The sequence below is a fragment of the Avibacterium volantium genome, assembly GCF_900635775.1.
In the GTDB taxonomy this organism is placed as follows: domain Bacteria; phylum Pseudomonadota; class Gammaproteobacteria; order Enterobacterales; family Pasteurellaceae; genus Avibacterium; species Avibacterium volantium.
The window spans coordinates 1,498,929-1,729,614 of record NZ_LR134167.1; the positions used below are offsets into that span (position 1 = coordinate 1,498,929).

Annotated in this window: 197 protein-coding genes, 4 tRNA genes, 1 other RNA gene, 3 pseudogenes and 1 riboswitch (2 of these 206 only partly in view); of the genes and pseudogenes, 87 read left to right on the forward strand and 118 right to left on the reverse strand. The window is 41.5% G+C overall.

The annotated features are described in order from the left end of the window. The 3 genes from ELZ61_RS07240 to yccS form a co-directional block, all read left to right on the forward strand. Positions 1-386, forward strand: the 3' portion of a protein-coding gene (locus ELZ61_RS07240) for a curli polymerization inhibitor CsgI-related protein (protein ID WP_126372529.1). It extends 274 nt beyond the left edge of the window; the window shows 386 of its 660 coding nt (coding positions 275-660); the start codon falls outside the window, past its left edge; its stop codon occupies positions 384-386. A 62-nt stretch (positions 387-448) separates the two neighbouring features. Next, positions 449-907, forward strand: a complete 459-nt coding sequence (gene mgsA / locus ELZ61_RS07245; RefSeq protein WP_115249610.1) for a methylglyoxal synthase — start codon at positions 449-451, stop codon at positions 905-907. 34 nt (positions 908-941) lie between these two features. Continuing rightward, positions 942-3,095 (forward strand): YccS family putative transporter, encoded by a 2,154-nt coding sequence (gene yccS / locus ELZ61_RS07250; RefSeq protein WP_126372531.1) that lies wholly within the window; start codon positions 942-944, stop codon positions 3,093-3,095. Positions 3,096-3,176: 81 nt separating this feature from the next. Here the strand turns inward: yccS and cspD are convergent, their stop codons facing one another. Both cspD and ELZ61_RS07260 read right to left on the reverse strand, forming a co-directional pair. Then, a complete protein-coding gene (gene cspD / locus ELZ61_RS07255; protein WP_126373629.1) occupies positions 3,177-3,386 on the reverse strand; it encodes a cold shock domain-containing protein CspD in 210 nt (69 codons plus the stop codon). A 239-nt stretch (positions 3,387-3,625) separates the two neighbouring features. After that, entirely contained in the window at positions 3,626-3,793 is a 168-nt protein-coding gene (locus ELZ61_RS07260; RefSeq protein WP_126372533.1) for a YoaH family protein, read from the reverse strand. 78 nt (positions 3,794-3,871) lie between these two features. On the opposite strand from ELZ61_RS07260, the gene ELZ61_RS07265 reads away from it, so the two are divergent. Then, entirely contained in the window at positions 3,872-4,876 is a 1,005-nt protein-coding gene (locus tag ELZ61_RS07265) for an ornithine carbamoyltransferase (protein ID WP_103852881.1), read from the forward strand. A 53-nt stretch (positions 4,877-4,929) separates the two neighbouring features. On the opposite strand, the gene folC is transcribed toward ELZ61_RS07265, so the two are convergent. The 3 genes from folC to truA all read right to left on the reverse strand — a co-directional run bounded on the left by folC (position 4,930) and on the right by truA (position 8,046). Next, positions 4,930-6,288, reverse strand: a complete 1,359-nt coding sequence (folC, locus tag ELZ61_RS07270; RefSeq protein ID WP_126372535.1) for a bifunctional tetrahydrofolate synthase/dihydrofolate synthase — start codon at positions 6,286-6,288, stop codon at positions 4,930-4,932. Further along, positions 6,281-7,180: an acetyl-CoA carboxylase, carboxyltransferase subunit beta gene (gene accD, locus ELZ61_RS07275; RefSeq protein ID WP_126372537.1), complete on the reverse strand. Its 900-nt coding sequence runs from the start codon at positions 7,178-7,180 to the stop codon at positions 6,281-6,283. The genes folC and accD overlap by 8 nt, the downstream gene beginning before the upstream one ends. A gap of 74 nt (positions 7,181-7,254) precedes the next feature. Further along, a complete protein-coding gene (gene truA / locus ELZ61_RS07280; RefSeq protein ID WP_126372539.1) occupies positions 7,255-8,046 on the reverse strand; it encodes a tRNA pseudouridine(38-40) synthase TruA in 792 nt (263 codons plus the stop codon). Between the two features lie 110 nt (positions 8,047-8,156). Here truA and ELZ61_RS07285 point away from each other — a divergent pair, with 110 nt between their 5' ends. Then, the gene (locus tag ELZ61_RS07285; RefSeq protein WP_126373630.1) at positions 8,157-8,999 is read left to right on the forward strand and encodes a patatin-like phospholipase family protein; all 843 of its coding nucleotides are present in this window, start codon (positions 8,157-8,159) and stop codon (positions 8,997-8,999) included. 26 nt (positions 9,000-9,025) lie between these two features. Here the strand turns inward: ELZ61_RS07285 and smrB are convergent, their stop codons facing one another. The 5 genes from smrB to yfbV all read right to left on the reverse strand — a co-directional run bounded on the left by smrB (position 9,026) and on the right by yfbV (position 12,834). Beyond that, a complete protein-coding gene (gene smrB / locus ELZ61_RS07290) occupies positions 9,026-9,529 on the reverse strand; it encodes an endonuclease SmrB (RefSeq protein ID WP_126372541.1) in 504 nt (167 codons plus the stop codon). A 101-nt stretch (positions 9,530-9,630) separates the two neighbouring features. Continuing rightward, the gene (locus tag ELZ61_RS07295) at positions 9,631-10,203 is read right to left on the reverse strand and encodes a UbiX family flavin prenyltransferase (protein WP_126372543.1); all 573 of its coding nucleotides are present in this window, start codon (positions 10,201-10,203) and stop codon (positions 9,631-9,633) included. Then, complete coding sequence (gene purF / locus ELZ61_RS07300; protein WP_126372545.1) at positions 10,203-11,714, reverse strand: amidophosphoribosyltransferase; 1,512 nt, start codon at positions 11,712-11,714, stop codon at positions 10,203-10,205. The genes ELZ61_RS07295 and purF overlap by 1 nt, the downstream gene beginning before the upstream one ends. A gap of 12 nt (positions 11,715-11,726) precedes the next feature. After that, positions 11,727-12,227 (reverse strand): CvpA family protein, encoded by a 501-nt coding sequence (locus ELZ61_RS07305; RefSeq protein WP_103852888.1) that lies wholly within the window; start codon positions 12,225-12,227, stop codon positions 11,727-11,729. A gap of 166 nt (positions 12,228-12,393) precedes the next feature. Beyond that, positions 12,394-12,834, reverse strand: coding sequence for a terminus macrodomain insulation protein YfbV (gene yfbV, locus ELZ61_RS07310; RefSeq protein WP_126372547.1), 441 nt, complete (start codon positions 12,832-12,834; stop codon positions 12,394-12,396). 255 nt (positions 12,835-13,089) lie between these two features. On the opposite strand from yfbV, the gene ELZ61_RS07315 reads away from it, so the two are divergent. The 7 genes from ELZ61_RS07315 (at position 13,090) to ELZ61_RS07345 (ending at position 19,979) form a co-directional block, all read left to right on the forward strand. Beyond that, positions 13,090-14,292: an acetate kinase gene (locus ELZ61_RS07315; protein ID WP_126372549.1), complete on the forward strand. Its 1,203-nt coding sequence runs from the start codon at positions 13,090-13,092 to the stop codon at positions 14,290-14,292. 65 nt (positions 14,293-14,357) lie between these two features. Further along, positions 14,358-16,496, forward strand: a complete 2,139-nt coding sequence (gene pta / locus ELZ61_RS07320; RefSeq protein ID WP_126372551.1) for a phosphate acetyltransferase — start codon at positions 14,358-14,360, stop codon at positions 16,494-16,496. Between the two features lie 369 nt (positions 16,497-16,865). Continuing rightward, complete coding sequence (locus ELZ61_RS07325; RefSeq protein ID WP_126372553.1) at positions 16,866-17,534, forward strand: hypothetical protein; 669 nt, start codon at positions 16,866-16,868, stop codon at positions 17,532-17,534. A 104-nt stretch (positions 17,535-17,638) separates the two neighbouring features. After that, positions 17,639-18,005: a transfer-messenger RNA gene (gene ssrA, locus ELZ61_RS07330) on the forward strand. A gap of 112 nt (positions 18,006-18,117) precedes the next feature. Next, positions 18,118-19,089 carry a hypothetical protein gene (locus tag ELZ61_RS07335; RefSeq protein WP_126372555.1) on the forward strand — a complete coding sequence of 324 codons (972 nt, stop codon included), beginning with the start codon at positions 18,118-18,120 and terminating at the stop codon, positions 19,087-19,089. Between the two features lie 16 nt (positions 19,090-19,105). Next, on the forward strand, positions 19,106-19,624 hold the full coding sequence (locus tag ELZ61_RS07340) for a GNAT family N-acetyltransferase (protein ID WP_126372557.1): 519 nt from the start codon (positions 19,106-19,108) through the stop codon (positions 19,622-19,624). After that, positions 19,602-19,979, forward strand: a complete 378-nt coding sequence (locus ELZ61_RS07345; protein WP_126372559.1) for an ASCH domain-containing protein — start codon at positions 19,602-19,604, stop codon at positions 19,977-19,979. The genes ELZ61_RS07340 and ELZ61_RS07345 overlap by 23 nt, the downstream gene beginning before the upstream one ends. 575 nt (positions 19,980-20,554) lie before the next feature. Here ELZ61_RS07345 and glnS read toward each other — a convergent pair. Next, a complete protein-coding gene (gene glnS, locus ELZ61_RS07350; protein ID WP_126372561.1) occupies positions 20,555-22,213 on the reverse strand; it encodes a glutamine--tRNA ligase in 1,659 nt (552 codons plus the stop codon). Between the two features lie 231 nt (positions 22,214-22,444). On the opposite strand from glnS, the gene ELZ61_RS07355 reads away from it, so the two are divergent. The 3 genes from ELZ61_RS07355 to tdeA all read left to right on the forward strand — a co-directional run bounded on the left by ELZ61_RS07355 (position 22,445) and on the right by tdeA (position 27,029). Further along, positions 22,445-23,611: an efflux RND transporter periplasmic adaptor subunit gene (locus tag ELZ61_RS07355; protein WP_126372563.1), complete on the forward strand. Its 1,167-nt coding sequence runs from the start codon at positions 22,445-22,447 to the stop codon at positions 23,609-23,611. 17 nt (positions 23,612-23,628) lie between these two features. Next, a complete protein-coding gene (locus tag ELZ61_RS07360) occupies positions 23,629-25,563 on the forward strand; it encodes a MacB family efflux pump subunit (RefSeq protein ID WP_126372565.1) in 1,935 nt (644 codons plus the stop codon). A gap of 95 nt (positions 25,564-25,658) precedes the next feature. Then, complete coding sequence (gene tdeA / locus ELZ61_RS07365; protein ID WP_126373632.1) at positions 25,659-27,029, forward strand: toxin/drug exporter TdeA; 1,371 nt, start codon at positions 25,659-25,661, stop codon at positions 27,027-27,029. A gap of 91 nt (positions 27,030-27,120) precedes the next feature. Here the strand turns inward: tdeA and ELZ61_RS07370 are convergent, their stop codons facing one another. The 9 genes from ELZ61_RS07370 to rsgA form a co-directional block, all read right to left on the reverse strand. Further along, on the reverse strand, positions 27,121-28,569 hold the full coding sequence (locus ELZ61_RS07370) for a sulfatase family protein (protein ID WP_126372567.1): 1,449 nt from the start codon (positions 28,567-28,569) through the stop codon (positions 27,121-27,123). Between the two features lie 3 nt (positions 28,570-28,572). Further along, the gene (locus tag ELZ61_RS07375) at positions 28,573-30,258 is read right to left on the reverse strand and encodes a solute:sodium symporter family transporter (protein ID WP_126372569.1); all 1,686 of its coding nucleotides are present in this window, start codon (positions 30,256-30,258) and stop codon (positions 28,573-28,575) included. Positions 30,259-30,449: 191 nt separating this feature from the next. After that, complete coding sequence (gene lpdA, locus ELZ61_RS07380) at positions 30,450-31,874, reverse strand: dihydrolipoyl dehydrogenase (RefSeq protein ID WP_126372571.1); 1,425 nt, start codon at positions 31,872-31,874, stop codon at positions 30,450-30,452. An 86-nt stretch (positions 31,875-31,960) separates the two neighbouring features. Then, complete coding sequence (aceF, locus tag ELZ61_RS07385; RefSeq protein ID WP_126372573.1) at positions 31,961-33,844, reverse strand: pyruvate dehydrogenase complex dihydrolipoyllysine-residue acetyltransferase; 1,884 nt, start codon at positions 33,842-33,844, stop codon at positions 31,961-31,963. A gap of 51 nt (positions 33,845-33,895) precedes the next feature. Further along, positions 33,896-36,559 carry a pyruvate dehydrogenase (acetyl-transferring), homodimeric type gene (gene aceE / locus ELZ61_RS07390; protein WP_103852901.1) on the reverse strand — a complete coding sequence of 888 codons (2,664 nt, stop codon included), beginning with the start codon at positions 36,557-36,559 and terminating at the stop codon, positions 33,896-33,898. Between the two features lie 273 nt (positions 36,560-36,832). Further along, entirely contained in the window at positions 36,833-37,333 is a 501-nt protein-coding gene (gene crr / locus ELZ61_RS07395; RefSeq protein ID WP_115249718.1) for a PTS glucose transporter subunit IIA, read from the reverse strand. Positions 37,334-37,395: 62 nt separating this feature from the next. Then, a complete protein-coding gene (gene ptsI / locus ELZ61_RS07400) occupies positions 37,396-39,123 on the reverse strand; it encodes a phosphoenolpyruvate-protein phosphotransferase PtsI (protein ID WP_126372575.1) in 1,728 nt (575 codons plus the stop codon). A 98-nt stretch (positions 39,124-39,221) separates the two neighbouring features. Further along, complete coding sequence (ptsH, locus tag ELZ61_RS07405) at positions 39,222-39,479, reverse strand: phosphocarrier protein Hpr (RefSeq protein WP_100295592.1); 258 nt, start codon at positions 39,477-39,479, stop codon at positions 39,222-39,224. 220 nt (positions 39,480-39,699) lie between these two features. Next, positions 39,700-40,755: a small ribosomal subunit biogenesis GTPase RsgA gene (rsgA, locus tag ELZ61_RS07410; RefSeq protein ID WP_126372577.1), complete on the reverse strand. Its 1,056-nt coding sequence runs from the start codon at positions 40,753-40,755 to the stop codon at positions 39,700-39,702. A gap of 80 nt (positions 40,756-40,835) precedes the next feature. Here rsgA and orn point away from each other — a divergent pair, with 80 nt between their 5' ends. The 3 genes from orn (at position 40,836) to ELZ61_RS07425 (ending at position 41,683) form a co-directional block, all read left to right on the forward strand. Then, positions 40,836-41,384, forward strand: a complete 549-nt coding sequence (orn, locus tag ELZ61_RS07415) for an oligoribonuclease (RefSeq protein ID WP_103855353.1) — start codon at positions 40,836-40,838, stop codon at positions 41,382-41,384. Positions 41,385-41,516: 132 nt separating this feature from the next. Next, a tRNA-Gly gene (locus ELZ61_RS07420) sits at positions 41,517-41,592 on the forward strand. A 15-nt stretch (positions 41,593-41,607) separates the two neighbouring features. After that, positions 41,608-41,683: transfer RNA gene (locus ELZ61_RS07425), tRNA-Gly, on the forward strand. Between the two features lie 265 nt (positions 41,684-41,948). Here ELZ61_RS07425 and topA read toward each other — a convergent pair. Beyond that, entirely contained in the window at positions 41,949-44,555 is a 2,607-nt protein-coding gene (gene topA / locus ELZ61_RS07430; RefSeq protein ID WP_126372579.1) for a type I DNA topoisomerase, read from the reverse strand. A gap of 101 nt (positions 44,556-44,656) precedes the next feature. Here topA and ELZ61_RS07435 point away from each other — a divergent pair, with 101 nt between their 5' ends. After that, positions 44,657-45,562: a LysR family transcriptional regulator gene (locus ELZ61_RS07435; protein WP_103854906.1), complete on the forward strand. Its 906-nt coding sequence runs from the start codon at positions 44,657-44,659 to the stop codon at positions 45,560-45,562. 90 nt (positions 45,563-45,652) lie between these two features. Here the strand turns inward: ELZ61_RS07435 and sppA are convergent, their stop codons facing one another. Beyond that, entirely contained in the window at positions 45,653-47,509 is a 1,857-nt protein-coding gene (gene sppA / locus ELZ61_RS07440) for a signal peptide peptidase SppA (protein ID WP_422386269.1), read from the reverse strand. Between the two features lie 204 nt (positions 47,510-47,713). Between sppA and ELZ61_RS07445 the strand changes: the two genes are divergently transcribed. Both ELZ61_RS07445 and ELZ61_RS07450 read left to right on the forward strand, forming a co-directional pair. Beyond that, positions 47,714-47,947, forward strand: coding sequence for a hypothetical protein (locus tag ELZ61_RS07445; protein WP_126372584.1), 234 nt, complete (start codon positions 47,714-47,716; stop codon positions 47,945-47,947). Between the two features lie 221 nt (positions 47,948-48,168). Beyond that, positions 48,169-48,723 (forward strand): NAD(P)H nitroreductase, encoded by a 555-nt coding sequence (locus ELZ61_RS07450; RefSeq protein WP_126372586.1) that lies wholly within the window; start codon positions 48,169-48,171, stop codon positions 48,721-48,723. Positions 48,724-48,787: 64 nt separating this feature from the next. Here ELZ61_RS07450 and thiI read toward each other — a convergent pair whose 3' ends face one another. Next, the gene (thiI, locus tag ELZ61_RS07455; RefSeq protein ID WP_126372588.1) at positions 48,788-50,236 is read right to left on the reverse strand and encodes a tRNA uracil 4-sulfurtransferase ThiI; all 1,449 of its coding nucleotides are present in this window, start codon (positions 50,234-50,236) and stop codon (positions 48,788-48,790) included. Positions 50,237-50,469: 233 nt separating this feature from the next. Between thiI and xseB the strand changes: the two genes are divergently transcribed. From xseB to dxs, 3 genes are all read left to right on the forward strand, one after another. Continuing rightward, the gene (xseB, locus tag ELZ61_RS07460; RefSeq protein WP_103852912.1) at positions 50,470-50,718 is read left to right on the forward strand and encodes an exodeoxyribonuclease VII small subunit; all 249 of its coding nucleotides are present in this window, start codon (positions 50,470-50,472) and stop codon (positions 50,716-50,718) included. Between the two features lie 25 nt (positions 50,719-50,743). Further along, positions 50,744-51,634, forward strand: a complete 891-nt coding sequence (gene ispA, locus ELZ61_RS07465; RefSeq protein WP_126372590.1) for a (2E,6E)-farnesyl diphosphate synthase — start codon at positions 50,744-50,746, stop codon at positions 51,632-51,634. A gap of 75 nt (positions 51,635-51,709) precedes the next feature. Further along, entirely contained in the window at positions 51,710-53,569 is a 1,860-nt protein-coding gene (gene dxs / locus ELZ61_RS07470) for a 1-deoxy-D-xylulose-5-phosphate synthase (RefSeq protein ID WP_126372592.1), read from the forward strand. 185 nt (positions 53,570-53,754) lie between these two features. Here the strand turns inward: dxs and ELZ61_RS07475 are convergent, their stop codons facing one another. From ELZ61_RS07475 to ELZ61_RS07490, 4 genes are all read right to left on the reverse strand, one after another. Beyond that, positions 53,755-55,698, reverse strand: a complete 1,944-nt coding sequence (locus ELZ61_RS07475) for an ABC transporter ATP-binding protein (RefSeq protein ID WP_126372594.1) — start codon at positions 55,696-55,698, stop codon at positions 53,755-53,757. A gap of 103 nt (positions 55,699-55,801) precedes the next feature. Further along, positions 55,802-56,116 (reverse strand): helix-turn-helix domain-containing protein, encoded by a 315-nt coding sequence (locus ELZ61_RS07480; protein ID WP_126372596.1) that lies wholly within the window; start codon positions 56,114-56,116, stop codon positions 55,802-55,804. Positions 56,117-56,118: 2 nt separating this feature from the next. Further along, a complete protein-coding gene (locus ELZ61_RS07485; RefSeq protein ID WP_126372598.1) occupies positions 56,119-56,451 on the reverse strand; it encodes a type II toxin-antitoxin system RelE/ParE family toxin in 333 nt (110 codons plus the stop codon). A 75-nt stretch (positions 56,452-56,526) separates the two neighbouring features. Further along, complete coding sequence (locus ELZ61_RS07490) at positions 56,527-57,051, reverse strand: gluconokinase (protein WP_126372600.1); 525 nt, start codon at positions 57,049-57,051, stop codon at positions 56,527-56,529. Between the two features lie 278 nt (positions 57,052-57,329). Between ELZ61_RS07490 and ELZ61_RS07495 the strand changes: the two genes are divergently transcribed. After that, positions 57,330-58,679, forward strand: a complete 1,350-nt coding sequence (locus tag ELZ61_RS07495) for a GntP family permease (protein WP_126372602.1) — start codon at positions 57,330-57,332, stop codon at positions 58,677-58,679. A 261-nt stretch (positions 58,680-58,940) separates the two neighbouring features. On the opposite strand, the gene ELZ61_RS07500 is transcribed toward ELZ61_RS07495, so the two are convergent. The 4 genes from ELZ61_RS07500 to lptF all read right to left on the reverse strand — a co-directional run bounded on the left by ELZ61_RS07500 (position 58,941) and on the right by lptF (position 62,436). Further along, a tRNA-Leu gene (locus tag ELZ61_RS07500) sits at positions 58,941-59,027 on the reverse strand. Positions 59,028-59,265: 238 nt separating this feature from the next. Beyond that, entirely contained in the window at positions 59,266-60,183 is a 918-nt protein-coding gene (locus ELZ61_RS07505) for a mechanosensitive ion channel family protein (protein WP_164550727.1), read from the reverse strand. 75 nt (positions 60,184-60,258) lie between these two features. Further along, positions 60,259-61,326 carry an LPS export ABC transporter permease LptG gene (gene lptG, locus ELZ61_RS07510; protein ID WP_126372606.1) on the reverse strand — a complete coding sequence of 356 codons (1,068 nt, stop codon included), beginning with the start codon at positions 61,324-61,326 and terminating at the stop codon, positions 60,259-60,261. Between the two features lie 12 nt (positions 61,327-61,338). After that, positions 61,339-62,436, reverse strand: a complete 1,098-nt coding sequence (lptF, locus tag ELZ61_RS07515; protein WP_206750008.1) for an LPS export ABC transporter permease LptF — start codon at positions 62,434-62,436, stop codon at positions 61,339-61,341. A 108-nt stretch (positions 62,437-62,544) separates the two neighbouring features. Between lptF and ELZ61_RS07520 the strand changes: the two genes are divergently transcribed. Next, positions 62,545-64,029: a leucyl aminopeptidase gene (locus tag ELZ61_RS07520; protein ID WP_126372610.1), complete on the forward strand. Its 1,485-nt coding sequence runs from the start codon at positions 62,545-62,547 to the stop codon at positions 64,027-64,029. 45 nt (positions 64,030-64,074) lie between these two features. Here ELZ61_RS07520 and selD read toward each other — a convergent pair. Further along, a pseudogene (gene selD, locus ELZ61_RS07525) lies at positions 64,075-65,111 on the reverse strand (selenide, water dikinase SelD). Positions 65,112-65,585: 474 nt separating this feature from the next. On the opposite strand from selD, the gene gntR reads away from it, so the two are divergent. Then, positions 65,586-66,590: a gluconate operon transcriptional repressor GntR gene (gntR, locus tag ELZ61_RS07530; protein ID WP_126372612.1), complete on the forward strand. Its 1,005-nt coding sequence runs from the start codon at positions 65,586-65,588 to the stop codon at positions 66,588-66,590. A 79-nt stretch (positions 66,591-66,669) separates the two neighbouring features. Here the strand turns inward: gntR and mdh are convergent, their stop codons facing one another. Further along, positions 66,670-67,605, reverse strand: a complete 936-nt coding sequence (mdh, locus tag ELZ61_RS07535) for a malate dehydrogenase (protein WP_126372614.1) — start codon at positions 67,603-67,605, stop codon at positions 66,670-66,672. Between the two features lie 235 nt (positions 67,606-67,840). Between mdh and argR the strand changes: the two genes are divergently transcribed. Together argR and ELZ61_RS07545 are read left to right on the forward strand one after the other, a co-directional pair. Then, the gene (argR, locus tag ELZ61_RS07540; RefSeq protein WP_126372616.1) at positions 67,841-68,308 is read left to right on the forward strand and encodes a transcriptional regulator ArgR; all 468 of its coding nucleotides are present in this window, start codon (positions 67,841-67,843) and stop codon (positions 68,306-68,308) included. Then, positions 68,308-69,213 carry a TIGR01777 family oxidoreductase gene (locus ELZ61_RS07545; protein WP_126372617.1) on the forward strand — a complete coding sequence of 302 codons (906 nt, stop codon included), beginning with the start codon at positions 68,308-68,310 and terminating at the stop codon, positions 69,211-69,213. Before argR ends, ELZ61_RS07545 begins: the two co-directional genes overlap by 1 nt. Here ELZ61_RS07545 and ELZ61_RS07550 read toward each other — a convergent pair. Beyond that, positions 69,202-69,495: a type II toxin-antitoxin system RelE/ParE family toxin gene (locus ELZ61_RS07550; RefSeq protein WP_126372619.1), complete on the reverse strand. Its 294-nt coding sequence runs from the start codon at positions 69,493-69,495 to the stop codon at positions 69,202-69,204. The genes ELZ61_RS07545 and ELZ61_RS07550 overlap by 12 nt on opposite strands. After that, the gene (locus ELZ61_RS07555) at positions 69,485-69,670 is read right to left on the reverse strand and encodes a hypothetical protein (RefSeq protein WP_103852530.1); all 186 of its coding nucleotides are present in this window, start codon (positions 69,668-69,670) and stop codon (positions 69,485-69,487) included. Before ELZ61_RS07555 ends, ELZ61_RS07550 begins: the two co-directional genes overlap by 11 nt. 198 nt (positions 69,671-69,868) lie before the next feature. Between ELZ61_RS07555 and rsxA the strand changes: the two genes are divergently transcribed. Genes rsxA through ELZ61_RS07595 form a run of 8 tightly spaced genes read left to right on the forward strand, consistent with a single transcriptional unit; the run spans position 69,869 to position 78,316 of the window. Continuing rightward, the gene (gene rsxA, locus ELZ61_RS07560) at positions 69,869-70,450 is read left to right on the forward strand and encodes an electron transport complex subunit RsxA (protein WP_126372621.1); all 582 of its coding nucleotides are present in this window, start codon (positions 69,869-69,871) and stop codon (positions 70,448-70,450) included. A gap of 1 nt (position 70,451) precedes the next feature. Further along, complete coding sequence (rsxB, locus tag ELZ61_RS07565) at positions 70,452-71,048, forward strand: electron transport complex subunit RsxB (RefSeq protein ID WP_126372623.1); 597 nt, start codon at positions 70,452-70,454, stop codon at positions 71,046-71,048. Then, a complete protein-coding gene (rsxC, locus tag ELZ61_RS07570) occupies positions 71,048-73,837 on the forward strand; it encodes an electron transport complex subunit RsxC (RefSeq protein WP_126372625.1) in 2,790 nt (929 codons plus the stop codon). Before rsxB ends, rsxC begins: the two co-directional genes overlap by 1 nt. A gap of 9 nt (positions 73,838-73,846) precedes the next feature. Then, positions 73,847-74,920, forward strand: a complete 1,074-nt coding sequence (rsxD, locus tag ELZ61_RS07575) for an electron transport complex subunit RsxD (protein ID WP_126372627.1) — start codon at positions 73,847-73,849, stop codon at positions 74,918-74,920. Positions 74,921-74,923: 3 nt separating this feature from the next. Further along, positions 74,924-75,550 carry an electron transport complex subunit RsxG gene (gene rsxG / locus ELZ61_RS07580; protein WP_126372629.1) on the forward strand — a complete coding sequence of 209 codons (627 nt, stop codon included), beginning with the start codon at positions 74,924-74,926 and terminating at the stop codon, positions 75,548-75,550. A 56-nt stretch (positions 75,551-75,606) separates the two neighbouring features. Next, a complete protein-coding gene (locus tag ELZ61_RS07585; protein ID WP_126373634.1) occupies positions 75,607-76,299 on the forward strand; it encodes an electron transport complex subunit E in 693 nt (230 codons plus the stop codon). 5 nt (positions 76,300-76,304) lie between these two features. Next, a complete protein-coding gene (nth, locus tag ELZ61_RS07590; RefSeq protein WP_126372632.1) occupies positions 76,305-76,940 on the forward strand; it encodes an endonuclease III in 636 nt (211 codons plus the stop codon). Positions 76,941-76,948: 8 nt separating this feature from the next. Continuing rightward, positions 76,949-78,316 (forward strand): sodium-dependent transporter, encoded by a 1,368-nt coding sequence (locus tag ELZ61_RS07595; protein WP_126372634.1) that lies wholly within the window; start codon positions 76,949-76,951, stop codon positions 78,314-78,316. A gap of 66 nt (positions 78,317-78,382) precedes the next feature. Here ELZ61_RS07595 and metX read toward each other — a convergent pair whose 3' ends face one another. Further along, positions 78,383-79,462 (reverse strand): homoserine O-acetyltransferase MetX, encoded by a 1,080-nt coding sequence (gene metX, locus ELZ61_RS07600; RefSeq protein WP_126372636.1) that lies wholly within the window; start codon positions 79,460-79,462, stop codon positions 78,383-78,385. A gap of 176 nt (positions 79,463-79,638) precedes the next feature. On the opposite strand from metX, the gene ELZ61_RS07605 reads away from it, so the two are divergent. Then, a complete protein-coding gene (locus tag ELZ61_RS07605) occupies positions 79,639-80,346 on the forward strand; it encodes a SanA/YdcF family protein (protein WP_422386234.1) in 708 nt (235 codons plus the stop codon). Here ELZ61_RS07605 and cra read toward each other — a convergent pair. The 10 genes from cra to rsmI form a co-directional block, all read right to left on the reverse strand. Then, positions 80,343-81,329 carry a catabolite repressor/activator gene (gene cra, locus ELZ61_RS07610; RefSeq protein WP_126372638.1) on the reverse strand — a complete coding sequence of 329 codons (987 nt, stop codon included), beginning with the start codon at positions 81,327-81,329 and terminating at the stop codon, positions 80,343-80,345. The two genes, ELZ61_RS07605 and cra, sit on opposite strands and share 4 nt — an antisense overlap. A gap of 181 nt (positions 81,330-81,510) precedes the next feature. Beyond that, positions 81,511-82,596 (reverse strand): 3-deoxy-7-phosphoheptulonate synthase AroG, encoded by a 1,086-nt coding sequence (aroG, locus tag ELZ61_RS07615; RefSeq protein WP_126372640.1) that lies wholly within the window; start codon positions 82,594-82,596, stop codon positions 81,511-81,513. A 133-nt stretch (positions 82,597-82,729) separates the two neighbouring features. Beyond that, positions 82,730-83,983: a lipoprotein-releasing ABC transporter permease subunit LolE gene (lolE, locus tag ELZ61_RS07620; protein WP_126372643.1), complete on the reverse strand. Its 1,254-nt coding sequence runs from the start codon at positions 83,981-83,983 to the stop codon at positions 82,730-82,732. Next, positions 83,984-84,673, reverse strand: coding sequence for a lipoprotein-releasing ABC transporter ATP-binding protein LolD (gene lolD / locus ELZ61_RS07625; RefSeq protein WP_126372645.1), 690 nt, complete (start codon positions 84,671-84,673; stop codon positions 83,984-83,986). A gap of 73 nt (positions 84,674-84,746) precedes the next feature. Next, complete coding sequence (locus tag ELZ61_RS07630; protein ID WP_126373637.1) at positions 84,747-85,937, reverse strand: lipoprotein-releasing ABC transporter permease subunit; 1,191 nt, start codon at positions 85,935-85,937, stop codon at positions 84,747-84,749. A gap of 70 nt (positions 85,938-86,007) precedes the next feature. Beyond that, positions 86,008-86,949 (reverse strand): 2-hydroxyacid dehydrogenase, encoded by a 942-nt coding sequence (locus ELZ61_RS07635; protein ID WP_126372647.1) that lies wholly within the window; start codon positions 86,947-86,949, stop codon positions 86,008-86,010. Between the two features lie 112 nt (positions 86,950-87,061). Continuing rightward, positions 87,062-88,033 (reverse strand): HTH-type transcriptional regulator CysB, encoded by a 972-nt coding sequence (gene cysB / locus ELZ61_RS07640; protein WP_103852545.1) that lies wholly within the window; start codon positions 88,031-88,033, stop codon positions 87,062-87,064. Positions 88,034-88,095: 62 nt separating this feature from the next. Further along, positions 88,096-89,118, reverse strand: a complete 1,023-nt coding sequence (gene rluB, locus ELZ61_RS07645; RefSeq protein ID WP_126372649.1) for a 23S rRNA pseudouridine(2605) synthase RluB — start codon at positions 89,116-89,118, stop codon at positions 88,096-88,098. A gap of 44 nt (positions 89,119-89,162) precedes the next feature. Next, on the reverse strand, positions 89,163-89,786 hold the full coding sequence (locus ELZ61_RS07650) for an L-threonylcarbamoyladenylate synthase (RefSeq protein ID WP_115249807.1): 624 nt from the start codon (positions 89,784-89,786) through the stop codon (positions 89,163-89,165). Between the two features lie 92 nt (positions 89,787-89,878). Further along, positions 89,879-90,721: a 16S rRNA (cytidine(1402)-2'-O)-methyltransferase gene (rsmI, locus tag ELZ61_RS07655; protein WP_126372651.1), complete on the reverse strand. Its 843-nt coding sequence runs from the start codon at positions 90,719-90,721 to the stop codon at positions 89,879-89,881. 75 nt (positions 90,722-90,796) lie between these two features. On the opposite strand from rsmI, the gene ELZ61_RS07660 reads away from it, so the two are divergent. Genes ELZ61_RS07660 through dolP form a run of 4 tightly spaced genes read left to right on the forward strand, consistent with a single transcriptional unit; the run spans position 90,797 to position 94,118 of the window. After that, positions 90,797-92,521: a penicillin-binding protein activator gene (locus ELZ61_RS07660; RefSeq protein WP_126372653.1), complete on the forward strand. Its 1,725-nt coding sequence runs from the start codon at positions 90,797-90,799 to the stop codon at positions 92,519-92,521. 1 nt (position 92,522) lies between these two features. Further along, the gene (locus ELZ61_RS07665) at positions 92,523-92,885 is read left to right on the forward strand and encodes a YraN family protein (protein WP_103852552.1); all 363 of its coding nucleotides are present in this window, start codon (positions 92,523-92,525) and stop codon (positions 92,883-92,885) included. Between the two features lie 15 nt (positions 92,886-92,900). Further along, positions 92,901-93,485: a D-sedoheptulose-7-phosphate isomerase gene (locus ELZ61_RS07670; RefSeq protein WP_115249812.1), complete on the forward strand. Its 585-nt coding sequence runs from the start codon at positions 92,901-92,903 to the stop codon at positions 93,483-93,485. A gap of 39 nt (positions 93,486-93,524) precedes the next feature. Next, complete coding sequence (dolP, locus tag ELZ61_RS07675; protein ID WP_126372655.1) at positions 93,525-94,118, forward strand: division/outer membrane stress-associated lipid-binding lipoprotein; 594 nt, start codon at positions 93,525-93,527, stop codon at positions 94,116-94,118. Positions 94,119-94,207: 89 nt separating this feature from the next. Here dolP and oppF read toward each other — a convergent pair whose 3' ends face one another. The 8 genes from oppF to ELZ61_RS07715 form a co-directional block, all read right to left on the reverse strand. Beyond that, positions 94,208-95,185, reverse strand: coding sequence for a murein tripeptide/oligopeptide ABC transporter ATP binding protein OppF (gene oppF, locus ELZ61_RS07680; protein WP_126372657.1), 978 nt, complete (start codon positions 95,183-95,185; stop codon positions 94,208-94,210). 1 nt (position 95,186) lies between these two features. After that, positions 95,187-96,176, reverse strand: coding sequence for an ABC transporter ATP-binding protein (oppD, locus tag ELZ61_RS07685; RefSeq protein ID WP_126372659.1), 990 nt, complete (start codon positions 96,174-96,176; stop codon positions 95,187-95,189). Between the two features lie 9 nt (positions 96,177-96,185). Then, the gene (gene oppC, locus ELZ61_RS07690) at positions 96,186-97,097 is read right to left on the reverse strand and encodes an oligopeptide ABC transporter permease OppC (protein ID WP_126372662.1); all 912 of its coding nucleotides are present in this window, start codon (positions 97,095-97,097) and stop codon (positions 96,186-96,188) included. Positions 97,098-97,110: 13 nt separating this feature from the next. Further along, positions 97,111-98,031: an oligopeptide ABC transporter permease OppB gene (oppB, locus tag ELZ61_RS07695; protein WP_126372664.1), complete on the reverse strand. Its 921-nt coding sequence runs from the start codon at positions 98,029-98,031 to the stop codon at positions 97,111-97,113. 77 nt (positions 98,032-98,108) lie between these two features. Then, positions 98,109-99,749, reverse strand: coding sequence for an ABC transporter substrate-binding protein (locus ELZ61_RS07700; protein ID WP_126372666.1), 1,641 nt, complete (start codon positions 99,747-99,749; stop codon positions 98,109-98,111). A 244-nt stretch (positions 99,750-99,993) separates the two neighbouring features. Beyond that, complete coding sequence (gene uvrD, locus ELZ61_RS07705) at positions 99,994-102,180, reverse strand: DNA helicase II (protein WP_126372668.1); 2,187 nt, start codon at positions 102,178-102,180, stop codon at positions 99,994-99,996. Between the two features lie 101 nt (positions 102,181-102,281). Further along, positions 102,282-103,373 carry a 23S rRNA (cytidine(2498)-2'-O)-methyltransferase RlmM gene (gene rlmM, locus ELZ61_RS07710; RefSeq protein ID WP_126372670.1) on the reverse strand — a complete coding sequence of 364 codons (1,092 nt, stop codon included), beginning with the start codon at positions 103,371-103,373 and terminating at the stop codon, positions 102,282-102,284. Then, positions 103,366-104,256 (reverse strand): transcriptional regulator GcvA, encoded by an 891-nt coding sequence (locus ELZ61_RS07715; protein ID WP_126372672.1) that lies wholly within the window; start codon positions 104,254-104,256, stop codon positions 103,366-103,368. Before ELZ61_RS07715 ends, rlmM begins: the two co-directional genes overlap by 8 nt. Positions 104,257-104,760: 504 nt before the next feature. Here ELZ61_RS07715 and ELZ61_RS07720 point away from each other — a divergent pair. After that, the gene (locus ELZ61_RS07720) at positions 104,761-105,783 is read left to right on the forward strand and encodes a branched-chain amino acid aminotransferase (RefSeq protein WP_126372674.1); all 1,023 of its coding nucleotides are present in this window, start codon (positions 104,761-104,763) and stop codon (positions 105,781-105,783) included. Positions 105,784-105,837: 54 nt separating this feature from the next. Here the strand turns inward: ELZ61_RS07720 and truB are convergent, their stop codons facing one another. The 8 genes from truB to ELZ61_RS07760 form a co-directional block, all read right to left on the reverse strand. Next, the gene (truB, locus tag ELZ61_RS07725) at positions 105,838-106,764 is read right to left on the reverse strand and encodes a tRNA pseudouridine(55) synthase TruB (RefSeq protein ID WP_126372676.1); all 927 of its coding nucleotides are present in this window, start codon (positions 106,762-106,764) and stop codon (positions 105,838-105,840) included. Next, positions 106,757-107,185, reverse strand: coding sequence for a 30S ribosome-binding factor RbfA (rbfA, locus tag ELZ61_RS07730; protein ID WP_126372678.1), 429 nt, complete (start codon positions 107,183-107,185; stop codon positions 106,757-106,759). The genes truB and rbfA overlap by 8 nt, the downstream gene beginning before the upstream one ends. A 145-nt stretch (positions 107,186-107,330) precedes the next feature. Further along, positions 107,331-109,850: a translation initiation factor IF-2 gene (infB, locus tag ELZ61_RS07735; protein WP_126372680.1), complete on the reverse strand. Its 2,520-nt coding sequence runs from the start codon at positions 109,848-109,850 to the stop codon at positions 107,331-107,333. A 16-nt stretch (positions 109,851-109,866) separates the two neighbouring features. Next, entirely contained in the window at positions 109,867-111,354 is a 1,488-nt protein-coding gene (gene nusA, locus ELZ61_RS07740) for a transcription termination factor NusA (protein WP_126372682.1), read from the reverse strand. A gap of 21 nt (positions 111,355-111,375) precedes the next feature. Then, the gene (rimP, locus tag ELZ61_RS07745) at positions 111,376-111,831 is read right to left on the reverse strand and encodes a ribosome maturation factor RimP (protein WP_115249882.1); all 456 of its coding nucleotides are present in this window, start codon (positions 111,829-111,831) and stop codon (positions 111,376-111,378) included. Between the two features lie 122 nt (positions 111,832-111,953). Further along, a tRNA-Met gene (locus ELZ61_RS07750) sits at positions 111,954-112,030 on the reverse strand. 82 nt (positions 112,031-112,112) lie between these two features. After that, entirely contained in the window at positions 112,113-112,841 is a 729-nt protein-coding gene (locus ELZ61_RS07755) for a BUD32 family EKC/KEOPS complex subunit (protein WP_422386235.1), read from the reverse strand. 23 nt (positions 112,842-112,864) lie between these two features. Next, entirely contained in the window at positions 112,865-114,307 is a 1,443-nt protein-coding gene (locus tag ELZ61_RS07760; protein WP_126372686.1) for an alanine/glycine:cation symporter family protein, read from the reverse strand. Between the two features lie 429 nt (positions 114,308-114,736). On the opposite strand from ELZ61_RS07760, the gene ELZ61_RS07765 reads away from it, so the two are divergent. The 3 genes from ELZ61_RS07765 (at position 114,737) to ELZ61_RS10700 (ending at position 117,280) form a co-directional block, all read left to right on the forward strand. Then, a complete protein-coding gene (locus ELZ61_RS07765) occupies positions 114,737-115,540 on the forward strand; it encodes a gluconate 5-dehydrogenase (RefSeq protein WP_126372688.1) in 804 nt (267 codons plus the stop codon). A gap of 70 nt (positions 115,541-115,610) precedes the next feature. After that, a complete protein-coding gene (locus ELZ61_RS07770; protein ID WP_126372690.1) occupies positions 115,611-116,948 on the forward strand; it encodes an MFS transporter in 1,338 nt (445 codons plus the stop codon). A gap of 161 nt (positions 116,949-117,109) precedes the next feature. After that, complete coding sequence (locus tag ELZ61_RS10700; RefSeq protein ID WP_164550728.1) at positions 117,110-117,280, forward strand: hypothetical protein; 171 nt, start codon at positions 117,110-117,112, stop codon at positions 117,278-117,280. Between the two features lie 22 nt (positions 117,281-117,302). On the opposite strand, the gene nagK is transcribed toward ELZ61_RS10700, so the two are convergent. Continuing rightward, on the reverse strand, positions 117,303-118,217 hold the full coding sequence (nagK, locus tag ELZ61_RS07775) for an N-acetylglucosamine kinase (RefSeq protein WP_126372692.1): 915 nt from the start codon (positions 118,215-118,217) through the stop codon (positions 117,303-117,305). 44 nt (positions 118,218-118,261) lie between these two features. Then, entirely contained in the window at positions 118,262-118,999 is a 738-nt protein-coding gene (locus ELZ61_RS07780) for a phosphatase PAP2 family protein (protein ID WP_126372694.1), read from the reverse strand. A 70-nt stretch (positions 119,000-119,069) separates the two neighbouring features. Between ELZ61_RS07780 and ribA the strand changes: the two genes are divergently transcribed. The 6 genes from ribA (at position 119,070) to tilS (ending at position 123,822) form a co-directional block, all read left to right on the forward strand. After that, entirely contained in the window at positions 119,070-119,732 is a 663-nt protein-coding gene (gene ribA, locus ELZ61_RS07785) for a GTP cyclohydrolase II (protein WP_126372696.1), read from the forward strand. Positions 119,733-119,866: 134 nt separating this feature from the next. Further along, complete coding sequence (locus ELZ61_RS07790) at positions 119,867-120,358, forward strand: helicase (protein ID WP_126372698.1); 492 nt, start codon at positions 119,867-119,869, stop codon at positions 120,356-120,358. Further along, the gene (locus ELZ61_RS07795; RefSeq protein ID WP_126372700.1) at positions 120,358-120,486 is read left to right on the forward strand and encodes a transcriptional regulator; all 129 of its coding nucleotides are present in this window, start codon (positions 120,358-120,360) and stop codon (positions 120,484-120,486) included. The genes ELZ61_RS07790 and ELZ61_RS07795 overlap by 1 nt, the downstream gene beginning before the upstream one ends. 157 nt (positions 120,487-120,643) lie before the next feature. Further along, positions 120,644-121,597, forward strand: a complete 954-nt coding sequence (gene accA, locus ELZ61_RS07800) for an acetyl-CoA carboxylase carboxyl transferase subunit alpha (RefSeq protein WP_126372702.1) — start codon at positions 120,644-120,646, stop codon at positions 121,595-121,597. 70 nt (positions 121,598-121,667) lie between these two features. After that, complete coding sequence (gene pdxY / locus ELZ61_RS07805) at positions 121,668-122,528, forward strand: pyridoxal kinase PdxY (RefSeq protein ID WP_126372705.1); 861 nt, start codon at positions 121,668-121,670, stop codon at positions 122,526-122,528. Positions 122,529-122,541: 13 nt separating this feature from the next. Beyond that, positions 122,542-123,822, forward strand: a complete 1,281-nt coding sequence (gene tilS / locus ELZ61_RS07810) for a tRNA lysidine(34) synthetase TilS (RefSeq protein WP_126372707.1) — start codon at positions 122,542-122,544, stop codon at positions 123,820-123,822. Positions 123,823-124,036: 214 nt separating this feature from the next. On the opposite strand, the gene ELZ61_RS07815 is transcribed toward tilS, so the two are convergent. From ELZ61_RS07815 to ELZ61_RS07825, 3 genes are read right to left on the reverse strand one after another with little or no spacing between them, the layout of a single operon-like run. Further along, entirely contained in the window at positions 124,037-125,341 is a 1,305-nt protein-coding gene (locus tag ELZ61_RS07815) for an L-cysteine desulfidase family protein (protein WP_422386236.1), read from the reverse strand. Between the two features lie 6 nt (positions 125,342-125,347). Further along, a complete protein-coding gene (locus tag ELZ61_RS07820; protein WP_046097364.1) occupies positions 125,348-126,619 on the reverse strand; it encodes an SLC5/6 family protein in 1,272 nt (423 codons plus the stop codon). A 23-nt stretch (positions 126,620-126,642) separates the two neighbouring features. Then, a complete protein-coding gene (locus ELZ61_RS07825) occupies positions 126,643-127,308 on the reverse strand; it encodes a helix-turn-helix transcriptional regulator (protein WP_126372709.1) in 666 nt (221 codons plus the stop codon). Between the two features lie 310 nt (positions 127,309-127,618). Between ELZ61_RS07825 and metH the strand changes: the two genes are divergently transcribed. Both metH and ELZ61_RS07835 read left to right on the forward strand, forming a co-directional pair. Further along, entirely contained in the window at positions 127,619-131,308 is a 3,690-nt protein-coding gene (metH, locus tag ELZ61_RS07830; RefSeq protein WP_126372711.1) for a methionine synthase, read from the forward strand. Between the two features lie 52 nt (positions 131,309-131,360). After that, positions 131,361-132,095 (forward strand): hypothetical protein, encoded by a 735-nt coding sequence (locus ELZ61_RS07835; protein ID WP_126372713.1) that lies wholly within the window; start codon positions 131,361-131,363, stop codon positions 132,093-132,095. A 3-nt stretch (positions 132,096-132,098) separates the two neighbouring features. Here the strand turns inward: ELZ61_RS07835 and ELZ61_RS07840 are convergent, their stop codons facing one another. From ELZ61_RS07840 to sucA, 8 genes are all read right to left on the reverse strand, one after another. Beyond that, the gene (locus ELZ61_RS07840; protein WP_126372716.1) at positions 132,099-132,902 is read right to left on the reverse strand and encodes an ABC transporter ATP-binding protein; all 804 of its coding nucleotides are present in this window, start codon (positions 132,900-132,902) and stop codon (positions 132,099-132,101) included. Then, complete coding sequence (locus ELZ61_RS07845) at positions 132,895-133,866, reverse strand: FecCD family ABC transporter permease (RefSeq protein ID WP_126372717.1); 972 nt, start codon at positions 133,864-133,866, stop codon at positions 132,895-132,897. The genes ELZ61_RS07840 and ELZ61_RS07845 overlap by 8 nt, the downstream gene beginning before the upstream one ends. Then, positions 133,863-134,666 (reverse strand): TroA family protein, encoded by an 804-nt coding sequence (locus ELZ61_RS07850; RefSeq protein WP_126372719.1) that lies wholly within the window; start codon positions 134,664-134,666, stop codon positions 133,863-133,865. Before ELZ61_RS07850 ends, ELZ61_RS07845 begins: the two co-directional genes overlap by 4 nt. Before the next feature lie 87 nt (positions 134,667-134,753). Continuing rightward, on the reverse strand, positions 134,754-136,691 hold the full coding sequence (locus ELZ61_RS07855) for a TonB-dependent receptor plug domain-containing protein (protein WP_126372721.1): 1,938 nt from the start codon (positions 136,689-136,691) through the stop codon (positions 134,754-134,756). 154 nt (positions 136,692-136,845) lie between these two features. Beyond that, on the reverse strand, positions 136,846-137,718 hold the full coding sequence (sucD, locus tag ELZ61_RS07860; RefSeq protein ID WP_126372723.1) for a succinate--CoA ligase subunit alpha: 873 nt from the start codon (positions 137,716-137,718) through the stop codon (positions 136,846-136,848). A 1-nt stretch (position 137,719) separates the two neighbouring features. Further along, positions 137,720-138,886 carry an ADP-forming succinate--CoA ligase subunit beta gene (gene sucC / locus ELZ61_RS07865; RefSeq protein WP_126372725.1) on the reverse strand — a complete coding sequence of 389 codons (1,167 nt, stop codon included), beginning with the start codon at positions 138,884-138,886 and terminating at the stop codon, positions 137,720-137,722. A 100-nt stretch (positions 138,887-138,986) separates the two neighbouring features. Beyond that, positions 138,987-140,222 (reverse strand): 2-oxoglutarate dehydrogenase complex dihydrolipoyllysine-residue succinyltransferase, encoded by a 1,236-nt coding sequence (odhB, locus tag ELZ61_RS07870; protein ID WP_126372727.1) that lies wholly within the window; start codon positions 140,220-140,222, stop codon positions 138,987-138,989. A gap of 87 nt (positions 140,223-140,309) precedes the next feature. Next, positions 140,310-143,105 (reverse strand): 2-oxoglutarate dehydrogenase E1 component, encoded by a 2,796-nt coding sequence (sucA, locus tag ELZ61_RS07875; RefSeq protein ID WP_126372729.1) that lies wholly within the window; start codon positions 143,103-143,105, stop codon positions 140,310-140,312. 375 nt (positions 143,106-143,480) lie between these two features. On the opposite strand from sucA, the gene ELZ61_RS07880 reads away from it, so the two are divergent. After that, on the forward strand, positions 143,481-144,770 hold the full coding sequence (locus ELZ61_RS07880) for a citrate synthase (protein ID WP_126372731.1): 1,290 nt from the start codon (positions 143,481-143,483) through the stop codon (positions 144,768-144,770). 50 nt (positions 144,771-144,820) lie between these two features. On the opposite strand, the gene ELZ61_RS10805 is transcribed toward ELZ61_RS07880, so the two are convergent. Beyond that, positions 144,821-145,756: a ComEA family DNA-binding protein gene (locus ELZ61_RS10805; protein WP_241969675.1), complete on the reverse strand. Its 936-nt coding sequence runs from the start codon at positions 145,754-145,756 to the stop codon at positions 144,821-144,823. 316 nt (positions 145,757-146,072) lie between these two features. On the opposite strand from ELZ61_RS10805, the gene ELZ61_RS07890 reads away from it, so the two are divergent. From ELZ61_RS07890 to ELZ61_RS07905, 4 genes are all read left to right on the forward strand, one after another. Further along, on the forward strand, positions 146,073-147,035 hold the full coding sequence (locus ELZ61_RS07890; protein WP_103852985.1) for a TAXI family TRAP transporter solute-binding subunit: 963 nt from the start codon (positions 146,073-146,075) through the stop codon (positions 147,033-147,035). A 76-nt stretch (positions 147,036-147,111) separates the two neighbouring features. Continuing rightward, complete coding sequence (locus ELZ61_RS07895; protein ID WP_126372733.1) at positions 147,112-149,748, forward strand: TRAP transporter permease; 2,637 nt, start codon at positions 147,112-147,114, stop codon at positions 149,746-149,748. A 364-nt stretch (positions 149,749-150,112) separates the two neighbouring features. After that, the gene (locus ELZ61_RS07900; RefSeq protein WP_126372735.1) at positions 150,113-150,538 is read left to right on the forward strand and encodes a universal stress protein; all 426 of its coding nucleotides are present in this window, start codon (positions 150,113-150,115) and stop codon (positions 150,536-150,538) included. 111 nt (positions 150,539-150,649) lie between these two features. Continuing rightward, positions 150,650-151,300: an IS1595 family transposase gene (locus ELZ61_RS07905; RefSeq protein WP_126371477.1), complete on the forward strand. Its 651-nt coding sequence runs from the start codon at positions 150,650-150,652 to the stop codon at positions 151,298-151,300. A 29-nt stretch (positions 151,301-151,329) separates the two neighbouring features. On the opposite strand, the gene ELZ61_RS07910 is transcribed toward ELZ61_RS07905, so the two are convergent. The 5 genes from ELZ61_RS07910 to proQ all read right to left on the reverse strand — a co-directional run bounded on the left by ELZ61_RS07910 (position 151,330) and on the right by proQ (position 157,028). Beyond that, complete coding sequence (locus ELZ61_RS07910; RefSeq protein WP_126372737.1) at positions 151,330-151,968, reverse strand: MBL fold metallo-hydrolase; 639 nt, start codon at positions 151,966-151,968, stop codon at positions 151,330-151,332. An 87-nt stretch (positions 151,969-152,055) separates the two neighbouring features. Continuing rightward, on the reverse strand, positions 152,056-152,616 hold the full coding sequence (gene mepK, locus ELZ61_RS07915; protein ID WP_126372739.1) for a peptidoglycan L,D-endopeptidase MepK: 561 nt from the start codon (positions 152,614-152,616) through the stop codon (positions 152,056-152,058). A gap of 118 nt (positions 152,617-152,734) precedes the next feature. Then, positions 152,735-154,234 (reverse strand): L,D-transpeptidase family protein, encoded by a 1,500-nt coding sequence (locus ELZ61_RS07920; RefSeq protein ID WP_126372741.1) that lies wholly within the window; start codon positions 154,232-154,234, stop codon positions 152,735-152,737. Between the two features lie 70 nt (positions 154,235-154,304). Then, complete coding sequence (gene prc / locus ELZ61_RS07925; RefSeq protein WP_126372743.1) at positions 154,305-156,359, reverse strand: carboxy terminal-processing peptidase; 2,055 nt, start codon at positions 156,357-156,359, stop codon at positions 154,305-154,307. A gap of 63 nt (positions 156,360-156,422) precedes the next feature. After that, positions 156,423-157,028 carry an RNA chaperone ProQ gene (gene proQ / locus ELZ61_RS07930; RefSeq protein ID WP_126372745.1) on the reverse strand — a complete coding sequence of 202 codons (606 nt, stop codon included), beginning with the start codon at positions 157,026-157,028 and terminating at the stop codon, positions 156,423-156,425. 240 nt (positions 157,029-157,268) lie between these two features. On the opposite strand from proQ, the gene ELZ61_RS07935 reads away from it, so the two are divergent. The 8 genes from ELZ61_RS07935 (at position 157,269) to ELZ61_RS07970 (ending at position 170,433) form a co-directional block, all read left to right on the forward strand. After that, on the forward strand, positions 157,269-158,543 hold the full coding sequence (locus tag ELZ61_RS07935; RefSeq protein ID WP_126372747.1) for a paraquat-inducible protein A: 1,275 nt from the start codon (positions 157,269-157,271) through the stop codon (positions 158,541-158,543). Continuing rightward, positions 158,506-161,151: a PqiB family protein gene (locus tag ELZ61_RS07940; RefSeq protein ID WP_126372749.1), complete on the forward strand. Its 2,646-nt coding sequence runs from the start codon at positions 158,506-158,508 to the stop codon at positions 161,149-161,151. Before ELZ61_RS07935 ends, ELZ61_RS07940 begins: the two co-directional genes overlap by 38 nt. Positions 161,152-161,259: 108 nt before the next feature. Next, positions 161,260-163,161 carry a DNA topoisomerase IV subunit B gene (parE, locus tag ELZ61_RS07945; RefSeq protein ID WP_126372751.1) on the forward strand — a complete coding sequence of 634 codons (1,902 nt, stop codon included), beginning with the start codon at positions 161,260-161,262 and terminating at the stop codon, positions 163,159-163,161. A gap of 30 nt (positions 163,162-163,191) precedes the next feature. Further along, positions 163,192-164,355, forward strand: coding sequence for a copper-containing nitrite reductase (gene nirK, locus ELZ61_RS07950; RefSeq protein WP_126372753.1), 1,164 nt, complete (start codon positions 163,192-163,194; stop codon positions 164,353-164,355). A 59-nt stretch (positions 164,356-164,414) separates the two neighbouring features. After that, a complete protein-coding gene (gene parC, locus ELZ61_RS07955; protein WP_126372755.1) occupies positions 164,415-166,664 on the forward strand; it encodes a DNA topoisomerase IV subunit A in 2,250 nt (749 codons plus the stop codon). 152 nt (positions 166,665-166,816) lie between these two features. Further along, positions 166,817-168,361 carry a YjjI family glycine radical enzyme gene (locus ELZ61_RS07960; protein ID WP_126372758.1) on the forward strand — a complete coding sequence of 515 codons (1,545 nt, stop codon included), beginning with the start codon at positions 166,817-166,819 and terminating at the stop codon, positions 168,359-168,361. Continuing rightward, a complete protein-coding gene (locus ELZ61_RS07965) occupies positions 168,361-169,158 on the forward strand; it encodes a 4Fe-4S cluster-binding domain-containing protein (RefSeq protein ID WP_126372760.1) in 798 nt (265 codons plus the stop codon). The genes ELZ61_RS07960 and ELZ61_RS07965 overlap by 1 nt, the downstream gene beginning before the upstream one ends. 24 nt (positions 169,159-169,182) lie before the next feature. Beyond that, positions 169,183-170,433, forward strand: a complete 1,251-nt coding sequence (locus ELZ61_RS07970) for a NupC/NupG family nucleoside CNT transporter (RefSeq protein ID WP_126372762.1) — start codon at positions 169,183-169,185, stop codon at positions 170,431-170,433. Between the two features lie 39 nt (positions 170,434-170,472). Here ELZ61_RS07970 and ELZ61_RS07975 read toward each other — a convergent pair whose 3' ends face one another. Then, complete coding sequence (locus tag ELZ61_RS07975; protein WP_164550729.1) at positions 170,473-170,853, reverse strand: DUF4760 domain-containing protein; 381 nt, start codon at positions 170,851-170,853, stop codon at positions 170,473-170,475. Between the two features lie 86 nt (positions 170,854-170,939). On the opposite strand from ELZ61_RS07975, the gene ELZ61_RS07980 reads away from it, so the two are divergent. Continuing rightward, entirely contained in the window at positions 170,940-171,590 is a 651-nt protein-coding gene (locus tag ELZ61_RS07980; protein ID WP_126372766.1) for an IS1595-like element ISHpa1 family transposase, read from the forward strand. Here ELZ61_RS07980 and ELZ61_RS07985 read toward each other — a convergent pair. Beyond that, positions 171,587-171,769 carry a hypothetical protein gene (locus tag ELZ61_RS07985; RefSeq protein ID WP_126372768.1) on the reverse strand — a complete coding sequence of 61 codons (183 nt, stop codon included), beginning with the start codon at positions 171,767-171,769 and terminating at the stop codon, positions 171,587-171,589. The two genes, ELZ61_RS07980 and ELZ61_RS07985, sit on opposite strands and share 4 nt — an antisense overlap. A 111-nt stretch (positions 171,770-171,880) precedes the next feature. Continuing rightward, a complete protein-coding gene (locus ELZ61_RS07990) occupies positions 171,881-172,597 on the reverse strand; it encodes a YwiC-like family protein (RefSeq protein ID WP_126372770.1) in 717 nt (238 codons plus the stop codon). 105 nt (positions 172,598-172,702) lie between these two features. On the opposite strand from ELZ61_RS07990, the gene ELZ61_RS07995 reads away from it, so the two are divergent. After that, a complete protein-coding gene (locus ELZ61_RS07995) occupies positions 172,703-173,053 on the forward strand; it encodes a RidA family protein (RefSeq protein ID WP_126372772.1) in 351 nt (116 codons plus the stop codon). Here ELZ61_RS07995 and ELZ61_RS08000 read toward each other — a convergent pair. Next, positions 173,037-173,927, reverse strand: a complete 891-nt coding sequence (locus ELZ61_RS08000) for an endonuclease/exonuclease/phosphatase family protein (protein ID WP_126372774.1) — start codon at positions 173,925-173,927, stop codon at positions 173,037-173,039. The genes ELZ61_RS07995 and ELZ61_RS08000 overlap by 17 nt on opposite strands. Before the next feature lie 162 nt (positions 173,928-174,089). Here ELZ61_RS08000 and ELZ61_RS08005 point away from each other — a divergent pair, with 162 nt between their 5' ends. Beyond that, positions 174,090-175,418, forward strand: a complete 1,329-nt coding sequence (locus ELZ61_RS08005) for a cation:proton antiporter (protein ID WP_126372776.1) — start codon at positions 174,090-174,092, stop codon at positions 175,416-175,418. 83 nt (positions 175,419-175,501) lie between these two features. Here the strand turns inward: ELZ61_RS08005 and ELZ61_RS08010 are convergent, their stop codons facing one another. The 4 genes from ELZ61_RS08010 to folP form a co-directional block, all read right to left on the reverse strand. Beyond that, positions 175,502-176,842 carry an L-cystine transporter gene (locus tag ELZ61_RS08010; RefSeq protein WP_126373643.1) on the reverse strand — a complete coding sequence of 447 codons (1,341 nt, stop codon included), beginning with the start codon at positions 176,840-176,842 and terminating at the stop codon, positions 175,502-175,504. A gap of 171 nt (positions 176,843-177,013) precedes the next feature. Beyond that, positions 177,014-177,481 (reverse strand): phosphohistidine phosphatase SixA, encoded by a 468-nt coding sequence (gene sixA / locus ELZ61_RS08015; RefSeq protein ID WP_126372778.1) that lies wholly within the window; start codon positions 177,479-177,481, stop codon positions 177,014-177,016. 92 nt (positions 177,482-177,573) lie between these two features. Continuing rightward, on the reverse strand, positions 177,574-178,908 hold the full coding sequence (glmM, locus tag ELZ61_RS08020) for a phosphoglucosamine mutase (RefSeq protein WP_103854991.1): 1,335 nt from the start codon (positions 178,906-178,908) through the stop codon (positions 177,574-177,576). 53 nt (positions 178,909-178,961) lie between these two features. Further along, a complete protein-coding gene (gene folP / locus ELZ61_RS08025) occupies positions 178,962-179,786 on the reverse strand; it encodes a dihydropteroate synthase (protein ID WP_126372780.1) in 825 nt (274 codons plus the stop codon). A 131-nt stretch (positions 179,787-179,917) separates the two neighbouring features. Here folP and ELZ61_RS08030 point away from each other — a divergent pair, with 131 nt between their 5' ends. Further along, positions 179,918-180,808 (forward strand): DUF3298 and DUF4163 domain-containing protein, encoded by an 891-nt coding sequence (locus ELZ61_RS08030; RefSeq protein ID WP_126372782.1) that lies wholly within the window; start codon positions 179,918-179,920, stop codon positions 180,806-180,808. A gap of 195 nt (positions 180,809-181,003) precedes the next feature. On the opposite strand, the gene ELZ61_RS08035 is transcribed toward ELZ61_RS08030, so the two are convergent. The 6 genes from ELZ61_RS08035 to ompA all read right to left on the reverse strand — a co-directional run bounded on the left by ELZ61_RS08035 (position 181,004) and on the right by ompA (position 185,109). Next, positions 181,004-181,654, reverse strand: coding sequence for an IS1595 family transposase (locus tag ELZ61_RS08035; protein WP_126371477.1), 651 nt, complete (start codon positions 181,652-181,654; stop codon positions 181,004-181,006). Positions 181,655-181,744: 90 nt separating this feature from the next. Next, positions 181,745-182,077: a Grx4 family monothiol glutaredoxin gene (gene grxD, locus ELZ61_RS08040; protein WP_103853017.1), complete on the reverse strand. Its 333-nt coding sequence runs from the start codon at positions 182,075-182,077 to the stop codon at positions 181,745-181,747. Between the two features lie 83 nt (positions 182,078-182,160). Continuing rightward, complete coding sequence (locus ELZ61_RS08045; protein ID WP_126372784.1) at positions 182,161-182,949, reverse strand: TPM domain-containing protein; 789 nt, start codon at positions 182,947-182,949, stop codon at positions 182,161-182,163. Next, positions 182,942-183,385: a TPM domain-containing protein gene (locus tag ELZ61_RS08050; protein WP_103853019.1), complete on the reverse strand. Its 444-nt coding sequence runs from the start codon at positions 183,383-183,385 to the stop codon at positions 182,942-182,944. The genes ELZ61_RS08045 and ELZ61_RS08050 overlap by 8 nt, the downstream gene beginning before the upstream one ends. A 12-nt stretch (positions 183,386-183,397) precedes the next feature. Further along, complete coding sequence (locus ELZ61_RS08055) at positions 183,398-183,979, reverse strand: LemA family protein (RefSeq protein WP_126372786.1); 582 nt, start codon at positions 183,977-183,979, stop codon at positions 183,398-183,400. Between the two features lie 95 nt (positions 183,980-184,074). Next, complete coding sequence (gene ompA / locus ELZ61_RS08060) at positions 184,075-185,109, reverse strand: porin OmpA (protein ID WP_126372789.1); 1,035 nt, start codon at positions 185,107-185,109, stop codon at positions 184,075-184,077. A gap of 499 nt (positions 185,110-185,608) precedes the next feature. Between ompA and ydiJ the strand changes: the two genes are divergently transcribed. Genes ydiJ through hemH form a run of 3 tightly spaced genes read left to right on the forward strand, consistent with a single transcriptional unit; the run spans position 185,609 to position 190,098 of the window. Continuing rightward, positions 185,609-188,704, forward strand: a complete 3,096-nt coding sequence (ydiJ, locus tag ELZ61_RS08065; protein WP_126373645.1) for a D-2-hydroxyglutarate dehydrogenase YdiJ — start codon at positions 185,609-185,611, stop codon at positions 188,702-188,704. A gap of 9 nt (positions 188,705-188,713) precedes the next feature. Then, positions 188,714-189,133 carry a hotdog fold thioesterase gene (locus tag ELZ61_RS08070; RefSeq protein ID WP_126372791.1) on the forward strand — a complete coding sequence of 140 codons (420 nt, stop codon included), beginning with the start codon at positions 188,714-188,716 and terminating at the stop codon, positions 189,131-189,133. Beyond that, a complete protein-coding gene (gene hemH / locus ELZ61_RS08075) occupies positions 189,130-190,098 on the forward strand; it encodes a ferrochelatase (RefSeq protein WP_126372794.1) in 969 nt (322 codons plus the stop codon). Before ELZ61_RS08070 ends, hemH begins: the two co-directional genes overlap by 4 nt. 85 nt (positions 190,099-190,183) lie before the next feature. Here the strand turns inward: hemH and dld are convergent, their stop codons facing one another. Then, complete coding sequence (gene dld, locus ELZ61_RS08080) at positions 190,184-191,875, reverse strand: D-lactate dehydrogenase (RefSeq protein ID WP_126372796.1); 1,692 nt, start codon at positions 191,873-191,875, stop codon at positions 190,184-190,186. Positions 191,876-191,993: 118 nt separating this feature from the next. Continuing rightward, the gene (locus ELZ61_RS08085; protein ID WP_126372797.1) at positions 191,994-192,641 is read right to left on the reverse strand and encodes an OmpW/AlkL family protein; all 648 of its coding nucleotides are present in this window, start codon (positions 192,639-192,641) and stop codon (positions 191,994-191,996) included. A 355-nt stretch (positions 192,642-192,996) separates the two neighbouring features. Between ELZ61_RS08085 and ELZ61_RS08090 the strand changes: the two genes are divergently transcribed. From ELZ61_RS08090 to ELZ61_RS08125, 8 genes are all read left to right on the forward strand, one after another. Continuing rightward, positions 192,997-193,725 (forward strand): hypothetical protein, encoded by a 729-nt coding sequence (locus ELZ61_RS08090; protein WP_126372799.1) that lies wholly within the window; start codon positions 192,997-192,999, stop codon positions 193,723-193,725. Further along, positions 193,725-194,270, forward strand: a complete 546-nt coding sequence (locus ELZ61_RS08095; protein ID WP_126372801.1) for a septation protein A — start codon at positions 193,725-193,727, stop codon at positions 194,268-194,270. The genes ELZ61_RS08090 and ELZ61_RS08095 overlap by 1 nt, the downstream gene beginning before the upstream one ends. Before the next feature lie 9 nt (positions 194,271-194,279). After that, a complete protein-coding gene (yciA, locus tag ELZ61_RS08100) occupies positions 194,280-194,738 on the forward strand; it encodes an acyl-CoA thioester hydrolase YciA (protein ID WP_126372803.1) in 459 nt (152 codons plus the stop codon). A 13-nt stretch (positions 194,739-194,751) separates the two neighbouring features. Next, entirely contained in the window at positions 194,752-195,048 is a 297-nt protein-coding gene (locus tag ELZ61_RS08105) for a YciI family protein (RefSeq protein ID WP_103853029.1), read from the forward strand. Positions 195,049-195,162: 114 nt separating this feature from the next. Continuing rightward, the gene (gene acnB / locus ELZ61_RS08110; protein ID WP_126372805.1) at positions 195,163-197,769 is read left to right on the forward strand and encodes a bifunctional aconitate hydratase 2/2-methylisocitrate dehydratase; all 2,607 of its coding nucleotides are present in this window, start codon (positions 195,163-195,165) and stop codon (positions 197,767-197,769) included. Positions 197,770-197,990: 221 nt separating this feature from the next. Next, positions 197,991-198,093: riboswitch (TPP riboswitch) on the forward strand. A gap of 96 nt (positions 198,094-198,189) precedes the next feature. Further along, positions 198,190-199,248, forward strand: a complete 1,059-nt coding sequence (locus ELZ61_RS08115) for an ABC transporter substrate-binding protein (RefSeq protein ID WP_126372807.1) — start codon at positions 198,190-198,192, stop codon at positions 199,246-199,248. 80 nt (positions 199,249-199,328) lie between these two features. Beyond that, positions 199,329-200,444 carry a metallophosphoesterase gene (locus ELZ61_RS08120; RefSeq protein WP_126372809.1) on the forward strand — a complete coding sequence of 372 codons (1,116 nt, stop codon included), beginning with the start codon at positions 199,329-199,331 and terminating at the stop codon, positions 200,442-200,444. A gap of 2 nt (positions 200,445-200,446) precedes the next feature. Further along, positions 200,447-201,496, forward strand: coding sequence for an ABC transporter substrate-binding protein (locus ELZ61_RS08125; protein ID WP_126373648.1), 1,050 nt, complete (start codon positions 200,447-200,449; stop codon positions 201,494-201,496). A gap of 60 nt (positions 201,497-201,556) precedes the next feature. Here ELZ61_RS08125 and metC read toward each other — a convergent pair whose 3' ends face one another. After that, the gene (gene metC / locus ELZ61_RS08130) at positions 201,557-202,750 is read right to left on the reverse strand and encodes a cystathionine beta-lyase (RefSeq protein WP_126372811.1); all 1,194 of its coding nucleotides are present in this window, start codon (positions 202,748-202,750) and stop codon (positions 201,557-201,559) included. Between the two features lie 158 nt (positions 202,751-202,908). Here metC and ELZ61_RS08135 point away from each other — a divergent pair, with 158 nt between their 5' ends. After that, a complete protein-coding gene (locus ELZ61_RS08135; protein ID WP_103855102.1) occupies positions 202,909-203,511 on the forward strand; it encodes a peroxiredoxin C in 603 nt (200 codons plus the stop codon). Between the two features lie 343 nt (positions 203,512-203,854). Continuing rightward, positions 203,855-204,859 carry an HTH-type transcriptional repressor PurR gene (gene purR, locus ELZ61_RS08140; RefSeq protein ID WP_126372813.1) on the forward strand — a complete coding sequence of 335 codons (1,005 nt, stop codon included), beginning with the start codon at positions 203,855-203,857 and terminating at the stop codon, positions 204,857-204,859. Between the two features lie 70 nt (positions 204,860-204,929). Here purR and ELZ61_RS08145 read toward each other — a convergent pair. From ELZ61_RS08145 to ELZ61_RS08155, 3 genes and pseudogenes are all read right to left on the reverse strand, one after another. Continuing rightward, a pseudogene (locus ELZ61_RS08145) lies at positions 204,930-206,087 on the reverse strand (IS3 family transposase); the annotation flags it as partial. Between the two features lie 20 nt (positions 206,088-206,107). Next, entirely contained in the window at positions 206,108-206,761 is a 654-nt protein-coding gene (locus tag ELZ61_RS08150) for an IS1595 family transposase (protein ID WP_126372815.1), read from the reverse strand. Between the two features lie 41 nt (positions 206,762-206,802). Beyond that, a pseudogene (locus ELZ61_RS08155) lies at positions 206,803-206,979 on the reverse strand (helix-turn-helix domain-containing protein); the annotation flags it as partial. Positions 206,980-207,167: 188 nt separating this feature from the next. Between ELZ61_RS08155 and ELZ61_RS08160 the strand changes: the two are divergent. Then, positions 207,168-208,556 (forward strand): glucose/sorbosone family PQQ-dependent dehydrogenase, encoded by a 1,389-nt coding sequence (locus ELZ61_RS08160; protein ID WP_126372819.1) that lies wholly within the window; start codon positions 207,168-207,170, stop codon positions 208,554-208,556. A 65-nt stretch (positions 208,557-208,621) separates the two neighbouring features. Here the strand turns inward: ELZ61_RS08160 and ELZ61_RS08165 are convergent, their stop codons facing one another. Both ELZ61_RS08165 and ppc read right to left on the reverse strand, forming a co-directional pair. Continuing rightward, a complete protein-coding gene (locus tag ELZ61_RS08165; protein ID WP_103853038.1) occupies positions 208,622-208,945 on the reverse strand; it encodes an HI1450 family dsDNA-mimic protein in 324 nt (107 codons plus the stop codon). Between the two features lie 107 nt (positions 208,946-209,052). Further along, a complete protein-coding gene (gene ppc, locus ELZ61_RS08170; RefSeq protein WP_126372821.1) occupies positions 209,053-211,692 on the reverse strand; it encodes a phosphoenolpyruvate carboxylase in 2,640 nt (879 codons plus the stop codon). A 258-nt stretch (positions 211,693-211,950) separates the two neighbouring features. Between ppc and ELZ61_RS08175 the strand changes: the two genes are divergently transcribed. After that, positions 211,951-213,278 (forward strand): IS3 family transposase gene (locus ELZ61_RS08175; protein WP_126372823.1). Its coding sequence is split into 2 segments (ribosomal slippage): positions 211,951-212,401 and positions 212,401-213,278, totalling 1,329 coding nucleotides; the frame shifts between segments, so codons are not numbered across the junction. 76 nt (positions 213,279-213,354) lie between these two features. Here the strand turns inward: ELZ61_RS08175 and pgi are convergent. The 8 genes from pgi to ELZ61_RS08215 all read right to left on the reverse strand — a co-directional run bounded on the left by pgi (position 213,355) and on the right by ELZ61_RS08215 (position 221,687). Then, the gene (pgi, locus tag ELZ61_RS08180; protein WP_126372825.1) at positions 213,355-215,001 is read right to left on the reverse strand and encodes a glucose-6-phosphate isomerase; all 1,647 of its coding nucleotides are present in this window, start codon (positions 214,999-215,001) and stop codon (positions 213,355-213,357) included. Positions 215,002-215,032: 31 nt separating this feature from the next. Continuing rightward, positions 215,033-216,115, reverse strand: coding sequence for an alanine racemase (gene alr / locus ELZ61_RS08185; RefSeq protein ID WP_126373650.1), 1,083 nt, complete (start codon positions 216,113-216,115; stop codon positions 215,033-215,035). Positions 216,116-216,123: 8 nt separating this feature from the next. Then, positions 216,124-217,527: a replicative DNA helicase gene (locus tag ELZ61_RS08190; RefSeq protein ID WP_126372827.1), complete on the reverse strand. Its 1,404-nt coding sequence runs from the start codon at positions 217,525-217,527 to the stop codon at positions 216,124-216,126. Between the two features lie 189 nt (positions 217,528-217,716). Further along, on the reverse strand, positions 217,717-218,709 hold the full coding sequence (locus ELZ61_RS08195; protein WP_126372829.1) for a DUF2891 domain-containing protein: 993 nt from the start codon (positions 218,707-218,709) through the stop codon (positions 217,717-217,719). Positions 218,710-218,718: 9 nt separating this feature from the next. Further along, positions 218,719-219,699, reverse strand: a complete 981-nt coding sequence (locus ELZ61_RS08200; RefSeq protein WP_115249858.1) for a DUF979 domain-containing protein — start codon at positions 219,697-219,699, stop codon at positions 218,719-218,721. Further along, complete coding sequence (locus ELZ61_RS08205) at positions 219,696-220,424, reverse strand: DUF969 domain-containing protein (protein WP_126372831.1); 729 nt, start codon at positions 220,422-220,424, stop codon at positions 219,696-219,698. Before ELZ61_RS08205 ends, ELZ61_RS08200 begins: the two co-directional genes overlap by 4 nt. A gap of 183 nt (positions 220,425-220,607) precedes the next feature. Next, positions 220,608-221,069 (reverse strand): outer membrane lipoprotein, encoded by a 462-nt coding sequence (locus ELZ61_RS08210; protein WP_103853046.1) that lies wholly within the window; start codon positions 221,067-221,069, stop codon positions 220,608-220,610. A 42-nt stretch (positions 221,070-221,111) separates the two neighbouring features. After that, positions 221,112-221,687, reverse strand: a complete 576-nt coding sequence (locus ELZ61_RS08215; RefSeq protein ID WP_126372833.1) for a VOC family protein — start codon at positions 221,685-221,687, stop codon at positions 221,112-221,114. A gap of 88 nt (positions 221,688-221,775) precedes the next feature. On the opposite strand from ELZ61_RS08215, the gene argS reads away from it, so the two are divergent. Next, positions 221,776-223,509, forward strand: coding sequence for an arginine--tRNA ligase (gene argS / locus ELZ61_RS08220; RefSeq protein WP_103855279.1), 1,734 nt, complete (start codon positions 221,776-221,778; stop codon positions 223,507-223,509). A 124-nt stretch (positions 223,510-223,633) separates the two neighbouring features. Here the strand turns inward: argS and uvrC are convergent, their stop codons facing one another. From uvrC to ELZ61_RS08255, 7 genes are all read right to left on the reverse strand, one after another. Beyond that, positions 223,634-225,466: an excinuclease ABC subunit UvrC gene (gene uvrC, locus ELZ61_RS08225; protein ID WP_126372835.1), complete on the reverse strand. Its 1,833-nt coding sequence runs from the start codon at positions 225,464-225,466 to the stop codon at positions 223,634-223,636. Positions 225,467-225,513: 47 nt separating this feature from the next. Then, positions 225,514-226,122 carry a YidB family protein gene (locus ELZ61_RS08230; protein ID WP_126372837.1) on the reverse strand — a complete coding sequence of 203 codons (609 nt, stop codon included), beginning with the start codon at positions 226,120-226,122 and terminating at the stop codon, positions 225,514-225,516. A 38-nt stretch (positions 226,123-226,160) separates the two neighbouring features. Then, on the reverse strand, positions 226,161-226,934 hold the full coding sequence (gene kdsB / locus ELZ61_RS08235; protein WP_126372838.1) for a 3-deoxy-manno-octulosonate cytidylyltransferase: 774 nt from the start codon (positions 226,932-226,934) through the stop codon (positions 226,161-226,163). Then, on the reverse strand, positions 226,934-227,143 hold the full coding sequence (locus ELZ61_RS08240; RefSeq protein WP_126372840.1) for a Trm112 family protein: 210 nt from the start codon (positions 227,141-227,143) through the stop codon (positions 226,934-226,936). Before ELZ61_RS08240 ends, kdsB begins: the two co-directional genes overlap by 1 nt. A 71-nt stretch (positions 227,144-227,214) precedes the next feature. Continuing rightward, positions 227,215-228,225: a tetraacyldisaccharide 4'-kinase gene (gene lpxK, locus ELZ61_RS08245; protein WP_126372842.1), complete on the reverse strand. Its 1,011-nt coding sequence runs from the start codon at positions 228,223-228,225 to the stop codon at positions 227,215-227,217. 60 nt (positions 228,226-228,285) lie between these two features. Then, complete coding sequence (gene msbA / locus ELZ61_RS08250) at positions 228,286-230,034, reverse strand: lipid A ABC transporter ATP-binding protein/permease MsbA (protein ID WP_126372844.1); 1,749 nt, start codon at positions 230,032-230,034, stop codon at positions 228,286-228,288. Between the two features lie 60 nt (positions 230,035-230,094). Beyond that, positions 230,095-230,686 carry the 3' end of a DNA internalization-related competence protein ComEC/Rec2 gene (locus ELZ61_RS08255; RefSeq protein ID WP_126372846.1) on the reverse strand. It continues 1,841 nt past the right edge of the window, so the window shows 592 of its 2,433 coding nt (coding positions 1,842-2,433); its start codon lies beyond the right edge, outside the window — the gene reads right to left on this strand; the stop codon is at positions 230,095-230,097.

The following is a 230,686-nucleotide window of genomic DNA, read 5'->3' on the forward strand; positions in this document are numbered from 1 at the left end:
CAGAAGATGTAGTTATTTCTGCACCACACCTTGAAGATGAGCGTGAAACCGCAGCTTATAATAAAAACCCTGTTGTTAACGTAAAAACTGTTTCAGGAAAAAATGTGCCGTTTAAGCAAGATCTTTTAAAACAAGAAGGTTTCTTACCTGGCTTAAATCTCATTGACAATCTTTCTGAGTATAACGCGTCAGGGGCGGTTGCTTCGGTATCTTCTTTTGCTACTACAGCAATGCCTGCAGCCATTCCTGCGGCAGCAAAAGCGCAAAAAGGCAAAATTACCGTACAAGGTGAAAATGTGGTGGAACAACAATTACAATATTGGTTCCAACAAGCCGACAAAGAAACACAAGCACGTTTCTTGAACTGGGCGAAAAAACAAAAATAATCACGAATGATTGATGAAGAAAAAGTGGGCTTTAGGCTCACTTTTTGCTATCTGGAGGAAAAATGCAAAATACCACTCGCCAGCTTGCAGAAAGCAAACATATTGCCTTGGTTGCTCACGATCACTGTAAACAAGATTTAATAAATTGGTGTAAAAAGCACCGCACTTTACTTTCTGCCCATACGCTTTATGGCACTGGCACAACAGGCAATTTAATCCAAGCGGAAACCGATTTACCCATCACCCCATTGTTAAGTGGCCCAATGGGCGGCGATCAACAACTTGGTGCATTAATTGCGGAACAAAAAATTGATGTGCTGATTTTCTTTTGGGATCCAATGAATGCCGTGCCGCACGATCCTGATGTCAAAGCCTTAATGCGTATTGCTACGGTGTGGAATATTCCTGTGGCGATGAATATGGCCAGCGCAGATTTTTTGGTGCAAAGTCAATTATTTAATCAAAAGGTGGAAATTCGCGTGCCAGATTATGCCAATTATTTAAAAGAGCGGTTAAAATAATGAAAATTTTTGCCTTTTAAGGATTGCACAAAGAATGAATAACTGGCTGAACGCAAAGGTTATCGCCACCATTCCTGTTTTTATTGCTGTCAATATTGCGGCTTTTTCCGTGTGGTTATTGGATATTTCGCAGCAAAGTATGCCGTTGGTACTCGGCATTATCGCAGGTGGTCTGGCAGATTTAGATAACCGCTTAACTGGGCGGTTAAAAAATATTTTTTATACCCTACTGGCCTTTTCGGTGTCCACCCTTAGCGTTCAGCTCACGCTCGGCAATGGCATTGCGTTCACCCTGTTAATGACGGTCATCACCTTTATTTTTACGATGATTGGCGCAGTGGGACAACGTTACAACACCATTTCTTTTGGCACGCTGGTGGTTGCCCTTTACACCACCCTCACCTATCAGCCTGAAACCCTGTGGTATCTCAATTCCCTATTAATTTTATTAGGCACATTGCTATATAGCATTACCGCCATTGTGGTTTATCTGTTTTTCCCAAACCGCCCTGTGCAAGATGCGGTGGCGAAATCTTTTGTGGCACTAGCGGAATATTTAGAAGCAAAATCCTTGTTTTTTGATCCTGATGATATAGATCAACTAGAAAGCAAGCAAATTACCCTTGCAATGAAAAATAGTCAGCTGATTAATGCCTTTAACGCGTGTCGCACTGCCCTGTTTTATCGTATCCGTGGGCAATATCGCCACACTCGCACCACGCAAATGATTAACTATTATTTTGCCGCGCAAGATATTCACGAACGCGCCAATTCCAGTTATTTTGATTATCAAGTTTTAACTCAGCAACTTAAGAATACGGATTTAATTTTCCGTATCCAACGCCTTTTAGAATTACAGGCGCAGGCTTGTCGCGATTTTGCGCAAAGTCTGCAACAAAACACCCATTACAGTTACAACGCACGTTTAGAACGTGCCATCACTGGGGTAAATCAATCCTTTGAACATTATGCGCAAACTCATCAAGATGATACGCAAAACACGGCGATCAAAACCTTAATTAATAATTTACAAGGGGTGGATTGGCAATTACGCCATTTAGGACAAACACCTGAATCTTCTGAAACGCATCACCGTTGGGTCAAAATTCACGATGATAGCTATGTGAAAGGTTTTAAAAATATTTGGCTCACTATTCGCAGCCATTTAAGTTTTGATTCGCAGCTTTTCCGCCACGCCGTAAGACTTTCTATTGTGGTTTTTGTCTGCTGTACCATCGTAGAATTTTTACAGCTTTCGCGTGGTTATTGGATTTTGCTCACCGCGGTTTTTGTTTGCCAGCCGAACTATGCCGCCACTAAATTACGTTTAAAACAGCGTATTATCGGCACGATTTTAGGGGTGATTATTGGTTCATTATTGCCTTATGCACAGCCTACTTTGGAGTTACAAATGGGCTTGGTGGTTGCCACTAGCACCTTGTTCTTCTTTTTCCGCAGTAATAATTACAGCTTTTCCACTTTTTTCATCACCTTACAGGTGCTAATTAGCTTTAATATTATCGGGATTGATATTCACTCGGCCCTTTATTCACGCTTAATTGATACCTTAGCTGGCTCATTTATTGCGTGGGTTGCCGTGTCTTATTTATGGCCAGATTGGAAATATTTACAGCTCAACAAAGTCATTCATCAAGCCATTCAAAGTGACGGCAAATATTTGTTGTATATCATCAGCCAGCTACAATTTGGCAAATGCGACAGCTTGCAATATCGCATCGCACGGCGAAAAGCGCACGAGTATGCCACCGCACTTAGCGCCACGATGTCAAATATGAACAGTGATCCAGAAAAATATAAAGATCACTTGCAAGAAGGCTTCGAAATGCTAAAACTGAATTATTCCTTGCTAAGCTACATTTCCGCCCTCGGCGCGTATCGCAAACACATTAAGCAAATTCAGCAAAATATTGATTTTATGGCAGAATATTATCCCATTGCGAAGAAATTGATTTACGCCTTGGAGCATATTGAATCCTTATCTCAGCCTGTATTTGACAAGCTACAAGAAAATATTCATCAATCCTTACAACAGCTCAACGAGCAACAAGGGGAAAGGCTAAGCCAATCTGAGGTAGGAATTCCTATTCAACAATTGAATATGATCAGTCAAATTCTCCCGCATATTTATGTGATTTTTCATAATAGAAAAATTGCACAAGAGAACTAAATTAGAAAGAAGAAAAGGAAAAAGAGAAAAGGCAAAGCATTTCGTTTTGCCTTATTCTTAAAGGATATGAAATAATTTTGTCTATTCTACTAGTGGGACAATTTTGGTTGCGTGAGAGCCTTTATCACCGTGTACAGCTTCAAAATTGACTTTTTGTCCCGCTTTTAACGAACGATAGCCTTCCATTTCAATCACAGAATAATGCGCAAAAATATCTGCGTCATTGCCTTCCGCTGAAATAAATCCAAACCCTTTTGCGTTATTGAACCATTTAACAACACCAACTTCCATAATAAACATTTAACCTCTAAATGGATTTTCTATCTCAGATAGAACTTGAAAACCAATAAAGCACTCGCCTTATTCCCTAATTTTTCGAGTAAATATTCAAATAAATTTCACTTTTTCGCAATAACAAATCTTCTAAAATCAAACAGAGATCACAAAATTTCTTTATATATGCGTTGCTTACACAGTTCAGCAAATAAAAAATTACTCCAAATTTTTTAATTTAGGTATGAAATTATTACTTAAGGTGAATGATTTTCTGCATTTTGTTGATGTTGTTCGCGCAATGCTTTTGCTACCATAGCAATGGCTTCACCGCTGCTTACGCCTTGCTCCATTAATGCCTGAATTTTTTCCACTGCTTCTTGCTGTTGTTCGTGGGTTAAACTTAATAATGCTTGATCTAACATATTTTTACCTTTATTCACTGAAAAGAAATCAGTAATATACCAACAAAATTTGCAAACACAACATAAGAGGAAACTATTATGCCTTTCAATTTAAAAAATCGCCATTTACTTAGTCTTGTGCACCACACGCCAGAAGAAATTAAGTTTTTGCTGCAACTTGCCAAAGACTTGAAACGCGCCAAATATGCAGGAACAGAACAACCTAAATTAAAGGGCAAAAACATCGCTTTAATTTTTGAAAAAACCTCCACCCGCACGCGTTGCGCCTTTGAAGTGGCGGCTTATGATCAAGGGGCGAACGTTACCTACATTGATCCAAATTCTTCCCAAATTGGGCATAAAGAAAGTATGAAAGACACCGCACGCGTACTCGGAAGAATGTATGATGCCATTGAATATCGCGGCTTTAAACAAGCGGTGGTCAATGAACTCGCCGAATATGCTGGTGTACCAGTCTTTAACGGTTTAACCGATGAATTCCACCCAACTCAAATGCTGGCAGATGTGCTTACAATGATGGAACATTGCGACAAACCGTTGTCTGAAATTAGCTATGTGTATATTGGTGATGCGCGCAATAATATGGGTAATTCATTATTATTAATCGGGGCGAAATTAGGAATGGACGTTCGCATTTGTGCGCCCAAAGCCTTGCAGCCAGAAGCGGAATTAGTGGCAATGTGTCAAGAATTTGCGCAACAAACAGGGGCAAAAATCACCATTACAGAAGATGTGGATCTTGCTGTAAAAGGCGTTGATTTCGTGCATACAGACGTTTGGGTATCAATGGGCGAACCGCTTGAAAGCTGGGGCGAACGCATTGATTTGCTATTGCCTTACCAAGTAACCCCTGCCCTAATGCAACGTAGCGGCAATCCTAAAGTGAAGTTTATGCACTGCCTGCCTGCTTTCCATAATTGCGAAACTGAAGTCGGCAAAAAAATCGCCGAAAAATACCCGCACTTAGCAAACGGTATTGAAGTCACGGAAGACGTATTTGAATCACCAATGAACATCGCCTTTGACCAAGCAGAAAACCGAATGCACACCATTAAAGCGGTAATGGTAGCGTCTTTAGCATAATGATTTCATTGATATTATAACTGCCACAAAAAATGCCCTTAGTCGGGCATTTTTTATGCTAATAATTCCAATAACTGCCCTACGGTATAAAATGAACCAAAAACTAGCAGGACATCATTTTCTTGCGAATTTTGCACCGCACTTTGTAGCGCTTGCTCCATTGAAGAAGATGAGCTTGCTTTCAGCGTTTTATTTTGTGATAACGCCAGCGCTTGCAGTTCGGCTAACAATTCTTCACCACGTTGTCCACGATAGCCAGACAAGCTAATACAATGCCATTCATCAATCACATCAAGCAGTGGTGAAAGCACACCTTGGGTATCTTTATCTTTCAAAATACCACAAACTGCCAGAATACGTTGTGTCGGTTGTTTAAGTGCGGTGAGTTTTTCTGCTAAATATTTTGCGGCGTGTGGATTATGCCCTACATCAATAATCACTTGTGGTAAGGCTTTTTCGTTACAATGTAACAGTTCGCTTAAACGCTGTCGCTGTGCGCTATTCAGCAGTTGGAAACGTCCTGTAAGTTGGACATTTTGCAGCGCGTCACGAATATGTTGTTCTGCAATGTTAAACGGCAAATAAGGCAACACTGCTAAAGCTGTGGCAGCATTTGCTAGCGGAATATGTGGAAAAGGCAGATTTTCTAACCGCACTTTTTGGCTTTCACTTTCACCATTCTGACTGTGTTCGCTTTGCCATTGCCAGCTTTGAGCGGTTTGACTGAATGTCCAATCTACTCCACGGTGACTGAGCTGACAATGCAGCTTTTGCGCTTGTTCCAGCATTGTATTCGGCACATCAGGCTCACCAATAATGGCTGGTTTATTCGCTCGGAAAATCCCTGCTTTCTCAAAGGCAATTTGCTCGCGGGTATCACCAAGAAAATCCGTGTGATCAATATCAATGCTGGTAATCACCGCAATATCGCTATCCACAATATTGGTGGCATCTAAGCGTCCGCCTAGCCCCACTTCTAAAATCACCACATCAAGCTTAGCCTGTTTAAACAAATACAACGCCGATAAAGTGCTGTATTCAAAATAGGTCAAAGATTGGGTTTTATTCTGCTCAATAAAGGCAAAAGAGGCACTATGTTGCGCATCGGGCAATTCTTGATTTTGAATGCGAACACGTTCGTTATAGCGAATTAAATGGGGGGAACAATACACGCCCACGCGATAACCGGCATTGAGCAAGATCTGCTCCAACAAGCGACAGGTTGTGCCTTTGCCATTTGTCCCACCAACGGTGATCACAAAAGGCGCGGGCTTGAGCAAGTCAAGCTGTTCTGCCACTGATTTAATGCGCTCAAGACCTAAATCGATGGCTTTAAAATGGCTTTGTTCCAAATAAGAAAGCCACTGCGACAAAGGCGAAGTGGCTGTTAAAGAAGATTTAAAATTACTCATTCTCAGGGAGATTTTCTACTAATTCAGCTTGCACAAAAGGAGAAGGCTTATTAGAAAGTTTGCTTAACAAGCTCGCAAGAGTTTCACGCATATCACCACGTTTTACGATCATATCAATCGCCCCTTTTTCTAATAAGAACTCACTACGTTGGAAACCTTCTGGCAGTTTTTCGCGCACGGTTTGCTCAATCACGCGCGGGCCAGCAAAGCCAATTAAGGCTTTAGGCTCAGCAATATTAATATCGCCAAGCATAGCAAAACTTGCCGAAACCCCACCAAGGGTTGGATCGGTTAGCACGGAAATAAAGGGTATGCCTTTTTCACGCATTCTTGCCAAAACTGCACTGGTTTTTGCCATCTGCATTAAAGAAATCAATGCCTCTTGCATACGCGCGCCGCCACTGGCTGAAAAACAGACAAAAGGACAATTGTCTTCAATGGCTTTTTCCGCGGCTTTAACAAATTTAGCCCCAACCACAGCGCCCATTGAACCGCCCATAAAGCTAAAGTTAGACGCCGCAGTAACCACAGGCATACCATATAACGTACCTGCCATTGCGATTAACGCATCTTTTTCGCCTGTTTCTTTTTGCGCTGCGGTTAAACGATCTTTATATTTTTTTAAGTCTTTGAATTTTAAGATGTCTTTTGGCTCAAGATCTGCGGAAATTTCCACCGCACTTTCTTTATCTAATAAAGTCAATAAACGTGTACGCGCATCAATACGCATATGGTGTCCACATTTTGGACAAACTTCTAAATTACGCGTTAATTCATCACGATATAATACTTGTCCGCAAGAAGTACATTTTGTCCAAACGCCTTCTGGCACGTTGGCCTTGCGTGTGTTTGATGCCGTATTCTTACTAAAAATTCGATCAATCCAGCTCATTTTAACCCTTTCTTATTCATAAAAAATTCTGCTTATTACACCATAATTTGCACCAAGATTCTAGCTTTTAAACGCTATAACTGATCGGACAAATAAAGTGGCCCAAGTGCATTTTGCGGAATGGCAAATTGTTCAGGATAATGCACTTGCACTAAATAAAGCCCTTCTGGTTTGGCGGTGGGCGCAGCCAACTTACGATCTTTTTGCGCGAGCAGCCAGCTTATCCACTCCACAGGTTGACGCCCTGCCCCCACTTCCATTAAGCTGCCTACAATATTTCGCACCATATGATGAACAAAGGCATTGGCTTGAATATCCACAATAATATATTTTCCTTGTCTAATCACATTCAAATGATGCACATTTCGCCACGGTGTATTGGATTGACATTGTGCCGCACGGAAAGAAGAAAAATCATTTTCGCCCAACAATGCCTGCCCTGCTTGATGCATTAATGCGTGATCTAACGGCTGATGATAATGGGTGCCCCCTTCTGGTAAAATCGCCGAACGTAATTTATTGTTATAAATTACATAGCGGTAACGGCGCGCAGTAGCGCTAAAACGCGCGTGAAAATCCTCATCAACCTGCTTTGCCCAAGATACTGCAATATCATCGGGCAAATTGGCATTTACCCCAAAACTCCACGCACTTTCTGCACGAATGGCACTGGTTTCAAAATGCACCACCTGCCCTGTTGCGTGTACGCCAGAATCCGTCCGCCCCGCACAGAAAATTTGACAGTCTTCATTGGCCACAAAAGAAATGGCTTTTTCCAACCGCTCTTGCACGCTGGCAACACTCTCCTGCCGTTGCCAGCCAAAATAATGCTTGCCGTTATATTCAATACCTAGGGCAATTTTCATTTTTCTATCCTAATTTCATCTAATGGGCTGGCATTATAAAGTAAATTTATTGCTTGATGAACTCTAACCAAGTGTTATCATCTAGCCTTTGTATTTCAAAGGGTGTGATGATGAAAGTTGGATTAGTGTTAGAAGGCGGTGCGATGCGCGGAATGTTCACCGCTGGCGTGCTTGATGTATTTCTTAAAGAAAATGTGCATATTGACGGCATTGTGAGCGTATCGGCTGGTGCGCTATTTGGTGTAAATTATCCTTCTAAACAAGCAGGGCGTGTCATTCGTTATAACCTAAAATACTTGAATGATAAACGCTATCTCGGCTTTACTAGCCTATTTACCACGGGCAATATTGTGAATAAGGATTTCGCTTTTTATCAAGTGCCGTTCACCCTTGATCCCTTTGATAACGAAACGTTCAAACAAGCCAATACAGATTTCTACACCACGCTCACCAATATTGAAACGGGGGAAGCAGAATATGTAAAAATCACCGATCCTTTTGCCCAGATGGAAACCTTACGCGCCACTTCCGCAATGCCTTTTGTTTCGCAATATGTTGAAATTAATGGTAAAAAATATTTAGATGGCGGAATTGCCGACAGTATTCCATTGGATTTTTGTCAAAACTTAGGTTATGAAAAAATTATCGTTATTTTGACCCGCACTTTAGATTATCGCAAAAAACCGTCAGCAAAATGGCTGATTAATTGGTTCTACCGCAAATATCCACGCCTTGCCGAAAAGCTTATTCAACGTGCGGAAGACTATAATCAACAAATCGAGAAAATTATTAAGCTAGAACAGGAAGGAAAAATTTTCGTCATTCGCCCACCGCAAGATCTGCACATCAAACGTATTGAGAAAGATCCGCGAAAAATTCAGGCGATGTATGAATTAGGGCTGAATGAAGCAGAAAAACAAATGGATAATCTTAGACATTATCTTGAAAAATAAAAAACAGCGTCCTTACAACAAGAACGCTACACCTCAAGCAAAATTAAAATTGCAGCTTCCCCGCCCCATTCTTTTGGTGCTTGATGTAAGGCTCGAACACGGGGATGCTGCACAAGCCAACGAGGGATTTGGCGTTTCAACGTATAAGTTCCATAGCCTGTCATAATGCTTGCACAATAGATATGCTCTTTTTCACAAGCTTGAATTAGCGCCGCTAACTCCAATTTCGCTTTCTCTCGGGTTAAACCGTGCAAATCCAAAAACAGCTCTGGAGAAAAATCACCACGGCGTAATTGCTTAAGCAGATAGGAATCCTCCCCCTCGCGCAAATATTTCACCGCCCCCTCTTCATTCAACAAAGGCTCATATTCGTCAGAAAAAAAGAACAAGGTATCTTCCCTTTCACGTTGCTCACGCTGCTCTTGTTTTTGCTTATTTTTTCTATAAGCTGGCACAAATTCATTTTGCTTTAAAGGCGTAGCCCCTCGCACCGCATCACGAAACAATGCCATATCTTCATCGTTTAGCATATTTATTACTATAAACTTAGTTCCACAATACCTACAATTCTATCATAGAACTAGTTTCATTATTTCATTACGATAGAATCGCTTTACATTTGATTGAATTTCTACTCCCCCCAGCGTTGGAATAAATCCTGCTCTAGCTCAATGCCAAATTGATCGCATAGGCGGTTAATGCTTTGGTTAATAATATCATCAATGCTTTCAGGGCGATGGTAAAAGGCGGGCATTAGAGGCATTATGGTTGCGCCAATTTCAGCCGCCTGCGTCATTAAACGTAAATGGCCTAAATGTAGCGGGGTTTCGCGTACGCAAAGAAAAAGCGGTTTGCGCTCTTTTAAACACACGTCTGCGGCGCGAGTGATGAGATCATCGGTGTAACTGTGCGCAATGCCTGATAAGGTTTTGATTGAACAAGGCAGAATCACCATTCCCAAAGTGCGGTAAGATCCCGAAGAAATTGCTGCGCCAATATCGCGCACATCATAGGTTTGATCCGCCAAGGCACGCACTTGTTGAACGCTGTAATCCGTTTCTGCGCCCAAGGTTTGCTTGGCGGCGTTGCTGATAATTAAGTGGGTTTCAAGATCAGGGACGTTTTTCAATACTTCCAATAAACGTATCGCATAAATCGCCCCTGAAGCGCCTGTGATGGCAATAATTAAACGTTGTTTGCTCATTAGCTCTCGTTGTGCATTTCAAGATTGGTCGCGTCTTTCTCACGCTTTTTCTTGGCACTATCATTGCGTAAATCAGCAATATGATCAAGATATTCTGGCGTAATGTCCCCTGTAACATATTTTCCAGTGAACACTGAGCAATCAAAATCTTTAATCGCAGGATTTTCTTGCTGAACAGATTGAGTAAGCGCATCAAGATCTTGGAAAATCAATTTATCCACGCCAATGAGTTTGGCAATTTCGTCCACTTCTCTTCCATAAGCAATGAGTTCGTGTTTTGTTGGCATATCAATGCCGTACACATTTGGATAACGAATTTCTGGTGCTGCTGAGGCAAAATAGATTTTTTTCGCCCCTGCAGCGCGCGCCATATCTACAATTTGCTCTGAGGTGGTACCGCGTACAATGGAATCGTCCACTAATAGCACATTTTTGCCTTTAAACTCAGAAGAAATGGTATTCAGTTTGCGGCGTACTGCACTTACGCGCTGCGTTTGCCCCGGCATAATAAAGGTACGCCCTACATAGCGATTTTTCACAAAACCTTGACGATAGGGCTTGTTTAAAATATGGGCGATTTGTAAAGCAATATCATTGGACGTTTCAGGCACAGGGATCACCACATCAATGTCTAAATCTGGCCATTCACGGGCAATTTTTTCGCCTAAATATTTTCCCATATGCACGCGCGCGGCATAGACAGAAACGCCATCAATATAGGAATCTGGACGAGCAAAATAAACGTACTCAAAAATGCACGGCGTTAATTTTGGATTATCCGCGCATTGTTGTGCATAAAATTGGCCATCAAAGGTGATATAAACCGCTTCGCCCGGTTGAATATCGCGTACAAATTCAAAGCCAACCACATCAAGTGCGGTGCTTTCTGACGCAAAAATATATTCTGTTTTGCCATTTTCTTCCCGCTTTCCTAACACCAAAGGGCGGATACCATTAGGATCGCGAAACGCCACCATTCCGTGTCCGATAATCATTGCGATGCAAGCATAAGCCCCACGAATGTCATTGTTCGTAGCTTTAATGGCGTGGAAAATGTCTTCAGGCGAAAGATGCTGGGTATAAATATGATCAAGATGATAAGCAAGAATATTGAGCAAAATCTCTGAATCAGAATTGGTATTAACGTGGCGGCGGGCGCGTTCGTATAAAGTTTTTTTCAGCTGTTCAGAATTGGTTAAATTGCCGTTATGCACAAGGGTTAAGCCATAAGGCGAGTTCACATAAAAAGGCTGAGCTTCAGAAACGCTGGAGCTACCTGCTGTCGGGTAACGAACGTGTCCGATACCAGCATTACCTTGCAAACGTAGCATATGTACTTGCTGGAAAACATCGCTCACCAGCCCATTTGCCTTGCGTAAGCGGAAGCGATTTTCATCGTCAATGGTAACGATTCCCGCTGCATCTTGCCCGCGATGTTGCAACACGGTTAAGCCATCATAAATAGCTTGGTTTACTGGACTTTGACCGATAATACCGACAATACCACACATTCGTGTTATCCCCTATTGAGTTAATGTTGAGTTTAATAAACTGGAATTTTCCTGAATTTTTTGGAAGAACCATTCCACGATAAAACCAAAGTGCGGGATTAATTTTGATTCTTTCCACACTTCACTTTGGCTAAAGTTGGTAAAGGTATCTACGAAAAATAATAAGGCAGCAACAATTAGCACGCCACGCAATAAACCGAAACAGCCACCTAAAACGCGATCAGTGCCTGATAAACCAGTTTTATCTACCAATTGGCTGACTAAATAATTCACAATCGCGCCAATAATTAAGGTGGCAATAAATAAGATGGCAATGGCGGCGCCGTTACGAATATATCCTGATTCAATTTGAGTTAAAAAGTTGGCGACATAGGGATAAAAATGATTTGCCACCAGAAAGGCAACGACCCAGCTTGCAAGGGACATCACCTCACGCACGAAACCACGCAAAAGGCTGACAATAATAGAAAAGGCAATAATTCCGATAATGATAAAATCTAAATAATTGTTCACGAAAATAATCTCTACAAAATATAGGATATTTATGACCGCCGCGTATTCTAGCAAAAAACGAAAACGTTTGCGTAGCATTATTTGCAGTTTTTTATCCTAAGGGTTAAAAAGTAGCGTACTATATCACTCGCTCTTGGTAGGATCAACAAAGCACGCGTTAAGAAAATTATAAGGATTGCCAAAAGTCTGCGGGCAATTTTTGCTCGGCTTTTTTTAATACTGATGCCAGATCTTGATAAGTGGGATTGTCTGGCACATTAACACCACTACCCGCTTTTTCCAATTGCTGACAAATTTGCGAAAATTGCACCGCACTTTGTGGCGGTAATGGCGTTTGTGCGCGTTTGCCAAGCCAATAAAGCCCTTGCAAAGGTAAACACAAGGAAAAAAGTGCGGTTAAAATGGTCGCAGCTAATGCCACCATATCCTCTTTGGCATAAATTTGTTGCCACACTAACGCAAACACCGCCAGAAATGGCATCAGTTTTTGCGAAAATTGGGTGGCTTTGATAACGCGGTTTTCGGGAAAAATCATTCCTAACTTGGGAATTAATGGCCAAGTATCAAGATAAATCTGCCCCTGCTTAAGTGCGGTGAAAAATTTCATTATTTTCCTTGTTATGATGAACGGTTATCCATTCGTTCATTATAGCCCATTCTTTTTCTTCATCTTGTGATTATTTTTATAAAAAAATTTTAATTTTTAATCATTTTTTTGATAAATGTCGCATTTTTTCCACCTTGAGAATTTATTTTATTGAGTGAACAGTGTATCCTATACAGGATCTAACGACTTTTATATGTCGCTCCGTTTAGGCTATTTAGACGGAATCCTTTTAACTTAATTAAAAATAGGTTACTTATGTCTCAAAAATTAGTTCTCGTACTTAACTGCGGTAGTTCATCACTTAAATTTTCTATTTTAGACCCTGTAACAGGTGAAGAAAAATTATCTGGTCTTGCAGAAGCTTTCCACCTGCCAGATGCGCGTATCAAATGGAAATTGCACGGTGAAAAAGGCAATGCGGAATTAGGTGCTGGTGCGGCACATAGCGAAGCGCTTGCATTTATTGTGAACAATATTTTCCCATTAGATCCATCATTAAAAGATGAGATTGTGGCAATTGGTCACCGTATTGTTCACGGTGGTGAGAAATTCACTTCTTCTGTAATCATCAATGATGAAGTTATTCAAGGGATTAAAGACGCGATCCAATTTGCGCCATTACACAACCCTGCGCACTTAATCGGTATTGAAGAAGCGTTCAAAATGTTCCCGCACTTAAAAGATAAAAACGTGGCGGTGTTTGATACAGCATTCCATACCACAATGCCTGAAGAAGCGTTCTTATACGCTATTCCTTATTCTTTATATAAAGATCACGGTGTTCGCCGCTACGGTGCGCACGGTACAAGCCATTTCTATGTAAGCCAACAAGCAGCTGAGCGTTTAAACGTACCTGCGGATCAAGTAAATGTGATCACTTGTCACTTAGGTAACGGTGCATCAGTAGCTGCCGTTCGTCACGGTAAATGTATTGATACATCAATGGGCTTAACCCCATTAGAAGGCTTAGTAATGGGTACACGTTCTGGTGATTTAGACCCTGCAATCATTTTCTACCTACACGATAACCTAGGTATGAGCGTTGAAGAAATCAACACCCTATTAACCAAAAAATCAGGTTTATTAGGTTTAACAGAAGTAACCAGCGACTGTCGTTATGCAGAAGATAACTATGATGCAGAAGCCGCAGCAAAACGTGCATTAGATGTATTCTGCTATCGTTTAGCAAAATATATCGGTTCATATATGGCAGTTATCGGTGAGCGTTTAGATGCTATCGTGTTCACTGGTGGTATTGGTGAAAACTCAGGACTTGTTCGTGAAAAAACCTTAGAGCATTTAAAACTCTTCGGCTATAAACTAGATAACGACAAAAACCTTGCAGCGCGCTTTGGTAACGAAGGCGTGATCACCACAGATAACACCCCTGTTGCAATGGTTATCCCAACAAACGAAGAATTAGTAATCGCACAAGATACTGCAAAACTTTGTAGCTAATTTTATAAACAGACTGCCGAATTATTCGGCAGTTTCTTTTTCATCATTTAACCTGAAGGTTTATTATGTCTCGCACAATTATTCTTATTCCTGTGAGTGCTGGCGTTGGTTTAACCAGTGTTAGCCTTGGTTTAATTCGTTCGCTTGAAGAAAAAGGCGCGAAAATTGGTTTTATGAAACCCATTTCACAACCAAATACTGGCGAAGATAAACTTGATCGCAGCACTTCTATCGTTCGTACTAGCACTTCTATTGAAACCGCTGAGCCATTTATGCTAAGCGTGGCGGAAAGCTTAATCGGACAAAATCAATCTGATGTTTTATTAGAGAAAATTGTTGAAAATCACCAACAATTAGCTAAAAACAATGAAATTATCATTGTTGAAGGTTTAATCCCAACGCGCAAACATAGCTATGCCAACAGCATTAACTATGAAATTGCCCAAGCGCTAGATGCAGAAATCATTTTGGTTGCTGCCCCTTCAACAGAAACACCAGAGCAGCTGAAAGAGCGTGTAGAAGCCGCTGCTTCACAATTTGGTGGTAAAAATAATAAAAACTTACTGGGTGTGGTTATCAACAAATTCAATGCACCAATTGATGAATCTGGCCGTACTCGCCCTGATTTAAGTGAGATTTTTGACGCTTATCAACATAGCCATAGCAACGTGGCTGAAGTGTATAAATTATTTGAAAAAAGTCCAATCAAAGTGCTTGCTTGTATTCCTTGGAATGCAGAACTTATCGCAACTCGTGTGATTGATTTGGTTAAACACTTAGGCGCAGCCATTATCAATGAGGGCGAAATTCAAACTCGCCGTATTCGCAGCATTACGTTCTGTGCAAGAAGCTTGCCAAATATGGTGGAACACTTCCGCAATGGTAGCTTGTTAGTGACTTCCGCAGATCGTCCTGATGTATTAGTTGCTGCTGCCCTTGCTGCAAGTAATGGCATTGAATTAGGTGGTTTGCTTTTAACTGGCGGATATAAATTAGATAGCCAAATCAAAAAACTGTGCCAACCTGTTTTTGAAAGCACAGGATTGCCAATTTTCCGTATTGAGGGTAACACTTGGCAAACCGCTCTTGCATTACAAAGCTTCAACCTTGAAGTGCCAGTCGATGATAAAGAGCGTATTGAAAGCATTAAACAATACACTAGCCAACAATTTGATGCAGACTTTGTTAATTCAATTGTGGCAGAATCTTCTCGCCAACGCCGCTTATCACCGCCTGCGTTCCGTTTCCAATTAACCGAATTAGCACGCCAAGCGAAAAAACGCATTGTGTTGCCTGAAGGAGACGAGCCGCGTACCATCAAAGCTGCTGCCCTTTGTGCAGAACGTGGTATTGCAGAATGTGTACTTTTAGCTAACCCTGCTGACGTTCAACGTGTGGCAGAAGCGCAAGGCGTACAATTAGGCAAAGGCATCACCATTATTGATCCAGCAAGCGTGCGTGAAAACTATGTGGCCCGTTTAGTCGAACTGCGTAAAAACAAAGGTATGACCGAAGCGCTTGCCCGTGAGCAACTAGAAGACACCGTGGTACTTGGCACGATGATGTTAGAAGCCAACGAAGTTGATGGCTTGGTTTCAGGTGCGGTTCACACCACAGCGAACACCATTCGTCCGCCAATGCAAATTATCAAAACAGCACCAGGTAACTCCATTGTTTCTTCAATCTTCTTTATGTTACTGCCAGATCAAGTGCTTGTTTATGGTGACTGCGCAGTAAACCCAGCTCCAACAGCAGAACAGCTTGCAGAAATCGCAATTCAATCAGCAGATTCTGCGAAAGCCTTTGGTATCGATCCAAAAGTGGCAATGATTTCCTACTCTACGGGTACATCAGGTAGCGGTGCGGACGTTGAAAAAGTGAAAGAAGCAACACGCCTTGCGCAAGAAAAACGCCCAGATCTTATCATTGACGGCCCATTACAATATGATGCGGCAATTATGGAAGATGTGGCTCGTTCTAAAGCACCAAACTCACCAGTTGCAGGTAAAGCCACCGTATTCGTGTTCCCAGATCTGAATACAGGTAACACCACTTATAAAGCGGTACAACGCTCTGCGGATCTCGTTTCTATTGGCCCTATGCTACAAGGTATGCGTAAGCCAGTGAACGACCTTTCTCGCGGTGCATTAGTCGATGATATTGTGTACACCATTGCATTAACAGCAATCCAAGCAACACAATAACAAAAACTCAGAAAAAACCGACCGCACTTTAAATCTGCGCTTTTCCCTTAAAAATAGCGGTTAAGCGCAGATTTTTTTACATCAAAATTTTCTATGAAAAAATGCATAATGATGACAAAATCACCGCATTAAGCTATAAAATTCACCACTTACAAAAGTTTCAGTCTTTACATAAAATAACAATTCATTACTCAAAAAATATCTTTTCATTTAATTTCAATGAGTTAAATCTATCCGATTAAATTTTTTCAAAATTAATACGTAAAAAAATGTAAATAGTAGTTTATTTTTCTACATTTTTGTTACAGACTATGCACCGCAAACGTGGGGTTTGTATCTCATTATTGAATTATTTATTTAGGAGTAAAAATGAAAAAATCATTATTAGCCGCATTAGTATTAGGCGCAACCTTAACTGTAACTGGCTGTTTCGATAAAGAAAGCAAAGTTTCAGCACAAGTTGAAAATGCAAAATCAAGCGTTTCTGAAGCGAAAGACGCTGTCGCTCAAGCAGCATCAGATGTTAAAGATGCAGCAGTTGAAGCAGCAAAAGATGTGAAAGACACTGCAGTATCAAAAATTACTGAAGCTAAAGATGTAATCACTGAAAAAGCAAGCTCAATGGCTGACGCAGCTACTCAAAAAGTGACTGAAATGAAAGATGCAGCGGCTGAGAAAGTAACTTCTATGGCTGATGCTGCTACTGAAAAAGCAGCTGAAATGAAAGACGCAGCAGTAGAAAAAGTAACTGGCGCTAAAGACGCAGTAGCAGAAAAAGCAGCAGATGTAAAAGACGCTGCAATGGATAAAGTTGCTGATGTTAAAGATGCTGCCGTAGAAGCAAAAGATGCCGCAGTTGAAAAAGCGAGTTCAGCGGTTGATTCAGCAGCACAAAAAGCGGCTGAAGTAAAAGATGCCGCAATGGACAAAGCCGCAGCTGTTAAAGATGCAGCTGTAGAAGCAAAAGATGCTGCAGTTGAAAAAGTAACTGAAGCGAAAGACGCAGCAGTTGAAAAAGTTGAAAGTTTAACTAAATAATTTAGTCATCGAGTTATGATTAAAAAAGGCTAGAAATATTCTAGCCTTTTTACTTTATTTCTCTTTAAATTCAATCAATTCCTTGATAGAATTACCGAGTTTTTGGGGCTGATTCTGGATTCGACGGGATTAGCGAAGCCCAAGGTGCACGTCGAGGTGCGGTTGGCCTCGTAAATAAACCGCAAAAAAATAGTCGCAAACGACGAACAATACGCTTTAGCAGCTTAATAACCTGCTCATAGCCTTCTCTCCCCAGCTTCCGCTCGTAAGACGGGGATAAAGAGGAGTCAAACCCAAACGAGATCGCGTGGACGCCTCCGCTTGAGGATCGAAACGTTAAATTGAATCAAGCTAGCTTAACTATCGCGTGTCTGTCCGCAGTGGTTAAGTGAAATTAAAGACTAGACTAAACGTGTAGTGCTGAAGGTAGAGTAATTTCGGACGGGGGTTCAACTCCCCCCAGCTCCACCAGTTCTTTTTCTAACAAACCTATAACCAACTTTTTTGCTTTTTAAAATAAAGATTTATTAATTATATAATTCAATATATACTGATAAAAATTTCTTTTAATTGGAATAGTAAAATGAGAAGTTTTATTTTAGGGTATTTAGGCAGTTCTGATAGTTCTAGTAGTGATAAGAGAAGTAAGAATGTGGGGCTTGATATACATATCAATCTATGGAACAGCCAATATGACAGAAATAAATATTATATTGATATAGGATTAATGATAGAAGATATATCATTAGTGGAAAGTATCCTTATATATGTACCATTTAAAATATTAAAACCAGAAGATTTAGCCAAAACACTTGTCCAAGATCGCCGTCTGCTAAGCGCTATATTTAATAAAAAAGTAAACACTAATAGCTATGAGGGAGTTCGTGAACATCTACAAATAGATGACGATGACGTCATCTTATATAAATTAAGAGATGAGCAATTTCGATATACTCCTTACTCAGAATATACTAAAATAGAAATTCAATGCACTAATATACTATCAAAGCGCGAAACTGAAAATGATCCTAAGTTAAAAAAATATAAAAAATATTACTTCCGCTTCAGAATAAAACCTGAGAATATTAGTACTATTATAAAGAAAGAAAACCAAGATAATAAGGTATGGCAGGATCCCTCCTTACGCACTACTGAAACCATTGACTTTAGAATAAATGAATTACGCTCATGCCCCGACGAACTTAGAGAGAGTTATTTAGAACAAAGAAACTTTGATATTAAAACTATTCATTACTTAATTATTAGAAATTCAAGTGATACATTCATTAATGTAGATAGTAAAGCTTTGACAAGTAGATTATTAGAACATGAGATATGGGAAAATTATCTCCCTAAAGAAATAGATAAAGAAAAAGATATGATGGCTTATCATTTTAAAGAAAAAAATAATGATGGAATCAAAGTCTATACGAATCTATCACAATTTAGTTATCTATTTAATGTAAAAAAACGGTTATGTATATATTTCCTTATTAGTATGTTCATTGCTATTATTGCATCATATATATCGTCATTTATTTATGACCATCTATAACACATAGGAATTAGGAATGAAAAAAAATTGGAAAATCCAATATTTTTCTGAAATTAAGCCAGAAGAATTAAAAAAAGATTTTTTAGACTTAACTGCTAGTTTTCTTATAGATAATTCAATTCTCCCCTCTGAAGAGATGTATCCCGGAATCTCAGATTGGTTTGACAAGAAAGTTAAATCTGAAGTGAGTAATAATCCTAAGGAACGAGAAATCTTACTTGTTACTACTAAAGAACATAATCGTTTGAAAATAATTGCGATACTTATTCTAAAAAACAAAAATGGAGAGAAAAAAATATGTACTATCCGGGTTGATGAGAAATATCGAAAACAGGGAATAGGGAACGCATTATTTGATAAGGCTTTTAAATATTTAGATACAGATAGTCCCTTAATAACAGTATCAGAAGAATGTGACCCTTCATTAAAAAAACTTCTTAAGAAATACAACTTTAAGCAAACATCTAAAAAGAAAAACTTATATAGAGAAGGAAAATTAGAGTACTTTTACAATGAACATATTACTATCGATTAAACCAAAATATGTAGAAAAAATCTTTAGTGGGGAGAAAATATATGAATATAGAAAAATCATTCCTAATCGTAAAAATATCAAAAAAGTAATTATATATTCTAGTAGTCCAATTTCAGCTATAGTAGGAGAATTTGAAATAGATAGAATTTTGAAAGATACTCCATCTAAACTGTGGGAAAAAACTAAAAATTATTCAGGTATATCTCATGAGTTTTATCAAAAATATTTCAATAAGTCCACGCATGCATACGCATTCAAACTAAAAAATGTTGTAAAATACTCTCGACCTAGAAAAATATCAGAATTTGGAGACTTTCACTCTCCTCCACAATCTTTTTTTTATATCTCAGATTAGTAAACAAAATTGTTACTTTTTAAATATCAGCAATAATTTTTATTCAAAAAAATCCTCTATACACATAATATTATGACTTTTACTAATCCTTTGTGATTATTTAATTGACGTTTAAGATGTTTAAATAAGCCATTAAGTCTATTGTTGCCCTTTCAATATTTATTTCTTTACGCTTCTCAAAAGAAAATGAATAATTTATTCAACACTAGAGTGTAATAAATCTCTTCTTTCATCTCGCACAAGATAATAGCAATGTTTTGAAACTATCATCACTAAAATGCCGAAATAACGACCGAAAAAAATCGTATCTATAACAATTGTTCATATATGATTCACTTTACCATGTTGCTTTATTCTTACACTTTGGCAAATAAGTAATTTTTTGTTCATATTTACTTAACGCCTTATACTATAAGACTTTAAGTTGTTTTTTATTCCTAAGCATAGATAAGAATAACGTTTCCTCAAAAACACAACATCATAACTACTTCTAACCAAGGAAAATTCTCAATAAAAAACGGTAGAAATTCTTATCAAATTCCTACCGCACTTATGTTTTCAATGAAGATGAAAAATTAGAACCCTTCTTTCAAACTTACGGTTAAGTTGAAAATCAGGTGTTCTGGGTGGCTGTCTTTGCTATCGGCACAGAAATAGCCTTCACGTTCAAATTGGTAGGCTTTTTCTTCTTGTGCGTTAGCTAAACTTTTTTCCACAAAACCGTGTTTTACCACCAAAGAATTTGGATTTAACACTTCGTAAAGCTCTTCAGCTGCGCTTGGGTTTGGTACAGTGAATAATTTGTCGTATAAACGGAATTCCGCTGGTACATTGTCTGTGGCAGAAACCCAATGAATCACGCCTTTGACTTTACGCCCGTCCGCAGGATTTTTGCCTAAGGTTTCAGGATCATAAGTACAATAAACGGTGGTGATGTTGCCCTCTACGTCTTTTTCCACACGCTCCGCTTTGATCACATAAGCATTGCGCAGACGCACTTCTTTGCCCAATACTAAACGTTTATATTGTTTGTTCGCTTCTTCACGGAAATCCGCTTGGTCAATATAAATTTCTTTGGTAAATGGTAATTGGCGATGACCTAATTCTTCGCGATTCGGGTGATTTGGCGCAGAAAGCATTTCTTGTCCGTCAAAGTTTTCAATCACGATTTTTAATGGATTAATCACGGCCATTGCACGCGGTGCATTTTGGTTAAGATCATCACGAATACAAGATTCTAACGCACTAAATTCCACCACGTTATCTTGCTTAGTTACCCCAATACGGCGGCAAAATTCACGGATTGACGCTGGCGTATAACCACGGCGGCGTAAACCTGAAATGGTCGGCATACGCGGATCGTTCCAACCATCAACCACTTCATCTTCTACTAATTTCAACAATTTACGCTTAGACGTGAGGGTATATTCCAAGTTCAAACGTGAAAATTCATACTGATGTGGCAATGGGCGTGGAATGGAAATATGCTCAAGCACCCAATCGTATAAACGGCGGTTATCTTGGAATTCCAAGGTACATAATGAATGCGTAATGCCCTCAATAGCATCGGAAATACAATGGGTGAAATCGTACATTGGGTAAATGCACCATTTATCCCCTGTATTGTGATGTTCCGCAAATTTAATGCGGTATAACACCGGATCACGCATTACCATAAACGGCGATGCCATATCAATTTTGGCGCGCAAACTGGCTTTCCCTTCGGCAAACTCGCCATTTTTCATTTTTTCGAATAAGGCTAAGTTTTCTTCCACGCTACGATCACGGTAAGGGCTGTTTTTTCCCGGTTCGGTCAATGTACCACGATATTCACGCATTTGTTCAGGTGAAAGCTCATCAACGTAAGCCAAACCTTTCTCAATTAATTCAATGGCATAGCCATAAAGCGCATCGAAATAATCGGACGCATAACGTGCCTTCCCTTCCCAATGGAAACCAAGCCATTCCACATCTTGTTTAATGGAATCGACATATTCCACATCTTCTTTAACAGGGTTGGTGTCGTCAAAACGCAAGTTACACAAGCCTTTGTAATCTTCTGCAATACCAAAGTTTAAGCAGATCGATTTTGCGTGACCAATATGTAAATAGCCATTTGGCTCAGGTGGAAAACGGGTGTAAACGTGGTTTACTTTCCCTGTTTCCAAATCTTCATCAATAATATGACGAATAAAATTGGTAGGTTGATGTTCGTTCTCTGTAATATGGCTCATTTTGACCTCAAAATATTCTCGATTTTTGTAAAAAAATTGTTGTTCATTCTACTATGTTTAACGGCAGAATTCAAAAGTGCGGTTGATTTTCCTTAGATAAATGATACAATTCACGCCCTAAAATGAACGAACGTTCATTCAGTGTAAATTTATTTTTCTTAAGGTCTTCTTAAGAAAGGTTTTCTACTATAATCATCGAATAAAACGATTGTTATTTTTCTCGGAGTTTTTATGCGTAAAAAAACGATTTTTTCCCTACTTGCCGTTGGGTTAGTGGCATTTGGTGCTTATAGTTATTTCACCCATTCTAATCAACAAGAAACCACCTATTTAACAGAAAATGTGCGCCGTGGCGAAATCAAAAAATCCGTCATCACCGCAGGCACTGTTCGTGCATATAACCGTGTGGAAGTGGGTGCGCAAGCCTCGGGTAAAATTGAAAAAATTCACGTTGTATTGGGGCAACATATCAAACAAGGGGATTTAATCGCTGAAATTGACTCTAAAAATCAAGTGAATGCGTTAAATTCAGCACAAGCGGAATTAAAAGCCTACCAAGCTCAGCTAAATGCAAAACAAGTAGCTTATAATGTGGCGAAATCTGCCTATGATCGCCTTGCGAAATTATATGCGAGTAAATCCACTTCTTTAGATGAACTGAATGCGGCAAAAAATAATTTATCCGCAGCCAAAGCGGCGATTTCTGAAGTGGAAGCTGCCATTCAGCGTGCGGAAATTCAAGTAGATACGGCAAAAACTAATTTACAATATACCCAAATTCTTTCGCCTTTAGACGGTACAGTGCTGTCCATTCCCGTATCCGAAGGGCAAACGGTGAACGCCAACCAAACTACCCCAACCATTGTGCAAGTGGCGGATTTAAGCAAAATGCTGATTAAACCAGAAATTTCTGAAGGCGACATCACCAAAGTGAAAGCAGGAATGGCCGTAGAATTTACCACTCTTTCTGAGCCAGACAAAGTCTATCATTCCACCATTCATTCCGTTGATCCCGCCATTACCACGCTCACAGATAACGAATATAAAGAAAGCGTTTCAGATACTAGTGCGGTTTATTACTATGCTAATGTCTTAATAGATAATCCTGATAACCAACTGCGCATTGGAATGACGACGCAAAATACCATTATCATTGCTGATGCAGAAGATACGCTACTTGTTCCTACTATCACGTTACACAAAGATGGAAAAGAAACCTTTGTTAATATTTTGAAAGATAATGATAAAGTAGAAAAACGCACCGTTGTTACAGGGTTAAGTGATGATATGAATACGCAAATTTTAAATGGCTTGGAAGAAGGGGAAAAAGTGATTTCCTCACAAGTAACCAGCGATGAAAAAGTGGGAAATAATTTCCGCGGCCCTCGAATTTTATAAAGTGCGGTGGTTTTTTTATGAATATTATTGAATTAAGCCACATCAACAAATTTTTCGGTGAAGGCGAAAACCGCACTCAGGTGTTAAAAGACATCAATTTAGATATTAAAAAAGGCGATTTTATTGCCATTATTGGCCAATCAGGCTCAGGCAAATCTACTTTAATGAACATTATTGGCTGCTTGGACACAGCGACATCTGGCTCTTATAAAGTCGATGGTTTAGAAGTCAGCCAACTCAATCGTGATCAGCTTTCTGATTTACGGCAGAAAAAATTTGGCTTTATTTTTCAACGCTATAACCTGCTCTCAACACTAAGTGCGGTGGAAAATGTGGCACTTCCTGCCATTTATGCTGGCATCGATCAGCCTACTCGCCTACAACGAGCCAAACAATTATTAGAAAAATTAGGCTTAGGCGATCGCTTAGAAAACAAGCCAAATCAGCTTTCAGGTGGGCAACAACAGCGTGTGAGTATTGCGCGTGCCTTGATGAATGGGGGCGAAATTATTCTAGCCGATGAACCTACTGGCGCATTAGATAGCAAAAGTGGCGAAACGGTGATGGATATTCTCACCCAGCTACACAGCGAGGGTCATACCATTATTTTGGTCACGCACGATAAAAACGTGGCAAATTTTGCTAATCGCATTATTGAGATCAAAGATGGCAAAATTATTGAAGATCGCCGCAAATCGGAACAAATTACCCAAAAACAAGACATTGCACCGCAAAGCAATAAAAGCCGATTACAATTTTATAAAGATCAATTTATTGAATCTTTCAAAATGTCCATTAAAGCCATTGTGGCGCATAAACTGCGTTCCTTACTGACAATGTTAGGCATTATTATTGGTATTACTTCAGTGGTTTGCGTGGTTGCCTTGGGTAACGGCTCGCAACAAAAAATCCTTAGCAATATCAATGCGATGGGAACAAACACAATGGATATTTATAACGGTACGGGTTTTGGCGATCGGCGCGCGGCGAAAAATCAAAATCTTACCGTGGCGGATGCCGATATGCTTGCCAAACAAAGCTATATTGCCAGTGTTACGCCAAATAGCTCGGTGAACGGCACACTCACTTACGGCAACCAAAGTTTCACCGCCCAAGTGCGTGGTGTGGGTGAGCAATATTTTAATGTGCGCGGTTTAAGCAAAGCTGAAGGCTCATTTTTCAGCGCAGACGCCGTAAAACATAGCGAACAAGTGGCCGTGATTGATGAAAACACGTTACGCGAAGTGTTCAACAATCAAAATCCCCTTGGCAAAGTTTTAATGATTAATAAAAAACCATTGCGTGTTATTGGCGTGGCAACGAGCAATAATATGGGAATGAATAGCTCAAGTTTAAATATTTATATCCCTTACACAACGGCGATGAACAAAATTTCGGGCAATCAAAAAATTAGCTCAATCACGGTAAAAATTCGTGATGAAATTAGTTCTAAAGTAGCAGAAAAAGATCTCACTCGCTTGCTCACCGTACGCCACGGCAAAAAAGATTTTTTCGTATTCAACACCGATACCATTAAGCAAACCATTGAAAGCACCACAAATACAATGAAGTTGCTGATTTCTTCCATTGCCATTATTTCCCTTGTGGTAGGCGGCATTGGGGTGATGAATATTATGCTGGTTTCAGTAACCGAGCGAACCAAAGAAATTGGCGTGCGAATGGCCATTGGCGCAAGACAATTTAACATCTTGCAACAATTTTTAATTGAAGCGGTGCTGATTTGCTTAATTGGTGGCATCACTGGCGTGGTGCTATCGATGGTGCTAGGCGCAGTGTTTAATTGGCTGGTGAGAGATTTTACCATGATCTTTTCCACCTTCTCGATTATCGCCGCGCTGCTCTGCTCAAGCTTAATTGGGGTGATTTTTGGCTATATGCCAGCAAAAAATGCTTCGCAATTAAATCCAATTACCGCTTTAGCTCAGGAATAGTTTTTTGATAAAATTTCAACCATCAGGCAATAAAAAATCGGCAAAATTACACCGCACTTTATTTGCTTACGATTTTATTTAATAAGGAAAAAATGATGTTAAAACAATCCAAACTCTCACTTGCTATTGGCTTGTCTGTGTTGTTAGCTGGCTGTGCGAATCTTGACGATTCTTACAAAGCATCACAACAAGATTTCCAACAATATGAAGAATTAACCAAACAATACAACATTCAAGAAAATTGGTGGACGCTGTATAAAGATCCACAGCTTAATCAATTAGTTGAGCAAGCTTTGGAAAATAACAAAGATTTAGCCAAAGCTGCCATTGCTGTAAATACGGCACTTTATAACGCGAATTTAATCGGCGCAAATTTAGTACCAAATTTCAGTGGTTCGGTTTCTTCTTCAGCTAACAAAAATATTCACGATGGCGGCTCTTCAGTGATTAGCCACGGTGGTGCATTAAACGTGAGTTACACCCTAGATTTATGGCGTCGTTTAGCTGATTCTGCTTCTGCCGCAGAATGGCGACACGCTGCCAGCGAACAAGATCTTGAAGCAGCGCGCATTTCATTAATCAACTCCGTGATCTTAACCTACTATCAACTTGGTTACTTAAATGATGCGATTAGTACCGTGAATAAAACCATCAATTACTATTCCGAAATTAACCGCATTATGCAAAATAAATTCCGCCAAGGCGTGGCAGATCGCGCAAGTTCCGATCAAGCACAACAAGCGGTTTTAACGGCACGCAACAGCTTAATCAATTACCAAACGCAAAAGAAAACGGCTGAAGCCACATTGCGTAACTTACTGAATTTAAAACCAACTGAGCCATTAAAAGTGAACTACCCGCATATTCTTAAAGTGAAAAATGTGGGGGTAAATCTTAATGTGCCTCTTTCTGCCATTGCCAACCGTCCAGACGTGAAAGGCTATCAATATCGCTTAAACAGCGCTTTCAAAGATGCCAAAGCAATGCAAAAAAGCTGGTTCCCAACCATTACCTTGGGTGGAAGTTTAGGTTCTAGCGGCAATAAAATTGACAACGCATTCAACACCCCTATCGCAGGCGGAACGGTCGGAATTAGCTTGCCATTCTTGAGCTGGAACACGGTGAAATGGAACGTGAAAATTTCAGAATCGGCTTATGATCTTGCACTTGTCAACTTTGAACAAAGCATTACCAAAGCCTTAAATGATATTGACACCAACTATTTTGCTTACAACCAAGCGCGTCAAAACTTCGCCAACTTGCAGCAAACCTACAACTACAACAAACGCATCACGCAATATTACAAAAACCGCTATGATGCAGGCATTGCAGAACTAAGAGAATGGTTAAACGCCGCAAGCACGGAACGCAACTCCGAGCTTTCCATTTTGAATGCAAAATACAACCTCATTCAAAGCGAAAACGCCGTATATAGCGCAATGGGTGGCTATTACTCCGTAAAATAATTGCTATTGAGTAACGATTAAAACAAAAGTGCGGTGAAAAAATCAAAAATTTTTTCACCGCACTTTTTCTTTTGGTTCTTATTTAGAAGAGTTAGATCTCATTAATAATACGATATACCCAGTTTTCTAATGGATCCTTTAATCGCTGCATTTCCGCTCGCATTTCTTCTAGCATTTCTTTTTTAATTAAACGATAGTCAGGATCGTAAAACAGGTTCTGTAATTCTTCAGGATCGTTAAGAACATCATACAACTCTCCTACATCACTTGCATTGAAGACCAATTTATAATCTTTCCTACGCCACATTCTCTGTTCAAAATAAACAAAATGCCCTGCAAGTTGAGCTAATACTCCCTTACGATCATTGGATTTATTTTCTCGCAAAATAGGCAATAGGCTTTCGCCTTGGAAAGTTTCTGGAACAGCTTGCCCAGCAACATCAAACACCGTTGAAGTCAAATCGTGCAGATAAACTAAATTATCGTCCACTTCATTGATACGTGAAGATTCAGGATCTTTAATAATCAGTGGAATATTGTAGGTAGTATCAAACATAAACTCACCTTTTTCAATCATTCTATGTGCGCCCATTGCATCGCCGTGATCTGCGGTGGCAACAATAAAACAATCCTGATAAAGATTATGTTTTTCAAGGAAGTCAAATAATTCACCGATAGCATCATCAATTAAGGTGATATACCCCCAGAATTTGGTGATCACTTCCTTCCAACGTTCTTCACTTGCTTCCCACATTCCCCACATTTTAGAAATGGTACGATAATGGCCGGGTTTACCTTCTAAAGGTTTAAAGAAACTTTCATCAAGGACGACATCTTTTGGATCATACATTGAATAATAAGGCTCAGGAACAATGCAAGGCGTATGCGGCCCCCAGAAATTAATCCAAGTAAAGAAAGGCTTATGCTCAGCAAGAGATTCTAAAATAAAGCTTTTCGCTTCATCAATAATAAAATAGGGAATCGTCTGTTCTTTTGTTCCTGAAAGTAAACCACACAATTCTTGTACTCTTAAATGTGGGTTATCACCAAAATAAGCTAGGCTGACTTCTGGCGTAGGGAAGCCTTTTTCTGCAAGCCATTCAGGGTAACGATTCGGCTGGGTAGGCGCTTGATCAAACACTAAATTTTTATAAACGTGGCTGCCTGGGTAGCCATATCCGTCAAAATTATGCCCTTTAATGCCGTAATCTCTCGGAACAGATCTCGTACCAACGTGCCATTTTCCTGCAACATAGCAATTATAGCCATCTAGTTTTCCGATATGCGGCTGTTCTACGGGAATTTCGCCTGTTCCGCCCTTCTCACCATTTCGAATAATGCCATGGGTAGAAGGCATTTGCCCTGTAAAGAGCGATGTTCTGGCTGGGCCACAAACGGAAGCTGGCGTGAAGGCATTATCAAAACGAACACCTTCTCTCGCTAAACGATCTAAATTCGGGGTTTTTACAATCTTATGTCCATAAGTACCAAGCATATCTTTTCTAACTTGATCTAAAAGAATATAAATGACATTTTTCATTGGTTACACCTTTTTCTTATTTCGACCAATTACCACAAATAAAATCACTTGAAGAATTGCGTAGGCAGCAAGTACCCAAAGTGGTTTACCATTTTCTGAAGCAAGCCCAATTGGAGAAAGCAACGCATAAAGAGAAACTAAACCTAATGCAAGAGATGCCACAGTGATATTAACATATTCCCAGTTGCTTAAATCTACATTACTTTGGTTTGACACATTATCAACATAAGGTGTTTTTCTGCGTAAGAACGAACCTAATACTAGCATTAATACGACATCAAAAACGAATAGTGCAGCCATTACATACACAAAATTCACTTTTACATTAAATACCCAAACAATAAGGAAATATAAAATAACATGTACCAATAAGGCAATACGCGCTGCTAGTCCCGATACAGTTTTATTGAATAATCCCACTGCAAATAGTGCAACAATAGGAATATTCACAAAACCTGCAAAACGTTTAGTCAGTAAGAAAATGCCATCTGTACCAAACATAAGCAATGGTCCAATAATGATGGTGATAACTGCCATGACTGCCGAGACTTTTTTCGCATAAACAATTAATTCAGTTTCACTAAAGGTTCTTTTGGTTAGTGAAGGCAATAAGTCTTTACAATAAATTGTTGCTGCTGAATTTAAGAATGAATTGAATGTACTTAAAATTGCCCCAAATAAAGCCGCAATAAAGAAGCCTTGTAGGACTGTTGGCAAAACGCGATTAACTAATTCAGGATAAGATAAATCAATTGGATTTAGTCCTTCACCTAAAATATGGAAACTCAGCAAACCTGGTAAATTAAGAATAATCGGCAATAAGAGCAAGAAAAGCGCAGCAATTAAAATCCCTTTTTGCCCTGCTTTTAAATCTTTCGCACCTAATGCACGTTGCACAATCGCTTGATTAGTTGTCCAATAGAAAAAGTTTACGATCAAAATCCCCGTAAACATTGCTGGCCAAGGTACAGCATCTGTCGCACTACCAATAGCATTAAATTTTTCAACGTGCGTTGTACCAATAATATGCAAGCCTTCCATAAAACTGCCATTGCCTAAATAAATTAAGGCAAAAATTGGTACTAGAATAGCCCCAATTATAAGGATAATTGCATTCGCCGTATCTGATACTGCCACCGCTTTTAAGCCACCAAAAATAGCGTAAATCGCACCAATAAAACCTATCGCCATTACGGTATAAACAATAGATTCACCATAGCTAATTCCAAATACGGTTTCTAAATTGAAGATTTTATTGAAGGCAATTGCCCCTGTATAAAGTGCGGTGGGAATAACGATAAATAAATAGAATACTAAAAATAACCCTGACATTATTAAGCGTGTTTGACGATCAAAACGGCTTTCAAAGAATTCTGGAATTGTCGTGTAGCCATTGCGAATATATTTCGGTAATAAATACAAAGCCAAAAAACAAAGCGGAATGACTGATTGAACCGTCCAAGCAATAATAGAAAAATTGCCTTTATAGGAATTGGCATTGACACCAATTAATTGTTCAGTAGAAAGTGAAGTTAATACCATTGAACAACCAATGACAACTGCACTCAACCCTCGTCCAGCAAGAAAATATCCTTTAGCTGTTGATAAATCATCATTTCTGGTTTTCCGCCAAGAAATCCAAGCAACAAAGCCAGTGACAATAATAAAACTGAAAACTGTCAGAAACATCACTTCCTCCCTATTAGCAGATTAAACTCATAATGAGATTAGTCTATTTACAATAAAGTGCCTATGACAGTAGTCATACTTTGGCTGTGATATTGATCACAAATCTTTCAGTTTAATTAGAATTAAATAAACATTCTTTTTCGCATAAAAAAGCCTTTCATCAGAAAGGCTTTTGAGAAGAACTTAGAAAATTATTTTTTCTTTTTCGCTTTCGGATTCGGTAAATCCGTGATTGAACCTTCAAACACTTCTGCCGCTAAGCCCACAGATTCGTGTAAGGTTGGGTGAGCGTGGATAGTTAATGCAAGATCTTCTGCATCACAACCCATTTCAATGGCAAGGCCGATTTCACCTAGCAATTCACCACCGTTTGTTCCAACAATTGCACCACCGATAATGCGGTGAGTGTCTTTATCGAAGATCAATTTGGTTAAACCATCTGCACAGTCAGAGGCGATTGCACGACCTGACGCTGCCCAAGGGAATTTCGCCACTTCGTAGTTAATGCCTTCGGCTTTACATTCTTTCTCGGTTTTACCTACCCAAGCCACTTCTGGCTCAGTGTATGCGATAGATGGAATCACTTTCGGATTGAAATAGTGTTTTTGTCCTGCAATAACTTCTGCTGCAACGTGGCCTTCGTGTACGCCTTTGTGAGCAAGCATTGGTTGTCCCACAATATCACCAATCGCGAAGATGTGTGGTACGTTGGTACGCATTTGTTTATCTGTATGGATAAAGCCGCGATCGTCCACTTCTACACCAGCGACATTGGCATCGATCAATTTACCATTTGGTGTACGACCGATTGCCACTAATACAGCATCATAACGGCGTGTTTCGTTCGCTGCTTTGCCTTCCATTGAGACATAAATACCGTCTTCTTTCGCTTCAACTGCGGTTACTTTGGTTTCAAGTAATAAGTTGAATTTCTTCTCGATACGTTTAGTGTAGATTTGAACAATATCTTTATCCGCTGCTGGGATCACTTGATCAAACATTTCTACTACGTCAATGTTAGAACCGAGTGCGTGATATACCGTACCCATTTCAAGACCGATAATACCACCGCCCATAATTAATAGGTTTTTCGGCACTTCTTTTAATTTAAGTGCGTCTGTTGAATCCCAAATGCGTGGATCTTCGTGTGGGATAAATGGTAATTGAATTGGACGTGAACCTGCTGCGATAATAGCATTATCAAAATGAATAGTGGTTTCCCCTTCATCGCCTGCAACGATAATGGTGTTAGGGCCTGAGAATTTACCGTAACCATTTACCACTTGCACTTTACGCATTTTAGCCATTCCAGCTAAGCCGCCGGTTAATTGGTTGATTACTTTTTCTTTCCAACCACGGATTTTGTCAATGTCAGTTTGTGGTTCGCCAAACACGATACCGTGTTCTGCTAAAGATTTTGCTTCTTCAATGACTTTGGCAACGTGTAATAAGGCTTTAGATGGGATACAACCCACATTCAAGCACACCCCACCAAGGGTTGAATAACGTTCAACGATAACGGTATCCAAGCCTAAGTCCGCACAACGGAATGCCGCAGAATAACCTGCTGGGCCTGCACCAAGTACAACAACTTGTGTTTTAATCTCTTTATTCATTTTTTACCTCGTTAAATTGTTGCGATTTTTACACCGCACTTTAACTAAACAGCGTTTCCCATTATCAATGAGAAACGCTAAGGAAATTACATTACTAAACGGCGAAGGTCGCTTAATACGCCATTGATGAAGGTGATAAATCTTGCACCGTCTGCCCCATCGATCACACGGTGATCGTAAGAGAGCGATAATGGTAACATTAAGCGTGGGGTGAATTCTTTACCGTTCCACACTGGTGTCATTTCAGATTTAGACACACCTAAAATAGCCACTTCTGGCGCATTCACGATTGGGGTAAATTGTGTACCGCCAATACCGCCTAGGCTTGAAATGGTGAAACAACCACCTTGCATATCAGATGCGGTTAATTTACCTGCACGTGCTTTTTTCGAGATTTCGGCTAATTCACGTGAAAGCTCGATGATGCCTTTTTTGTTTACATCTTTAAATACAGGCACAACTAAGCCGTTTGGTGTATCTACCGCTACACCAATGTTGATGTATTTTTTCAAGATCAAGCTTTGTGCATCTTCAGATAATGAGCTATTAAAGCGTGGGTAAGCTTCTAAGGCTTTCGCTACCGCTTTCATAATAAACACAAGTGGGGTGATTTTTACATCAAGTTTTTGTTTTTCCGCAAGCACATTTTGCTCTTTACGGAATTGCTCTAAATCTGTGATGTCTGCTTTATCCCATTGTGTTACGTGTGGAATCATTACCCAGTTACGGTGTAAGTTTGCACCAGAGATTTTTTGGATACGGCCTAATTCAACTTGTTCTACTTCACCGAATTTGCTGAAGTCCACTTTCGGCCAAGGGAGTAAGCCTAAACCTGCACCATTCGCTGCACCTGTTGATGCTGCAGATACAGAACCGCTTTCTACCGCTTTCACCGCGGCTTTCACATAGGCTTGAACGTCTTCTTTCAGGATACGACCTTTACGGCCTGTTCCTTTCACTTTATCTAGGTTTACCCCAAACTCACGAGCTAAACGGCGAACCACAGGGGTTGCGTGAGCAAAACTTGCACTTGCTGTAACTTCTGCTTGGTTAGCAGGCTGCGCTGATTGTACTGGCGCAGCAGGTGCTGCCGCTTGAGTTTGTGCAGGTGCTGTCGCTGCTGGTTGAGCCGCTGGGGCTGCTGCAGGTGCTGAACCCGCTACTTCAAAACGCATAATTAATGAACCAGTTGAAACTTTATCCCCTGATTTCACTAAGATTTCTTTCACTACACCGGCAAATGGTGCAGGAACTTCCATTGAAGCTTTGTCGCCCTCAACAGTGATTAATGATTGCTCTTCAGAAACGCTATCCCCCACAGCAACCATAATTTCAGTTACGTTTACTTCATCACCGCCAATATCTGGAACGTGAACATCTTGTACGCCACCAGATACTGCTGCAGGTGCTGCTGGTGCTTCAGCAGCTGGCGCTGCGGCAGTGGTTTCAAATTTCATCACTAATGAACCCGTTGAAACTTTATCACCTACTTTGATAAGAATTTCTTTTACCACACCAGCCACAGGTGCAGGCACTTCCATAGAAGCTTTATCGCCTTCTACGTTTAAGATAGATTGCTCTTCTGCAACGCTATCGCCTACGTTTACTAAAATTTCAGTTACGTTTACTTCATCGCCACCGATATCTGGAACGTGAATTTCAATCACAGAACCACCCGCACTTTGCGGTGCTGCTGGTGCTGCAGCTTTTTCTTCAGCGGCAGGTGCTGGTGCAGCTGCTGCCCCTTCTAAAATAAACATTGGTGTACCAGTTGAAACTTTATCGCCAACTTTTACTAATACTTCTTTAATTACACCAGCTTCTGGTGAAGGTACTTCCATTGATGCTTTATCGCCTTCAACATTAATTACTGATTGATCAACTTCAACCGTGTCACCTGCTTTTACCATTACTTCGGTAACGGTTACTTCATCGCCACCAATATCTGGAATTTGAATTTCTTTAGCCATTTTCTTTTTTCCTCAAAACTCCCCCTACCAAAGCAAGGGGAGCGATGTTAATTATGCGTAAAGTGGGTTAATTTTATCTGCATCAATGCCATATTTTGCAATTGCATCTGCAACCACTTTCTTGTCAAAGATACCTTGTTTAACAAGCTCAGTTAATGCTGCGATTACCACATAATGTGCATTCACTTCAAAATGCTCGCGTAAGTTTTCACGGCTATCTGAACGACCAAAACCGTCAGTACCTAAAACGCGATAGCTTTGCGCTGGAACAAATGCACGCACTTGTTCAGCATAAAGTTTGATGTAATCTGTTGCAGCCACCGCTGGCGCATCATTCATCACTTGAGCAATGTATGCTGTTCTTGGCTCAGCTTCAGGGTGTAATAAGTTCCAACGTTCTACATCAGCACCATCACGCGCTACTTCAGTAAATGAAGTTACGCTATATACATCAGAAGTTACGCCGAAATCATCTGCAAGTAATTTCGCTGCTTCACGAACGTGGCGTAAAATCGCACCAGAACCTAATAATTGAACTTTACCTTTACCTTGGCCAGTTACCGTTTCGAATTTATAGATACCTTTACGGATACCTTCTTCTGCACCTTTTGGCATTGCTGGTTGGTCATAAGTTTCGTTTAAGGTTGTGATGTAGTAGTACACATCTTCTTGTTCTGGCCCGTACATACGGCGAACACCGTCTTGGATAATCACTGGTACTTCAAAGGCGAAAGCTGGATCATAAGAGATACAGTTTGGAATTACCGCTGATTGAATATGGCTTTGGCCATCTTCGTGTTGTAAACCTTCACCGTTCAATGTTGTACGGCCTGATGTACCACCGATCATAAAGCCACGCGCACGTTGGTCGCCTGCTAACCACATTAAATCGCCTACACGTTGGAAACCAAACATTGAGTAATACACAAAGAATGGAATCATTGGAACGTTGTTTGTGCTGTAAGAAGTTGCTGCGGCAATCCAAGACGCTGTTGCACCTTGTTCGTTAATGCCTTCTTGTAACACTTGACCATCAATGGCTTCACGATAGTAAGAAACTTGTTCGCGATCTTGCGGGGTGTAGTTTTGTCCGTGTGGGTTATAAATACCGATTTGACGGAATAAACCTTCCATACCGAAAGTACGCGCTTCGTCTGCGATAATTGGCACAATGTGTTTGCCCACAGATTTATTTTTCAACAATACGTTTAATGAACGAACAAACGCCATTGTGGTTGAAATTGGGCGAGATTGTGCTTCAAATAATTGCGCAAACTCTTCTAACGCTGGCACTTCAAGTTCGTGAGTAAAGCGCGGCGCACGGGTTGGTAAATAACCATTTAATGCTTGACGGCGCTCGTGAAGATATTTGTACTCTTCTGAACCTTCTTCAAACTTGATGTATGGTAATTTCTCAATATCTTCATCAGATACCGCAATATTGAAACGATCACGAACGTGTTTAACACCCGACATATCCATTTTCTTAACTTGGTGAGCGATGTTTTTACCTTCAGCGGCATCACCCATACCATAACCTTTGATGGTTTTCACAAGCAATACAACTGGTTTGTCTTTAACTTGTTTTGCTTTATTGAATGCAGCGAAAACTTTTAATGGATCGTGACCACCACGGTTTAATGCCCAAATTTCATCATCTGTCATTTCTGCCACTAAGGCTTCAGTTTCAGGGTAACGACCAAAGAAGTGTTTGCGTACATAAGCACCATCTTTTGCTTTGAAGGTTTGATAGTCGCCATCAACCACTTCCATCATTAATTGTAATAATTTGCCTGACGTATCACGTTGTAATAAACGATCCCAACGGCGACCCCAAACAACTTTGATCACTTCCCAGCCACAACCGTTAAATTGTGCTTCTAATTCTTGGATAATTTTACCGTTACCTGTTACTGGACCGTCTAAACGTTGTAAGTTACAGTTGATCACGAAAACAAGGTTATCTAATTTTTCACGCGCTGCGAAAGCAAGACCACCACGAGATTCTACTTCGTCCATTTCGCCATCACCTAAGAATGCGTAAACGGTTTGATCTGCAGTGTCTTTCAAGCCACGGTTATGTAAGTATTTTAAGAAACGTGCTTGATAAATAGCATTCAATGGCCCAAGACCCATTGATACTGTAGGGAATTGCCAGAATTCAGGCATTAATTTAGGGTGTGGGTAAGAAGAAAGGCCTTTTCCGTGAACTTCTTGACGGAAATTATCTAATTGCTCTTCAGTTAAACGACCTTCAACGAAAGCACGCGCATAAATTCCCGGAGAAATATGACCTTGGAAGAAAACTAAGTCGCCGCCATTTTTTTCGGTACGCGCTTTAAAGAAATGGTTGAAACAAACTTCATAGATTGTCGCAGAAGATTGGAAAGATGACATATGGCCGCCAAGCTCTAAATCTTTCTTAGAAGCTCTTAATACCATCATAATTGCATTCCAACGAATCGCACTACGAATACGGCGCTCAAGATCTAAATTACCTGGATAGTTCGGCTCTTCTTCAACAGGGATAGTATTAATATAATCTGTGGTAACACCTGTTGGTAAAGATACTGAATTTGCACGAGCGTGCTGCATTAATTGCTCAATAATAAACTGTGCTCTTTCAACACCTTCTTCACGAATTACTGAATCGATCGCCAATAACCAATCATTGGTTTCGACTGGATCTACGTCATTTCTTAACATTTCTGACATAGTCTTTTCCTTATTTGTTAAGTTGAAGTTAAGTTCAATTTCTAGACGAAACTGAACAACGAATGGATAACTAATACCTATATCTAGGCTATTTTACAACTATTAAAACCCGTTTACAAATATTTAACAAAATTTATAAAAAGTATAAGATTCTTTGAAAAATACACTAAATAATCACCGCACTTTTCAAAAATCATCTACCAAAATAAAGTTATTTATAACAAAAAACCCATTCTACTGAACCAATAGAATGGGTTTTTTTAATAAGATGATTTATTTTTTCACCACAAGAACAACTGATTCGCCAGCAACAACTTCGCCTGTCTTTTTCTCAATATGGCTAATTTCATCCATATTAGAAATCACTACAGGGGTAAGCACTGATTTTGCTTTGGCTTCAAGTAATTCTAAATCTAATTCAATAATGGTATCACCACGTTTAACGGTTTGACCTTCTTCAGCAACGCGTCTGAAACCTTCACCTTTTAATTCAACGGTATCAATACCAAAGTGAACGAATAATTCCACACCATCGGTAGATTCCATTGAGAAAGCGTGATTGGTTTCAAAGATTTTACCTACAACACCATCAACAGGGGCTACAAGTTTGTTACCTGTTGGGCGAATTGCAATACCATCACCAACAATTTTTTCTGAGAAAACAACATCTGGTACATCTTCAATGTTCACAATATCACCTGAAAGCGGTGCATAAATCTCTACTTCAACGGTTTTATTGCTTTTTGAACCAAATAATTTATCAAAAAAACCCATTTTTAGTCTCCTACTAAGTGAATGTTTGGGCTATTCTAGCCCAAAACTTGAATAATTGGTATCTAGTTTAACGCATTTTCTGCTAAAAAGTCTGCAACCAATTTTTCAATATCTGCTGCTGTTGGCTGTTCGAGCGCTTTATCAGCAAGCAATTTCGCATCTTGATAGTTTACATTGCGGATTAATTTTTTAATTCTTGGCACTGAAATTGCACTCATACTAAACTCGTCTAAGCCCATACCAAGTAGCAATAAGGTTGCTCTTTCATCACCCGCTAGCTCACCACACATACCTGTCCATTTACCTTCGGCGTGGGAAGCATCAATCACCTGTTTGATTAAGCTCAATACAGATGGGGTCATTGGGTTATATAAATGAGAAATTAATTCGTTACCACGATCCACCGCAAGAGTATATTGGGTTAAATCGTTTGTACCAATACTGAAGAAATCCACTTCTTTCGCTAAGAATTTCGCATTCACAGCCGCTGACGGGGTTTCCACCATCACACCAATTTGAATGTTCTCGTCAAAAGCCTTGCCTTCATTGCGTAGCTGCGCTTTTAATACTTCAATTTCTGCTTTTAGTGTACGAATTTCTTCCACAGAAATAATCATTGGGAACATAACAGCCAATTTACCGAAAGCTGATGCTCTTAATACTGCTCTTAATTGCGCGTGTAAAATTTCTTTACGATCTAGGGCAATACGAATAGCACGCCAGCCTAAGAATGGATTCATTTCTTTTGGTAGATTTAAGTAAGGTAACTCTTTATCACCACCAATATCCATTGTTCTTAATACCACTAAACGGCCATTCATCGCTTCAACAACTTCTTTATAAGCGATAAATTGTTCTTCTTCCGTTGGAAGCTGATCGCGATCCATAAATAAGAATTCTGTACGATATAAGCCTACGCCTTCCGCACCGTTACGATCTGCCCCTTCCACATCGCGAATTGTACCAATGTTTGCTACCACATCAACGCGATGACCGTCTAAAGTGAGCGCTGGCAGATCTTTCAATTTCGCTAATTCAGCTTTTTCTTCGGCTAATTGTGCTTCTAACGCTTTTAAGCGATCGATTTCTTCTTGGCTTGGATTCACATAAACACGATTATTCACCGCATCAAGAATTAAGAAATCGCCTGTATTCACTTGCTGAGTAACAGTGTTTGTCCCCACAATCGCTGGCAATTCTAATGAACGTGCCATAATTGAAGTATGAGAAGTTCTGCCACCAATATCAGTAATAAAACCAAGCACTTTATCAAGGTTAAGCTGCGCGGTTTCTGATGGCGTTAAGTCATAAGCAACAAGAATAGCCTCTTCGTTGATCTCACCAAGATCAACAATGTGCATACCTAAAATATTCTTGATTAAGCGATTACCAATATCACGAATATCCCCTGCACGCTCTTTTAAATATTCGTCATCAATTTCTGACAACATTGCCACTTGCTGATCAATAATCGTGCTTGCAGCAACGCCAGCATTTACTTTATTAGAACGTAAATAATCAATGATTTCTTCTTCTAATTCCTCATCTTCCAAAATCATTAAATGGCCTTCAAAGATTGCCGCTTTATCTTCACCTAATGAAGCATAAGCACGATCTTTAATTGCGGTTAATTGCTCAACGGCTGCATTACGTCCTTGATAAAAACGTGCAACCTCAGCTTCAACTTGATCGTCTTGAATTTTTTGCGTATCAAGTACGATTTTTTCTTCTTTTAAAACAAGTGCTTTACCGAAAACAATGCCGGGGGATGCTGGAATACCTGAAATCATAGTGACCTTCCGAACTAATAATTAAATCTGGCTATAAATAGAACAATAGCCACAAACAGACTTTCCTTTGAAAGTGAAATTTGTGGCTAATGGTATGATTACTCTAATGTAGGAATTAAAGCGACTAAATGATCTACTGCTTTTTGCTCATCTTCGCCTTCAGCAGAAATGGTGATCACCGTTCCTTGTGTTAAACCTAAAGTTTGTAATTTAAAAAGGCTTTTTGCACTTGCACTTTTGCCACCAGAAGTTACAGTGATGTCAGAAGCAAAGGCTTTCGCTTCTTTTACAAACTGAGCCGCAGGGCGAGTATGTAAACCATTTGGAGCAATAATTTCAACATCTTTTGAGTACATAGTAAAATCCTCTTAATAATTGTTTGAGTATAAATCTTGATCTGAAACCAAACGGTAAAGATTACCGTTCAATTATGTATTTATTTCATCTCTAAAAATAAATCTTGAAATAGTATTCAACTTAACACAACAATAATCAACCCCAATCGCCACAAAATTTGAACTAAGTCACAAAAAAACACTTAAAGCGGCGTTTTTTTATTCGGTTATTAACCTTTATTTAACCATTGTCCTGTGTGAAGAAGTGTCTATGCCCCTTTGTTTCAGATAAACTTTCAATTAAATTATGATAGTTTTTAAATCTTACGGGATCGATTTTTCCTTGCTCAACCGCTTCACGCAACGCACACCCCGGATCATTCAAATGTTTACAATCCCTAAATTTACAAGTGCCTAGCACATATTGAAATTCACGGTATCCTTTCGTAATTTGATCTGCGTCCAAATGCCATAAACCAAACTCACGAATCCCCGGTGAATCAATCAGATCGCCGCCTTGCGGTAAATGATAAAGACGAGAAGAGGTGGTGGTGTGGCGGCCTAATCCTGTTCCCTCGCTCACCGCACCAACCTGTGCATTCACATCAGGTAAAATGCTGTTGATTAAACTGGATTTGCCTACCCCTGATTGCCCCACAAAAATGGACGTGCCTTGCGATAAAAGTGCGGTGAGATTTTGCATATTTTCGCCTGTTTTAGCAGAAATCATTAGTGTTTGATAGCCAATTTTTTCATAAACCTTAAGTTGTTTTTCCACTGCTGCACGCTGGGTTTCCGATAATAAATCAGCTTTATTAATCACGATCACCGCAGGGATTTTCGCATTTTCACACACTACCAAATAGCGATCGACAATATTCCAAGACAACTCAGGCACCACTGCGGACACAATAATAATGCGATCAATATTTGCCGCGATCACTTTTAAGCCATCGTAATAATCAGGGCGTGTAATTTCATTTTTACGTGGGTGAATGGCTTCAATTACACCGCTCACCCCTTGTAACTGCTCGCTGCCTTTACGCCACAGCACTCTGTCGCCAACCACTAAATTTGCCAAAGTGCGGCGTAAATTACAGCGGAAAATTTCACCTTGCTCATTTTCCACATCGGCGTGCAAAGAATAACGGGTTACCACTGTACCTTCTTGCGTTGGGCCAAGCATTTCATCTTGCCACTGAATATCATCATTTCTGGATTTGTGACGTTGTAATGTTTTTGCATTATTAGAACGAATTCTACGCTGCTGATTGTAAGTTAATTTTTGTTTGCTCAAAGATAAATCCTTAAAGTGCGGTTGGTTTTCGGTTAAAATATTCTGAACTCATCAAAATAAAACTCACATAGGATACCCTAATGCAATTAGATAAACAAAACCTTATTTGGATTGACTTAGAAATGACGGGCTTAGATCCCGAAAAAGAACGCATCATTGAAATTGCCACCATTGTAACCGATAAAGATCTCAATATTCTTGCAGAAGGCCCTGTGCTTGCTATTCATCAACCCGATAGCTTACTGGCAAAAATGAACGCTTGGTGTCAGAAAACCCATAGTGAAAATGGTTTAATTGAACGCGTAAAGCAAAGCAAACTCACCGAACGTGCCGCGGAATTACAAACTTTAGATTTCCTAAAAAAATGGGTGCCTAAAGGTGCATCGCCAATTTGTGGCAACAGCGTTGCACAAGATAAACGCTTTTTATTCAAATATATGCCTGAACTCGCAGACTATTTTCATTATCGCCACCTTGATGTCAGCACCTTGAAAGAACTTGGATCGCGTTGGAATCCTGAAATGTTAAAAGGCTTTAGTAAAAAAAATACCCATCTTGCTTTAGATGATATTCGTGAATCTATTGCTGAGCTGGCTTATTATCGTGAGCATTTTATCAAAATGCCTTAGCTTATTTATTGCTAGGAAATAGGAAAAATCTCGCTTTCTGATCAATAACTAAACAAGCAATCAAATTTTTTATAATTTTACTTGCGGGCGTAAAAATTTTTCGTATAATACGCCCCGTTCCTTACGGAATATGCGGGAATAGCTCAGTTGGTAGAGCACGACCTTGCCAAGGTCGGGGTCGCGAGTTCGAGCCTCGTTTCCCGCTCCAATCTCCTTATCTCTTGCGGGAATAGCTCAGTTGGTAGAGCACAACCTTGCCAAGGTTGGGGTCGCGAGTTCGAGCCTCGTTTCCCGCTCCAAATTTTTCTAATATTTTATTAATTAGCAAACTTTTTCTATTTATCTTTTTTATTCTTTCTTATTATCTGCTTTTTACTAATGAAAAAGCGATAGCCAAAACTGAACATTTCAAATTAATATAGAAAAATATTTTTCTAGAAAAAACAAACAAAAAGAGAATAAAAGCAGAAAAAGAAAAGTGCGGTAGAAAAACGCCAAATTTTCCACCGCACTTTCTAGCTGATTAATATCGCCTTTTCACAAAATAACTTCTATATCAAAGGGTTATTTACCATTCTCAACCCATTTTCCGTCAATATAATCAGCACGCCATTTTGTGGCTTTGCCATTTTTTTCAGAGGTAATATATTGACGTTTTTCCTTACGGCTAAAGCGAACGATGGCCTCGTTGCCTTCAGGATCTTTCTGTGGCGCATCGGCTAAATATTGCAATTTTTCAGGCAGGCGATCACGATATAACGCCAATTCTGCCACTTTAGCTGCACGAGTTTCACGAGATTTCGGGAAATTATGCGCAGACATAAACACGCCACTTGCGCCATCACGCAATACAAAATACGCATCAGAATTTTCACATTTTAGCTCTGGGAAATGTACTGGCTCTTCTTTTGGTGGCGCAACTTCGCCATTTTTTAAGATTTTGCGCGTGTTATCACATTGGATACAAGCCATATATTTGCCAAAACGCCCCAGTTTTAAGTGCATATCTGCGCCACACTTATCACATTCCACCACTGGGCCGTCATAACCTTTAATCTTAAACTCGCCTTGCTCCACCACATAGCCATCACAATTTGGATTATTTCCGCACACATAAAGTTTTCTTTGCGGATCAATAATATAGCTATCCATTGCCGTGCCACATTTCGGGCAACGTTTGCGATCCATTAGGGCTTTGGTTTCAGAAGCCTCGTCCAGCACATTTAATAATTCGGCTTCTGGAATTAAATTTATTGTCGTTTTGCACCGCTCTTTTGGTGGTAAAGCATAGCCTGAACAGCCTAAGAATACGCCAGTGCTTGCAGTACGAATCGCCATTGGGCGACCACAAGTTGGGCATTTAATATCGGTTAGCACAAGGCTATTTGGCTTCATTCCGCCTTCTAGCTCATCTAATTCGGCTTGGCTCAGCTGTGCAGAAAAATCTTTAAAGAATTGATTTAATTCCGCTTTCCAATTTTTTTCACCGTTGGCAATTTGGTCTAGCACATCTTCCATATTGGCGGTGAAATCATAATTCATTAAATCGGTAAACGATTGGTTAAGGCGATCGGTAACAATCTCCCCCATTTTTTCCGCATAAAAACGGCGATTTTCCACCCGCACATAACCACGATCTTGAATGGTTGAAATGATCGCGGCATAAGTAGAAGGGCGACCAATTCCGCGTTTTTCCAGCTCTTTTACCAGTGCAGCTTCGGTAAAGCGCGCAGGCGGCTTGGTGAAATGTTGCTGTGGAATCACTTCTTTTAAATTTAGCTGATCGTTCACCGCAACTGCTGGCAGCACTTGATCTTCAGCACTTTTGCTCATTGGTGGTAACACTTTCGTCCAACCGTCAAAACGTAAAATACGTCCTTTGGCTTTCAGACCGTAATCGCCCGCCGTTACCGTGAGCGTAGAGCTATCATATTGTGCGGCAGGCATTTGGCAAGCCACAAATTGACGCCAAATGAGATCGTATAAACGCACCGCATCTTTATCCATTCCTTGCACATCAGCAGCCAACACACGCACATCAGAAGGACGAATAGCTTCGTGCGCCTCTTGCGCATTATCTTTGCTCGAATAAAAATTCGGCTTAGCCGGCAAATAGGCATCACCATAATTTGAACCGATATAATCACGCACCATATTTAACGCATCTTTACTCAAATTAGTGCTATCGGTACGCATATAGGTAATATAACCTGCTTCATACAAACGCTGCGCCAGCATCATTGTTTTTTTCACGCCAAAATTAAGGCGAGTACTTGCGGTTTGTTGCAAGGTTGAAGTAATAAATGGTGCTTTCGGTTTAGAGCTAGTTGGCTTGGTTTCTAAATCAGAAACGATATAGTCAGATTTTTGTAAAAAATCCACCGCACTTTGCGCTTGTTGTGCATTCTTCGGCTCAAATTTTTTCCCTTTAAAACTGGTTACATCAAGACGCAAACCAATTTTCTGTGCGGTTTCCGTTTGCACCGCCACTTCCCAATATTCTTCAGGTTGGAAAGCTTTGATCTCACGCTCGCGTTCTACTAATAATTTCACCGCGACCGATTGCACACGCCCTGCTGATAAGCCGCGCGCCACTTTCTTCCATAATAATGGCGACACCATAAAGCCCACCACGCGATCAAGAAAACGGCGTGTTTGTTGGGCATTAACGCGATCCATATTGAGATGTTCAGGGTGTTCAAAGGCTTGAGTGATGGCATTTTTGGTGATCTCGTTGAATACCACACGGCTAAAGCGATCATCATCACCGCCAATCACTTCACGCAAATGCCAAGCAATGGCTTCCCCTTCTCTATCCAAATCGGTGGCAAGGTAAATATGATCCGCTTTTTTCGCCAACGATTTCAGCTCCGCCACCACTTTTTCTTTACCCGGTAAAATTTGGTAATTGGCTTTCCAATCGTGATAAGGATCGATCCCCATACGCTTCACCAAGGCATTACGTTCTTTTTCTTGCTTAATGGCTTGCTTTTCTTCGGGGCTTAATCCTTTAGTAGAAATTGCCTTGGCTTTTTCACCAGTACTCATTCCAGCGGTAGGTAAATCGCAAATATGCCCTACGCTGGATTTCACTATATAATCCTTTCCTAAATACTTATTAATGGTTTTCGCCTTGGCTGGCGACTCCACAATCACTAAAGATTTACTCATCTTTTTCTTTACCTAATTTCTGCTAACTTGTGTAAAATTGCCCGATATATTGCGGACTATCTGTGGATTGGTCAATCATTTTTTTAAAAAAGGAAGAATAAATGGATAAACTCAATGCAATTTCTGTCTTTTGTAAAGTGGTGGAAACGCAAAGTTTTACCCAAACGGCAATACAACAAAATATTTCAGTAGCAATGGCGAGTAAGCTAGTTTCACAACTGGAAGAACAGCTAAAAACACGCCTTTTACAACGCACCACCAGAAAGATTGTGCCTACTGAAGCGGGGCTGCTTTATTACCAACGTTGCCAACCTATTCTGGCAGAATTGCAAGATGCCGAAGCCAGTATCAGCAATCTTGCTAGTGCATTACAAGGCAAGCTACATATTTCCGTGCCGCGGGATTTTGGCTTGCGTTTTATTGCGCCTAATTTGGGCTTATTCTTACACGCCAATCCTGATCTTGAAGTGGACATTGAATTTAACGATCGTTTAGTGGATTTAATCACCGAAGGCTTTGATCTCGCTTTACGCATTGGCAATTTGCAAGACAGTTCGCTGGTGGCGAAAAAAATTGCGAGTTCAACAATGCACATTGTGGGATCGCCCGATTATTTCGCTAAAAAGGGTATTCCACAAACGCCAGAAGAACTCTATCAACACAAAATAATGCTGTATAAATCCAATAACAATCAAGTATTTTGGGAATTTATCAACGGCACAAGAATTGAACGCTTGCGCGTACAGGCTGATGTAATGTGCAACAGTGGCTTAGCCTTAGCAGAACTGGCAAAATCAGGACTCGGCATTGTGAATTTACCACGTTTTCTGATTGAAAATGAATTAGCCTCAGGGGAATTGGTGGAAGTGCTGGCTGACTATCCGCAACATCAGATTGATATGAATATTGTCTATCCCCACCGCCGTCATTTGGCGGCGAAAGTGAAAGCTTTTGTGGACTTTTTAAGTCAACTTGGATTATGCCAAGAAACCGCTAGCAATAAATAGAAGAAATAATAGAAATAAAAAGAAATAAAAAGTGCGGTGCAATTTTTAAAAATTTTCCCCTTCTATTTGCATAAAAGGGGAAAATAATTTTTAGCGTAACGTCCCGCAATTAATACAGTATAAATACTGTCCTTTAGGATCGTTAAATTGGCTCAGTTGGTTGAGCTGTTGTTTTACTTCATTGAACGGTTTTGCCAAGCCAAGCGCACTGAATAATTGCTGTTGCGCGCCTTTGCCAAAGCTTTTCACCAAGGCATCAAGCATAGAATCATTGCGTTCAATTAACCATTCCACGCTAAATTCTTCCGAACTTTGCTCACTTTGTTTTGCTTTAGCTAATTCCTTTGCTTTTTCCACCGCACGATCAAAATCGCCGAGTTCGTCCACCAATTTATTTTGTAAGGCTTCCGATCCCAACCACACTTGACCTTGTGCGATTTTATCTACGTCTGTTTTAGCTAGCTGACGGCCTTTGCTGACAAGAGAAAGGAATTTATCGTAACCCTGTTCAATTTCCAGTTGATAAAGATCACTTTTTACTTTGGAGATGCCACTAAAAGCAGATTGTTTGCTTAATGGCGAAGTGGCAACACCATCAGCATTCACGCCAATTTCTGCCACAGCTTTCTCAAAGGTTGGAAACATCGCAAAAATACCGATTGACCCCGTAATGGTATCTGCATCAGCTAAAATATAATCCGCCGTGCTAGAAATCCAGTAACCACCTGAAGCGGCCATTGCTCCCATTGATACCACCACTGGCTTGCCTGCTTGCTGTAAATGCACAATTTCCTGACGGATAATTTCTGACGCAAAGGCACTGCCACCAGGGCTATTTACACGCAAAATCACGGCTTTGATTTTTTCATCTTCATAAGCCTGACGCAGCAATGTGGCAATCGTATCACCGCCAACACCATTGTCATCGGTTTCACCGTCAATAATTGCGCCCTCGACATTGACCACCGCAATGCGTGTTTTACCTTCCCCTTCAATGCGATCAGGTAAATCTGCCAAATAGCGATCAAACGGCAACAATTTTGCTTTACCCTCTGCATTTTTGCCAAAAAGTGCGGTGAGTTTTTGTTCTAAAGTAAAACGATCGGCAAGTTGCGTCACAAATTTTTGCTGTTGGGCATAAGCCGTCAAATCCCCATTTAAGGCTTTCAAATTCGCAAAATATTGCTCCGCTTCAGGTAAGACATTATCAGCAGGGATTTCACGATTGTTTGCGATCAGCGTTTTATAATCCGTCCACATTGTGCTTAACCAGCGTTGCATATTGGCTCTGGCTTCTGCCGACATATCATTACGCAAAAACGGCTCAACGGCAGATTTATACGTCCCTACACGGAAAATATGTGGCGTGATTTTTAGCTTGTCGAGCAAATCTTTGTAATACAGGTTTTCCAGCGCCAAGCCTTGAATTTCCACTGCACCAATCGGGTTGAGATAAATTTCATCGGCATAGCTCGCGAGTACATATTGTTTTTGCGTATAGCTATCCGCATAAGCAATCACCGGCTTACCACTTTGCTTAAACTGATTAATCGCCTTGCCCACATATTTAATTGCAGGCAAATCAGCCCCTTCAAAACGATTCAGATCTAACACCAAGCCTTTAATGCGTGGATCATTCACCGCAGAGCGAATGCTATACACCAAATCAAAGGTAGAAATTTGACGCGGCACATATTGAGAATCCACTTCTTTCAACAAATCTTGCAAAGAGTGAATTTCTTCACGATTATCCGCTAAATATCCATCTAAATTCAGCAATAACGCGCCTTCATCTGCACTCAGTGGCGCTTGGGCTTCTTTATTTGCATTCGTGAGCAAACTCACTACCGCAAAAAGAAACAGCACAAAAACAAGAAAGACTAAATTCATCACAACATTGCGCACAAAATTTAATCCTCGCCACAGCATAGAGCCTAGTTTCATCAGCGATTTCATAGATTTCCTTATTTTTTGATTTTATTTGAGAGGCGTATCATAAACAGATTAACACCCAAATGCGAATAATTCTTTCCAGAATGCCTGTTTTTATCCGCTTTGAGCTGTTTTCTCGATCTGGATCGCAAAACTCACTAAAAAATCACCGCACTTCAAAAGGTTTTGCTATGGTTTCCCCTGCACAAGGAGAACCCAATGTTAAATTTATTCAAACGCCCGATCGAAGTGGAAACCTTAGAAGCTTGGGCAAAAATGGTAGAAGATATTGCCAAAGTTGCGATACTTGCAGTCCCCGTGATAATATTTGGTCAGAATGGAATACTATTTAAGATTGCAAGTAGTTTCACATTAATGTTTGTTGCTTATGCTACCCTTTTGGTGGGAAAGCAGCTCCGAAAACTCAAACCTAAATTATCAAAGGGGGATTAAATGGAGCTTACTATTGGATTATTAGTTTTATTGGCTGTAGTTTTAGCTTTTGGTGCAGGCATTAATCACGCAGCAAAAGAAGCCGATAAAGAGAGTAAAAAGAACTAATTACATAAGCCCCCGATATATAAAGGGGCTTTTCTATATCACCTATAAGAGCAAAAACTATGCTATAATCCACCGCACTTTTCATAACAAAAATGCTCACAAAAGGACTGATTATGGACGCTTTAACCCTACTCACTTCACGTCGTTCTAACAAGAAACTCTTTGCGCCTGCGCCAAACCAAGCACAACTTGAACAGATTTTCCAAGCCGCACTGCACGTCCCTGATCACGGTAGATTGCAACCTTATCGCTTTGTAGTGATTGAAAAAGACGGTTTAAACAAACTTGGCGGCTTATTAAAAAGTGCGGTACAAGAACTTAATCTCGGTGAAGAGCGGTTGAAAAAAGCGGAAAATTTACCGAATCGTGCGCCAATGATCATTGCCGTAATCGCAAAAATCCAAAAAGATATTGCTAAAGTCCCCGCTTGGGAACAAATGCTTACCGCAGGTTGCGCCACTTACGCAATGCAACTTGCCGCCAATGCACAAGGCTTTGACAATGTATGGGTTACTGGCCCTTGGGTTGATGGCTCTGAGTTACGCCAAGCGCTACAATGTGATCAAAACGATAAAGTGGTCGCTTTTATTATGCTAGGTACAGGGGAAGAAAAAGCCAACCGTGAGCCTAAGCAAATCGATCTAGCAAATTTTGTGAGTTATTTATAATGTATTAGAAAAAATGACAAAAAAATCACCGCACTTATAAATTGATAAAATGCGGTGATTCCATTTACTTCCTAAATACCCTCACATTCCCAAACCCATTTTCTTTTAAATAAAGGGCTTGGAGTTTGCTCATTACGCCGCGTTCGCAGTAAAGGACGTAATTTTTGCTTTGGTCTAAGTCTGGAAATAAACTAGAAAGTTTATAAAATGGGATTAAACGTACTGCCTGCCCTGCCAGTTCTAACGGGTTTTCGTCTGTTTCTTCGGGGCTACGGATGTCAATAACAATGTCGTTTTCGCCTAATACGGAAATGGTGTCCACTTCCACCACTTCTTTTTCCGTTTGTTCTGCAATTTGGCGAATGTCTAAATATTGCGCATTTTGCACCGCACTTTCTAATACGCTGAAATCAAAATGATTTTCTTCGCTAAGAATTTTTTCTCGTACCGCTTTAACCGTTGGATTTTTTGAAATCACGCCACAAAATTCCGGCATTGATTTCGCAATATCGTCCGTACCAATTTCTTTTGCCATTGCAATAATTTGTTCTTTATCGTGGGTGATAAGCGGACGTAACACAAGGGCATCGGCGGCCTCATCAATTAGACGTAAATTGGTGAGCGTTTGGCTGGAAACTTGACCGAGTGCTTCGCCCGTAACAATGGCTTGAATGCCAAAACGTTCTGCCACTTTGCTTGCAGCACGCACCATCATTCGTTTTAACACCACGCCCATTTGGCCGTTGTCAATTTTTTCTAAAATCTCTGCCACCACAGGCTCAAAATTAATCGCCACAAAACGTACTTTGTGCGAGCCACTGAAGCGATTCCAAATGTGATACGCCATTTGTTTTACGCCAATTTCGTGTGCTGCACCGCCCAGATTAAAGAAGCAATAATGCACGCGTGAGCCACGGCGAATCAGCATATAACTGGATACGCCTGAATCAAAGCCGCCCGAGATAAGCGAAAGCACATCTTCTTGCGTGCCAATAGGATAACCGCCCAGTCCTGTATGACGTGCTTTCACCAACATCATTTTGTCGTCTTCAATATCAATGCGAACAGTAACATCAGGTTTGCTAAGCTTCACTTTTGCGCTGGCAATATGTTGATTTAAGCCACCGCCGACATAGCGTTCCACATCAAGGGAAGAGAAATCGTGCTTGCCTTTGCGTTTTACACGCACACAAAAGGTTTTGTTTTCAAGGAGATGTGCCACATCTTGCAAAGTTTGTTGGAAAATATCTTGCACGCTGTTGAACGGTTTTTCTTCCACTTCAAGAAAATGATGAATGCCGGGGATTCGTCCTAATAGTTCTATTAATAAGGCGCGATTTTCCGCATTTTTTGACCGCACTTCGATATAATCCCAGTGCTTCACCACGGCCACTGTGTCATCATATTTATTCAAAATATTGCGAATATTCCCTGTCAAAATTTTAATAAAGCGTTTACGCACGCTTTCGCTTTTAATCATAATTTCAGGGAAAAGTTTAATAATAAATTTCATTGGAATACTTCTGTTTTAAGCAAAAAAAATTGGGCGGTATTGTACAACATCTTTTACGAATCCCCAATTTTTCTCGTCCACTGCTCTCGCCTGTTTTGGGGCTAAACAAGGGAAACAAAAGTGCGGTGCTTTTTTCTGAGATTTTTTGCGCAACAATCTTGCTATAGGCTTTAACAAGTGCATAAAAATACAGTACAATGTGGCATTTATTTAGCTTGAACTTAGGAAAAACAATGGCACGCAAACCTACAACAGACGAAAACAGCTTAGATTTTGAAACCACCTTAACCCAATTAGAAAGCATTGTTGCTCGTTTAGAAAGTGGCGAATTGCCTTTAGAACAAGCGTTAAAGGATTTTGAAAGCGGAATTAAGCTGGCGCAATTAGGTCAAGCGCGTTTACAACAAGCGGAACAGCGCATTCAAATTTTGCTTTCTAAAAGCGATAAAGCAGAATTAAGCGACTATCAAAACAACGAATAAGCAACCCAATAACTAAGCCACTGCTATGTACCAATTTGCACAGGATTTACAACAACTTCAACAGCGGATTAATCAATTTCTCGAACAACAATTTGAGCAAATTGACACGCAACCCTCTCCCCTAGCGGAAGCAATGAAATATGCGCTTTTATTGGGTGGAAAGCGTGTTCGTCCGTTTTTGGTTTATGCCACAGGCAGAATGTTAGGGGCAGAACTCGTGCATTTGGATTATGCCGCCGCAGGCATTGAAGCGATTCACGCTTATTCTTTAGTTCACGATGATTTGCCTGCAATGGATAACGATGCGCTGCGCCGTGGCCACCCCACTTGCCATATTGCCTTTGATGAAGCCACCGCCATTCTGGCAGGTGATGCGCTGCAAGCCTTTGCGTTTGAATTACTGAGCCAAACGCCAAATTTATCTGCCGAGCAACGCCTTGCTTTGGTGGCAGAATTGGCAAAAGCCTCTGGCGTGCAAGGAATGTGTTTGGGGCAAAGCCTTGATTTGCAAGCCGAACATCAACAAGTTAGCCTTACGGAATTGGAAAGAATTCATCGCAACAAAACAGGCGCATTGCTACGCTGTGCATTAAAAATGGGCTTTCTTTGTTCACCGCATTTTGCCGACAAACAACTTTGCCAACAGCTCGAACGCTATGCCGATGCCATTGGGCTGGCGTTCCAAGTGCAAGATGATATTTTAGATATTGAAGGCGAAAGCGATGTGATCGGTAAAACTGTGGGCGCGGATTTAGCCGCAGATAAAAGCACTTACCCGAAATTACTCGGCTTGCAAGGGGCGAAAGAAAAAGCGCAAGAACTTCATCAACAAGCCCTTGATGCTTTGGCCAAATTACCTTTTGATAGCTCGCCATTAAAGGCATTGAGCGAGTTTATTGTAACAAGAAAAAATTAATATATTGGACACCGCCTAAGCCTTGTATTATTAAAGTGCGGTCGAAATTTAACCCTTTTTTGGATTTGATTAACAATGGAAAAATATCCTCTTTTATCACTGATTAATTCACCGGACGATTTGCGTCTTTTAAATAAAGATCAACTTCCCCAACTTTGTAATGAATTACGCGGATATTTGTTGGAAAGTGTTAGTCAAAGTAGCGGCCATTTGGCTTCTGGCTTAGGCACGGTAGAACTCACCGTAGCCTTGCACTATGTGTTCAACACGCCATTCGATCAGCTCATTTGGGACGTGGGGCATCAAGCCTATCCGCATAAAATTCTCACTGGACGCCGTGATAAAATGTCCACCATTCGCCAAAAAGACGGGCTTCACCCTTTCCCGTGGCGTGATGAAAGCGAATTTGATGTGCTAAGTGTGGGGCATTCTTCCACTTCGATTAGTGCTGGGCTTGGTATTGCCGTGGCGGCAGAAAAAGAGAACGCAGGGCGCAAAACGGTTTGTGTCATTGGCGATGGCGCAATCACCGCGGGAATGGCCTTTGAAGCACTCAATCACGCAGGCGCATTGCACACGGATATGCTGGTGATTCTCAATGATAACGAAATGTCCATTTCAGAAAATGTGGGCGCGCTGAACAACTATCTTGCCCGCTTGTTTTCTGGTTCTTTCTATTCTACCTTGCGTGAGGGCGGCAAAAAAATTCTCTCTGGCGTGCCACCAATTAAAGAATTTGTGAAAAAGACAGAAGAACACGTTAAAGGCTTCGTTTCACCGATTGGCACAATGTTTGAAGAGCTAGGCTTTAACTATATCGGCCCAATTGACGGCCATAACGTGGACGAGTTAATTAGCACGTTGAAAAATATGAGCAGTCTGAAAGGGCCGCAATTCTTGCATATTAAAACCAAAAAAGGCAAAGGTTATGCGCCAGCGGAACAAGATCCAATCGGCTTCCACGGTGTGCCTAAATTCGATCCCACAAGCGGAAAATTGCCAAAATCCACCACCCCAACCTATTCGCAAATTTTTGGTAACTGGCTATGTGAAATGGCTGAGCAAGATCCGAAATTAATCGGCATCACCCCTGCGATGCGTGAAGGTTCAGGAATGGTTGAATTTTCCAACCGCTTCCCACAACAATATTTTGATGTTGCCATTGCCGAACAACACGCCGTTACTTTTGCTGCGGGCTTGGCGATTGCAGGGTTTAAACCTGTGGTGGCCATTTATTCCACGTTCTTACAGCGTGCCTATGATCAGGTGATTCACGATGTCGCTATTCAAAATCTGCCTGTGTTATTTGCCATCGACCGCGCAGGCGTGGTGGGCGCAGACGGACAAACCCACCAAGGCGCATTCGACATTAGCTTTATGCGCTGTATTCCAAATTTAGTGATTATGACCCCAAGCGATGAAAATGAATGTCGCCAAATGCTTTACACAGGATACCAATGTGGTAAACCTGCGGCAGTGCGTTACCCGCGTGGCAATGCTATTGGTGTTAAACTTGAACCATTAGCAATATTACCACTTGGCAAGGGTAAAATCGTGCGCCAAGGGAAAAATATTGCTATTTTAAACTTTGGTACCTTGTTAGCCAATGCGAAAACGGTCGCAGAAAACTTAAATGCCACCTTAGTGGATATGCGATTTGTCAAGCCCATTGATGAGGCATTAATTTTACAACTTGCAGAAAACCATTCGTTATTGGTAACACTGGAAGAAAACGCCATTCAAGGCGGTGCAGGCAGTGCCGTGGCGGAAGTGCTAAATTCTCAGCCAAAAACCACCGCACTTTTACAATTAGGCTTGCCAGATTTCTTCATTCCACAAGGCACACAACAAGAAATTTTGGCAGATTTAAAACTAGACGCACAAGGTATTGAAGAGCAAATCACTACTTTTTTACAAAAAAGTAAAAAAATTTAAAATTTTTGTGAACTATTTCCTGCCTAGCATAGTCTTAGTAAATGCTAGTGCACTGCAAATTGCAGTTGTCTTTTTCAAACTAATTTCTTATTTAAGACCTCTCCGCCACTTGTTTTTAATGTGGCGGTTTTTTTATGGATAAAATTTGCTAAAAAAACCACCGCACTTATCTTTACAGCAAGTTATCAACTTGCCATATTTTTCTTTTCTTCCAATTCCTCCCAACGGGCAAAAGCTTGTTCTAATGCTTGTTCCGCATCGGCAAGCTGTTGTAGTTTGTCCGCCGTATATTGATGATCTTGCTGAAAGAAATTCTGATCAGACACTTCCGCTTGAAGTGCGGTGATTTTTTCTTCCAAATCTTCCAATTTTTGTGGCAATTGCTCTAGCTCTCGTTGCTCATTGTAAGAAAGTTTCACCGGGCGATTTTTCACCGGTTTGTGAGAAACTTTGTTCATTTCCACCGCACTTTCCGCTTGTTTTTCTTTCGCTTTTTTCTCTTTGGCTTGTTCCGCTTCTTTCAAAGCAAACACATTGGCTTGTTGCTGTTTCGCATCGTGGAAACCGCCCACATATTTATTGATCACGCCATTGCCTTCAAAGATGTAGCATTCAGTCGCCGTGTTATCAATAAATTGACGATCGTGGCTCACAATCAGCAACGTGCCTTGATAATCTGCTAGCAATTCTTCCAATAATTCTAAGGTTTCCACATCAAGATCATTGGTTGGCTCGTCCAAAATCAGCAAATTATTGGGTTTGAGCAATAATTTTGCCAACAATAAGCGGTTGCGCTCACCGCCAGAAAGGGCTTTGACTGGCACCATTACGCGCTTAGGTGGAAATAAGAAATCTTGCAAATAGCCTAAAACGTGGCGTTTCACGCCATTGACTTCAATATCCTGCTTGCCGTCCGCCACGTTATCCATCACGCTTTTTTCAGGATCGAGATCAGCGCGGTATTGATCGAAATACGCAATTTCTAATTTTGTACCGCATTTAATACGCCCTGACGTAGGCTGAATTTCGCCTAACAGCAATTTAATCAAGGTGGTTTTGCCGATCCCATTTGCCCCGACTAAGGCAATTTTATCGCCACGCAAAATGGTGGTTGAAAAATGCGAAATCAATTTTTTCCCTGCAATTTCATAGCTTACATCTTCCACTTCAAAGACGATTTTGCCTGAACGGGTGGAATTATCCACTTGTAACTTGGCACTGCCCTGCACATCTCTACGCTGACGGCGTTCTTCACGCAAGGCTTTCAAGGCTCGCACTCGCCCTTCATTACGGGTTCTCCGCGCTTTGATCCCTTGGCGAATCCACACTTCTTCTTGCGCTAATTTTTTATCGAACAGCTCGTTTTGTAGGGCTTCCACACGCAGATTTTCTTCTTTTTCAATGAGATATTTCGCATAATCACCGGGGTAAGACACCAATTTGCCCCGATCGAGATCAACGATACGGGTGGCTATTTTGCTGATAAAAGCACGGTCGTGAGAAATAAAGATGATCGAACCTGCAAAACTCAGTAAGAAATTTTCTAGCCATTCAATGGCATCAACATCAAGGTGGTTAGTGGGTTCATCAAGCAACAACACGTCAGGATCGCATACCAAAGCGCGCGCCAATGCTGCCTTACGCAACCAGCCGCCTGATAAATCCGCCAATCGCATATTTGGCTCAAGCCCTAATTTCATTAGGGTTTCACGGATTTTATTTTCAAACCGCCAACCATCAGCGTGTTCAAGTTGAGCTTGAATTTCCGCCAAACGATTTAGCGTGCTTTCGCTATATTCTTGCTCAAGCAAATCCGAAGTGCGGTGATATTCTTTCAATAAATCGGCCAAATGGGCAATGCCTTCCGCCACATAATCAAACACATTGCCTTGTGCATTGCGTGGGGGATCTTGTTCGAGGCGCGAGATCACCAGATCACGCTCAAATTGCAGGCGGCCATCGTCCATCACCATTTCGCTGGCCAAAATTTTCATTAAGGTAGATTTGCCTACCCCATTACGCCCCACCAAGCAAACACGCTCGCCAGCTTCAATGTATAAATCCGTGTGATCTAACAAGGGGTAATCACTAAAAGAAAGATAACCGTTAGTTAAACTAATTAACGCCACACTCTGTCCTTATCTCAAAAAAATTTTGTGGATTTTAACAGGTTTATGAAAGGGTTTATAGAGGAATAAAAAAGAGAAATCCCCTATTGACTAGGGGATCCAATTAGAGAGAGGCAATTTCTTCAAAGGTTTGTGGCGAGCGCTCAATCATCTTCAAGAGTAATGTGGCTTGTTTATTTGGCGTGGTTTTGCCTTGTTCCCAACCTTGATAGGTGCGTACGCTCATTCTCAATTTCTTAGCAAAAACCGATTGTGATAGATTAAGTTTTTCACGGATAGATTTCACTTCATTCGCGCTTATTTCGCCCATTTCCGCTGGAAGCTCACGCTCAATGGTTTTGAGGGTGGTTTTGCCTTCCAAATGAGCTTGCATTTGCTCCAACCCTTGTTTTAATTCTTCAAATAAATTTCTTTCCATTCTTATTTCCCCTTTATATTTTCTACTATTTTAACCAAGATACTTTTTTCATCAGCAGTGAGATCTTCTTTCATCTCTTTACCATAGGCGGTTAAAAAGTAGATTGCTGCATTATGCACATAGTAATAATAAATCACTCTTGCTCCGCCCCTTTTACCTCTATTTCTTTTAGAATTTGCAATTCTTAGTTTCCTAAGCCCTCCAGTGCCTTGTATTAAATCTCCTTTTTCTGGTGTAACAAGTAACTCATTTTGTAGCATAAGATACTCATCGTCAGAGAGATATTCCTTCCTATATTTTTCAAAAAATGGCAATTCAATAAAAACCGCTTTCATAGTTTCTCCAATAAAACTCAGAAAATTATACGCGAAAAGCGTATAGAAAGTAAAGTTTTCCTAAAATATCCACATTTATTCCAAAAATGGTCTTAACGCCACCACACAACGTTCTACCACCTCGTCAAATGTTCCTTCAATATCAATATGAATGACATCTGGCTCATCAACTTGTGGGATTTCTAGGGTATCGAATTGGCTTTTGAGCATTTCTGTTTTCATATAATGCCCTTTGCGATTTTTCATTCGCTCTAGCACTAAATCAAAGCTACCTTCTAAAAACAGGAATTTCACGCTTTCGTTGCCATCACGAATTTGATCGCGATATTTTTTCTTCAATGCAGAACAAACAATAATCCCTTGTTCGCTTTTTTGTTCTAGGCTGAATGCCGCATCACGGATACGTTCAAGCCAAGGGGCACGATCTTCATCATTGAGTGGCTGCCCATTGCCCATTTTGATGATATTAGCTCTCGGGTGGAGATCGTCCCCATCAATTAATTTTAACCCTAAACGGCGGCAAACCTCCGTACCTACGGAAGTTTTTCCTGTGCTAGAGACGCCCATTAAGATAAAACTTTTGCCTTTTGTTTTTTCCATTTTCTTTTCCTTACCGCTAAATTTTATTTCTACTGCGCTAACCATAACAAAAAATTGCAGATTTTAGTTACTGGTAACATTTCATTTTGTGATCATTCTCACAAATTTTTAACAAAAATCGCTATTTTCGTCCTAATCATTTGAACTTTGGTTAGAATTTCCCTAATAATATGCCTATCTATTTTACCTTGCTAGTTAATTTTAATGTTACGGGTAAATTAGCAATCCGTTCTTGGTCGTTGGCTAAGAAATTAATCATCAAATACTAAGGATCTTATATGTTGATTTTCACTTTGATAGCTTCAGTCTTGCTGTTGCTTTTATTAATTATGAAATTCAGAGTTCACGCCTTTGTCGCCTTAATTATCGTGAGCTTGCTCACGGCACTAGCCACCGGCGTGCCATTCAATGAAATTCTGCCAACTTTAACTAAAGGCTTCGGCGGCACATTAGCGTCTGTGGCGTTATTAGTTGGTTTGGGCGCGATGATCGGTCGCTTGCTTGAAATCACTGGCGGCGCAAAAGTGCTTGCTGATACGCTCATCAATAAATTTGGTGAAAAAAAAGCACCTTTCGCTTTAGGGGTCGCCTCTTTATTGTTCGGCTTCCCAATTTTCTTTGATGCAGGATTAGTCGTGATGCTACCAATTATCTTTAGTGTCGCAAAACGCTTTGGCGGTTCAGTATTGCGCTATGCCTTCCCAGCAGCAGGGGCATTTGCTGTAATGCACGCCTTTGTGCCTCCGCACCCTGGCCCTGTTGCTTCAGGCGATTTATTAGGAGCAAATATTGGCTTATTAGTCATCGTTGGTTTAGTCTGTGGTATTCCAACTTGGTACATCGCAAGCTACTTATTTAGCCAATACTTAGGCAAAAAAGTGATGGTAGATTTACCAAAAGCATTCTTAAACGCAAATGCCATCAATGAAACTGCGGTGTTAAATCCACCAAGTTTTGGTAAAGTGTTAACCATTTTATTATTGCCATTAGTGCTAATTTTATGTGATACCGGCTTGAATACCCTTTCTGTCGCAGGCGTGGTTAATGGCTCACAGGCTTGGGTACAAGGCCTACGCTTACTCGGCAAAACCCCTGTGGCATTATTGATTACCTTAATCGTAACCATTTTATTACTAAAAGATCAGCGCAGTAATGAACAAATCGAAAAAATCTGTGATAACGCACTAGGACCAATCTGTTCTATCGTTCTAGTAACGGGCGCAGGTGGTATGTTCGGTGGCGTATTGCGTGCAAGCGGCATTGGTAATGAGCTCTCCGCAATGTTTGCTGATACAGGAATGCCTGTGATTGTGGCGGCCTTCATTATTTCAATGGCATTGCGTGTAGCACAAGGTTCTGCCACCGTGGCACTCACCACCACATCAGCCTTAATTGCGCCAACAGTGGCGGCAACGGTTGGATTAAGCCAATTCGATCTTTGCTTTATCGTGATCGCTATCGCCTCAGGTGCAACGGTATTCTCTCACGTTAATGACAGCGGTTTCTGGTTAGTCAGCCGTTTCCTAGAAATGGACACCAAAACCACATTAAAAACTTGGACAGTGCTAGAAACCCTCATCGGCTTTACCGGATTTGCTTTTGCCTTAGTGGGAAGTATTTTGTTCTAAATAAAGTACGAAAAGAACAGGAATAATCTGCATAGTCTGACGAGACTTCTTCTTACTATGCAGATTAGATAATTATCCAAAATATATTTGTTTTATTATATTTTTAACACCTATTTCTCCTATCAATTAGTTATCCCCTGATAATTTCTTTGCTATTTTATGCAATATTTTTTAGCTCGTAGTATCATTCATATTGATGAAATACTGTAAATGAATAGACTAGCAAATAGAGAAAACAGAAAATTTACGTGATTTGTGGAATGGTGCCAGTGGCCGGACTCGAACCGGCACGCTTTTAAGGGCGGCGGATTTTGAATCCGCTACGTCTACCAATTTCGTCACACTGGCTAAGGAGTTTGAGAAAACAACCTAATGTGTTGTCGATGTGGTGAATTATACGGAGTTGATTTTTGCTTGCAAGTAAAATTTACGAATTTGATGATGAGTGAAGTAATTTTAGTCAATTTTAAAGTGCGGTAAAAATTTTGTGATTTTTCACCGCACTTGATAAGTGAAAATAAAGAAAAACACGTTTATTCGACATAAAAAGCCTATCGTTACAGATAGGCTAATGCGTTATTTTGTCTTATTGTGTTTTTGTTGTTGAGCCATTGTCATTAATTTGAATGGCTTTATCGAACAAGTTCACGCCGCCTTTTACACCGAAATCAAGCGTGGTTACGTTGTAAGCAATGCTGATATTTTCTTGTTCAAAGCGTTTTTTCAGCGCCATAATAGCTTGGCTTTTGGATTCTAAATAGTCTTCATAGGTAACGAAATCCACCCAAAAACGAATGATGAAATCGAAAGTTGAACTACCAATATCGGTGAAGTAGAAGTTGATGTCATTTTTATCGATCACGAAATCCCATTCTTGCATTAAATCTAAGGTAACTTGGCGAACCTTGTCTAAATCATCACCATAAGACACGCCTGTTGATAAAATAACGCGGCGTTTTTTTAGTTTGGAATAGTTAAAAAATTCATCGCTGTAAATCATTTGGTTTGGAATAAGAGCGGTTTCCCCTTCAATGGTGATTAATTCTACGGTCACTAAGCCGATATTCACCACTTTACCAATGGAATTGTTGATGTTTACCCAATCGCCCACTTCAAACGGCTGTTCTGATTTAATCAGCAAGCCAGAAAAGGCATTAGACGCAATATCTTTAAAGGCAAAGCCTGCGATAATCCCTACAATCCCAGCACCCGCTAATAAATGCGTAAGGAATGAAGCAAGGTGCAACACTTCTAAGGCAAGAATAATGCCTAAAAACCAAATAAGAATTTTTACACCGATGGAAATGCCTTTTGCGACACGCAAGTTTTTTGGGAATAATCGGCTATAAATGCGCAACGCTGCTTTACTTAGAATTTTGGCAAGAAAATAGAAGAGCGTGAGCAAAATAACGGCTGAAACGATATTTGGAATAAAGCCAATCAGCCAATCTTTCCATTGAGAAATCGTGTGAGTTACCAAGGTTAATGAATTGTTTTCTGTCATAAAATTTCCTGTCATAAATAATCAAAAGAAAAGCCATTTATAAAAATGGCTCTTTTTTACACCGCACTTGAGTTGCTAGCGTTTGCGCGCCAGTAGCCACCAAGTGATGAGAATAAATAATCCGCTCGGCATTAATGCCCCTGCGATTGGCGGCACATTATAAACTAAACTAAGCGGGCCGAAAATCTCATTGACCACATAAAATAAAAAGCCAAAACAAATTCCTGTGACCATTCTTGCGCCCATCGTTACGCTACGCAATGGGCCAAAGATGAAAGAGAGCGCCAGCAACATCATTACGCCTACGGAAATCGGTTGAAAGATTTTTCGCCAGTAAGTGAGTTCAAAACGCTTAGCGTCTTGCCCTGTTTCTTTCATAAAGGCAATGTAATCTGCTAGCCCTGAAATAGAAAGCGAAGTCGGACGTAAAGACACAATGCCTAATTTATCGGGCGTTAAGGTGGTTTGCCACGCTTCGTTGAGATAATTGGCTGTGCTGATTTTGTCCGCTGAAATGTGTGATTTATTCACTTGCATTAATTGCCAGTTGCCGTCTTTAAATTCTGCTTGATTGGCGTGGCTAACTTGCTCTAGCTGACGCTTGTCATTGAAATGATAAATATAAATATCATTGAGTTTGACGTTATCGGTGATGCGTCTGACATAAATAAAATCATTGCCGTCTTTTGCCCACACGCCATTTTTAACCGAAAGCATTTCACCGCCTGAAATAGCTTTAGCACGCATATCACGGGCAAATTGTTCCGTTTGCGGAATGCCCCATTCGCCAATGATCATCGTCATAATTACCAAAGGAATGGCGGTTTTCATTACTGCAAAACCAATTTTTAAACGTGAAAATCCAGACGCTTGCATTACCACTAATTCACTACGGCTCGCTAAGTTACCAAGGGCGATCAGCGCCCCCAATAAAGCAGCCATCGGGAAGAAAGTTTCAACATCTTTAGGAATGGTTAAAACGGTGAAAAGCCCTGCTTGCAACACATCATAAGTGCCTCGCCCCACATTACGAAATTGTTCCACAAATTTAATGATGGCAGAAAGCCCTACCAAGGTGAGCAAGGTGGCGAAAATCGCCCCTAAAATGGATTTTCCAATATAACGGTCTAATGTATTCATCATTATTTTTATTCCTTAGGCTCGTTTCTTGAAGAGTTGATAGCGAATTTTGTACATAAAGGCACTGTTCCAGCTATTTAGCACAATCCCTAAGGCTAAAAAGGCAACATTCACCAGTGGCATTAACAGGCTGGCATCTAATTTACCTGCCGCACCGGCAGATTTGAATGAGCTTTGCAGTAAAAAGTAAATTAAATACAACAAAAGTGCGGGTAAAATTTTGGCAAATCTTCCTTGACGCGGATTCACTCGGCTCAATGGCACGGCAATTAATGCCATAATTGGCACGGCGAGAATTAAGGTAATGCGCCAATGAAGTTCCGTTTTTCCCGCTGGCGTGGTGCTAGTTAACAGTTGGTTTAACGGCAAGGTTTCCGCATCATCGCTATCATTTTCTGTGGCCTTATAACCTAAATAGGCTTGATATTGCTCAAAATCCGTAATCCGAAAATCGGGCAACATCGCACTGCCTTCAATACGTTGGCTATGGGTAAGATTTAACACCTGATCGCCATTTGGTAAAGCGGTGAGTTCACCTGAGTCCGCCACAATCACAGAAGGTTTTTCATTTTTCTTATTTTGCATTTGAAAAACGTACACCCCTTGAATGGTGTTATTTTGAATTTTATCAATAAACAACACTAAATCGCTGCTATTGGCAGAAATAAATTGCCCAGCCGCCAGCGCCCCCATTGTCGGGTTTGCTTTTGCATCTTTAACAATTTGGCTTTGTTTTTGCAACGCCCAAGGGGATAAAACCAACGCATTGTAAGCGGCCAGTCCCGCCGTGGCTAACGATAAGATTAACGCCACTTTTACCAATAAACTTTGCCCCACACCGCAGGCGCGCATTACCGTAATTTCACTTTCCGCATAAAGGCGACCAAAGGTGAGCAACAACGCAATAAATAAACACAAAGGCAACATTAATTGCGCCATTGTGGGCATTCCTAAGCCTAATAATGAAAACACCAAATCGGCTGGCACTTTACCATTGGCCGCAGAACCGAGTACACGCACAAGTTGTTGGCAGAAAAAAATGAGAAGTAAAATGAACAGAATAGCCGTTTGGCTTTTTAATACTTCTTTGGTTAAATATCTTGTTAAAATCACCGTATTGCCTATGTTATTTTGCTTGCAATTTTTATGGAAGTCGTTTCAAATTGAATGGCGTATAATAACGTATTTTTTAACAGAAGGCAGTAAATTAGTGAGGAACAAATGAAATATACTGTAAAAAACACCGCACTTTCTGCGCTAACCGGTAATGTGATCGTTGGCGTATTTGAAGAAGGAAAACTTTCCCCCGCCGCACAGGCGCTTGATCAATTAAGCCAAGGGGCAATTAGCCAACTTATCAACGCAGGCGATGTGAAAGGCAAGCAAGGCGAAGTGGTTACCTTGCGTTTACCTAGTGCAAATTTAGAACGTATTTTTGTGGTGGGCTGCGGCAAACAAGGGGAACTCAATGTTCGCCAATATAAACAACTCATCAAAAGCGTTATTCAAGCAGTAAAAGCCACCAGTGCGGCACAGGTGCATAACTTTTTAACGGAAGTGCAAATCAACGAACGTGATCTTTATTGGAATGTGAGATTTGCCGTTGAAAGCATTGCAGAAAGTTTTTATCAATTCGATCAATTCAAAAGCAAAAAATCAGATCAGAATACCGCTTTGCAAGAAATGGTGTTTGTCGTTGATTCAGCACAGCAAACAGAAGCAGAAAAAGCGGTTCAACAAGGGCAAGCCATCGCACTTGGTGTACGTTGTGCGAAAGATGTAGCAAATTGCCCGCCAAATGTGTGTAATCCTGCGTATTTAGCAGAACAAGCGAAAGAACTCGCCGAAAAATCACCGCACTTTAAAGTGAACGTGCTTGGAGAAAAAGAAATGGCTGAGCTCGGAATGAATGCCTACCTTGCGGTTTCACAAGGCAGCCAAAACGAAGCGCAACTTTCTATTATTGAATATCGCAATCACCCAAATCCGCAAGCAAAACCTATTGTTTTAGTGGGTAAAGGCTTAACCTTTGACGCAGGTGGTATTTCCTTAAAACCAGCAGATAGTATGGACGAAATGAAATACGATATGGGCGGTGCGGCTTCGGTTTATGGTGTAATGAATGCGTTAGCGGAATTACAACTACCGTTAAATGTGATTGGCGTGCTAGCGGGTTGCGAAAACTTGCCAGACGGCAATGCCTATCGCCCAGGAGATATTTTAACCACAATGAGCGGTTTAACCGTGGAAGTGCTGAATACCGATGCGGAAGGGCGCTTAGTGCTGTGCGATACGCTCACTTATGTAGAACGCTTTGAACCTGAGTTAGTGATTGATATTGCCACGCTAACAGGAGCTTGCGTAGTGGCTCTTGGCCAACACAATAGTGGTTTAATGTCGCCAAATGATCGTCTTGCGGAACAGCTATTAAATGCCGCACAACAAAGCGCGGATAAAGCTTGGCGTTTACCATTAAGCGAAGAATACCAAGAACAACTTAAATCCCCATTTGCCGATCTTGCCAATATCGGCGGCCGCTGGGGCGGCGCAATCACCGCAGGCGAGTTTTTATCCAACTTCACCAAAAACTACACTTGGGCACACTTAGACATCGCCGGCACCGCCTGGCTACAAGGTGCCAACAAAGGCGCAACCGGACGCCCTGTGAATTTACTCACGCAGTTTTTGATCGATCAGGTAAAATAAGCATAAAAAATCCCTCAATTATTTGAGGGATTTTTCTTTTGAACACTACTCCACTTCAATCAAAAATGCTTGATCTTGATCCCTGAGTTCTCCGATCTCAAATAATTCCACACCTTCTTGCTGTGCTAGCGCTGTGACTTGCTCCACCGCTTCAGGTTTTACCGCAATAAGCAAACCCCTGAAGTTTGTGGATCGCACAACACGGCTTTTTGTAGATCATTCATACCAGAAATTTTGTGGCCGTAACTCTCAAAATTTCGTCCTGTGCCACCAGGTACGCAGCCTTTTTCAATATAGCGGATCACACCGTCTAGGGTTTTGATTTTATCAAAATACACTTTTGCCTTGAGCTGTGAGCCCTCGCAAATCTCACTTAAATGGCCAAGCAAGCCAAAGCCAGTTACATCTGTCATTGCGGTGATGCCGTCTAATTCCGCAAATTTCGCGCCAATTTTGTTCATTTGGCACATTGTTGCGGTGGCAAGGCCTTTGTGTTCAGGTTTAAGTTTGCCTTTTTTCTCCGCCGTAGTTAAAACGCCAATACCAAGCGGTTTGGTGAGATAAAGTTTGCAACCAGCTTGCGCGGAAGCGTTCTTTTTCACTTTGTCGGTAGAAATCACACCTGTTACGGCTAAGCCAAAAATCGGTTCTGGGGCATCAATAGAATGGCCGCCTGCTAAGGCGATGCCTGCTTGTTGGCACGCAAAACGCCCGCCGTCCACAATACGTTGCGCCACGCTAGGTGGAAGTAATTTGATTGGGAAACCTAAAATCGCAATGGCCATAATTGGTTTACCGCCCATTGCGAAAATATCACTAATGGCATTGGTGGCGGCAATGCGTCCAAAATCAAAGGGATCATCTACGATCGGCATAAAGAAATCTGTGGTGCTGATAATGCCTACCCCATTGCCAATATCATAAACCGCTGCGTCATCTTTGGTTTCATTGCCCACCAATAAATTAGGATCGACAAATTTTTCCATTTCAGAATGTAAAATAGTTTCCAGCACTTTCGGCGAAATTTTACAACCGCACCCTGCGCCGTGGCTATATTGCGTTAAGCGAATAGTTTCTGCCACGGTTTGATCTAGGGCATTTTGAACATCGGTGAGATTGGTTTGTTTTGATTTAGTTTCTTTTAACATAGCTTCCTCGCTTTACCATCAACTGATGAGTGAATGTTTTCATTATACGCTGATTTTAGGGGTTGTTGATCATTCATTTTACATTTGAGCTAGAGCCTATTTTTTTTATGAGAATAAAGCGAATGTAGTGAAATTTAGTTATTTTAAATGAGCTATTCTCAGTCTAGTTATTACGAAAAATAGCACTAGCCCTTCGGGTTATGTTTAAAATTAGCGCACTCTTTGTTGCTGTTCTCACCAAGAGAACCACTCTTAGTTTCGAACCGCGCCGCGATTGCACTAATTTTAAACGATAACTCAAATGTAAAATGAATGATCAACAGCCCCTAAGTGCGGTGATTTTTTGTGAAATTTTTACTAGAATAACGGATTATTATTTTTCCCTTTTATGTAGCTAAATAGACGAAAATGAATAGACGAAAACGCCCCACCCTACAAATGATTGCCGATCATCTTGGTTTAACCAAAATGACCATTAGCCGTTATTTACGCAATCCTGATTCCGTTGCGCCAGAAACGCAGCACAAAATCGCAGCCGCAATTGAACAATTTGGCTATATCCCTAACCGAGCGCCTGATATTTTATCTAACGCCAAAAGTTTGGCCATTGGCGTGTTATTGCCCTCTCTCACTAACCAAGTTTTCGCGGAAGTGTTGAAAGGTATTGAATTAATTACGGATAAAGCTGGCTATCAAACGATGGTGGCGCACTATGGATATAGCGTAGAAAAAGAAGAACAACGCATTGAAAGCCTGCTTTCTTATAATGTGGACGGTTTAATTTTATCGGAAAATCACCATAGCCCACGCACCTTAAAAATGCTCGAAGTCGCCAATATTCCTGTGATTGAAATTATGGACAGCAGCGAAATGGGCATTCAGCAAGTGGTGGGCTTTGATAATGTGGCGGCGGCACAATCTATGGTGGAAACAATGATTCATTACGGGCATAAAAATATCCTTTATTTCACTGCGCGAATGGACAAGCGTACCAAACTGAAAATGCAAGGTTATGAAAATGCAATGAAAAAACACGGCTTAACACCACATAGCCTGATTACTTCTGAACCCTCTTCTTTCACTTTAGGGGCAAATTTACTACGCCAAGCCTTAAGCCAATACCCTGAAACCAACGGCATTTTTTGTACCAATGATGACTTAGCTATTGGCGCGTTGTTTGAATGCCAGCGATTAGGAATCAAAATTCCACAAGAGATCGCCATTGCAGGTTTCCACGGCCACGATGTGGGGCAATCAATGACACCACAACTTGCCACCGTGATCACGCCAAGATTAGAGATTGGCAAAATTGCAGCGCAAGAATTACTCAATCGCTTACAAGGTATTCCAATGAAAAGCCACATTATCAATTTGGGTTATGAAATTCATTTGGGGCAAAGTGTTAAACCTTAATCACTATTCTTAATCGTTATTCCACGCCATTAAAAAAGGCATCTCAAGATGCCCTTTCTTTTTTAATCGCTAACTAAAATTAGCCATTCACAAATTTTTCGCCAAGCTCAATATCTGCACGCAAGGTTGGTAACATATCTTCTAAGGCTTTTTGCTCAAAAGCGCTTAATTCGCCAATTGGCAGAATTTCTTCTACCCCATCTTTACCCAAACGAACAGGCTGTGCGAAGAAACGTGCATATTTGCCATCACCTTCTACATAGCTACATTCCACCACAGTTTGGCCACTCAAGCCTTTCACTAAAGAGCGGGCAAAACGTGCTGCGGCTTGAGCCATAGAAAGGGTTGCTGAACCGCCGCCAGCTTTGGCTTCCACCACTTCCGTACCTGCGTTTTGGATACGTTTGGTAAGCGGTGCGATTTCTTCCTCTTTCCATTGTGCATATTGCACTTGAGAGAGTAAAGGTAAAATGGTTACGCCTGAATGCCCACCAATAACTGGCACAGCGGTGCGTGAAACATCAAGATCTTTTAACTCTGCAACAAAGGTTTCTGAACGGATCACATCTAATGTTGTTACACCAAATAGTTTGCGTTTGTCATACACACCCGCTTTTTTCAACACTTCTGCGGCAATGGCAACAGTGGTATTAACAGGATTGGTGATAATACCAATACAGGCTTTCGGGCAAACTTGCGCCACTTTTTCAACAAGATTACGCACAATTCCTGCATTAATATTGAATAAATCAGAACGATCCATACCCGGTTTACGCGCGACACCTGCTGAAATTAACACCACATCTGCGCCTTGCAACGCTGGTGTTGGATCTTCACCAGAAAAACCCTGCACTTTGACTGCGGTTGGAATGTGGCTCACGTCCACCGCAACCCCCGGAGTTACAGGGGCAATATCATAAAGTGATAATTCTGAACCAGCAGGTAACTGTAACTTCAACAATAAGGCTAATGCTTGCCCAATACCGCCTGCGGCACCTAAAACTGCAACTTTCATTTGATACTCCTATTTTGGGTTATAAATCAATTTGTTTTGATTTTAGACTTATCACTAAGCAAATTCAAACAGAGAAATTCAATAGTGAGATCTAATTCAAATTTTTAAAAAATTTATTTTAAAATTGTTGCATTTCCTTTCTATTATGACTTTTAAAACTTGCTAAAAATTGAATTTTTATGCACAATTCTTGCTAATATTTTCAACTCTAGCTTAAAAATCAATCCTAAATACAATGAAAACAGAAAAACCTGATAATTTAACGACAGCGTTTAAAGAACTTTTAGCACAAGAGCGTTTTGGTTCACAAGGGGAAATTGTAAACTCCTTGCAACAGCTTGGTTTTAGTAATATTAATCAATCTAAAGTTTCCCGAATGCTCACTAAATTTGGTGCCGTTCGCACACGTAACAGCCGAATGGAGATGGTCTATTGTTTACCCGCGGAATTAAGCGTGCCAACCTCTAGCAGTCCATTAAAAAATTTAGTGTTAGACATAGACCATAACGACTTTTTAATCGTAGTAAAAACCAGTCCCGGTGCAGCACAACTTATCGCGCGCTTATTAGATTCGGTAGGCAAAGCAGATGGTATTCTTGGCACAATCGCAGGGGACGACACCATTTTTATCACGCCAACTTCAGGCACAACAATTTTAGATTTAATGCAACGTGTGCAAGAATTATTTGAAACTAGCCTATAATGAACATTTTACTCACCGGCGGCACAGGGCTGATTGGTTCAGCTCTTCTCCCACAACTGCTCACCAAACAACATCGCATTTGCCTTTTAACACGTAACGTTCAGCCTGAGCGTTTTCCAAGCGAAATAAGCCAAATACAACAACAAATACAACAAATTGATAATCTTGCCTCATTGAAGAATCTCGATGAGTTTGATGCGGTGATTAATTTAGCTGGCGAACCGATTTTCGCGCATCGCTGGACAGCCAAACAAAAAGCTAAACTTTTTGCTAGCCGAGTAAATTTAACGCAAAATTTGACCGCACTTATTAATCAAAGTGAGAACCCACCGCACACCTTTATCTCAGGCTCTGCCACAGGTTTCTATGGTGATCACCAAGATCATTGGATTGATGAAAGCACTCCCGCTGACACAGCATTTCCTGCACAACTTTGCCAACAGTGGGAAGCCGCGGCAATGCAAGCCAACACCCGCGTTTGCTTATTACGCACCGCAATGGTGATGAGTCCAAATGGCGGTGCATTAAGTAAAATGTTGCCGTTATATCGTTTAGGATTAGGTGGAAAACTCGGCAGTGGTAAACAATATTGGGCTTGGATTAGCTTGCAAGATATGATCGCAGGGATTTTATTTTTATTGGAAAACCCACAATGCAAAGGTGCGTTCAATCTTACTGCCCCACAGCCCATCACCAATCAAGATTTCAACCAGCAGTTAGGCAATTTCCTTAAACGTCCTCATTTCGCCAATGTGCCAGCCTTTATATTACGTTGGGTTTTAGGTGATCGCTCACAATTATTATTAGACAGCCAACGCATTAAGTCAGCACGCCTAATTGAAGCAGGATTTGAATTTCAAGTGGAAAGTTTTTCGGCGTTCTTAGAAAAAAATTTAAGAAGATAAAAGGGGATATTTTCGGCGAGAATGAATAACCGTAATAATCTCAACACGATCGTCATATTCACGATAAACAATACGGTAATGGCGACAAAAAACTTGTCTTCGCCCATTTCCAATTTGTTTTCCACTTTTGGGAATGCGTGAAAGCAACTCAAAGGTACGGAAAAATTCTGTTTGTAATTTTTTTACACTTTTTACTGATCCCGTGTAATCAGCTACACTATCAAAAATCTCCTGAATATTTGACATTGCAGAAGGAGAAATCCGCATAGGCTTAACTGGCATACTCCAAAAGCTCCTCGCGTTCTAACATTTCTAATTCTAACGCTTTTCGTTTTAGCAATTCATCAGTATGCTTTTTCCATTCTTCAAGGCTCATATATTCACCGCGCGCCAAAGCAGCCTCGCCCTCGGCAATGCGCTCTGCCAAAAACTCATCATAACCAGCTTCTTTTAACATTTTCTTTTCCTCTATTGAATAGATAAAATACAATGTAAGCCTACGCCATAATCATTGTAAATTCAACATCTACCTAAAATTTTCTATTGTTATCCCTGCCAGAAACTAGGATAATAGCAAGCTAGATTTTTTCTGACAACTTGGCTTTCGAGCATATAAAAATCATAACAAGGTAATGAAAGCAAGGGTAATAAACTAATGACTGACTATATTTTATTAATTATTAGCACCGCACTTATCAATAACTTTGTCCTAGTGAAATTCCTAGGGCTTTGTCCTTTTATGGGGGTATCGAAAAAAATCGAAACTGCCATTGGAATGGGACTTGCCACAATGTTTGTGCTAACCGTTGCTTCCCTTTGCTCCTATTTGATTGATCGCTATTTGCTCACGCCATTTAATGGCAATTTTTTACGCACCTTAGTGTTTATTTTAGTGATCGCCGTGGTGGTGCAATTTACCGAAATGGTAATTCATAAAACCAGCCCAACCCTTTATCGTTTACTCGGTGTATTTTTGCCACTGATTACCACCAACTGTGCAGTGTTAGGCGTGGCCTTATTAAACGTCAATTTAGCCCATAATTTAACCCAATCTGTGATTTACGGTTTTGGGGCTTCCCTTGGTTTTTCCCTTGTTTTAGTGCTATTTGCCGCCCTGCGTGAACGCCTTGCCGCCGCCGATGTGCCAATGCCTTTCCGTGGTGCGTCTATCGCCTTAATCACCGCAGGATTAATGTCCCTTGCCTTTATGGGCTTTGCTGGCATAGTGAGAGTGTAAAATGACAACCTTATATTATGTTCTTCTCGCTATTAGCGTACTTGCTTTGATTTTTGGTGCGATTTTAGGCTTAGCTTCCATCAAATTAAAAGTACAAGCCGATCCTATCGTAGAAAAAATTGATGCCCTACTACCGCAAAGCCAATGCGGACAATGCGGTTACCCCGGTTGTAAGCCTTATGCCGAAGCCATTGCACAAGGCGATGTGATTACCAAATGCGTTCCCGGTGGTCAACCACTTGTCGTTAAAATCGCCGATCTATTAGGCGTGGACGTGCCTGCAACGGATTTTGATGAAGAAGATAATGCGCCAAAAGTGGCATTTATCCACGAAGATATGTGTATTGGTTGCACCAAATGTATTCAGGCCTGCCCTGTTGATGCCATTATTGGCACAAATAAAGCAATGCACACGGTAATTCCTGATCTTTGCACAGGCTGCGAACTCTGCGTTGCCCCTTGCCCAACAGATTGCATTTCAATGATAAAAATAGAACAAGACATTGATCATTGGGATTGGAAATTCGATCCCAGCTTAACCATTCCCGTGGTAGAGATTACTGCAAGCAGCACGGATAATCAGGGAGCGGAAAAATAATGGCTGATGTATTAACCAATTTTAATTCCGGTAAATTATGGGATTTCTCTGGTGGCATTCATCCACCTGAAATGAAATCTCAATCAAATCACACACCTATTCGCCCAGCGGATCTGGTGGAAACCTACTATGTTCCGGTTAAACAGCACGCTGGTAATGCTGGAAATCTGCTAGTGAACGTTGGGGATAAAGTGCTAAAAGGTCAGCCATTAACGCAGGGGGAAGGCTTACGCAATTTGCCTGTCCACGCGCCAACTTCAGGCATTATCACGGCAATTGCGCCTTATATTGCCGCTCACCCCTCTGGTTTACCTGAACTAACCATTCAAATTCAGGCAGACGGTAAAGATGAATGGCGTAAACAGCACCCGATTGAGGATTTCCTGAGCCAAACACCAGAACAGCTTATCGAAAAAATTTATCACGCCGGCATTGCTGGCTTAGGCGGTGCGGTATTCCCAACTGCGGCTAAAATTCAATCGGCAGAAAATAAAGTAAAACTGCTGATTATCAATGGTGCAGAATGTGAACCTTACATCACCTGTGATGATCGCTTAATGCAAGATCGTCCGAAAGAGATCATCGAAGGAATACGCATCTTACGCTATATTTTACGCCCTGAAAAAGTGGTTATTGCCATTGAGGACAACAAACCCAAGGCGGTGAAAGCCCTTAAACACGCCTTAAAAGGGGCTAATGATATTGAGATTCGCGTGATTCCCACCAAATATCCTTCAGGTGCGGCAAAACAGCTTATCCAAGTGCTAACAGGCATTGAAGTACCGAGCGGTCAACGTTCTTCCAGCATTGGCGTGCTAATGCACAATGTCGGCACGGCGTTTGCGATCAAAAGAGCGGTAATCAATGACGAACCGTTAATTGAACGCGTGGTTACGCTGACAGGTGATAAAATCCCACACAAAGGCAATCTTTTGGTTCGCTTTGGCATGCCGATTTCCGCCCTGTTGCAGCAAGTGGGTTATCAATATGACGCACGTTTCCCCGTGTTTATGGGGGGGCCAATGATGGGCTTTATTTTGCCCAATCTCAACGCACCTGTAACAAAAGTCACTAACTGTTTGCTTGCCCCTGATCATTTTGAGTATGCTGAACCCGAGCCTGAGCAAGCCTGCATTCGCTGCTCTGCTTGCTCAGACGCTTGCCCTGTGCATTTAATGCCGCAGCAGCTATATTGGTTCGCGCGCAGTGAAGATCACCAAAAATCCGAACAATATGCCCTGCAAGATTGCATTGAATGTGGCTTATGCGCTTATGTTTGCCCGAGCCACATTCCGCTTATTCAATATTTCCGTCAAGAAAAAGCAAAAATTTGGGAAATCAAAGAACAAGCGCAAAAATCCCACGAAGCGAAATTACGTTTCGAGGCACGCCAAGCGCGTTTAGAAAAAGAAGAACAAGCCCGCAAAGCGCGTACCCAACGTGCCGCTGAAGCTCGCCGTGAAGAAATCGCCAAACAGAAAGGCGTTGATCCTGTTCAAGCCGCATTAGAACGTTTAAAAGCGAAAAAACAAAGCGACAGCGAAAGCCTAAATGTAAAAACTTTTGTGGACGAGAAAGGCCAGCTGCAACCAGATAATTCCGACATTATGGCACAACGCAAAGCACGCCGCTTAGCTCGCCAACAAGCTGAACAAGAAAATGCAACGTCCGCAGATCAACCGCAAGAAAACTCAGCGCAAAATACTGGGCAAAATCGCACCGCACTTGATGCAAATCCCGATCCTAAGAAAGCTGCTATCGCAGCCGCACTTGCTCGAGCGAAATCCAAAAAACAAGCTCAGAACGGCACAGTTCAACCTGCAAGTTCAGCAGAAAAACCTGTTGAAAATCAAGGTGTAGCCGAACAAGCTCAAAGCCAAAGTGCGGCTGAAAAAACACAAGAAAAAACGCAAGAAAACTCCACCGCACTTGATCCGAAAAAAGCGGCAATCGCTGCAGCCATTGCACGAGCAAAAGCAAAAAAACAAGCTCAGAACAGCACGGTTCAATCTGCAAATTCCGCAGAGAAGCGCGTGGAAAATCAAGGTGTAGCCGAACAAGCTCAAAACCAAAGTGCGGTCGAAAAAACAAAAGAAAAAACGCAAGAAAACTCCACCGCGCTTGATCCGAAAAAAGCCGCAATCGCTGCGGCCATTGCACGAGCGAAAGCGAAAAAACAAGCTCAGAACGATACAGTTCAATCTTCAGGCTCAGCTGAGAATAGTGTGGAAAATCAAGGTTTAGCCGAACAAGTGGAAAACCAAAGTGCGGTCGAAAAAACACAAGAAAAAACGCAAGAAAATTCTACCGCGCTTGATCCGAAAAAAGCCGCAATCGCTGCGGCCATTGCTCGAGCGAAAGCCAAAAAGCAAGCTCAGAATGGTACGGAACAACCTGTAATCCCAGCGGAAAAGAGTGTGGAAAATCAAGGGGTAGCCGAACAAGCAGAAACCCAAAGTGCGGCTGAAAAAACAAAAGAAAAAACGCAAGAAAATTCCACCGCGCTTGATCCGAAAAAAGCCGCTATTGCTGCAGCCATTGCTCGAGCAAAAGCCAAAAAGCAAGCTCAGAACGATACAGCTCAATCTGCAAATTCCGCAGAGAAAAATGTGGAAAATCAAAGTTTAGCCGAACAAGTGGAAACCCAAAGTGCGGTCGAAAAAACAAAAGAAAAAACGCCAGAAAATTCCACCGCACTTGATCCGAAAAAAGCGGCTATTGCTGCAGCGATTGCACGGGCAAAAGCGAAGAAACAAGCAAAAGAAAATCGATCCCAAGAAAAAGAATAAGGTTTAGCAATGTTTAAAATGATGAGTTCGCCACACACCCACTCGGGCAAATTGACTGCTCGTATTATGCTGTGGGTTGCGTTGGCAATGTTGCCTGCATTGGGCGCACAAGTTTATTATTTTGGTTTTGGTGTGTTAATTCAAAGCCTGCTCGCCATTTCCCTTGCGTTAGTGTTGGAATTTATGGTTACGCGCTTACGCAAAAAGCCAAACCTGTTTTATATCAGTGATTTCAGCGTGGTGCTAACGGCATTAATGCTCGCAATGGCGATCCCACCTTACGCACCTTATTGGGTGATTTTGATCGGGACATTCTGCGCGGTCATTTTAGGCAAGCACGTTTACGGTGGCTTGGGGCAAAATCTGTTTAACCCTGCAATGGTGGGGTATGTGGTGTTGCTCATTTCTTTCCCTGTGCAAATGACGGCTTGGCTGCCGCCCGTGGCGTTATTAAATGAGCCACCTAGCTTGCAAGATGCTTATCAGCTGATTTTCCACGGCATTACTACGGACGGCTTCAGCCTGCATCAATTAGCCAATTCCATTGATGGGATTACCCAAGCCACACCATTGGATTCCGTCAAAACCGCAAGCAAAATTAATATGGCGATAAGCGAAATTAATCAATCCCCTATTTTTGTCGAAGTAATGCCTTTTGAGAGTGAACTCAATCTTGGTTTAGGTTGGGCGCAAATCAATCTTTTCTTTTTACTTGGCGGTGTTTTCCTAATTTGGAAGAAAATTATTCATTGGCAAATTCCTACCGCCTTTTTAGCCACAATGTTACTGGTAAGCGGTATTCACTGGCTTACTTCTTCTTATGCACCAAGCCCTTTATGGCAGTGGTTTAGTGGAGCAACAATGTTCGGCGCATTTTATATTGCCACCGACCCTGTCACATCTTCAATCACGCCAAAAGGAAAACTGATTTTCGGTGCGATTGTGGGCTTGCTTGTGTGCCTAATTCGCTTTAATGGCAACTACCCTGATGGCGTGGCATTTGCTGTGTTACTGGCAAATATTTGTGTGCCACTGATTGATCACTACACTCGCCCGCGCGTGGCTGGATACAAAAGGAAATAAGCAATGCAAACGGTAAAAATTAGTACCCGTTATGGCGTGATCTTGGGCATTATTGCGTTAATTTGCACCGCACTTTCTACCGCTGTGTATTTCTTAACGAAAGCCCCTATTGAGCAAGCCATCGCCAAACAACAAGCGGAATTACTTGCGCAAATTATTCCACCGCAAAGTTACGATAATGATTTGCTCGCCAGTTGCTCTCAGCCTGATTTTGCTGAAGCCAAAACCTTACGCATTGAGAAAATTTGTATCGCAGAGAAAAATCATCAGCCTGTGGCTTATGCTTATGAAACCATTGCGCCAGATGGCTATTCAGGCAATATTCGCTTTCTGGTAGGGATTACACCACAGGGCGAAGTGCTAGGTTTGCGCGTGCTTGAACACAAAGAAACCCCGGGCTTAGGTGATAAAATTGAACTGCGTATTTCTGATTGGGTGCAGGGCTTTAATCAACAAAAAATCAGTGCTGATAATCTCAATGATTGGGCGGTAAAAAAAGATGGCGGTAAATTCGATCAATTTACTGGCGCAACCATTACACCGCGCGCTATCGTCAATCAAACCAAGCGTTCAGCCTTGCCATTATTGCAACAAATGAATAATAACGCGGTGAAACAGGAGCAAAACTAATGCAAGAAAATCACGAAAAAAACCACCGCACTTTAGAGCATACATCAGAAACTGCAATGGATTTGGCCTCCATTGAACCACAACAACCGCAACAAAGCGTGCCAACTGGGCTAAAAAGCCAATGGAGCGAATTATTTAAACAAGGTTTTTGGCATAATAACCCCGCTCTTGTGCAACTGTTGGGACTTTGTCCGCTACTTGCGGTGTCTAGCTCGGCAACCAACGCCCTTGGTTTGGGCATTGCCACTATTGCGGTATTAATCTGTACCAATGTGGTGGTTTCGTTGTTCCGCAAGCATATTCCGCACGCCATTCGTATTCCTATTTATGTGATGATTATCGCCACCACGGTAACTATTGTGCAGCTGATTATGAATGCCTACACTTATACGCTTTATCAATCCTTAGGGATCTTCATTCCTTTGATTGTAACAAACTGTATTGTCATTGGCCGCGCGGAAGCCTTTGCGTCAAAAAATGGCGTATTGCTTTCGCTCTTTGATGGCTTTGCTATGGGCGTGGGAATGGCATTCAGCTTGTTTGTGCTAGGCGCAATTCGTGAAGTGTTAGGCACGGGCAAACTGTTTATGGGAATGGAAAACCTGCTCGGCAACTGGGCAACGGCGTTACATTTAAACCTTTTTGAGCTAAACAGTAGCTTTTTGCTCGCTATTCTCCCCCCAGGGGCATTCCTTGGTTTAGGGCTAATTTTGGCGATGAAAAACTTAATTGATAATAAAAAACAATAAACACAATGAATAAACAAAAACGCATTGAAATCTTAACTCGACTGCGGGATCAAAATCCCCACCCCACAACAGAATTAAATTATAATTCGCCCTTTGAATTATTGATTGCGGTGATTTTGTCTGCGCAAGCCACAGATAAAGGGGTGAATAAAGCCACGGCGAAACTGTTCCCTGTAGCGAACACTCCACAAGCGATTTTAGATCTGGGGTTAGACGGCTTAAAGAGCTATATCAAAACCATTGGGCTATTTAATAGCAAAGCGGAAAATATTATTAAAACCTGCCGTGATCTGATTGAAAAACACAATGGCGAAATTCCCCAAACCCGTGAAGAACTTGAAGCCTTAGCAGGGGTTGGGCGCAAAACCGCGAATGTGGTGTTAAATACCGCCTTTGGTCAGCCGACTATTGCGGTGGATACGCATATTTTCCGCGTCTGCAATCGCACCAACTTTGCCCCCGGTAAAACCGTGTTGCAAGTGGAAGAAAAATTACTCAAGGTTGTGCCAGCAGAATTTAAAGTCGATGTGCATCATTGGCTCATTTTGCACGGACGTTACACCTGCATTGCGCGCAAGCCACGTTGCGGTTCTTGTATTATTGAAGATCTTTGTGAATACAAAGACAAAACTGAAAATTAAGGTAGTTTATGAAAACAAAAAAATCTGAACGACAAACTTGGTCAAGCCGATTAACCTATATTATGACTGTCGCTGGCGCAACCGTAGGGTTTGGTGCAACGTGGCGTTTCCCTTATTTAGTGGGAGAAAACGGTGGCGGTGCATACGTTTTATTATTCTGCATTGCGATGATCGTCATCGGTATTCCAATGATCTTAGTGGAAAACGTGATTGGTCGCCGCTTGCGTGTAAATTCGATTGATGCCTTTGAAGATAAACTCACCGCCAAACCCCACTCAAAATATTGGAAAATCATTGGTTATATGGGCTTGCTCGGTGCGTTCGGCATTATGGCTTATTATATGGTGCTTGGCGGCTGGGTGATGAATTATATTATCAGCCTGATTTCTGGCAGTCTGGATATTTCTAGCACCATCAGCAAAGACTATGCCAAAACCTTCTATGAACAAAGCATCAGTAATAGTCCGCTCCAAATCGCCCTGTACACCTTTATTTTTGTGGCCATCAACTATGTGATTTTAGCTAAAGGGATTATCGGGGGTATTGAGCGTTCGGTGAAATATTTAATGCCATTGCTGTTTGTGTTTTTAATTGGAATGGTGATCCGCAACATCACTTTACCCGGTGCGGCGGAAGGGATTATTTATTATCTCAAACCTGATTTTTCTAAAATTACACCACAGTTATTTATTATGGTGCTAGGCCAAGTTTTCTTTGCTCTGAGTTTAGGTTTTGGTGTGCTAATCACCCTTTCAAGCTACCTCAGCAAGGAAGAAAACTTAGTGCAAACCGCTGTAATCACAGGGTTTACCAATACCGTTATTGCGGTTTTAGCGGGCTTTATGATTTTTCCGTCTTTATTCAGCTTTGGCATTGAGCCGAACGCAGGCCCAACACTGGTTTTCCAAAGTTTGCCAATTGTATTCTCACATATGTGGGCAGGACGAATTTTCGCCATTATCTTCTTTAGTTTATTGCTGATTGCAGCGCTCACTACTTCTATCACGATTTATGAAGTCATTATCACCGCACTTCAAGAAAAGCTCAGAATGCGCCGTGGAAAAGCCATTGCTTTAACCCTTGGCGGCATTTTCTTGCTCGGTAATATTCCTTCTATTTTGAGCGATAACTTACTGAAAGATTACACCTTCTTCGGCAAAAGCATTTTCGACGCCTTTGATTATGTGAGCGGAAATATTCTCTTTTTACTCACCGCACTTGGCTGCGCCATTTTCGTGGGCTTTGTGCTTAAAGACGAAGCTAAAAAAGAACTTTCCAATAAACCAAATTCCACTTTCACAAAAATTTGGTTTAATTATGTGAAATATGTCGTGCCATTGATTATTTTGGTGATTTTTGTGAGTAATTTAATTTAACCTGTTTTCCTATAAAAATAAGGAGCTGATTTTTTTCAGCCCCTTATTTTTTCACTATGTGCTAAATTAATGGCTTTCTAATCCATTGCGAATTAGCGTTTCAAACGCATCATAAGCCACCAAAAAGGCATCGTGGCCGTAATCGGAAGGGAATTCGTGATAGCTCAAATCAACGCCAGCTTGTTCAAGCATTGCTTTACTTTTTCTCACGTCCACGGCTTTGAAAAGCTGATCATTAGTCACCCCAATTAAAGTATAACGTGCCTTAATACGCGACAATGCCTGCTCTGTACTTTCATAACCCAACGCAGGATCGTACAAATCCAATGCGCGCAGCAAATGCAAATAGCTGTTAGCATCAAAACGGTCGAGAAATTTTTGCCCTTGATAACTGAGATAGGATTCCACCTGGAAATAATCGCCCCAATACTGCCCTTCTACTTTCGTGGCGCGTCCAAAGGCTTTGGCTAGCTGAATATCGGTGCGATAAGTCAGCATTCCTAACATTCGCGCAATTGCTAGCCCTTGCGAGGGCGGTTCACCGTCATAATAATCGCCATTATTAAAATTAGGATCGGTGATAATGGCTTGGCGCATAACGTGATTAAACCCAATGGCTTCTGCACTAAAATAAAGAGAAGAGCAAAGATTGACGATATTATCCATAAAATCTGGATAATCAATTGCCCATTGAGTGGCTTGCATTCCGCCGAACGAACCACCAACAATGCCTTTTAAATGGGGAATTTCAAGATAATCGATCAGGGCTTTTTGCACCTTGACAATATCCTGCACAAGGATATGCGGAAACTGGCTGCCATAAGGCTTTTGTGTCTGTGGATTGATTGATGCAGGTCCTGTTGTGCCTTTGCAGCCACCTAGCACGTTAGAGCAAATGAAAAAATATTTTGACGTATCTAACGCCAAGCCCTCTCCCATAAAATTTTGCCACCAACCTGCTTGATTAGGATCATCATTATAGGGTTCAGCATCGCCGGTTAAGGCGTGACAAATCAGTACCGCATTGCTTTTATCCGCATTCAATTTGCCATAGGTTTGGTAGGCAACATCAATATGCCCAAGTTCCCCACCTAAGGTAAGTTTGAGCGGTGTTTGTGTAAAGAGTGTTGCTGTTTGTACTGCCATTTCCTATCCATTACTTCATTGATGCGATCTTGCCAAGGTAGGCTACATAAACTACCCTTAGCCCTATACCTTGTCAAGAAATTTTAGACGTCTAAACTTCTAGACGTATTTTAGAATAAATTTACTTGAATTTACTAGTATTTTTTATTATTTTGATGCTCAAGATGTAAAAAAATATGAATTTTATGCTGAAATCCTTTTTCCGTTACCTTTTTTCTTTTCGGTGGTTTAACGCTCTGCCTCGAAAATTTCTACGGTATTGCCTATTCCTCATTTTTCTTTGCGGACTATTGCTTGTGCTTGTTGATCAAGCGATTGGCTTTTACGTTCGCCAAGGTATTTATACGGATATAAAAAAACTGCCCTATCGTCCTTATGGCTTAGTGCTAGGCACGTCAAAATATTTCAGCAAAAATACGCCAAATTTGTTCTATTCTTATCGACTATTAGCCGCGAATAACCTATTTAAAGAACGGAAAGTGGATTATTTATTGCTTAGCGGAGATAACCGCACGGTGGAATATAACGAACCACGCACTATGTTCAAAGATTTGAAGAAAATGGGCGTGCCAGAAGAATTTATGTATTTGGACTATGCAGGGTTTCGTACCTTAGATTCCGTGATCCGCGCTGATCAAGTGTTTAAAGCCCATTCTATCACCATCATTACACAGCGTTTTCATTGTGAACGGGCTTTATTCATTGCCAAATATCATAATATTGACGCAATCTGCTTTGCGGCGGAATACCCAAGTGGCTATACCTTTGTGCGCTTCCGTGAGTTTTTTGCTCGTTTACAGGCGGTATTGGATCTTCTTGTGGAAAAAGAACCGCACTTTTTAGGCAAGCCAGAACCGCTACCGCCACCGCCTTTCTCCGATTAACAATGATAAACCAAATCGCGCAATACCTTTGTTGGTTCAGGTAAGCTTTCTGATTTATGGTTAAGCCGTTCTAGCACTAAATCAAGCAATTTATCGGCAATTTTCTTGTGATCTTGCACCGCACATAGGGTTTTATTGCCCAACAATTCTAACATTTCGTGATCCCCAAAAGTGGCAATCACTAATTGCTGTGGAATCCCTTTATGCTGTCTTAGTAGCACTTGGAATATACCCTGTAACAATGTCAAAGACGTAACAAATAACGCATCTGGCAACGAATTTGTTACAAGCCATTGTTCAAAAGTTTGCGCTGCAGAATCACGGTGGAATTGGTCACTATAAAGAAATTCTACCGCATTTTCTGACCGCTCTTTTAATGCCTGACGAAATCCCAATTCACGCTCTTTACTGGTTGGCAATTCAGGTAACGCGCCCAAAAAGAGTACATTGTTAAAAGATTGCTGTTTAAACAAATCTTGCGCCAAACGATAAGCATCATTTCTATCATCAGAGAGCACATTGATCACATTATCGCCACTTATCTTACGGTCAAAACCAAAAACTGGCACTTTACTTTGCTGATAAAACAAATTGTCCGCTGGCAAGGAAGTTGAAACAATCAGCGCATCAATTTTGCGTTGGAAAAGGTGCTTGGCACAAACCATCTCATTATTTGGATTATCGTTAGAACAGGCAATCAACAGCTGATAGCCTTTTTCACGAAACTTTTGTTCAAGCTGATGAGCAATTCTCGCATAGCTCATATTTTCAAAATCAGGAATAATCAACCCAATGGTATTGGTTTTCCCTGCCCTCAACCCAGCCGCCATTGCGTTAGGTTTGAAATCATATTCCTTGATTAGCGATTGTACCTTTTCAATGGTTTTATCGCTTACTCGATACTGTTTTGCTTTGCCATTTACCACATAACTTACTGTTGTTCTGGAAACCCCAGCAAGTTTAGCTAGCTCGTCTAATTTCACATTAACTCCTTTTAATATGCCATTTCAATTTTAAAGTACGGTGAATTATAACACCAAATTTTCAGTCATTTTTATGCGAAAATTCTCGAAATTTGATCTATCTCGCAAAAAATCACCTCATCTGCTGAGCATAAAAAAGACTGAATTTTTTCAATTCAGCCTTTTCTCTATAAAAATCAAATTAGCTGTTGGCACGACGGCGGGCAATCACCGCATTTGAAAGTTGCTCCAGCACCAATTCTGAGTCTTCCCAGCCGATACAAGCATCAGTGATACTTTGTCCGTAAACTAATTCCTTGCCTTCTACTAGATCTTGTCTGCCTTCCACTAAATGGCTTTCGATCATTACGCCGAAGATTTGGTTTGAGCCTTGTGCAATTTGCTGACAAACATCTGCACAAACTTCTAATTGTTTTTTGAATTGCTTATTGCTGTTTGCGTGGCTGAAATCCACCATAACGTGCGGAATTCGACCGCTCTTTTCGATGCTTTCGCAAACTTCATTAACATCTTTTTCGCTGTAATTTGGCCCGTTGTCACCGCCGCGCAAAATAATGTGGCAATCTGCATTTCCTTTAGTGGAAACGATCGCAGAATGGCCAAATTTGGTTACAGAAAGGAAATAATGCGGTGCTTCTGCTGCGCCGATGGCATCAAGAGCAATGCGTACACCACCATTGGTGGCATTTTTAAAACCTACGGCACAAGACAAGCCTGAAGCTAATTCGCGGTGAACTTGCGATTCTGTGGTTCTTGCCCCAATTGCCCCCCAGCTCATAAAATCTGCCACATATTGTGGTGTAATCATATCCAAAAATTCGCCTGCGGTTGGCACTTCTAAGTTATTAATATCTAACAATAATTTTCGCGCGATTCGTAAACCATCATTGAGTGCATAGCTGTTGTTTAGGTAAGGATCATTGATTAACCCTTTCCAACCTACGGTTGTACGCGGTTTTTCAAAATAAACACGCATAATAATTTCTAGGCTGTCTTGATATTTCTCACGCATTGCTTTGATGCGTTGTGCATATTCCAAAGCCGATTTTGGATCGTGAATGGAGCAAGGCCCAATCACGACAAGTAAACGATCATCTTTGCGATGAATGATATTGTGCGCTTGTTGGCGAGCTTTTTTTACGGTGTTGATCGCCACTTCGCTTGCTGGATATTTTTCAATTAACGCAATAGGTGGTAGCACCTGCTCTACTTTGCCAATTCGGGTGTCATCGTTAGCAATATAAATGTCATTTTTGCTTTTTGTCATACATCACTCTCTTACATCTTGGTTTGTATTTTATAATTACTTGCTTATCCGCATTGCGAATACTTCGTTGTGTATCAATGTAACACGCATTTTTGTACTAGTAAACTAGTTTAAAAATATTATTGATAAATTCTTAATGACTGCTTAAAACTTGCGCAGGTTGCAATTTTGCAGCGCGACTTGCTGGATATAAACTAGCGATCAAACTTAGCACTAATGCCACCACAAAGACCACCGCAATATCTTGCCAATGAAGTTCACTCGGCAAAAAGTCCACGAAATACACGCCATCTGAAAGCAGTTTTCTGCCAATTAAAAATTCAATGCCTTTGATTAATTGGGTGAGATTTAATGCCGTTACGCAGCCTAACAGCAGCCCGATGACACAGCCTTTCATTCCAGCTTGTAAGCCATACCAAATAAAAATTCGCTTAATAAAGCCATCATTTGCGCCAAGGGTACGCATAATAGCAATATCGCCTTGCTTGTCTTTCACCGCCATAATCAAAGTTGAAATAATATTAAAGCACGCCACGCCAATCACTAGCACCATTGCTAAATACATCACCGTGCGAATAAGCTGAATATCGCGGTACATATAGCCAAATTTACTAATCCAATTTTGCGCGGACAAAAATTGTGGATATTGTTGCAAGGTTGGGTAATCCAGTTGTTGCACGGCGAAAGGATGTTGCACTTTGAGCTCAACACCCGTAGCTTCATCGGCGGAATAATCCAAGAATTGCTGCGCTGTTGCGAGAGGAATTAAGGCATAACTGTGATCAAGCTGACCATCAAGACGCAGAATCCCCGTAATCTGTATGCGTTCTCTTATTGGCTGGGTAAAATTATTGGTGCCGTCAGATTGAGAAATCAACAATGTTACCCAATCACCAACATTAACATTGAGATCTTTGGCAATCCCCGATCCCAGCACAAGTCCTCCCTCACGAGAAAATGTCTGCCAACCATCACCAAGCACAAATTGCCCTAAGGCACTCACTTGATCTTGCTTGTCTGCTTCAATGCCTTTCACCTGCACCACTTTTAACTTTGTGCCATTTTCTACCAAAGCGGTAAAACTGACAAAAGGGGAACTCGCCACCACGCTAGGATCTTGTTTTAAAAGTGCGGTTAAATTTTGCCAATTTTTTATTGGCGTACTCTCGCCCTGTTCAGAATAAGCAGAGATTTCAACGTGTGGCACAACCGCTAAAATGCGTTTATTCAGCTCACGTTCAAAGCCATTCATCGCACTTAGCCCCACGATCAACACCATCACACCAAGGGCAATGCCAAGGGTTGAAAACATTGAAATCAGTGAAACCAAACGATTTTTCTGCTTACCACGCTGATAACGCCAGCTAATAAAAAAGGGTGCGTTCATCTAGCTTTCTCCACACAATACACCATCTTGCATCACCATTCGGCGAGAAAGTTTCTCCGCCAACTGCAAATCGTGCGTGACCAATAAAAAGGCAATCTTTTGCTCTTGGTTTAATTTCAAAATAAGCTCAAAAATGCTTTCTGTGGTTTTTCGATCCAAATTCCCTGTGGGTTCATCAGCTAGCACTAAAGCAGGGTTATTCACTAACGCGCGAGCAATGGCGACACGCTGACGTTCACCGCCAGACAACGCAAAAGGGCGATGCTTAATGCGATGCGCTAATCCCACCGCCTGCAACATTTTTTCTGCACGGTCTTGCGCCTCGCTACGATTTTGCTTACCAATTAACATCGGCATCATCACGTTTTCTAGTGCGCTAAAATCTGCCATTAAATGATGAAATTGATAGACAAACCCCATATATTGATTGCGTAATTTCGCTAATTCATCAGCGCTCGCCTTTTGCAAAGATTGTCCTTTAATGAACACTTCACCGCTGGTTGGCTGATCTAAGCCGCCTAGGGTATGCAACAAGGTACTTTTGCCCGAACCAGAACTGCCCACAATCGCCACCAATTCGCCCTCTTCCATTGAAAAAGTAACGTCTTTTAGCACTTGTGTTTGGTTTTCCCCTTCTTGGTAAACTTTGGTTAAATTCTGGCAGCTGAGTAAAATTTGCTTCTCTGTCATTCTTTTCTCGTTGTTTTTCTGTTTCGCTTTGTAGTAAAAAATTTCGTAAAAAAGCACCGCACTTTGTTACGCATTATTCATAGCGCAAGGCTTCTGCTGGCTCAATTTGTGCCGCGCGGTAAGCGGGATAAATCGTTGAACATAAAGAAAATAATAAGGATACCGCAACAATAATCACAATCTGTGAAAGATTTAGTTCTGTCGGTAAACGAATATTTTCTGCACTAAACCACGCCATAATGGAATCTAAATTTAATGTGGTTAGCACGCCAAGCAGTGTGCCGATCAAAGTTCCACTAATGCCTACCAATAGCCCTTGCCAAATAAACAGGCGGCGCACTTGCGATTTATTCAACCCTTGGGTTTGCAAAATGGCAATTTCCCCTTGTTTATCCACCACCATTAAGCTGAGCGACGTGATAATATTTGAAATGGCGACCACAATAATCAGGCTAATCAACAAGCCCATCATATTTTTTTCCATTTTTACCGCTTGGAAAAACTCCCCTTTTTGGCTACGCCAATCGGCTATCTGCCATTCATCGGCACTGAAATAGTTAGGAAGTTCGGTAATATCAAAAGGATCGCGTAAAAATAAGCGATAACCTTGCATTTGCTGTGGGCCAATACGCATCAATCTGCCAATATCGGAAAGATTGGCAAATACGGCGTTGCTGTCATTTTGCCCTGAAGCAAAATAAATATCGCTAATGGTAAATAAGCGTTGCACAGGCACACGACCAAAGGGCGTATATTGGCTGTTTTCCGTGATCATTAAACGGACTTTATCGCCAATTTGTAAATGTAATTTTTGCGCTAATTGCGATCCCATTACCAATTTAAATTCGCCTGCGGGTAATAATTGCTCAAAAGATTGGGGTTGAAAATGGCTCAATAAGGGATCGTCAGAAAAATGTTGAATACCTATCACTTGCCCTGCACTCACGCCTTGTGGTGCTTGTAAAATCACATTAGTGGTGTTAATCGGAATGGCGCGCTGCACAAAAGCTGGCATTGTCGGTGTTGGTGCTTCACGGGATAAATGGCCTGACTTTGGCATAATTATGGCGTGGGGAATGGTGGAAAGCACTTGTTTTTTTTGCTGATTTTCTAAACCGTTCATTACCGAAAGCACGATAATTAATGCCATAATGCCCAGCACTATGCCCATCATAGCAAGGTTGGTAACTAATCGTCCAAAGCGATCCGCACTTTTCGCTCGCCAATAACGCAGGGCAATAAATAAAGAAATCGGTAAATTCATCATTAATTTTTAACAGGTTAAATAACAGATTTCCCCTGCTAAACAGGGGAAATTCAATCATAACACAACATTATTTGCCTGTTGCGACAAACTCTTCCATATTTTGTGTTACTTTTTTCACCAAAATTTCCACCGCACCATCAGATGCCCAAGCAACGTGTGGGGTGATGATTAAATTTGGTAAACGCGTTGCCGCTTGGATAAGTGGGTTATCTTTCTCAAGCGGCTCTTTCACTAACACATCTAAAGCCGCGGCTGCGATTGTGCCATTTTCTAACGCTTCTGCTAAGGCTTTTTCATCGACTAAAGGCCCGCGCCCTGTGTTGATTAAATATGCCGTTGGCTTCATTAATTTTAATGTTTCGGCGTTGATCAAATTGGTGGTTTCAGGCGTTAAAGGGCAATGTAGGGTAACAATGTCCGCTTCTTGCAACACTTGCTCAAAAGGTAAATAGCCCTCACGCACTGTTGTCGCGCCTTTGCGTTCTGCATAAATCACCTTCATTCCTAGCGCTTCGGCTAAACGACCAATTTCTTTACCAAGATTACCTTTGCCCACAACACCTAAGGTTGAACCTTTCACATCGGTGATCGGGTAATCAAAATAACAAAACTGTTTGCTATCCGCCCATTTGGCGCTGAGCTGATCTTTATACCAATTCATTAAACTGTGTTTTAAAGCAAAAATTAACCCTAAAACGTGTTCAGGCACAGTAACAGAAGAATAGCCTGTCACATTTTTCACTGCGATGCCTAACTCTTTCGCCGCCTCTAAATCCACATTATTTGTACCTGTGGCGGTAATTGCGATCAATTTTAAGTTCGGGAGCTGTTTCATTGTTTCACGATCAAACACGACTTTGCTCGTAATCACAATATCCGCATCTTTCGCGCGCTCAATAGTTTGTTCAGGCGAAGTATGCTCATATTCCACCCATTGATGTTCAAAGTTAGGGCGTGGAATAGGAATGTGTTTTGGAATGGCTGTGCTATCAAGAAAAACAATTTTCATAAAATGCTCCTTATCTATGTTAGGGATATGCCCTATCTGCAAAAATTCATCAGGGGGAGTAATAAAATATAAGTGATTTTATCCTATAAGTTAACTAATTGTTACAAAAAAACTACCGCACTTCCAACACAATATCATCAAATAATTTTTTCACCGCGTTGTTATCGTGCAAACGCTCCGCTTGCTCCACCATTGGGCGGGTTAAGTGCGGTGAAAACATATTGATAAAATCGTACATATAATTGCGTAAAAAAATGCTATGTTTGAAAGCAATTTGCGTCATACTGGAACGGAAAATATGGCTGGCATCGATTGCTACCAGATCTTTATCTTCTGGCGTATGCGCCATTGAAGCCATAATCCCCACGCCTAAGCCTAAGCGCACATAGGTTTTGATGACATCAGCATCGGTGGCGGTAAACACAATATTCGGCAATAGTCCTGCACTGTTGAAAGCATAATCCAAATCAGAAACGCCAGTAAAACCAAAGGTATAGGTAACAAGGGGATATTTACTCAGTTCTTCAATCGTCAGATTTTGACATTGCGCCAAGGGATGATCGTTTTTAACGATCACAGAACGATTCCATAAATAACAAGGCAATAGCACCAAGTCATCAAATAAATATTGCGCTTCCGTGGTGATCGCCAAATCCACTTCGCCAGAAAGCAGCGCGTCATAAATTTGCGTTGGCGAACCTTGATGAATATGCAAGCTCACATCGGGATATTTCTTGGAAAAACGCTCTACCACAGAAGGCAGCATATAACGCGCCTGCGTGTTGGTGGTGGCAATGCGTAACACGCCGTGATTAGGCTGCGTATATTCATCTGCCACGGCCTTAATACTTTGTGTTTTCACCAATAATTCGCGTGCAATCGCAACAATTTTTTTACCCGCTGGGGTAAGAGCTTTGATATGTTTACCATTACGCTCAAAAATCTCTAAGCCTAATTCATCTTCCAACAACCGCACTTGTTTACTGATCCCTGGCTGCGAGGTAAACAAGGTATTTGCCGCTTCGGTTACATTCAAATTTTGATTTACGATTTCAACGATATAACGTAATTGCTGAATTTTCATCATCACTCCTTGATCAAAGTGCGGTGCTTTTTTATGGAATTTTTAGGCTTTTTATAGAATTTTTAAGCTTTTTTGTAACGTTTATTCATATCCGCATAACGTTTCACCGCACGACGGATTTGCCCAGTTTTGGCACGTCTGCGTTGTTTGGTAACGTCTAATTTGCTTTGGGTTTCTGGCTCAAGCCCCACCAATTCGCGCAGATAATTCACATTGGTGAGATCCATTTCTTCCCAACCACCGCGTGGTAAGGTTTTCATTAATTTGATATTGCCGTAACGAATGCGGATCAAACGGCTCACTTGAATGCCTTGCGATTCCCATAAGCGGCGAACTTCACGGTTACGCCCCTCCATTAGGGTAACGTCAAACCACTGGTTCATTCCTTGTCCGCCCATTGGCTTGATGGCTTTGAAATTGGCTGGCCCATCTTCTAACTGCACGCCTTTGCGTAAACGGGCGATCATTGCTTCGTCCACCTGACCAAAAACGCGCACGGAATATTCACGCTCCACTTCACGGCTTGGGTGCATTAAGCGGTTTGCTAATTCGCCGTCTGTGGTAAACAGCAATAAGCCAGAGGTGTTAATATCCAAGCGTCCTACCGCAATCCAACGTGATCCAGTTAAGCGCGGCAAACGATCAAACACGGTGGCGCGCCCTTCTGGATCGTGGCGAGTACAAAGTTCGCCCTCAGGTTTGTAATACATCAACACGCGACACACTTCTTTTTGTGCTTGTTGTAAATTTACAACGTGCCCGTCAATGCGGATTTTTAAATTCGCGTTCACCACAACACGATCGCCCAGTGTTGCCATTTTACCGTTTACGCTCACTCGGTTGGCAGCGATCATCGCTTCAATTTCACGGCGAGATCCTTGTCCTGCGCGCGCTAACACTTTTTGTAATTTTTCCCCTTCCACTTTATGAGTGGCAGAAAGTGCGGTCTTTTTTACCGCACTTTTTTCTTTACTTTCTACATTTGATACGAAAGGCTTGTCTGTACGTTTTCTTTCTGTGTTATTTTTTTCAGCAAAACGCGTTCCCTTGGCGGCATTGCGTTGTGAATAAGATGTTGTTTTCATATTTCCTCTTGTCGCTTTCCCAAGCGTCTAACAGTTTGAAAAGATTAAATAAATGGCGTAGTTGAACCGCTTCCCTCACGCAAAATCACTGGCGTGTTGTCGGTTAAATCCACCACAGTTGTTGGCTCTTGCCCTAAATAGCCACCGTTAATAATTAAATCCACTTGATGTTCTAAACGATCGCGAATTTCTTCTGGATCAGATTGCGTAATAAATTCTTCCCCCGGCAACATCAAAGAGCAAGATAAAATCGGCTCGCCTAAGGCATTTAGTAAAGCGAGTGCGATTTGATTATCTGGCACACGCAAGCCAATGGTTTTGCGTTTTGATGTCATCAAACGGCGTGGCACTTCTTTGGTGGCAGTGAGAATAAAGGTGTAACGCCCTGGTGTGTTATTTTTAATCAGTCGATACGCCATATTGTTCACCGTGGCGTAGGTTGAAAGTTCTGATAAATCGCTACACACAAGGGTGAAATTATGATTTTCTGGCAGTTGGCGAATTTGCACAATGCGATCCATTGCGTGCTTATCGCCGAGCATACAACCCAAGGCATAACCTGAATCCGTTGGGTAAACAATCACCCCACCTTGTTTCAAAATATCCACCGCTTGATTAATCAAACGCGGCTGCGGATTTTCTGGATGTATATAAAAAAATTGGCTCATAACCTTTATCCTGTCATCATTAACTTGGGCATTATACCGAAATTCCCCGTTGATTATAGGGTTAGGGGAAAATAAATTTATCTAAAATAAACTTACAAATTCTCCAACCCAAATTGATACAACGCATTTTTCTTATAGCCATAAAGCTCTGCGACAATCGCGGCGGCTTTTTTGAGCGGGAGTTCTTTGGCGATAAGAGTTAGGGCTTTAATGGCCTCGGGGGAAAAGCTTTCTGCTTCGCTGTTTACATTGCCTTCTACAATCAGCACCATTTCGCCTTTGCTGCGGTTTGGATCTTCACTCACCCACTGGCGTAATGCGCCGACTTCATCACCGTGAATGGTTTCCCAAGTTTTGCTCAGCTCGCGTGCTAGCACCACATAACGCTCTGCGCCAAATACCTTTTCCATATCCGCAAGGCAATCTAAAATGCGGTGGGTGGATTCATAGAAAATCAAAGTGCGGTCTTCTTTTGCGAGATTTTCCAATTTATCGCAACGGGCTTTGGATTTGGCAGGCAGAAAGCCTTCAAAACAAAAACGATCGGAAGCAATGCCTGAGGCGCAAAGCCCTGCTATTGCGGCACAAGCGCCTGGAATTGGCACAATTTTAATCCCAGCTTGGCGACATTTTCTCACCAGATGAAAGCCTGGATCGCTAATCAGTGGCGTACCTGCATCGGAAACTAAGGCGATCGTTGTGCCTTGCAATAGTTTTTCGCACAGAATATCGGCTTTTTGTTGCTCATTATGATCGTGCAAGGCAAAAAAAGGCTTTTTAATGCCATAATGACTCAGCAATAAACCACTATGGCGCGTATCTTCTGCGGCGACTAAATCCACTTGTTCCAACACCTGTAATGCGCGTTGGCTAATGTCTTGCAAATTGCCAATGGGCGTTGCCACGATATATAAAATTCCAGTTAAATTGTCCATTTTTACTTCTTTTATTTGATTTTAATTATTGAGATAAGTAAGATCCCCGAGATTGTTTTCAACAACGGAGTAATTATGACTATTCTATTACAACGCATTAATTTAAAAAATCGATTAATGCCTTTTTTATTTGCATTGGTTTTGGCGGGCTGTACCAATTTGTTCGGTAACAGCTTTACAAGTGTGCTGAAAAACGATGCAAATGCCAGTTCGGAATATTACATCAATCAAATTCAACGTACACAAAATCTTGAAGATCAACAAACTTACAAATTGCTTGCTGCGCGTGTGTTGGTGCGTGAGAATAAAATCCCGCAAGCGCAAGCAATGTTAGCAGAATTAAACGATCTTAATGAAGAACAGCTGCTTGATAAAGCTATCATTGAGGCCCATATCGCTGCTGTGAAAGGCAATAATAAAGCCGCCGACACACGTTTAAAAGCGATTGATCTTGCTTTATTAAGCCCTTCGCAAAAAGCACGTTACTATGAAGTGGTTGCGCGCGTGGCAAAAAATCGTAATCAAATTATGAATGCCGTAAAAGCGCGTATTCAAATTGATTCTCTATTAACCGACACACAAAGAAAACAAGAAAATAATGACCGCACTTGGGCATTATTACGCAATGCAAACCGTGGTTTAATTAACAACACATCGGCGGAAGGCAGTGCTGCTTTAGGTGGTTGGTTAGCATTAACTAAAGCCTACAACGATAACTTAAATCACCCAGCCCAATTAAGCCAAGCCTTACAAAGCTGGAAAGCGGCTTATCCAAGACATAGCGCCAGTTATCTTTTCCCAACGGAATTACAAGGGCTATTTAACTTCCAACAAACGCAGTTAAACCAAGTTGCCCTACTTCTGCCATTAAGTGGTGATGCGCAGATCATTGGTAGCACCATTAAGCGTGGTTTTGATGATGCAAGAGGCGGTTCAGACATTCAAGTGAAAGTGTTTGATACCCTTGCTACGCCAGTGGAAAGCATCATTGAGCAAGCGAAACTTGAAGGCATTAGTACCGTTGTTGGTCCATTATTAAAGCAAAATGTGGATAAATTGACTAACCGCCCTGATTTATTACAAGGGCTAAATGTGCTTACCTTAAACTCAACAGCAAATTCTCGTGCCATTGGTCAGCTTTGCTATTACGGATTAGCCCCTGAAGATGAAGCAGAATCTGCGGCGAATCGTATTTGGGATCAAGGTATTCAAAATCCATTTATTATTGTGCCGCAAAGCGATCTTGGTCGCCGCACCGCTTCTGCATTTAATACTCGCTGGCAACAGCTTTCAGGTACAGATGCCAATATCAAATTCTACAATAGTGCTGATGACATCACTTACACGCTACAATCAGGCTTAAACCAAAATATTCAAGCCTTATATATTGTGGCAACAAACAATCAGCTTAGTGATATTAAAATGGCGATTGATAACAGCAACATTAACTTGAAATTATTTGCAAGTTCACGCAGCAATTCATCAAATAATACGCCTGAATATCGCTTATTAATGAATGGATTAGAATTTAGTGATATTCCATTCTTTAAAGATGTGGATTCTGCACAATACAAAAAAGTGGCAGGCTTTACCAATGGGGATTATTCCTTAATGCGTTTATATGCAATGGGCGCAGACGCGTGGTTATTGATCAACCAATTCAATGAGTTACGCCAAGTTCCAGGCTTCAACATTAACGGTTTAACTGGTAAATTAAGCGCTGGCCCGAATTGTAATATCGAACGTGATATGACGTGGTATCAATACCAAAATGCGTCAGTGGAAGTATTAAGCAATTAATATGTTTAAATCCAAACGTCAGCAAGGGGCGAGCTTTGAGCAACAAGCTCGCCTTTTTTTGCAATCTAAAGGGCTAAAATTTATTGCCGCCAACCAGCATTTTAAATGCGGTGAACTGGATTTAATTATGCAAGATGGCGAAACTATTGTTTTTGTTGAAGTGCGGCAAAGAAAAAATGATTTTTTTGGCTCAGCCGTGGAAAGTGTAGATTGGCAAAAGCAGCAAAAATGGCTAGATGCCGCCAATATGTGGCTGGCAAAACAAGATTGCAGCCTAGAAGATACCGATTGCCGTTTTGACTTAGTAGCATTTGGTAATACAATACAAGACTTACAGTGGATTCCTAATTTTCTTGATGAATAAGCCTGATAAATCACAATGTTAGATAAAATAAAAGATCTTTACAGCGAAAGCATACAAACCCAGATTTCTGCTTCGAGCTTATTGCCTAATGCCATTTTTCAAGCGGTGCAAAACATTGTCGCCTGCCTATTGCGTGGCAATAAAATTATCGTCTGTGGGCAAGGACGATCTTACGCCAATGCGCAGTTTCTGGTGGCGAATTTACTCAATCGCTATGAGCTAGAAAGACCGAGCTTTCCTTCCGTGTTATTAAGCTTGGATAACGCCATTGGATCAGCAATTATTGCCGATCGCCCCAAGCAACAATTCTACCAACGCCAATTCAACGCAGTGGCACAACAAGGAGATCTGCTGGTGGTATTTTCCCCTTTTGGCAATGAAGAAATGGTGCTAGATACAATTAATTCCGCACTAAATAAAGAAATTAGTGTCATAGCATTAACAGGCGCGAATAATGATCATATTCAAGGCTTTCTCACCGAACAGGATTTAGAAATCACCGCCCCAACGGTAAAAGAAAGCCGTATTTTGGAACATCATCTATTTATTATTAATACAATTTGTGAGTTAATTGATCATTCTCTTTTTTCTCATTCATAGATCTCAACCCTTTATAGATAATCAAAAGGAGTACAACTAATGAAAACAAGGAATTTAAAAAAATTAGCCCTTATCCTCGGCACTACATTTGTTCTACAAGGCTGTGTTAGCGCCACAGTGGCAGGCATTGTTGGGGCAACAGCTGTTGCAACCAAAGTTGCCACCGATCCAAGAACAGTAGGAACACAGGTTGATGACGAAACCCTTGAAGAAAAAGTTTTACACGCCATTAATAAAGATCAACAACTGGATAGCGAAGCTCGCATCAATGTGGTTTCATATAGCGGAAGAATCTTACTTATCGGGCAAGTACCAAATGAAAGTTTAAAAGAAATTGCCACAGGGCTTGCTAAAGGCGTCGATAACGTTTCCGAAGTTTATAACGAACTGCGTGTCGGCTCACCAATCTCCCTTGGACAAATCAGCAAAGACAGCTGGATCACTACCCAAATCAAATCCAAACTCTTCGTCAATTCAGGAGTAAAATCCACAGATGTAAAAGTGATCACCGAAAATGGCGAAGTATTCCTAATGGGCAACCTCTCCCAACAACAAGCCGATGCCGCAGCAGAAGTCGCCCGTAATGTTTCAGGCGTGGTGAAAGTAGTGAAAGTGTTTAAATACTTGAATTAATCTAATAATAAGTGCGGTGCTTTTTTGTAATATTTTCTTAAAATAAAAAATACCTAAAAAAGCACCGCACTTTATTTTTACACTTTTGCTTAAACCTTAAAACAAGCCACTAAATGCTGTTCATTTCCTTCCAAGCGTGGTTTGCTGAGAGTACATTCTGTGTCTGCAATGGGACAACGAGTACGGAACACGCAGCCTGAAGGCGGATTGATTGGTGATGGAAGATCCCCTTCTAGCAGCTGAATTTTTTTACCCCGTTCCAAATCAGGATCAGGAATTGGCACGGCCGACATCAGGGCTTTGGTGTAAGGGTGTTTGGTTTCGTGATACACCTTATCATAAGTACCAAGCTCTACCGCATTGCCCAAATACATCACCAAAACGCGATCGGAAATATGTTTCACCACTGCCAAATCGTGCGCGATGAAAATCAACGATAACCCCATTTCTTTCTGCAATGATTTAAGCAAGTTTACCACCTGCGCTTGAATGGATACATCAAGGGCTGAAACAGGTTCATCACAAATGATCAGTTTGGGTTCAATGATCAACGCACGCGCAATACCGATACGTTGGCATTGTCCGCCTGAAAATTCGTGCGGATAGCGGTTGATCAAATTTGGTAATAAGCCCACTTTTAACATCATTGCTTGCACGCGTTCTTTAACTTCTTGAGCCGATAAATGGGGGAAATAAATTTTCAGTGGTTCTGCAATAATATTTCCAATGGTCATTCGTGGATTGAGTGATGCCAAGGGATCTTGGAAAATCATTTGAATATCTTTGCGTGTGTCGTGCCACTGCTTTTCAGATTGCTGGCTGAGATCTTTACCTAGCCATAAAATATTACCGCCTGCGGCTTTCACTAAGCCAATAATCGAACGAGCAAGGGTAGATTTTCCGCAACCAGACTCCCCTACCACGCCCAAGGTTTCCCCTTCATACAATTTAAAGGAAACGTGGTTTACTGCGTGCAAGGTTTGTTTTTTCTTAAATAAAAAGCCTTCGTTGCTTTGCACTTTGAAGTGTACGCTCAGATCTTCAACTTCTAATAATAATTTTTTCATCTTAATTCCCCCTTACCAGCTGGCTTGGCTCAATAAAACAAGCACGCAAGCGGTTTGGTGCAAATTGTTCCAACGGCGGGCTGTTTTGGCATTGTTCCGTTGCAAATTGGCAACGTGGGCTAAATGGACAGCCCGTTGGCAAATGCAATAAATTAGGTGGATTGCCAGGGATAGTTAAGAGTTTGTCTTCTTCGGAATCCAAACGTGGCACAGCGTTGATCAACCCAATGGAATAAGGGTGAGTTGGCTGATAGGAAATATCTTTCGCTGAGCCATATTCCATCGTTCTTCCCGCATACATCACCAGCACCTGATCGCAGCTCCCTGCCACCACGCCAAGATCGTGCGTAATCATAATAATTGCTGTATTAAACTCGTGTTTTAGCTCATTTAATAGGGTCATAATCTGCGCTTGAACGGTTACATCTAAGGCTGTGGTTGGTTCATCAGCAATCAATAATTTTGGACGACATAATAATGCCATTGCAATCATCACACGCTGACGCATACCGCCAGAAAATTCGTGCGGATACATTGCCATTCGCTTACGCGCCTCTGGCATTTTCACCGCGTCTAACATTTTCACGGATTCTTCAAAGGCTTGTTTATAATCATAACCTTTATGTAGTACCAACACTTCCGTGAGCTGTTCGCCAATTTTCATATAAGGATTAAGCGAGGTCATTGGATCTTGGAAAATCATCGCAATTTGCTCCGCTCTTAAGCGATTTAATTGCCCTTCTGACAAACCTAAAATCTCTTCGCCATTAAAACGGGCTGAACCTGAAGTGCGTCCGTTATCAGCTAATAGTCCCATCAAAGCAAACGCGGTTTGCGATTTTCCTGAACCTGATTCACCAACAATGCCTAAGGTTTCACCAGCATTAAGGCTAAAGGTTAAGTTGTTTACTGCGGTAACCTCGCCGTCTGGCGTTTTAAAAGTTACTCTTAAATCTTGAACATCAAGGAGAGGGTGTTTTTCGTTTTTCATTTTCTCACCTTATCGATCTTTCGGATCAAGCGCATCACGCAAGCCATCACCAATAAAATTAAAACAAAATAGCGTTACCACTAAAAATAATGCTGGAAAAATTAGTAACCAAGGCGCGGCTTCCATTGAGTTTGCCCCATCATTTAGTAATGCGCCCCAACTACTAAGCGGTTCTTGTGTACCTAATCCTAAGAAACTTAAAAAAGATTCAAACAAGATCATTCCCGGCACGAGCAAGGAGGCATAAACCACCACAACACCTAATACGTTCGGCACAATATGTCTCCAAACAATTTGACTTGGTGAAACACCACATACAATGGCTGCTTCGATAAATTCTTTCCGTTTAAGGCTTAGGGTTTGCCCACGCACGATACGCGCCATATCCAGCCAAGACACCATGCCAATTGCCACGAAAATCAGCAAAATATTTTGCCCAAAGAACGTGACCAATAGGATCACAAAAAACATAAACGGAAAAGAATATAAGATCTCTAAGATACGCATTAAAATCGCATCGGTTTTGCCGCCCACATAGCCCGCGGTTGCGCCATAAAGCGTGCCAACTAAGACGGCGATAAACGCCCCTGCGATCCCAACTAATAAGGAAATACGCCCGCCAATGGCAATACGAACTAGAAGATCTCGCCCTAAGCCGTCTGTGCCTAAATAGTGCATTGATTCAAAATCTGGCGGTGAAGACATCATTGCCCAATCGGTATCATCATAGCTAAAGGGCATCAACATTGGTGTAAAGGTTACAAAAAGCAAAATGAGAAATAACACGAAAAGGCTCACCACCGCCGCTTTATTGCGGAAAAAACGGCGTCTGGCATCTTGCCATAAACTGCGCCCTTCGACTTTGTCTAATTGCTCCCCTAATTTTTCCATTAGTGCTTGATTTTCTTTTGTTTTTATCATTGTCTGCACTCCATTAATAACGAATTTTCGGGTCAATAACGGCATAAAGAATATCTACAATGGCATTGAACACAATGGTTAATGTGCCAACCAAAATAGTTAAACTTAGCACTAAGGAATAATCACGATTTAGCGCACCATTCACGAAAAGCTGCCCGATACCCGGTAGCACGAAAATACTCTCAATCACCATAGAGCCAGTAATAATTCCCACAAAAGCAGGCCCCATATAAGAAATGACAGGCAACAGTGCAGGGCGTAACGCGTGTTTCAAAATAATTCGCGACATTGGTAACCCTTTTGCTTTCGCCGTGCGAATAAAATTAGAATGCAAAACTTCAATCATTGAGCTACGCATAATCCGCGCAATGCTAGCAATATAAGAAAGGGAAAGGGCAATCATTGGTAAAATCATATTGGTTAGCTGCCCGCCTTCCCAACCGCCTGAAGGCAGCCATTTTAAGGTAATGGAAAAAATCAGCACCAACAACGGGGCGACCACAAAACTGGGGACAACAATTCCAGTCATCGCAAAGGTCATTATCAAATAATCTAGCCACTTATTTTGTTTCAATGCAGCGATAACGCCTGCGGAAATCCCACATACTAAGGCAATTAAAAAGGCTGAAAAACCTAATTTTAATGAAACGGGGAAAGCTTGGGCCACCAGCTGATTAACAGTGTAATCTTTATATTTGAATGAGGGCCCGAAATCACCGTGTGCCAAATCTTTCAAGTAAATGCCATATTGCACCATTAATGGTTCATTCAAATGATATTTTGCTTCAATATTAGCGATGACTTCTGGTGGGTAATTTTTTTCACTGGAAAATGGACTGCCCGGAGCAAGTCGCATCATAAAAAAAGAAACGGTGATTAAAATAAATAAGGTTGGGATCGCCTCTAAAATACGGCGAAAAATTAATTTAAGCATAAAATTATTCCCACAAAAAAATTTAGAAAAAAACACCCGCACTTTTCTTAAAATGCCAAAAGTGCGGGTAAAAAAGATTAATGTTTAATGATATAAACGTCTTTTAAGTAATAGTTTTGTGCTGGGTGCGCATAAGCAAAGCCTTTCACCCAAGGTTTAATTAAACGAGGTTGAACATAGTGATAAACTGGCACCATTGCGGTATCCTCATCTAACAATCCTTCTGCTTTGGCATACACTTCTGCACGCTCATCATCGCTTTGCGCTTTGAATGAAGAATCAATCAAGGCATCATAAGCTGGATTTTTATAGAATGCAGTGTTGTTCGCACTATTGGATAAATAATAGTTCAAGAATGTGCTGGCTTCATTATAATCCGCACACCAACCTGCACGCGCCACATCAAAGTTGCCTTGATGACGGGTATCTAAGTAGGTTTTCCACTCTTGATTTTCCAAAGTGATATTCACCACGCCTTGTAAATTTTTCTTCCAAATGGACTGCGCAGCACTCGCCAATTTTTTGTGGTTATCAGAGGTGTTATATAACAATTTGAAATTTAATGGGTGAGATTTATCAAAGCCCGCTTCTTTCAACAATTTAAGCGCTTCTTGGTTACGCTGATCTTGCGTCCAATTTGCCCACTCAGGATTAGTCATTTTCTCAGCCCCATTGATAAATGGTGGGGTGAAAATATAAGCGGGTTTTTGCCCTTGTTGTAACACTTTATCAGTTAAAATTTCACGTTCTAAGGCTAAAGATAAGGCTCTACGCACTTTTGGATTATCAAACGGTGCTTTGGCCGTATTGATTTCATAAAGATAAGTACAAAGCAACGGTGCGTGATAAAGCTCATCACCTAACTCTTTTTTCACTTTACTATAAAGCTCAATAGGAATTTCTTTGCCTGTCATATCCTCATCACCTGCACGATAACGCGCAACATCTGTTGATGCAGATTCGATAGGCAATAACACCACTTTATCCAACACGGTGCGCGCGTTGTCCCAATAATTCGGATTGCGCTCTAACACGGCTTTTTCGTTTACCACTGCAGATTTCAGCACAAATGCCCCGTTACCTACGAGATTACCTGGTTTCGTCCAGTTATCACCAAATTGCTCTACCACTTTTTTATTTACTGGCGCTAACACATAATGCTCAACCAATTTATCAACATAAGGCACAGATTCGGTTAAATGTAACACTAAAGTATGATCGTCTTTGGCTTCAACACCGAGATCAGTAACAGGAAGTTTGCCTGCGGTAACTTGATCCGCATTTTTCAATTTCACAAATTCTAAGAAGCTTGCATAAGGTGCTGCCGTTTTCGGATCGGCTAAACGCTGCCACGCATAAACGAAATCACCTGCCACAACAGGATCACCATTTGACCATTTAGCCTCAGGGCGAAGGTGGAATGTCCAGGTTTTAAAATCTGGGCTATGCTCCCAAGAGGTCGCCGCCCCCGGAATAATATGCCCTTTCGCATCAGAAGTCACTAAGGTTTCAAACAACTGACGCGCATAATAACCTTCTACATCGCCTTCCATTTTTTGTGGATCAAGGGTGGCGGGGTTAGAACTAATATTCCAAGTTAATTCTTGCTTTTCTGCTAACTGTGTCCCCGCGGGTACCTCAGCCGCCATTGCCGACCCCACAGAAAGGGATAGCCCTAAAATGGCAGATAAAAGTGTTTTTTTGAATGACGTGTGCATCTTTTCCTCCTAGATTGTTTTTATAAAATGGCTTTCATTAATAAAGGAATTTTCTGATGTTGTAAATAAGAAATTGCGAAATCATCAGGAATTTTTTCTCTCTTTTCTAATCACAGCATTTGATTTACAAAAAATAGACAAAAAAGCACCGCACTTTTGTTTTTACGCATAAGAATCCTCATACAACAGAGTTCTTATAAAACCAAAGTGCGGTGTTTTTTCACTTAATTTTTTTGATTTAGGTTTAGGAGAGTTTTTCTAGCTTCGCTAAGGCGGCAATGAGCCATTTGATGCCTTCGCCTTGGAAAGCAATTTGTAGGCGAGTATTGTTGTCTTCACCTTCCACATTAATAATTGTGCCATTTCCAAATTTGCCGTGTTTAACTTTTTGTCCCATTCTCCATTCACTATCCTTGCCCGATTTATGCGTATTTAGCGATCCCACGGCTGCGCGGTTATAGGCACGGGTAACCGTACCGCGTAAACGCACTTCTTGAATGCAATCTTCTGGCAGTTCCTCAATAAACCGTGAAGGCAAATGGCGCTCTTCTTTACCATATAAGCGGCGACTTTCTGCATAGCTAATGGTCAGTTTTTGTTTGGCTCGGGTAATCCCCACATAAGCCAGACGGCGTTCTTCTTCTAAACGCCCCGGTTCTTCAAAGGAACGGAAACTCGGGAATATTCCCTCTTCTACGCCCACCATAAAAACACGGGCAAATTCTAGCCCTTTGGCAGAATGCAAGGTCATCATTTGCACGCTGGATTGATGTGGTGAAGCCTGCTCTTCCCCTGCTTCTAAAGAGGCGTGAGTGAGAAATGCCATTAAGTCTGTCATTTCTTCGGCGTCTTCAGGCTTGATAAATTCTCGGGTGGCGCTGACTAATTCTTCCAAGTTTTCGATCCGCACTTCGCCTTTCTCGCCTTTTTCTTGCTTATACATTTCATATAAGCCTGAATGTTTGATGACAAAATCCGTTTGCGCGAACAAAGGCATTTCCGCCGTTTCTTGCTGTAAGGAATTAATTAATTCGGTAAAGCGCAACAAGGCAGTGGCAGCACGTCCTGCCAGCATATTTTCCTGAATGGCAACTTGAATGGCTTGCCATAGGGTGATTTGTCGCTCACGCGTTAATTGGCGCAGAACATCTAAGGTGCGATCGCCAATACCTCGTGTTGGCGTGTTGATAACACGTTCAAAGGCGGCATCATCAAAGCGATTGGCGATTAAACGCAAATAGGCTAAGGCATCTTTAATTTCTTGCCGTTCAAAGAAGCGTAATCCACCATAAATGCTATAAGGGATTTGCGCACGAATCAAGGCTTCTTCTATCACGCGCGATTGGCTATTACTACGATATAAAATGGCACAATCATCTAGCTTTCCACCATCATCGAGCCAGATTTTAATTTGGTTTGCCACAAACTGCGCTTCGTCAATTTCATTGAATGCGGCATAAATTCCCACAGGATCGCCCTGTTCACCCTCTGTCCATAAATCTTTACCAAGACGGTTGCTGTTATTGGCGATCAAATGGTTTGCGCTATTGAGAATATTGGCCGTAGAGCGATAATTTTGCTCAAGGCGAATGGTTTGTGCATTGTGAAAATCTTCTAAAAAACGATGAATGTTTTCTACTTGCGCGCCACGCCAGCCATAAATAGACTGATCGTCATCACCCACGATCATTATTTTGCCCGTTTCCCCTACCAATAATTTGATCCACGCATATTGAATTTTGTTGGTATCCTGAAACTCATCAACTAAAATTTGCGAAAAGCGTTGTTGATAACGTTGCAAAATCAACGGTTTTTTCAGCCATAATTCATAGGCACGAAGCAATAATTCAGAAAAATCTAACAAACCTGCGCGATCGCAAGCATCTTGATAAATTTGATAAATTTTAATCCAAGTACGTTCTTGAATATCACCGTCATCATCAAGTTGATGCGGTCGCAAACCTTCTTCTTTTTTGTTGTTGATATACCAGCACGCTTGTTTCGGAGGATAAGCGTTTTCATCAATATTGTGCAATTTAATCAAGCGTTTAACTAAGCGTAGTTGATCATCACTGTCTAAAATTTGAAAATCCTGCGGCAGCCCTGCATCGGCATAATGGGCGCGCAATAAGCGGTGAGCAATGCTGTGAAATGTGCCGATCCACATTCCCATTACACGTTGTGATGAATATTTCGCCAAAGTTTCTTCAATTCGATGGCGCATTTCTGCTGCGGCTTTATTGGTAAAGGTTACCGCCATTATGCTTCCTTCAGAGATTTGCTCAACAGCAATCAGCCAAGCAATGCGAAAAGTCAGCACCCGCGTTTTACCGCTACCCGCGCCCGCTAGTACTAAATAATTGCCTAAGGGCGCAGCCACCGCTTCACGTTGTTTATCGTTTAAACCATCAAGTAATTCAGAAATATCCATTACATCACCACTGTTTTTTTATACAGGTTAAATTATAGGGGGATTTTGTCAAAAGGCAAGAAGTGCGGTGAAATTTTTATGAATTTTTCACCGCACTTTAATTAAGGCAATAAATAGAGATAAACGGTGATCTCTTCCCTATCGTGATACAAATGTTTTGCTTTGAGTTTGTATTTAAGTCCTTGTTTATCCAAGGCTTGCTCAATCATTGCTAAACATTCTTTGACTTCCGCATAACGCTTTTTCATTGGCAATTTTAAGTTGAAAATACTGGCGTGACACCAGCCATTGATCAACCATTTTGCGATGAGTTGTGCGATGCGACTAGGCTGTTCCACCATATCACACACTAGCCAATCAATGCGGCGGCGTTTCGGGGGCTGAAATTTAAAACCGTCTTCTGCGCAATGTTCGATCCGCCCTGTTTCGTGCAAACTGGCTGCCATTTTGCCGTGATCCACTGCATAAACAAATAAACCACGCTTAACCAGTTGATATGTCCAACCCCCAGGGCAAGCACCAAGATCGACCGCATATTGGTTTTCGTTCAGATATTGGCTTTCTTTTTGTTTCGGAATAAAAGTTAAGATGGCTTCTTCTAATTTCAGGGTAGAACGGCTTGGCGCATCTGCGGGGAATTTAAGCCGTTGAATGCCCATAAAATAAGGGGAATGATTGTGGTTGTAGGAATAGCCCACATAGCACGCGGTGGATTGCAAGAAAAAAACGTGTAAAGTTACCGCACTTTTGTGGCTATCTTTACCTTGTAAAAAGCCGTCTTTTTTCAATGCGTTACGCAACGGCACAGTAAATTTGCGGCAAAATCCCGAAAGCTCTTTGGCTTCGTTAGTATCGGCAGTTTCCACAAATAATTCGGTGCTATTTTTGAGCTTTTTCGCCAATTCACTTTGGCGATATTGCGATAAAATAGGGCTGATACGATCTTCGGGGGAAAGATCTTGCAGTAAATCTGACACCACGATCATTTGGCGAGCAAAAATCAGTTGATCGAAAGGCAATTCTTGCGCAAGGCGATCCGCTTCGCCTGCTTGATAACATTCAAAAATTACATAGCCTGAATTCGGCTCAACACGCGCAAAACCAAACACACCGCGCTCACTGGCTTTATCGGTGATTTCTGCGGCTAATTCTTTTTCAAAACCAATACGGCAATATAAGGCAAGTTTATTCATTATTATTTCTTATTTCTTTAATTATCCATTGGCGGAATGCCAAAATTTGTTCATCATTGGCTTTATCTAATTGATTTACCACATAAAAAGATTTTGGATCTTTTAGCTGGGTTGGGAGTACCACTTGTAAATTCCCTTTATCAATTTCCTGTTGAGCCAGCAGTCGATTAGCAAGCACAATACCTTGTCCGTGTACAGCCGCTTGTAATGCCATAAAAGTATGACTAAAAATCGGCCCGTGCTGAATATCTAGCCCTTTGAGGTGCAGATAATTCGCCATATTCTGCCAGTTATCACGGGTATGAATATGAATCAGCGTATGTTTTTTAAGATCTTCTGCGGAATGTACAGGTTGTTTAGCCAAGAGTTTTGGTGAAGCAAGCAAAAGCAAATTTTCTTCTGCTAATTTTTCCACTTGCAGATTTTCCCACGCACCACGTCCATAGTAAATGGCAATATCAATTTCGCGATTTAGCAAACCTTCATCTTGATCTACTCCTGTTAAACGCACTTCAATATCAGGATAAAGCTCATTAAATCTGCTTAAACGCGGCACAAGCCATTGAATACCAAAGGTTTGTGGTACGCTGATGGCAATATGTTTTTCATTTTTCTGCAGCATTAATTTTTGCGTAACTTCGGACAAACGGCGCAAGATCTCGGTAACTTCTTTAAAATAAATCTGCCCTAACTCAGTTAACACTAACGCACGGTGCTGACGCTTAAATAATTCAATGCCTAAAAAATCTTCTAATAATTTAATTTGATGACTCACTGCGGCTTGGGTAACAAAGAGTTCATCAGCAGCTTTTGTGAAACTTAAATGACGTGCCGCACATTCAAAAGCTTTCAGTGAATTCAAGGGAGGCAAACGTTTATACATAAAATCTTCTCAAATGAAAAATTATCAGTTATACTAACTCACTGATTTATCTATTAGTTTTTTTAATGCAAGGGATAAAAAAATATCCTTTGTTCTCGCCCACGCATCTCACTACAATACGCACATACTTAATGATTGGTAATTCCTTATTGGTTAAGAGTTTCGACTTAAGTATGATGTTGTGTTTGCATAGTTCGGGCAACCGAACGGAGTAACTGGTTAGTTACTCATTTCACTTCCTGTATATTTATTAAACCATTTTGGTTAAGCACCGCTCAATTGGGCGGTGTTTTTTTTATTTCTATGGCCTATTGATCATTTATTTGCGTAAGATCTTAGCATAATTTACGATTTGCCCGAAATAGATTTACTCAATTCCGCTATTCCAACATTTCTCAAAAAAAATTCACACAAAAATTACCGCACTTTTCTCATTGCAAGTTTTTAAGAATGGTGTAAATTAATCCTATTCAGTTGTAACAATATCATAATTAAGGAAACAAAATGGCAATCAAAGATCTTGACTGGCAAAATCTTGGTTTTGGTTATATCAAAACCGATTATCGCTACATCGCATATTGGAAAGATGGAAAATGGTCAAAAGGTGAACTCACCCAAGACAACGTTTTACATATTAGCGAAGGCTCTACCGCATTGCATTATGGTCAGCAATGCTTCGAAGGCTTAAAGGCCTATCGTTGTAAAGACGGTTCAATTAATTTATTCCGTCCAGATCAAAATGCCGAGCGCTTACAAAAAAGCTGTCAACGTTTATTAATGCCTGAAGTGCCAACAGAAATGTTTATTGATGCTTGTAAACAAGTGGTGAAAGCAAACCAAGAATGGCTTGCTCCTTATGGCACTGGTGCAACACTTTACCTACGTCCATTTATGATTGGTGTGGGTGATAACGTGGGCGTAACCCCTGCAACAGAATATATTTTCTCAATTTTCTGTTGTCCTGTTGGCGCCTACTTTAAAGGTGGGTTAAAACCAACTAACTTTATTGTGTCGGAATATGACCGCGCTGCGCCGCACGGTACTGGTGCGGCTAAAGTCGGTGGAAACTACGCAGCTAGCCTTTATCCAGGAAAACTAGCTAAACAGCGTAATTTCAGTGATTGTATTTACCTTGATCCAGCCACTCACACCAAAATTGAAGAAGTGGGTGCGGCAAACTTTTTTGGTATCACAAAAGATAACAAATTTGTTACCCCACTTTCACCATCAATTCTGCCAAGTATTACAAAATATTCCCTACTTTATTTGGCCAAAGAACGCCTTGGTTTAGAAGCCATTGAGGGAGATATTTATATTAATGAGCTGGATCAATTCAAAGAAGCGGGCGCGTGCGGAACAGCTGCCGTAATTACCCCAATCGGTGGTATTCAGTATGGCGATAATTTCCACGTTTTCTATTCTGAAACGGAAGTAGGCGAAATAACCCAAAAACTTTATAACGAGCTTACAGGCATTCAATTCGGTGATATTGAAGCACCTGAAGGTTGGATTGTAAAAGTGGAATAATTTCCCAAATTCAATCAAGACATAATAAAAAAGGGGCATTTGCCCCTTTCGTTTTTATACCAAATTCAACGCCACCATTCGACTTGGTCGGATAACGTTGTTTTTATCCACTTCTGCCACACCAAGAAATTGATTTTCGGCAGAAAACAACCGCACTTGGCCATAGATGCCTTGTGGATTATCAAATTTCACGCGCTGTCCAAAGCCAACGGCTCGGCTTTGTTCGGCATTTAACGCCAACGCAGGCAAGGATTTCACCGCACTGTCCATTGGCAGCAAATGCTGATCTAACAGGCTTAAATCTTGCTGTTCGCTTAAGGCTTTAAGCGCTTCTAAACTCATCATTGCGTGTTGTGGATAATCAGCCACCGCAAGACGGCGCAACATCGTAACGTGCGCGCCGCAGCCTAGCACTTCGCCTAAATCATCAATTAACGTGCGAATATAAGTGCCTTTTGAGCAATGCACTTCCAAGGTTAAATAAGGCGCTTGGTAATCAATAAATTTCAGCTCAAAAACGGTAATTGGACGTGCTTCGCGCTCTACAGTGATCCCAGCGCGAGCATATTCATAAAGCGGTTTTCCCTGATGTTTTAGGGCTGAAAACATTGTTGGCACTTGCATAATTTCACCACGAAATTGCTCAAGTGCGGTTAAAATTTGCGAAATTTCTGACCGCACTTCACGCACTTGCACCACTTGTCCATCCGCATCAGAAGTATCGGTGCGTTCGCCCAATTTTGCGGTAACCAAGTAACGCTTATCGGAATCCAATAAATATTGCGAAAACTTGGTCGCTTCGCCTAAACAGATGGGCAACATTCCTGTGGCAAGGGGATCTAACGCACCAGTATGCCCTGCTTTATTCGCCTGAAAAAGCCGTTTTACTTGTTGCATAATTTGGTTAGAACTCGCCCCTTGCGGTTTGTCTAACAAAAAAATGCCGTGAATATGACGGCCTTTATTTTTTGCCTTACTCATTGTTTTCTTTGCTGTTTTCTTTATTGTTTTCGTGGCTTTCTGCATCACCTTGGTAGCGTTTTTCATCATCACGAATCGCTTCGCTCACCAAGTTAGACATTCTCATTCCTTCCACTAAGGATTTGTCATACACAAAGCGTAACTCTGGCACGATGCGCAAGCGCATTGCTTTAGCCAGTAAAGAACGAATATAAGGCGAGGCTTTTTCCAGCCCTTTCATTCCGCTTTCGATAACGCTGTCATCTTGATCAAATAAGAAAGTTACGAAAACTTTCGCATAAGCGAGATCGCGGGAAACTTCCACATCAGATACGGTTACCATTCCAATGCGAGGATCTTTCACTTCACGTTGTAAAATCACCGCGATTTCTTTTTGTAATTCTTGTGCGACGCGGTCGGAGCGTTTAAATTCTCTTGCCATTTTATTTTCCTATAAATAAAAACAGGATAATGATGTGATCGCGCGGCATTTAGCCTACGGCGAAAATCCTATCCTATTTACATTTGTGTGATTAATTTTTTATTAATAAGGAAAAGTGCGGTCAAAAACACCGCACTTTTTGCCATTAAATTGAGCGTTTAATTTCAACCACTTCAAAGACTTCAATTTGGTCGCCGACTTTGACATCGTTGTAGTTTTTCACCCCGATACCACATTCCATTCCGTTACGCACTTCAGCAACGTCATCTTTAAAGCGGCGGAGCGATTCCAATTCCCCTTCAAAGATTACCACGTTGTCGCGTAATACACGGATTGGGTTATTACGTTTCACCACGCCCTCTGTCACCATACAACCTGCGATTGCACCAAATTTCGGATGACGGAACACATCACGCACTTCAGCAAGACCGATAATCTCTTGCTTGAATTCAGGTTGGAGCATACCGCTCATCGCCGCTTTGATTTCGTTAAGTAGTTCATAAATGATTGAATAATAACGCAAATCAATATTTTCATTTTCAATAATACGGCGTGCAGAAGCATCGGCACGAACGTTAAAGCCAACAATAATCGCGTTAGATGCAGCGGCTAGGGTTGCATCAGTTTCGGTAATTCCGCCCACGCCAGAACCAACCACATTCACTTTCACTTCTGGGGTTGAAAGCTCTTGTAAGGCTTGAACGATCGCTTCTACCGAACCTTGAACGTCCGCTTTAACGATAACGTTCAACTCTGCCACATCTCCCTCTGCCATATTGCTGAACATATTTTCCAGTTTCGCTTTTTGCTGACGGGCTAATTTCACTTCGCGGAATTTACCTTGACGATATAATGCCACTTCGCGCGCTTTTTTCTCATCACGCACCACGGTGGCTTCATCACCGGCAGAAGGCACGCCAGATAAACCTAGCACTTCTACTGGAATTGACGGGCCAGCTTCGCTAATGTCTTTACCGTTTTCATCACGCATTGCACGCACACGGCCGTATTCAAAGCCACAAAGTACAATATCACCACGGCGTAATGTACCGGATTGAACGAGGATTGTTGCCACTGGGCCGCGGCCTTTATCAAGGTAAGATTCAATCACCACACCCGTTGCCATTCCGTCTTTCACCGCACTGAGTTCTAATACTTCAGATTGCAATAAAATCGCATCAAGCAATTCATCAACGCCCGTTCCTTTTTTCGCTGAAACGTAAACGAACTGCGTATCGCCCCCGAATTTCTCGGCGATCACTTCGTGTTGCAATAATTCTTGCTCTACGCGATCTGGGTTGGCTTCAGGTTTATCAATTTTATTCACTGCCACCACAATTGGCACACCTGCCGCTTTCGCGTGTTGGATCGCTTCGATTGTTTGCGGCATCACACCGTCATCAGCGGCAACCACAAGCACTACGATATCTGTGGCTTTTGCACCACGCGCACGCATTGAGGTAAAGGCTGCGTGTCCCGGTGTATCCAAGAAGGTGATCATTTTGCCATCGTCTGTTTCAACGTGATATGCACCGATATGCTGGGTAATTCCCCCCGCTTCGCCCGCTGCCACTTTGGCTTTACGAATGTAGTCAAGTAAAGAGGTTTTACCGTGGTCAACGTGTCCCATAATGGTAACCACTGGCGCACGATTTACTTTTTCCGCATTCACATCACGATCGCCTAATACAGATTCTTCTAGCTCATTTTCTTTACGCAGGATCACTTTGTGTCCCATTTCTTCGGCTACAAGCTGTGCGGTTTCTTGGTCGATCACTTGGTTGATGGTTACCATTTCGCCCATTTTCATCATTGTTTTGATGATTTCGGTGGCTTTCACTGCCATTTTGTTGGCTAATTCCGCCACTGTAATGGTTTCACCAATCACCACATCACGGTTTACTGGTGCGGCAGGTTTTGTAAAGCCTTGTTGTAAGCTGCTGCCTTTTTTGCCTTGTTTACCTTTAAAGCCTTTTCCGCCTTTAGCATCTTTTTGGTTACGGCGATTGGATTCACGCTCGTTTTTGTTGCTATCGTCTTCGCGTCCGCCTTTTTTCGCTTTGGCTACTTTATTTTTGCCACGTCCACGATTTTCATTACGGCGTTCTTCTTCATCTTCCGCTTCACGGGCATAGCTTGAAGTGAGATGATAATCTGAGTAATCTTCAGAATTTTCATTTTTTTCATCCGCACTTGCAAGATCTGCATAACGTTTTGCTTCTTCTGCGGCTTTGCGTGCTTGCTCTTCCGCTTTTTGACGAGCTAATTCATCAGCTTTACGGCGTAACTCTGCCTCTTCCGCTTTCAAGCGTTCTTTTTCTTCATCAACCGCTTTATTGGCAGTTTCTTTTGCTGATTTTTCTGCTTTTTCTTTCGCTTTTTGTTCAGCTTGACGTTTTGCCTGTTCAGCTTTTTCCGCTTCTTTTTTCGCTTTTTCGGCTGCTTTCTCTTCCGCCGCTTTCTTTTCCGCTTCTTGTTTTGCTTTTAAGCGTGCTTCTTCTTCCGCACGGATAGCTGCTTCCGTTGGCACAGTACGTTTTTTACGCACTTCCACTTGTACAGTTTTGTTTTTACCTGTACTGGTTGTGGTGCTTGCCGTGGTTTTCGTACGGCGCTGTATGCTTAATTTTTTCGGTGCATCCGATTTTTTTACTTCATCTACCATAATTTTACACCCCTTTTTATTCTTCGCTGAACCAACAAATGTTGCGTGCTGCCATAATTAAATCCGCTGCTTGCTCAGCGCTTAATTCTTCAATATCGGCTAAATCATCAACACCTTGCTCCGCTAATTCTTCTAAGGTGGTGATTTGTTTTTCTGCTAGTTTAAATGCGATATGACGGTTCATTCCTTCTAGATTGAGTAGCTTGTCTTCAATATGCGCTTGTTTTAACGCTTCTTCTTCCGCTAATGCAGCGGCTGTTAGTGCATCTTTTGCGCGGGTTTGCAATTCTTCCACTAAATCTTCATCTTCTAAGCCATCAATCGCAGTAAGTTCGCTCACTGGTACATAAGCTAGCTCTTCTAAATTAGTGAAGCCCTCTTCAACCAGAATTTGCGCGAATTCTTCGTCAATTTCTAAGGCGTTCATAAAGAGTTTCAACACTTTGTTATCTTCAGCTTGATGTTTTTCATTTAGCTCTTCTGTGGTCATTACATTTAACGCCCAACCTGTAAGCTGTTTGGCTAAACGCACGTTTTGACCATTACGTCCGATGGCTTGTGGTAAGTTTTCTGCTTCAACGGCAATGTCCATAGAATGGTTATCTTCATCAACCACGATAGAAGTCACATCGGCTGGTGCCATTGCGTTAATCACAAATTGTGCAGGGTTGTCGTCCCACAATACGATGTCCACACGCTCACCACCTAATTCATTGGTGATAGCTTGCACACGCGCGCCACGCATACCCACACAAGCACCCACTGGATCAATACGTTTATCATTGCTTTTCACAGCAATTTTGGCACGCGAACCTGGGTCACGGGCTGCACCTTTAATTTCAATTAGCTCTTCACCAATTTCTGGCACTTCAATACGGAAAAGCTCAATGATCATTTCAGGTTTTGCACGGGTAACAAAAAGCTGTGCGCCTTTGCTTTCTGGGCTAACGCGATATAACACGCCACGCACACGATCACCTGGGCGGAAATTCTCGCGCGGTAACATATCTTCACGCAAAATCACCGCTTCTGCTTGCTGACCTAAATCTAAAATAATATTTTCACGGTTTACTTTTTTCACCGTTCCCGTAACAATTTCGCCTTCATTAGAACGGAATTGTTCAACGATTTTATTACGCTCCGCTTCACGGATTTTGCTGCTGATCACTTGGCGTGCGGTTTGCATTGTAATACGGTCAAAGGCCACCGATTCGATTTGATCTTCGACATAATCACCCACTTGCACATTTGGATCTTCAAATTGTGCCGCTTCAAGGGTGATTTCTTTTGTTGGGTTAGTCACTTCGTCCACCACTAACCAACGGCGGAAGGTGTCAAACTCACCAGTTTTTGGATCGATCACCACACGCACATCAATTTCTTGCTCGTATTTCTTTTTAGTAGAAAGGGCAATGGCACTTTCTAATGCTTCAAAAATCTTTTCGCGTGGTAATAATTTTTCATTTGATACGGCTTCTGCCGCCAATAAAATCTCTTTACTCATTTTTATTCTTCCTATCTAAAATTAAAATTTTGCTACCACATTGGCTTTTTGAATGTTGCCAAATACCAATACTTGCGGTTGCCCATCTACGAGCAAGGTGATCATATCATTTTCAATTTTTTCCAATTTACCTTGCCATTTACGGCGTTCTAACACAGGAATACGCAAATGCACCACAATTTCTTCGCCAATATAGCGTTGATATTGTTCAAGGGTAAATAATGGACGATCTACGCCCGGTGAAGACACTTCAAGGTTATATTTATCCGCAATCGGATCTTCCACATCTAAAATGGCGCTAACTTGACGGCTTACATCTGCACAGTCATCAACACTCACACCACCTTCTTTATCGATATAAATACGCACGGTTAAAAAACGGCCTGCGCGCTGACATTCAATGCCCCAAAGTTCGCAGCCTAAATCTTCAATAGAACCTTTTAATAAATCTGATAATTTCTCTTCTAAAGTTGCCAAAACAACCTCCTTAATCAAACTCAGGACGTAAAAAAAGGGCTAATCAGCCCAGTTCTACATCTAAATTGCTCGTACAAAAAAACCCCAAAATTGGGGTTCTTTCTACTGAACTTGTTATGAATTGGTTGCGGGGGCTGGATTTGAACCAACGACCTTCGGGTTATGAGCCCGACGAGCTACCAAGCTGCTCCACCCCGCGTCCGAAATATGCAGCGTATTATACGCATAGAAAAACAAATAGCAAGGCTTTATCAAAAAAACTTACAAAAAAACTACCGCACTTATTTATTTGGCGTGTTTTCAAACAAGCGATAAATGGCGATTAAATCCATTCTTGCAATAGGTTTGAAAGGCAATAATAAATAATATAACCAGCGATTTTTGGCAATAAAGGATTGTGTTTGTTGCCAAATTTCTGGCTCACAATATTGCTGATATTTTTCTACTGTTAAACGCATTTGTTCATCAGAAATGCAATCAGAACGCCCAAGACTATGGATAAAAATCAAGCTATCTCGTACCTTTTGCCAATTTAGGTTGGCGTGATTAGAACGGGATTCAAAATCAATAAATTGCACCTTTCCTTCATTCCACGCCATATCACGCAGTGCTGGGCGACCATGAACCAAGCCTTTTTTATGCAAATCCGTTAAGGCCTTTGCGCCGTCGGCTAGAATAGCCAATTTTCCATCAGAACTGAGATCTGGCTTATCCACCCAATAACTGATGGTTTTGCCTGCATCTTTTAGTACTAAAAAATCTTCGCCAAATGCCATTAATTTTGGCACTGGGGCATTTTTTTCAGCTAAAAATTGTAAGGTTTTCAATTCATTTTGAAAGGCCTTTTGCGGTTGCGGTTTAAGTAAACGCCACACGCCTTTAAGTTGTTCAGGTTGTTTGAGCCAGTAGCGTTGATTTTCATAATCAAAGCTCACTATTCGTTCGCCTTTATGCTGTTTAAGCAAGGCCTGTACCTTTTCTTGAAATTCACTATTTTGTGCCGACATCAAACAACCTCATTTTTACTTAATCATTATTTCCAAACATCAGGATTCACGCCACGTTTAAGTAGCTCTGGATGTTCTTCAATTTTAAATTCTGGCTCACGAATACCAGCTTTAATTTGGCGTTGATAATCTTTTAATAACGTCCAAACAATCGGTGAAAGTAGCACGATAGACACCAAGTTAATTAGCGCCATCACCGCCATTACGGTATCGGCAAAGTTCCACACCACATTGCCTGAATTCACTGCGCCGAAGTACACGAAAAATAGCACCACTAATCGGAAAATAAACACCACCACAGGACGATTTTTCAGGAAACGGATATTGCTTTCTGCGTAGGCATAGTTACCAATGATGGAAGAAAATGCAAATAACAATAAGATGAAAGCAAGGAAGTGCAAGCCAAACTCACCAACGTGATATTGTAGCGCATTTTGCGTCAGAGAAATGCTTTTCAGCATTTCGCCGCCGTAGTTGTCTGATAGCAAAATGATGATAGCCGTACAAGAACACACAATAATGGTATCCACAAACACGCCAAGCATTTGGATTAAACCTTGGCTTACTGGGTGCTTAACATCGGCTGAAGCCGCAGCATTTGGCGCAGAACCCATACCTGCCTCATTCGAGAATAAACCACGCTTAATTCCCATTAACATTGCTTTAGAGAAAATCGCCCCGAACATACCGCCAGCCATTGCGTCAAAAGAGAACGCACTATGAATAATATTACTGATTACAGTTGGGATCATTTCAATGTTCATTCCCATAATGATCGCTGCCATAATTAAATAAAACAGCGCCATTGTTGGCACAACTTTAGCGGAAACTTTACCGATACGCTTCACACCGCCGAAAATAATCAAGGCGGTTAAAATCACCAAACCCGTTCCCACATAACTTGGATTCCATTTCCACGCATTGCCTGTTGCCTCAACAATCGCATTGGATTGCACCGCATTGAAAGCAAAACCAAAGGTAAAGATTAATGCGATGGCAAAGCAGGCTGCCAACCAGCGAGATTTTAAGCCTTGCACAATATAATAAGCAGGGCCACCACGGCTCACGCCATCTTTATCTTTTAATTTATATAATTGAGCAAGAGAAGATTCCGCTACCGCACTGGACATTCCGATCAACGCCGTAACCCACATCCAGAACACCGCGCCTTCACCGCCAATGGCAATCGCTGTGGCTACCCCACCAATATTGCCCACGCCCACACGGCTGGCTAAGCCTGTCGCAAAGGCTTGGAATGGCGTTAAAGAATCCCCCGTAGAGGCACGTCCAAACCACATCTCACGCAAACTTTGTGGAAATAAGCGTAACTGCACTAATCCTGTGGTGAGCGTAAAGAAAATACCCACGCCTAATAAAGTGATTACGGTAATATCCCAAAGTGGGCCATCAAATGTTTCCACAAACCACGTTAGAGCCTGCTCCACATTGCTGATAATTTGCTCAATCATAAACTTCTCCTCATAATGAAAGCAGGCATTTTAATAGATTTTATATAAAGAGAGAATAATCAGGATAAAAATAAGAATAAAAACTCAATAAAGTATCAAATAGTAGAAACTTTTCAAAAAATAACCGCAGTTTATTATTTTATATTTAATGCACTTACTAAAAAGAGTGAGCATACTCCCCGTAAAAAACTAAAAATTATTCATAATCCATAAAAACGATACAGTTTTAATCTATGCTGTTGATCGCCTCACAGCAAAACACGCTGAGTGGAAAATGCCTTTAATTTGCAAAAATGTGAGCTATATCACATTCTATTTTTAATAAACGCTTAAAATTAAATTGAAATTATGGTTTAATAATTTTAAAATTAGTTTACCTGAATGATAAATTTCAATGACAACCTAATTTAACAAGTTTAAGGAGCAACTATGTCAAACATTTTAGATCAATTCTCATTAAAAGGTAAAATCGCCTTAGTAACAGGCGCATCATACGGTATCGGCTTTGCCATCGCTTCCGCATTAAGCCAAGCGGGCGCAAAAATCGTATTCAACGATGTAAATGAAGAAAACTTGAAAAAAGGCCTTGCCGCTTATAAAGAAGCAGGCATTGATGCGCACGGTTATTTATTTGATGTAACCAATGAAGAAGCGGTAAAAGAACACGTTGCGAAAATCGAAAACGAAGTAGGCGTGATTGACATTTTGGTCAACAACGCTGGTATCATTCAACGCATCCCAATGTTAGAAACCACCGCGGCGGATTATCGTAAAATTATCGACATCGATTTAACTGGCCCGTTCATTATGTCAAAAGCCGTATTACCTTCAATGATCAAAAAAGGACACGGTAAAATCATCAACATCTGCTCAATGATGAGTGAATTAGGTCGTGAAACCGTGGTTGGTTATGCTTCTGCAAAAGGTGGCTTAAAAATGCTAACCAAAAACATCTGTTCAGAATTTGGTGAAGCGAACATTCAATGTAACGGTATCGGCCCAGGTTACATCGCTACCCCACAAACCGCACCATTACGCGAAAGACAACCAGACGGCTCACGCCACCCATTCGATCAATTCATCATCGCCAAAACCCCTGCTGCTCGCTGGGGAACCCCAGAAGATCTCGCAGGCGCTGCAGTGTTCTTATCTTCTGATGCCTCAAACTTCATCAACGGGCATATTCTATACGTTGATGGCGGTATCTTGGCGTATATTGGTAAACAGCCGTAAATTGCTTATAGGTGTGGGTCTTCAGCCCGCACCTTTTTTATTATTCATACGGACTAAATAGGAGGAAAATATGAATAATCAAAATGCAGTACAAGCCTCATCGCCAGAATTTAATAAACAACTTCGGCGGGCTAAATTCGGTGCAGCCATCGGCACTTCTCTCGACCAGATGGAAATGACTCTCTTCTCTCTCGCTTCGGCATTATGTTTTGGCCAAGTTTTCTTCCCTAACGCATCACCTATTATTGGTTTAATCTCAGCTTTTGGTATTTATGGTGTAGGCTTTTTAGTTCGACCAATTGGGGGATTGATTTTCTCTCATTTAGGTGAAACTCGTGGACGTAAATGGGTATTATCCACAACCGTCTTATTAATGGGATTAGCGACATTTAGTATTGGTTTAATTCCATCTTATGACAGCATTGGAATTTGGGCGCCAATACTCTTGATTATCTGCCGTTGTGTACAAGGTGCAGCTGTTGGTGCTGAATATACATCTGGCACAACTTATCTTACTGAAATCGCACCAATTGGCAAACGTGGTATTACGGCAAGCTATGTATGGGCTGGCGCGAGTGCAGGAACAGTTGTTGGTGGTTTAGTATGGACAGTTATCCTTGTTAGCCTTGATCGTAATGATTTAATTGCTTGGGGCTGGCGTATTCCATTTTTATTAACGATCTTTGTAACTGTTTTCGCTATTTGGATGCGCTTAAAATTGCACGAGTCACCTGTTTTTGTCGAAAAACAGAAAGAGTTCAAAGAACGTGCCAAACAAGCAATGCCTCTTGTTCAAGCGTGGAAACATTCTCGTAAAAATATGCTACGCGTTTTCGGTTTCACTTTTCCTTGTGTTGGACATTCATTTATGTACCAAGCATTTTTAGGTGGCTATATTGTAAACTATGTCCGCTCAGATGGTGGAGCAATTTTCTCAACTGCCACAGCAATTGGTGCAGTAGTTGGAATTTTTGGTGGACTATTCGGCGGCTGGCTCTCTGATAAAATTGGACGCCGTAAAGCAGGATTAATTTACTCCATCATAATGTGTATCTTCCCATTCTTCGCCTTTATGATGGCAAATACAGGTGAACCAATCTTAATCGGTTTGATTATGATCTTCTGTTTCTGGTTCCCAGCAGAAGGCGCTATGGGTGTACAAAGCCCTCAACTACCAGAAATTTTCGGTTCTCGCTATCGTTACAGTGCATTAACTGTTGCGCGTGAAATTGGGGCTATTGGTGGTGGATTGGTACCAATGTTCTCATCCATTATTTTAGCCTATTTCGGGGGATGGCAAGCTGTAGCTATCTTTATGAGCTTATTAATGATGATCACTGTATTCACAACTTACAATACCGTTGAAACTAAAGACCGTGACTTATTCGCCGAAGAAGATGCAATGTAATTATTACATCATTCATTAAATTAAAATGTAGAAGATGAAGATTGATCTTCTACATTTTTTATTTCTACCTTTGCTACTTACCTCATAAATTTTGCTGTAAAAATCACCGCTCTTTGCTAGAATGTTATTTATTGTTCTATCGAACTGTGCATAAAAATAATATGAAGAAACAAATATTCGATCGCTTAATCAAAAGCGCAGAACAAATGGTTGCGATTGAAAAAGGTAAAATGATTCCCCTAGCTAATTCAATAACCACTTTCCATATTCCAAATATAAAAAAGATTCGAGCAAATACCCAACTAAAACAAAAACGTCCCGAGTTTCCTTAGGGCGCAAAATAAAAATCAAACACTATCTCGAAAGAAACAATGCTGCAGCACCGCGGACGCCGCCGGAATCGCCGTATTTGGCTTTTTTGATCACTGGCACTTTGGCGCTGCGCATTAGGTGTTTAGGCAGGGCTTTTGGTAGTGCTTCGTAGAGATAATCAAAATTGGATAAACCGCCGCCGAGTACGATTAAATGCGGGTCAAGGGCTGTTATGATGTTGCCGATAGAAATGGCGGCGAGTTCCACAAACATTTCCACAAATTCCACCGCACTTTGATCTTTCGCGTAAAAACGCTGGATAATTTCTTTGGCTGATAGGCTTTCCCCTTTGAGATCGCGGTACAGCATTTCAAATCCACGGCCTGAAAGATAGGTGTCTAAGCAGGCTTGATTGCCGCAGCCGCAAGGGTAGATTGGTGCTTTGTCCCAGCCGAGCAATTTTAAGGCGTGGTAATTCAGCTGCATATGCCCCAGTTCGCCCGCCATTCCGATTTGTCCTGAGTAGATTTTGCCGTCAACCACTAAACCGCCGCCAAAACCTGTGCCAAGGATCAAGCCTAACACGCTTGGATATTGCTGATTTTCTTCTGCCCAAGCCTCTGATAAGGCAAAACAATTTGCGTCATTTTCTGCCCGCACTTCGCGATCTAAACGCTGGCTTAAATCTTGTAAAATAGGTTTGTTGTCTGCCACGCGAATATTGGTGATTTCCGCCAAGCCTGTTTCGTGATTCACAAAACCCGGTAAGCCCAGCCCTACTGTGCCTTTTTCGCCAAATTTTTCATCGGCTTTTTTCACCAAATTCACAATGGTATCAAGCCATTGTTCGTAACTCTCTTTTGGCGTATCCACCCGTTCGGAATATTGTTTTTCCAATTTTTCATTGAATACGGCAAGCTCAATTTTTGTGCCGCCAATATCAAATCCGTATAACATTGTTCACCTCAAAAAATAATTAAAAATCTGACCGCGCTTTCTTATTACGCTCTATCTTGCAAAGTGCAGTTGAAAATCGGTTTGTTTTTGATCCAATCGAATAATCCACAATGAAACACCCACGCCAGCAACACGGAAACCAATAAATCAATCGGGTAATGCATTCCTAAACGTAAACGGCTGACTAGCATTAGCACCGCCCAAATAGCAATGCCTGCGGTGAGATATTTCATTCCTTTATTGTTACGTCCAAGCAGCTGCCCAAATCCTACCGCAAGCATTAGCCAAGTGGCGGCAAAAATGCTGTGGCCAGATGGGAAAGAATAGCCTGTTTCTTTGCTACGGTGATGCACCAAATGGGCATCAACTTGTTTATCTGCATAATAATCCAACACGATTTGTTCACGCGCTTTGCGAGGTTGATCGTAAAAATAGTCAGGGCTAACGCTTGATTTTTCTGTTAATTGCACAATAAAAGGACGAGGTTCAGCAAACACCGTTTTGAGCGCCGATTTCACCCCTTGGGTTACCCCAACAGAAATCGCCATCACTGCAATCACCGCAAGGGCTTGTTTTTTATCTGCAATACAGAAAAAATACGCAACAGCAAACACGCCACAAGTGATAATGGCATAAGGCACACTACCTGTTTCGGTAATAAAATAAAGCAACGTATCAATTTGTGTATAATTTGTACCCCCTTGCCAATGCCAGTTAATTAACCACGCAAAAAAAGGCACACAACAAAGCAATAAGGTATATAATGATAAGCGTTTTAACATTTTAATCACTCCATAAATTTGAGTGCGTATTTTAGCATTATTCAATAAAAAAAGAATGAAGGATTTAGCGATGACAAAAATTCAACGGGTTACGGAAGCAAATTTACCGACCGAATTTGGTTTATTCCGCATTGTGGGCTTTGAGTTTCCCGACACCAAAAAAGAACACGTTGCCTTGGTAATGGGCGATATTAGCAATCAAGATGAGCCAGTTTTGGCACGCATTCACTCAGAATGTTTAACGGGCGATGCGTTGCATAGCCTGAAATGCGATTGCGGTTTTCAGCTTGCCACCGCACTACGTCAAATTAGTGAAGAAGGCCGTGGCGTGCTGATTTATCACCGCGAAGAAGGCCGCGGCATTGGCTTAATTAACAAGATCCGTGCTTATTCTTTACAAGATCAAGGAATGGATACCATTGAAGCCAACCTTGCTTTGGGCTTTGCCGCAGATGAGCGTAATTTTGAAGTTTGTGCGGATATTTTTGATCTACTCGGTGTAAAGCAAGTTCGCCTGCTCACCAACAACCCTAACAAAATCGACACAATGAAAAAAGCGGGGATCAACGTGGTGGAACGCGTTCCGTTAAACGTAGGCGAAAACCGCTACAACACGGAATATTTAGACACCAAAGCGAAAAAAATGGGCCATTTCATCGTGCATAACAATCAGAAACACCTAATGACCTGCCCACATTGTCAGGAAGAAGTGCCTACTCCTGATAAAGATTAATAAGTAAACAATAGCTCAATAACATATTGAGCTATTTTTTTGGAATTTGGATCGCAAAACTAATTTATCGTTGTCGCCTAAATTAACCCTTTTTCCTATGCTAAGAGCAGCTAAAATAAAACATACTCAAAACAATGCAGGTTGAATTTTTAGAAGATCATTTCCAAAATATATCCCATCAGTTTGCCTACTTTAAAGTAGGAAAAATTGATTACATTATCGACTTTTCAAATGATATTGACCTATTAACAAATCTTACAGATAACCAAGAAATTTTAAGTTTAATCAATGGCAAACAAACTTATACCATAAAATTTGCTGTAAAAGAATATTATGAAAGTACTCAAGCAGACATCGAGTTATACGCTGCGCCTAAAGGACAAAAATTCTCTCGCAATCTCATAAAAGAACTCAAAGAACAACTTGAATCACTGCTTTATTATCACTACTTACAATATCAACCAGAATGCTATTTTTTCATTGCTGAAAGACCTTCTTTAGTTCGAATGTATCAAAAAATGTGCGATAATCGTCATCCAATTCTCAATGAATTTCAAGCAATCACAAAATTAGGTCATAATCAAGACTGCTTTATAGTCAAAACCCCACGTTATGGAGCAAGATAATGAAAGAGCAAAAATACACGGCCGCAGAGCTTAAACGTCAAGCGATGGAATTATCACGCTTAGCTTATCAACAGGCAAAAAAGAATGCTGAAAACACATCACATTTAAACACAACAAAATCTAAATAGCGTGTAATTTGAAAGCGTAATAAGTCATCTAACCAGCTAACTGCAAAAAACACTACTTTTTTTGTAAAAAACGCATAAAATATTCGGTAGATTTGCACCCTAAGTAAAATATTGCTAAAGTGCGTACTAATTTTGCCGAAAATACTAGGAATAACAAATGAGCCAAGAATATTTAGATTTTGAACTCCCGATTGCTGAACTTGAAGCAAAAATTGAATCCTTGCGAGCAGTGGCGGGGCAAGATGATGAAATTAATCTTGATGATGAAATTGCTCGCTTACAGAAAAAAAGCGAAGAATTAACCAAAAAAACCTTTGCCAACTTAGATGCGTGGCAAGTTTCTCGTATGGCTCGCCACCCAAATCGTCCTTATACCTTAGATTACATCGAACAAATTTTCACCGAGTTTGAAGAACTCGCAGGCGATCGTGCTTTTGCAGATGATAAAGCCATTGTGGGCGGTTTAGCTCGTTTAGACGGCAAGCCCGTTATGGTGATTGGCCACCAAAAAGGACGCACGGTAAAAGAGAAAGTGAAACGTAACTTTGGTATGCCAGCCCCTGAAGGCTATCGCAAAGCGTTACGTTTAATGGAAATGGCAGAACGTTTTAAATTGCCAATCATCACCTTTATTGACACCCCAGGTGCGTACCCTGGTGTGGGCGCGGAAGAGCGCGGACAATCAGAAGCCATTGCGCGCAACTTGCGTGAAATGTCAATGCTAAAAGTGCCAATTATTTGTACAGTAATTGGTGAAGGCGGTTCTGGTGGCGCGTTAGCCATTGGCGTGGGCGATAAAGTCAATATGTTGCAATACAGCACTTATTCAGTGATTTCCCCTGAAGGCTGTGCTTCCATTTTATGGAAAAGTGCCGACAAAGCCTCTACCGCCGCAGAAGTGATGGGTTTAACCGCAGATCGTCTGCAAAAATTACAACTTATCGATAACATTATCCCTGAGCCATTGGGCGGTGCTCATCGCAATTATGAGCAAATGGCGCAAAATCTTAAACAGCGTTTACTGACAGATTTAGCGGATTTAGAAATTCTTGATCCAGATACACTGCTCGAACGCCGTTACCAACGCCTAATGAGCTACGGTTATTGCTAAATAAAAATGTGCGGTTTTTTAACCGCACTTTTACTTTCAAGCGTTATTAGAAAGCATAAAGGATAGCAAAATGAAACATCTTCTTTCCATTCAATCTCACGTCGTTTACGGTTATGCGGGCAATAAATCTGCCACTTTTCCAATGCAATTACTCGGCATTGATGTGTGGGCATTGAACACCGTGCAATTTTCCAATCACACTCAATATGGCCAATGGACGGGAATGGTAATGCCACCAGCACAAATTGGCGAAATCGTGCAAGGCATTGATAATATTGGTCAATTACATCAATGTGATGCGGTGATTTCAGGTTATATTGGTGCGGCGGAGCAAGTGGAAGAAATCATTAATGCGGTGCAAAAAGTGAAATCTCGCAATCCTAACGCCGTTTATTTGTGCGATCCTGTGATGGGCCACCCCGACAAAGGCTGTATTGTGGCTGATGGTGTGAAAGAAAATCTCATCAACCTTGCAATGGCAAAAGCCGATATCATCACCCCTAATTTAGTGGAATTGCGTGAGCTGAGCGGTTTGCCAGTAGAAAACTTTGCTCAAGCCATTGAAGCGGTAAAAGCAATTTTAGCCAAAGGGCCGAAAAAAGTGCTGGTGAAACATCTTAGCAAAGTGGGGCAAGATCCAAGCCAGTTTGAAATGCTCCTCGCCAATGAGCAAGGCATTTGGCACATCAGCCGTCCGCTGCACCAATTTGCTAAAGAACCTGTGGGCGTGGGCGATTTAACCGCGGGGCTATTTATGGCGAATCTGCTTAATGGCAAAACGGACGTGGAAGCCTTTGAGCATACCGCCAATGCCGTGAATGATGTAATGACGGTAACGCAACAGCAGGATAATTATGAACTGCAAATTGTGGCTGCGCGTGAACAGATTGTTCGCCCTGTGAGCCAATTTAACGCTGTGAAAATCGCCTAACATTGCCCTTGCTATGACGCTAATTGAGCAATTTCAACAGCAATTACAACGCCAGCCCCACTCGCATTTTCTGATTGCCTTAAGCGGTGGGCTGGACTCTACCGTGTTGCTTGCGCTTTTAGCAAAATTACGCGAAAAACAACCGCACTTCCAGCTGCGCGCGATCCATATTCACCACGGCTTAAGCCCAAATGCTGATGATTGGACGCGCCACTGCCAACAGCTTTGCCAACAATTTTCCATTCCTTTGATCGTGGAAAAAGTTCAGCTGACACAAGGAATGGGCATTGAAGCTGCCGCTCGCCAAGCCCGTTATCACGCCATTCAACGCCATATTTTGCCGCAAGAAATGTTGGTTACTGCCCATCATCAACAAGATCAAACCGAAACCTTTTTTCTTGCCTTGAAAAGAGGTAGCGGTGTCAGCGGATTATCAGCGATGAAAACGCAAAGTGCGGTGTTTAATTTCACGATTTTTCGCCCCCTGCTCCCCTTCTCTCGCCAGCAACTTCATCAATATGCCATTGAAAATCAGCTAAGCTGGATTGAAGACGAAAGCAATCAAAATAACCAGTACGAACGCAATTTTTTACGCAATCAAATTTTGCCCCAACTGCGTGAACGCTGGACGTATTTCGATCAAGCAGTGCAACGCAGTGCCACCCATTGTGCCGAGCAACAACAGCTTTTAGCCGAATTATTACAGCCAGAGTTGGAAAAATATTTGGACAAAACACACCGCACTTTTGATTTAACGGATTTCTCGCAATGGTCTGATTTGAAACAAAAAGCCCTACTCCGCTTATGGCTGGAAACCTTGCAGCAGCCAATGCCCTCCACCAAGCAGTTGGAACAATTAATTCAAGACGTGATTTTTGCCGAAATGGATCGCAATCCGCAATTTCAGCTTGGCGATAAAATGCTCCGCCGTTATCAACATCGGTTGTATCTCACCGAGCATTTTGCCGATCTCCGCCAGCTTAGCCTGCCCGTAACCCTCAACCAACCTATAACTTTGCCCGACAAGTTAGGGCAAATTTGCTTAACGGAAACCCCAACGGGCGTGCAAGCAATGTGGCAAGATTACATTCAGCCCCTGCCTAAACCTGAAGCCCCTATTAGTATTCGCTTCGCCTATTCAGGCAAAGTGAGAAACCTAAATGGCATTAACCAAGATATCAAAAAATGCTGGCAAGCCCATAATATCCCCGTTTGGCAACGCAACCGCATTCCACTGATTTTTTATGGCGAAACCTTTCAAAGTGCGGTGGGATTTTTTCAGAATTTTATCTAACCCCCTGAATTGCTTTCCAATTTCACCGTACTATGGTCTTAACGCAGTATAGATAATAAACATAAAAAAAGTGCGGTGAAAATGATCTGCACCCCAAAAGTTGGACTAAACAACCAATTGATTAAGGTGCAGATTTTTTATGACTAAATATACTCAACGTTTCAAACAACAAGTGCTCGACTTTTATCCTGGCTAATCAATGAAAAATGATCACTTAATCCTGTGGCTTACTCGCCATTATTTCAATAATTTGTACATCAGTATGTTGCATACTTTTACAAGCGATCGCACATAAATTATCAATACTTTGATCCACACAGTGATCCACTATGCCTTCATTTCCTGTAACACCGGTTTGGTTCATTGCCATCAGCACGGATTTATAGGCTGAAGTCACACTGGTTGAAACTTTCATCGCACAGCTATTCGCTGCACCATCACAAATCATTCCGCTAATATCACCAATCATACTGCTGATTGCCATTGCTGCCGTATCAAATTTATTGGTGAGTAGGTAAGAAATCCCCGCGCAACTTCCCATTGCAGCGGTGCTTACCGCACAAAGCGCTGAAAGTTTCGGCAATTTACTATGAATAAAAATCGCCATTAGATGCGATAAAAATAATGCTCTAATTCGTTTCTCTTCATCAGCTTGAATGTGATCGGCAACCACAACCACAGGCATTGTCGCTGTAATCCCCTGATTTCCCGATCCTGAATTACTCATCGCGGGAAGTGTTGCTCCGCCCATTCTGGCATCGGACGCGGCGGTGGTGTTAATCATTATGCGGGAAAGCAAGTCATCTGACATTAAGCCATCGCCAATATGTTTTTGTAGCGTGCGTCCAATATGTAAACCGTAATCATTGCGAAGCCCTTCTGCTGATAATGCCGCATTAAGTTTTTCCGCTTGGTGGATAAATTTGATCTTTTCTAATTCAATTTGTGTAGCAAAATCAAAAATATCTTTGGCTTTTAATTGGTTAAACATTGCATAAGGATCGATCTGCTGTGCTTGGCTTTCTTCCGCTTTAAACAACGCATCACCATTTTTTTCAATCAGAATAATATTCGTATGTTGCCCTTGAATAACCACTCTCACCCAATCTTCACCCGCATAAATCGTGGATTCTGCATACAAAATTTGGTCGGTCTGCTTAATGCTTACTTTTACTTTATGCTGCTGAAGTAGTTGTTTTGCTTGTTCAACTTGCTCTGGGGTAATTTTCTTCAACACTTCTAAGCCCCCAGAGGCATCACCACCTAGTGCCCCCACTGCTGCGGCTATGGGTAACCCAACCATTCCAGTTCCCGGTACGGCAACGCCTAAACCATTTTTCATTAGATTAGGTGAAACCTTCGCAACAATTTTTTCGGGATATTGCCCTAAATGTTGGGCGGCAGTTGCTGAAGCTAACGCCAATGAAATCGGTTCTGTACAGCCTAAAGCAGGAACCACATCTTGTTGAACAATATTAATTAGTGCAGTCTCAAAATTTCGTAATTTTTCGTTCATCATAAGCTCCTACATTAATGCTAAGAATGGTGAAAGGCACAATAAAATACCAGTAATAATAATGATGTAAAGCCCTATTCCTTTATATTTATGCAACATTGGCACTTTGTACACTAAATAAGCTGGAATAAGGCAACCAACTAAACCAAAAATCGGGCTACAGATTGAGGTGAAACTCAATACTGGAGCATTCAATACAATCGCTCCCCAAGCAAGTAAAATCGCCGCCAACATAATGCCTTTCGCAACCCATTTATGATTAATTTTTTCAGCAGGCATAAAACGCTGTAGCATATTCAATACAATACCTTGTGTTGCTTCGTGGAAACCAAGATATACGCCAAAAAAGGCGGTCATTACAGCAAAAATATTTAAAATCATTCCAACATAAGTTGCCCAGGAACCAGGGAAAAATTGAGCCACAATGGCTAATGCCGAAATATTTTGTTCATAAGCTTTGAGTGCTTCTTCTTTCCCCATTGCGAGAGTAAAAGAAACGGCATAGAAAAACACAGAGGTAAATAAAACCAAAAACGCAATATTCATCGCACGCAACGCTTTACGGCGAGCAATTTCAGGATCTTGTTCTCTGGAACGGTACGAAATCACCATTGGACTGAGTGTTTGAATAAATAAAATTGAAGTAAGCGTAAAAGGCAAGGTAATAATGGCATTTTTAATTAATAGCCCTGTTTCAGGCAAGGCTCCGATATTCGCCAAGTGCCACATACCGATCATTGAAAAACCTAGTGCAATCACCACGAAAAGTTTAGTAAGCACCATAAAACTCGACAGTTTAAATAATAATTGCTCGCCGCGTGAAGCAATCGCTACTAAAAAACAAATAATCATTAAACCATAAAATGGATTTTTTGATAGTAGCTCATCTGTCAGCCCAAAGGTCTGTAAATAAGAAGCACTGTCATTAGTGATTGCGGTGGAATAAACAAACATCCAAATAATTAACATCACAAAATAAAGCAACCCCAATAACACGCCCCAGTTTTTACCCAAATAGCCCGAGATCACACTGGGATAGTCTTGGCATTTTGGTGATTCTGCCAAGGTATTAATAAAAAGCCGTTGGAATAAATACATCGCGGGATAACCAATAATGGAGGAAAGCAAAAACACCCACATTCCCATTAATCCAACTTGTACAGGTAAAAACACAATCCCTGCCCCAATCGCCATACCAATGCTCATAATCACCCAACCGAAATCGGTGGAATCAAATTTCATAGCTTGCTTCATTTCTTGTTTAGAAAGTGGCGTACCCATAATATGTCTCCTTTCGTTTATGATTATTCATTTGATTTTAATTCACGCAAATGTTTATACACTGCGTGTTTGGTGATCCCTAATTTTTCCGCTGTAACATTAATTGCCTCTTTCAACTCAAAAATACCGCTCTCATTTAATAATGAAATCAATAACTTTGTTGTATTTTTTGGAGTAACATTATGCTGACAATCAAGTTGCACTCTTGCCTTTTTTAAGCTTTGCTCAACAAGATGCTCAACATCGACCCCAAAAACCTCATTATTGGTATGAGTTTCTGTTGGTAATTGAAAGGATTGCACAATTGAATGGAAGGGATAAGACAAATTAAGGTTAATACAAAATAAGCCAATGGGCTGCCCTTGCTCTCCCATAATTATGTGAGTGGTGGATTTCATCACACTGCCATTTGCCGTAGTAGAAAAATAGCTTTGCTCCAAATAAGCAGGATCAGATTGGTAGGCTTTTAAGATTTTTAATGCCTTATCCGTAATCGGTGAACCAACCTTACGTTCTGTATGAAAGCCATTGACAATTTTAACCACCGAACAGCTTAGCTCACTGAGTTCGTGAATGACGATCTCCGCAAACTCCCCCAACAAATTAGCAATTAAATCCGCTAATGAAAAGTAAGAAGAAAGTATTTTCTGATCGGATTGAGAAAGTGTTTTGGCTAATTTAACTGACATATATCACTCCTTGGCTTAGATAGTGATATTGTACTACTCAATTTTAGTTAAGTTAAAATAATTTAACTAAAAATGTGATCTTGGTATCATTTTTTTAACTAAAATAATAGCGCACTTAAAAAATAATGTGCATAAACTAAAATAAGAAAATTTATCTATACTATAAAACTGTTATTTATCAGATTAAGTGTTTCCCTGTAAGATCGGAATCCAGTGTTAAGAAAATGAGATAAGGTTTGACACAACCCCACCTTATTTCTATTATGCCTGTTATTATTAAATCTAAGTCATCACAATAAGTCGTAACAAAATGAAACAACATCCTTCTTTTTCTCTTATCCAACAAGCCCTTAAAGATCGCATTCTTATTTTAGATGGGGCGATGGGGACGATGATCCAGCAATATAAACTCACCGAAGCAGATTTCCGCGGTGAGCGCTTGAAAGACAGTACCATCGATCTACGCGGCAATAATGATTTACTCACGCTTACTCAGCCTTTGGTGATTCAAGCGATTCACGAAAAATATCTTGCCGCAGGGGCGGATATTATCGAAACCAACACCTTTTCAGCCACCACCATTGCGCAAGCGGATTATGCCCTTGAAAGCATTGCTTATGAGCTGAATTTTGCTGGCGCGAAATTGGCGCGTTTGGCGGCGGATAAATATAGCACGCCAGAAAAACCACGTTTTGTGGCAGGCGTGCTTGGGCCGACTAACCGCACCGCCTCTATTTCGCCGAATGTGAACGATCCTGCTTACCGCAATATCACCTTTATGCAGTTGGTTGATGCCTATGCAGAAGCCACCAAAGGATTAATCGAAGGCGGCGCGGATCTCATTATGATCGAAACTATTTTCGATACGCTCAATGCCAAAGCGGCAGCATTCGCCATTGATCAAGTGTTTGAAGAACTTGACATCAAATTGCCAATTATGATTTCAGGCACGATTACCGATGCTTCAGGGCGTACCCTTTCAGGGCAAACCACGGAAGCCTTTTATAACTCGTTGCGCCACGTTAAGCCATTGAGCTTTGGATTAAACTGCGCCCTTGGGCCAAAAGAATTGCGTCAATATGTGGAAGTGATGTCAAAAATCTGCGAAACCTTTGTTTCCGTTCACCCGAATGCAGGCTTGCCAAATGCCTTTGGTGGTTATGATTTAGGCGCAGAAGAAATGGCCGCTTATATTCAAGAATGGGCGCAAAACGGCTGGCTGAACATTGTGGGCGGCTGCTGTGGAACAACCCCTGAGCATATCCACGCCATTGCAGAAGTGGTGAAAAACGTGCCGCCAAGAGCCTTGCCTGATTTGCCTGTGGCAATGCGTTTATCAGGCTTAGAACCCTTAAACATTGATGAAAACAGCCTCTTTGTAAACGTGGGCGAACGTAATAATGTTACGGGTTCAGCCAAATTTAAAAAATTAATTAAAGAAGATCGCTATGCCGAAGCCATTGAGATTGCCATTGACCAAGTGGAAAATGGCGCTCAGGTGATTGATGTAAATATGGACGAAGCCTTGCTCGATAGCGAAAAATGTATGGTTCAATTCCTTAATATTATGGCAACCGAACCTGATGCAGCGAAAGTGCCAGTGATGATCGATTCCTCTAAATGGGAAGTGATCGAAGCGGGCTTGCAATCGATTCAAGGCAAAGGGATTGTAAATTCCATTTCCCTGAAAGAAGGTAAAGAAAAATTTGTTGAGCAAGCCAAATTGATCCGCCGTTACGGTGCCGCCGCCGTGGTGATGGCGTTTGATGAAGTGGGACAAGCAGATACTGAAGAACGCAAAGTGGAAATCTGTACCCGTGCTTATCATATTTTGGTTGATGAAGTGGGCTTTCCACCAGAAGACATTATTTTTGACCCGAATATTTTCGCCATTGGCACAGGGATTGAAGAACACAATAACTATGGGGTAGATTTTATTAACGCCACAGGACGCATTAAACGCTCACTCCCCCACGCTAAAATTTCTGGCGGTGTGTCCAATGTTTCTTTCTCGTTCCGTGGCAACAATCCAATGCGTGAAGCCATTCACGCCGTTTTCCTTTATCACGCCATCAAACAAGGTATGGATATGGGGATCGTCAATGCAGGGCAACTGGCAATTTATGATGATCTTGATCCTGAACTGCGTGAAATTGTCGAAGATGCGGTGCTAAATCGCCGTGCAGATGCCACCGATCGCCTGCTTGATATTGCGGATAAATACAAAGGTTCAGCCAGTGAAAGTAGCGATAATGCCGTGGCAGAATGGCGTACTTGGCCGGTGGAAGAGCGTCTAAAACACGCCTTAGTGAAAGGCATTACTAGCCATATTATTGAAGATACGGAAGAAGCGCGTCTGCAATTTAGCTCACCGCTAGAAGTGATCGAAGGCCCATTAATGGCGGGAATGGACGTGGTCGGCGATCTATTCGGGGACGGTAAAATGTTCCTACCACAAGTGGTGAAATCTGCGCGCGTGATGAAGCAATCGGTCGCCTATTTAGAACCCTTTATCAACGCCACCAAACAGCAAGGTGTATCAAGCGGAAAAGTGGTGATCGCCACGGTAAAAGGCGATGTACACGACATCGGCAAAAACATTGTCAGCGTGGTGCTGCAATGTAATAACTTTGAAGTGATCGATCTTGGTGTGATGGTGCCAGCGGATAAAATCATTGAAACGGCAATCAACGAAAAAGCCGATATTATCGGTTTAAGCGGTTTGATCACGCCATCGTTAGATGAAATGGAATATTTCTTAGGTGAAATGAACCGTCTTGGCTTGAGCTTGCCTGTGATTATCGGCGGCGCAACCACCTCAAAAGAACATACCGCCATCAAACTTTATCCAAAATACAAGCACGAAGTGATCTACACCACCAATGCGTCCCGTGCTGTAACGGTTTGTGCCGCATTGATGAACCCAGAAAGCAAAGCGGAACTTTGGCAACGAACCAAAAAAGAATATGAAAAAATTCAGCATAGCTTTGCTAACCGTAAACCTCTGCGCCAACAACTTCCAATTGAAGAAGCGCGTGCTAACGCTTTCCCAGCGTTTTCTGGCGAATGGGCGGATTATCAAGTGCCACAACCAAAACAAACAGGCATTGTGGAATACAAAAATGTGCCCATTTCCACCTTACGCCAATTTATTGACTGGTCGCCATTTTTCCGTTTATGGGGATTAATGGGGGGCTACCCTGATGCTTTTGATTACCCAGAGGGCGGCGAAGAAGCGCGCAAAGTCTATAATGATGCGCAACAAATGCTTGATGAATTTGAGCAAAACGGCAAACTCAAACCAAGTGGAATTATGGGCATTTTCCCAGCCTATCGTAAAGGCGATGATATTGAAATTTATCAAAACTCCGACCGCACTTCTGTGGCAGGCGTGGCACATCACCTACGCCAACAAAGTGAGCGAGGGAAAAATAGCAAAAGCCCTTACAATTTTGCTCTAAGTGATTTTATTGCTGATCGCGAAAGCGGCCAACAAGATTGGTTCGGAATGTTTGCGGTGTGCGCAGGAATTGAAGAGCACGATTTAGTAGAAGGCTTCAAAGCCGCTGGCGATGATTACAACGCAATTCTACTGCAAGCCGTTGGCGACCGCTTAGCCGAAGCAATGGCAGAATACTTACACTTTGAACTTCGCACAAAGGTTTGGGGCTATTCCAATGAAACCTTCAATAACGAAAATCTGATCGCAGAAAATTATGTGGGTATCCGCCCTGCACCGGGTTATCCAAGCTGCCCAGAACATACGGAAAAACAACTGATTTGGGATTTACTTGAAGTGGAACAACGCATTGGAATGAAACTCACCGAAAGTTACGCAATGTGGCCCGCTGCCAGCGTCTGCGGTTGGTACTTCACCCACCCAGCCAGCAACTACTTCACGCTAGGCCGCATTGACCAAGACCAAGCCTTAGACTACGCCCAACGCAAAGGCTGGAACGAAAAAGAAATGCACAAATGGCTTGGGGTTTCGATGAAGTAATTAAAATAGTATTTTTAATATAACCAATGAAATTTTTTAGGAGAAAATATATATGAGCTATAGAATTAAAGCACAAGTTGGAAAAACTAATATTTCTGGAAATGGTAATAATGTTAATCAAACAGGTAACATCAACCTTAACAACAGTAATAATACAACAATTAATAACAACTTTATCCCAAGAAATAAAATAAATGGAGATGACACAGGAGAGTTTATAATTTTTTCCATAATACTAGTAACACTTATATTCTTTTTACCAATCTTATTACTTAAATATCCAACACTTATTTTAACATTAATCAAATATTATTGGATGATTTTACTCCTCCCTTTATTTACATTTTTTAAGAATCGAAATTACGACTATAGGCTCATAGTATATTTTATAGTTATAACAATTAGTACAGGAGTGATTTTTTATTCTCAAAACATATTTTCAATTCAGGAGTTTCTAAATTTATCTTCTTATGCAAAGAATATGTCAATAACCCAATTTTGGAAGAACCTAGATAATTATTGGAGAATACTTGTGTTCTATTTTCTAATAAATATAACTATTACAATAGCACTACTCTTAGCAAATACAATTTTAGTTATTTCATTTTATAAAATATCAAAAGGAGATGAAAGTAAATTTAGCTACATTAAGATTATATGTAATTTAGCATTAGTTTTTTCATCCTTATACTTATATTTAACCCCTGAAAACTCAATAAAATTTATTGCAAAATATATAGAGATACTTAATAAACCTATTGAACTTTTAAATTATTTTATTAAATAAAATCTAAAATTCATACTTTTCTATTTTTAAGATATTTTGATTTATACAATCAATCTCCGCTTTCACACCAAACGCAATAGCTAGATTTTCTGCGGTTAGGACGTTTTGCGTGTTGCCGTGGGCGAGTAAGTTACCTTGGTGGAGCAAGATGATTTCGTCGCAGAAACGGTAGGCAAGATCAAGGTGGTGAATGGCGACAACGCAGGTGGTGTTTGGGGTGAGTGATTTTAATTGCTCTAAAATATCAATTTGATAATAAGGATCAAGGGGAGCGATGGGTTCGTCTGCCAATAAAATTGGTGCGTTTTTAATACAACAACGGGCAAGCTGAACACGGGCTTTTTCGCCGCCTGAAAGCTGTTGGAAAGGTTGTTCTAATAGATGTTGAACAGAAAATTGCTTCGCGGCTTGCTGGATCTTTTCTTGCTGCCATTGTTGGTGTGATGAATTAAATAAACGGTCAAAAAATTTGTCTTTTTTTGAGCGCACTTTTTCCTTAGGGATAAGCTGTGTTTCGGGCAAGCCGAGCGCAATTACGTCATAAACAGATAAATCCCAATAAATATTAGTACTTTGCGCAAAATACGCCAACGTTTGGCTTTTTTCAGTCAAGCTCATTTCAGTGAGCGGTTTGTCGTTCAATAAAATTGAGCCTGTTTCGAGTGGTAAAATGCCCGCAATGGCTTTGAGCAAAGTGGACTTCCCTGCGCCATTGCCGCCCATTATGCCCACTAATTTACCTTGGGGAATTTGCGCGCTGATATTTTTAACGCCATAAGCAAGGCTTACATTGTGCAAGTTAATCACGGGCTAATCTCCGTTGTTGAGTAAGCAAAATCCAAATCAAGCAAGGTGCGCCGATAATGGCGGTGAGCGTGCCAATATAAATATGCGAGAAAAACGGCACATATTGAATAGCAAGATCGGCAAGTAACAAAAGTAACGCACCAATTAGCCCGCTAGTTAGATAAAGCTGTGAAGGGCGTTTTTTCAGCCAGATGCGCGCAAAGTGCGGGGCAATTAAGCCGATAAATCCGATTGTGCCAGTTTGCGGAATGGTGGCGCCCACCAACAACGCCACACCAAGGGTGGTGATAAAAAAGCTACGTTTTGGGTCAATGCCCATCGTGCTAGCTGTTTCTTCCCCGAAAGTGAGTAAATCGAGGTAACGGCGTTGGCAATATAAACAGATTACGCCCACCACCACGATAGGCAAGGAAAGCAAGAGCGGTTCGATTTTTGCCCACATTAATGATCCCTGCAACCAGCGGTATAATTCTGCTAATGCCCAAGGGCTTTGTGCGTTGGAAAGCAATAAGGCGATGGCCGAGCCGAGCAACATATTCACCGCAACGCCTGCCAAGATCATCATTGTCGCCCCTTTATTTTTTGCAATGGCATAGACTAATAAAAAGCTGGCTAATGCCCCTGCGATCCCGCCGAACAGCAACAGGGACAATGGCACGGAAAAATAATAGAGCAAAAACACGCTCGCCGTGGTTGCGCCATTTGCTGCTCCCAACAACCCTGGGCTAGCCAAGGGATTTTGAAACAACCCCTGCATTGCATTACCTGCCAGTGCAAGGCTTGCTCCCGTTAAAATAGCTAAACCAAGACGTGGCAAGCGAATATCCCATAACACTAAAGATCGCATATCGGTGGCGATCCCCTGTGCATTGCGTAAATAAGCGAAATCCCCCAGCTGATGAAAAATCGCAAAGGCAATCAACAAAACCAATAAGGTCAAAAGGGAAAGGTTTAATCGTTTCATTCTGCTTGCTCTCTCTTATTCAGTTGGCGATAAATCATCGCCGCGCCTTGCCAAACGCCCTGATCAAAGCAATAACCATATTTCAGTGGCATTGTCGCCATTCGTTGCGCAGGGAACATATTGGCAATCAAAGGGTGCGTCAGCACTTCCGCCTGTTCGTTATAACCTTGTTTATCACTAATGGAAATCAGCCAATTTGGCTGCGCACGCAAAAGTTTCTCTAGGGAAAAATTTTGTGCCGTAATAGTGCTTTCAAGCGGCGTTAAGCCGAGCAATTTTAGCAAGGCTTGGTATTGTGGAAAAATCGGTTCAACTACGCCTGTATCGGAAAGAATTAAGGTTTGCGTATTCCTTTGATTGAGCTGAAAATCGCTATTTTTTAGCTTTTCTACTAACTGCTGGGCGTGGGTTTCGTTACCAAAGCGTTTGCCTAATTCCAATATCAAGGCGAAAAGCTGTTCTGCTGTCTGTGGGCTGTCATTAATAGGCAAAATTTTTACCCCGAGTTTTTTCAGATCTGCCACCAACAGGGGATAAAACTGCTCGTTAAGCAGAATAGTTTTATCCAAATAAGGCAATAAATCCGTTAATCGCGCGTTAAGTGCGGGTTTATTTTGATTAATTTTATCCAACATCATCAAGGGATTGGTGGAATAAATAGATTGTGCAGCAATTTGTTCAGGGCGAGCTAATTCCGCCAACAAGCGATCACTGCATAGGGTGAGCGACACAAATTGCTCTTGCGCCCAAAGCGGAACGGAAAAGAAAAGTGCGGTGAAAAATACGCGAATTTTTTGCATTAGAAAATGATGCCCCAAAAAACAAAGTGCGGTAAAAATTTTATTAATTTTACACCGCACTTTCACAAAAGCCTATCTGCTTATACGTTAGAAGCTGCCTTTCAAGCCCACATATAAGGTGCGACCATATTGGCCATAGCCTGCAACGCTTTCATATTTTTTATCAAACAGATTATTCAAGTTCGCATACACATTTAAGTTTGACGTAACTTGATAATTCGCGCCAAGGCCAACCAAGGTGTAAGACGGCATTTTTACTCGTGAAGAAGCGTAAGTCGTTTCATCAAAGTAAGTATCAACGCGTTTACCCACATAGTTTACATTCACATTCGTACCCAGTGCTTCAGTAATTTGATAGGCTAAACCTAAATTTGCCATATGTTTTGGACGGCGAAGTAAGGTTTGCCCTTTGCTATCTTTTGTTTGGGTATAAGTATAGTTGGCATAAGCGCTTAAATCATCGGTAATTTTGCCATTATAGGCAATTTCAACCCCTTTGATTTTAGTTGAACCATTCATATTTACCGCTTGTGAAACCCCACTAGGCAAATAAGCGGTACTAATAAAGTTTTTCACATTGCGCGCAAAATAAGTTACATCTAAGCTATGGCGTTTATCTGTGGTTTCAAAAAGCAAACCAATATCCCCACCTTTGCTTTTTTCAGGCTTAAGGTTTGGATTAGGTAAAAATGTGCCGTTGTAACCATAAAACTCAGTGATTGTTGGATTTTGAATGGCTGTACCAAAACTTGCGTGTGCTTTCACATTCGGCAATAAGCGATAAGTTCCCGCAATACGTCCAGTGAAGCTATTATCATAATGATTGCTATCGGTATAACGTCCACTTAGGCTTAAGCTATGCTCATTTTCACTGAACAGACGATATTCCGCCGCTACGCTTTTCTCGGTTAAATGCTTTTTACGGTTAGCCGAAGAACCAAAATCATAGGTAGAACGTTGATACTCTGTAAGCAAACTCAACGCTTGTTGCAACTCACCTTCTCGATCAAAATTAATGTCTAACTGATAGTTTGCATTTAGCTTTTTGGCATCATAACCACTTGCCCACGAACCAAGTGTATCGCTGTCGGTTTTTTGATGACTAACGCTTGCTTTGTGCTTAAACAACTCTTTTTCCGAGCCAACATAACCGCTTAATTTAAAGGTGGTTTCACGAGTGTGGGTATAATCATCAAAGGCTGTTTCTGCGGCATAACTATTATCAAAATGTGCTGTTTGGCTAAAATGGCTAGCTAAAAAATCAATACCTTTTTCGCCGTCATCATAGCCCACACGCAATGATAACGCATCACGATGGAATTTATCTCGCTCTTTTGCGCCGCCCGTACTCACGCGGCTGCCATCTTCCGCTGTGTAATGGAAGCGATCTGAACTATAAGCTGAAATGCCTTTTGTGCGATGGCTATCACCGTGCAAGCTATAATAAAAGCCGTTTTGCTGACCAGAAAGAGTCAGTGAGCCGTCATAAGTGCCTTTTGAACCTGTGCCTAAATCAAAGTCCACATTAAAGGGTTTATCCTTATAAAGCCCGCTTTTCGTGGTGATATAAACCACACCGCCCATTGCATCACTACCCCATAATGCCGATTGTTCACCACGCAACACTTCAATGCGATCAATATTGCTTAGGCTTAATCCACCGAAATCATAGCCATAACCTGACACAGGATTAACTTTCACGCCGTCAATAATCACCGCAGTGTGATTTGGATCTGCGCCACGCAGATAAAGGCTAGTTAATGTACCGCGTCCGCCTGATGCACCCAATGCCACGCTTGGCACGGTTTTTAATACATCAGAAACATAGTTGGCGTTGCGTTCAGCGAAATCTTTTTCGGTTAAAACCGTTACTGATGACGCCGTTTGCTCTTCGCTTACAGGCTCGGCATAAGCGGAATAAACATAAATTGGTGCGAGCTGTTCGCTTTGTGCTGCATTTTCTATGGCATAAAGTGCGGTAGAAAATGAGAGCAAAATTGCTGTGGTGATAATATTTTTTTGCATTGTCTTTCCTTTCTATATAAAAATGGCGCTATTTTGACATAGCACCATTGGGTTCGCAAATCTGAATTATTCATCATAAAAATGAATACTATTCATCTCTACGTTTTCATTGTTATAAAAAATCACAAAAAACTGACCGCACTTTAAAAATGGCCTATTGCTTCAAGATTGATCTTAACGCCGTCCCAATTTCTGCAAGGCTTTTTACGGTGGTTACGCCTGCTTGTTGGAGGGCTTGGATTTTTTCATCGGCGGTGCCTTTTCCGCCGCTGATAATCGCGCCTGCGTGTCCCATTCGTTTACCTTTTGGTGCGGTAATACCAGCAATGTACGCCACCACAGGTTTAGTTATGTTATGACGGATAAACTCTGCTGCTTCTTCTTCCGCGCTGCCACCGATTTCGCCAATCATCACGATGGCTTCTGTTTCGGGATCTTGTTGGAAGCGTTTGAGAATATCAATAAAACTTGAACCGGGGATTGGATCGCCGCCAATGCCAACGCAGGTGGATTGTCCAAAGCCCTCATCGGTGGTTTGTTTAACCGCTTCATAGGTTAATGTGCCTGAGCGAGAAACAATGCCGATACGCCCTTTTTTATGAATATTGCCTGGCATTATGCCGATTTTACATTCTTCAGGAGTGATAATTCCGGGGCAGTTTGGCCCGATCATCACTACGCCCGTCTCATTCAGTTTTTGTTTCACTTGTAGCATATCCAACGTAGGAATGCCCTCGGTGATACAGACGATTAAGGATAATCCTGCATTAATCGCTTCAAAAATGGCATCTTTACAAAATGGCGCTGGAACGTAAATCACGCTTGCTGTTGCACCGGTTTGTTCAACGGCTTCGCGCACGGTGTTAAACACTGGCAAGCCTAAATGGGTTGTACCGCCTTTCCCTGGGGAAACACCACCTACCAATTTTGTGCCATAAGCAAGGGCTTGTTCTGAATGAAATGTGCCTTGTCCGCCAGTGAAGCCTTGGCAAATCACTTTGGTATCTTTGTTCACTAAAATTGACATTTTATTCTCCCTTTGCTGCTTTCACGACTTCGCTTGCCGCTTGTTGTAAACTTTGTGCTGAAATAATGTTGGTATCACTTTCTGCCAGCATTGCACGGCCTAACTCCGCATTGGTTCCCTCTAAACGCACCACCACAGGTACATTTACGCCCACTTCTTTACTGGCTGCGATAATGCCTTCGGCGATGAGATCACAACGTACAATGCCACCAAAAATATTAACTAAAATAGCTTTCACCGAAGGATCGGTTAAGATGATTTTAAAGGCTTCTGCCACACGTTCTTTGGTTGCACCGCCGCCCACGTCAAGGAAGTTGGCTGGCTGTCCGCCGTATAATTTCACAATATCCATTGTTCCCATTGCTAGCCCTGCGCCATTAACCATACAGCCAATGTTGCCATCTAAGGCAACATAGTTGAGATTCCATTTTTCTGCTTGGGCTTCACGAGGATCTTCTTGGCTCAGATCGCGCATTGCAAGCAAATCTGGGTGGCGATATAAGGCATTGCTGTCCACCACCACTTTGGCATCAAGACAATCAAGATCGCCATTGTCTAAAATCACCAATGGATTCACTTCTAATAATGCCAGATCTTTTTCAATAAATAAGCGGCTGAGCTGACAAAATAGATCAGTAAATTGCTTGATTTGTTTGCCCTCTAAGCCGAGTTTAAAAGCTAATTCTCTGCCTTGATATGGCATTCCGCCAACCAATAAATCAATGCTGGTGCGATGTAATAAGTGCGGTGTTTTTTCCGCCACTTCTTCAATATTCACGCCACCTTCTGTGGAAACCATAAAGACAATTTGTTGCGAGCTACGATCGACAATAGCGCTGAGATACAGCTCTTTTTTAACCGCCACGCAACCTGTTACATAAATTTGATTGATAGGCTGCCCTTTGGCATCGGTTTGAAAGGTAATCAAACGCTTGCCTAAAAATTTGTCAAAAAACGCCCGCACTTCTTGTTCTGAGCTAACCACTTGCACGCCGCCCGCTTTGCCACGTCCGCCTGCGTGAACTTGGCATTTCAGCACCCATTTTGAGCCACCTAATTTTTTGATGGCTTCTAATCCTTGTTCTAGAGTTTCGCACGCATAGCCCTCACCAACAGGCAAGCCGTATTGGGCGAAAAGTTGTTTTGCTTGATATTCGTGTAAATTCATAGATTTATCTTTCTCCCTTTTATCGCTATATGCTTCATCATATCCGCATATCAATGAATAAAAATAAGGCGATAAGATCCCTTATCGCCCTATGTTAAGACTACACTTCTAATAATAAACGCGTTGGATCTTCCAACATTTCTTTAATGGTGACTAAGAAACCCACACTTTCACGTCCGTCAATTAAGCGGTGATCGTAAGAAAGAGCAAGATACATCATTGGGCGAATCACCACTTCACCATTCACTGCCACTGGACGATCTTTAATGGCGTGCATACCTAAAATCGCACTTTGTGGAGGGTTGATGATTGGTGTGGACATCAGTGATCCAAACACACCGCCGTTAGTAATCGTGAAGTTTCCACCAGTGAGATCTTCCACCGTTAATTTACCATCACGACCTTTTTCTGCTAATACTTTGATTTGCTTTTCAATTTCCGCCATACTCAGCTTATCGCAATTGCGTAACACTGGGGTGACCAAACCGCGTGGGGTGGAAACGGCAATGCTGATGTCGAAATAGTTGTGATACACAATGTCATCACCGTCAATAGACGCATTCACTTCTGGATAGCGTTTTAATGCTTCCACTACGGCTTTCACATAGAAAGACATAAAGCCTAAGCGAGTATCGTGAGATTTCTCAAATTTCTCTGCATACTTTTTACGCAACTGCATAATCGGTTGCATATCCACTTCGTTGAAGGTAGTAAGCATTGCCGTGCTGTTTTTCGCTTCTAATAAACGCTCTGCCACGCGCTTACGCAAACGGGTCATTGGCACACGTTTTTCATCACGCCCTGATATATTTAATGCCGGTGCTTCAGGCGCTTGTGGCTGAGATTGCGCTTGCGCGGTTTTTTGCGCCGCTTTTTGTGCTACAGTGCGTTCAATGTCTTCACGCGTGATGCGTCCGCCCACGCCAGTACCTTGCACTTCTTCTGCTTTAAGATCGTTTTCTGCCAATAAACGGCGTGCCGCTGGGCTAACTACATCGGCGTTAGTCGGTTCTGATGTTAAGTTGGCTAAATGACGATCCGCTGGCGTGCTTTCCACTTTTTGTACGCTTTCTTTGGTGGCATTGCCTGCCGCCGCTAAGGCTGAAACTTTACCTAACACTTGGTTGCTAATCACCGTTGCTCCCTCGGCTTCGATGATGCTTTCTAGCACACCATCAGCAACCGCTGGCACTTCAAGCACGACTTTGTCGGTTTCAATTTCGACTAAAACTTCATCACGTTTTACTTCATCGCCCACTTTTTTATGCCAAGTGGCAACCGTTGCATCTGCCACAGATTCAGGTAGCACGGGAGTTAAAATCTCAAAATCGCTCATTTTTCTGTTCCTTCTTTGGTTTGCGTTTTATTTGCATTCGGTTGTACAAAAGTGCGGTGATTTTTGACCGCACTTTTTGCTTACAAATTATTCTAAAGCCTCATTCACTAAGGCGCGTTGCTGCTCATTATGTAACGACATATAGCCCACCGCTGGCGATGCTGAAGCCGGTCTGCCCACATAACGCAGTTTGCCATGTTCTGGCAATGAACTGACAAAGTTATGTTGGCTACAATACCACGCACCTTGGTTTTGCGGTTCTTCTTGACACCATACATAATCAGTAACCTGATGATAAGGGGCAAGCGCCGCTTTCATTTCTTCGTGCGGATAAGGATAAAGCTGTTCCACGCGCACAATCGCCACATCGGTTTGGTTATTTTTGCGGCGTTGTTCTAATAAATCGTAATACACTTTACCCGAACACATTACCACACGTTTCACTTGTTTTGGATCGAGCTTGTCAATTTCGCCAATCACGTTTTGATAAGTGCCGTTTACCAACTCTTCTTTGCTGGACACCGCAAGTGGGTGGCGCAGTAAGGATTTTGGTGTGATCACAATCAATGGACGGCGCACTTTACGCAACATTTGGCGGCGTAATAAATGATAAATTTGTGCTGGAGTTGATGGCACGCAAACTTGCATATTTTGTTGCGCACAAAGCTGTAAATAACGCTCTAAACGGGCAGATGAATGCTCTGGCCCTTGCCCTTCATAGCCGTGAGGTAATAGCATCACTAAACCACACATTCTGCCCCATTTTTGTTCGCCTGAGCTGATAAATTGGTCAATCACCACTTGCGCGACGTTGGCGAAATCACCGAATTGTGCTTCCCAAATGGTGAGCGTTTTTGGTGTCGCTGTGGCATAGCCATATTCATAAGCCAGCACCGCTTCTTCTGAAAGCACGGAATCCCACACTTCAAAATGCCCTTGCTGATTGTGCAAATGGGTAAGTGGGGTATAAATTGTGGCATCTTTTTGGCTATGTAAAACAGAATGACGGTGGAAGAATGTGCCACGCCCTGCGTCTTCACCAGATAAGCGAACGTTATAGCCTTCGTCCAACAAGGTGGCGTAAGCCATTGTTTCTGCCATTCCCCAATCAAATGGTTTTTCGCCTTTTGCCATTAGACGGCGATCATCATAGATTTTTTTCACCCGTGAATGAAGTGGGTGATTTTCTGGATATTCACAAACTTTGAGAGCTAAATCGGTGAAACGTTGTTCATCAAAACTGCCTTCATAATCTGACCATTCTTGGCTGAGGAATTTCATCCAATCAGAGGCTTCCACATCGCGTTCGCGCCATTCAGGTACAACACAATCACCATTATCTAAGGCATCACGATAATCATTCATTAACGCTAAACTGTAAGCCTCATCAATCACATTATCAGCAATTAAGCGATCGGCATACACTTTGCGTGGAGTTGGATGGCGCTTAATGCGCTCATACATTAACGGCTGGGTAACCGAAGGTTCATCGGCTTCGTTATGTCCGTGACGACGATAAGAAACGAGATCGATAAAAATATCACGCTTGAATTTGGTTCTAAATTCCACCGCCATTTGTGCCGCATACGCCACGGCTTCAGGATCATCACCATTCACGTGAATAACTGGCGCTTCGATCATTTTCGCAATATCGGTACTGTATTCAGTAGAACGGGTATCGTGCGGATTCGAGGTGGTGAAACCGATTTGGTTGTTGATCACGATACGAATCGTCCCGCCTACGCTATAACCACGGGTTGCCGACATATTCAATGTTTCTTGCACCACGCCCTGCCCTGCTACTGCGGAATCACCGTGTACCGTAATCGGCAACACTTGCGAGCGTTCTACATCGTTAATACGGGTTTGTCTAGCACGCACTGAACCCAGTACCACTGGGTTTACAATTTCTAAGTGAGATGGGTTAAACGCAAGCGCTAAATGCACTAAGCCATCATTGGTCATAAAATCAGAAGAAAAACCTTGGTGATATTTCACATCACCCGTTCCGTTACCCTGATGTTTTCCTGCAAATTCATCAAATAATTCCGCCGGTTTTTTGCCTAGCACGTTCACCAATAAATTCAAACGTCCACGGTGTGCCATTCCCATTACAATTTCTTTAATGCCGTTTTTGGGCCCTTGACGGATAATTTCTTTCATTAGCAAGATAAACGCATCACTGCCTTCAAGAGAAAAACGTTTTGCCCCTGGGAATTTTGCCCCAAGATAGCGTTCTAAACCGTCTGCGGCGGTGAGTTCTTCAAGGAATTTAAGCTGTTCTTGTTTGCTAAATAAAGGTTGATTTAACCAATTTTCTAACTTTTTCTGTAACCAAGTTCTTGCTTCCAGATCATTAACGTGCATAAACTCTAAGCCGATCGTACCACAATAAGTGTTTTTTAATGACGTGGTTAGTTCACGTAAGCTAATTTGTTCTTTGTTGTAAACATAGCCACCTATATCAAACACTTCATCAAGATCGGCATCACTAAAACCATAGAATTTATAATCTAAAGTTGGTGCATCCATACGCTGCCAAATTTTTAGTGGGTCAAGATCAGCGTGCAAATGTCCACGGTTACGGTGCGCATTCACCCATTGTAATACTTTAACTAATCTTGCACTCACTTTAGGATCAATGACACTTACCCCATCAGCACCATTATCACGTGCTAAACGTTTAAAATATTGACGAATTGGGGTGTGCGCTTGCTCAACTTCAGTGTGTTTTGGCAATGTATTAAAAATTTGTTGCCAGCTTTCATCGACAGAATGGGGATCTTGGAGATAGTTTTCATAAAGTTCTTCAATATAAGATTGGTTTGCTCCGTTTAAAGAGCTAGAGGCTAACCATTCACTGATTGGGCTCATTTGTTTCATTAAAATCACCTGATTTGATTTATTAAACATACACAATAGAGTGAGAATTTTTCTATTATACATAGGTTTATACAACAAAACCGCTATGTTTTCACGTTCTCTATTTTGCTGATTAGTTTAAAAACAAATTGCCAAAATAAGCAACTGTTCCACTTAACAAAACATTAACATTTTTTTCATTTTTTGATCTTTATCTCATTTTTGAAAAAATAACATTTTTTTAACAGGATTTTTTTGCTAATTATAAAGACAGTTTAGAGAGAAAAGGTTATAGTGAAGTGAAAAACAATTCTAAAATCATTTATACACAACTATACACAACATTATTAGACAACTAACTTCATACTCAACCAGATAACTACAAGAGGAGTGTTTATGAGCGAATTAAGCGCAAAATTAACATTAAGTGATGGACGTGAACTGGAACTGCCTGTAAGACAAGGTACTTTAGGTTATGACGTTGTTGATGTGCAATCATTAGTCAAAAATAAACTTTTTACCTTTGACCCTGGGTTTATGTCCACCGCATCTTGCGTTTCAGAGATAACCTACATTGATGGCGATGAGGGCGTTTTATTACACCGTGGCTACCCGATTGATCAATTAGCAAAAAATGGAACTTATCTTGAAGTAGCACATTTATTACTGTTCGGTGAGCGCCCTAACAAGCAAGAATATGAGAATTTTGTTCAGTTGGTACGTAAACATACACTCGTTCACGAACAAATCTCCCGTTTCTTCCACGGTTTCCGTCGCGACTCTCACCCAATGGCAATAATGTGTGGGGTAAGCGGTGCATTAGCGGCGTTCTATCACGATTCCTTGGACATTAACGACATTGAACACCGTGAGATCACCGCAATTCGTCTGCTTGCCAAAATGCCAACCCTCGCGGCGATGTGTTATAAGTATTCGATTGGGCAACCTTTTATGTTCCCACAGAATCATCTTTCTTATTCAGGCAACTTTTTATATATGATGTTTGCCACCCCGTGTGAACCTTATGTGGTTAATCCTGTATTAGAACGCGCAATGGATCGTATTTTTATCTTGCACGCAGATCACGAACAAAATGCATCTACCTCAACAGTGCGTACCGCTGCTTCATCAGGCGCTAACCCGTTTGCTTGTATCGCTGCGGGTATCGCTTCCTTATGGGGGCCTTCACACGGTGGTGCAAATGAGGCTTGTATTAATATGCTTGAAGAAATCGGCACGATTGATCGTATTCCTGAATATATTGCGCGCGCGAAAGATAAAAACGATCCTTTCCGCTTAATGGGCTTTGGCCACCGCGTGTATAAAAATTATGACCCACGCGCGAAAGTAATGCGTCAAACCTGCCACGAAGTGCTAAAAGAGTTAAATATTGATAACCCATTATTCGACGTGGCAATGGAACTAGAGCGTATCGCATTAAGCGATCAATACTTTATTGATCACAAGCTTTATCCAAATGTCGATTTCTATTCAGGCATTATTCTTAAAGCCATTGGCATTCCAACGTCAATGTTCACCGTTATCTTCGCACTGGCAAGAACCGTCGGCTGGATCGCCCACTGGAAAGAAATGTTCAAGCCAGGCAATATGAAAATCGTCCGCCCACGTCAGCTTTACACAGGCCACACAGAACGCCCATTTACGCCACTAGAGGGTAAGGAATAAAATCTATAAAAAAAGACCGCACTTAAAGTGTGGTCTTTTTTTGCAAGTTTTTAGAAACTTAAGTAAGGGGCGATTTTTTCGATGGTGGCTTCGCCGATGCCTGAGATGTTGGATAATTCTTCAACAGATTTGATTTTGCCTACTTTATTACGATATTCAACAATCGCATTCGCTTTTGCTTCACCGATGCCAGAAAGATTTTGTAAGGTTTTTGCGTCTGCTTTATTGATGTTGATTTTTTCGCCAGCATAAGATTTAGCTTGGTCTTTCAAAGATTTTGCTTTTTCTGATGCTTTGTTTTTTGCATTTTCAGCGGCTGATTTGGCGCTGTTTTTAGCTTTGGTTTCAGCAGTATTTTTGCTGTCTGCCATTTTATCTTTGGCTTTTGTTGCGCTTTCTTTCATTGAAGTAGCTTTATCTTCTACTGCTTTTTTGGCAGATTTTGCTTTGCTTTCAACAGTATTTTTGCTGTCTGCAATTTTATCTTTGGCGTTTGTTGCACTTTCTTTCATTGAAGTAGCTTTATCTTCTACTGCTTTTTTGGCAGATTTCGCTTTGCTTTCAATGGCGTTTTTGCTGTCTGCCATTTTATCTTTGGCTTTTATTGCGCTTTCTTTCATTGAAGTGGTTTTATCTTCCACGGCTTTTTTGGCAGATTTTGCTTTGCTTTCAACAGTATTTTTGCTGTCAGCCATTTTATCTTTGGCTTTTGTTGCGCTCTCTTTCATTGAGGTAGCTTTATCTTCTACTGATTTTTTGGTAGATTTTGCTTTATTTTCTACCGCACTTTTTGTATCAAGCACTTTGTCTTTTGCTTTGCTGGCTTTTTCTGTCACAAGATTTTTACCTTGTTTTACCGTGTCTTGTTTCATTGTTTGAACGGTATTTTTTACAGCGTCAGTTGCAACGTTTTTTTCCGCTGAAAAAGCGGTTGATGATACTGCCATTGCTAAACTTAATGCTAATACAGATTTTAATGCTTTCATTTTAACTCCTTAGGTTAATGACTATTCCCTTGCGGGGGTGATTGGGAATGGTTTCCCGTGAATTCCCCTATTAGTTTCCTTTTTCGTGGAAAAGTTCCTTAAATTTTATTTTTATGGATAAAAATCCGTCAAAATAATACCGCACTAGTGTAAAAAATGATTGCAACAAGAGGCAATCTAGGGTATATCTTGTTCGTCTGTAAAATTTTTGTAAAAACTTTTGTGAAAGTTTTAGGGCAACACAACATCTTTCAGGCATAAGCTTTGTTCTAAAGCGGTTAAGCCTTTCTATAAACTGAAAAGTAAAGGAGTAAAAATGAAAAAATTATTAAAACTCTCTCTTATCGCGGGTGTAGCAGCCACCTCTTTTTCTGTGCAAGCGGAAGATCAGTTTGTAACCATCGGGACAGGTGGTCAAACTGGGGTTTACTATGTGGTTGGGCAATCAATCTGTCAATTAGTGAATCGTGATACCGCAAAAACTCATATTAAATGTAACGCGCCTTCAACTGGTGCTTCTGTAGCAAACTTAAATGCAATTGCGGCAGATCAAATGGAAATGGGCATTGCGCAATCAGACTGGCAATATCACGCTTACCACGGTACAAGCTCCTTTGCGGGTAAGAAAAATGATAAATTGCGTGCAGTATTCTCAATTCACCCTGAGCCGTTCACTTTAATGGCGCGTGATGATTCAAATATTAATTCTTTTGATGATTTGAAAGGTAAACGTGTGAATGTGGGCGATCCGGGTTCTGGTACGCGCGCAACAATGAATGTAATTTTGGCAGCGAAAGGCTGGACAGACAAAGAATTTAAAGTGGCATCTGAATTAAAACCTGCTGAAATGGCATCAGTAATGTGTGATAACAATCTTGATGCAATTACCTATAACGTTGGTCACCCAAATGGTGCGTTGAAAGAAGCAGCGGCTTCTTGTAATGCTCATCTTGTTCCTGTAACTGGTGAAGCGATTGATCGTTTAGTGGCGGCAAATCCTTACTATGCGAAAGCGACTATTCCGGGTGGGTTATATCGTGGTACAGATAATCCAGTAGATACTTTCGGGGTATATGCCACTTTAGTAACATCTTCAGATGTGCCTGATGACAAAGTTTATGCGGTAGTTAAAGCGGTATTTGATAACTTCGATCGTTTTAAACGTTTACACCCTGCGTTCGCTCATCTTAAAGAAGAAGATATGATTAAAAACGCACTTTCTGCGCCATTACACGAAGGTGCAGTGCGTTACTATAAAGAACGCGGTTGGTTACAATAATCTCATCTTTATTATTTAGGCAGGCTTAGCCCTGCCTTTTTCCGTTTTCATTATTTCAAATTTTTCGGGAGATTTTATGTCCGAATCCACAAAAAAAATGGATTACGATGATCTGCAAGATATGGTCGCCTCCAATGATTCAGGCGGACGAAATCCTACTGGTGCAAGCAGAAAACTGATCGTAATTACCGCGATTTTATGGTCGGTTTTTCAACTTTATTACACCTCCCCTGTGCCATTTTGGCTACAAGAAGTCGTTCGCAATTGGGGGCTAGATATTAATGTGGTGATCGATGACACCAAGGCGCGCTCGATCCACCTTGCCTTTGCATTGTTCTTGGCCTATTTATCGTTTCCTGCTTTTGCGACCTCACCAAAACATCGTATTCCGCTGTTAGATTGGTTTTTTGCCACCCTTGGAGCATTTTTAGGTGCCTATTACATTTTCTTTTATGAAGGTTTAGTCACACGTTTCGGCGCACCCAATACGCAAGATATTATTGCTGGCTGTCTAGGCGTGTTATTGCTGTTAGAAGCCTGTCGCCGTAGCCTTGGCTTGCCTTTAGTGATTATCGCCAGTGTATTTTTGGCTTATAACTACTTCGGGCAATTCCTGCCAACAGATTGGATCATCAGCCACCGTTCAGGATCACTTTCACAAATGGTGAACCAACAATGGGTAACCACTGAGGGCGTGTTTGGTGTGGCATTAGGGGTTTCCACCAAATATGTGTTCCTTTTTGTGTTATTTGGTGCATTGCTTGATAAAGCGGGCGCGGGTAACTATTTCATTAAAACCGCTTTTGCTTATCTTGGACATCTGCGCGGTGGGCCGGCAAAAGCGGCAGTGGTGTCATCAGGCTTAACGGGGCTAATTTCAGGTTCATCTATTGCTAACGTAGTAACTACCGGAACTTTCACCATTCCAATGATGAAACGTGTAGGCTTTTCAGCAGAAAAAGCAGGCGCGGTAGAAGTGGCTTCATCGGTAAATGGACAAATTATGCCACCAGTAATGGGCGCAGCGGCTTTCTTGATGATCGAATATGTCAATATGCCATATAGCCAGCTCATCACCTATGCGGCACTGCCAGCATTGATTTCTTATATTGCATTGGTTTATATCGTGCATTTAGAAGCATTAAAAATGAACTTGCACGGCTTGCCAAGAACCGATCCACCAAATCCGTTTTTAGTGACCTTGTTAAAATTGGTCAGCACCATTTTAGTAGTGATCGGTTTAGTAATTGGCGTGGAATTTGGTTTAGGCTGGTTGAAAACCGTTGCACCGGATCATAGTTTCTTAATCGTTGCGGTGTTATTGGCGCTGATTTATCTCGCCTTAATTCGCCGTGTGTCACAATTCCCTGATTTAGAAATTGATGATCCTAATTCCCCAGTGGTAAAACTGCCGTCCGCCAAACCAACGGTAAATGCAGGCTTGCATTATTTAATTCCTGTTGTGGTGCTAATTTGGTGCTTAATGGTCGAAATGCTTTCACCAGGGCTATCTGCTTTCTGGGGAACAGTTACCTTGATGATCATTTTAGTCACTCAGCATCCGTTACTAAACTTCTTCCGTAACAAACCGATCACGAAAGATCTGTTTAAACAAGGCGTTGATGCCCTTGTTGATGGTTTAGAAACAGGCGCACGTAATATGATCGGGATTGGTATCGCCACTGCAACCGCAGGAATTATTGTCGGTGTTGTTTCACTCACTGGTTTTGGCGTACAGCTCTCTGGCATTATCGAAATGCTCTCAATGGGTAACATCTTGCTTATGCTTATCCTTGTGGCAATATTCAGCTTAATTCTAGGAATGGGCTTGCCAACCACAGCTAACTATATCGTGGTGTCATCTTTAATGGCATTAGTGATTGTAGAAGTGGGTAAACAAAATGGCTTAATCGTACCGCTGATTGCCGTGCATTTATTCGTGTTCTATTTCGGGATTATGGCTGACGTAACGCCGCCTGTGGGTCTGGCCTCTTTCGCTGCTGCGGCAGTATCTGGTGGTAGCCCAATCAAAACAGGTTTAGTGGCATTCTTTTACAGCCTAAGAACAGCGATCTTGCCATTCTTGTTCATCTTTAATACGGATCTGTTATTAATTGATGTGGGCTGGGCAAAAGGCATACTGGTTGCGGTGGTATCCACCATTGCCATACTCGCCTTTACTTCCGCCACAATGAATTACTTCATCACGAAGAACAAAGTGTGGGAAACTGTTGCCCTTATTTTTGCAGCATTTATTATTTTCCGCCCTGGTTTCTTTATGGAATATATTTCGCCAACCTCTTATCACATTGAGCCAGTGCATTTGGCACAAGAGTTGGAAAAAGTGCCAGTTGATGAAAAAATTACCGTCAAAGTGGCCGGCACCAATCCTTATGGAAAACAAATTGAGTTCTATTCTGAACTCAGCGTACCAGAAGGAAAAACCGGTGAAGAGCGCCTAAATAAACTCGGCTTAACCTTGCTCAATACAGGCGAAAGCATTGAAATTGATGGCAAAGCGACACCAAAAGTCATTATTGATATGGTTGAAATTGATTCCCCTGCCGCCAAAGCAGGCTTAAATTGGGATCAAACCCTACTCGATATTTCTTTACCAAAAGTGGCTATCGCCAAAGAATGGATGTTCATTCCGGGCTTATTGATTATTCTCCTTGTTGGATTTAATCAACGCCGTAGAGCGAAAAAACAATAAAAAATTGACCGCACTTTGTTAGGGTCTGTTGATAACTCATTTTGCATTTGAGTTATCGTTTAAAATTAGCGTAATCGCGGCGCAGTTTAAAACCAAGAGTGGTTCTCTTGGTGAGAACTGCAACAAAGAGTACGCAAATTTTAAAGCTAACCTGAAGGGCTGGGGCTATTTTTTGTGATAACTGTGTTGAACGTGGTTCGTTTAGAATGGCTAAACTTCACCCCATTCGCCTTGTTCTCACAAAAAAATAGCCACCAGCTCAAATGCAAAATGAGTTATCAACAGCCCCTAAAGTGCGGTCAAAATTTTATGAAATTAGCAAAATATAAAACGCACAACCGCAACCCAATAAAAGGATCTTATTATGTACAACAAACTGCTTATTGCCATTGATCTCAGCAATCTGAAAAGCGCAAAATATGTGGTGGACACCGCTCTTCAGCTCACCAACCACAATCCTAACGCGATTTACCGTGTTGCTACCATTATCGAACCCATTGATGACAGTTTTATCTCTGCATTCTTACCAAAAAACTTTGACAAATCTGTCATTGAAGAAGCCAACAAAACCCTACACGATTTCACCAAAGCCCACTTCCCAGAAGGCTCAAAAGTACAACATATTGTCGCCCACGGCACAATTTATGAAGAAATCAACCGTATTGCCGATGAAAAAGAAGTGGATCTCATCATTATGCTCGCCAGCAGCAAACCAAACGCCAAAGGCTTAAGCAGCAATACGGTAAAAGTGGCACGTTACGGCAAAAAACCGATTTTGGTTTTGAAGTAAAAATATAAATAAAAAAAGGAGAAAATCATTATGTACCTCCCTTTTATTTATTCAAAAAATAATTTTATCTTTGGGGCTGTAGTAGATTAGCAACAATGCTATACTACAAAAATGAAGATAACATATTGTAAATTAAAGAAATCTATACAGAAAAAACTGCTTGAGTTTTTTGTCGCAGAAGTTACTGCAAGAACGGCAGCAAATTTGCTAGATATTCAACCGAATACAGCCGCTTTGTTCTACCATAAAATCAGGCTTGTGATTGGCTATCATTTATCCCTTGAAGTTAACGAGATTTTTGAGGGGGAAATTGAACTAGACGAAAGCTATTTTGGTGGTCATCGAAAGGGAAAACGAGGACGAGGAGCGGCTGGAAAAGTTGCTGTTTTTGGGTTACTAAAACGACAAGGAAAGGTATTTACTGTTGTGGTTGAAAACACCAAGAGTGAAACATTACTCCCTGTTAAAAGAAAAATCAAGCCTGATAGCTGGGTTTATACGGACACTTATCGCAGTTATGATGCTCTTGATGTGAGTGAATTTCACCACGAACGAATCAATCATTCCGAGCTATTTGCGGTGAAACAAAATCATATTAATGGCATTGAAAATTTTTGGAATCAGGCGAAGCGGATACTGCGAAAATATAATGGAATTAACCGAAAAAACTTTCCTTTATTCTTGAAGGAATGTGAATTTCGGTTTAACTTTGGGACACCAAAAGAGCAGTTAAAAATATTGCGAAAATGGTGTGAAATTTAGGGCTAATCTACTACAGCCCCTTATCTTTTCTACATTCCCTGCAAAAACGGATTGCTTTTCTTTTCCTTGCCAATGGTCGTGTAATTTCCGTGGCCTGCAATGATGATCATTTCGTCAGGTAACGGATAAAGTTTTTCTTTAATTGAGTTCAGCAAGGTTTGATGATCACCACCGGGGAAATCTGTGCGTCCAATGCTGTTTTGAAAAAGCACATCACCAGTAAATGCAATGTTTTTGTTATGTTCAATAAAGCCGATATGCCCCGGTGTATGCCCCGGTAAATGTAACACTTCAAAATTAAAATCGCCCACCTTGATGATTTCTCCTTCTTCATTTAACCAGCGATCAGGCAAAAAGGCATTGGTTTCAAATAGCATTCCAAAGCGTTCTGCCTGTTGCGGCAAACCTTCAAACCAATAGCGATCCGCTTCGTGCGAACCCCAAATTTCTACATTAAAGTGATTTTTCAGCTTTTCTGCCGCACTAATATGATCTAAATGACCGTGAGTAAGTAAAATTAATTTTAAATTTAAGCCTAATTCTTCAATGCGTTTAATGAGCTTTTCTGCCTCACCACCAGGGTCAATAATAGCGGCATTTTTTTCATCGTCCCAAATGATTGAACAATTTTGTTGGAACGCGGTAACAGGAATAATCTCAATATTCATTTTTTGTCCTTTATTAATATTTCTTTGAAATTAAAAGAATAAAACCGCAAATTTGCTTGCGGTTTTATATGTTTGAAATGCGGATAATCAGCTTCCACGCCAAGTGCGAACAGGACCAGTATCAATATGTACGAAATTACTTCTTGGGTAATACCCTACACCGCCATTATTTAGGCTTTCCGCCGCACGTTTTACACTCGCCAATGGCACGCTATCAATCCGGAAATCAATCGCTTGCCCACGAATATGGTAGCTATTACTCGCTACGCCACGGCTTTTTCTACGCATTGCCGCATTACTTGTTGGGGAGCGATAACCACAAATAATTTGGATTTCAGTATTGCGTAAGCCTAAAGTACGCTGAATTTGATAAAACTTGGCAAATAATCTAGGATCCATTCGATGAATTTGGTTATTACGTTTATCACGCAATAAATAATCCAACTTTCTCAAACTTGCCGTAGAAAATCCTTTTGCAGGGTTAAATTCTCCCGCAAAACGATCGCCAGTATTGATATTTCTAAAGCTCAGAATACGTGGTTTTGGTGTTGAAACTATTGCTAATACTGTATTAGGTAATAAGGATACGCCCAATGCAATTCCACCAAGGGAAAGCCATTTACGGCGTTGCTGATTAATCTCGCTCATAGTAATAATTCTTTACTCTAAATTTACAATTCTTTACTTTCGACTACGTACGTTTTAATTAGTTCATAAAAAAGTAAAAAAATTTAAAAATAGTAATCACTTTTCAATGTGTTAGGCATTACATCAAATATTTTTTCACCGCATTCCAGTTTACATAGCTTAAATTCGGTGCTGAATCGTAACCATAAATATCTGGCAAGGTGTATAATTTTCCACCGTCCATCCAAGCGGTTACATAATAAAGATAAACAGGATTATCCGACCCTACATTCGCAGAAGTGGTTTTTTTACTGCCTAGCACTTTGCGTTTACGTTCATCAGACCAACCAACTTCTTTGAGCAAAATGCTTGCTAATTGATCGGATTGCTCCACACGAATACAGCCAGAACTCAATGCGCGGTCTTTCTTGTTAAACAAACTGTGGTTTGGTGTATCGTGCAAGTAAATGGCATCAGCACTTGGCATATTAAATTTATAATTACCTAAAGCACTATCCCCCGGAGCTTGACGGATACGATAAGGGAATTTACTGCCAATCGCCGTCCAGTTAATGGAATGTGGATCAATGGTGCGCCCTGAACCGTCGGTAATGGTATAACCATTGCGTGCCACATAACTTGGATCACGTTTAATTTTTGGTACTAAATCTTCATTGATTAAACGTGGCGTTGGCGTCCAAGGTGGATTAACCACAACATTACTTAATTTGCTATACATCACAGGGGTTTTGCGCGCTTGTTTTCCCACGATAACGCGTGAATTCATCACCAGTTTGCCATTACGATAATAATTAAGCTGATAACTTGGAATATTCACAAAAAGCCCGTTTGTAAACTCAGGCAAAATTCTTAAACGTTGCGTGTTGATCGCCAATTTATAGATCTGGTTACGATCCATTTTTCCTGAAGAAATTAAAGCTTCTAGCTGATATAAGGTTTGGCGATATAAATTATTTTTACCCGCAAGTTGTGCAACAAATTCAAAATTTTGATTATTTTTCACCGCACTTAACCAGCGCTGAATTTCTTGCTCTGAGGGTTCTGCACTTTTATAAGCAGTTGGAGAATATAACCATTTCTGCGCAGATTTCAGCGCATTTTGTGAATAATAAAGATAATCAAGGAATGCGTCAGTAAGCAAAATATCATAAACCAAACGATCTTTGCCTTCCGCATTATAAATGCGATCTAAATTTTGTGCCGACTGGCGAGAAATACCACTTGCCACCAATGCCGCATATTCGCGTAAAAATTGTTTCTCGGCTTTTTTATCTTCCCACAGCAACACATAATCATTTTGCGTATAAATTTTGGCAACTGCTGACTTAAACATCAACGGCTGTGTGCCAATAATATCTGTTAAGCGCTGTTCTGAACGCTGTTGCTGTTCTGCATTGAGGCGATCTTCTTCCGCTTTACGTTCTGTTGCGATTTTTTCAGCAATCGCTTTTCGTTCGAGTAAAAGCTGTTCATTCGTCAGTTTTACCATTGCCGGCGTTGAGGATTGCCCTGCATTCACCACAGGTGCAGTGTTTGCCGCAATAGCTGTTCCCACATAAGCACAAGACGTCAATAAAGCCGCGCGTGTAGCTAACTTAAATGAAGTCGTTTTTAACATTCTAGAATCCTTAAATATAAAAATCACAATAAAAAGCACCGCACTTATTAAAGTGCGGTCAGAAATTTAGTTATTTTTTCGGTGTTACTTCTGCACCCGAAAGATGATGTTTTTCATCAAAATTAATGAGATCTACCGCCATTTTTTCTGCCTCTTTTAAGTAGAAATCAGGGGCTTCATAATCTTTCGGTAAATCATCAAGTTTCTTCAATGGTTTTTTACCTTCTCGTTTAAAGCGTGCATTCAAATCTTTCAAGCGTTTTGCGTCATCTTTATCATTCTCTGCTTTGCGTTTTGCAAAATTCAATGATAAATATTTACGCTCACGGCGCTCATCTAACACTTTAAGATCTTCATTAAGCGCAATAAATTCAGGATCTTTCGCCATTCGAGCAATATGCGGAGCTTCCAGTGCATTAATTGCTTCTCTTGATTTCCCAGCCTCAGAATAAGGGGCTGGTGGCAATTTATCCCAAGGCAACGCATTATCTTCGTTTTCTTCCCCATATTCTTTCAAATCAATCAATGATGGGAACGTAATATCTGGCGCAACCCCTTTCAACTGAGTACTTCCACCATTAATACGATAGAATTTTTGAATGGTATATTGAATTAGCCCCATTGGGGTTTCTTCTGAATCAAACACAAAATTCAATGGACGGCTTTGTTGAACCGTTCCTTTACCAAAGGTATTCTGTCCAATAATAATCGCTCGGTTATAATCTTGCATTGCTGCTGCAAAAATTTCAGACGCAGAAGCACTAAAGCGATTGATCATCACTAAGAGCGGCCCTGCATAATCTTGAGTGTTATCAGGATCTTCGTGAATACGAATGCGTTGATAAGCATCTCTCACCTGAACCACTGGCCCATCGGTAATAAATAAGCCTGTTAATTCAACCACTTCTTTTAACGAACCACCGCCATTCTCACGCAAATCAATAATCAAGGCTTGTGCATTTTTCTGCTTCATTTCTGCAAGCAGTTTTTTCACATCTTCCGCTAAGCCAAGATAAAAACTTGGAATTTTAATCACGGCAATTTGCTTGCCATCAACCTTTTCCACGGTTAATTTCGCCGCCTGATCTTCCAAGCGAATTTTATCTCGAATAAGGGTAACAATGCGGGATTTTCCGCCTTTTTCTGGCTCAATTTCTAAACGAACTTTCGTGCCTTTTTTCCCTTTGATCTTGTCGATCACGTCATCTAAACGCCAACCAACAACATCTTCAATTTCGCCTTTTGCCTGACCGACACCAACGATTTTATCACCCGGCTTAATTTTTTTACTGCGATCGGCCGGCGCACCAGCCACCAGTGAGCGGATAATGGTTTCCCCATCTTCCGATTGCAAGGTTGCCCCAATGCCTTCTAATGAAAGATTCATACTTTCATTAAAACTTTTTGCACTTCTTGGCGCAAGATAACTTGTGTGCGGATCGATTTCACGCGCAAAAGCATTCAAATACACTTGCACAATATCATCTGCTTTAGTTTGTGTTAAACGGCGAATTGCCAAATCATAGCGTTTCGTTAAGGTTTTCTTAATTTCACGCCAATTCTTACCTTTGAGCTTCAAATTGATGATGTCATTTTTAACACGCTGCGCCCAAAGCTCATTGGCTTCTTCTTCCGTTTTTGGCCAAGCAGCGTCTTTGCGTTCAATTTCAATTTGCGCATCTGTGGTTAAACTTGGCTCTTTGTCTAAAAGCGATAAGGCATATTTATAGCGTTCATAGCGGCGTTTCATCATTAGATCATAGATCGCAAACGCCATATCTAGCTTACCTTGGTTAAGCTGATCATCAAGCTTATCACCATATTTAGCTCGCATTTCAGCGACATCTGAAGCTAAAAAGGTATTACGGTTAAAATCTAAATTTTTTAAGTAGCGATCAAAAATCTTTTGCGAAAAGTCATCATCTAACTGAAATTTACGATAATGAGATTGGGTTAAACGCGTTGCGACACGCTTTGTTACCAACTGGTTCGTTTCAGTTGGCTCAGGAATGACAATATCTGTTGCCTTCAATTTAGGTGCAATAGCAACGGCAAGATCCGCATTAACAAATAAGGCACTTAGCACCAAACTAGCTAAGTAGCCTTTTCTTTTGTTAAACTTCATTCAAATGTCCTAATCAAAGTAAATATCACGATGATGACTTCTTACTTAACGAAATAATGAGAATTATGCAAATAAACGCTCTGCGGTAACCGACATTGTTAAGCCATTTTCTAACTCAACACGCACATTGTCTTTTACCACTTCCAAAACTACCGCACGCTTTGTGCTATTCCCAGCTTTTACTTTCACCACATCACCTTGTGCTAAGGTTGCAACATCTACCGCGACAAGATTAGGTTTATTTTGTGGTTTTTTCGCTACAAATTTCTTCGCATTTGGACGCGCAGGCTTTTTATTCGCTTTCGGATTTGCCGCACGCTCTGCTGCACGTTTTTCTGCCACTTTCGCTTTGCTTTCTGCTAATTTCTGTGCAGCGTGTTCTGCGTGTTCTTTCTCTAATACGCCTGCTGGGTTGCCTTGTAAATCAACGCGCTCAGCCCCTTCTTTACAAGCGTATAAATAACGCCAACCTGCCGTATATAAGCGCAGAGCTTGACGCAATTGGGTTTTACTTACTTTTTCATCATCGGCAAGGGCTTCTGCCAAATCTTGGAAAATCCCGACTTTTAACGGTTTTGCCTCACCTTCAAGGAAAAAACAGCGCGGAAACTTTTCCGCTAAATAAGCGATAATTTCTTTATTATTGGTTAATTTCTGAACTTCTGTCATTGTGTAATCTCACATACCATTAATTTTAAATAGAAAAACGTTGCACATTTTAGCTTAAATTCGTAAGAAATGGCAATTTTTTGATCGGGTTTATAGCTGATGTTTCAATAAAAAAGCAAAGTGCGGTGCTTTTTGTGATAAATTTTCCGTAAAAAACCACCGCACTTTGAAAAGTGCGCAAATCCATATAAAATAGCGCTTTTGAATTTCTTTTAGAGAAAAATTAGTAGAACCTAAGCGATGACAACACCGTTAAAAACGACACATTACGCCAAACAGCATATTGCCCGTTGCACCCATTGCGATGCCACGGTGTCTGTGCCTACGTTGGAGGCGAACCAATATGCGGAATGTCCTCGCTGTGATGAGATGCTGTGTTCGGGCAGCCGTTGGAATTTGCATCGCTGCGCGATGATTGCCCTATCCATTTTAATTTTGATGCCTTTTGCCTTGAATTATCCTTTATTAAGCATTGATTTATTGGGTACTCGAGTGGACGCTTCGGTTTGGCAAGGGGTGTGGAAAATGGCAACGGAAGGCTATCCTTATACGGCATTTCTCATTTTTCTCTGTGCTGTGTTTATGCCCATTTCCTTTGCAATTTTGGTGATTTTACTCCGTCTTTCGCAACTGCTTGGCATTAAACCGCGTAATATTTTGCTCGCGCTGGGGTATATTAAACCTTGGGTAATGTTTGATGTGTATTTGGTCGCGCTGGGCGTAACAATGTTTAAGGTGCGAGAATACGCCACCCTTAGCCTTGATGTGTATTTAATTGCTTTTATTTTCACCGCACTTTTAACCACGCTACTGTTTATTAAGCTCAATCTGAATGCGCTGTGGAATGATTTTTATCCACAAGATAGACTTTTGACTGAAATGCCTGATGAACCGCCTTGTGTCTGCTTGGAGTGCCATTACACGTTTACCGAGCCTTATCAAGACAGCAAACATCGAGCCCGTTGTCCACGCTGTTTAACGCTATTAGACGTGCCAGTAAACATTAAATTGCAACACACTTGGGCAACCTTGATTGCGGGCATTATTATGCTTTTCCCTGCTAATTTACTACCGATGTCGGTGGTTTATGTCAACGGTGCACCGAGTGCCGATACCCTGATGTCTGGCGTAATCACCTTTGTTGAAATGGGCAGTTATTTCGTGGCATTTGTGGTATTTACCGCCAGTATTTTTATCCCCATCAGCAAAATTTTTATTTTGCTTTATTTATTAATTTGTGTACATTTCAACCTTCGCCAATCCATAAAATGGCAAATGCGCTTATTCCATATTGTGCATTTTGTCGGTCGTTGGTCGATGTTAGATTTGTTCGTACTCGCATTGATGATGTCCTTGGTTGCACGCGGACAAATCATCAATTTTTCCGTAGGCCCTGCTGCCTTTTATTTTGGGGCTGCAGTGTTCTTAACTATGATTTCAGCTTCGCAATTCGACAGTCGTTTACTTTGGAAAATTTATGACAGACAACAACAAAACGCCGTCCATTCAGGATAATTACAACGCGGTAAAAGCCGCTATTCATAAAAACAAACGGATTTCGCCATTTTGGTTGTTACCCTTTGTTGCCTTATGTATTGGTGCGATTTTGTTCTTTCAAATTGTGCAAGAACAAGGCATTAGCATTAAAATCACCTTTGATAATGGTAATGGCTTAGTAGCAGGGAAAACGCAGATTCGTTACCAAGGCTTGCAAATTGGGGTGGTGAAAAAAGTAAATTTCACTGACGACTTGAAAAAAGTAGAAGTGGAAGCCAATATTTATCCTGAGGCCAAAACCGTGTTGCGTGAAAACACCAAGTTTTGGCTCGTTCGTCCAAGTGCTTCTCTGGCAGGGATTTCAGGCATTGATGCACTGGTTTCGGGTAACTACATCACCCTACAACCTGGGGACGGTGAATATGAAGATGAATTTGTAGCAGAAAGTGAAGGCCCGATCGCCCAAGTTACTGAAGGCGATTTGCTCATTCATTTACTTGCCGATGATTTAGGCTCAATCTCAATCGGTGCGTCTGTCTATTTCAAAAAAATGCCCGTGGGAAAAATCTATGATTACCGTTTCACCAAAGATCAGAAGAAAATTGAAATTGATGTGGTGATCGATAAGCCTTATGCCCAATTCGTGAAAAAAGATAGCCATTTCTGGAACATTAGCGGCATTAACGCCAGTGTTGGGCTTTCTGGTATTAACGTACAAATGGATAGCCTAAATTCCGTGGTGCAAGGCGCTGTGGCATTTGATTCACCGCAAAATAGTCCAAAGGCTGAAAACAACGAACGCTATCGTTTATATGCCAATTTACAGGCAGCCAAACGCGGTATTGAAATCAATGTTACCGTGCCGAATATTGCGGGATTACGCGCAGGCAAAACCTCGGTGTATTCACAAGATGCACAAATCGGTTTGCTTTCAGAATTAAGTGCGGTGGAAAATAATGAAGAAATTTTGCAAGGCAAATTACTCATTGATCCAAGCGCTGAAAATCTGTTTAAAACCAACACTGAAATCGTGCTACGCAACACAAAATTCAATTTGAGCGAACTGAGCGACACGCAAAAATTATTGCGTGGTGAATATTTTGATGTCATCAGTGGTACAGGTGAAAAACAAACGCAATTTACTGTCATTAAAGAAAATGAACTGTTACTCAAACAGCCTGATACCTTGGTTTTAACCTTAACCGCGCCTGAAACCTATAACATCAGCGAAGGGCAGCAAATTTACTACAATAATTTCCCTATTGGTGAAATTGTGAGTCAACGCATCGAACAAGAATCCGTACGCTTTAAAGTAGCGATTGCCGGACAATATCGTCATTTAATTCACCCCGATACGCTCTTTATTGCTGCGTCAAATTTTGAAGTGAGCATTGGCACTGACGGCGTGAAAATGCAAGCGGCAAGTCCTGAAAAATGGCTACAAGGAGGCATTCGCATTGTGGTAGGTCATCAATCGGGTAAATTGCCTGAAAGTTTCCCGTTATACAGTGATCTCAGTAATGCTGAAGCAGGGATCGTGAGTAATAATCTCACCCCAACCATCACCTTAACCACTTCACAGCTACCAAGCATTGATAAAGGTTCTCTGGTACTTTATCGCCAATATGAAGTGGGCAAAATTCTGGCTATCCGCCCGAAAAAAGATCATTTTGACGTGGACGTATTTATCTATCCGAAACATCGCGATTTGCTCACCAGCAAAAGTCTGTTCTGGGTGGAAAGTGCCGCACAGGTGGACATCACACCGAAAGGCATTAGCATTCAAGCCACGCCTATTGCTCGCACCTTAAAAGGCGCGATTAGTTTTGATAACAGTGGCTCTGGTAACAAAATTCTTTACCCAAATGAAATGCGTGCCAAATCCGCAGGACAAGTAATTAAGCTCACCGCCTCCGATGCCACCAATTTAAGTAAAGGAATGCCGTTGCGTTATATGGGCTTAAATATTGGTGAAGTGGATAGCATTGAGCTTTCTGCCGATCACAAAATTCTCGCCACGGCGTTAATTAACCCGAAATATATGGCTATCATTGCGAAAGAAAATAGTAAGTTCCGCCTCATTTCCCCACAAATCTCTGCGGGCGGTATTGAAAATTTAGATAGCCTTTTACAACCTTATATTGATGTGGAAGCGGGCAACGGCAAAGCACGCAGTCAATTCCGTTTGGCTCAATCCGTGCCAACCACCAACAAATATGGTGATGGTTTCCCACTCATTTTAGAAACCAAAAACGCAATGAATATCACGGTGGGATCGCCGGTGTTGTACCGCGGTGTGGAAGTGGGGACAATTCGCAATTTAGAGCTTAACAGCCTTGGCGATCGCGTATTAGTGCATATTGTGATTGCCAATAAACACAAAGCCCTTGTGCGCCAAAATTCAGAATTTTGGATCTCATCAGGTTATGGTATGGAGCTTGGCTTCACTGGCTTATCCATTAATACAGGATCAATGCAACAACTGTTAAAAGGCGGCATCGCCTTCTCAACGCCGTCTGGCTCGGTAGTGCAACCGCAAGCAAAAGCCAACCAGCGTTTCTTGTTGCAAGACAAACGTCCTAAAGAAGCCATAAACTGGAATTTAGGCATTTTAGGTAACGAATAAAATTTACAAAAAAACGACCGCACTTTAATTTTACCCTACTGGTATTTTATACAGGTCGTTTTTTTGCTACACTTTCGCCAATTTTTGATTTGAAATTAGGTTTTCCCAATGACAACAAATTATTCCGCCAATGAAATTACCGTTTTAAAAGATCTTGAGCCAGTTCAGCTGCGCCCTGGTATGTACACCGACACCACGCGCCCAAACCATTTAGGGCAAGAAGTGATCGATAACAGCGTGGACGAAGCGCTAGCTGGCCACGCCACCAAAATTGAAGTCATTCTGCATAAAGAGCAATCCCTTGAAGTGATTGATAATGGACGAGGAATGCCGGTGGATATTCACCCCACCGAGGGCATTTCAGGGGTGGAAGTGATTCTTACCAAATTGCACGCAGGGGGAAAATTCTCCAATAAAAACTATACCTTCTCTGGCGGTTTGCACGGCGTGGGAATTTCTGTGGTAAATGCCCTTTCTGAACGCGTGGATATTCAAATTAAGCGTAACGGACAAGTTTATAAAATCGCCTTTGAAAATGGGGCAAAAGTGCAAGAATTAGAAGTTATCGGCACTTGCGGTCGCCGTACTACTGGCACAACAGTGCATTTCAAACCGAACCCAAAATATTTCGACAGCCCTAATTTTTCCGTCAGCCGTTTACGCCATTTATTGCGTGCCAAAGCAGTGCTGTGTTCAGGCTTAGAAATTCGTTTTATTGATAAAATTAACGGCACAGAAGATATTTGGCTCTATCAAGACGGTTTATCTGATTACTTAACAGAAAGCGTGGAAGGCTACACCACCTTGCCAGCCTCCCCTTTTGTGGGCAATTTTGAAACCGAAAAAGAAACCGCCAGCTGGGCGTTAATTTGGTTGCCTGAAGGGGGCGATTTGCTCGGCGAAAGCTATGTGAATTTAATTCCCACTATCCAAGGGGGAACGCACGTTAATGGCTTACGCCAAGGCTTGCTCGATGCAATGCGTGAGTTTTGCGAATTCCGCAATTTGCTACCGCGCGGCGTGAAGCTTACCGCCGATGATATTTGGGATCGCTGTGCTTATGTGCTTTCGATCAAAATGCAAGATCCACAATTTGCCGGGCAAACCAAAGAGCGTTTATCTTCTCGTCAAAGTGCTGTGTTCGTTAGCGGTGTAGTGAAAGATGCCTTTAGCTTATGGCTCAACCAAAACGTACAAGAAGCCGAAGAACTGGCGAAAATGGCAATTAGCTCGGCAGAACGCCGTTTGCGTGCAGCGAAAAAAATCGTGCGTAAAAAACAAGTGAGCGGCCCTGCCCTGCCGGGGAAACTCGCTGATTGCAGCTCACAAGATTTAGCACTAACCGAATTATTCTTAGTCGAAGGGGATTCCGCAGGGGGATCGGCCAAACAAGCGCGCGACCGTGAATACCAAGCCATTTTGCCATTGCGCGGAAAAATTCTAAATACTTGGGAAGTATCCGCCGATCAGGTGCTTGGCTCACAAGAAGTCCACGACATTGCTGTGGCATTGGGGATCGATCCTGACAATAGCGATCTTTCCCAGTTGCGTTACGGCAAGGTTTGTATTCTTGCTGATGCGGATTCTGATGGCTTACATATTGCCACCCTACTCTGCGCCCTATTCTTACGCCACTTCCCGAAACTGGTGGCGGAAGGACACGTTTATGTGGCAATGCCGCCGCTTTATCGTATCGACATTGGCAATGAAGTCTATTACGCCCTTGATGAAGGGGAAAAAGAAGGTATTTTAGATCGCCTAAAAAATAAAAAAGGCAAAATCAACGTGCAGCGCTTCAAAGGGCTAGGCGAAATGAACCCAAGCCAGTTACGTGAAACCACAATGGATCCCAATACGCGCCGTTTGGTGCAGCTCACCTTTGATCAAGAAAATGAACAAAGTGAAACAGAAACCTTTGAATTAATGGATATGCTGTTGGCGAAAAAACGTTCTGAAGATCGTAAAATGTGGTTACAAGCCAAAGGCGACCAAGTGGATTTGAGCGTATAAGCTCGCCACCAAATAAGCAAGGAAACACCAATGAAAAAGACCTTTTTAGCCTTAATTTTCACCGCACTTTTAAGCGGCAATGTTATCTCCACGGAACAACATTCAACCAAGCCCAATGCGGTTGAAAATACGAATACGGCAGAAAATACTAATGTAACTGAAAATACCAATTTATCTGAAAACAAAAGTGCTGTGCAAAATGTGAAAATTTCTGATCTTCCCGTGATTGAGGCAGAACTCACCACCGCGCCAAATGTGCCAGCGCCGATTACGCGCGATTATCCTGCGCGTGTGGTGGTAAAACTGGAAGCGCTGGAAAAAATTATGGAAATTATGCCAAAAGTGCAATTTAAATATTGGACGTACAACGGCTCAACCCCTGCACCGTTCATTCGTGTGCGCGAAGGGGATACGGTGGAAGTGCATTTATCCAACCCAATCAATTCCAAACTGCCGCACAGCATTGATTTCCACTCTTCCGCCGCCCCTGAAGGCACAGCGCTGGCAAGCAACACCGCACCGGGGCATACCAGTATTTATCAGTTCAAAGTGCTATCACCTGGGCTTTATCTTTATCACTGCGCCGCAATGCCCGGTGCGCCGACTCACATCGGCAAGGGAATGTTCGGTTTAATGTTGGTTGAGCCAAAAGAAGGCTTAGCGCCAGTGGATAAAGAATTTTATATTGTACAGAACGAATTTTATACCCAAGGGGAATTTGGCGAAGCGGGCTTGCAAGTTTTTAGTATGCAAAAAGCGAGCTATGAGCTGCCTGACTATGTGGTCTTTAACGGCCATTATGGCTCAATGCTCGGCGATAATGCGTTAAAGGCCAAAGTGGGCGAGAAATTACGCTTTTATGTCGGCAACGCAGGGCCAAATAAGGTGTCCTCTTTCCATTTGATCGGCAAGCCTTTTGATACAGTGTATGTGGAAGGTGGTTCATTGCAAAATCACAATGTACAAACCACTTTAATTCCTGCTGGCGGCGCGATGATGGCTGAAACCACCATTCCTGTACCCGGCCCTTATCCTTTCGTGGATCACTCTATTTTCCGTACCGAAAAAGGCGCGAAAGGCGTGTTAATGGTAAGTGGGGAAGAAAATCCACAGATTTTCAGTGGAAAATTAAAAGATGAGCCTTACACCAAGCGCAATCCTGATGCGGACGTGTCCACAGGATTTCAACATTAAAAATCGCGCCAAAAACCACCGCACTTTAATTTTAACGAATATAAGAGAAAAACAAATTTATGGCAGAAATTAATTACGAAGGCATTGAGCAAATGCCACTGCAAAACTTCACCGAAAGTGCCTATTTGAATTATTCAATGTATGTGATTATGGATCGCGCATTGCCCTTTATTGGTGATGGATTAAAGCCCGTGCAGCGCCGTATTGTGTATGCAATGTCAGAATTAGGGCTCAATGCCACGGCGAAATATAAAAAATCGGCGCGTACTGTGGGGGACGTATTAGGTAAATTCCACCCGCACGGTGATACCGCTTGTTACGAAGCTATGGTGCTAATGGCGCAGCCTTTCTCTTATCGTTATCCGCTCATTGATGGACAAGGAAACTGGGGGGCGCCTGATGATCCGAAATCCTTTGCGGCAATGCGTTATACCGAATCGCGTTTAGCCAAAATTTCAGAAATTTTGCTCAGCGAGCTGGGCCAAGGCACGGTGGAATTTCAGCCTAACTTTGATGGCACACTAGAAGAGCCTGAATATTTGCCTGCTCGCCTACCACATATTTTACTTAATGGCACAACGGGGATCGCCGTGGGAATGGCAACGGATATTCCGCCGCACAATCTCAATGAAGTGGCTGATGCGGCGGTAATGCTGTTGGATAACCCAAAAGCCAATTTAGATGATTTAATGAGCGTGCTGCAAGGGCCTGATTATCCAACGGAAGCTGAAATTATTTCAAGCAAAGAAGATATTCGTAAAATTTACGAGCAAGGACGCGGCTCAATTAAAATGCGTGCGGTATGGAAAAAAGAAGATGGCGAAATCATCATTAGCGCACTGCCCCACCAAGCCTCGCCATCAAAAATCATCAGCCAAATCGCGGAACAAATGAATGCGAAAAAACTGCCGATGGTAGAAGATATTCGTGACGAAGCAGATCACAATAACCCAATCCGTATCGTGCTAGTGCCACGTTCCAACCGCGTGGATACCGATGCCCTAATGGCGCATTTATTTGCCACCACGGATTTAGAAAAAAGCTATCGTGTGAATATGAATATGATTGGCTTGGACAACAAGCCAGCGGTGAAAAATCTGCTGCAAATTCTCACCGAATGGCTAACTTTCCGCCGCACCACGGTAACCAGACGCTTACAACATCGCTTAGATAAAGTACTGAACCGACTGCATATTTTGCAAGGTTTGATGATTGCCTTTTTAAATATTGATGAAGTGATCGCCATTATTCGTAACGAAGACAAGCCAAAGCAGGAATTAATGACGCGCTTTAATTTAAGTGATGAGCAAGCCGAGGCCATTTTAAACTTGCGCTTACGCCAATTAGCCAAATTGGAAGAGCACGAACTGCAAGCGGAGCAAGATAAATTAGAACAAGAGCGGTTGAATTTAGAGCAAATTTTGGGATCTGAGCGCCGTTTAAATACGCTCATCAAAAAAGAAATTCAACAAGATGCGAAAACCTTTGCTAGCCCTCGCCTTTCACCAATCGTAGAACGTGCGGAAGCCAAAGCAATGGCTGAAAACGAAATGATCCCAGCTGAACCTGTTACCGTGATTTTATCGCAAATGGGGTGGGTGCGTTGTGCTAAAGGCCACGACATTGATCCGCAAGGGCTAAGCTACAAAGCTGGCGATGGTTATCTGGCGCACGCCTGCGGAAAAAGCAATCAGCCTGTGGTATTCCTTGATAGCACAGGGCGCAGCTATGCGGTAGAACCGCTATCCTTGCCTTCTGCACGCTCACAAGGCGAACCACTCACGGGCAAACTTTCCTTACCTGCCGGGGCTACGGTTTCCCAAGTGTTAATGGAAAATGATGAGCAAAAATTATTAATGGCATCGGACGCGGGCTATGGCTTTATTTGCCAATTTAGCGATTTAGTGGCGCGTAACAAAGCAGGTAAAGCCTTGATTTCCTTGCCAGAAAATGCCCAAGTCTTGCCACCATTAAGTTTACAAGAAAATAAAAACTTGCTCGTGGCGCTCACTTCTGCGGGCAGAATGTTGATTTTCCCAGTGCAAGATCTGCCTGAATTATCCAAAGGAAAAGGCAACAAAATCGTTTCTATCCCTGCGGCTAACGCAAAAGATCGCAGCGAATTATTAGTACGCTTATTGTTAATTTCCGAACAAGCAAACTTGGTATTCCATTCAGGCAAACGTAAAATCACCCTTAAAGCGGAAGATTTACAACGCTTCCGTGCTGAGCGCGGCCGCAAAGGCAGCCAGCTACCAAGGGGCTTGCATAGTGGCGCAGAAATTGAAGTGATTGAGCCAAATCAATAAGTTATATTGAGAGCTGAACAGATTTTTGTTCAGCTCTTTTATTTTCTAACGTCCTGTTATTCCTTTAGTCTGTGATCTAAATCACGGTAATTCTTTCTTTCCTTAGGTAAAATCAGCGTCAATTCAGCGTGATTTTATACAAGGAGCAAACAATGCAAGCCTCACTACAAGATATTCTCGATGTGGTTAAAGCAAAAAATCTAACCTATCATCAAAAATTAATGAGCTTAGGCAATATTGCTGAGCGGCTATTTAACCCTATTGATTTATTAGGCTACACAGAAGAAGAATGGGAATATCTGCAAAATCATATGATTTGTGATTTATGTGAAGGCTATGCCATTTATCGTCCGCGTTATATTTTGCCTGACTATAATGTTTATATTCAAAAAGGCTGTAAATTCCTTGACTTGCCACCACCAAAAGATCTTGATGAAGTGCTAGATGGCTTGCTCATTCTTTATTCCCACGTTCCGTCCATTACCACTTATCCCGTTTATATTGGACGCTTAGATGAGTTGCTCGATCCTTTTATTACTGACGAGAACCAGGATTACATCAAAATTAAACGTTTCTTAAACCATATTGATAAAACCATTGCAGATTCCTTCTGCCACGCCAATATTGGCCCTTATGACACTAAAGCTGGGCGTTTAATTTTACAGGCGGTCATTGAGCTAGAAAATACCACGCCAAATATGACTATTCGCTACGATAAACAAAAAACCTCGCGTGAATTTGCAGAACTTGCTGCTAAAGCCTGTTTATTAGTGTCAAAACCATCCTTTGCCAATGATCCTTATTACATTGAAGATCTGGGAGAACAATATGGTATCGCCAGTTGTTACAATGCCCTGCCTGAATGTGGCGGTGCTTATACCCTGACTCGCCTAAGATTAGGTACTATCGGACGTGCTTGCTCAAGTGTTAATGAAATGGTGAATGAATTATTGCCTAAAGTGGCAAAACTAGCCCTTTCGACCATGGATAAACGGCATAAATTCTTGATCGAAGAAAGCAATTTCTTTGAAAGCAGTTTCTTAGCACAAGAAGAATTTATCAAGCGTGAAAACTTCACCAGTATGATCGCCATTGTGGGATTAGCCGATGCGGTCAATCATCTTTTACAACAAGAAGGCATTAATGAAACCTTCGGGCAAAGCCAACGTGGTGATGAGATCGCCACACTCATTATGGATAAATTGGAAGAGGTCAATAACGCACATAAAGGGCTTTATGTGGAACGTACCAATAATCGTTATTTACTGCACGCGCAAGTGGGGGCGAGCAACCACGAAGAAGATAAGATGAATACGCCAGCACACCGTATTCGCGTGGGTGAAGAACCGACATTATTAGCACATCTAAAACAATCTGCCCCATTCCATAAATACTTTCCTTCTGGTACAGGGGATCTCTTTGCTTTCGATCAAACCTATACTGATCATTTAGATGCGGTGGTGGATATTATTGACGGTGCTTTCGCGCAAGGCTATCGCTACATTACAACTTACCTGAAAAATACCGATCTCATTCGCGTAACAGGCTATTTAGTGAAGAAAAGCGAGGTTGAGCGTTATCGCAAAGGCGAAGCGGTATTACGCGATACCACTTGGTATGGCTCTGGCACAGACGATTGCGCCAATGTCTTTGATCGCCAATTGCGCGATGAAGAAAACGTAAGTGCCAATTCATAATGACTAAGCCAGTTCCGCTTTCTGAAATTTATGTTCCTCTACATCGGATTATTCCCTTTTCCAATGTAGAGGGACAAGGCAACCGCACCAGCATTTTTCTGCAAGGGTGTAAGCTAAATTGCCTTTATTGCCATAACCCAGAAACTATTCCAAGAAAAAATAGCGAAGCAAAGCTGGTCAGCTTGCAATATTTGTATGATCAGGTAATGAACGCCGTGCCGTTTATTCGCGGCGTCACCGTTTCTGGCGGTGAACCCACCATTCATCATAAAAAATTAGTACCACTTTTCACCGCACTTCGTCAGCAGGGTCTGACTTGTTATCTTGATAGCAGCGGATTTTTTGATTATGACAGCACACAATCCTTAATTGCCGTAACCGATAAATTTCTCTTTGATCTCAAAGGTGATGGCTTAGGCTTACAGACCCTCTGTTTTGAACGCCGCAATCAGCAAGGCAAAGTGCCAACTCAAATTATCCCCACAACGCAGCATATCAAAACAGAAAATCTCACCCGAAATTGGCAAAATCTCGCCAAATTATTACCGCACAATAAAATTGAAGAAGTGCGGTTGGTTTTTATCAAAGATTTTTTTGACGCCTACCACTTAGTGGAAAAAGCGGCGCTACTGCTACGAGATTATCCCGAGGTGTTATTCAAAATTATTCGAGTGCATAGCAAAGGGGCAAGAGATGAAACGGGTTTAACCCCTTTTATTCCCACTATGGAAGAAACTCAGGCACTGGCAGAATTTGCTAAACAATGCGGAATACAAAAAATTACCACAATTACCTAAATTCATTCATCAAGGAGCGTAACTATGGATCTCATTATCAGTATTGTCGGGATTTTCGTCCTGCTTGGCATTGGCTTGCTGTTTTCCAACAACCGCAAAGCCATTAATTTCCGCACTATTTTTGGTGCCTTAGCCATTCAAATCGGCTTTGCTGCGCTGATTTTGTATGTACCCGCGGGAAGAAATGCCCTGCTTAGCACCGCTGAAGGCGTGAGCAAAGTGATAAATTATGGTAACGAAGGGATCGCCTTTCTTTTTGGTAACCTTGCCGATCCAAGCAATGTAGGCTTTATTTTCGCGTTCAAAGTCCTACCAATTATCGTCTTTTTCTCAGCCTTAATTTCCGTGCTGTATTACATCGGCGTAATGCAATGGGTAATTAAAATTATCGGCGGAGGCTTGCAAAAAGCACTAGGTACATCAAAGGCAGAATCAATGTCGGCGGCTGCCAATATTTTTGTTGGACAAACCGAAGCACCACTTGTAGTTAAGCCTTTTATTAGCCGAATGACAGAATCTGAATTATTTACTGTAATGGTAGGTGGAACAGCCTCCATCGCAGGTTCAGTATTAGCTGGCTATGCTGGTATGGGAGTGCCACTCACCTACTTAATCGCGGCATCATTTATGGCAGCACCCGCAGGATTATTATTCGCCAAATTGATGTATCCACAAACAGAAAAATTCAGTGATACCTTAGAAGAAAACGTCAAAACAGAAAAACCAAATAATATCGTTGAAGCGCTTGCCAATGGTGCGGCGTCAGGGGTAACACTTGCCATCAATGTGGGCGGTATGTTGATCGCCTTTATCGCCTCTATCGCCTTATTAAATGGCTTAATCGGCGGAATCGGTGGCTGGTTTGGCTATGGCGATCTCACCTTACAAAGCCTACTCGGCTATTTATTCCAACCTATCGCTTTCATCATCGGCGTTCCTTGGCAAGATGCTGAAATTGCAGGACAAATGATCGGAATGAAATTAGCCGTAAATGAATTTGTGGGCTATTTAGAGTTCGCCCAATATTTACAACCTGATGCGGCTGTACAACTTAGCGATAAAACCAAAGCCATTATCACTTTTGCCTTATGTGGCTTCGCTAACTTCAGCGCAATTGCCGTACTTATTGGCGGAATTGGCAGTATGGCGCCAACCCGCCGATCCGACATCGCCCGTCTAGGCTTAAAAGCTGTCATCGCGGGCACACTCGCCAACCTAATGAGCGCCACCATAGCTGGATTCTTTATTGATCTCAGTGGTGCGGCGTTGAGTTAATTACTCAAAAAATTAAGGGCTGTCAGGACAGCCCTTAATCTATGTATTTTTATGAGATTTTAGAGGATCTTTCCCCCATTTATCAGCAAGCTGTTCAAACTCTTGAAAATAGGTATTTTTGTTTTTTCTCCTGCGTAATTCCATTATTAGTGGTTTTGCATTTATCCACACATTCATCACATTAGAATATTGTAACTCTTTATAAATACGTTCTTCAAACGCACCATACTTAATCCCTAAAGCAATAAACTCATAACGATTTAACAATGTTCGGATAGCATTTTTAGTCGCTTTTTTATGTTCGTTTTGTTCTTCTTCACTCACATCAAGATAATCCAAAAATGAAGCATTTTTCGGTAATTTAGCAATAATCAACATTGCATTCGTCAGTTCTTTATCTTGATTTTCTTGTAATAACAAATCGATTGTTGCTCTCTGCCGTTGCATTTCTTGATGGGGCTGTCCTAGATAACAACTAAAAAATCTATTTAGGTTAGAATGAACCAATGAGAAAAAGTCGTCTAAGTCAGCACAAACAAAATAAACTCATTGAGCTATTTGTTGCAGGTGTTACTGCAAGGACAGCAGCAGAGTTAGTCAATGTAAACAAAACGACTGCCGCATATTACTTTCATCGTTTACGCCAACTCATCTATCAAAACAGCCTTCACTTAGAGATGTTTGAAGGTGAAATTGAAGCCGATGAAAGTTATTTTGGCGGTGCTCGCAAAGGCAAACGTGGTCGTGGTGCGGCAGGGAAAATTGCGGTATTCGGGCTTCTCAAGCGCAATGGCAAGGTTTATACCGTTGCGGTTCCAAATACGCAATCTGCCACCTTGTTACCCATTATTCGGGAGCAGGTAAAGCCTGATAGTATTGTTTACACCGATAATTATCGTAGTTATGACGTGCTTGATGTGAGTGAATTTAGTCATTTTCGTATCAATCACAGCACACATTTTGCTGAAAATCATAACCACATTAACGGAATTGAGAATTTTTGGAGCCAAGCAAAACGCCATTTACGCAAATTTAATGGTATCCCAAAAGCGCATTTTGAGCTTTATTTAAAGGAATGTGAATGGTGTTTTAATTACAGCAACATAAAAAGTCAAATTTCTATTTTAAAACAATTGGTTAAAGGGAGTTTAGTCTAGTTATCTAGGACAGCCCCTTCTTGATTATGATTTAAGGTTTCTTTCGCTGACCTCCCATTAGAAAGAATCGCTTTTCTCGCATAATAACCAGTTACAAGAATAGATAAAATTATGGCTCCTGTTTGTATCCAGAAGCCATAACTCTCACCTAAAAATTGGTTTGCAGCTAAAGTACCCATTAAAAGCCACCCCAGCCTTCCATTAAATTCATTTTATTCATCTTTTTCTCCTTCAAGTGTTCATTAGTAACTTTTGATTTAACTTATATAAATTCTCTCTTTTTGTCAAGCCTATAAACTCCCCCACACCAACATCACAAAAAACAGCAAGGATACTGCCATTTCCGCCATTCCGACTTGTTTAACGGAAAGTTTGTATTTGGGGAGCAAGATTGCACGGATAAATGGGGGGATGAAAGCGAAGGCTAGTAAATATTGCTGGCATAAGGCAAAGCAGAGAATGCAGAGTAAATGGAATGCGTTGGACGCGTACAGATAGCGTGGATTTTTGCGTTCACGCATTACGGATTTAACGTATAGCGTTACGCCAACAAAAAATAAGCTTGGGTAGAGCGCAACCCAGTAGATTTTGTGATCGAATTGTGAATTAGCAAAATAATACGCAGCCATTCCTGCGATGGCGAAAATGATAATGCCGGCAAAATCGTTCAGCAATGCGCGCTCATCTTTTTGTTTTACATAGTAAATATTCACCGCGACAAAAGGCAACATTGCTAGCAAGAAATATAAAATATGCCAGTTATGCCATAAGGCGGGCAAGGCGAAAAGTAAGCTGGCGGTGGCGTAAATTAGCGTCCATTTGCGATAAAGCTCAAGATTTCTGCCTTTGAATAAGTTTAAAAAGGGATAGGTCATCAAATAAAGGGCGAACCACGCCAATAACAGAAATAAATGCAGCGTGATCGGTGTAGAAAGCAACATTCCGTATAAAAACGGCATCAGTGCCATTACGATAGCACCGTGTTGATTGGAAATAAGCAGTTTCATAATAACGAATAAGTGCGGTGAAAAATTGCCAAGAATTTTAGCTATTTTTGCGCATAATCGCTATAATCCTTGCGAATTATTTTTATTTCATATGAAGGAAAAAAGATGACAACAATCCAACGTTTTCACGCCAATGAGCGCCTTGCCGAAATGTGCGTTTATAACGGCGTGGCTTATTTGGCGGGGCAAGTGCCAGAAAATACGCAAGACAATGCTTATGAGCAAACCAAGGAAGTGCTTGGTTTAATTGATAAATTGCTGGCTGAAGCGGGATCAGATAAACGCAAAATCTTAAATGCACAAATTTTCTTGGCCGATATGCAAGATTATGCAGAGATGAACCGCGCTTGGGACGAGTGGGTTGATCGCCACAATCCGCCAAGCCGCGCGACCGTAGAGGCCAAACTTGCCGTGCCTGAGTGGAAAGTGGAGATCGTGATTACCGCTGCGGTGTAGCCAAAGTTAATTCCACCAGTAACGGATTATGATCAGAACTGGTGGTCTGCACCGTGCGCGCAGGTTTCACGCTAAAACCGCGTACAAATACCCAATCAAGCGGATTATCCAAAAAACGTAGCCTATCATCAGGCTGAAATGATACGGTAGTCAAGCCATAAAGTGCGGTGAGTTTTTTGATTAAATTTATCCGCCCTTTATTCCACGCATTGAAATCGCCTGCCAGAATAATTGGTCCCTGATGTTGTTCAATCAGCTTAAACATCGCTTCTAGCTGCTGTTGATAATGGCTTGGATTCAGCTCAAAATTCACCAAATGCAAATTAATTGTCAATAGCGATTGTCCATTGCTCAACGGAAACACCATCGCATTGCCCACTTTAGGAATACGAATCCAAGGCTCAATGGAAGCTCCTGCGCAATAATATTGTGGCGCAAAACGGCTCATCAACGCCACGCCTGATTGATTGCCCAAATAAGCAAAACTGCTGGTATAAAGTGCGGTGGAAAATTTAGAAAAATTTTGGGAAGAATGTTGCTCCGCCAACTTTTGCTGACTTGGCACTTCTTGCAATAAAAGAAAATCTTGCCCTTGCGACAAACTATCTAATTGTTGTTGCCAACCTTGATCTTGCCCTTTGTGCATATTCCACACTAACAAGCGAAAATCCTGCTGCTCAATGGGCTTTACAGACTGCTCTGCATAAAAACAAGCCACCGTATTATCCAAGGCTTTACGTTCATAATGTAACGCATTTTCTGTGCGAAATTGAATTTTCGGCTCAGGGTAAATTTCTAGGCTATACCACAAATAGCCAACGCCCAGTAGAATCAATCCTAACAAGGCGATAAAAAAAGAATTTAGTTTACTCATTTTGATGTATTTTGAAATTTTGTGCTTTCTAAATAATAGCAGTTTACTTATACTACGCCAATTAATTTGGCTTGCGTTCCTTTCCCGTCTAAATCACCAAATGGAGCAAAACCAGCCACGTTTCTTAGCAAAATTCTTTATTATTTTGATTAAGGCATTTCAATGAACGTTTATACCTATATTTGCTTTCTCTCAGCTATTTCCATTCTGATCGGCTTTGTTACGCAAAAAATTAACGACAAAATTCAATACACCATCGCCATTACCGCCACCTCAATGGTTGCCTCGCTCGTGTTATTGATAATGGGGCATTTCAATTTATTACACGTTGATTTGCTCGCCAAGGGTGTAATGGAACAGATTGATTTTAAAAGTTTCTTGCTCAACGGGATTTTAGGTTTCCTCCTTTTTGCCGGCGCGTTGGGGATAAAACTTCCCGTAATGAAAAGCCAAAAATGTGAAATCACCATTCTCGCCTTATTTTCTACCTTCGCTTCTACTTTCCTTATCGGTTCAACTTTTTATCTTTTAACTTACGCCCTTGGTTGGGAAGTGGATTTTATTTATTGTATGTTGTTCGGCGCTCTGATTTCCCCTACCGACCCTATCGCCGTATTAGCCATCATCAAAAATCTAAAAGCACCGAAAAAACTTTCAATGAAAGTGGAAGGGGAATCCTTATTTAATGACGGTGTGGGATTAGTGATTTTCACCACCATCTTTGCTGTGGCATTCGGCGGCAAACAGCCTACCCTAGTTGATGTGAGCGAACTTTTTCTAATGGAAGCAGGCGGCGGTTTGCTGTTTGGCTTGATACTCGGCTTAGTGGCGCATTTCCTGATCTCCGCTACCGATGACGGAAGTTTAGAAATTTTGCTCACGCTCACCATTCCAACCGCTGGCTTTATGGTAGCTAATTTACTCGAAGTTTCAGGCGCATTGGCAATGGTGGTTTCGGGCATTATCATCGGCAACTGGACAAGACACACGGGCTTCTCCAAACAAAGTCAGCATTATTTAGATCATTTTTGGGAGATGATCGACCATTTCCTAAACTCTTTGTTATTCCTACTCATCGGCGCGGCAATGTTGCTGGTAAACTTCACCTACCAAGGGATTATTTTAAGCCTACTCGCCATTCCACTTTGCCTAATCTGCCGTTACATCAGCGTGTGGACACCGTTTAAATTCTTAAGTATGAAAACTACTTACAATCCATACACCTTACGCATTCTCACCTGGGGCGGCTTGCGTGGCGGGCTTTCACTCGCAATGGCGCTTTCCATTCCCGTAGGCAGCCTGTATATCCCGAAAATCGGTATGAACGTACGTGATTTACTTTTGGTAATGACCTACGCCGTGGTAATGTTCTCCATTCTCGTCCAAGGCACCACCATTGAAACAATGGTTCGTAAATCCAAAGAAGCGACCTTGCAAGCAAGAGGATATGTGGGGTTAAAGCCGGAGCATAAGGAAGAAGCAGAAGCATAAAAAGGAAGGGCTAACTTAGGTTAGCCCTTTTTATATATTAGAAAAAACTTTCTAAAAAACCACCGCACTTATATTTTGCAGAATTAAGATTTGCGCAAAATTCTGCTTGAAACCACACCGGCGGTCATTGCACCGTTTACGTTTAGGGCGGTGCGTCCCATATCAATTAGCGGTTCAATGGAAATAAGTAAGCCGACTAATGCGAGCGGTAAGCCCATTGTGGAAAGCACGATGATCGCAGCAAAGGTTGCTCCGCCGCCCACACCAGCAATACCAAAGGAAGAAAGGGTTACCACTAATACGAGGGTCAGCAAAAAGTCTAAGGACATTGGATCGAGCCCCACTGTTGGCGCTACCATTACGGCGAGCATTGCAGGATAAATCCCTGCACAGCCGTTTTGTCCGATTGTCGCCCCGAAAGACGCAGCAAAATTGGCAATGGCTGAAGGCACATTCAATTTTGATACTTGGGTTTCAATATTCATTGGAATTGTCGCTGCACTTGAACGTGAAGTGAATGCAAACAGCAAGGTTGGAAAGGCTTGTTGATAATAACGAATTGGATTCACTTTCACCAAAGAAAGTAAAATACCGTGCACCACAAACATTAAGAAAATAGCTAAATAAGATGCCACGATAAAGCCGAGCAAATTAAGAATATCCGCAAGATTTGAAGTGGCAACCACTTTTGTCATCAACGCCAATACACCATAAGGGGTAAGACGAATCACCACGCGAACAAGGCTCATCACTAATTTATTCAAACTTTCCACCCCTTGCGATAAGCGATCGGCAAGTTCTTCATTGTCTTGACGAATACGCAAAATCGCCACGCCTAAAAACGCTGCAAAAATCACCACACTGATAATAGAAGTTGGGTTTGCTCCTGTGAGTTCAGCAAACGGATTTTTCGGGATAAAAGAAAGCAACATTGTCGGCACATTCAAGCCTGCCACTTTTTCCGCTCGCCCAAGCACGCGATCTTGCGCGGCAAGTTCACGATCGCCTGCCACTAGCCCCTCGGCAGAAAGATCAAATAAATTTGCCATTGTAATCCCAATCACCGCTGCGATTGCTGTTGTAATGAGCAGGACAGAAAGCACGCTGACACTGATCTTGCCCAGCAAACTTGCCCCTTGCAAGCGTGCCACTGCAGAAAGAATCGATACAAAAACCAGCGGCATTACAATCATTTGCAGCAATCTCACATAACCACTGCCGACAATGCCAATCCAGTTTAAGGTTTCTTTTATCACAGGGGAATTGCTGTCATAAAACAAATGCAATGCGCCACCAAATAATACCCCTAAAATTAACGCCCAAAACACACTATGTGATAGCGTGTGATTTCGGTTAAAGTACCATTTCACGCCGACTAATAAAGCAATAAATATGACTAAATTAATCGTAATATAGCCCCACATCATTGTTGCTCCTTAATGTTTATTACAAATCTTTGATCCTAAGTTTTCACATAATACTGGCTTTTTCTTATTTCTTTCAATAAAAATTTTGCTATATCTTATACGGTTTTGATCTAATAAGATCAAAAAAAGTGTGGTCTTTTCTACCGCACTTTTTTCTTTTTCAATACGCTATTTAGGATAATTGACTCTTTCCACTTTCCCCATTTTTTCTGCGCAATTTATTTCCATTTCCACAAGAGTGGCTGGGTAAAAATTCGCAGGATTTCGACCGCACAATTCCCGTACAATATCCCCCACCAAAGGCAAATGGGAAATAATCAGCAAGCTTTCTACCCCTTCTTCAGCTAGCACATGCAAATAATCTCGCACCAATCCTGCATCGCCATAAGGGGTAATGACGTCCCAGGTTTCTAACTGCGTTTGCAGTTGATTTTGGAACGCTAAATTGACTTGCTCAAAGGTTTGTTGTGCGCGCAGATAAGGGCTAACTAGCACTTTATCAAGCTCGGCATTAATAGAACGCAGCCACTGCCCTTGTTGATAAGATTGCTGTTTACCATTTTCGGTGAGCGGTCTTGCACTGTCAGAAGGGGCGATGGTCTGCGCCTCGCCGTGTCGCATTACAAAAATTTTCATATCACTACTCTACTTTTAATGAAAAGCAACGAATTAATAAGAAGAAAAGAAGCGAAAAACTCGCTTCTTTTACACCGCACTTTTCAATTTATTTAGTTTGCACGCACCGCTTCAGCGATTTCTTCTGCGCATTGTTGTGCAAGCGCGCCGTCTTCGCATTCCACCATGACACGAATTAACGGTTCGGTGCCTGATTTTCTTAATAAAATACGCCCTTTGCCAGCTAAGCGTTTTTCCACTTCTGCGGCTACGGCTTTCACTTGTTCGCTTTCTAATGGATTGCTGCCACCTGCGAAACGAACATTAATTAACACTTGTGGGAATAATTGCACCGCACTGGCTAATTCATTAAGGGATAAGCGATGTTCTACCATTGCCGCTAACACCGCAAGGGAAGCGATAATGCCGTCCCCTGTGGTGTTTTTGTCGGCAATAATGATATGCCCTGAGTTTTCACCGCCAAGTTGCCAGCCTTTTTCTTGCATTTGCTCTAACACATAACGATCGCCCACATTGGCACGCACAAATGGGATCGCTAATTCTTTTAAGGCAAGTTCAAGGCGCATATTACTCATTAATGTACCAACCACGCCGCCTTTTAATTTGCCTGCACGCAAGGCTTCACGGGCGATGATAAATAAAGCTTGGTCGCCGTCCACTTTATTACCAAGGTGATCCACTAAGATTAAGCGGTCGCCATCGCCGTCATAAGCTAAACCAATATCTGCTTTGGTTTCTAACACTTTGTCTTGTAAGGCTTTAATGTCGGTCGCGCCGCATTTTTCATTAATGTTCATTCCATTTGGCTGCGTGCCAATTTCGATCACTTCTGCGCCTAATTCACGCATTACATTCGGGGCAATGTGATAGGTTGCGCCGTTCGCACAGTCCACCACGATTTTGTAATTTTCTAGGCTTAAATGGGCTGGGAATGTGCTTTTACAAAATTCAATATAACGCCCTGCCGCATCATTAATACGGCTTGCGCGTCCAAGTTGTGCGGATTCCACACAATCCATTGGCTGTTCTAACATTGCTTCAATGGCTTCTTCCACATCATCAGGCAATTTTGTACCTTGCGTGGAGAAAAACTTGATCCCGTTATCATAATAAGGGTTATGGGAAGCGGAAATCACAATGCCTGCTTCTGCGCGGAAAGTGCGGGTTAAATAAGCAATGGCAGGGGTTGGCATTGGCCCAGTAAAGGCAGCTGAAAGCCCTGCTGCGGCTAAACCAGCTTCAAGGGCAGATTCCAACATATAGCCCGAAATGCGGGTATCTTTACCAATTAATACGGTGCCGTAACCCTGTGTTGCTAGCACTTTCCCTGCCGCCCAACCGAGTTTAAGGACGAAATCAGGGGTAATCGGTGAAGTCCCTACTTTTCCACGCACACCATCAGTGCCGAAATATTTGCGTTCTGCCATTTGTATTCCTTTTTATGTTTTATCGTTAAAAATCATTACGTTGATTGACGTTATTATGCCATTTGCGTGGCTTGCCAAATTTTTAATGCCTCTGCGGTGGGTGCAACATCGTGTACGCGCACAATTTTCGCACCATTGTTCACGGCAATTAATGCGGCGGCAACACTGCCCACAATACGCTCATCAACAGGTTTATCTAACACCGCGCCAATCATTGATTTACGCGAGATGCCTGCTAATACTGGATAATCTTGGGTAAATTTTGCTAGTTGTTGCAATAATTGATAATTATGTTGCACGGTTTTACCAAAGCCAAAGCCCAGATCCCAAATAATATTTTCCTTTTTCATTCCCGCGGCTAAACAAAGTGCGGTGCGATTTTCGAGAAAATTTAGCACCTCTTGCACCACATTTTCATAGTGGGGATTTTGTTGCATTGTGCGCGGCTGCCCTTGCATATGCATTATGCAGGTGGGCAAGGCTAACTGCACGGCGGTTTGTAGCGCATTGGGTTCAGTTAAAGCACGAATATCATTAATGAAATCCATTCCAACTTTGGCACTTTCCGACATTACTTGCGCCTTAGAAGTATCCACAGAAATCCAACAATCAAAGCGTTTTCTCACGGCTTCCACCATTGGTACAACGCGATCTAATTCTTGTTCAAGACTGACTTCTTCTGCCATTGGGCGCGTGGATTCACCGCCAATGTCGATAATGGTTGCCCCTTCATTAAGCATTTTTTCCACTTGAAATAAGGCTTTATCACGGTCAAAAAACAAACCGCTATCCGAAAAAGAATCTGGCGTGAAATTTAAAATCCCCATAATTTGGGGCTGAGCTAGGGAAAGGGTTTTATTATTGGCTTGTAACTTCATAATCTTTTGTTTTGCATCAAAGTGCGGTCAATTATAGCGAAATATTTGTGTAAACAAAATATAAACATTTTGTCGCACTGAAATCATAATTCACTTATACTGACGAGTAAATAACCAAGAGGGAAATCAAAATGAACAAAACGGTTTTAGCTTTAAGTTTTAGTGCGATTTTTTTGCTATCTGCTTGTGATGATAAACAAGTGGCTGAATTACAACAAAAATTGCAACACGCTGAAAAAATGCAACAAAGCCAACTGCAAGAAATTAGCCAACTAAAAAATGAGCTGAATGCACAGAAATCCTTATTCCCTGCATTGCAAGTGGAAATTTCTCCGCTCTTCCAAAAAGAAGAAACATTAACCCTAAAAAATACTGACAGCACAGCAACCATCAAGGTTTCAGTAAGTATGCCTGAAACCCATATTGAATGGCTTGACGAATTGCTTCGCCAATATTGGGAGCGATATGCTCAAAATGAGAAAGCCGATGATGAACAAAAACCTAGTCAAATGAGTAAAGAGCAGCTGCGTCAAGGCATAGCGCAAATTTATAAGGATTATCACGAAGAAAGTTTGACCACAGAAACGATAGGCAAGGAATTTTCCATTTCACCTTACTATTTAGGGCAACGCCAAAACTGGGTGGGATTTAAGGTTGATAACTATACTTATGAGGGCGGTGCGCACGGGCTTGGTTGGACTGATTATCTCAATATTGATGTACAACAAAAAACCTTAATCACTCTGGAAAAATTAGTTTCTCAAGAAAATCAGCCAACATTACGCAATGTTTTATGGAAAGTTTATACACAAGATCTTGAACAAGGTGAAGAGCCTTTTACTTCCCTAGAGGATTTTTATATTTCACCTGAATTTTATTTTGACCAAGAGGGAATCCATTTTGTTTATCCGCCTTATGCACTAAATTCTTATGCCGAAGGAGAAAGAACGTTGGATTTATATTGGGGGCAAACAGAAATTGATCTACTCAATCCTGAATATGTGAAACCTTGGCTTAAATAAAATAGGAAATAAAAAAAGTGCCTCATTAGAGGCACACTCGGAAAGCAAAATATGACCATCAGGCTATTAAAATAGCACTTGTTATGGCATAAATAATACGCAAGTCATTTTCAATAAGCAAAGAGTAATATTCAAATTTGTGAAGTAATTCACGGTTTTACCCAATAAAAAATTAGGGGCTGTAGTAGATTAGCCCTAAATTTCACACCATTTTCGCAATATTTTTAACTGCTCTTTTGGTGTCCCAAAGTTAAACCGAAATTCACATTCCTTCAAGAATAAAGGAAAGTTTTTTCGGTTAATTCCATTATATTTTCGCAGTATCCGCTTCGCCTGATTCCAAAAATTTTCAATGCCATTAATATGATTTTGTTTCACCGCAAATAGCTCGGAATGATTGATTCGTTCGTGGTGAAATTCACTCACATCAAGAGCATCATAACTGCGATAAGTGTCCGTATAAACCCAGCTATCAGGCTTGATTTTTCTTTTAACAGGGAGTAATGTTTCACTCTTGGTGTTTTCAACCACAACAGTAAATACCTTTCCTTGTCGTTTTAGTAACCCAAAAACAGCAACTTTTCCAGCCGCTCCTCGTCCTCGTTTTCCCTTTCGATGACCACCAAAATAGCTTTCGTCTAGTTCAATTTCCCCCTCAAAAATCTCGTTAACTTCAAGGGATAAATGATAGCCAATCACAAGCCTGATTTTATGGTAGAACAAAGCGGCTGTATTCGGTTGAATATCTAGCAAATTTGCTGCCGTTCTTGCAGTAACTTCTGCGACAAAAAACTCAAGCAGTTTTTTCTGTATAGATTTCTTTAATTTACAATATGTTATCTTCATTTTTGTAGTATAGCATTGTTGCTAATCTACTACAGCCCCAAAAATTAATCTAAAAAAAACCGCACTTATATAAGTGCGGTGTAAATTTCATTAATTTTCTTCTTTATGACGCGCTGCAACTTCAGCTAATAAAGTTTGTAATTCGCCTTGTTGATACATTTCTAAAATAATATCACAACCACCAATTAGCTCACCCTCTACCCATAATTGTGGGAAGGTTGGCCAGTTTGCATAAGCGGGTAGCTCTGCACGAATATCAGGATTTTGCAAAATATCCACATAGCCAAAAGGCACTTTACAATTCATTAGGGCTTCTACCGCTCTCGCAGAGAATCCGCAAGAAGGGAATTTCGGTGAGCCTTTCATATAAATAAGAATAGGGTTTTCAGCAATTTGTTTTTTAATACGTTCTAAGGTTTCCATAATTATCCTCGTTTTGAATTAAGTGGACTGATTGTAGCATAAGGGGCTTGAGATACCAATAACCCGAGTATAATAATCAGGTATTACCAACTTCCGCCAGCACCACCGCCACCGAAGCCACCACCGCCAAAGCCTCCGCCAGAACCGCCACCAAAACCACCAAAGCCGCCGCCAGAGCCAAAGCCTCCACCAAATCCACCGCTACGGCGTCTGCGAACAGGGGGCTGGCGGAAAATTTGTCCATTGTGATTATTAGTAGGGCTGATATAAGGCGTTCTACGCCAACTTAGTTCGCCAAACAGTACAAATAAGACAAAAATACTGATCATTATGATTGGAATATATTGTGTCCAATCATCATCTTCTGTTTGAGCAGCGTCATATTCCCCTTTGCTTGCCGCAATGATGTAATCCAATCCACGATCAATGCCTAGCATATAATGCCCTTGTTTAAAGGCTGGCGTAATCACATTGCGTATCACTTGAGAAAGAAAAGCATCAGGTAGCGCACCTTCAAGCCCTTGTCCTGTGGCAATAAAAATCTTGCGATCATTTATAGCGATCAGCATTAATACGCCATTATTAAGCTGTTTACGCCCAATACCCCATTTATCACCCAATTCAAAGCTATATTGTGCAATATCATAATTCCCTGTGGTTGGAATTAACACCACCGCAATTTGCGAGCTGGTTTCTTTAGAATAAGCAATGAGCTTATTTTCCAAAAGCTGTTTTTCCGATGGAGTGAGCGTTTTGGTATAGTCATTCACATAATGAAAAGGATTAGGCGGTGGTGGGAAATTGACCGCGCTTGCACTTAAACTCAAAAAAACAAGCAAAAAAACGACCGCACTTTTCATTAGCTTAATCATTAATAATCACCTCATTATCAAGCTCATTACGATCATTTGGCTGAATAGGAAAATATTGCGCCAAAACTTGAGCAATATTATCAATAATATTGACAACGCCTTCAGTATAAACCTTTTGGCTAAAATGATTTGTCATTTCAGTGCATTGCGCTTGCCAAAAGTTTTCCCCGACATACTGATGAATACCTTCATCACCAATTATGGCACATTGATGATCCTTATAGGCAATGTAGATCAACACGCCATTACTCGCCTCTGTGGCTGTCATTTCTAACTTCTGGAAAACAGATAAGGCTTGCTCAAGGACTGAGTTTGACGATTTTGGAATGTGACGTTCAATATAAACGCGCAACTCTGCCGAAGTTTGTTGTTCGAGGCGAACAATTGCCGCCTCGATTTGCTTTTTATCAAAAGGGATTCTTGAAAATAGCGCCATAATAGACTGCTCTTAGTTAAAACTTACAACAGGCGCGTTTTCAGATCCTACTGCAGATTTGAAGTAAGGTTTTTCTTTGAAACCAAAAATCATCGCCGCTAATTTTGTTGGGAACTGACGAATTTTTTGGTTATATTCACGAGCCGCTTCATTAAATTTATCACGCGCCACATTAATGCGATTTTCCGTGCCTTCTAATTGTGCTTGTAAATTCATAAAGCCTTCATGTGCTTTAAGATCTGGATATTTTTCTACGGTAACTAACAGGCGAGATAACGCCGATCCCACAGAATTTTGTTGTTGTTGGAATTGTGCAAGCTGTTCTTCTGTCATATTGCTTGGATCAATTTTTGTTTGGCTCGCTTTTGCACGCGCTTCTATTACACCTGTTAAGGTTTCTTTCTCAAAATTAGCCTGACCTTTTACGGTATTCACGATGTTTGGAATGAGATCTGCACGGCGTTGATATTGCGATTCAACATTTGCCCATACGGAATCAATTTTTTCTTCCGCTTGCACTAAACCATTGTAGCTTGTCATTAGTGTGAAACCTGCGATCACAGCCACGATTAGCACAATAATCCACTTTTTCATTTTCTTTTCCTTAACGATAAAATGACGAGATAACAAAAGACCTAAACTTTCGTTTAGGTCTTTTTTCATAAACTTATCAAAGTATTAACGAAAAATTATTCGTTACCTTTAACAGCAATTTCTACGCGACGGTCATCAGCTAAACAAGCGATTAATGCTTTACGACCTTTAACTGCGTCACATTTAGTGCCAGTTACTGGGTTAGCTTCACCGTAACCTGTTGCAGAGATAGCGTTTTGAGAAACACCTTTAGATACTAAGTAGTTAGCAACAGTTTCTGCACGACGTTGTGATAATTTTAAGTTAGATGCTTCTGAACCGATACGGTCAGTGTAACCAGCTACTGCAACGTTTGCAGATTTTAATTGAGCGATTTCACCGTAGATACCATCTAATGTGCTTTGTGCTTCTGGACGTAAGTTAGATTTACCGAATGCGAAAGTTACATCAGAGTTTAGCGCAAAAGTTTTAGAAACAACTTTAGGTTCAACAACCGGAGCGCTCTGACCAAAACGGTAAGATAATCCTGCAGTTACAGAACCGATGCTTGGTGTATAATCTACACGATTACCATCTTCATCTTTCAAACGGCCAACACCGTTAACCCATTGATATTCAACGCGGAACGCTAATTCAGGTAATGATGGAAGGTTGTACTCTAAACCACCAGCAAATACCGGAGATACTTTTAAGCTGTGCTCATGCTCGTAGTCTGGGTTCTTTCCTGTGCTCTTATAATCGGAACGGATTAATGCCGCACCTACACGACCATAAACATCTAAACCTTCTAATACTGGGTAGCTTGCTTTTAAGCTTAAGTGTGCACCGTGATTAGTATGTTTAGAAAAGGTTTCACCTTCATAGCGAAGTTTAGCACGACCAAAATCATCATAACCTGCTTCAACAGCGAAGTTATCAGTGATTTGGTAACCACCGAATACACCATAGGTTACAGAATTGCGTAATGTACCTTCAGAATTCGCTTGGTTTTCATATTGATTTAAACCATCGTGGAAAGATGCCCAACCAGCTTTAGCACCAGCATAGAAAGTATTTGCTTGTGGTGCAGCTTGTGCTACTGATGCAGCAGTTAAACCAGCGATAGCTAATGCGATTGCAGTTTTTTTCATTTGGATGATCCTCTATTTAGTCATCAATAAATTTAAAATGAAAGTTTCATTTAGTATCAGTTGCCAAATGAAACCTAAATGCCAAATGAAACCTAAACACAATAATGTGTGTACGTTGATCTTAAACTTTTTTTACAAAAAAACAAACTTTTTTTATAAAATGAACCCATAGTTTATGGCTAAGTTTAATCTTATAAGTATTTAGAGAACGATATTTTCTCTATTCCTACTTTGCTTTTACGTCAATCTAATCAGATCGGACCTATTCAAAGCGAATATATTATCAGCTTGAAAAAATAGAAAATCAAACGATTTTTCTCTTTTTAGCTCAAAATTCATACAAACACTTACTGTTTCAGATTGTTTTTTAAGCAGAAATAGATCTATTTTCTCGTTTCACCTTACCGAAAAAACAAATTTGATCCCTTTCTTTCGATGAAAGGATCGTAACAATATGCTAAAATCTGCTCATTCTGTTAATCATTATATGAGTAATAAAATGCTACCACGTCTATCTGATATCCCACAGCTTTCACCTTTAGTTTCTGATTATTTAGCAGAACTTAAACGCCAACATTTTGCGGGCGATATTGCTTCAAGCTATGCGGATCGCTTAAGTCTTGCAACGGATAACAGTGTTTATCAGCAACTGCCACAAGCCATTTTATTCCCTAAGAATACGGCAGATGTGGTGCGCCTCACTAAATTAGCTCAAAAAGAAAAATACCTTTCGCTCACCTTTACCCCACGCGGTGGCGGTACAGGCACCAATGGACAAGCCTTAAATAATAATATTATTGTGGATCTTTCGCGTTATATGACGAAAATTCTTGAACTCAATGTGCAAGAGCGTTGGGTAAAAGTGCAAGCAGGCGTAGTAAAAGATCAACTGAACCAATTTTTGAAACCTTATGGGTTGTTTTTCTCGCCCGAATTATCCACCAGCAACCGCGCGACCCTAGGTGGAATGATCAACACCGATGCCTCAGGGCAAGGCTCATTGCGTTATGGCAAAACGTCCGATCACGTTTTAGGTTTGCGTGCCGTCTTAATCGATGGTGAAGTGATTAATACCCACGCGCTGAAAGCCACAGATTTCGAGCAATCATTACAGCAACAACCGCTTTCTCAGCGCAGCCGTCATTTACATCAAGAAATTTTCCAGCGTTGCCAACAAAAACGCCCTGAAATCTTGCGTGATTTGCCACAGCTTAATCGCTTTTTAACGGGTTACGATCTCAAAAATGTATTTAATAATGATGAATCAGAATTTAACCTTTCACGCATTTTAACAGGCTCAGAAGGCTCGCTTGCGTTTATTTGTGAAGCGACTTTAGATCTCACGCCAATCCCACAATATCGCACATTAATTAATATAAAATACCGCTCTTTTGATGCCGCGTTGCGTAACGCACCTTTTATGCTCAAAGCCAATGCCCTTTCAGTGGAAACGGTGGATAGCAAAGTGCTAAATCTCGCCAAACAAGACATCATTTGGCACTCCGTAAGCGATCTACTTACTGAAGATCAAGAAAACCCCATTCTTGGCTTGAATATTGTGGAATATGCCGGCAACAGCAAAGCCCTGATTGAAAAACAAGTGGCACAACTTTGCGCGCAGCTTGATGAGAAAATTGCGCAGAATCAAGATGATATTATCGGCTATCAAGTTTGCAGTGATTTGCCTTCCATTGAGCGTATTTATGCGATGCGTAAAAAAGCCGTGGGCTTACTAGGGAATGCGAAAGGTGCGGCTAAGCCCATTCCTTTTGTGGAAGACACCTGCGTGCCACCTGAACATCTTGCCGATTACATCAGTGAATTTCGTGCGCTGCTTGATGCCCATCACTTAGAATACGGAATGTTTGGCCACGTTGATGCGGGCGTGCTACACGTTCGCCCCGCCCTTGATTTATGCGACAAAGAACAAGTGAAACTGTTTAAAGAAATTTCCGATCAAGTGGCCGATCTAACGCACAAGTACGGCGGACTGATTTGGGGCGAACACGGCAAAGGGATGCGCTCGCAATATGGCGAAACCTTTTTCACGCCTGAATTATGGCAAGAACTGCGTTACATCAAAACTCTGTTCGATCCGCAAAATCGCCTAAATCCGGGCAAAATTTGCACCGCACTTGACAGCGAACAAGCGCTTTACTCTATCCTATCACCAATGCGCGCGGATCAAGATCGCCAAATTCCAATTCAAATGAAAGCAGAATTTTCTGGCGCAATGAACTGCAACGGCAATGGTTTATGCTTTAATTTTGATGTAAACAGCACAATGTGTCCTTCAATGAAAGTGAGTAAAAATCGCTTGTTTTCACCAAAAGGACGTGCTGCGATGGTGCGTGAATGGCTGCGTTTACTGGCTAATCAAAATATTTCTGCCGATCAGTTAGATTTTCGTAAAAGCCAAATAAAACTCAGCGATTTTGTGGCTAAAATTCGCCATAGCCTGCAAAAAGCGCGTGGCGAATATGATTTTTCTCACGAAGTGAAAGCGGCGATGGATACCTGCCTTTCGTGCAAAGCCTGTGCAAGCCAATGCCCAATAAAAATTGATGTGCCAAGTTTCCGTGCCAAGTTCTTGCATTTTTATCATCAGCGTTATGCTCGCCCAATCAAAGATTATGTGGTGTCAAATGTGGAACTGGTTGCGCCTTATATAGCAAAAGCACCGAAATTTTTTAACTTTTTTACCGCCGCAAAAATTACCCAACCACTGGCACAAAAAGCCTTAGGCATGGTGGATTTACCTTTATTAAGCCAACCAAATTTGCAACAGCAATTAGTCGCCCTTAACTATCAAGGTTTGCGTTTAGAACAGCTAGAAAACTTAAGCGAAACCGAAAAGCAAAATATGCTGCTTATCGTACAAGATCCTTTCACGTCTTATTATGATGCCAAAGTAGTAGCGGATTTTGTGGCGCTAACCCAAAAGCTCGGCTATCGACCAATTTTGTTGCCATTCAAACCTAATGGCAAAGCACAACATATCAAAGGTTTCCTCACTCGCTTTGCTAAAACGGCGAAAAATCAAGCCGCGTTTTTAAATCGAATGTCGAAGTTAGACATTCCTTTAGTGGGGGTCGATCCTGCTATTGTGCTGTCTTACCGTGATGAATATCGTGAAATTTTAGGTGCGGAACGTGGCGATTTCCAAGTGCTTACCGCCCATCAATGGCTAAAAAATCAACTCCATTCTGAGCAATTCGCACAGGGAATAAAAAATTCACAAAAAAACCACCGCACTTTACCAGAAGAGCAACAATGGCATTTATTCCCCCATTGTACTGAATCCACAGGGCTACCAAATAGTCCTAAAGAATGGCAAGAAATCTTTGCTGCCTTTGGACAACCATTACAAGTGGAAACCGTGGGCTGCTGTGGAATGGCTGGTACATTCGGCCACGAAACACAACATCTTGCAATGTCGAAAGCCATTTATGCCAGCTCGTGGGAGAAAAAACTGGCAGGCAAAAATCCTGATTATTGCCTTGCCACAGGCTATTCTTGCCGCAGCCAAGTGAAACGCTTGGAAAAATGGCAACCAAAGCACCCAGTGCAAGCCCTCTTAACCTTACTTAACTAGAATAAAACAATGAAAATTTGGAAAAAACACTTTACTTTAGAACAACTTAATCAATTTAACGCCCATTGTGCCGTGACCCATTTAGGTATTCAATTTAGCGCCCAAGGGGAGGATTGGCTAGAAGCCACAATGCCTGTTGATCATCGTACCACTCAACCAATGGGCTTTTTACACGGCGGAATTTCTGCGGCATTGGCTGAAACTGTTGCATCAATGGCAGGGTTTTGTTGCGTGGAAGAAAAACAAGCCGTGGTTGGATTAGACATTAACGCCAGCCACCTTCGCCCCGTGCGCGAGGGCGTGGTAACCGCCAGAGCCACCCCTATTCGTTTAGGCAAAACCACTCAATTTTGGCAAATTGACATTAAAGATCAAGCGGATAAACTATGCTGCTTTGCAAAACTCACATTAAGCGTGGTGAATCAATGAACAAACAAAAAATCGGCGTAATTCTTGCTAATTTAGGCACGCCAGACGCTCCTGAACCCAAAGCCCTTTCACGCTATTTATGGCAATTTCTCACCGATCCACGCGTGGTAGATCTTCCCCGCTGGCAATGGTGGCCACTATTAAAATGCGTGATTTTGCCTCGCCGTTCCAGACGTGTGGCAGAAACCTACCGCAGTGTTTGGACAGAACAAGGCTCACCATTATTAGTGATTTCGAAACAGCAACAGCAGAAATTACAGCACTATTTCGATCAGCAAGGCATTAACGCCCTTGTGGAAATTGGAATGACTTATGGCAATCCTTCAATGCAAAGTGCGGTGGAAAATTTGCTCAAAAATCAAGTGGATAAAATCATTGTGCTCCCGCTTTATCCGCAATACAGCAGCACCACAACGGCAGCAGTATTGGATTGCTTTGCCCAATCATTAAAATCCATTCGTGGGCTTACGCCGTTTGAGTTTATCCATTCTTATCATCTTGATGAACAATATATTGATGCACTCGTGCAATCCATCAAAGCCAAAATGAAACCCGATGAATTCCTGCTCTTTTCTTATCACGGCATTCCATTACGTTATGAACAAGAAGGGGATTATTATCGCGAGCATTGCAAACAAACCACCATCGCTGTGGTAGATCGCCTAGGATTAAAAGAAAACCAATGGCAACTTTGCTTTCAATCCCGTTTCGGCCGTGAAGAATGGCTGCAGCCTTATACAGATCATTTTTTACAAAATGCCACAAAAAACCAAGGCATTGAAAAAGTCGCCTTCATCTGCCCTGGTTTCTCTGCGGATTGTTTAGAAACGTTGGAAGAAATTGAAGTAGAAAACCGCGAAATTTTCCTGCATAACGGCGGAAAATCTTTCCAATATATCCCCGCTCTTAACGCAGAACCCGCCCATATTGAAATGATGGCGGAATTAATTAAGAAGAAAATATAGAAAAAATGCCTAGATGAATGTCTAGGCATTTTGCTAAATTTTTCTAAAAATTAGACCGCACTTTCGTTTTTCACTCAAACCATAATTACGCCCAGTTTTTCTTTTTAGAAGTTTTACCAATGCCAGGGTTGAAGCTATTGGTCGGATCTAATTTTTGGTAGAAGGCTTTCAATTCTGGTTTCGCTTCATACAAATGTCCTACGTTATGTTCCGCTGGGTATTGCGCGCCACGTTTATCAAGCAAAGCTAACATTTCGTGTTCGATTTCTTCCCAATCGTAGCCTTTTTTGACTAAATAATCTTGGTGGAACACATAGCACATAAAATGTCCGTAGTAGAGTTTATGAATTAATTTATTTTCTAACTCGGCAGGCAATTTCTCAAACCAATCTTGATCGTTACGGCGTAAAGCAATATCCAATGCCACAATTTCTTCCACTTCAGGTTCGTGAATGGCACGATAACGAATAGCAGCAGACGCCACAGCAAAGCGGTGCAACATTGCAGCTTGGGTTTCTTCTGGGCTACATTCAAAATATGCCCCTTTGGATTTATCTGCAAATAGGCTTTGTAAATATTCTCTTGCTTCTTTCACGCCTTCCCCACCCATTTTTAAGATTAAGTGATGTTCATATTGATCACGATAATCTCTTAAACTTTGTGGCAAATGCTGCGGTAATAACTTAGAAACAAATTGCAACGCTTTGTCGCTAAGATGATTTGGTAAAAAAGCGAATTTTTTCATTAAGCGATCGGCTTTGGCTTTGAGCGCAAATAATTTTGGTAAACGGTGCGTACCAAAACGTTTAATCACCCAGAACGTATCTTTTCCATATTCAGCGGCAATATCAAAGGCATCACGATGAATATATTCACCCGATACTGGCAAACTGCTAAATTCAGCCAAAATATGACGGCGAATGTCGGTTAAAACTTGGGTATCATTTGTGCCGATATAAAATACCGCACTTTCTTTATCTTGCGGGAACGTATCCAAACGCACAGCAAACACGCCCAATTTTCCTGCGCTGCCTGACGCTTCATAATGACGATTCGGATCGGCATTAAAACGAGCAGGTGTGTCCGCATCAATTTGGCGAACGTGATGACAATAATCGTGATCGTGTCCTTTACCGCAATCAAGATGAATGTCTTTACGCTGATAACGCCCTTCTTGCAAGTTAGTCAGAATTTCTTCTGGGCTATCGCCTAAATCAATACCAAGATTGTTGATTAGGTGCAATTCGCCGTTCTCATCTAACTGTGCGTACAATGCCATTTCCGTATAAGCTGGCCCGCGTTGCACCAAGGCTCCGCCTGAATTGTTACAAATTCCGCCAATCACCGAAGCGCCGATACAAGATGAACCGATAACAGAATGCGGCTCACGTTTGTATTCTTTCAGCAATGATTCCAAATCGTTTAAGCGCGAACCAGCAAAGCACACCACTTGTTCTGCATTATTAATGGGTTGAATACCCGTCATTCGCATTGTATTGATAAGCACAATATCACGTTCATAATCATTTCCTGCTGGGGTTGAACCGCCCGTAAGCCCTGTATTTGCTGCTTGTGAGATCACGATCACATCGGCTGCAACACAAGCTTTTAACACTTGCCAATATTCTAATAATGATCCAGGACGCACCACGGCTAGCACTTTCCCTTGCCCGAAGCGGTAGCCTGTGGTGTATTCTTCCGCTTTTAGCGGATCGGTAATAAGATATTTAGGTGTAACAATTTGCGCTAATTGCGTAATTAATTGAGTTGCTGACATTTGGATCCCCTTGTAAAAATAACAATGATTTAACATTTACTATAAAAGGGATAAAAAGAAATTTCAACTAAAGAAAAAGCCCACCTTACTCGTGGGCTAGAAAAGTGGATATTACAGATTAGAAATTATACCCCAATCCCATAAAGAATACGAATGGATTGAGTTTTACATCGACTTCGTGTGCGGCCCCTAAGGCATTAAATCTCGCGGTGGTTTTGATTTGCGTGTACCACATTGCCGTGTTCAAATAAAGGTTATCCGCTAATTTAATATCAATCCCCGCATTCACGACTGGAGCAAAAGAATGTTTTTTCACTTGTAAATCAGTTACTGCTGCGTGAGTGGATTTTGCGCTGAAGAATCTGGTGTAATTTAAACCCGCCCCGACATAAGGACGAGAACCCGCATCTTTATCTAGGAAATAATATTGCATATACAAACTTGGTGGAAGTTGTTTAAGTTTAGCAACTTGTCCTAAATTTAAACCTGCCGCAGGAACATTTGCTTTAATCTTATGTGAAAATGGTGTTGCACCCAATAATTCCACGCCAATATTGTCTGTAAGCATATAAGTCGCGGTTAGCCCTAATTGCGCATTATCACTTACTTTCAAATTAACATCTATTGGTGTTTTAGTGTGAGAATCAGAATTTGCGCTCACAAACACGCCACCTGCTCTTAATAATACATCTCCGCTTTGATGTGCATTGGCTGAAGTGGCAACAAAAAGACTTGCTAAACCTAGTGCAATCAGTGTTTTTTTCATAAAAAGTACCTCTATAGTTAATATCCTTACAAACTTTGTGTATTTCACACGTTGCGAAATATACCACCAAATAGTTATTACTTTTGTGATATAGCTCAAATTTTTTAAATTTTTGTTAAAAAAATTGAAAAATTTATTTACCGCACTTTTCATTTTGTTTAACAATAGAGAAAATTTGATCTAACACAAAATTAAGCGTTGTAACTCAAAAACCATTATTCATAACAAGATAAGGTTTCAGCAAAGGAAAGGGCAATGCTTGGCAAGTTATTGTATAATGCCGCAATGATTTTTAACTGGAAGCAAACTAATGAACATTAATTTTACTCAAATTTTTCAAGATTGTTGGAATTTTATGCGTAATCAAAAAAAGATTACTCAGCAATTTATCTTTTTCTTTTTTATTAGCTCGTTAATCTTCTATTTTCTTTTAACCGCGGTTGTGCCGATGCCTGAAATCAGCCAAGCAAATGGGCAAAATTTGCCTTTGCCAAGCAATATCAGCGCAGAATTTTTGGTGATTGGCGTGGCACAACAGTTAGTCAGCTTATTTATTTCTTCTTGGGGGATTCTCACCTTTCACCGCATTAGCACTCAACAACAAAATCCGTTAAATCAAAATCCCTTAAACCAAAGTGCGGTGTTAACTTTACAACGTTTTGCAGGCGTGGTGGCAGTGAGTGTGATTGGATTTATTCCCTTGATGATTGGCGTGGTAGAAAGTCTGTTTGCCATTTTACAAGGACAATCCCCTTCAATCCTCTCTTTGGTGGCAATGTTGCTCGGCTTTTTTATTTTTGTGCGCTTAAGCCTCGCTTCTACAGAATATCTGATTCAGCCCGTGGGCATTATGCAAGCCTTGAAAAATAGCTGGCTAAATGGCGTGAAACGCGCTTCGCCGCTGTTTATTTATTGTTTGTTAATTTATGTGGTACTGCCGTTTGTGGTAAGACGTATTTCTTCATTGAGCGATAACCTTGTTTTTGATGTGGTAATGTTATTTTTAAGCGCTGCGGTTGGCGTGTTTTCGTTACTTTTCACTTATCGCTTTTACACCTTATTTATGCGCAAGGATCAACAATAATGAAACAAATTTTAGAATTTATACCACTGTTAGTTTTTTTTGCTGTTTATAAACTGGTTGGTATTCGTGAAGCGGCCATCGCCTTGATTATTGCGACAATCATTCAGCTTGTGGTGCTGAAACTGAAATACGGCAAAATTGAAAAACAACAGCTCATTATGGGAAGTGCGGTAGTTTTTTTTGGCGCTTTATCCGCTTATTTCAACGAATTAGAATTTTTAAAATGGAAAGTAACGGTAGTTTATGCCTTGTTTGCCTTGGCATTAATCATCAGCCAAGTAATTTTTAAGAAACCGCTCATTCAGCAATTATTAGGTAAAGAAATTCAACTGCCTGATACCGTTTGGAATAAATTAAATCTGGGCTGGGCAGGATTTTTTCTGTTTTGTATGATCCTAAATATCATCATCAGCCAATATTTTTCCGATGATCTTTGGGTGGATTTCAAAACCTTCGGCATTATTGGACTCAGCCTTATTGCAACAGTCGCAACAGGCGTTTATATTTATCGTTATCTTCCAAAAACAGAGAATAAAGAACAATAGGAAAACATTATGTCTACATTTATTGAAACCAAAACGGGTCGCCAATCACAAGGCACATTGTTATTACGCACCCTTGCGATGCCTTCTGATACCAATGCCAACGGCGATATTTTCGGTGGTTGGATTATGTCGCAAATGGATATGGGCGGTGCAATTTTAGCCAAAGAAATTGCGCACGGCCGTGTGGTTACCGTGGCGGTGGATAGTATGACCTTTATCCGCCCGATTTCTGTGGGCGATGTGGTATGTTGCTACGGCCGCTGCGTGAAAGTGGGACGCACTTCATTGCAAATTAAAATTGAAGTGTGGGCGAAAAAAGTATCCAGCGAACCCATTGGTGAACGCTATTGCGTAACCGAAGCCGTATTCAGCTTTGTTGCGGTAGATAGCAACGGTCGACCGCGTGCAGTTCCAAGAGAAAATAACCCTGAGCTAGAAAAAGCCCTTGCGTTAATTGATGAAGCCTAAGAAAGGAGAAACTATGTATTACGTTATTTTTGCTCAAGACAAACCCAATACCCTTGCTCAACGCCTTGCGGTGCGTGAACAACATCTTGCACGTTTAAAACAATTACAAGCAGAAAACCGCCTTTTAACCGCAGGCCCAAATCCTGCCATTGATGACGAAAATCCCGGTGAAGCTGGATTTACTGGCTCAACAGTAATCGCCCAATTTGACAGCCTTGAAGCGGCACAACAATGGGCAAGCCAAGATCCTTATGTGGAAGCTGGCGTTTATGGCGAGGTGATTATTAAGCCATTTAAGAAAGTTTTCTAAGCAAAAAATCGCAAAAATTCTCTCAAAAAACACCGCACTTTTCTTGTTTAACGCAAGAAAGTGAAAACAAGAAAAGTGCTACCCCTAACGATAAAAGCAATAAGAGGAAACACAATGTCAAACTTTCTACAAAATTACCAAAAACATATTGATGAACGTGCGGCACAAGGTGTTGTACCAAAACCATTAGATGCCGAACAAACCGCACAGCTTATCGAATTATTAAAAAATCCCCCTGCTGAGCAAGCTGATTATCTCCTTGAGCTTTTTAAAACCCGCGTGCCAGCAGGGGTGGACGAGGCGGCTTATGTCAAAGCGTCCTTCCTTGCTGCGATTGTCAATGGCACGGCCCATTCGCCATTGATTAGCCCAGAAAGTGCGGTGCAAATTTTGGGAACAATGCAGGGCGGTTATAATATTGAACCCTTGCTACAAGCCCTTGATAATGAAGCCCTCGCCCCTTATGCCGTCAGCGCCCTTTCTTCCACCCTTTTAATGTTCGATAATTTCTACGATGTAGAACAACGTGCCAAACAAGGCAACCCTTACGCGCAACAAATTCTTGAGTCTTGGGCGAATGCAGACTGGTATTTATCACGTCCAAAATTAGATGAAAAGCTCACCGTTACCGTATTTAAAGTGTCGGGCGAAACCAACACGGACGATCTTTCCCCTGCGCAAGATGCGTGGTCGCGCCCTGATATTCCTTTGCACGCCTTAGCAATGCTGAAAAATGAACGAGAAGGCATTCAGCCTGATGACACCGGCAACATTGGGCCAATTCAACAAATTAATGCGTTAAAAGAAAAAGGCTATCCGCTCGCTTATGTGGGCGATGTGGTCGGCACAGGTTCATCACGCAAATCCGCCACTAACTCGGTGCTATGGTTTATGGGGGAAGATATTCCTTACATTCCGAATAAACGTGCAGGCGGCGTGGTATTAGGCGGAAAAATTGCTCCTATTTTCTTCAACACCTTAGAAGACGCGGGGGCATTGCCAATTGAAGTAGATGTCAGCAAGCTCAATATGGGCGATGTCATTGATATTTACCCATACCAAGGCAAAATCTGCAAACACGATAGCGATGAAGTTTTGGCTGAATTTAGCTTAAAAACCAATGTGTTATTAGATGAAGTACGCGCAGGCGGACGTATTCCATTAATTATCGGACGTGGGCTAACCCACAAAGCACGCCAATCCCTTGGCTTACCCGATAATGATGTGTTCTCGAAACCACAAGCGGTGGCGGATAACCACAAAGGCTTTACCCTCGCGCAGAAAATGGTCGGCCGCGCTTGTGGTGTAGAGGGCATTCGCCCGGGGCAATATTGCGAACCAAGAATGACTTCAGTCGGCTCGCAAGATACCACCGGCCCAATGACCCGTGATGAGCTAAAAGATCTCGCTTGTTTAGGTTTTTCATCAGATTTGGTGATGCAATCTTTCTGTCATACGGCCGCCTATCCAAAACCGGTGGACGTTGTTACCCATCACACCCTGCCAGATTTTATTATGAACCGTGGCGGTGTATCCCTGCGTCCAGGGGACGGCGTAATCCACTCTTGGCTCAACCGTATGTTATTGCCTGATACCGTAGGCACTGGCGGCGATTCGCACACACGCTTCCCGATTGGTATCTCTTTCCCTGCGGGGTCAGGTTTGGTGGCATTCGCTGCTGCCACTGGCGTAATGCCGTTGGATATGCCTGAAAGCGTGCTAGTACGTTTCAAAGGGGAAATGCAACCAGGGATCACCTTGCGTGATTTGGTACACGCTATTCCTTATTATGCGATCCAACAAGGCTTGCTCACCGTAGAAAAACAAGGCAAGAAAAATATTTTCTCGGGTCGTATTTTAGAAATTGAAGGGCTAGAACACCTGAAAGTGGAACAAGCCTTTGAGCTTTCCGATGCTTCTGCTGAACGCTCTGCGGCGGCTTGTACCATCAAATTAGATAAAGAACCGATCATTGAATATCTCAATTCCAATATCGTGTTGCTCAAATGGATGATTGCTGAGGGCTATGGCGATGCGCGCACCCTTGAACGCCGTATCAAAGCAATGGAAAAATGGTTAGAAAACCCAGAATTGCTCAGCGCTGATCCTGATGCAGAATATGCCGCGGTGATTGAAATCGATCTCAACGAAATCAAAGAACCGATTTTATGCGCACCAAATGATCCTGATGACGCTCGACTGCTTTCTGAAGTGCAAGGGGATAAAATTGACGAAGTGTTTATCGGCTCTTGTATGACCAACATTGGACATTTCCGTGCTGCAGGGAAATTATTAGCCAAATTCAAAGACGTCATTCCTACTCGCCTTTGGATCGCACCGCCAACCAAAATGGACGCAAGCCTATTAACAGAAGAAGGCTATTACAGCATTTACGGCAAAAGTGGTGCGCGTATTGAAATCCCAGGCTGTTCACTTTGTATGGGTAACCAAGCGCGCGTGGCAAACAACGCCACCGTGGTGTCCACCTCCACCCGTAACTTCCCGAACCGCTTAGGACAAGGCGCAAACGTGTATTTGGCTTCCGCAGAACTCGCCGCCGTAGCAGCACTACTCGGCAAACTGCCAACGCCAGAAGAATACCAAGCCTATGTGGCGGATTTACAGCAGGACAAAGACGACACTTATCGCTATATGAATTTTGATCAACTTAATCAATATACACAAAAAGCCGATCAAGTAATCTTCCAAGCACCAGCTTAATAACGTCTATCACAAAGTGCGGTGAAAAATTCAAAAAATTTCACCGCACTTTTCTTTTTTCTCTGTTTATTAAAAATAAAAATGCAGTTATTTTCTTTCCTAAATAAAAAGAAAAGTGCGGTAATTTTTTTCATTATTTTTATTAAATCTTTTCATCATTAATTAATGCCATTTAACCTTTTTATCATTGACAGCCCTAGCCTGCCCTTTCTATACTAAACGGGAATTAGTCGGGGTGCTTGATGGAATATCCAAACGAGCTGAGATAATACCCGTGAACCTGATTCAGTTAATGCTGACGTAGGAAACTAATTAGATCATATTCTTGCAAACGCCTTTATTTTGCGGAATTTTCTGTTTTACCTTTCTAATTTCTTCCTTGCTCGTCAATATCACTTTTTACTTTTCGTTAATAAGGAAATGACAATGCAATTTAAGACGTTTTTCTCATCATTTTTAGCCAAATCGCTTCTGCCTATTTGTGCTGCAGGCAGCCTATTTTTATTCAGCCACAATGCGCAAGCTGAAGGGCGATTAACGGTTTATTGCAGCGTGCAACATTCTGTCTGCGAAAAAATGGCGCAAGTTTTTGCCAAGAAATATAACGTGGATACCAAATTTGTGCGTAACAGCACGGGCGCAACCCTTGCCAAAATCAAAGCGGAGCAAGCCTTGCCACAAGCGGATATTTGGTACGGCGGCACAATTGAACCACACTTTCAAGCCGCGCAATTAGGCTTACTCGAGCCTTATCGTTCGCCATTGCAAGCGGAAACTATGCCACAATTTAAAGCCCTGCTCGACAAACACGGCGATGTTACCTCCATTGGTTACATTATTGTGTTAGGCATTGGCGTAAACACCGAGAAATTCAAACAATTAGGCATTAAAGACTATCCAAAATGCTGGAAAGATTTAACCGATCCAAAATTTAAAGATCAAATTCAAATGCCTGATCCGCGCAATACTGGCACGGGCTACACTTTTATCGCAACGCTAGTACAGTTATTTGGTGAAGAAGAAGCCTTTCGCTACTTGAAAGCCTTAGATAAAAATATTTCTCAATATGCTAAAAGTGGTACAGAGAAATCCAATCTCTCTCGTGGTGATGCGGCGGTAACCATTGGTTTTATTAATGGTTATCAAACCGAGAAAGAAAATGGTGCGCCTGTGGAAGCCATTTTACCTTGCGAAGGCGACAGCTATTCCCTTGGCGGTATCAGCATTTTGAAAGGGGCAAGAAATTTACAAAATGCAAAATTATTTATGGATTGGGCATTAACGCCAGAAGCGCAAGAAATTGCGTGGCGCGAAGAAAAAATGTATCAAATTCCAACCAATATTCACGCCAAAGCCTCACCAAATTCCACTGATCCAAAAACCTTAAAACTCATTGACTTTGATTTTGAACGCTTTGGTTCAGATGAAGAAGGTAAGCGCTTGATTAAGCGTTGGATTGAAGAAATTAAGCTCAACTAAGCTTTTCCATTGACAAAATATAAAGTGCGGTTAAAAATAACCGCTCTTTATGATTTTTTATTTTAGGAAAGCTGTTCGTAATGCGATACCAAATTATTTTCGCAATTTGTATTATTTTTTTACAATTCTTCATTTATATTTTTAACCGCACGTTATCTTGGCTTTATTTGCAAAATACCAGTCCTGTTTGTCGTAAAATTTTAACCCTTATTACTTATCTCGGCGCAAACAGTATTATTTTGCTCACTGTGTCGCGCATTTATCCAATGTTCCGCACCAGTGCATTTATTTTAGCCTTTTTGCTCTTTGCCTGTTTTGTCAGTTTGGTGTGTGCGGCGATTTACTTTATTTTTAGAAAACAAAAATTTAAGCAAAAATTACAGCGCACTTTAGCTTGGCTTTATCCTATTGGTTTAGCCAGCTTGATTGGTTTGAGTGTGTATAATGCTTACACGCCACAGGTGATTCATTATGAAATCACGCTAGACAAGCCTTTCAAGCCACTGCGCATTGGAATGGCGAGTGATTTTCACCTTGGGCGTTTATTTGGCGGGAAACAATTAGATCAACTGGCTGAAATAATGAATGAACAAAAGGTGGATATTATTTTGCTGCCGGGCGATATTATGGATGATAATATTCGCGCTTATGTGGCAGAAAAAATGCAACCACACCTTGCGAAACTGCGTGCGCCCCTTGGGGTTTATGCCACCTTAGGCAACCACGATTTCTTTGGTCAGCAACAAGCCATTGCCAAAGAAATCCGCAAGGCGGGCATTACGGTTCTGATGGATCAAGCGCTAGAAGTGGATAACCGTTTTGTGCTGATTGGACGCAATGATGATTTATTCAAAGCGCGGCCAAAAACTAAGCAAATTTTAGCCGCACTTGATAAAACTAATGATAAAACAAAAGGGAAGCTGCCGATTTTTCTGTTAGATCATCGTCCAACAGAAATTATGGAGCATTCCACCTTACCGATCGATATTCAAGTTTCAGGCCACGCCCATAAAGGGCAAGTGTTTCCCGCAAATTTAATCACAAAAGTGTTATATCGTTTAGATTACGGTTATGAGAAAATTGGCAACGGGCATTTTTTCGTAACCTCAGGCTATGGATTTTGGGGGATTCCAATGCGATTAGGATCGCAATCGGAAGTGTTTATTATTGATGTGAAAGGGAACGAAAAGGAGTGATGATGAACTTTCTAAATAAAAATTTAAGCAAAATTTACACCGCACTTTGTTTAGGCTCGGCTACTCTACTTTCTAATGCCGTTCACGCAGAAGGTAAGCTAACGATATATTGCAGTGTGCAAAGCACAACTTGCGAAAAAATCACTCAAACCTTTAGTAAAAAATACAATGTGCAAACCCAGTTTGTGCGCAACAGCACAGGGGCGACCTTATCCAAGTTAAAAGCGGAACAAAATAATCCGCAAGCAGACGTGTGGTATGGCGGCACAATTGAATTGCATTATCAGGCGGCAGATCTCGGCTTGCTTAGCCCTTATCGCTCACCAAAACAAGCGGAAACAATGCCACAATTTAAAGCCTTGTTGGATAAAAAAGGTGATCTCACCTCTATTTTGTATATGCTTGTGCTCGGCTTCGGCGTGAATACGGAAAAATTTGCTGAACTCGGTATTAAAGACTATCCAAAATGCTGGAAAGATTTGCTCGATCCACGCTTAAAAGGACAAATTCAAGTGCCAGATCCTCAGCTTTCTGGTACAACTTACACGGCCATTGTTACGCTCATTGAGCTTTTAGGGGAAGAAAAAGCCTTTGAATATTTAAAACAGCTTGATGCAAACGTGTCGCAATATATGAAAAGTAACCAAGTTACCAGCAACCTAGCGCGCGGCGAAAGCGCCGTGAGCGTGGGATTTGTGCATAGTTATGCAACGGAGAAAGAAAATGGTGCACCAGTGGAAGCCATTTTGCCTTGCGAGGGCGATAGTTATTCCCTTGGCGGATTAAGCATTATTAAAGGTGCAAGAAATTTAGATAACGCGAAATTATTTGTGGATTGGGCGCTCTCCAAAGAAGCACAAGAAATTCCGTGGCGTGAAGCGGGTGTATATCAAATTCCAACCAATGTGGATGCGACCGCCTCACCAAAATCCGTTGATCCAAAAACCTTAAAGCCGATTAATATTGACTTTGAGCGTTTCGGTTCAGCAGAGGAAGGGAAACGTTTAGTGAATAAATGGGTGCAAGAAATCAAACTGAAAAAAGAAAATTAATTTTTAGCCAAAAAACGACCCCACTTTCTAGGTGGGGTCTGTGCTTTTAGCCTTTCAAATTTAGCCTTTCAAGCGTTCAAAGCCGGCTTTCAGATCGGCGATTAAATCTTCAACCTCTTCAAAACCAATATGCACACGAATTAATGTGCCAGTGAGCTTGCGTGCAATATTTGGACGAATTTTGGCAATTTCTTCAGGTTGGTTATACAGAATTAAAGATTCAAATCCGCCCCAAGAATAAGCCATTGAGAAGAGCTCAAAATGATCCATAAAACGTTCTAATTGTTCTTGAGTTAATTTTTCGTTTAACTCAAAAGAAAACAATCCACTTGCACCCGTGAAATCACGCTTAAAGTTTTCGTGTCCTGGGCAGCTTGGCAAAGCAGGGTGATACACGGCTTTGACTTCAGGCTGTTGAGCCAGCCACTGAGCCACTTTTAAGCTATTTTCTTGATGTTGTTTAAGGCGAACCGCTAAGGTACGAATACCGCGTGCGGTAACATAAGCGGTGTCAGCATCCACCATTTGCCCCATTAAATAAGAATGTTCGCGTAATTTATCCCAACAACGGGCGTTAGACACCGCCGTACCAATCATTGCATCGGAATGGCCCACTAAATATTTCGTGCCAGCTTGGATTGAAATATCAATACCCTGTTCCAACGCCTTGAACAACACACCTGCTGCCCAAGTGTTATCAATCATAATCACCACGTCAGGATTCACCGCACGCACGGCTTTGACAATTGCAGGAATATCAGGCACTTCCATTGTGAGCGAGCTTGGTGATTCTAAAAACACTACTTTGGTATTGGGCTGCATTAAATTGGCGATTTCCGCGCCCATAAGCGGATCATAATAAGTGGTACTCACGCCCATTTTTTGCAAAATCACATTGCAAAATACTTGAGTTGGCTCATAAGCCGCCCCTGTCATCAAAATATGATCCCCTGTGGCGACAAAAGAAAGAATCGCATTGGTTACTGCTGCTGCGCCACAAGGGTAAAGATAACAACCCGCGCCACCTTCTAATTCACACATTAAATCTTGCAAAGCAAAGTGAGTGAGTGTGCCGCGGCGGCCATAATATAATGCGCCTTTGGTGAGATTTTTGCCTGCTTCTTTTTTATCTGCAAGGCAATCAAAAACCAGCGAAGAAGCTCGCTGAATCACAGGATTGACGCTACCTTGCGTCATTCTCTTTTTGCGTCCCGCGTGGACAAAAGTGGTGTTTGATGTGGCATTTGCTTTCATAAATTTTCCTTACTTTTATTAAATTTAGGTAAAAATAATCAATTTAATAGATAAAAACAGCTATTCAAGTGCGGTGCTTTTCTTTAGAATATTTGCCGATTTACGCTTATTGTTATTTAAGCATATCTATCATCAATTTTTTATAGGAGATTTGTACTATGGTATTAGTAACTCGTCAAGCACCAGATTTTACTGCATCAGCAGTATTAGGCAACGGTGAAATCGTTGATAACTTTAACTTAAAAGAACACATCAAAGGTAAACCAGCTGTTATCTTCTTCTGGCCTTTAGATTTTACTTTCGTATGTCCATCTGAAATCATCGCATTCGATCACCGTTATCAAGAATTCAAAAATCGCGGTGTTGAAGTAGTTGGTGTGTCTATCGACTCTCAATTCACTCACAATGCGTGGCGTAAAACTTCTGTTGATGCAGGCGGTATCGGTGAAGTTCAATTCGCAATGGTTGCAGACGTTAAACACGACATCGCACAAGCTTACGGTATTGAACACCCAGAAGCAGGTGTTGCACTTCGTGCTTCGTTCTTAATCGACAAAGATGGCGTGGTTCGTCACCAAGTTGTAAACGATCTTCCACTTGGTCGTAACATTGACGAAATGATCCGTATGGTAGATGCGTTACAATTCCACGAAGAGCACGGTGAAGTTTGCCCAGCTCAATGGGAAAAAGGTAAAGAAGGGATGAAAGATAGCCCAGAAGGTGTAGCAAAATACCTTAAACAAAACGCAGATAAACTCTAATTTTCTATTTGTTTAGTATTATTTTAATTTAGGAACTAAATAAACTTAGCTTCTTTTGGCGAGATTTTAATTTTAAATCGCTATTTTTTTGTTAAAAAATTGATGAGGCGAGGGTAAGAATAACGCCTAAAGAAAGAATAACCATCATCATTGCGTAGCCAAATGTACCCATAATTTACTCCTAAAAGTTGATAAAACTTGTCAGGATTATAGCAAAATTGCGAAAAAAAGAAAATTTCTTAAACAAACGAGAAAAAGCTGTGATGAAGTGCAAATTTTTTCACAATAAGCCTTAACAATTCCATTTCGCCCCTTATAATAGCCAAAATTTTTTGGAGGAACTATGGCAACAATTAAAGATGTGGCAAAAATGGCGGGCGTATCCACCACCACCGTATCCCACGTGATCAATAAAACCCGCTTTGTTGCACCTGAAACAGAAAAGCAAGTACGTGATGCCATTCAAGCATTGAATTATTCGCCAAGTGCAGTGGCAAGAAGCTTGAAAGTAAACACTACAAAATCCATTGGAATGATCGTAACCACCAGTGAAGCCCCTTATTTTGCGGAAATTATTCACGCGGTGGAAGAACATTGCTATCGCCAAGGCTATTCTTTATTTTTATGTAACACGCAAAATGAGCCTGAAAAAATCAAAAATCATTTGGAAATGTTAGCCAAAAAACGTGTGGACGGTGTATTGGTAATGTGTGCAGAATATACGCAAGATTCTCTTGATCTATTGGCGAATTTCACGGATATTCCAATGGTGGTAATGGATTGGGGGCCGAATAATCAAAACACAGATATTATTCAAGATAACAGCTTTGAGGGCGGTTATATGGCAACCAAATATCTGATTGATAACGGACATAAAGCCATTGGTATTATTGCGGGAGAATTAATCAAAACCACCGCCAAAACACGCTATAAAGGCTTTGTTAAAGCAATGGAAGACGCCAACTTGCCCATCAATCCTAACTGGGTGATGGAGGGCTTTTTTGAGCCAGAAGACGGCTATGAATGTATGAATAAAATCTTAAGGCAAGATGAACTGCCAACAGCCGTGTTTTGCTGTAATGATGTAATGGCGCTGGGCGCAATTTCTGCCATTGGCGAAAAAGGGCTGAAAGTGCCTGATGATATTTCCATTATTGGCTACGATAATATCCACGCCTCACGTTTTTATTCGCCGCCACTCACTACGATACACCAGTCTAAATCTCGTTTAGGTGCACAAGCGGTGAACTTATTGTTCCAACGTATTAGTGAGAAATCAGGCCAGCACGAAATTATTGAAATGCACCCTGAATTGGTGATCCGTAGCTCGGTGAAAAAATGTAATTAACGCCAATTTATCCGCTTAGTACAATGCCCGTTAAGTGATCTGCCCCCAAAAAGTTAGACTATATTCTAATTTAATTCAAGGACTGAGTTCTGTATTCCACAGGGCTTAGTCCTTTGAGCTTCACTTGAATACGCTCATTGTTGTAGTAATGAATGTACTCGTGAATCACTTTTTCAAGCTGTTCAAAGGTTTCAAACCGCTTGCCAAAGTAACATTCCGTCTTCAATCGCCCGAAAAAGCTTTCCATCGCACCATTATCAAGGCAATTACCTTTTCTCGACATACTTTGCTTAATACCGTATTTTTTCAATATCTCCTGATAACCAACCATTTGATACTGCCATCCTTGGTCGGAATGCAGTATCGGTTTTTCCCCCGCTAATCGGTTCACCGCCTGGGTCAACATTCTGGTTATCTGCTCAAAATTCGGACTTCTCGCCACATCATAAGCAATAATTTCGTTATTAAACAAGTCTTTAATCGGTGATAAATACACTTTGCCTTCCGCACATTTGAACTCGGTGATATCCGTTACCCACTTCTCATTCGGCATCGTTGCCGTAAAATCCCGTTGCAACAGATTATCGGCAATGTGTCCCACTTTGCCTTGGTAAGAACGATATTTTCTCTGCTTACTTTTTCCTTTTAACCCCCAAACGTTGCATTATCGCTTGCACCCTTTTGTGGTTGATAATCAAGTATTTCCTTAATTCCAAGGTAATTCGACGATAACCATAATTTTCGTCATTTTTGCGATAAATTTCCTCTATTTTCTGTGAAATCGCTACATTTTTATCCGACTTTGGCTTGAGATGATAAAAGAACGAACTGCGTGCCAATCCGATTAGCCTGAGTAACAATTCCAACGGGAAACGCGAGCGTAAGGCATTTACGATGACGGCTTTTTCTGCATTTTTTGTTGGTTGAGTTCCTGCAACTTTTTTAGCATTGCATTCTCCGCTTCTAATTCCAAAATTCGGTAACGCAAGCGTTCTTCTTCTGTTTTGGGCGTTGGTGGCATTTTAGGTGAGTTGAGTTTCATACTTGGACGACCTTTAGGTTTGAGTAATAACCCATCTATACCTTGTTTTTCAAAGCGTTGCAACCATTGACTAATTATCCCTGAACTGGGGATATCAAAGCGAAAGCAGGCGGCTTCAGCGGAGCACTGGCCTTTTTTGATAGCTTGAATAACCTTTAATTTAAACTCAACAGAATAATATCGTTTGGGGCTGTAGTAGATTAGCCCTAAATTTCACACCATTTTCGCAATATTTTTAACTGCTCTTTTGGTGTCCCAAAGTTAAACCGAAATTCACATTCCTTCAAGAATAAAGGAAAGTTTTTTCGGTTAATTCCATTATATTTTCGCAGTATCCGCTTCGCCTGATTCCAAAAATTTTCAATGCCATTAATATGATTTTGTTTCACCGCAAATAGCTCGGAATGATTGATTCGTTCGTGGTGAAATTCACTCACATCAAGCGCATCATAACTGCGATAAGTGTCCGTATGAACCCAGCTATCAGGCTTGATTTTTCTTTTAATAACAGGGAGTAATGTTTCATTCTTGGTGTTTTCAACCACAACAGTAAATACCTTTCCTTGTCGTTTTAGTAACCCAAAAACAGCAACTTTTCCAGCCGCTCCTCGTCCTCGTTTTCCCTTTCGATGACCACCAAAATAGCTTTCGTCTAGTTCAATTTCCCCCTCAAAAATCTCGTTAACTTCAAGGGATAAATGATAGCCAATCACAAGCCTGATTTTATGGTAGAACAAAGCGGCTGTATTCGGTTGAATATCTAGCAAATTTGCTGCCGTTCTTGCAGTAACTTCTGCGACAAAAAACTCAAGCAGTTTTTTCTGTATGGATTTCTTTAATTTACAATATGTTATCTTCATTTTTGTAGTATAGCATTGTTGCTAATCTACTACAGCCCCTATCGTTTTTTACCTAACACAGCTAATCCATTGATTCCATTATGATTAAATTTCGCAATCCAACGTGCTAACGTGCTTTGGGGAAGCTGAAAATACTGGCGAGTAAGCGAACGGTTTTTTCCATTTTGATGATAAAAGTCGAGCACTTGTTGTTTGAAACGTTGAGTATATTTAGTCATAAAAAATCTGCACCTTAATCAATTGGTTGTTTAGTCCAACTTTTGGGGTGCAGATCAATTTTTCACCACATTTTTTTCGTATCAATAAAATGTTTCCTAGCAGGAAAAACACCTTTTCCAATAATAGGTATTGGCACGTTTTAGCTTGTGGTACAATCCGCGCACTTTTTTAACCTTAGGAGAAAATAATGAAAAAATTAGCTTTTGCAGGGGCATTATTTGCTTTTGCAACAACAAGTGCCAGTGCCATTGATGTGGTCAGCAAAGATGGCAAGGTGGATTTTGGTTCACGTTTTGAAGCAACGGTTATCACTAACAATGTTGATGGCGGTTGGGAGATGATTTGGGGGCCGAAAGAGCAACTTTGGCTAACAGAACGAGCAGGCAGAAATATCGTCAGCATTGATCCAAAAACCGGTGAGAAAACCGTGTTGTATCATTTTGCTAATGCTTATGAGAAATTCCCACATCAAGGCGTGTTAGGGTTAGCCTTAGAACCAAATTTTGATGCAGGTGAGCCTTATGCTTATGCGGCTTATACTTATGTTGATGGCGAGAAAAAATTCGCTCGTATTGTACGCTTAACCTATGATGTGAAAGCCAATAAATTAGGCGATGAGCAAATTGTGATTGACCACATTATCGCAGGCGTGGATCACAATGCAGGACGCATTAAATTCGGCCCAGATGGCAAACTTTATTACACCACAGGTGATTTAGGTTATAACCAAGGTAAACACGTTTGTGATGAAATCACTTCACAAAAATTGCCAACGGCTGAACAAGTGAAAAATCACGATCACAGTGCTTATAACGGCAAAACCTTGCGTATCAACAAAGATGGTTCAATCCCTGATGATAACCCTGTAATTAAAGGCGTGAAAAGCCACGTTTATACTTATGGACACCGCAATCCACAAGGTTTAGTGTGGGTGGGTAATCACCTTTATAGCACAGAGCAAGGCCCATCAAGTGATGATGAATTGAACAAACTTGAAGCGGGTGGAAACTACGGTTGGCCACACGTTGCAGGCTTTAAAGATGATTTAGCCTATGTTTATGCAAATTATTCTGCGGCGGTAAATTGTCCGACAGTGAAATATGATCCGAATGTGATCCCTGAAGGCGTGCCAACGCAAAAAGAAACAGATTATAAAGAGCCAGTGGTTGATCCGGTGAAAACCTTTTTCACGGTGAACAATGACTACAATTACACCAACGCCACTTGTGGTAAATTGGCTTATATTTGCTGGCCAACTATTGCCCCGGGTAATGCGGTATATTATCCGAAAGACGGCGTTATTCCTGAGTTCCGTAATTCATTATTATTAGCAACCTATAAGAGCGGTTCAATTTATCAAGTAAAAATGAATGAAGATGCAAGCAATGTGCAAGGGGACACAGGAAAATATTTCACCAGTGCAAACCGTTATCGCAATGCGTTAGTGAGTCCTGATACTCGTAAAATCTATGTGGTAACAGACAATATGGGGAACGGTCGTCAGTTAGATGACACGCCAACATCAAAAATGGCAAACCCAGGATCAATTATTGTGTTTGAATATATCGGTCAATAATTCTTCTTTCAAATAGAAAAAGTGCGGTGAAAAATTGAAAAAATTTCACCGCACTTTTTATCGCATTATTTTTTCCAAATAATATGATATTGGCGATCTTCTTCTTGATGAGAAATGAGGAATTTCGCGAAAATATCGTCCATTTCGTCTTGCTCATTGACTAAGCCGATCCAAACTTCGGCATATTCTTCAGGATCAATTAGCACGCCGATTTCTTCTTCCCAATCTTCTGCGGTTTCGACAAATTCTACCGCCCCGCGTTCTTCAAATTGGAGATTAAAAAGCAGAATATCTGCAGGATCAAGATTTTCCCCAGCCATTTCAAGAAAAATATCGTAGGCAATATCAATGGCTGTATCGGGATCGAGTTTTTGTTTTTGTTCTGTCATTGGTTGTCTTATTTAGGTGAAAAGGGTAGGTATCATAACATAAGAATAATGGCGAAAGAAAAGTGCGGTGATTTTCCACCACACTTTGTTTTTTGCTCGATTGGCTTTTAGCCCGTATTACGCATTCCCGCTGCGATACCTGTGATGGTGATCATCAAGGCTTGTTCAACATCAGGATTTGGATTTTCTGGGTTTTCACGCAAGCGGCGTAATAATTCCACTTGTAATAGGTTAAGTGGGTCGGTGTAAATATTACGTAGCGCAATAGATTCGGCAATCCAAGGAAGATCAGACATTAATTGATCTTCGTGCGATAAAGACAGAATTGTTTGAATATCCGCTTTTAATTGCTCACGTAAGGACTGCCCTAAGTACCACAATTCAGGTTTCACAAGGTGCTGATCGTAATGCTCTGAAAGCCAAGTGTCGGTTTTGCTGAATACCATTTCCAACATTCCGATACGCGTGGAGAAGAATGGCCATTGTTTACACATTTCTTCGATCACATCACCTTTGCCTTGCTCAATAGCTAAACGTACGGAAGCACCTGCGCCAAGCCAAGCTGGGAGCATTAAGCGGTTTTGCATCCACGCGAAAATCCAAGGAATGGCACGCAAACTTTCCACCCCACCATTTGGATTACGTTTTGCAGGGCGTGAACCCAATGGTAATTTTGACAGCTCTTGCTCTGGCGTCGCAGAACGGAAATAAGGCACGAAATCTTTATCGCCACGCACCACGCCACGGTAAATTTCGCAAGACGTGGTGGAAAGCTCGTCCATCACTTCACGCCACGCCGTTTTTGGCTCTGGCGGTGGTAATAAATTGGCTTCTAAAATTGCGCTAGCGTAAAGATCTAAACTGCCCACAGCCACGGCTGATAAGCCCAGCTTAAAGCGGATCATTTCCCCTTGTTCAGTAACACGCAAGCCGTTTTTCAATGAGCGTGGTGGTTGAGAAAGTAGCGCAGCGTGTGCTGGTGCGCCACCACGTCCGATTGTGCCGCCGCGTCCGTGGAATAAGGTGAGTTCAATACCGAGTTTTTCACACAAATTCACTAGCTGTTCTTGCGCACGATATTGCGCCCAAGAAGCCGCCATCATTCCTGCGTCTTTGGCACTGTCAGAGTAGCCGATCATCACCATTTGTTTATTATCAATCACGCCACGATACCAACCGATATTGAATAATTGGCGCATTACTTCTTCAGACGCATCTAAGTCATCAAGGGTTTCAAACAGTGGCACAACAGGCAAGTGATAAGGCACGCCCGCTTCTTTCAAGAGTAAATGCACGGCAAGCACATCAGAAGCCGTGCGCGCCATAGAAATAATGTAGCAAGAAATCACGCCCTCTGGCTGTTCTGCGATCACTTTACAGGTATCCAGCACTTCTTGCGTTTCTGCGGAAGGCTGCCAATCACGCGGTAACAATGGGCGGCGTGAGCTTAATTCACGGATTAAGAACGCTTGTTTGTCATCTTCCGTCCATTGTGAATAATCGCCTAAACCGATATAACGAGTGATTTCCGCAATGGCATCGCTATGACGTGTGCTTTCTTGGCGAATATCAAGGCGAGAAAGGGATAACCCAAAGCAACGGATACGGCGTAAGCAATCAAGTAGCGCACCATTAGCGATAATGCGCATTCCACATTGATGCAGGGATTGGTAACAATCGTAAAGGGGGTTCCAAAGCTGTTCGTCATCAGTGAGCAGTTCTTGCTGATCCACAACTGGGGTTCTGCCCTCCAATAAATCGCCATAATACGCCACAGTTTTAATCAATTTGCTACGCAAATCTTTCACCACAAAACGATATGGCTCTAAGTGATCACCATATTTAGCACGAAATTCTGGTGTGCATTCAATCACCGAAAGTTCATCGGCGAGCAATTTGATGTCTTCTAAAAAGAGTTCTGCGGCTTTCCAACGATTCATCAGCAACACTTGGCGCGTGGTTTGCGCGATAACAAATGGGTTTCCATCACGGTCGCCGCCCATCCAAGAAGAAAAACGCACAGGGGCGAGATCCACCGGCAGCTGCACCGCAAAATTTTTCTCTAAATGGAAGTTAAATAAACGGCAGAATTCTGGCACAGCTTTCCATAAACTGTTTTCAATCACCGCCATTCCTGCTTTGGCTTCATCAACAGGCGTAGGACGTTGAGTACGAATTTCATTGGTATGCCAAGCAAGGGCAATCAGCTGCATTAAGCGGCGTTTCAGTTTGGTTGTTTCCGCTTCGGTTAAATCATCGTGTTCCAAACGGCTTAAACAGCGGTTGATTTCAACGTGTTTATGCCCGAGTGAACGGCGTGTTACCTCTGTTGGGTGAGCGGTAAGCACCAGCTCAATAATCAATTTCTGTACCGCATCAAGCACTTTTTCTGTTGGCACATTTTGCGCTTTTAAGCGTTGAAAGAGCGCTTCTAAGGTACGGTCGGAAGATTCTTGGTCAATATGCTGACGGGAAATGGTTTGATATTGCTCAGCAATATTGGTGAGGTTTAAGAAGTGGCTGAAAGCACGCGCCACAGGAATGATATTTTCATCGGAAATGGTGGCGAGTGTATCAAGCAGCTGTTGGCGTGCCTTTTCATCGCCAGCACGAGAGTTTCGCGATAGCACGCGGATATTTTCAATTAAGTCAAGAATATCACTGCCTTGCGCATCACTAATGGTTTCCCCTAAGAAATGCCCAAGCATATTGATGTTGTTACGCAGCGTTGTATATTGTTGGATCATAAGCACCTCACAAAAAAGTAAATTCGTTTTCTGAGATAGATATAATCAAAAATAGGGAGAAAGGTCAATTATTTAAAAGATAAAAAATAATATAAATCAAAAGTGTGGTGGTTTTTTCTATAAAATTTTCTAATTTTTTTATATAAAATTTAAATAAGTTATAAATTTGTTAAAAAATAGAAATAAAAATGCCCGCACTTATGATCTGCACCCCAAAAGTTGGACTAAACAACCAATTGATTAAGGTGCAGATTTTTTATGACTAAATATACTCAACGTTTCAAACAACAAGTGCTCGACTTTTATCATCAAAATGGAAAAAACCGTTCGCTTACTCGCCAGTATTTTCAGCTTCCCCAAAGAACGTTAGCACGTTGGATTGCGAAATTTAATCATAATGGAATCAATGGATTAGCTGTGTTAGGTAAAAAACGATATTATTCTGTTGAGTTTAAATTAAAGGTTATTCAAGCTATCAAAAAAGGCCAGTGCTCCGCTGAAGCCGCCTGCTTTCGCTTTGATATCCCCAGTTCAGGGATAATTAGTCAATGGTTGCAACGCTTTGAAAAACAAGGTATAGATGGGTTATTACTCAAACCTAAAGGTCGTCCAAGTATGAAACTCAACTCACCTAAAATGCCACCAACGCCCAAAACAGAAGAAGAACGCTTGCGTTACCGAATTTTGGAATTAGAAGCGGAGAATGCAATGCTAAAAAAGTTGCAGGAACTCAACCAACAAAAAATGCAGAAAAAGCCGTCATCGTAAATGCCTTACGCTCGCGTTTCCCGTTGGAATTGTTACTCAGGCTAATCGGATTGGCACGCAGTTCGTTCTTTTATCATCTCAAGCCAAAGTCGGATAAAAATGTAGCGATTTCACAGAAAATAGAGGAAATTTATCGCAAAAATGACGAAAATTATGGTTATCGTCGAATTACCTTGGAATTAAGGAAATACTTGATTATCAACCACAAAAGGGTGCAAGCGATAATGCAACGTTTGGGGTTAAAAGGAAAAAGTAAGCAGAGAAAATATCGTTCTTACCAAAGCAAAGTGGGACAAATTGCCGATAATCTGTTGCAACGGGATTTTACGGCAACGGTGCCGAATGAGAAGTGGGTAACGGATATCACCGAGTTCAAATGTGCGGAAGGCAAAGTGTATTTATCACCGATTAAAGACTTGTTTAATAACGAAATTATTGCTTATGATGTGGCGAGAAGTCCGAGTTTTGAGCAGATAACCAGAATGTTGACCCAGGCGATGAACCGATTAGCGGGGGAAAAACCGATACTGCATTCCGACCAAGGGTGGCAGTATCAAATGATGGGTTATCGGGAGATATTGAAAAAACACAGTATTACGCAAAGTATGTCGAGAAAAGGCAATTGCCTTGATAATGGTGCGATGGAAAGCTTTTTCGGGCGATTGAAGACGGAATGTTACTTTGGCAAGCGGTTTGAAACCTTTGAACAGCTTGAAAAAGTGATTCACGAGTACATTCATTACTACAACAATGAGCGTATTCAAGTGAAGCTCAAAGGACTAAGCCCTGTGGAATACAGAACTCAGTCCTTGAATTAAAATTAAATTAGAATATAGTCTAACTTTTTGGGGGCAGATCAAATCACCGCACTTTTATTTTCAAATTAGAAATGAATTAACGCCACGCTTTGTATTGGTTGATTAAGCCGTTGGTTGAGCTGTCGTGGCTGGTGATTTCGTTGTTGTTTTCAAGCTCTGGTAAAATGCGGTTGGCGAGCTGTTTACCAAGCTCTACGCCCCATTGGTCAAAGCTGAAAATGTTGAAAATTACACCTTGCGTGAAGATTTTATGTTCGTACATTGCAATGAGTGCGCCCAAGCTAAATGGGGTGATTTTTTGCAATAGAATTGAGTTGGTTGGTTTGTTACCTGTGAACACTTTAAATGGCACGATGTCTTTCACTTCATCAAGGGATTTGCCCGCTTTGACAAATTCTGCTTCTACTTCTTCTTTGGTTTTGCCGAAAGCAAGTGCTTCAGTTTGGGCGAAGAAATTAGACAATAATTTCAGGTGATGATCTGAAAGTGGGTTGTGAGTTTGCGCTGGAGCAATGAAATCACAAGGAATTAAAATTTTGCCTTGGTGAATTAATTGATAGAACGCGTGTTGTCCATTTGTACCCGGCTCACCCCAGATAATTGGGCCAGTTTGGTAATCCACCACTTTACCATCGCGTCCTACATATTTTCCGTTTGATTCCATATTGCCTTGTTGGAAATAAGCGGCGAAACGGTGTAAATATTGGTCGTATGGTAAAATCGCTTCGGTTTGTGCACCAAGGAAATTGGTATTCCACAAGCCCACTAAGGCAAGAGTGGCTGGAATATTTTGTGCTAATGGCGTGTTGCGGAAATGTTTATCCATTTCGTGTGCGCCCGATAATAACGCTTCAAAGTTTTCAAAGCCAATAGAAAGGGCGATAGATAAACCGATGGCTGACCATAAGGAATAGCGTCCGCCAACCCAATCCCAGAATTCAAACATATTTGCGGTATCAATGCCGAATTTTTCCACTTCTTTTGCGTTAGTGGAAAGTGCGGCGAAATGTTTTGCAATATGTGCTTCATCTTTCGCACTGGCTAAGAACCAATCACGGGCAGAATTTGCGTTGGTCATTGTTTCTTGCGTGGTGAAGGTTTTTGATGCTACTAACACTAGGGTGGTTTCTGGGTTCACTTTTTTCAAAGTTTCAGCAATATGCGTGCCGTCCACGTTAGACACAAAGTGCATATTGAGGTGGTTTTTATAAGGACGTAAGGCTTCCGTTACCATATAAGGCCCTAAGTCTGAACCGCCGATGCCGATGTTAATCACATCAGTAATCGCTTTGCCCGTGTAGCCTTTCCATTCGCCCGAAATGACGCGATCACAGAAAGATTTCATTTTCGCCAGCACGGCATTCACTTCTGGCATCACATCTTTGCCGTCCACTAATACTGGGGTATTTGAGCGATTACGCAATGCGGTATGTAACACGGCACGGTTTTCTGTGCGGTTAATTTTTTCCCCAGTGAACATTGCTTCTGTTGCTTCTTGCAAGCCACATTCTTCCGCTAATTGACGTAATAGCCCTAAGGTTTCTTGGGTGAGATTATTTTTTGAGTAATCCACCAAAATTTCGTTATCAAAGGTTAAAGAATAATCTTTAAAACGATTGGGTTCTTGTGCAAATAATTGCTGGATCGTGGTTTCACCTAGGTTGCTTTTGTGTTGTTCTAAGGCTTTCCACGCGTTAGTGGTGGTTGGGTTGATGTTTTTCATTTGAGTTTCCTTTTATCAAGTTTAATTAAAATTAATCCACATATTCCGTCAAAACTCGTGGGGTGAGTTTTGTTATTAATTCATAACTTAAAATGCCGCTTATTGCTGCGATTTCTTCGATAGGTAATTCCTTACCCCATAGGATCACTTCATCGCCCACTTGATCTTGGCTGTCTTTGCCGAGATCAACAGTGAGCATATCCATTGATACTCTGCCCACAATTGGCACAAGGCGACCGTTAAGATAAACCGGCGTTCCCATTGGCATATCTCTTGGATAACCATCGCCATAGCCAATGGCGACTACGCCAATTTTGGTGTCTTGTTCACTCACCCATTTTCCGCCATAGCCTACGGGTTCGCCTTTTTTATGATCTCGCACCGCAATCAATGATGACGTTAGCGTCATTACAGGAATTAAGCCGTATTCTCGGCTTGGTACATTGTTCGGCGAAATGCCGTATAAAATAATGCCGGGGCGAATCCAATCTAAATGCGCTTCGTGCCAAAATAAAATGCCCCCTGATGCCGCAATGCTACGCTCCCCTGCTCTATTTTCGGTAGCTTGAAGAAAGGCGTTAAGTTGTTTTTGCGTGTAATCAGATTCTAATTCATCGGCACGGCTAAAATGACTGACGAAACCAAAGTGCGGTTCAATATTTGGACATTTTTCAAGGGTTTGACAAAATGTTTCCACTTCATCTAAGGCAACCCCAAGGCGATGCATTCCTGTGTCAATTTTAAGCCAGACTTTAATCGGGTTAGGTAAATCGGCTTGTTGTAAGGCTTGTAATTGTTCTTTGTTATGCACGATAGTTTGGATATTATTCACCGCAATAATCGGCAAATCTTTGGCACGGAAAAAGCCTTCTAATAATAAAATGGGCTTGGTAATGCCGTTGGAACGCAATGTCAGCGCTTCTTCTAAACGTGCTACACCAAAGCAATCGACCAATTCTTCCAACACGGACGCCACAAACGCCACGCCGTGTCCATAGGCATTGGCTTTTACTACCGCGATCACTTTGCTATTTGGCGCTTTTTGTTTAATCACCTTGATGTTATGTTTTAATGCGTGCGAACTAATTTTTGCTGTTGCAGGTTTTACATCAATCATAATGCCTACTCGTGAATATATTCTGGCTGATCTTTAAGGTTGTCAAAACGGGAAAATTGTCCGTTAAATTTCAACCGCACTTTACCAATTGGGCCATTACGTTGCTTACCGATAATAATTTCCGCAATGCCTTTTTCTTCCGAATTATCGTTATATACTTCATCGCGATAAATAAACATAATCAAATCGGCATCTTGCTCAATAGAGCCCGACTCACGCAAATCTGAGTTTACCGGGCGTTTATCCGCGCGATTTTCCAAGGTACGGTTAAGCTGAGAAAGGGCAATCACTGGTACTTCCAGCTCTTTGGCTAAGGCTTTTAAGGAACGCGAAATTTCTGCAATTTCTAAGGTTCGGTTATCAGAAAAGGCTGGCGCACGCATTAACTGCAAATAATCCACCATAATGAGGCTCAAGCCACCGTGTTCACGATAAACTCGTCTTGCACGAGAACGCAATTCAGTTGGCGTTAAGCCTGAAGAATCATCAATATACAAATTTGGCTTTTGTTTAAACACCCCTAAAGTGCTGGCAATTTTCGCCCAATCCCCTTCATCTAGACCTTGCCCTGTGCGGATTTTCGTTTGATCCACGCGAGAAAGAGAGGCCAAAGAACGCATCATAATTTGTTCTGATGGCATCTCTAAACTGAACACTAGCACAGGTTTATCACTGGCTAATGCGGCATTTTCACACAAGTTCATCGCAAAGGTGGTTTTCCCCATGGAAGGGCGTGCGGCAACAATAATTAAATCCGAAGGCTGTAAGCCTGCCGTTTTGCGGTCTAAATCAATAAACCCTGTGGTTACTCCTGTTACCCCGTTATGGGTTTCGCTCGCGCTTAGCAATTCAATTTTATCAATGGTTTTATCTAAAATATCAATGATATTTTGCGGCCCTTCGGTCGCTGTGGTACGCTTTTCTGCAATGCTAAACACTTCGCGTTCGGCATCATCAAGAATTTCTTTAACATCTCGCCCTTTGGTTTGATAGCTCATTTCAGCAATTTTGTTACTGGACGCAATTAGCTCACGCAAAATAGCTTTTTCGCGTACAATATCAGCATAAGTCAGCACGTTCGCTGCACTTGGCGTATTTTTTGAAAGCTCAGCTAAATAGGCAAAGCCGCCCACTTCTTCGCTCACGCCGGCAGCTTTTAAGGTTTCATCTAAGGTTAAAAGATCCACAGGTTTATTGTTGCGGATCAAATTCATTATGTGTTGAAAAATCAAACGATGCTCAAAGGTATAAAAATCTTCGGCAATAATGCGCTCAGATACGGCGTCCCAATGGGCATCTGTCAGCAACATACTGCCGATGACCGCTTGTTCTGCTTCAATGGAATGAGGGGGAATATTAATCTGCTCAACTTTTTTATCTTTCGAGCTTGAGGGGTATTGTTTCGCCATAAATCCGTTTTTGATTACGATAAAAATTTATGCCTATCATATACCAAATTGCAGGGAGAATTAAGAAAAAGAAAAGAGGATTTTATTTCTGATCAAAAGAAAACCGCAACATTGGCTATTCGCTCAAAGTGCGGTTATTTTTTCTCAAGTTTTTATCGTTTGCTTTTTAAACGAAAGCAAAGTGATGGGTTATTCCAACGCCAACAAGGCAAAGGTCGCAAGCCAGTGCGCACCGCTGTAATGGCTGCCTACAACGTGATCTAAGCTTGCTTGCAGATGCTGTTGAATGGCATTTTTAAGTGCTGTCTGTAAGGCGTGATCCGCAGGTAGCGCTTTTGCGATGTGTTTGAAGCACCACGAACGGCTGAGATTTAAGCCATCTAAATGGGCAATTTTTGGATCAGCGCGATCGCTCACTTCTGCCGGACTTAGCAAAGTGTTGAGCTGCTGTTCCAGCAAGAACTCTGCAAACCAAGCTGGGAAATCCGCTAACACTTTGCTCATTAATAAGGCTTCCGTTAATGCGCCTGAAAGATAATCGTCCCCGGCGGGTTCATAATTGGCAGGGTAATTTTTATCTTGGCGATAATAACGTTCGGTCGCCTGTAAAATGGCATTTTCCAATTCTTGATCCTGCATTGCTCTTGCATAATCCAACGCCAAAACCAATGCAAAGGCGGTGTTAAAATGCGTTCCAACACGAATTGGATAGCTTAATTTACCTAGATAATCGAGTAATTTTTGGCGAATATCCAAGGTGAGCGGTTGCAATAATTCATACCATTGCTCTGCTTGCGGTAAGTCGGATTGTTTAAGCTCTTGAGCAAGCGCCAAGATCCACGCATAACCATAAGGGCGTTCAAAAGAAGCACGGAATGGCGCGTGAAAATAAGCCAACTCGTGCTCCACATTTTCTGCAGTGAAATGTTCGGCGAATAATTTTTCGATCTCCGCTTTGCTGTCTAAATTAGGATAAATTTTTACACAGCGTAATAAAAGCCAATAACCGTGTACCGCAGAATGCCAGTCAAAACAGCCGTAAAAAATCGGGTGTAGCTGACGTGGCGATTGCACATCGGCTTCAGAATTAAGCAGGTGCATTATATGATTTGGGTATTCTTGGCGTAAAAATTGCAAGGGCATATTGGCAAATTCAGTCGCCTGTTGTTGAGTGAGTTTCATACTTGCTCCCTAAAAAATAATGAAATACATCAGAATAATATTGGCGATCAAAATAGATACCGCAGAAGGAATCTGCACTTTGATCACTTGATATTTATCTTTTAATTCTAACAATGCGGCAGGTACGATATTAAAGTTTGCTGCCATTGGGGTCATTAATGTACCGCAATAGCCTGCGTACATACCAATCGCAAACAGCGGTGCTGGATCTGCATTGTGCATCGTCACTAAAAACGGCAGGGCAATCCCCGCACTTAGCACTGGGAAAGCAGCAAAGGCGTTACCCATAATCATTGTGAAGAGCGCCATTCCTAAGCAATAAGTGGCAACGAGTAAGAAACGATTATTTGGATCGATAAACAAGCTCACCACTTTTTGCACCGATTCCCCAGTGTTTGCCGCCACGAATACGCCGCCTAACATTGCCAACATTTGCGGTAAAATTGCTGCCCAGCCAATGGTGTCCACCAAACGTCTAGATTGGCTTACCGCTTGCAATGGTGAACCGCCTGTGAGTTTCCAGCCGACTAATAATGCGGTGATACAAGCTAAGCATAATGCGGCAAGGGTGAGATATTTTTGATCAAGCAAGAATACGCCACCGATGGATACGCCTTTCAGGAAGATCGTTCCGATCACCGTTACCACAGGAATGAGTACTGCAGGTAAGAATAACCAGTTTTTCAATTTATTTGATGAAGCTTCACGTTGCTCGTCAGTTGCCATTGGGTATTCACCTTTACCCACTAAGCCAAGTCCAGCCAATAACGCAATGACGATTACAACTGCGCCAACAATGCGGTAAGTAAGTGCTTTTCCTAAGGTGGCGATCATAAGATCACTAAATAAGAAAATGCTGCCAAATAAGAACCAGAAAAGTGCTGTGGTAAATCGTTTAGCATTTGCTTTATCACGCAAGGTCATTACCACGAGCATCATCACAATAATGCCAATTAAATAATAAACGGAATTAATGCTGATTAAGGTCATTTGCTCGCCTCCTCTGTTGCTTTACCTGTTTGGGCTTGCCACGCCAATACATCGCGATGAATACTCGCATCAAGGCGTACAAGGCGGAACATATGAATCACTAATGCCGCAATCGCCGTTGGAATTGCCCATAATCCAATGTGTAATGGTTCTACACTGGTGATACCGTTTTCTTTCAAGAAAGCATCAATCAGCAATACCGCACCAAAGGCGATAAAAATATCTTCTCCAAAGAATACGGCAATATTGTCGCAGGCAGCGGAATGGGCTTTGATTTTATCGCGAATATGTTGTGGTAAATCACCATATTTATTGACCGCTGCCCCTTCTGTCATCGGTGCAAGCAAAGGACGAACGGTTTGCGCATGTCCCCCTAAAGACATCAAACCTAATGCTGCGGTGGCTTCACGCATAACAAAATAAAGCATTAAAATACGTGCTGAAGTAACACTTGCCATTTTCGCCACCCAAGCCTGAGCGCGTTCTTTCAAGCCGTAATATTCTAATAATCCAATAACCGGCAAAATCAGGATAAATGTGGCAAGAGAACGGCTGTTAATGAATTTTTCACCGAAAGTTTCCAGTAACAGACCAAAATCCATTCCCACCATTAAACCTGTGGCTAAACCTGCCGCAACCACCACAAGTAGGGGATTAAAACGTAAGGCAAACCCAATTACAACAATGGGAATACCCACCAAAGGAAGTAGCGTTGCGCTATCCATAAATCAGACCTCCATAACATAGGATAAAAAGAAAAAATGCGGTTGAGAATCAACCATCTTGAAAGAATATATGGAAGTGTTAACGAATTGTAAACAGAGTTTGACGAGATTAGAGAGCTAGATCACATTTTTAGCGCATAAAAAATGCGGTGAAAAATCACCGCACTTTGTTAAAAGAAAAAATTACATCACCGATACATTAAGTTTTGAATCGCCTACGATTTGAACTTTTGCACCCGGAACAAATTTTTCGTTGTATTTTTGTACAACAACAATTTGTTTACCATCATTTTTTCGGATCACTAATTCTTGTGCATTCACTTGGCTTGCTTTTTCTTCTACTTTGCTACCAATTACCGCACCCGCGATTGCGCCTACAGCTGTTGCAATAGCTTGACCTGTGCCGCCGCCAATGCCAGAACCTGCGATACCACCAAGCACACCACCACCAACTGTGCCGATCACACCTTCATTTTCCGCTTGAATTTTCACCGCTCTTACAGAAACGATTGTGCCATAGCTGATTGAACGCGCTTCTTTTGCTTGTCCGCCAGAATACACATCACCGCTGTAAATATCCTGATTTGCGCAACCTGCTAAGCCCAAGCTCATTAAAATCGCTAATGCTAAACTCATTTTTTTCATAAGAAATACACCTTTATTTAACTAATTATCTTTATTCCCTTATCAAGACGCCACAATCGTCTTAATATGATAAGGATGCACCTTAATGCACGCGGCGTTATCACCACTCACTGCAATTGAAGGATTTGGGAGCGTTTCACCCTCTACCTTAGGTTCACTCACTTTGACGCGCACATCTGTCATTTTGTTCCATAAAAAATGTGAATTTATCCGTTCAATCCACGCATTTGCTGTTTCCTTAGGCAAAAAAGGCATAACCGCTTCAATATGCTCCCATCCTTCTTGTGGATATTGTTTATTTTTCGGGAACGGCAATTCCACGATTTGCACTTGCTGATTGGCAAAAGTTAATGGCGTATCTAATTGAATAAGATAAATTTTTCGCCCATTGACTAAATTATTACTTAAAATTTTACCGCACTTTAATAACTCACTGAGCCAGCGTTGCGCGGATTGCTCGCTGTTCACACGCACCGCAAGATGATCAATCACATAATCTTGCAACGGCAACGCCATTTTTTCCGCTAGTTGTAAAATATGCTGCTCAAATTTGGCAAACTCATCGTAGGAAAAGAAAGGGTTGTCAAAAAATGAAAAATTTTGCACCGCACTTGTCATTTTTTCTTGCTTTGTCTTTGTCTTAATTCAGAAAGAAGGTATCATAGCGGATTATTTTATTTTCACAATTAAAAATTAAGGATAAACCGTGAATATTCAATCCATTTTATCTGACAAAATTAAGCACGCGATGATCCAAGCAGGGGCTGATGAACAATGCGAAGCCCTAGTACGCCAATCTAACAAACCACAATTTGGCGATTATCAAGCTAACGGCATTATGGCGGCGGCGAAAAAATTGGGTTTAAATCCCCGTGAATTTGCGCAAAAAGTGCTAGAACATCTTGACCTTAGCCCTATTGCCGACAAAATTGAAATTGCAGGCCCTGGCTTTATTAATATTTTCCTTTCACCAACTTGGCTTGCGGATAACGTGCAAACCGCATTAAAAGACGATCACCTTGGCATTCACACGGACAAAAAAGAAACCATCGTGGCGGATTATTCTTCCCCTAATGTGGCAAAAGAAATGCACGTTGGGCATTTGCGTTCAACCATTATTGGTGATGCTGTGGTGCGTACCCTCGAATTTTTAGGGCATAACGTGATCCGTGCGAATCACGTTGGCGACTGGGGAACGCAATTCGGTATGCTTATCGCCTATTTAGAAAAAATGGAAAATGAACACGCCAGTGAAATGGAATTAAGCGATTTAGAAGCCTTTTACCGTGCGGCGAAAGAACATTACGACAACGATGAAGCCTTTGCTGAAAAAGCCCGTGGTTATGTGGTGAAATTGCAAAGTGGCGATGAATACTGTCGCGCAATGTGGAAAAAATTGGTTGATATTACAATGCAACAAAATCAACGCAATTACGATCGCCTAAACGTTACTCTGACAGAAAAAGATGTGATGGGCGAAAGCCTGTATAACCCAATGTTGCCTGCTATTGTGGAAGATTTAAAAGCGCAAGGATTGGCCGTGGAAGATGACGGCGCATTGGTGGTTTATCTTGATGAATTTAAAAACAAAGATGGCGATCCAATGGGCGTGATCGTGCAGAAAAAAGATGGTGGTTTTTTATACACCACCACAGACATCGCCGCCGCCAAATATCGTTATGAAACCTTAAAAGCCGATCGCGTATTGGTGTTCTCGGATACCCGTCAAAGCCAGCATATGCAACAAGCGTGGCTGATTACCCGCAAAGCAGGTTATGTGCCAGAGAGCTTCCAATTAGAGCATAAAAACTTTGGAATGATGCTTGGTAAAGACGGCAAACCGTTCAAAACACGCAGTGGTGGCACAGTAAAATTAGCCGATCTTCTTGATGAAGCCATTGAGCGCGCGGATAAATTAATTAGCGAAAAAAGCACCGCACTTTCTCCTGAGGAAAAATCAGCCGTAGTGGAAGCGGTGGGAATTGGTTCAGTGAAATATGCGGATTTATCCAAAAATCGCACCACTGATTATGTGTTTGATTGGGATAATATGCTCAGCTTTGAAGGCAACACCGCACCTTATATGCAATATGCTTACACGCGTATCCGCTCCATTTTCAACAAAGCCGGCATTAGCCCTGCACAGCTTGCAGATGCGCCAATCAAAGTAGTCGATGAAAAAGAGCGTGCTTTAGCCATTAAATTGCTCCAGTTTGAAGAAGCAATCCAACAAGTGGCAAAAGAAGGTTCACCACATATTCTTTGCGCCTATCTTTATGAATTAGCTGGCGTGTTCTCCAGTTTCTACGAACATTGCCCAATTCTTAACAATGAAGATGAAAGCATTAAACTCAGCCGTTTGAAATTGGCCTTACTCACAGAGAAAACCTTAAAACAAGGGTTGGATCTGTTGGGGATTAAAACTGTTGAGAAAATGTGATTTTTCTCTCTAAAATGAATAAGCAGTCTTTATCGACTGCTTATTTTTTTCTACAAAAAACACAAGCGCGGTACTTTTTCTCAAATTTTATTCCAATAATATTGAATAATTTCTAATTAGCGATCTACTCCCCCTTCATCGCCTCAAAAATTTTCTCTGCTAGCGCTTTTGATATACCTGGTACAGAAGCGATTTCGTCAAGGGTGGCTTTTTTCACGCCTTGCATTCCGCCAAGGTATTTTAATAGCGCTTGGCGGCGTTTTGCGCCAACACCTTCGATGGTTTCTAATCCACTTTGGGTGAAGGCTTTTTGGCGTTTTTTGCGGTGTCCGCTGATGGCGTGGTTATGGCTTTCATCACGGATATGTTGGATTAAGTGCAAGGCAAGGCTGTCTGGCGGCAAGTTGATTTCGCGATCTTGCTTGCTGATGATGAGCGTTTCTAGGCCTGCACGGCGATCCACACCTTTTGCTACACCAATTAAGTGCGGTCGTTTTTTGTCCCATTTTACGCTCAGTTGATCGAACACTTGCAAGGCGCGGTTAAGCTGCCCTTTACCGCCATCAATAAAAATCACATCAGGAATTTTTTCTGCGTCCAGATCTTTATCATAGCGTTTCAATAAGGCTTGTTCCATTGCAGCATAATCATCACCGCCCGTGATGCCCGTAATATTAAAACGGCGGTAATCGGATTTTAGCGGCCCATCTTGATTAAACACCACGCAAGAAGCGATGGTTTGTTCACCCATTGTGTGACTGATGTCAAAACATTCCATTCGTTGGATTTTTTCAACGCCAAGCAAATCTTGCAACGCTTGATAACGTTCGTGGATCAGCGTAGATTGTTTCAGTTGGGTAACCAGCGCGGCTTTCGCATTCATTTGCGCAAGCTGTAAATATTTACTTTTATCCCCTTTGGCGCTGTCTTGAATTTGTACTTTGCGCCCTGCCTGTTCGGCGAGCAGGGTTTCTAATTGAGCTTTTTCTACCAATTTATGATCCACAATAATGGTGTTCGGCACGGTTCGCCCTTGGTGTGCTTGCAAATAAAATTGCCCCACGAACGTGGCGGTGAGTTCGGATAAATCCGTATTGGCTGGCACTTTTGGGAAGTAACTGCGGTTGCCCAAAATCTTGCCTTGTCGAATAAACAGCACCTGCACGCAAGCAATACCAAGTTGGTAGGCGATGGCGATAATATCAATATCATCAAGGCGATCATTGCTGACAAATTGTTTTTCGATCACTGCGCGCACCGCTTGGATTTGATCCCGTATGCGTGCCGCTTCTTCAAAATTCAACGCTTGGCTCGCTTGCTCCATTTTTGCCACAAGATGATCTAGCACTTGCTGATCTTTGCCTTGCAAGAAAAGACGCGCAAAATTCACTTGTTGATTGTAATCTTCATCGGAAATATAGCCCGGCACGCAAGGCGCAGAACAGCGTCCAATTTGATATTGCAAGCAAGGGCGTGAGCGATTGCGATAAACGGAATTTTCACATTGCCGTACAGGGAACAATTTTTGCAATAAAGAAAGGGTTTCACGCACTGCTCCTGCATTAGGATAAGGGCCAAAATATTCGCCTTGAATTTTTTTGCTTCCCCGATAGGCAGTGATTCTCGGGTGGCGTTCTTTGGTGAGCAAAATATAAGGGTACGATTTGTCATCACGCAATAGCACGTTATAGCGTGGCTGATAGGTTTTAATATAATTATGCTCTAACAGCAAGGCTTCTGTTTCGCTTGATGTGATGGTGGTTTCAATACGATGAATGCTGGCGACTAAGGCTTCCGTTTTTTTACTGGATAAATTCGCCCGAAAATAACTGGATAAACGTTTTTTTAAATCTTTGGCTTTGCCCACATAAATCACCTGATCTTTATCGTCATACATACGATAAACACCAGGATCGTGGGTTACGTTAGCAAGAAACTTTTTGGCATCAAAGGTCATTTTGGTTATTAATGATTGAGCAGGGCGGAATTGAGCCGCCCTAAAAATTATTTGAAGAAATTGTTGAGAATTGCGTTGATGTCTTTGGCTAAATCATCATTTGAGCTTTCTTCTTGCGTTTGGCTTGTTTGTGTTGGCGTGTTTAAAATTTGGTTAAACAAATCGCCTAAAGGTGAGCCATTTTTTTCACTTTGAGTTGATGAACCACCGAAAATGCCACCTAACACAGAACCTAGCACATCTTGCGAATTATCGTTGTGAGCCTGCATTGATTGAGTTAAATTATCTGCCGACACGCCGCCTTGACGCCCATTTGGTGTTAGCATATCAATTAAACTCGGTAACACTTGAGAAATAATATCTTCTGTTTGATTAGTACTAATTCCTGTTTGTTGGGCAATATCTTCAATAGTATTCTGCCCAAAAGTTTGGCTTACTTCATTTCTTGTCATCGTTTGGTTTGAACCCGTGCCGATCCAGCTGTCTAGCAATCCACCTAAACCATCTTGTTGTAACTTAGCAAAAATGCCTTGCACACCGCCTTGTGAACGCAATAACTGTTGCAACACTTCGCTCACCACATTACCCTGCCCTTGCGGCGCTGAATTATTCCCTAATACAGAACCTAAAACTGAACCTAAAATTTTGTCTAACATTTTGTTTTCCTTAGTTTAAATGAATGATGAAAGATGAATTAATAATGTCCTAAAATAGACCGCACTTTTTCTAAATCTTCTGGCGTATCCACGCCTACTGCAGGCACTTCTTTGGCTAAATCAATATGAATTTTTTCGCCATACCACAACACGCGAAGTTGCTCTAAAGATTCGATATTTTCTAACGCTGAAGGTTGCCATTGTACATATTGCTTGATAAAGCCTGCACGGTAAGCATAAATGCCAATGTGGCGTAAATACTGGCTTTGCAGCACAAGTTGCGTTTTTTGTTCATCAGATAAGCCGGCAAACTGGTCGCGATTCCAAGGGATCGGCGCGCGAGAAAAATATAATACATTGCCCGATTGGTCCGCCACCGCCTTCACCACATTTGGGTTAAATAATTCTTCCGCATCATTCAGTGGGACGGCAAGGGTCGCCATTTTCACACCATTTTTTGCTAAATTATCCGCCACTTGCTGCACGATCACTGGGGGAATTAATGGCTCATCACCTTGAATATTCACTACAATTTCATCATCGGCAAGGGCTAATTTCTCCACCACTTCCGCCAAGCGTTCTGTGCCTGAATTGTGATGTTCTGAAGTCATACAAACTTCACCGCCGAAGGCTTGCACGGCTTGCGCCACAGCTTGGTTATCTGTTGCCACCACCACACGGCTCGCGCCTGATTGCTGTGCTTTTTGCCAAACGTGAGCGATCATTGGTTTGCCTGCAATATCTGCCAAAGGCTTACCCGGTAAGCGACTTGAAGCAAAACGTGCAGGGATAATTACCGTGAATTTTGCCATTATTCTGCTCCTTCTTGTTGCGCTTTTTCTTGTTTCTCGTTTTCTGGTTGCAAGGAAATTGCACGCTCCGCTAATAACACTGGAATGCCCTGCTCAATAGGATAAGCTAGTTGTTCAAAGGTGCAAATCAGCTGTTCATTTTCTTTGTCATATTTCAAACGCCCTTGACAAATCGGGCAAGCGAGAATATCGAGTAGTTTTTCGTTCATTAAAGTTTCTCCACTTCTTTTCAGAAGGCGATGTTTAACCGCTTTATCAGGCGGTGCATAAAACAGATAAATCAAAGTGCGGTGCTTTTTGACGCAGTTTTTACTTGTTGGATCAACGCGGCGATAAATTGTTCACTTTGTTCATCATTAATTTCTGCTTCAACAGGCACATACCACCAATTGGGTTGCGCAAAATGTTGGCATTTAACCGCATCTTTTTCGGTCATAAAGAGCGGTTGGTTTTTATTAAATTTTTCAAATAACGCTAAATCATAAGCCTGATGATCTTGAAAGGCTTGGCTTTCCACAACATTTATCGCCAATTTTTGTAACATTGTGAAAAAACGCTGTGGGTTGCCAATGCCTGCAATGGCTGTGATCTTTTGTTGGGCAAAATCCTTCAAAGGACGCTTTTCCCCTGTTTGCAAATGAATGGCAACCTGCGGTGTTAATGTCATTACCGTTTGGCTAAAAGACGTTTCTGCGCCATTATTGATAACCCAATCGACAGATTTTAAACGGCAAATTGGCTCACGCAGTGGCCCTGCGGGCAACACAAAACCATTGCCAAATTGGCGCTGCGCATCAAGCACCACAATTTCTTTATCTCGTTGCAATTTATAATGTTGTAAGCCGTCATCACTAATAATCACTTGGCAAGGAAAATGCGCGAGTAAATGTTCTATCGCTTGCTGACGATTTGGTGAAATACACACAGGGGCATTAGTGCGTTTGGCAATTAATAAGGGTTCATCGCCTGTTTCCACAGGATCATCGTGGCTTGCCACCAAACGGGGATAACTTTTTGCTTTGCTCCCATAACCGCGCGAAATCACGCCAACTTGAATGCCTCGTTGCTGTAATTGTTGCACTAGCCAGATGACCACAGGGGTTTTGCCGTTTCCACCCACGGATAAATTGCCCACAATCACCACAGGCACAGGCGCTTTGTAAGAAGCCAAAATGCCGCGCTGATATAGCCACGCACGCAGGCGGGTGATGAGTAAAAATAACAGGGCGAAAGGTGATAATAACCACTTCAGCGCCTTTGCCAAAAGGTTGGATTGATACCAAAAACTCATTATCACCTCATTAAAATGGATAGATTGGTGTACGCGGAAAATTCGTACACCAATATAGTATTAATGATTAAATTGCATTTGATGTAGCTGTTTGTAAACACCATTTAATGCGAGCAACTCTTGATGCGTGCCACGTTCTTTGATTTCACCGTGTTCAATCACCAAAATTTCATCGGCTTTTTCAATGGTGGATAAACGATGGGCAATCACTAAAACCGTGCGCTCTTTTTGCAATTCTTCAAGCGCCGCTTGAATTGCACGTTCAGATTCTGTATCCAATGCAGAGGTTGCTTCATCTAAAATCAATACAGGGGAGTTACGCAACAAAGCACGAGCAATCGCCAAGCGCTGACGTTGTCCGCCTGATAAACTTGCACCGTTTTCGCCAATCACGGTGTCTAAGCCATCTTCTAATTTTTCAATAAATTCCATTGCGTGCGCCGCTTTAGCCGCTTTGATAATATCTTCACGGCTGTATTTATCCGCCGCAGCATAGGCAATATTATTGGCAATGGTGTCATTAAATAAATGCACTTGCTGTGATACCACCGCACAGTTTTCACGCAGATTATTCAGCGTGTAATCTTGAATATTCACGCCATCAAGGGTGATTTCCCCTTGTTCAATCTCATAAAAACGCGTAACCAAATTGGCAATAGTCGATTTTCCTGAGCCTGAACGCCCAACCAACGCCACGGTTTTGCCTTGCGGAATTTCAAAGGAAATATGATTTAACGTAGGGTGATCTTTGCCTGAATAGCTAAACGTAACGTCTTTGAAAACAATATTTCCTTTCGCTTTTTCCACTTCATAAGTGCCGTTATCCTTTTCCGTTTCCATATCTAAAATAGAAAACAGGGTTTGACAGGCTGCCATTCCGCGTTGAAATTGTGCGTTCACATTGGTGAGCGATTTCAACGGTCGCATCATCGCCAACATTGAAGAAAACACCACCGTGAACGAACCTGCGGTTAAATTTTGGCTCATAATTTCAGGCACTGTGGCTAAATACAGCACCGCCGATAAAGCAAATGAAGCGATAATTTGCACTACGGGATCAGAAATGGCATCAGCCACCATCACTTTCATTCCCTTGCGACGCATATCGTTACTCACTTTATTAAAGCGTTCTTCTTCAATTTTTTGTCCACCAAAAGAAAGCACCACGCGATGCCCTTTCAGCATTTGTTCTGCGGAAGACGTCAGCTCACCCATTGAGTTTTGCATATTTTTACCTAACTCACGGAATTTTTTCGATACCATACGAATTAGCACCGCAATAATCGGCCCAATCACGAAAAGCACCAAAGAAAGCTGCCAACTGGTATAAATCATCACGCCAAGTAAAGAGATAATATACGCCCCCTCGCGCACAATGGTCACCAAGGATCCCGATGATGAATTGGCGACTTGTTCGCTATCGTAAGTAATGCGCGAAAGCAATTTGCCTGCGGAGTTTTGATCAAAAAACGGCACGGGCATATACATTAAATGCTTGAATAAACGGCGGCGAATGGTCATCACCACTTTGCCTGACACCCAGCCTAAACAATAAGTTGAAACAAAACTTGTTACGCCACGCACAATAATCAACAGCACCACCACCACAGCCATTATGCGTAAAAAGCTCACGTCCGCCTTGCCAAAACCGTCATCAAGCAATGGTTTAAGCATTTGAATAAGAGAAGCATCAGCTAAGGCATTGAATACTAAGGTAATTGCTGCGGCAATTAAGCCAGCTTTAAAAGGTGCAATAATCGGCCATAAGCGTTTGAAAGTTTGCAGCGTTGTTAAGTCTTTATCTTGCATAATTGATTCATTTCAGTTAAAAAACTTCGCCATTTTACCCTTATTTTGCCGACAAGCCAATTAATCCCCGATACTTAATCCCCTATACCAAGGGGAAAATTCCGATCTTGCGGTATAAATTTTTATCTGTTCGGGGAAAAATAACAGGCTGATCTGCCCAAAATCTGCCGTATTATACACCGCACTTTGTTGTGCTTTTAGGCGTTCCAACACCACGGAATGAGGGAAGTGCCAAGGATTACCACGGCTACTCGAAATCAATGCGATCTTAGGCTGCGTTGTTTTAAGCAAATATTCACTGCTAGAGGTTTTACTGCCGTGATGCCCCACTTGCAATATCTCTATTTTTCCAGCTAAATCAGCAAATTGTCGCTCTGTTTGGCTATCAGCATCACCAGTTAAAAGCACCTTTCGATTGCCATCATCAATCAACAACACGCAAGAATCTGGATTTTCTGCACGCTTGCGAATCTTTTGTGGGGAAAGCGCGGTAATGTGTAATCCTTGCCATTGCCATTGTTGCCCCTGAGTACAAAAAGTGCGGTGGTTTTTTGTGTGATTTTTTTCTGACGGCGTGATCAATTCAGCATGTGGGAACGCCTGTAAAATCGCACTAGCGCCCCCTGAATGATCATTATCATCGTGGCTCAAA

Coding starts and splice junctions, on each gene's coding strand:
- ELZ61_RS07905 (WP_126371477.1), top strand. CDS start 150,650: ATGAAGATAACATATTGTAAATTAAAGAAATCTATACAGAAAAAACTG.
- sucC (WP_126372725.1), bottom strand. CDS start 138,886: ATGAATTTACACGAATATCAAGCAAAACAACTTTTCGCCCAATACGGC.
- ELZ61_RS07375 (WP_126372569.1), bottom strand. CDS start 30,258: ATGTTTCTGACAGTTTTCAGTTTTATTATTGTCACTGGCTTTGTTGCT.
- crr (WP_115249718.1), bottom strand. CDS start 37,333: ATGGGTTTTTTTGATAAATTATTTGGTTCAAAAAGCAATAAAACCGTT.
- ELZ61_RS07980 (WP_126372766.1), top strand. CDS start 170,940: ATGAGAAAAAGTCGTCTAAGTCAGCACAAACAAAATAAACTCATTGAG.
- ELZ61_RS07895 (WP_126372733.1), top strand. CDS start 147,112: ATGTCCGAATCCACAAAAAAAATGGATTACGATGATCTGCAAGATATG.
- ELZ61_RS07965 (WP_126372760.1), top strand. CDS start 168,361: ATGACTAAGCCAGTTCCGCTTTCTGAAATTTATGTTCCTCTACATCGG.
- ELZ61_RS07260 (WP_126372533.1), bottom strand. CDS start 3,793: ATGTTAGATCAAGCATTATTAAGTTTAACCCACGAACAACAGCAAGAA.
- oppB (WP_126372664.1), bottom strand. CDS start 98,031: ATGCTTAAATTAATTTTTCGCCGTATTTTAGAGGCGATCCCAACCTTA.
- ELZ61_RS07295 (WP_126372543.1), bottom strand. CDS start 10,203: ATGAGCAAACAACGTTTAATTATTGCCATCACAGGCGCTTCAGGGGCG.
- dld (WP_126372796.1), bottom strand. CDS start 191,875: ATGTCAGCAACTCAATTAATTACGCAATTAGCGCAAATTGTTACACCT.
- yfbV (WP_126372547.1), bottom strand. CDS start 12,834: ATGAAATTTTTCACCGCACTTAAGCAGGGGCAGATTTATCTTGATACT.
- metX (WP_126372636.1), bottom strand. CDS start 79,462: ATGGCAGTACAAACAGCAACACTCTTTACACAAACACCGCTCAAACTT.
- ELZ61_RS07315 (WP_126372549.1), top strand. CDS start 13,090: ATGTCTCAAAAATTAGTTCTCGTACTTAACTGCGGTAGTTCATCACTT.
- truB (WP_126372676.1), bottom strand. CDS start 106,764: ATGAGTAAGGCAAAAAATAAAGGCCGTCATATTCACGGCATTTTTTTG.
- lpdA (WP_126372571.1), bottom strand. CDS start 31,874: ATGAATAAAGAGATTAAAACACAAGTTGTTGTACTTGGTGCAGGCCCA.
- glnS (WP_126372561.1), bottom strand. CDS start 22,213: ATGAGCCATATTACAGAGAACGAACATCAACCTACCAATTTTATTCGT.
- ELZ61_RS07720 (WP_126372674.1), top strand. CDS start 104,761: ATGGCAATCAAAGATCTTGACTGGCAAAATCTTGGTTTTGGTTATATC.
- rsxA (WP_126372621.1), top strand. CDS start 69,869: ATGACTGACTATATTTTATTAATTATTAGCACCGCACTTATCAATAAC.
- ELZ61_RS07435 (WP_103854906.1), top strand. CDS start 44,657: ATGGATAAACTCAATGCAATTTCTGTCTTTTGTAAAGTGGTGGAAACG.
- cspD (WP_126373629.1), bottom strand. CDS start 3,386: ATGGAAGTTGGTGTTGTTAAATGGTTCAATAACGCAAAAGGGTTTGGA.
- ELZ61_RS08205 (WP_126372831.1), bottom strand. CDS start 220,424: ATGGATAGCGCAACGCTACTTCCTTTGGTGGGTATTCCCATTGTTGTA.
- ELZ61_RS07325 (WP_126372553.1), top strand. CDS start 16,866: ATGAAAAAATCATTATTAGCCGCATTAGTATTAGGCGCAACCTTAACT.
- ELZ61_RS07670 (WP_115249812.1), top strand. CDS start 92,901: ATGTTAGATAAAATAAAAGATCTTTACAGCGAAAGCATACAAACCCAG.
- ELZ61_RS08195 (WP_126372829.1), bottom strand. CDS start 218,709: ATGAAACTCACTCAACAACAGGCGACTGAATTTGCCAATATGCCCTTG.
- ELZ61_RS07940 (WP_126372749.1), top strand. CDS start 158,506: ATGACAGACAACAACAAAACGCCGTCCATTCAGGATAATTACAACGCG.
- ispA (WP_126372590.1), top strand. CDS start 50,744: ATGTACCAATTTGCACAGGATTTACAACAACTTCAACAGCGGATTAAT.
- uvrD (WP_126372668.1), bottom strand. CDS start 102,180: ATGGATATTTCTGAATTACTTGATGGTTTAAACGATAAACAACGTGAA.
- ELZ61_RS07910 (WP_126372737.1), bottom strand. CDS start 151,968: ATGAATATTGAGATTATTCCTGTTACCGCGTTCCAACAAAATTGTTCA.
- mdh (WP_126372614.1), bottom strand. CDS start 67,605: ATGAAAGTTGCAGTTTTAGGTGCCGCAGGCGGTATTGGGCAAGCATTA.
- ELZ61_RS10700 (WP_164550728.1), top strand. CDS start 117,110: ATGAAGAAACAAATATTCGATCGCTTAATCAAAAGCGCAGAACAAATG.
- truA (WP_126372539.1), bottom strand. CDS start 8,046: ATGAAAATTGCCCTAGGTATTGAATATAACGGCAAGCATTATTTTGGC.
- metH (WP_126372711.1), top strand. CDS start 127,619: ATGAAACAACATCCTTCTTTTTCTCTTATCCAACAAGCCCTTAAAGAT.
- ELZ61_RS08135 (WP_103855102.1), top strand. CDS start 202,909: ATGGTATTAGTAACTCGTCAAGCACCAGATTTTACTGCATCAGCAGTA.
- dolP (WP_126372655.1), top strand. CDS start 93,525: ATGAAAACAAGGAATTTAAAAAAATTAGCCCTTATCCTCGGCACTACA.
- argR (WP_126372616.1), top strand. CDS start 67,841: ATGAAAACAGAAAAACCTGATAATTTAACGACAGCGTTTAAAGAACTT.
- ELZ61_RS08215 (WP_126372833.1), bottom strand. CDS start 221,687: ATGACAAGTGCGGTGCAAAATTTTTCATTTTTTGACAACCCTTTCTTT.
- ELZ61_RS07445 (WP_126372584.1), top strand. CDS start 47,714: ATGTTAAATTTATTCAAACGCCCGATCGAAGTGGAAACCTTAGAAGCT.
- ELZ61_RS07450 (WP_126372586.1), top strand. CDS start 48,169: ATGGACGCTTTAACCCTACTCACTTCACGTCGTTCTAACAAGAAACTC.
- ELZ61_RS07605 (WP_422386234.1), top strand. CDS start 79,639: ATGAATTTTATGCTGAAATCCTTTTTCCGTTACCTTTTTTCTTTTCGG.
- rsxD (WP_126372627.1), top strand. CDS start 73,847: ATGTTTAAAATGATGAGTTCGCCACACACCCACTCGGGCAAATTGACT.
- ELZ61_RS08200 (WP_115249858.1), bottom strand. CDS start 219,699: ATGACCTTAATCAGCATTAATTCCGTTTATTATTTAATTGGCATTATT.
- tdeA (WP_126373632.1), top strand. CDS start 25,659: ATGTTAAAACAATCCAAACTCTCACTTGCTATTGGCTTGTCTGTGTTG.
- nusA (WP_126372682.1), bottom strand. CDS start 111,354: ATGAGTAAAGAGATTTTATTGGCGGCAGAAGCCGTATCAAATGAAAAA.
- ELZ61_RS07360 (WP_126372565.1), top strand. CDS start 23,629: ATGAATATTATTGAATTAAGCCACATCAACAAATTTTTCGGTGAAGGC.
- ELZ61_RS07900 (WP_126372735.1), top strand. CDS start 150,113: ATGTACAACAAACTGCTTATTGCCATTGATCTCAGCAATCTGAAAAGC.
- ELZ61_RS07920 (WP_126372741.1), bottom strand. CDS start 154,234: ATGTTAAAAACGACTTCATTTAAGTTAGCTACACGCGCGGCTTTATTG.
- ELZ61_RS07970 (WP_126372762.1), top strand. CDS start 169,183: ATGGATCTCATTATCAGTATTGTCGGGATTTTCGTCCTGCTTGGCATT.
- ppc (WP_126372821.1), bottom strand. CDS start 211,692: ATGATCCAACAATATACAACGCTGCGTAACAACATCAATATGCTTGGG.
- xseB (WP_103852912.1), top strand. CDS start 50,470: ATGGCACGCAAACCTACAACAGACGAAAACAGCTTAGATTTTGAAACC.
- ELZ61_RS10805 (WP_241969675.1), bottom strand. CDS start 145,756: ATGAAAGCATTAAAATCTGTATTAGCATTAAGTTTAGCAATGGCAGTA.
- ELZ61_RS07550 (WP_126372619.1), bottom strand. CDS start 69,495: ATGCCAGTTAAGCCTATGCGGATTTCTCCTTCTGCAATGTCAAATATT.
- sixA (WP_126372778.1), bottom strand. CDS start 177,481: ATGAAAATTTTTGTAATGCGACACGGCGAGGCGCAGACCATCGCCCCT.
- topA (WP_126372579.1), bottom strand. CDS start 44,555: ATGAGTAAATCTTTAGTGATTGTGGAGTCGCCAGCCAAGGCGAAAACC.
- rsmI (WP_126372651.1), bottom strand. CDS start 90,721: ATGGACAATTTAACTGGAATTTTATATATCGTGGCAACGCCCATTGGC.
- rluB (WP_126372649.1), bottom strand. CDS start 89,118: ATGAAAACAACATCTTATTCACAACGCAATGCCGCCAAGGGAACGCGT.
- ELZ61_RS07770 (WP_126372690.1), top strand. CDS start 115,611: ATGAATAATCAAAATGCAGTACAAGCCTCATCGCCAGAATTTAATAAA.
- thiI (WP_126372588.1), bottom strand. CDS start 50,236: ATGAAATTTATTATTAAACTTTTCCCTGAAATTATGATTAAAAGCGAA.
- orn (WP_103855353.1), top strand. CDS start 40,836: ATGCAATTAGATAAACAAAACCTTATTTGGATTGACTTAGAAATGACG.
- ELZ61_RS08045 (WP_126372784.1), bottom strand. CDS start 182,949: ATGATTAAGCTAATGAAAAGTGCGGTCGTTTTTTTGCTTGTTTTTTTG.
- ELZ61_RS07595 (WP_126372634.1), top strand. CDS start 76,949: ATGAAAACAAAAAAATCTGAACGACAAACTTGGTCAAGCCGATTAACC.
- ELZ61_RS08150 (WP_126372815.1), bottom strand. CDS start 206,761: ATGAAGATAACATATTGTAAATTAAAGAAATCCATACAGAAAAAACTG.
- ydiJ (WP_126373645.1), top strand. CDS start 185,609: ATGCTACCACGTCTATCTGATATCCCACAGCTTTCACCTTTAGTTTCT.
- yciA (WP_126372803.1), top strand. CDS start 194,280: ATGTCTACATTTATTGAAACCAAAACGGGTCGCCAATCACAAGGCACA.
- ptsH (WP_100295592.1), bottom strand. CDS start 39,479: ATGTACTCAAAAGATGTTGAAATTATTGCTCCAAATGGTTTACATACT.
- rsxC (WP_126372625.1), top strand. CDS start 71,048: ATGGCTGATGTATTAACCAATTTTAATTCCGGTAAATTATGGGATTTC.
- ELZ61_RS07340 (WP_126372557.1), top strand. CDS start 19,106: ATGAAAAAAAATTGGAAAATCCAATATTTTTCTGAAATTAAGCCAGAA.
- ELZ61_RS08070 (WP_126372791.1), top strand. CDS start 188,714: ATGAAAATTTGGAAAAAACACTTTACTTTAGAACAACTTAATCAATTT.
- gntR (WP_126372612.1), top strand. CDS start 65,586: ATGAATAGACGAAAACGCCCCACCCTACAAATGATTGCCGATCATCTT.
- ELZ61_RS07760 (WP_126372686.1), bottom strand. CDS start 114,307: ATGATTGAGCAAATTATCAGCAATGTGGAGCAGGCTCTAACGTGGTTT.
- ELZ61_RS07765 (WP_126372688.1), top strand. CDS start 114,737: ATGTCAAACATTTTAGATCAATTCTCATTAAAAGGTAAAATCGCCTTA.
- parE (WP_126372751.1), top strand. CDS start 161,260: ATGACAACAAATTATTCCGCCAATGAAATTACCGTTTTAAAAGATCTT.
- ELZ61_RS07545 (WP_126372617.1), top strand. CDS start 68,308: ATGAACATTTTACTCACCGGCGGCACAGGGCTGATTGGTTCAGCTCTT.
- ELZ61_RS08115 (WP_126372807.1), top strand. CDS start 198,190: ATGACAATGCAATTTAAGACGTTTTTCTCATCATTTTTAGCCAAATCG.
- ELZ61_RS07855 (WP_126372721.1), bottom strand. CDS start 136,691: ATGCAAAAAAATATTATCACCACAGCAATTTTGCTCTCATTTTCTACC.
- lolE (WP_126372643.1), bottom strand. CDS start 83,983: ATGAACGCACCCTTTTTTATTAGCTGGCGTTATCAGCGTGGTAAGCAG.
- metC (WP_126372811.1), bottom strand. CDS start 202,750: ATGAAAGCAAATGCCACATCAAACACCACTTTTGTCCACGCGGGACGC.
- ELZ61_RS08010 (WP_126373643.1), bottom strand. CDS start 176,842: ATGTGGGGCTATATTACGATTAATTTAGTCATATTTATTGCTTTATTA.
- ELZ61_RS08230 (WP_126372837.1), bottom strand. CDS start 226,122: ATGTTAGACAAAATTTTAGGTTCAGTTTTAGGTTCTGTATTAGGGAAT.
- nirK (WP_126372753.1), top strand. CDS start 163,192: ATGAAAAAGACCTTTTTAGCCTTAATTTTCACCGCACTTTTAAGCGGC.
- smrB (WP_126372541.1), bottom strand. CDS start 9,529: ATGCTAAACGATGAAGATATGGCATTGTTTCGTGATGCGGTGCGAGGG.
- ELZ61_RS07265 (WP_103852881.1), top strand. CDS start 3,872: ATGCCTTTCAATTTAAAAAATCGCCATTTACTTAGTCTTGTGCACCAC.
- pgi (WP_126372825.1), bottom strand. CDS start 215,001: ATGAAAAACATCAACCCAACCACCACTAACGCGTGGAAAGCCTTAGAA.
- oppC (WP_126372662.1), bottom strand. CDS start 97,097: ATGATAAAAACAAAAGAAAATCAAGCACTAATGGAAAAATTAGGGGAG.
- accA (WP_126372702.1), top strand. CDS start 120,644: ATGAGCCAAGAATATTTAGATTTTGAACTCCCGATTGCTGAACTTGAA.
- ELZ61_RS07995 (WP_126372772.1), top strand. CDS start 172,703: ATGACAACAATCCAACGTTTTCACGCCAATGAGCGCCTTGCCGAAATG.
- ELZ61_RS07815 (WP_422386236.1), bottom strand. CDS start 125,341: ATGATGAACGAAAAATTACGAAATTTTGAGACTGCACTAATTAATATT.
- ELZ61_RS07650 (WP_115249807.1), bottom strand. CDS start 89,786: ATGAGCCAATTTTTTTATATACATCCAGAAAATCCGCAGCCGCGTTTG.
- pdxY (WP_126372705.1), top strand. CDS start 121,668: ATGAAACATCTTCTTTCCATTCAATCTCACGTCGTTTACGGTTATGCG.
- purF (WP_126372545.1), bottom strand. CDS start 11,714: ATGTGTGGTATTGTCGGTATTATCGGTCAAAGTCCAGTAAACCAAGCT.
- ELZ61_RS07845 (WP_126372717.1), bottom strand. CDS start 133,866: ATGAAACGATTAAACCTTTCCCTTTTGACCTTATTGGTTTTGTTGATT.
- cysB (WP_103852545.1), bottom strand. CDS start 88,033: ATGAAAATTCAGCAATTACGTTATATCGTTGAAATCGTAAATCAAAAT.
- ELZ61_RS08160 (WP_126372819.1), top strand. CDS start 207,168: ATGAAAAAATTAGCTTTTGCAGGGGCATTATTTGCTTTTGCAACAACA.
- mgsA (WP_115249610.1), top strand. CDS start 449: ATGCAAAATACCACTCGCCAGCTTGCAGAAAGCAAACATATTGCCTTG.
- ELZ61_RS07555 (WP_103852530.1), bottom strand. CDS start 69,670: ATGTTAAAAGAAGCTGGTTATGATGAGTTTTTGGCAGAGCGCATTGCC.
- ELZ61_RS08035 (WP_126371477.1), bottom strand. CDS start 181,654: ATGAAGATAACATATTGTAAATTAAAGAAATCTATACAGAAAAAACTG.
- folP (WP_126372780.1), bottom strand. CDS start 179,786: ATGAAGTTACAAGCCAATAATAAAACCCTTTCCCTAGCTCAGCCCCAA.
- ribA (WP_126372696.1), top strand. CDS start 119,070: ATGACAAAAATTCAACGGGTTACGGAAGCAAATTTACCGACCGAATTT.
- acnB (WP_126372805.1), top strand. CDS start 195,163: ATGTCAAACTTTCTACAAAATTACCAAAAACATATTGATGAACGTGCG.
- ELZ61_RS07355 (WP_126372563.1), top strand. CDS start 22,445: ATGCGTAAAAAAACGATTTTTTCCCTACTTGCCGTTGGGTTAGTGGCA.
- ELZ61_RS07485 (WP_126372598.1), bottom strand. CDS start 56,451: ATGAAAGCGGTTTTTATTGAATTGCCATTTTTTGAAAAATATAGGAAG.
- ELZ61_RS08240 (WP_126372840.1), bottom strand. CDS start 227,143: ATGAACGAAAAACTACTCGATATTCTCGCTTGCCCGATTTGTCAAGGG.
- hemH (WP_126372794.1), top strand. CDS start 189,130: ATGAACAAACAAAAAATCGGCGTAATTCTTGCTAATTTAGGCACGCCA.
- ELZ61_RS08085 (WP_126372797.1), bottom strand. CDS start 192,641: ATGAAAAAAACACTGATTGCACTAGGTTTAGCAAGTCTTTTTGTTGCC.
- ELZ61_RS07480 (WP_126372596.1), bottom strand. CDS start 56,116: ATGGAAAGAAATTTATTTGAAGAATTAAAACAAGGGTTGGAGCAAATG.
- ELZ61_RS08125 (WP_126373648.1), top strand. CDS start 200,447: ATGAACTTTCTAAATAAAAATTTAAGCAAAATTTACACCGCACTTTGT.
- lolD (WP_126372645.1), bottom strand. CDS start 84,673: ATGACAGAGAAGCAAATTTTACTCAGCTGCCAGAATTTAACCAAAGTT.
- ELZ61_RS07825 (WP_126372709.1), bottom strand. CDS start 127,308: ATGTCAGTTAAATTAGCCAAAACACTTTCTCAATCCGATCAGAAAATA.
- ELZ61_RS07665 (WP_103852552.1), top strand. CDS start 92,523: ATGTTTAAATCCAAACGTCAGCAAGGGGCGAGCTTTGAGCAACAAGCT.
- ELZ61_RS07370 (WP_126372567.1), bottom strand. CDS start 28,569: ATGAAAAATGTCATTTATATTCTTTTAGATCAAGTTAGAAAAGATATG.
- ELZ61_RS07985 (WP_126372768.1), bottom strand. CDS start 171,769: ATGGGTACTTTAGCTGCAAACCAATTTTTAGGTGAGAGTTATGGCTTC.
- nth (WP_126372632.1), top strand. CDS start 76,305: ATGAATAAACAAAAACGCATTGAAATCTTAACTCGACTGCGGGATCAA.
- pta (WP_126372551.1), top strand. CDS start 14,358: ATGTCTCGCACAATTATTCTTATTCCTGTGAGTGCTGGCGTTGGTTTA.
- lpxK (WP_126372842.1), bottom strand. CDS start 228,225: ATGAGTTTTTGGTATCAATCCAACCTTTTGGCAAAGGCGCTGAAGTGG.
- ELZ61_RS07935 (WP_126372747.1), top strand. CDS start 157,269: ATGACAACACCGTTAAAAACGACACATTACGCCAAACAGCATATTGCC.
- lptG (WP_126372606.1), bottom strand. CDS start 61,326: ATGATGAATACATTAGACCGTTATATTGGAAAATCCATTTTAGGGGCG.
- prc (WP_126372743.1), bottom strand. CDS start 156,359: ATGAAGTTTAACAAAAGAAAAGGCTACTTAGCTAGTTTGGTGCTAAGT.
- ELZ61_RS08165 (WP_103853038.1), bottom strand. CDS start 208,945: ATGACAGAACAAAAACAAAAACTCGATCCCGATACAGCCATTGATATT.
- ELZ61_RS08050 (WP_103853019.1), bottom strand. CDS start 183,385: ATGGCGCTATTTTCAAGAATCCCTTTTGATAAAAAGCAAATCGAGGCG.
- odhB (WP_126372727.1), bottom strand. CDS start 140,222: ATGAGCGATTTTGAGATTTTAACTCCCGTGCTACCTGAATCTGTGGCA.
- ELZ61_RS07790 (WP_126372698.1), top strand. CDS start 119,867: ATGCAGGTTGAATTTTTAGAAGATCATTTCCAAAATATATCCCATCAG.
- ELZ61_RS07990 (WP_126372770.1), bottom strand. CDS start 172,597: ATGAAACTGCTTATTTCCAATCAACACGGTGCTATCGTAATGGCACTG.
- sucD (WP_126372723.1), bottom strand. CDS start 137,718: ATGTCAATTTTAGTGAACAAAGATACCAAAGTGATTTGCCAAGGCTTC.
- yccS (WP_126372531.1), top strand. CDS start 942: ATGAATAACTGGCTGAACGCAAAGGTTATCGCCACCATTCCTGTTTTT.
- ptsI (WP_126372575.1), bottom strand. CDS start 39,123: ATGATTTCAGGTATTCCAGCATCCCCCGGCATTGTTTTCGGTAAAGCA.
- ELZ61_RS08095 (WP_126372801.1), top strand. CDS start 193,725: ATGAAACAAATTTTAGAATTTATACCACTGTTAGTTTTTTTTGCTGTT.
- ompA (WP_126372789.1), bottom strand. CDS start 185,109: ATGAAAAAAACTGCAATCGCATTAGCTATCGCTGGTTTAACTGCTGCA.
- ELZ61_RS07505 (WP_164550727.1), bottom strand. CDS start 60,183: ATGACAGAAAACAATTCATTAACCTTGGTAACTCACACGATTTCTCAA.
- grxD (WP_103853017.1), bottom strand. CDS start 182,077: ATGGAAACCTTAGAACGTATTAAAAAACAAATTGCTGAAAACCCTATT.
- ELZ61_RS07850 (WP_126372719.1), bottom strand. CDS start 134,666: ATGCAAAAAATTCGCGTATTTTTCACCGCACTTTTCTTTTCCGTTCCG.
- mepK (WP_126372739.1), bottom strand. CDS start 152,616: ATGAGCGAGATTAATCAGCAACGCCGTAAATGGCTTTCCCTTGGTGGA.
- ELZ61_RS07495 (WP_126372602.1), top strand. CDS start 57,330: ATGTTGATTTTCACTTTGATAGCTTCAGTCTTGCTGTTGCTTTTATTA.
- ELZ61_RS07700 (WP_126372666.1), bottom strand. CDS start 99,749: ATGCACACGTCATTCAAAAAAACACTTTTATCTGCCATTTTAGGGCTA.
- accD (WP_126372537.1), bottom strand. CDS start 7,180: ATGAGCTGGATTGATCGAATTTTTAGTAAGAATACGGCATCAAACACA.
- rbfA (WP_126372678.1), bottom strand. CDS start 107,185: ATGGCAAGAGAATTTAAACGCTCCGACCGCGTCGCACAAGAATTACAA.
- infB (WP_126372680.1), bottom strand. CDS start 109,850: ATGGTAGATGAAGTAAAAAAATCGGATGCACCGAAAAAATTAAGCATA.
- ELZ61_RS07630 (WP_126373637.1), bottom strand. CDS start 85,937: ATGAATTTACCGATTTCTTTATTTATTGCCCTGCGTTATTGGCGAGCG.
- parC (WP_126372755.1), top strand. CDS start 164,415: ATGGCAGAAATTAATTACGAAGGCATTGAGCAAATGCCACTGCAAAAC.
- proQ (WP_126372745.1), bottom strand. CDS start 157,028: ATGACAGAAGTTCAGAAATTAACCAATAATAAAGAAATTATCGCTTAT.
- nagK (WP_126372692.1), bottom strand. CDS start 118,217: ATGTTATACGGATTTGATATTGGCGGCACAAAAATTGAGCTTGCCGTA.
- glmM (WP_103854991.1), bottom strand. CDS start 178,908: ATGGCAGAACGCAAATATTTCGGCACTGATGGTGTGCGTGGAAAAGTA.
- uvrC (WP_126372835.1), bottom strand. CDS start 225,466: ATGACCTTTGATGCCAAAAAGTTTCTTGCTAACGTAACCCACGATCCT.
- ELZ61_RS08000 (WP_126372774.1), bottom strand. CDS start 173,927: ATGAGTAAACTAAATTCTTTTTTTATCGCCTTGTTAGGATTGATTCTA.
- ELZ61_RS08190 (WP_126372827.1), bottom strand. CDS start 217,527: ATGGCGAAACAATACCCCTCAAGCTCGAAAGATAAAAAAGTTGAGCAG.
- folC (WP_126372535.1), bottom strand. CDS start 6,288: ATGAGTAATTTTAAATCTTCTTTAACAGCCACTTCGCCTTTGTCGCAG.
- dxs (WP_126372592.1), top strand. CDS start 51,710: ATGGAAAAATATCCTCTTTTATCACTGATTAATTCACCGGACGATTTG.
- ELZ61_RS08030 (WP_126372782.1), top strand. CDS start 179,918: ATGAACAAAACGGTTTTAGCTTTAAGTTTTAGTGCGATTTTTTTGCTA.
- ELZ61_RS07715 (WP_126372672.1), bottom strand. CDS start 104,256: ATGTATAAACGTTTGCCTCCCTTGAATTCACTGAAAGCTTTTGAATGT.
- ELZ61_RS08005 (WP_126372776.1), top strand. CDS start 174,090: ATGAACGTTTATACCTATATTTGCTTTCTCTCAGCTATTTCCATTCTG.
- oppF (WP_126372657.1), bottom strand. CDS start 95,185: ATGAAAAAATTATTATTAGAAGTTGAAGATCTGAGCGTACACTTCAAA.
- ELZ61_RS07780 (WP_126372694.1), bottom strand. CDS start 118,999: ATGTTAAAACGCTTATCATTATATACCTTATTGCTTTGTTGTGTGCCT.
- rlmM (WP_126372670.1), bottom strand. CDS start 103,373: ATGAATAAACTTGCCTTATATTGCCGTATTGGTTTTGAAAAAGAATTA.
- ELZ61_RS07635 (WP_126372647.1), bottom strand. CDS start 86,949: ATGAAAATTGTTTTTCTTGATAGCACAGCCATTCCAAAACACATTCCT.
- ELZ61_RS07660 (WP_126372653.1), top strand. CDS start 90,797: ATGACTATTCTATTACAACGCATTAATTTAAAAAATCGATTAATGCCT.
- ELZ61_RS07335 (WP_126372555.1), top strand. CDS start 18,118: ATGAGAAGTTTTATTTTAGGGTATTTAGGCAGTTCTGATAGTTCTAGT.
- ELZ61_RS07880 (WP_126372731.1), top strand. CDS start 143,481: ATGAGCGAATTAAGCGCAAAATTAACATTAAGTGATGGACGTGAACTG.
- rsxB (WP_126372623.1), top strand. CDS start 70,452: ATGACAACCTTATATTATGTTCTTCTCGCTATTAGCGTACTTGCTTTG.
- ELZ61_RS07890 (WP_103852985.1), top strand. CDS start 146,073: ATGAAAAAATTATTAAAACTCTCTCTTATCGCGGGTGTAGCAGCCACC.
- ELZ61_RS07795 (WP_126372700.1), top strand. CDS start 120,358: ATGAAAGAGCAAAAATACACGGCCGCAGAGCTTAAACGTCAAGCGATG.
- ELZ61_RS07520 (WP_126372610.1), top strand. CDS start 62,545: ATGAAATATACTGTAAAAAACACCGCACTTTCTGCGCTAACCGGTAAT.
- ELZ61_RS07490 (WP_126372600.1), bottom strand. CDS start 57,051: ATGGAAAAAACAAAAGGCAAAAGTTTTATCTTAATGGGCGTCTCTAGC.
- ELZ61_RS08210 (WP_103853046.1), bottom strand. CDS start 221,069: ATGAAAAAAATGAGTTTAGCATTAGCGATTTTAATGAGCTTGGGCTTA.
- ELZ61_RS07960 (WP_126372758.1), top strand. CDS start 166,817: ATGCAAGCCTCACTACAAGATATTCTCGATGTGGTTAAAGCAAAAAAT.
- ELZ61_RS08055 (WP_126372786.1), bottom strand. CDS start 183,979: ATGAAAAAGTGGATTATTGTGCTAATCGTGGCTGTGATCGCAGGTTTC.
- aceE (WP_103852901.1), bottom strand. CDS start 36,559: ATGTCAGAAATGTTAAGAAATGACGTAGATCCAGTCGAAACCAATGAT.
- oppD (WP_126372659.1), bottom strand. CDS start 96,176: ATGAAAAACGAAAAACACCCTCTCCTTGATGTTCAAGATTTAAGAGTA.
- rsxG (WP_126372629.1), top strand. CDS start 74,924: ATGCAAACGGTAAAAATTAGTACCCGTTATGGCGTGATCTTGGGCATT.
- ELZ61_RS08120 (WP_126372809.1), top strand. CDS start 199,329: ATGCGATACCAAATTATTTTCGCAATTTGTATTATTTTTTTACAATTC.
- ELZ61_RS08090 (WP_126372799.1), top strand. CDS start 192,997: ATGCGTAATCAAAAAAAGATTACTCAGCAATTTATCTTTTTCTTTTTT.
- sucA (WP_126372729.1), bottom strand. CDS start 143,105: ATGAAACAAATGAGCCCAATCAGTGAATGGTTAGCCTCTAGCTCTTTA.
- ELZ61_RS07835 (WP_126372713.1), top strand. CDS start 131,361: ATGAGCTATAGAATTAAAGCACAAGTTGGAAAAACTAATATTTCTGGA.
- ELZ61_RS07285 (WP_126373630.1), top strand. CDS start 8,157: ATGAAAGTTGGATTAGTGTTAGAAGGCGGTGCGATGCGCGGAATGTTC.
- msbA (WP_126372844.1), bottom strand. CDS start 230,034: ATGCAAGATAAAGACTTAACAACGCTGCAAACTTTCAAACGCTTATGG.
- ELZ61_RS07345 (WP_126372559.1), top strand. CDS start 19,602: ATGAACATATTACTATCGATTAAACCAAAATATGTAGAAAAAATCTTT.
- ELZ61_RS07585 (WP_126373634.1), top strand. CDS start 75,607: ATGGATTTGGCCTCCATTGAACCACAACAACCGCAACAAAGCGTGCCA.
- ELZ61_RS07820 (WP_046097364.1), bottom strand. CDS start 126,619: ATGGGTACGCCACTTTCTAAACAAGAAATGAAGCAAGCTATGAAATTT.
- aroG (WP_126372640.1), bottom strand. CDS start 82,596: ATGACAAAAAGCAAAAATGACATTTATATTGCTAACGATGACACCCGA.
- ELZ61_RS08105 (WP_103853029.1), top strand. CDS start 194,752: ATGTATTACGTTATTTTTGCTCAAGACAAACCCAATACCCTTGCTCAA.
- purR (WP_126372813.1), top strand. CDS start 203,855: ATGGCAACAATTAAAGATGTGGCAAAAATGGCGGGCGTATCCACCACC.
- aceF (WP_126372573.1), bottom strand. CDS start 33,844: ATGGCTAAAGAAATTCAAATTCCAGATATTGGTGGCGATGAAGTAACC.
- kdsB (WP_126372838.1), bottom strand. CDS start 226,934: ATGGCAAAATTCACGGTAATTATCCCTGCACGTTTTGCTTCAAGTCGC.
- tilS (WP_126372707.1), top strand. CDS start 122,542: ATGACGCTAATTGAGCAATTTCAACAGCAATTACAACGCCAGCCCCAC.